The 228,133-nt window shown below is 69.3% G+C and carries 219 protein-coding genes, 4 tRNA genes and 1 riboswitch (2 of these 224 only partly in view); of the genes, 102 read left to right on the top strand and 121 right to left on the bottom strand.

Features of this window, described 5'->3' with window-relative positions; all coding sequences use genetic code 11:
• Together QN141_01625 and QN141_01620 are read right to left on the bottom strand one after the other, a co-directional pair.
• A protein-coding gene (locus tag QN141_01625) for a Na+/H+ antiporter subunit B (GenBank protein ID MDR7557172.1) crosses the window boundary here: on the bottom strand, positions 1-60 show its beginning. 354 nt of this gene lie to the left of the window's left edge; only the first 60 of its 414 coding nucleotides appear in the window; its start codon is at positions 58-60; its stop codon lies beyond the left edge, outside the window.
• Entirely contained in the window at positions 57-2,363 is a 2,307-nt protein-coding gene (locus QN141_01620; protein ID MDR7557171.1) for a putative monovalent cation/H+ antiporter subunit A, read from the bottom strand. Before QN141_01620 ends, QN141_01625 begins: the two co-directional genes overlap by 4 nt.
• Before the next feature lie 148 nt (positions 2,364-2,511).
• On the opposite strand from QN141_01620, the gene QN141_01615 reads away from it, so the two are divergent.
• Positions 2,512-2,745, top strand: a complete 234-nt coding sequence (locus QN141_01615) for a hypothetical protein (GenBank protein MDR7557170.1) — start codon at positions 2,512-2,514, stop codon at positions 2,743-2,745.
• Positions 2,746-2,905: 160 nt separating this feature from the next.
• Here QN141_01615 and QN141_01610 read toward each other — a convergent pair whose 3' ends face one another.
• The 3 genes from QN141_01610 to QN141_01600 form a co-directional block, all read right to left on the bottom strand.
• Positions 2,906-4,252, bottom strand: a complete 1,347-nt coding sequence (locus QN141_01610; protein ID MDR7557169.1) for a sodium-dependent transporter — start codon at positions 4,250-4,252, stop codon at positions 2,906-2,908.
• 3 nt (positions 4,253-4,255) lie between these two features.
• Positions 4,256-5,341 carry a site-2 protease family protein gene (locus QN141_01605; protein ID MDR7557168.1) on the bottom strand — a complete coding sequence of 362 codons (1,086 nt, stop codon included), beginning with the start codon at positions 5,339-5,341 and terminating at the stop codon, positions 4,256-4,258.
• 162 nt (positions 5,342-5,503) lie between these two features.
• Positions 5,504-6,523, bottom strand: coding sequence for a DUF1646 family protein (locus tag QN141_01600; protein MDR7557167.1), 1,020 nt, complete (start codon positions 6,521-6,523; stop codon positions 5,504-5,506).
• A gap of 102 nt (positions 6,524-6,625) precedes the next feature.
• Between QN141_01600 and QN141_01595 the strand changes: the two genes are divergently transcribed.
• Entirely contained in the window at positions 6,626-6,784 is a 159-nt protein-coding gene (locus tag QN141_01595) for a hypothetical protein (protein ID MDR7557166.1), read from the top strand.
• Here QN141_01595 and QN141_01590 read toward each other — a convergent pair whose 3' ends face one another.
• The 11 genes from QN141_01590 to aroF are packed head-to-tail and all read right to left on the bottom strand — an operon-like array spanning position 6,785 to position 16,658.
• Positions 6,785-7,249 carry an 8-oxo-dGTP diphosphatase gene (locus QN141_01590; protein ID MDR7557165.1) on the bottom strand — a complete coding sequence of 155 codons (465 nt, stop codon included), beginning with the start codon at positions 7,247-7,249 and terminating at the stop codon, positions 6,785-6,787. It lies immediately after the preceding gene.
• A complete protein-coding gene (gene trpA / locus QN141_01585) occupies positions 7,246-8,055 on the bottom strand; it encodes a tryptophan synthase subunit alpha (protein ID MDR7557164.1) in 810 nt (269 codons plus the stop codon). Before trpA ends, QN141_01590 begins: the two co-directional genes overlap by 4 nt.
• Entirely contained in the window at positions 8,052-9,221 is a 1,170-nt protein-coding gene (gene trpB, locus QN141_01580; GenBank protein ID MDR7557163.1) for a tryptophan synthase subunit beta, read from the bottom strand. Before trpB ends, trpA begins: the two co-directional genes overlap by 4 nt.
• Complete coding sequence (locus tag QN141_01575) at positions 9,218-9,835, bottom strand: phosphoribosylanthranilate isomerase (protein ID MDR7557162.1); 618 nt, start codon at positions 9,833-9,835, stop codon at positions 9,218-9,220. Before QN141_01575 ends, trpB begins: the two co-directional genes overlap by 4 nt.
• An 8-nt stretch (positions 9,836-9,843) precedes the next feature.
• A complete protein-coding gene (gene trpS / locus QN141_01570; protein MDR7557161.1) occupies positions 9,844-10,887 on the bottom strand; it encodes a tryptophan--tRNA ligase in 1,044 nt (347 codons plus the stop codon).
• Positions 10,884-11,660, bottom strand: a complete 777-nt coding sequence (gene trpC / locus QN141_01565; protein MDR7557160.1) for an indole-3-glycerol phosphate synthase TrpC — start codon at positions 11,658-11,660, stop codon at positions 10,884-10,886. The genes trpS and trpC overlap by 4 nt, the downstream gene beginning before the upstream one ends.
• Before the next feature lie 8 nt (positions 11,661-11,668).
• Positions 11,669-12,691 (bottom strand): anthranilate phosphoribosyltransferase, encoded by a 1,023-nt coding sequence (gene trpD, locus QN141_01560; GenBank protein MDR7557159.1) that lies wholly within the window; start codon positions 12,689-12,691, stop codon positions 11,669-11,671.
• Between the two features lie 13 nt (positions 12,692-12,704).
• A complete protein-coding gene (locus tag QN141_01555; protein MDR7557158.1) occupies positions 12,705-13,304 on the bottom strand; it encodes an aminodeoxychorismate/anthranilate synthase component II in 600 nt (199 codons plus the stop codon).
• On the bottom strand, positions 13,301-14,773 hold the full coding sequence (gene trpE / locus QN141_01550; GenBank protein MDR7557157.1) for an anthranilate synthase component I: 1,473 nt from the start codon (positions 14,771-14,773) through the stop codon (positions 13,301-13,303). The genes QN141_01555 and trpE overlap by 4 nt, the downstream gene beginning before the upstream one ends.
• A gap of 8 nt (positions 14,774-14,781) precedes the next feature.
• Complete coding sequence (locus tag QN141_01545; protein ID MDR7557156.1) at positions 14,782-15,615, bottom strand: prephenate dehydrogenase/arogenate dehydrogenase family protein; 834 nt, start codon at positions 15,613-15,615, stop codon at positions 14,782-14,784.
• Complete coding sequence (aroF, locus tag QN141_01540) at positions 15,612-16,658, bottom strand: 3-deoxy-7-phosphoheptulonate synthase (protein MDR7557155.1); 1,047 nt, start codon at positions 16,656-16,658, stop codon at positions 15,612-15,614. Before aroF ends, QN141_01545 begins: the two co-directional genes overlap by 4 nt.
• A 421-nt stretch (positions 16,659-17,079) precedes the next feature.
• Between aroF and QN141_01535 the strand changes: the two genes are divergently transcribed.
• The 9 genes from QN141_01535 to QN141_01495 all read left to right on the top strand — a co-directional run bounded on the left by QN141_01535 (position 17,080) and on the right by QN141_01495 (position 25,838).
• Complete coding sequence (locus QN141_01535; protein MDR7557154.1) at positions 17,080-17,937, top strand: dihydrodipicolinate synthase family protein; 858 nt, start codon at positions 17,080-17,082, stop codon at positions 17,935-17,937.
• 105 nt (positions 17,938-18,042) lie between these two features.
• A complete protein-coding gene (locus QN141_01530; GenBank protein ID MDR7557153.1) occupies positions 18,043-18,846 on the top strand; it encodes an IclR family transcriptional regulator in 804 nt (267 codons plus the stop codon).
• A complete protein-coding gene (locus QN141_01525) occupies positions 18,836-19,810 on the top strand; it encodes a sugar kinase (GenBank protein MDR7557152.1) in 975 nt (324 codons plus the stop codon). Before QN141_01530 ends, QN141_01525 begins: the two co-directional genes overlap by 11 nt.
• Before the next feature lie 72 nt (positions 19,811-19,882).
• Positions 19,883-21,196, top strand: coding sequence for an ABC transporter substrate-binding protein (locus tag QN141_01520; protein MDR7557151.1), 1,314 nt, complete (start codon positions 19,883-19,885; stop codon positions 21,194-21,196).
• 91 nt (positions 21,197-21,287) lie between these two features.
• The gene (locus QN141_01515; protein MDR7557150.1) at positions 21,288-22,124 is read left to right on the top strand and encodes a sugar ABC transporter permease; all 837 of its coding nucleotides are present in this window, start codon (positions 21,288-21,290) and stop codon (positions 22,122-22,124) included.
• Between the two features lie 5 nt (positions 22,125-22,129).
• On the top strand, positions 22,130-22,978 hold the full coding sequence (locus tag QN141_01510; protein MDR7557149.1) for a carbohydrate ABC transporter permease: 849 nt from the start codon (positions 22,130-22,132) through the stop codon (positions 22,976-22,978).
• A gap of 16 nt (positions 22,979-22,994) precedes the next feature.
• Positions 22,995-24,044, top strand: a complete 1,050-nt coding sequence (locus tag QN141_01505) for a zinc-binding dehydrogenase (GenBank protein MDR7557148.1) — start codon at positions 22,995-22,997, stop codon at positions 24,042-24,044.
• Complete coding sequence (locus QN141_01500; GenBank protein ID MDR7557147.1) at positions 24,037-24,783, top strand: SDR family NAD(P)-dependent oxidoreductase; 747 nt, start codon at positions 24,037-24,039, stop codon at positions 24,781-24,783. The genes QN141_01505 and QN141_01500 overlap by 8 nt, the downstream gene beginning before the upstream one ends.
• Positions 24,771-25,838, top strand: coding sequence for an Ldh family oxidoreductase (locus QN141_01495; protein ID MDR7557146.1), 1,068 nt, complete (start codon positions 24,771-24,773; stop codon positions 25,836-25,838). The genes QN141_01500 and QN141_01495 overlap by 13 nt, the downstream gene beginning before the upstream one ends.
• Before the next feature lie 35 nt (positions 25,839-25,873).
• Here the strand turns inward: QN141_01495 and QN141_01490 are convergent, their stop codons facing one another.
• The 20 genes from QN141_01490 to QN141_01395 all read right to left on the bottom strand — a co-directional run bounded on the left by QN141_01490 (position 25,874) and on the right by QN141_01395 (position 47,874).
• Positions 25,874-27,310: a DUF4129 domain-containing protein gene (locus tag QN141_01490; protein MDR7557145.1), complete on the bottom strand. Its 1,437-nt coding sequence runs from the start codon at positions 27,308-27,310 to the stop codon at positions 25,874-25,876.
• Positions 27,307-28,548 (bottom strand): DUF58 domain-containing protein, encoded by a 1,242-nt coding sequence (locus QN141_01485; GenBank protein ID MDR7557144.1) that lies wholly within the window; start codon positions 28,546-28,548, stop codon positions 27,307-27,309. The genes QN141_01490 and QN141_01485 overlap by 4 nt, the downstream gene beginning before the upstream one ends.
• On the bottom strand, positions 28,549-29,493 hold the full coding sequence (locus QN141_01480; protein ID MDR7557143.1) for a MoxR family ATPase: 945 nt from the start codon (positions 29,491-29,493) through the stop codon (positions 28,549-28,551).
• Positions 29,486-30,787, bottom strand: coding sequence for a 3-phosphoshikimate 1-carboxyvinyltransferase (aroA, locus tag QN141_01475; GenBank protein ID MDR7557142.1), 1,302 nt, complete (start codon positions 30,785-30,787; stop codon positions 29,486-29,488). Before aroA ends, QN141_01480 begins: the two co-directional genes overlap by 8 nt.
• Positions 30,788-30,794: 7 nt before the next feature.
• Positions 30,795-31,172, bottom strand: coding sequence for a chorismate mutase (gene aroH, locus QN141_01470; GenBank protein ID MDR7557141.1), 378 nt, complete (start codon positions 31,170-31,172; stop codon positions 30,795-30,797).
• A gap of 86 nt (positions 31,173-31,258) precedes the next feature.
• On the bottom strand, positions 31,259-32,839 hold the full coding sequence (gene aroB, locus QN141_01465; protein ID MDR7557140.1) for a 3-dehydroquinate synthase: 1,581 nt from the start codon (positions 32,837-32,839) through the stop codon (positions 31,259-31,261).
• 15 nt (positions 32,840-32,854) lie between these two features.
• Positions 32,855-33,979, bottom strand: a complete 1,125-nt coding sequence (aroC, locus tag QN141_01460; protein MDR7557139.1) for a chorismate synthase — start codon at positions 33,977-33,979, stop codon at positions 32,855-32,857.
• Positions 33,979-34,866, bottom strand: a complete 888-nt coding sequence (locus QN141_01455) for a shikimate dehydrogenase (GenBank protein ID MDR7557138.1) — start codon at positions 34,864-34,866, stop codon at positions 33,979-33,981. Before QN141_01455 ends, aroC begins: the two co-directional genes overlap by 1 nt.
• A 72-nt stretch (positions 34,867-34,938) precedes the next feature.
• Positions 34,939-36,564, bottom strand: coding sequence for a bifunctional shikimate kinase/3-dehydroquinate synthase (locus tag QN141_01450; protein ID MDR7557137.1), 1,626 nt, complete (start codon positions 36,562-36,564; stop codon positions 34,939-34,941).
• A 57-nt stretch (positions 36,565-36,621) separates the two neighbouring features.
• Positions 36,622-37,443 carry a citryl-CoA lyase gene (locus QN141_01445; protein ID MDR7557136.1) on the bottom strand — a complete coding sequence of 274 codons (822 nt, stop codon included), beginning with the start codon at positions 37,441-37,443 and terminating at the stop codon, positions 36,622-36,624.
• Entirely contained in the window at positions 37,440-38,642 is a 1,203-nt protein-coding gene (locus QN141_01440; protein ID MDR7557135.1) for a CaiB/BaiF CoA-transferase family protein, read from the bottom strand. Before QN141_01440 ends, QN141_01445 begins: the two co-directional genes overlap by 4 nt.
• A complete protein-coding gene (locus QN141_01435) occupies positions 38,626-39,330 on the bottom strand; it encodes an IclR family transcriptional regulator (protein ID MDR7557134.1) in 705 nt (234 codons plus the stop codon). The genes QN141_01440 and QN141_01435 overlap by 17 nt, the downstream gene beginning before the upstream one ends.
• 47 nt (positions 39,331-39,377) lie before the next feature.
• Positions 39,378-41,105 carry a thiamine pyrophosphate-binding protein gene (locus QN141_01430; protein ID MDR7557133.1) on the bottom strand — a complete coding sequence of 576 codons (1,728 nt, stop codon included), beginning with the start codon at positions 41,103-41,105 and terminating at the stop codon, positions 39,378-39,380.
• Positions 41,106-41,116: 11 nt separating this feature from the next.
• Positions 41,117-42,136: an alcohol dehydrogenase catalytic domain-containing protein gene (locus QN141_01425; protein MDR7557132.1), complete on the bottom strand. Its 1,020-nt coding sequence runs from the start codon at positions 42,134-42,136 to the stop codon at positions 41,117-41,119.
• Positions 42,137-42,141: 5 nt separating this feature from the next.
• A complete protein-coding gene (gene aroD / locus QN141_01420; GenBank protein ID MDR7557131.1) occupies positions 42,142-42,870 on the bottom strand; it encodes a type I 3-dehydroquinate dehydratase in 729 nt (242 codons plus the stop codon).
• 81 nt (positions 42,871-42,951) lie between these two features.
• Complete coding sequence (locus tag QN141_01415) at positions 42,952-43,347, bottom strand: cupin domain-containing protein (GenBank protein MDR7557130.1); 396 nt, start codon at positions 43,345-43,347, stop codon at positions 42,952-42,954.
• Positions 43,348-43,359: 12 nt separating this feature from the next.
• Positions 43,360-44,847, bottom strand: a complete 1,488-nt coding sequence (locus tag QN141_01410) for an aldehyde dehydrogenase family protein (protein ID MDR7557129.1) — start codon at positions 44,845-44,847, stop codon at positions 43,360-43,362.
• Positions 44,847-46,355, bottom strand: coding sequence for a tripartite tricarboxylate transporter permease (locus QN141_01405; GenBank protein ID MDR7557128.1), 1,509 nt, complete (start codon positions 46,353-46,355; stop codon positions 44,847-44,849). The genes QN141_01410 and QN141_01405 overlap by 1 nt, the downstream gene beginning before the upstream one ends.
• Before the next feature lie 33 nt (positions 46,356-46,388).
• Positions 46,389-46,796, bottom strand: coding sequence for a tripartite tricarboxylate transporter TctB family protein (locus tag QN141_01400; GenBank protein MDR7557127.1), 408 nt, complete (start codon positions 46,794-46,796; stop codon positions 46,389-46,391).
• A gap of 40 nt (positions 46,797-46,836) precedes the next feature.
• Positions 46,837-47,874, bottom strand: a complete 1,038-nt coding sequence (locus QN141_01395) for a tripartite tricarboxylate transporter substrate binding protein (protein MDR7557126.1) — start codon at positions 47,872-47,874, stop codon at positions 46,837-46,839.
• A 242-nt stretch (positions 47,875-48,116) separates the two neighbouring features.
• Here QN141_01395 and QN141_01390 point away from each other — a divergent pair, with 242 nt between their 5' ends.
• Entirely contained in the window at positions 48,117-49,439 is a 1,323-nt protein-coding gene (locus tag QN141_01390) for an MFS transporter (GenBank protein MDR7557125.1), read from the top strand.
• On the opposite strand, the gene QN141_01385 is transcribed toward QN141_01390, so the two are convergent.
• From QN141_01385 to QN141_01315, 15 genes are all read right to left on the bottom strand, one after another.
• Positions 49,357-50,022 carry a histidine phosphatase family protein gene (locus tag QN141_01385; protein MDR7557124.1) on the bottom strand — a complete coding sequence of 222 codons (666 nt, stop codon included), beginning with the start codon at positions 50,020-50,022 and terminating at the stop codon, positions 49,357-49,359. The two genes, QN141_01390 and QN141_01385, sit on opposite strands and share 83 nt — an antisense overlap.
• 1 nt (position 50,023) lies before the next feature.
• Complete coding sequence (locus tag QN141_01380) at positions 50,024-50,455, bottom strand: putative metallopeptidase (protein MDR7557123.1); 432 nt, start codon at positions 50,453-50,455, stop codon at positions 50,024-50,026.
• Positions 50,456-50,479: 24 nt separating this feature from the next.
• Positions 50,480-50,710, bottom strand: a complete 231-nt coding sequence (locus QN141_01375) for a hypothetical protein (protein ID MDR7557122.1) — start codon at positions 50,708-50,710, stop codon at positions 50,480-50,482.
• 17 nt (positions 50,711-50,727) lie between these two features.
• Positions 50,728-51,435 (bottom strand): alanyl-tRNA editing protein, encoded by a 708-nt coding sequence (locus QN141_01370; GenBank protein ID MDR7557121.1) that lies wholly within the window; start codon positions 51,433-51,435, stop codon positions 50,728-50,730.
• A gap of 65 nt (positions 51,436-51,500) precedes the next feature.
• Complete coding sequence (locus QN141_01365) at positions 51,501-52,367, bottom strand: GNAT family N-acetyltransferase (GenBank protein MDR7557120.1); 867 nt, start codon at positions 52,365-52,367, stop codon at positions 51,501-51,503.
• Positions 52,368-52,382: 15 nt separating this feature from the next.
• A complete protein-coding gene (locus QN141_01360) occupies positions 52,383-53,048 on the bottom strand; it encodes a site-2 protease family protein (protein ID MDR7557119.1) in 666 nt (221 codons plus the stop codon).
• Positions 53,049-53,053: 5 nt separating this feature from the next.
• The gene (gyrA, locus tag QN141_01355) at positions 53,054-55,501 is read right to left on the bottom strand and encodes a DNA gyrase subunit A (protein ID MDR7557118.1); all 2,448 of its coding nucleotides are present in this window, start codon (positions 55,499-55,501) and stop codon (positions 53,054-53,056) included.
• Positions 55,502-55,525: 24 nt separating this feature from the next.
• Positions 55,526-57,439: a DNA topoisomerase (ATP-hydrolyzing) subunit B gene (gene gyrB, locus QN141_01350; GenBank protein ID MDR7557117.1), complete on the bottom strand. Its 1,914-nt coding sequence runs from the start codon at positions 57,437-57,439 to the stop codon at positions 55,526-55,528.
• A 204-nt stretch (positions 57,440-57,643) separates the two neighbouring features.
• Complete coding sequence (locus QN141_01345; protein ID MDR7557116.1) at positions 57,644-57,922, bottom strand: hypothetical protein; 279 nt, start codon at positions 57,920-57,922, stop codon at positions 57,644-57,646.
• A complete protein-coding gene (locus QN141_01340; protein MDR7557115.1) occupies positions 57,900-58,382 on the bottom strand; it encodes a DUF721 domain-containing protein in 483 nt (160 codons plus the stop codon). The genes QN141_01345 and QN141_01340 overlap by 23 nt, the downstream gene beginning before the upstream one ends.
• Positions 58,366-59,478: a DNA replication/repair protein RecF gene (locus QN141_01335; GenBank protein MDR7557114.1), complete on the bottom strand. Its 1,113-nt coding sequence runs from the start codon at positions 59,476-59,478 to the stop codon at positions 58,366-58,368. The genes QN141_01340 and QN141_01335 overlap by 17 nt, the downstream gene beginning before the upstream one ends.
• A gap of 2 nt (positions 59,479-59,480) precedes the next feature.
• On the bottom strand, positions 59,481-59,738 hold the full coding sequence (locus QN141_01330) for an RNA-binding S4 domain-containing protein (GenBank protein ID MDR7557113.1): 258 nt from the start codon (positions 59,736-59,738) through the stop codon (positions 59,481-59,483).
• A complete protein-coding gene (gene dnaN / locus QN141_01325) occupies positions 59,707-60,816 on the bottom strand; it encodes a DNA polymerase III subunit beta (GenBank protein MDR7557112.1) in 1,110 nt (369 codons plus the stop codon). Before dnaN ends, QN141_01330 begins: the two co-directional genes overlap by 32 nt.
• Positions 60,817-60,991: 175 nt before the next feature.
• Positions 60,992-62,338, bottom strand: a complete 1,347-nt coding sequence (gene dnaA / locus QN141_01320) for a chromosomal replication initiator protein DnaA (protein ID MDR7557111.1) — start codon at positions 62,336-62,338, stop codon at positions 60,992-60,994.
• A 9-nt stretch (positions 62,339-62,347) separates the two neighbouring features.
• Positions 62,348-63,145: an ATP-binding protein gene (locus QN141_01315; protein ID MDR7557110.1), complete on the bottom strand. Its 798-nt coding sequence runs from the start codon at positions 63,143-63,145 to the stop codon at positions 62,348-62,350.
• Between the two features lie 490 nt (positions 63,146-63,635).
• Between QN141_01315 and rpmH the strand changes: the two genes are divergently transcribed.
• Genes rpmH through QN141_01275 form a run of 8 tightly spaced genes read left to right on the top strand, consistent with a single transcriptional unit; the run spans position 63,636 to position 68,169 of the window.
• Positions 63,636-63,770, top strand: a complete 135-nt coding sequence (gene rpmH / locus QN141_01310) for a 50S ribosomal protein L34 (GenBank protein ID MDR7557109.1) — start codon at positions 63,636-63,638, stop codon at positions 63,768-63,770.
• Positions 63,721-64,107 (top strand): ribonuclease P protein component, encoded by a 387-nt coding sequence (gene rnpA, locus QN141_01305; GenBank protein ID MDR7557108.1) that lies wholly within the window; start codon positions 63,721-63,723, stop codon positions 64,105-64,107. The genes rpmH and rnpA overlap by 50 nt, the downstream gene beginning before the upstream one ends.
• Positions 64,104-64,316 (top strand): membrane protein insertion efficiency factor YidD, encoded by a 213-nt coding sequence (yidD, locus tag QN141_01300; protein MDR7557107.1) that lies wholly within the window; start codon positions 64,104-64,106, stop codon positions 64,314-64,316. The genes rnpA and yidD overlap by 4 nt, the downstream gene beginning before the upstream one ends.
• 31 nt (positions 64,317-64,347) lie before the next feature.
• Positions 64,348-65,082, top strand: a complete 735-nt coding sequence (locus QN141_01295; protein ID MDR7557106.1) for a YidC/Oxa1 family membrane protein insertase — start codon at positions 64,348-64,350, stop codon at positions 65,080-65,082.
• Complete coding sequence (jag, locus tag QN141_01290) at positions 65,079-65,783, top strand: RNA-binding cell elongation regulator Jag/EloR (protein ID MDR7557105.1); 705 nt, start codon at positions 65,079-65,081, stop codon at positions 65,781-65,783. Before QN141_01295 ends, jag begins: the two co-directional genes overlap by 4 nt.
• Complete coding sequence (gene rsmG / locus QN141_01285) at positions 65,780-66,499, top strand: 16S rRNA (guanine(527)-N(7))-methyltransferase RsmG (protein MDR7557104.1); 720 nt, start codon at positions 65,780-65,782, stop codon at positions 66,497-66,499. The genes jag and rsmG overlap by 4 nt, the downstream gene beginning before the upstream one ends.
• Before the next feature lie 49 nt (positions 66,500-66,548).
• The gene (locus tag QN141_01280; protein ID MDR7557103.1) at positions 66,549-67,331 is read left to right on the top strand and encodes a ParA family protein; all 783 of its coding nucleotides are present in this window, start codon (positions 66,549-66,551) and stop codon (positions 67,329-67,331) included.
• Positions 67,303-68,169 (top strand): ParB/RepB/Spo0J family partition protein, encoded by an 867-nt coding sequence (locus QN141_01275; GenBank protein ID MDR7557102.1) that lies wholly within the window; start codon positions 67,303-67,305, stop codon positions 68,167-68,169. The genes QN141_01280 and QN141_01275 overlap by 29 nt, the downstream gene beginning before the upstream one ends.
• A 140-nt stretch (positions 68,170-68,309) precedes the next feature.
• Here QN141_01275 and QN141_01270 read toward each other — a convergent pair whose 3' ends face one another.
• Positions 68,310-69,344 carry an NAD-dependent epimerase/dehydratase family protein gene (locus QN141_01270; GenBank protein MDR7557101.1) on the bottom strand — a complete coding sequence of 345 codons (1,035 nt, stop codon included), beginning with the start codon at positions 69,342-69,344 and terminating at the stop codon, positions 68,310-68,312.
• 92 nt (positions 69,345-69,436) lie between these two features.
• On the opposite strand from QN141_01270, the gene QN141_01265 reads away from it, so the two are divergent.
• The 15 genes from QN141_01265 (at position 69,437) to trxA (ending at position 81,647) form a co-directional block, all read left to right on the top strand.
• On the top strand, positions 69,437-69,991 hold the full coding sequence (locus QN141_01265; GenBank protein ID MDR7557100.1) for an HDIG domain-containing protein: 555 nt from the start codon (positions 69,437-69,439) through the stop codon (positions 69,989-69,991).
• Positions 69,992-70,018: 27 nt separating this feature from the next.
• Positions 70,019-71,476: a pyridoxal-dependent decarboxylase gene (locus QN141_01260; GenBank protein MDR7557099.1), complete on the top strand. Its 1,458-nt coding sequence runs from the start codon at positions 70,019-70,021 to the stop codon at positions 71,474-71,476.
• Positions 71,477-71,614: 138 nt separating this feature from the next.
• Complete coding sequence (locus tag QN141_01255; GenBank protein ID MDR7557098.1) at positions 71,615-72,265, top strand: phosphoribosyltransferase; 651 nt, start codon at positions 71,615-71,617, stop codon at positions 72,263-72,265.
• The gene (gene gcvT / locus QN141_01250; protein MDR7557097.1) at positions 72,255-73,355 is read left to right on the top strand and encodes a glycine cleavage system aminomethyltransferase GcvT; all 1,101 of its coding nucleotides are present in this window, start codon (positions 72,255-72,257) and stop codon (positions 73,353-73,355) included. The genes QN141_01255 and gcvT overlap by 11 nt, the downstream gene beginning before the upstream one ends.
• Positions 73,356-73,739: a glycine cleavage system protein GcvH gene (gene gcvH, locus QN141_01245; GenBank protein ID MDR7557096.1), complete on the top strand. Its 384-nt coding sequence runs from the start codon at positions 73,356-73,358 to the stop codon at positions 73,737-73,739.
• Positions 73,739-75,127, top strand: a complete 1,389-nt coding sequence (gcvPA, locus tag QN141_01240) for an aminomethyl-transferring glycine dehydrogenase subunit GcvPA (GenBank protein MDR7557095.1) — start codon at positions 73,739-73,741, stop codon at positions 75,125-75,127. Before gcvH ends, gcvPA begins: the two co-directional genes overlap by 1 nt.
• Positions 75,124-76,584, top strand: coding sequence for an aminomethyl-transferring glycine dehydrogenase subunit GcvPB (gcvPB, locus tag QN141_01235; protein ID MDR7557094.1), 1,461 nt, complete (start codon positions 75,124-75,126; stop codon positions 76,582-76,584). Before gcvPA ends, gcvPB begins: the two co-directional genes overlap by 4 nt.
• Positions 76,585-76,627: 43 nt before the next feature.
• Positions 76,628-77,551 (top strand): threonine/serine dehydratase, encoded by a 924-nt coding sequence (locus QN141_01230; GenBank protein ID MDR7557093.1) that lies wholly within the window; start codon positions 76,628-76,630, stop codon positions 77,549-77,551.
• 156 nt (positions 77,552-77,707) lie between these two features.
• Positions 77,708-78,337: a transcriptional repressor LexA gene (gene lexA, locus QN141_01225; protein MDR7557092.1), complete on the top strand. Its 630-nt coding sequence runs from the start codon at positions 77,708-77,710 to the stop codon at positions 78,335-78,337.
• Entirely contained in the window at positions 78,334-78,540 is a 207-nt protein-coding gene (locus tag QN141_01220; protein MDR7557091.1) for a hypothetical protein, read from the top strand. The genes lexA and QN141_01220 overlap by 4 nt, the downstream gene beginning before the upstream one ends.
• Positions 78,537-78,995 carry a reverse transcriptase-like protein gene (locus tag QN141_01215; GenBank protein MDR7557090.1) on the top strand — a complete coding sequence of 153 codons (459 nt, stop codon included), beginning with the start codon at positions 78,537-78,539 and terminating at the stop codon, positions 78,993-78,995. The genes QN141_01220 and QN141_01215 overlap by 4 nt, the downstream gene beginning before the upstream one ends.
• A 42-nt stretch (positions 78,996-79,037) precedes the next feature.
• A complete protein-coding gene (locus tag QN141_01210; protein ID MDR7557089.1) occupies positions 79,038-79,568 on the top strand; it encodes a tetratricopeptide repeat protein in 531 nt (176 codons plus the stop codon).
• Between the two features lie 34 nt (positions 79,569-79,602).
• The gene (locus QN141_01205; protein MDR7557088.1) at positions 79,603-80,217 is read left to right on the top strand and encodes a DUF47 family protein; all 615 of its coding nucleotides are present in this window, start codon (positions 79,603-79,605) and stop codon (positions 80,215-80,217) included.
• Positions 80,218-80,220: 3 nt separating this feature from the next.
• On the top strand, positions 80,221-81,216 hold the full coding sequence (locus QN141_01200) for an inorganic phosphate transporter (protein ID MDR7557087.1): 996 nt from the start codon (positions 80,221-80,223) through the stop codon (positions 81,214-81,216).
• Positions 81,217-81,287: 71 nt separating this feature from the next.
• Positions 81,288-81,647, top strand: a complete 360-nt coding sequence (gene trxA, locus QN141_01195) for a thioredoxin (protein MDR7557086.1) — start codon at positions 81,288-81,290, stop codon at positions 81,645-81,647.
• Here the strand turns inward: trxA and trxB are convergent, their stop codons facing one another.
• Positions 81,648-82,577, bottom strand: a complete 930-nt coding sequence (trxB, locus tag QN141_01190; GenBank protein ID MDR7557085.1) for a thioredoxin-disulfide reductase — start codon at positions 82,575-82,577, stop codon at positions 81,648-81,650.
• Between the two features lie 163 nt (positions 82,578-82,740).
• Between trxB and QN141_01185 the strand changes: the two genes are divergently transcribed.
• The 19 genes from QN141_01185 (at position 82,741) to QN141_01095 (ending at position 104,493) form a co-directional block, all read left to right on the top strand.
• Positions 82,741-83,058 (top strand): MerR family transcriptional regulator, encoded by a 318-nt coding sequence (locus QN141_01185; GenBank protein MDR7557084.1) that lies wholly within the window; start codon positions 82,741-82,743, stop codon positions 83,056-83,058.
• Complete coding sequence (locus QN141_01180) at positions 83,055-83,504, top strand: Hsp20/alpha crystallin family protein (GenBank protein ID MDR7557083.1); 450 nt, start codon at positions 83,055-83,057, stop codon at positions 83,502-83,504. The genes QN141_01185 and QN141_01180 overlap by 4 nt, the downstream gene beginning before the upstream one ends.
• 63 nt (positions 83,505-83,567) lie before the next feature.
• The gene (dnaK, locus tag QN141_01175; GenBank protein ID MDR7557082.1) at positions 83,568-85,484 is read left to right on the top strand and encodes a molecular chaperone DnaK; all 1,917 of its coding nucleotides are present in this window, start codon (positions 83,568-83,570) and stop codon (positions 85,482-85,484) included.
• A 3-nt stretch (positions 85,485-85,487) separates the two neighbouring features.
• Positions 85,488-86,024, top strand: a complete 537-nt coding sequence (locus QN141_01170; protein MDR7557081.1) for a nucleotide exchange factor GrpE — start codon at positions 85,488-85,490, stop codon at positions 86,022-86,024.
• Positions 86,025-86,045: 21 nt separating this feature from the next.
• Entirely contained in the window at positions 86,046-86,987 is a 942-nt protein-coding gene (locus QN141_01165; GenBank protein ID MDR7557080.1) for a DnaJ C-terminal domain-containing protein, read from the top strand.
• 6 nt (positions 86,988-86,993) lie between these two features.
• Positions 86,994-89,609, top strand: coding sequence for an ATP-dependent chaperone ClpB (clpB, locus tag QN141_01160; protein MDR7557079.1), 2,616 nt, complete (start codon positions 86,994-86,996; stop codon positions 89,607-89,609).
• Positions 89,606-91,111, top strand: a complete 1,506-nt coding sequence (locus QN141_01155) for a fused MFS/spermidine synthase (protein MDR7557078.1) — start codon at positions 89,606-89,608, stop codon at positions 91,109-91,111. Before clpB ends, QN141_01155 begins: the two co-directional genes overlap by 4 nt.
• A 6-nt stretch (positions 91,112-91,117) precedes the next feature.
• Positions 91,118-91,327, top strand: coding sequence for a DUF951 domain-containing protein (locus QN141_01150; protein ID MDR7557077.1), 210 nt, complete (start codon positions 91,118-91,120; stop codon positions 91,325-91,327).
• Positions 91,328-91,364: 37 nt separating this feature from the next.
• Positions 91,365-94,553, top strand: a complete 3,189-nt coding sequence (locus tag QN141_01145) for a GAF domain-containing protein (GenBank protein ID MDR7557076.1) — start codon at positions 91,365-91,367, stop codon at positions 94,551-94,553.
• 143 nt (positions 94,554-94,696) lie between these two features.
• Positions 94,697-95,203, top strand: coding sequence for a hypothetical protein (locus QN141_01140; GenBank protein MDR7557075.1), 507 nt, complete (start codon positions 94,697-94,699; stop codon positions 95,201-95,203).
• A 63-nt stretch (positions 95,204-95,266) separates the two neighbouring features.
• On the top strand, positions 95,267-96,361 hold the full coding sequence (ychF, locus tag QN141_01135) for a redox-regulated ATPase YchF (GenBank protein ID MDR7557074.1): 1,095 nt from the start codon (positions 95,267-95,269) through the stop codon (positions 96,359-96,361).
• Between the two features lie 132 nt (positions 96,362-96,493).
• Positions 96,494-96,853 (top strand): 30S ribosomal protein S6, encoded by a 360-nt coding sequence (gene rpsF / locus QN141_01130; GenBank protein ID MDR7557073.1) that lies wholly within the window; start codon positions 96,494-96,496, stop codon positions 96,851-96,853.
• Between the two features lies 1 nt (position 96,854).
• Positions 96,855-97,253 (top strand): single-stranded DNA-binding protein, encoded by a 399-nt coding sequence (ssb, locus tag QN141_01125; protein MDR7557072.1) that lies wholly within the window; start codon positions 96,855-96,857, stop codon positions 97,251-97,253.
• A gap of 34 nt (positions 97,254-97,287) precedes the next feature.
• Entirely contained in the window at positions 97,288-97,548 is a 261-nt protein-coding gene (rpsR, locus tag QN141_01120) for a 30S ribosomal protein S18 (GenBank protein ID MDR7557071.1), read from the top strand.
• A 25-nt stretch (positions 97,549-97,573) separates the two neighbouring features.
• Entirely contained in the window at positions 97,574-98,638 is a 1,065-nt protein-coding gene (locus QN141_01115) for a YybS family protein (GenBank protein MDR7557070.1), read from the top strand.
• Positions 98,635-99,081, top strand: a complete 447-nt coding sequence (gene rplI / locus QN141_01110; protein ID MDR7557069.1) for a 50S ribosomal protein L9 — start codon at positions 98,635-98,637, stop codon at positions 99,079-99,081. The genes QN141_01115 and rplI overlap by 4 nt, the downstream gene beginning before the upstream one ends.
• Positions 99,078-101,015: a Lon family ATP-dependent protease gene (lonC, locus tag QN141_01105; protein MDR7557068.1), complete on the top strand. Its 1,938-nt coding sequence runs from the start codon at positions 99,078-99,080 to the stop codon at positions 101,013-101,015. Before rplI ends, lonC begins: the two co-directional genes overlap by 4 nt.
• Before the next feature lie 244 nt (positions 101,016-101,259).
• Positions 101,260-103,596: a replicative DNA helicase gene (dnaB, locus tag QN141_01100; GenBank protein ID MDR7557067.1), complete on the top strand. Its 2,337-nt coding sequence runs from the start codon at positions 101,260-101,262 to the stop codon at positions 103,594-103,596.
• Positions 103,597-103,635: 39 nt separating this feature from the next.
• Complete coding sequence (locus QN141_01095; protein ID MDR7557066.1) at positions 103,636-104,493, top strand: DMT family transporter; 858 nt, start codon at positions 103,636-103,638, stop codon at positions 104,491-104,493.
• 12 nt (positions 104,494-104,505) lie between these two features.
• Here QN141_01095 and QN141_01090 read toward each other — a convergent pair whose 3' ends face one another.
• Complete coding sequence (locus QN141_01090; GenBank protein ID MDR7557065.1) at positions 104,506-106,227, bottom strand: M3 family oligoendopeptidase; 1,722 nt, start codon at positions 106,225-106,227, stop codon at positions 104,506-104,508.
• Between the two features lie 106 nt (positions 106,228-106,333).
• On the opposite strand from QN141_01090, the gene QN141_01085 reads away from it, so the two are divergent.
• On the top strand, positions 106,334-107,617 hold the full coding sequence (locus QN141_01085) for an alpha amylase family protein (protein ID MDR7557064.1): 1,284 nt from the start codon (positions 106,334-106,336) through the stop codon (positions 107,615-107,617).
• Here QN141_01085 and QN141_01080 read toward each other — a convergent pair.
• Positions 107,607-107,972, bottom strand: coding sequence for a cupredoxin domain-containing protein (locus tag QN141_01080; protein MDR7557063.1), 366 nt, complete (start codon positions 107,970-107,972; stop codon positions 107,607-107,609). The two genes, QN141_01085 and QN141_01080, sit on opposite strands and share 11 nt — an antisense overlap.
• 169 nt (positions 107,973-108,141) lie before the next feature.
• Entirely contained in the window at positions 108,142-109,212 is a 1,071-nt protein-coding gene (locus QN141_01075; protein MDR7557062.1) for a glycosyltransferase family protein, read from the bottom strand.
• A 23-nt stretch (positions 109,213-109,235) separates the two neighbouring features.
• On the opposite strand from QN141_01075, the gene QN141_01070 reads away from it, so the two are divergent.
• Positions 109,236-110,495, top strand: coding sequence for a hypothetical protein (locus QN141_01070; GenBank protein MDR7557061.1), 1,260 nt, complete (start codon positions 109,236-109,238; stop codon positions 110,493-110,495).
• 29 nt (positions 110,496-110,524) lie between these two features.
• Here QN141_01070 and QN141_01065 read toward each other — a convergent pair whose 3' ends face one another.
• Both QN141_01065 and QN141_01060 read right to left on the bottom strand, forming a co-directional pair.
• Complete coding sequence (locus tag QN141_01065; GenBank protein ID MDR7557060.1) at positions 110,525-111,319, bottom strand: enoyl-ACP reductase; 795 nt, start codon at positions 111,317-111,319, stop codon at positions 110,525-110,527.
• Between the two features lie 4 nt (positions 111,320-111,323).
• Positions 111,324-112,238 (bottom strand): MBL fold metallo-hydrolase, encoded by a 915-nt coding sequence (locus tag QN141_01060; GenBank protein MDR7557059.1) that lies wholly within the window; start codon positions 112,236-112,238, stop codon positions 111,324-111,326.
• 73 nt (positions 112,239-112,311) lie between these two features.
• On the opposite strand from QN141_01060, the gene QN141_01055 reads away from it, so the two are divergent.
• A complete protein-coding gene (locus QN141_01055) occupies positions 112,312-114,093 on the top strand; it encodes a M28 family peptidase (GenBank protein ID MDR7557058.1) in 1,782 nt (593 codons plus the stop codon).
• On the opposite strand, the gene QN141_01050 is transcribed toward QN141_01055, so the two are convergent.
• Together QN141_01050 and QN141_01045 are read right to left on the bottom strand one after the other, a co-directional pair.
• Positions 114,038-114,304, bottom strand: coding sequence for a hypothetical protein (locus QN141_01050; protein MDR7557057.1), 267 nt, complete (start codon positions 114,302-114,304; stop codon positions 114,038-114,040). The two genes, QN141_01055 and QN141_01050, sit on opposite strands and share 56 nt — an antisense overlap.
• 166 nt (positions 114,305-114,470) lie before the next feature.
• A complete protein-coding gene (locus QN141_01045; GenBank protein MDR7557056.1) occupies positions 114,471-115,790 on the bottom strand; it encodes an aspartate aminotransferase family protein in 1,320 nt (439 codons plus the stop codon).
• A gap of 73 nt (positions 115,791-115,863) precedes the next feature.
• Here QN141_01045 and QN141_01040 point away from each other — a divergent pair, with 73 nt between their 5' ends.
• Positions 115,864-116,946 carry a CBS domain-containing protein gene (locus QN141_01040; GenBank protein MDR7557055.1) on the top strand — a complete coding sequence of 361 codons (1,083 nt, stop codon included), beginning with the start codon at positions 115,864-115,866 and terminating at the stop codon, positions 116,944-116,946.
• A gap of 16 nt (positions 116,947-116,962) precedes the next feature.
• On the opposite strand, the gene chrA is transcribed toward QN141_01040, so the two are convergent.
• Genes chrA through QN141_01025 form a run of 3 tightly spaced genes read right to left on the bottom strand, consistent with a single transcriptional unit; the run spans position 116,963 to position 119,212 of the window.
• Positions 116,963-118,081, bottom strand: coding sequence for a chromate efflux transporter (gene chrA / locus QN141_01035; protein MDR7557054.1), 1,119 nt, complete (start codon positions 118,079-118,081; stop codon positions 116,963-116,965).
• A complete protein-coding gene (locus tag QN141_01030) occupies positions 118,078-118,317 on the bottom strand; it encodes a hypothetical protein (protein MDR7557053.1) in 240 nt (79 codons plus the stop codon). The genes chrA and QN141_01030 overlap by 4 nt, the downstream gene beginning before the upstream one ends.
• Positions 118,307-119,212: an LLM class F420-dependent oxidoreductase gene (locus QN141_01025; protein MDR7557052.1), complete on the bottom strand. Its 906-nt coding sequence runs from the start codon at positions 119,210-119,212 to the stop codon at positions 118,307-118,309. The genes QN141_01030 and QN141_01025 overlap by 11 nt, the downstream gene beginning before the upstream one ends.
• 102 nt (positions 119,213-119,314) lie before the next feature.
• On the opposite strand from QN141_01025, the gene QN141_01020 reads away from it, so the two are divergent.
• Positions 119,315-120,334: a DUF362 domain-containing protein gene (locus QN141_01020; GenBank protein ID MDR7557051.1), complete on the top strand. Its 1,020-nt coding sequence runs from the start codon at positions 119,315-119,317 to the stop codon at positions 120,332-120,334.
• Positions 120,335-120,348: 14 nt separating this feature from the next.
• Here QN141_01020 and QN141_01015 read toward each other — a convergent pair whose 3' ends face one another.
• The 4 genes from QN141_01015 to QN141_01000 all read right to left on the bottom strand — a co-directional run bounded on the left by QN141_01015 (position 120,349) and on the right by QN141_01000 (position 126,120).
• Positions 120,349-121,257, bottom strand: coding sequence for an ABC transporter permease (locus tag QN141_01015; protein ID MDR7557050.1), 909 nt, complete (start codon positions 121,255-121,257; stop codon positions 120,349-120,351).
• A complete protein-coding gene (locus QN141_01010) occupies positions 121,226-122,236 on the bottom strand; it encodes an ABC transporter permease (protein MDR7557049.1) in 1,011 nt (336 codons plus the stop codon). Before QN141_01010 ends, QN141_01015 begins: the two co-directional genes overlap by 32 nt.
• Before the next feature lie 54 nt (positions 122,237-122,290).
• Complete coding sequence (locus tag QN141_01005; GenBank protein MDR7557048.1) at positions 122,291-123,895, bottom strand: ABC transporter substrate-binding protein; 1,605 nt, start codon at positions 123,893-123,895, stop codon at positions 122,291-122,293.
• Between the two features lie 125 nt (positions 123,896-124,020).
• Positions 124,021-126,120: an acetate--CoA ligase family protein gene (locus QN141_01000; protein ID MDR7557047.1), complete on the bottom strand. Its 2,100-nt coding sequence runs from the start codon at positions 126,118-126,120 to the stop codon at positions 124,021-124,023.
• 131 nt (positions 126,121-126,251) lie between these two features.
• Here QN141_01000 and QN141_00995 point away from each other — a divergent pair, with 131 nt between their 5' ends.
• A complete protein-coding gene (locus tag QN141_00995) occupies positions 126,252-126,917 on the top strand; it encodes a phenylalanine--tRNA ligase beta subunit-related protein (protein ID MDR7557046.1) in 666 nt (221 codons plus the stop codon).
• 61 nt (positions 126,918-126,978) lie between these two features.
• Here QN141_00995 and QN141_00990 read toward each other — a convergent pair whose 3' ends face one another.
• On the bottom strand, positions 126,979-127,395 hold the full coding sequence (locus QN141_00990) for a periplasmic heavy metal sensor (GenBank protein ID MDR7557045.1): 417 nt from the start codon (positions 127,393-127,395) through the stop codon (positions 126,979-126,981).
• Between the two features lie 143 nt (positions 127,396-127,538).
• On the opposite strand from QN141_00990, the gene QN141_00985 reads away from it, so the two are divergent.
• Positions 127,539-128,072, top strand: a complete 534-nt coding sequence (locus QN141_00985; GenBank protein MDR7557044.1) for a hypothetical protein — start codon at positions 127,539-127,541, stop codon at positions 128,070-128,072.
• Positions 128,073-128,080: 8 nt separating this feature from the next.
• On the opposite strand, the gene QN141_00980 is transcribed toward QN141_00985, so the two are convergent.
• Both QN141_00980 and QN141_00975 read right to left on the bottom strand, forming a co-directional pair.
• Positions 128,081-130,222, bottom strand: a complete 2,142-nt coding sequence (locus tag QN141_00980; GenBank protein MDR7557043.1) for an endonuclease/exonuclease/phosphatase family protein — start codon at positions 130,220-130,222, stop codon at positions 128,081-128,083.
• An 11-nt stretch (positions 130,223-130,233) separates the two neighbouring features.
• Positions 130,234-131,100 (bottom strand): DMT family transporter, encoded by an 867-nt coding sequence (locus QN141_00975; protein MDR7557042.1) that lies wholly within the window; start codon positions 131,098-131,100, stop codon positions 130,234-130,236.
• Between the two features lie 114 nt (positions 131,101-131,214).
• On the opposite strand from QN141_00975, the gene QN141_00970 reads away from it, so the two are divergent.
• A complete protein-coding gene (locus tag QN141_00970) occupies positions 131,215-132,087 on the top strand; it encodes a hypothetical protein (protein ID MDR7557041.1) in 873 nt (290 codons plus the stop codon).
• On the opposite strand, the gene QN141_00965 is transcribed toward QN141_00970, so the two are convergent.
• Positions 132,084-134,015, bottom strand: a complete 1,932-nt coding sequence (locus tag QN141_00965; GenBank protein MDR7557040.1) for a S9 family peptidase — start codon at positions 134,013-134,015, stop codon at positions 132,084-132,086. The genes QN141_00970 and QN141_00965 overlap by 4 nt on opposite strands.
• Positions 134,016-134,190: 175 nt before the next feature.
• On the opposite strand from QN141_00965, the gene QN141_00960 reads away from it, so the two are divergent.
• On the top strand, positions 134,191-134,676 hold the full coding sequence (locus tag QN141_00960; GenBank protein ID MDR7557039.1) for an adenosine-specific kinase: 486 nt from the start codon (positions 134,191-134,193) through the stop codon (positions 134,674-134,676).
• Positions 134,677-134,910: 234 nt separating this feature from the next.
• Here QN141_00960 and QN141_00955 read toward each other — a convergent pair whose 3' ends face one another.
• Together QN141_00955 and QN141_00950 are read right to left on the bottom strand one after the other, a co-directional pair.
• Positions 134,911-137,685: a tetratricopeptide repeat protein gene (locus QN141_00955; GenBank protein MDR7557038.1), complete on the bottom strand. Its 2,775-nt coding sequence runs from the start codon at positions 137,683-137,685 to the stop codon at positions 134,911-134,913.
• A 101-nt stretch (positions 137,686-137,786) separates the two neighbouring features.
• A complete protein-coding gene (locus tag QN141_00950) occupies positions 137,787-138,578 on the bottom strand; it encodes a dienelactone hydrolase family protein (GenBank protein MDR7557037.1) in 792 nt (263 codons plus the stop codon).
• Between the two features lie 124 nt (positions 138,579-138,702).
• On the opposite strand from QN141_00950, the gene QN141_00945 reads away from it, so the two are divergent.
• Positions 138,703-139,719 carry a rod shape-determining protein gene (locus QN141_00945; GenBank protein ID MDR7557036.1) on the top strand — a complete coding sequence of 339 codons (1,017 nt, stop codon included), beginning with the start codon at positions 138,703-138,705 and terminating at the stop codon, positions 139,717-139,719.
• A 52-nt stretch (positions 139,720-139,771) separates the two neighbouring features.
• Here QN141_00945 and QN141_00940 read toward each other — a convergent pair whose 3' ends face one another.
• The 15 genes from QN141_00940 to QN141_00870 all read right to left on the bottom strand — a co-directional run bounded on the left by QN141_00940 (position 139,772) and on the right by QN141_00870 (position 151,948).
• Entirely contained in the window at positions 139,772-140,488 is a 717-nt protein-coding gene (locus tag QN141_00940) for an ABC transporter ATP-binding protein (GenBank protein MDR7557035.1), read from the bottom strand.
• A gap of 44 nt (positions 140,489-140,532) precedes the next feature.
• Entirely contained in the window at positions 140,533-142,323 is a 1,791-nt protein-coding gene (locus QN141_00935; GenBank protein ID MDR7557034.1) for a branched-chain amino acid ABC transporter ATP-binding protein/permease, read from the bottom strand.
• Between the two features lie 4 nt (positions 142,324-142,327).
• Positions 142,328-143,185: a branched-chain amino acid ABC transporter permease gene (locus QN141_00930; GenBank protein ID MDR7557033.1), complete on the bottom strand. Its 858-nt coding sequence runs from the start codon at positions 143,183-143,185 to the stop codon at positions 142,328-142,330.
• A 108-nt stretch (positions 143,186-143,293) separates the two neighbouring features.
• A complete protein-coding gene (locus tag QN141_00925) occupies positions 143,294-144,547 on the bottom strand; it encodes an ABC transporter substrate-binding protein (GenBank protein ID MDR7557032.1) in 1,254 nt (417 codons plus the stop codon).
• A gap of 201 nt (positions 144,548-144,748) precedes the next feature.
• Entirely contained in the window at positions 144,749-145,345 is a 597-nt protein-coding gene (locus QN141_00920; GenBank protein MDR7557031.1) for a RidA family protein, read from the bottom strand.
• A 22-nt stretch (positions 145,346-145,367) separates the two neighbouring features.
• On the bottom strand, positions 145,368-146,207 hold the full coding sequence (locus tag QN141_00915) for an IclR family transcriptional regulator (GenBank protein ID MDR7557030.1): 840 nt from the start codon (positions 146,205-146,207) through the stop codon (positions 145,368-145,370).
• A gap of 158 nt (positions 146,208-146,365) precedes the next feature.
• Positions 146,366-146,441: transfer RNA gene (locus QN141_00910), tRNA-Lys, on the bottom strand.
• 13 nt (positions 146,442-146,454) lie between these two features.
• The gene (locus QN141_00905) at positions 146,455-146,916 is read right to left on the bottom strand and encodes an SRPBCC domain-containing protein (protein ID MDR7557029.1); all 462 of its coding nucleotides are present in this window, start codon (positions 146,914-146,916) and stop codon (positions 146,455-146,457) included.
• A complete protein-coding gene (locus tag QN141_00900) occupies positions 146,913-147,200 on the bottom strand; it encodes a hypothetical protein (protein MDR7557028.1) in 288 nt (95 codons plus the stop codon). The genes QN141_00905 and QN141_00900 overlap by 4 nt, the downstream gene beginning before the upstream one ends.
• A 54-nt stretch (positions 147,201-147,254) precedes the next feature.
• Positions 147,255-148,730 carry an aldehyde dehydrogenase family protein gene (locus tag QN141_00895; GenBank protein MDR7557027.1) on the bottom strand — a complete coding sequence of 492 codons (1,476 nt, stop codon included), beginning with the start codon at positions 148,728-148,730 and terminating at the stop codon, positions 147,255-147,257.
• Between the two features lie 100 nt (positions 148,731-148,830).
• On the bottom strand, positions 148,831-149,247 hold the full coding sequence (locus tag QN141_00890) for a hypothetical protein (GenBank protein MDR7557026.1): 417 nt from the start codon (positions 149,245-149,247) through the stop codon (positions 148,831-148,833).
• Positions 149,248-149,275: 28 nt separating this feature from the next.
• Positions 149,276-149,647 (bottom strand): DUF3592 domain-containing protein, encoded by a 372-nt coding sequence (locus tag QN141_00885; GenBank protein ID MDR7557025.1) that lies wholly within the window; start codon positions 149,645-149,647, stop codon positions 149,276-149,278.
• A gap of 22 nt (positions 149,648-149,669) precedes the next feature.
• Positions 149,670-150,233 carry a hypothetical protein gene (locus tag QN141_00880; GenBank protein MDR7557024.1) on the bottom strand — a complete coding sequence of 188 codons (564 nt, stop codon included), beginning with the start codon at positions 150,231-150,233 and terminating at the stop codon, positions 149,670-149,672.
• Positions 150,230-151,348: a hypothetical protein gene (locus QN141_00875; GenBank protein ID MDR7557023.1), complete on the bottom strand. Its 1,119-nt coding sequence runs from the start codon at positions 151,346-151,348 to the stop codon at positions 150,230-150,232. The genes QN141_00880 and QN141_00875 overlap by 4 nt, the downstream gene beginning before the upstream one ends.
• 62 nt (positions 151,349-151,410) lie before the next feature.
• Positions 151,411-151,486, bottom strand: a riboswitch (cyclic di-GMP riboswitch).
• 57 nt (positions 151,487-151,543) lie between these two features.
• Positions 151,544-151,948 (bottom strand): PPOX class F420-dependent oxidoreductase, encoded by a 405-nt coding sequence (locus QN141_00870; GenBank protein ID MDR7557022.1) that lies wholly within the window; start codon positions 151,946-151,948, stop codon positions 151,544-151,546.
• 85 nt (positions 151,949-152,033) lie between these two features.
• Here QN141_00870 and QN141_00865 point away from each other — a divergent pair, with 85 nt between their 5' ends.
• Positions 152,034-153,485, top strand: coding sequence for an aldehyde dehydrogenase family protein (locus QN141_00865; protein MDR7557021.1), 1,452 nt, complete (start codon positions 152,034-152,036; stop codon positions 153,483-153,485).
• Positions 153,486-153,629: 144 nt separating this feature from the next.
• Here the strand turns inward: QN141_00865 and QN141_00860 are convergent, their stop codons facing one another.
• Positions 153,630-153,983 (bottom strand): hypothetical protein, encoded by a 354-nt coding sequence (locus tag QN141_00860; protein ID MDR7557020.1) that lies wholly within the window; start codon positions 153,981-153,983, stop codon positions 153,630-153,632.
• Positions 153,984-154,051: 68 nt separating this feature from the next.
• Between QN141_00860 and QN141_00855 the strand changes: the two genes are divergently transcribed.
• The 15 genes from QN141_00855 to QN141_00785 all read left to right on the top strand — a co-directional run bounded on the left by QN141_00855 (position 154,052) and on the right by QN141_00785 (position 172,176).
• The gene (locus tag QN141_00855; GenBank protein MDR7557019.1) at positions 154,052-154,477 is read left to right on the top strand and encodes a hypothetical protein; all 426 of its coding nucleotides are present in this window, start codon (positions 154,052-154,054) and stop codon (positions 154,475-154,477) included.
• Positions 154,478-154,577: 100 nt separating this feature from the next.
• Positions 154,578-155,414, top strand: coding sequence for a cyclase family protein (locus tag QN141_00850; protein MDR7557018.1), 837 nt, complete (start codon positions 154,578-154,580; stop codon positions 155,412-155,414).
• Positions 155,415-155,423: 9 nt separating this feature from the next.
• Positions 155,424-156,458, top strand: a complete 1,035-nt coding sequence (gene thrC / locus QN141_00845; GenBank protein ID MDR7557017.1) for a threonine synthase — start codon at positions 155,424-155,426, stop codon at positions 156,456-156,458.
• Positions 156,459-156,471: 13 nt separating this feature from the next.
• The gene (locus QN141_00840) at positions 156,472-158,952 is read left to right on the top strand and encodes an ATP-binding protein (protein ID MDR7557016.1); all 2,481 of its coding nucleotides are present in this window, start codon (positions 156,472-156,474) and stop codon (positions 158,950-158,952) included.
• A gap of 83 nt (positions 158,953-159,035) precedes the next feature.
• Positions 159,036-160,340 carry a TolC family protein gene (locus QN141_00835; GenBank protein MDR7557015.1) on the top strand — a complete coding sequence of 435 codons (1,305 nt, stop codon included), beginning with the start codon at positions 159,036-159,038 and terminating at the stop codon, positions 160,338-160,340.
• A 17-nt stretch (positions 160,341-160,357) separates the two neighbouring features.
• Entirely contained in the window at positions 160,358-161,812 is a 1,455-nt protein-coding gene (locus QN141_00830) for an efflux RND transporter periplasmic adaptor subunit (protein ID MDR7557014.1), read from the top strand.
• Between the two features lie 5 nt (positions 161,813-161,817).
• The gene (locus tag QN141_00825; protein ID MDR7557013.1) at positions 161,818-162,534 is read left to right on the top strand and encodes an ABC transporter ATP-binding protein; all 717 of its coding nucleotides are present in this window, start codon (positions 161,818-161,820) and stop codon (positions 162,532-162,534) included.
• Positions 162,531-163,751 (top strand): ABC transporter permease, encoded by a 1,221-nt coding sequence (locus QN141_00820; protein MDR7557012.1) that lies wholly within the window; start codon positions 162,531-162,533, stop codon positions 163,749-163,751. Before QN141_00825 ends, QN141_00820 begins: the two co-directional genes overlap by 4 nt.
• Positions 163,752-163,759: 8 nt before the next feature.
• Positions 163,760-164,263 (top strand): hypothetical protein, encoded by a 504-nt coding sequence (locus QN141_00815; GenBank protein ID MDR7557011.1) that lies wholly within the window; start codon positions 163,760-163,762, stop codon positions 164,261-164,263.
• A 15-nt stretch (positions 164,264-164,278) separates the two neighbouring features.
• Positions 164,279-165,061 (top strand): SDR family oxidoreductase, encoded by a 783-nt coding sequence (locus QN141_00810; GenBank protein MDR7557010.1) that lies wholly within the window; start codon positions 164,279-164,281, stop codon positions 165,059-165,061.
• Entirely contained in the window at positions 165,061-165,753 is a 693-nt protein-coding gene (locus tag QN141_00805; protein MDR7557009.1) for an alpha/beta fold hydrolase, read from the top strand. The genes QN141_00810 and QN141_00805 overlap by 1 nt, the downstream gene beginning before the upstream one ends.
• A 108-nt stretch (positions 165,754-165,861) precedes the next feature.
• The gene (locus QN141_00800; GenBank protein ID MDR7557008.1) at positions 165,862-167,295 is read left to right on the top strand and encodes an efflux RND transporter periplasmic adaptor subunit; all 1,434 of its coding nucleotides are present in this window, start codon (positions 165,862-165,864) and stop codon (positions 167,293-167,295) included.
• Positions 167,292-170,441: an efflux RND transporter permease subunit gene (locus tag QN141_00795; protein ID MDR7557007.1), complete on the top strand. Its 3,150-nt coding sequence runs from the start codon at positions 167,292-167,294 to the stop codon at positions 170,439-170,441. Before QN141_00800 ends, QN141_00795 begins: the two co-directional genes overlap by 4 nt.
• On the top strand, positions 170,438-171,628 hold the full coding sequence (gene pobA / locus QN141_00790; GenBank protein MDR7557006.1) for a 4-hydroxybenzoate 3-monooxygenase: 1,191 nt from the start codon (positions 170,438-170,440) through the stop codon (positions 171,626-171,628). The genes QN141_00795 and pobA overlap by 4 nt, the downstream gene beginning before the upstream one ends.
• A gap of 62 nt (positions 171,629-171,690) precedes the next feature.
• Complete coding sequence (locus tag QN141_00785; GenBank protein MDR7557005.1) at positions 171,691-172,176, top strand: pyridoxamine 5'-phosphate oxidase family protein; 486 nt, start codon at positions 171,691-171,693, stop codon at positions 172,174-172,176.
• A gap of 10 nt (positions 172,177-172,186) precedes the next feature.
• On the opposite strand, the gene QN141_00780 is transcribed toward QN141_00785, so the two are convergent.
• Positions 172,187-172,264, bottom strand: a tRNA-Glu gene (locus QN141_00780).
• 49 nt (positions 172,265-172,313) lie between these two features.
• On the opposite strand from QN141_00780, the gene QN141_00775 reads away from it, so the two are divergent.
• Genes QN141_00775 through QN141_00765 form a run of 3 tightly spaced genes read left to right on the top strand, consistent with a single transcriptional unit; the run spans position 172,314 to position 173,775 of the window.
• Positions 172,314-172,856 (top strand): hypothetical protein, encoded by a 543-nt coding sequence (locus QN141_00775; protein ID MDR7557004.1) that lies wholly within the window; start codon positions 172,314-172,316, stop codon positions 172,854-172,856.
• Positions 172,857-172,870: 14 nt separating this feature from the next.
• A complete protein-coding gene (locus QN141_00770) occupies positions 172,871-173,221 on the top strand; it encodes a hypothetical protein (GenBank protein MDR7557003.1) in 351 nt (116 codons plus the stop codon).
• Positions 173,200-173,775 (top strand): DUF488 domain-containing protein, encoded by a 576-nt coding sequence (locus QN141_00765; protein MDR7557002.1) that lies wholly within the window; start codon positions 173,200-173,202, stop codon positions 173,773-173,775. Before QN141_00770 ends, QN141_00765 begins: the two co-directional genes overlap by 22 nt.
• Here QN141_00765 and QN141_00760 read toward each other — a convergent pair.
• Complete coding sequence (locus tag QN141_00760) at positions 173,721-175,181, bottom strand: glycosyltransferase family 39 protein (GenBank protein ID MDR7557001.1); 1,461 nt, start codon at positions 175,179-175,181, stop codon at positions 173,721-173,723. The two genes, QN141_00765 and QN141_00760, sit on opposite strands and share 55 nt — an antisense overlap.
• Positions 175,174-175,884 (bottom strand): uracil-DNA glycosylase, encoded by a 711-nt coding sequence (locus QN141_00755; protein MDR7557000.1) that lies wholly within the window; start codon positions 175,882-175,884, stop codon positions 175,174-175,176. Before QN141_00755 ends, QN141_00760 begins: the two co-directional genes overlap by 8 nt.
• 67 nt (positions 175,885-175,951) lie before the next feature.
• Between QN141_00755 and QN141_00750 the strand changes: the two genes are divergently transcribed.
• The 7 genes from QN141_00750 (at position 175,952) to QN141_00720 (ending at position 184,374) form a co-directional block, all read left to right on the top strand.
• A tRNA-Val gene (locus QN141_00750) sits at positions 175,952-176,027 on the top strand.
• Between the two features lie 370 nt (positions 176,028-176,397).
• Positions 176,398-177,504, top strand: coding sequence for a DUF2130 domain-containing protein (locus QN141_00745; protein MDR7556999.1), 1,107 nt, complete (start codon positions 176,398-176,400; stop codon positions 177,502-177,504).
• A 141-nt stretch (positions 177,505-177,645) separates the two neighbouring features.
• On the top strand, positions 177,646-178,095 hold the full coding sequence (locus QN141_00740; GenBank protein MDR7556998.1) for a thermonuclease family protein: 450 nt from the start codon (positions 177,646-177,648) through the stop codon (positions 178,093-178,095).
• A gap of 1,468 nt (positions 178,096-179,563) precedes the next feature.
• Positions 179,564-181,012, top strand: a complete 1,449-nt coding sequence (locus QN141_00735) for a CoA-acylating methylmalonate-semialdehyde dehydrogenase (GenBank protein ID MDR7556997.1) — start codon at positions 179,564-179,566, stop codon at positions 181,010-181,012.
• The gene (locus tag QN141_00730) at positions 181,003-181,938 is read left to right on the top strand and encodes a sugar ABC transporter permease (protein MDR7556996.1); all 936 of its coding nucleotides are present in this window, start codon (positions 181,003-181,005) and stop codon (positions 181,936-181,938) included. Before QN141_00735 ends, QN141_00730 begins: the two co-directional genes overlap by 10 nt.
• A complete protein-coding gene (locus tag QN141_00725; GenBank protein MDR7556995.1) occupies positions 181,939-182,781 on the top strand; it encodes a carbohydrate ABC transporter permease in 843 nt (280 codons plus the stop codon). It begins immediately after the preceding gene.
• Between the two features lie 42 nt (positions 182,782-182,823).
• Entirely contained in the window at positions 182,824-184,374 is a 1,551-nt protein-coding gene (locus tag QN141_00720) for a twin-arginine translocation signal domain-containing protein (protein ID MDR7556994.1), read from the top strand.
• Between the two features lie 380 nt (positions 184,375-184,754).
• Here the strand turns inward: QN141_00720 and QN141_00715 are convergent, their stop codons facing one another.
• Entirely contained in the window at positions 184,755-185,711 is a 957-nt protein-coding gene (locus QN141_00715) for a threonine/serine dehydratase (GenBank protein ID MDR7556993.1), read from the bottom strand.
• A gap of 134 nt (positions 185,712-185,845) precedes the next feature.
• Between QN141_00715 and QN141_00710 the strand changes: the two genes are divergently transcribed.
• Complete coding sequence (locus QN141_00710; protein ID MDR7556992.1) at positions 185,846-186,844, top strand: hypothetical protein; 999 nt, start codon at positions 185,846-185,848, stop codon at positions 186,842-186,844.
• Here the strand turns inward: QN141_00710 and QN141_00705 are convergent.
• On the bottom strand, positions 186,828-187,376 hold the full coding sequence (locus QN141_00705; GenBank protein ID MDR7556991.1) for a LemA family protein: 549 nt from the start codon (positions 187,374-187,376) through the stop codon (positions 186,828-186,830). The genes QN141_00710 and QN141_00705 overlap by 17 nt on opposite strands.
• 190 nt (positions 187,377-187,566) lie before the next feature.
• Between QN141_00705 and QN141_00700 the strand changes: the two genes are divergently transcribed.
• Entirely contained in the window at positions 187,567-188,670 is a 1,104-nt protein-coding gene (locus tag QN141_00700; GenBank protein MDR7556990.1) for an aminopeptidase, read from the top strand.
• On the opposite strand, the gene QN141_00695 is transcribed toward QN141_00700, so the two are convergent.
• A complete protein-coding gene (locus QN141_00695; GenBank protein MDR7556989.1) occupies positions 188,667-188,939 on the bottom strand; it encodes a hypothetical protein in 273 nt (90 codons plus the stop codon). The genes QN141_00700 and QN141_00695 overlap by 4 nt on opposite strands.
• Positions 188,936-190,417, bottom strand: coding sequence for a pyruvate kinase (pyk, locus tag QN141_00690; protein MDR7556988.1), 1,482 nt, complete (start codon positions 190,415-190,417; stop codon positions 188,936-188,938). The genes QN141_00695 and pyk overlap by 4 nt, the downstream gene beginning before the upstream one ends.
• Positions 190,418-190,475: 58 nt before the next feature.
• Here pyk and QN141_00685 point away from each other — a divergent pair.
• Positions 190,476-190,550: transfer RNA gene (locus tag QN141_00685), tRNA-Thr, on the top strand.
• Between the two features lie 98 nt (positions 190,551-190,648).
• Here the strand turns inward: QN141_00685 and QN141_00680 are convergent.
• The 15 genes from QN141_00680 to QN141_00610 form a co-directional block, all read right to left on the bottom strand.
• A complete protein-coding gene (locus QN141_00680; protein ID MDR7556987.1) occupies positions 190,649-191,656 on the bottom strand; it encodes an RNA polymerase sigma factor in 1,008 nt (335 codons plus the stop codon).
• A gap of 138 nt (positions 191,657-191,794) precedes the next feature.
• The gene (locus tag QN141_00675; protein MDR7556986.1) at positions 191,795-192,685 is read right to left on the bottom strand and encodes a hypothetical protein; all 891 of its coding nucleotides are present in this window, start codon (positions 192,683-192,685) and stop codon (positions 191,795-191,797) included.
• A gap of 15 nt (positions 192,686-192,700) precedes the next feature.
• Positions 192,701-193,315: a hypothetical protein gene (locus tag QN141_00670; GenBank protein MDR7556985.1), complete on the bottom strand. Its 615-nt coding sequence runs from the start codon at positions 193,313-193,315 to the stop codon at positions 192,701-192,703.
• 13 nt (positions 193,316-193,328) lie between these two features.
• Positions 193,329-193,703, bottom strand: a complete 375-nt coding sequence (locus QN141_00665) for a cupin domain-containing protein (protein MDR7556984.1) — start codon at positions 193,701-193,703, stop codon at positions 193,329-193,331.
• Positions 193,704-193,966: 263 nt separating this feature from the next.
• On the bottom strand, positions 193,967-194,968 hold the full coding sequence (locus tag QN141_00660; GenBank protein MDR7556983.1) for a hypothetical protein: 1,002 nt from the start codon (positions 194,966-194,968) through the stop codon (positions 193,967-193,969).
• Positions 194,969-194,999: 31 nt separating this feature from the next.
• Positions 195,000-197,000, bottom strand: a complete 2,001-nt coding sequence (locus tag QN141_00655) for a S9 family peptidase (protein ID MDR7556982.1) — start codon at positions 196,998-197,000, stop codon at positions 195,000-195,002.
• 158 nt (positions 197,001-197,158) lie between these two features.
• On the bottom strand, positions 197,159-197,365 hold the full coding sequence (locus tag QN141_00650; protein MDR7556981.1) for a cold-shock protein: 207 nt from the start codon (positions 197,363-197,365) through the stop codon (positions 197,159-197,161).
• A 105-nt stretch (positions 197,366-197,470) separates the two neighbouring features.
• Complete coding sequence (locus QN141_00645) at positions 197,471-199,210, bottom strand: ATP-dependent DNA ligase (protein MDR7556980.1); 1,740 nt, start codon at positions 199,208-199,210, stop codon at positions 197,471-197,473.
• 48 nt (positions 199,211-199,258) lie between these two features.
• Positions 199,259-199,615, bottom strand: coding sequence for a DUF1428 domain-containing protein (locus QN141_00640; GenBank protein MDR7556979.1), 357 nt, complete (start codon positions 199,613-199,615; stop codon positions 199,259-199,261).
• Positions 199,616-199,801: 186 nt separating this feature from the next.
• On the bottom strand, positions 199,802-200,497 hold the full coding sequence (locus tag QN141_00635) for an SIMPL domain-containing protein (protein ID MDR7556978.1): 696 nt from the start codon (positions 200,495-200,497) through the stop codon (positions 199,802-199,804).
• Positions 200,498-200,561: 64 nt separating this feature from the next.
• A complete protein-coding gene (locus tag QN141_00630) occupies positions 200,562-202,412 on the bottom strand; it encodes a DUF2207 domain-containing protein (GenBank protein MDR7556977.1) in 1,851 nt (616 codons plus the stop codon).
• Positions 202,413-202,459: 47 nt separating this feature from the next.
• Positions 202,460-205,711 (bottom strand): molybdopterin dinucleotide binding domain-containing protein, encoded by a 3,252-nt coding sequence (locus QN141_00625; protein ID MDR7556976.1) that lies wholly within the window; start codon positions 205,709-205,711, stop codon positions 202,460-202,462.
• Positions 205,712-206,842: an NrfD/PsrC family molybdoenzyme membrane anchor subunit gene (gene nrfD, locus QN141_00620; protein MDR7556975.1), complete on the bottom strand. Its 1,131-nt coding sequence runs from the start codon at positions 206,840-206,842 to the stop codon at positions 205,712-205,714.
• Positions 206,843-206,852: 10 nt separating this feature from the next.
• Complete coding sequence (locus QN141_00615) at positions 206,853-207,797, bottom strand: 4Fe-4S dicluster domain-containing protein (GenBank protein ID MDR7556974.1); 945 nt, start codon at positions 207,795-207,797, stop codon at positions 206,853-206,855.
• A 115-nt stretch (positions 207,798-207,912) separates the two neighbouring features.
• Positions 207,913-208,236: a carboxymuconolactone decarboxylase family protein gene (locus QN141_00610; GenBank protein ID MDR7556973.1), complete on the bottom strand. Its 324-nt coding sequence runs from the start codon at positions 208,234-208,236 to the stop codon at positions 207,913-207,915.
• Between the two features lie 225 nt (positions 208,237-208,461).
• On the opposite strand from QN141_00610, the gene QN141_00605 reads away from it, so the two are divergent.
• From QN141_00605 to hybB, 7 genes are all read left to right on the top strand, one after another.
• Positions 208,462-208,821 (top strand): metalloregulator ArsR/SmtB family transcription factor, encoded by a 360-nt coding sequence (locus QN141_00605; protein MDR7556972.1) that lies wholly within the window; start codon positions 208,462-208,464, stop codon positions 208,819-208,821.
• Positions 208,811-209,860 (top strand): permease, encoded by a 1,050-nt coding sequence (locus QN141_00600; protein MDR7556971.1) that lies wholly within the window; start codon positions 208,811-208,813, stop codon positions 209,858-209,860. The genes QN141_00605 and QN141_00600 overlap by 11 nt, the downstream gene beginning before the upstream one ends.
• A gap of 13 nt (positions 209,861-209,873) precedes the next feature.
• Entirely contained in the window at positions 209,874-210,134 is a 261-nt protein-coding gene (locus tag QN141_00595; protein ID MDR7556970.1) for a thioredoxin family protein, read from the top strand.
• 21 nt (positions 210,135-210,155) lie between these two features.
• The gene (locus tag QN141_00590; GenBank protein MDR7556969.1) at positions 210,156-210,908 is read left to right on the top strand and encodes a DUF364 domain-containing protein; all 753 of its coding nucleotides are present in this window, start codon (positions 210,156-210,158) and stop codon (positions 210,906-210,908) included.
• A gap of 236 nt (positions 210,909-211,144) precedes the next feature.
• Positions 211,145-211,441, top strand: coding sequence for a hypothetical protein (locus QN141_00585; protein MDR7556968.1), 297 nt, complete (start codon positions 211,145-211,147; stop codon positions 211,439-211,441).
• A 13-nt stretch (positions 211,442-211,454) separates the two neighbouring features.
• Positions 211,455-212,348 (top strand): 4Fe-4S dicluster domain-containing protein, encoded by an 894-nt coding sequence (locus tag QN141_00580; protein ID MDR7556967.1) that lies wholly within the window; start codon positions 211,455-211,457, stop codon positions 212,346-212,348.
• On the top strand, positions 212,345-213,511 hold the full coding sequence (gene hybB, locus QN141_00575) for a Ni/Fe-hydrogenase cytochrome b subunit (GenBank protein MDR7556966.1): 1,167 nt from the start codon (positions 212,345-212,347) through the stop codon (positions 213,509-213,511). Before QN141_00580 ends, hybB begins: the two co-directional genes overlap by 4 nt.
• Positions 213,512-213,546: 35 nt before the next feature.
• Here the strand turns inward: hybB and QN141_00570 are convergent, their stop codons facing one another.
• Positions 213,547-214,476, bottom strand: coding sequence for a radical SAM protein (locus QN141_00570; GenBank protein MDR7556965.1), 930 nt, complete (start codon positions 214,474-214,476; stop codon positions 213,547-213,549).
• A 47-nt stretch (positions 214,477-214,523) separates the two neighbouring features.
• Positions 214,524-215,522 carry a kelch-like protein gene (locus QN141_00565; GenBank protein MDR7556964.1) on the bottom strand — a complete coding sequence of 333 codons (999 nt, stop codon included), beginning with the start codon at positions 215,520-215,522 and terminating at the stop codon, positions 214,524-214,526.
• 123 nt (positions 215,523-215,645) lie between these two features.
• On the opposite strand from QN141_00565, the gene QN141_00560 reads away from it, so the two are divergent.
• A complete protein-coding gene (locus QN141_00560) occupies positions 215,646-219,953 on the top strand; it encodes a DEAD/DEAH box helicase (GenBank protein ID MDR7556963.1) in 4,308 nt (1,435 codons plus the stop codon).
• Between the two features lie 44 nt (positions 219,954-219,997).
• Here QN141_00560 and QN141_00555 read toward each other — a convergent pair whose 3' ends face one another.
• From QN141_00555 to QN141_00535, 5 genes are all read right to left on the bottom strand, one after another.
• A complete protein-coding gene (locus QN141_00555) occupies positions 219,998-220,996 on the bottom strand; it encodes a beta-ketoacyl-ACP synthase III (protein MDR7556962.1) in 999 nt (332 codons plus the stop codon).
• A 55-nt stretch (positions 220,997-221,051) separates the two neighbouring features.
• Positions 221,052-221,243: a hypothetical protein gene (locus QN141_00550; protein ID MDR7556961.1), complete on the bottom strand. Its 192-nt coding sequence runs from the start codon at positions 221,241-221,243 to the stop codon at positions 221,052-221,054.
• A 63-nt stretch (positions 221,244-221,306) separates the two neighbouring features.
• Positions 221,307-222,245, bottom strand: coding sequence for an MBL fold metallo-hydrolase (locus tag QN141_00545; GenBank protein ID MDR7556960.1), 939 nt, complete (start codon positions 222,243-222,245; stop codon positions 221,307-221,309).
• Between the two features lie 7 nt (positions 222,246-222,252).
• Entirely contained in the window at positions 222,253-223,383 is a 1,131-nt protein-coding gene (locus tag QN141_00540) for a thiolase family protein (protein MDR7556959.1), read from the bottom strand.
• Positions 223,380-224,156, bottom strand: coding sequence for an SDR family oxidoreductase (locus QN141_00535; GenBank protein MDR7556958.1), 777 nt, complete (start codon positions 224,154-224,156; stop codon positions 223,380-223,382). The genes QN141_00540 and QN141_00535 overlap by 4 nt, the downstream gene beginning before the upstream one ends.
• Before the next feature lie 62 nt (positions 224,157-224,218).
• Between QN141_00535 and QN141_00530 the strand changes: the two genes are divergently transcribed.
• Positions 224,219-226,063: an AMP-binding protein gene (locus tag QN141_00530; GenBank protein MDR7556957.1), complete on the top strand. Its 1,845-nt coding sequence runs from the start codon at positions 224,219-224,221 to the stop codon at positions 226,061-226,063.
• A 26-nt stretch (positions 226,064-226,089) separates the two neighbouring features.
• On the opposite strand, the gene QN141_00525 is transcribed toward QN141_00530, so the two are convergent.
• The 3 genes in view from QN141_00525 to QN141_00515 are tightly spaced (at most 54 nt apart) and all read right to left on the bottom strand, a layout consistent with a single transcriptional unit that may run on beyond the window.
• Positions 226,090-226,866 (bottom strand): ABC transporter ATP-binding protein, encoded by a 777-nt coding sequence (locus QN141_00525; protein MDR7556956.1) that lies wholly within the window; start codon positions 226,864-226,866, stop codon positions 226,090-226,092.
• Positions 226,863-227,675 carry an ABC transporter ATP-binding protein gene (locus tag QN141_00520; GenBank protein ID MDR7556955.1) on the bottom strand — a complete coding sequence of 271 codons (813 nt, stop codon included), beginning with the start codon at positions 227,673-227,675 and terminating at the stop codon, positions 226,863-226,865. The genes QN141_00525 and QN141_00520 overlap by 4 nt, the downstream gene beginning before the upstream one ends.
• A 54-nt stretch (positions 227,676-227,729) precedes the next feature.
• Positions 227,730-228,133 carry the 3' end of an ABC transporter substrate-binding protein gene (locus tag QN141_00515; protein ID MDR7556954.1) on the bottom strand. 778 nt of this gene lie beyond the right edge of the window, so the window shows 404 of its 1,182 coding nt (coding positions 779-1,182); the start codon falls outside the window, past its right edge; its stop codon occupies positions 227,730-227,732.

Genomic DNA, 228,133 nt, shown 5'->3' with positions numbered 1-228,133 from the left:
GAACAGCAGCAGCAGCGGCAGAAGGAACCGCGCGGCCGTGGAGAAGATCAGCGAGGTCACCGCCCCCGCCCCGGCGGACGCAGTTTGAGCAGCACGTACACCCCGATCCCGGCCACCGCCAGCACGACGGTCTCCCCCAGAGTGTCCAGGGCGCGAAAGTCCACCAGGATGACGTTGACGACGTTCCGGCCATGACCCAGCAGCAGGCTGTTCTCGGCGAAGTAGGCGGAAACGGCGCGTGTCGCTCCGCTCCCCGCGGCGGCCACCACGAGCAGAGTCATCAAGCCGCCGGCGGCCACCGCCACCGCCGCATCCCGGAGCCGCGCCGCAGGGTGCGAAAGCACCGCGAAACGGGGAAGGTGGTAGAAGGCCAGGACGAACAGGATCACCGTCAGGGTCTCCACCAGGAACTGCGTGATGGCCAGATCCGGCGCCCCAAAGATGAAGTAGATCAACGCCACGCCGTACCCGGTGACCCCGAGCGACGCCACGGCGCCGAGGCGGGACGGCGATCGCGCGGCCCAGGCCGCGGCCGCGATGATCAGCGCGGCGAGCACCAGCTCGTGGAACCGCGCGTCGCCCCACTCCCATCGCAAGGGACCGCCCGCCACACCGGAGCGCAGCAGCGTGTACCATCCCGTGACCGCAGCGGCAAGGACGATCAGCAGCAGGTAGTAACGGAGGTAGCCGCTTTGCAGGACGCGGGTCTGGGCCACTGCCGCCCGGTTGAGGCCGTCCAGACCGGCCTCGTACGCCCGCGCTGGTCCCCAAGGCAGCAGCCGTGTCGCGCCGTCCAGGGCCGGCCGCAGCGCGCCCTGCGCGGTGTAGATCGCAAGCCCGCCGAGAAGACCCGCGATGCTGAGGGCCAGACCGGGGTTGACGCCGTGCCAGAGCGCCAGTGAAACATCCGCCGAACCCGGCGCCACCGCTGCGGCGGCCGGTTCGACCAGCGGCTGCGCCACGGTACCGGGCGCGACACCCATGGCCAGACCAAGCGCGCCGAGCACCAGCGGACCCAGCCACAGGGTCACGGGACCGTCGTGCCTGGTGCTTGCGGGGGCGATCCGGGGGCCGACAAACGGCGCGATGCCGGAGATCACGGCGATGGCCACGTAGAGGATGCTCCAGGCCATGGTCACCGTCGTCCACGCCGCCCTCCCGCCCGGGACGTGCAGGGTCGTTTCATAGACCAGTTCCTTCCCGATGAAACCCAGAAACGGAGGGAGTCCCGCCATGGCCAGTGCAGAAAGCCCGGCGGCGAGCGCTGTCATGCGCATGACCCGACCGAGCCCCGCCAGCCCGGTGATCTCGCGGACGCCGGTCTCGTGATCCACGACCCCGGCGACGAGGAACAGGGCACCCTTGTACAGCGCGTGGGCCAGCAGGAACACCATCGCCGCCGCCGCCGCGGCCTCCGTCCCGAAGCCGAGCAGCATCGTGAGCAGACCCAGCGCGCTCACGGTGGAGTAGGCCAGGATCCGCTTCAGGTCAACCTGCATCATGGCCAGCACCGCGCCCGTGATCATCGTCGCCGCGCCAATCGTCGTCACCGAGGACGACCACCCCTCCATACCGGCGAACAGCGGGTTGAGCCGGGCCAGCAGGTAGACGCCCGCCTTGACCATCGTCGCCGAGTGGAGGTAGGCGCTGACCGGCGTGGGTGCCTCCATCGCGTTGGGCAGCCAGAAGTGAAACGGGACCTGGGCGGATTTGGTGAAGGCGCCGACCAGAATGAGCAGCATCGCCGGCCGAGCCAGGGGTTGGCCGCGAACCGTCTCCCCGCGCGCCAGGATGGTGGAAAGCTCGAAGCTGCCCGCAACCGACCCGAGCATGAGGACGCCGGCCAGCAGGGCCAGGCCGCCCAGGCCGGTGACGAGCAGGGCCTGCAGCGCGGCGGCGCGCGCCGCTGGCCGCTCGTGGTCGAAGCCGATGAGCAGGTACGAACTCAGGCTGGTTAGTTCCCAAAAGACGAACAGCGCGATGACATCGTCCGCCAGCACCAGGCCGAGCATCGACGCCATGAACATCAGCATGAAGGCGTAGAACCGGTGCCGGTGCGGATGCCCGGCCAGGTACCCCCCCGAATAGATCACGATGAGACTGCCGATGCCGGTGATGAGCAGGGCGAAGAGCAAGCTCAGCCCGTCAAGGTATAAGGAAAGGCCGACGTCAAGCGCGGGTACCCAGGAGAAACGGGCGAACTGCGGCCTGCCCTCGGTGATCATGGGAAGCTGCAGTCCGAGGTAGATCGCAAGCGCGACCGGCAGGAATGAGAGCAACCACCCGGCAGTGCGCCCCCACCACCGCGCCAGCCACGGGGCGGCAGCGGCGAGAATGAACCCGGAGAGGACGACCGTAGCCAGACCCATCTCATTCAGGTTCGTCAGGGGAATGGCAAGGACATGCTATGTGTCATTATGCACGCTGCGGAGGGGCTCCTCTCATTAACCTGCCGCGCTCGGCGAGGAGCGATGACGACGCAGGAGCTTGTGCCCCTCCACGACCAGCAAGATGGTGCAAGCCGCGGCGATCATCTTCGGCCACATCGCAGGGGGGATCGGCTCCAGGCGCAGCACGAACTGCGTCGGTGCCAGGTACCACGGAGAGGCCTTCGGGGATCGCGGAGACCGCGAGCGCGACGGCTACGAGGAACATCTCGGACGCCGACTCCCCTCGAAGGACGCCGACCCCGAAGGCGGCCAGCGCCGACGCCGCGACCGCGATGCCGATCCCCCGGTGTCGTGACCGAGGACCCGGTGACCGCATCTGAGAACACGCCCAGGAAATCGCGCTGATGCTCAAGCAGATGGTGCGCCAGATTCCATTGTCGAATGCGGCCGGGCCGTCGGCATCAACCTCCACGAGCGCCGCGCCGACGAGGCGGAGGCCGTAGCGGAGAGCCCGCTCAGCGAACGCCGAGCAGCCCCGCCAGCAGGATGAGGCCGACCGCCACCGGGATGATCAGGCGCACGCTCGCCGCCCACAATCCGGAGGGGCGAAAGGAGACGGCGCCCCGGCGGAGTTCGACAAGGGCCGGCCGCGTGCCCCAGATCCAGCCGACGAAGATCGCCGTACACAGGCCGCCCAGGGGCAACAGGAGATCCGAGGCCAGTCCGTCGACGACCGTCAGGAAGTCCCGGCCGCGTACCGCGATCGGCACCGCCGCCGGCGAGAGCGCCGAGGGAATGCCGGCGAGGAAGATTGCAATCGTGGCGGAGGCAACGGCCACCTGACGGGTCCACTTCTGGCCCTGAACGAGGAAGGCCACGACCACCTCGAGCAGTGAGATCGCCGAGGTCAAGGCCGCCACAGCCACCATCGCAAAGAACACCACGTTAAGCAGTCGCCCGAGTGGCATCTCGTTCAGCACTCCCGGCAGCGTGACGAAGAGCAGTCCCGGACCGCCCTCCACCGGCCGATCAAAAGCGAACAGGGCCGGGATGACGATCAAGGCGGAGAGGAGGGCGATGCCGGCATCGGCGGTCGCGACGTAGAGCGCGCTGCGGGGAATGTCCTCGTCCGCCTCCAGGTAGCTGCCGTAGGTGATCATCACCCCCATCCCCAGACCGAAGCTGAAGAAGACCTGGCCCATGGCCCGCAGCAGCGTCTGCCAGGTGATCTCTGCCCAGCGCGGCTGAATTAGCCAGGCAGCACCGGTCAAGGCATTTTCCCAGCTCAGCACCCGCAACGCCAGGATGCCGAGCATGAGAATCAGCCCGGGCATCAAAATCTTCGCCCAGCGCTCGATTCCACGCTGGACTCCGCTGATCACCACCACGGCCGTGATCACGAGGAACGCGCCGTGCCAGGCCACCGGATGCCAAGGGTGCCCGGCCAGGCGCGCATAGGCGTGGCCGAGGCCAGCCGGATCGAGCCCGGCGAGATCCCCGGACGCGGCCAGGCCCACGTAGGCCAGCACCCACCCCGCGATCACCGAGTAATACGATAGAATGAGGAAGGCGGCGGCAACACTCAGAGCCCCGACCGCACCCCACAGGGATCGCGGGCGCAGGGTGAGGAAGGCGTCCACGGGGTTGCGGTGGGTGTGTCGCCCCAGCACCAGCTCCGCGATCAGCCCCGGAATCCCCACCACGAGGATCAAGACGAGAAAGAGCAGGACGAAGGCGCCGCCGCCATTGTCCGCAGCCATCGAGGGGAAGCGCCAGATGTTACCTAGCCCGACGGCCGAGCCGGCCGTGGCCAGCACGAAGCCGACGCGCGATCCCCAGCGCTCGGTGGCACCGCGACCCACGGGCTATCCAGGCGCCATTTCCAGGGCCGCCTGCACCGCGACGAACTCGCCGATGTTCTCCATGGTCACCAGGCCGACCAGCCGCCCGCCGTGGATCACCGGAGCGGTGCGGATCTGGCCCTGCTGCAGGCGGGCGAAGGCCAGATCCAGCATCTCGTGGGAGTCCACCGAGTAGAACTCGCGACGCATCACCTCGGCGACCGCGGCCTCATGCCGCTGCCCGGCCAGAGCGGCCAGCAGGTCGGCGCGCAGGAGCAGGCCGACCACCCGGTCCGCCTCGACCACGGGAAAGTCCTGCTGCGTGCCGGCCAGCAGCACCTCGGCCGCCCGCCGCAACGAGTCCTCCGGAGCCAGCGTGCGGAAATCCGTGATCATCGCCCGCCGCACGGGAATGCCGCTCAGGGCGCTGCGTACCTGGACCAGACTCGCCTCCTGGGCGGCGCCGATCCAGACGAACAGCGCGATGAAGAGCAGGAACGGGTTGGTAAAGAACCCGACGAAGCCGAAGAGGAACGCCATCCCCTGCCCCAGCGCCGCGGCGATCTGCGTGGCGCGCGTGTACTCCATCCGCGTCGCCAGCAGCGCGCGCACAATCCGGCCCCCGTCCATGGGAAAGGCGGGCAGCAGATTGAAGACCACCAGGATGAGGTTGAGGATCATCAGCCGTTCCAGGAACGGTCCCTGGGTCATGGTGATCCCGGAGACGGGTTCGACTCCGCCGGCGATCGTCAGCCAGAGGAAGAGGAGGAGGGCGATGACGACGTTGACGGCAGGCCCCGCCGCTGCCACCCATAGTTCCTGCAGCGGCTCCTCGGGCATCCGTTCCAGCCGGGCCACGCCGCCGATCGGCAGCAGGGTAATGTCCCGGGTGCGGATCCCGTAGCGCCGCGCCGTCAGGGCGTGCCCCAGTTCGTGGAGCACGACGCAGGCGAACAGGGCCAAGATGAAGATCACAGCCGCGGCGGCGGCCAGGAAGTCGCGACCCTGGGCCCAGTGGGTGACGGCAACCCAGGCGATCAAGATGAAGAATGTGGCGTGGACGTAGACGGCGATCCCCGCCACGGTCCCCAGTCGCCAGGCCCACTTCATGGTCGCCACCTCCTCGACTGCGGCCGCCTATGGCCGTTGCTGAAGTTATAGAAGGTCCACAGGCGTTCCTCCGCTCCCGTCGCCCGGCGGCGGTGTTCCCGGAGGGCGTGGCCGTCCACCCAAGGACGGACCGAGGATCCGGAAGACGGGTCACCTTCCGCGTCAGAGGAGAAACAGCGCGGCAAAGTACATCAGCAGAAGGGCCAGCCCCAATGGCACTCCCCAGCACGCCCAGGTCCGGCTGCGGATCTTCAGTCTGTTCGCGGCGATGATGTTGGGGATGTTGCCGGGGATGAGCATGCCGCCGCTGATCAGCAGCCCCATCAACACGGCCCGCACCTGTAGTGGCGACATCCGCGGACTGATCTCCGCCGCGGTGAGGGTGGCGTTGTCCAGGATGGCCGAGACCATGTTGATCCAGTACAGCAGGCGGGCGTCGAGGTGAATGACGAACCGGTCGATCAGCGGTCTGAATCCTTCCCCCAGCAGTGTCAGGGCCATGACGAACAGGAAGACCCGCAGCGCCCGGCCGACGACCGTCCGGTAGGTCTCCTCCACAACCGCCTCCTGGAGACTGGAACCCCGGTAGCGCAGGGGTAACAGCGCGGCGGCGGCGCCCAGTGCGACAATGCCCGGAATCACCCACGGCCCGAGCAGCTGCATCAGGAACCAGAACTCCTCACCGAGTTTGGCCGTGGCGATTGTGGAGAGCGGTTCGCCGATCGGAGTGAGCGCCGCGCCCAGGCCGATGGCCATGCAGGCCAGGACCACCAGTCGCGTCTCGTCTTCCTCCCGAAACCGCATCGCCCCGATCAGCTCCACCAGGACCAGGGAGGCGATGATCACCGTGATCACGCTGCTGATCAGGGCCAGCGCCGTGACCAGAACGGCGACGACCAGCCGCATGGGCAGCACCGTGCGCAGCCGGACCAGCAGGTCGGCGACGGACCCGCGCAGCCGGTGGAAGGCCAGCCCGGAGACGAAGACGGCGATGGTGATCGGAATGGGATCGGTGAGGGCGGCGCGGATGAGGTGTCCGTCCAGGACCCGCGCCGCGACCGCGGCAACCAGACCCATGACGAACAGGAACGCCTCGAGGTTCCGCTCCACCCAACGGGAGACCAGCGGAAGGATCAGGACGGCCAGAAGGATGAGGAGATCGGCGACGATGACGACGTCCACAACGGGCTCATTATATCGAATCCGGCCTCCGCTGGATTGCCTGCGGCCGTCCTCCGGGCGTACGCTCGACCGGGAGGATCGCGCCGACGAAAGGAGACCGCGATGAGATCCGACGGCGGAACCAGGATCCGTGTGGAGACCACGGGGCCCCTCTGGTTCATCGGGTGGCTGTTCACCATCGCCTTCGCCCAGCTGGTCTGGTGGAAGGCCATCCTGGCGCTCATCTTCTGGCCCTACTACCTGGGCCTGGTGTTGAGGTAGCTACGGACCGAGGATCTCAAGGCGCTGCGGCTCGACGGCGTCGTCGGTCGCGTAGTGGATGCGGACGACGGTGATGCCGTCCTCGTTGAGGATGCGGGGGAGGATTACGGGCAGGTCGGCCGGCGTGTGCAGGGAGGCGATCTGCTCGGCGTCCACCCAGCGCAGGTCGCCTTCGGGGGAGGGGGCCAGCGGGCCGTCGGGCGCCGGCGCGGTGAAGACGTAGATGATCCACACGTCCCCCGTGGCCTGCACCGTGACCACGAGCAGGCCGCGCAGGTCCGGGGACGGGATCGTCAGCCCGGTCTCTTCTCTGACCTCGCGCACACAGGCGGCAAAGGGAGTTTCGCCCGGTTCGATCTTGCCGCCGATCCCGTTCCACATCCCGGCGTTCGGGGATCGGCGGCGGTGCAGCAGCAACACCTGGCGGCCGCGGTGCAGGAAGCACAGCGTCCGCTGGGAGATCACGGCGCGGCCTTTCCCCCCGGAGGGCCGTCCAGAGCCCGGCGCAGCGAGGCGGCCAGCTCACGGGCTCGGGCCGGACCGTCGGACCGCTCCAGCAGGGCCACAATCGCACTACCCACAATCACCCCATCCGCCACCGCCCCCACTTCGCGCGCCTGCTCCGGCGTACTGACCCCGAAGCCGACGCAGATCGGAAGGCGCGTCCTGGCGCGGATCCGGGCCACAAGGTCGGGGAGGTCTCCGGACAGCCGGTCCCGCATCCCGGTGATCCCGGTCAGCGAGACGCAGTAGACGAATCCTGTGCACCGCTCCGCGACCAGCCGGATCCGCTCGTCGGTACTGGTCGGCGCCAGGAGGAAGATCGTATCCAACCCACACTGCCGGGCCGGAGCGAGCAGCTCATCCGCCTCATCGGAGGGCAGATCCGGCACCACCACGCCGTCCACGCCCCGGCGGACGGCCTCGACGCAGAAGGACGCCGGTCCGAACTGCAGGATCGGATTGTAGTACGACAAAAGGACGACGGGAATGTCCATCCGCCGGCGCAACTCGCCCACCAGCGTGAGCACGTCGGTCAGCCGGGTCCCCGCGGCCAGGGCCCGCTGGTAGGCACGCTGGTTCGTCGGTCCGTCGGCGACGGGATCGGAGAACGGGACGCCCAGCTCGATCAGATCCGCTCCCGCGTCAACGAGCATCTCGACCACACGCGCCGTGGTGTGCAGGTCGGGATCGCCCGCCACGATGAAGGGGATGAAAGCCGGGCGACGCCGCAGGCGCAGCCTCTCGAAGGTTGCGCCGATGCGGCTCATCCCTGCTCCAGGCGCGCGACATGCTGGACGTCTTTGTCGCCCCGCCCGGACAGACCGAGCACAACGGTCTGCTCCCGCCCCATCCTGGGCGCCAGCAGGCGCAGGTAGGCGACGGCGTGGGCGGGTTCCAGGGCCGGGATGATGCCTTCCGTCCGGGCCAGCAGGCGGAACCCCTCCAGCGCCTCGTCGTCCGTCACCGCGACGTACTCGGCGCGTCCGGCATCTTTGAAGTAACTGTGCTCCGGTCCCACGCCCGGATAGTCCAGTCCCGCCGAGACGGAGTGCGTCCCGCGGACCTGCCCGCCCTCGTCCTGCAGCAGATAGGAATACGCCCCGTGGAGCACCCCGGGACGGCCGGCCACCAGCGTCGCCGCGTGGTGCATCGTCGGGATCCCCAGACCGCCGGCTTCCACGCCGATCATCCGCACCGTCGGGTCCTCCCGGAAGGGGTGAAACAGCCCCATGGCATTGCTGCCTCCCCCCACGCAGGCCACCAGGCAATCGGGCAGGCGGCCGGTTTCCTGGAGCATCTGGGCCCGGGTCTCGCGGCCGATCACGGACTGGAAATCGCGCACCATCGTCGGATACGGGTGCGGGCCGACCACCGAGCCGATGACGTAGAAGGTGGTGGCCACGTTGGTCACCCAATCCCGCAGCGCCTCGTTGATGGCGTCCTTCAGGGTCCTGGTGCCGCTCTCCACGGGGTGGACCTCCGCGCCGAGCAGCTGCATCCGGTAGACGTTGAGTTCCTGTCGCGCCATGTCCTCGGCGCCCATGTAGATCTCGCAGGCCAGCCCGAAGATCGCCGCGGCCGTGGCCGTGGCCACGCCGTGCTGGCCGGCGCCGGTCTCGGCGATGACGCGCCGCTTCCCCATGGCGCGGGCCAGGAGGACCTGCCCCATCGTGTTGTTGATCTTGTGGGCCCCGGTGTGCAACAGATCTTCCCGTTTGAGGAAGATGCGCGGACCGCCCAGGAAACGGGTCAGGCGTTCGGCGTAGTACAGGGGCGTGGGCCGGCCGCAGTAGCGGGTCAGGTAGCGGTCGAGCTCGGCCTGGAAAGCGGCGTCGGCGGCGGCGCGGCGGTAGGCGTCTTCCAACTCGACGAGCGCGGGAATCACGGTCTCCGGCACGAACCGTCCGCCGTACTTCCCGAAGCGGCCCTTCATCGGGCGTCGTCCCAGAGGCGAACGCGGCGGATGAACTCTCTGATCTTGGCCGGATCTTTGCGTCCGTCGGTCTCCACCCCGCTGCTCACGTCCACGCCGTAGGGCCGGACGATCTCCAGGGCCTCCCCGACGTTCTCGGCCGTGAGTCCGCCGGCCAGGATGAGCGGGGCGGGGGCGCGCAGGCCCGCGGCGAGGGCCCAGGGGAAGGGCTTCCCCGTCCCGCCGGCGAGGTTGGGCTCGAAGCTGTCCAGCAGGAAGCCGGCGACGCGATACTCGCCCAGGGCCGCCCCCGATGTCCGGTCGCGCATCCGAACGGCCTTGATCACGGGCAGGCCCAGCGCGGCGCAGTACCGGGGCGACTCGCTGCCGTGGAGCTGGACCAGATCGAGGGGGACGGAGGCGGCCACCTCCCGGATGCGGGCGGGATCCTCGTCGACGAACACCCCCACCCTCGTCACGAAGGGGGGCAGCGCCGCGACAATGGCGCGCGCCTGGTCCACGGTGACCTGCCGCCGGCCGGGCGCGAAGACCAGGCCGATGGCATCCGCCCCCGCCTCGGCCGCCGCCACGGCCGCGGAGGCGGAACGGATCCCGCAGATCTTGACCCTGACCACCGGACCTCCTAGCCGAAGTAGTTCATGCGCATGGCGTCCCGGACCATGGCCATCGTTTCCTGGGCGATGGCCCGCGCCCGCCGGCTGCCCTCGATGATGATCTCGTCCACCTGGCGAAGCGCATACTGCGCCCGCCGGGCGCGAATCGGTTCCAGGAAGCCGTTCAGCGCCGCGGCCAGCCTCCGTTTCACCTCCACATCCCCGACCGTCCCCTGGCGGTAGCGGGCCTTGAGCTCCTCGACCTCGGCCCGGTCGGGGTTGAAGGCGTCGTGGTAGATGAAGACGGGGTTCCCCTCGACGTGGCCGGGATCGGTGGGGTGGATGCGCGTCGGATCGGTGTACATGCTCATCACCTTCCGCGTCACCGTTTCGGGATCGTCGGCGAGAAAGATGGCGTTCCCGAGGGACTTGCTCATCTTGGCTTTCCCGTCGATGCCCGGCAGGGTGCCGACCTCGCCGATCAACGTCTGCGGCTCGGGGAACACCGGGCGGAACAGCTCGTTGAACCGTCGGGCGATCTCCCGGGTCACCTCCAGATGCGAGGCCTGGTCCTTGCCCACGGGCACAATCTCGCCGCGGACGATGAGGATGTCCGCCGCCTGCAGCACCGGGTAGGCCAGCAGCCCCAGGGACGGCTGCGCAATGTGCAGGTCGCGCATCACCTCCTTCAACGTCGGCACGCGCTGCAACCGCGGCACCGTGACCAGCATGGAGAAAATGAGCTGCAGCTCGGCGGTCTGAGGAACCAGCGACTGCAGGACGATGGTCGATCGGCCGGGATCGATGCCCACGCTGAGGTAGTCCAGGACAATCTCCCGGATGTTGTCGCGGATCTCCTCCAGGTGCTCCAGCCGCGTGGTCAACAGGTGCAGGTCGGCCAGCAGGAAGAAACAGTCGTAGTCGTCCTGCAGCTTCACCCGGTTGGCCAGCGTTCCCACATAGTGGCCCAGGTGGAGCCTCCCCGTGGGCCGGTCGCCGGTGAGCAGGCGGCCCTTCTTTTCAGGACCGGCGGGGCGCTCCGCGACCGGCGCGGTGTCCGTCTTCGTCGTCATTGCTCCCCCCTCAGGGTCCGCAGCGCAGCACCGGGATCGGGGCTGCGCATCAGGTTGGTCCCCACCAGAATGGCGTCCACGCCCAGGCGCATCACCGCCTCCACCTCCGCCCGGCTGGCGAACCCGCTCTCGCTGACCACGACCACTCCCGGCGGGATAAGCGGCCGCAGCCGGGCCGTGGTCTCCAGATCTACCTCCAGTGTACGCAGATCCCGGTTGTTGATGCCGATCGCCTCGGCGCCGGCCTCGAGGGCGACGGCCACCTCCCGGGCGGTGTGAACCTCCACCAGGGCGTCGAGCCCGCGCCGGCGGGCGTGCTCCAGGTAGGCCCGCAGCCGTCGCCCGGGCGTGGCTGCGGCGATCAACAACACGGCGGCGGCCCCGGCGGCGCGGGCCTCGTCGATCTGGTAGGGATCGACGATAAACTCCTTGCACAGCACCGGCAGCCGCGTGGACCGCGCCACCCGCCCCAGGGCCTCCCACGACCCGCGGAAATACTTCGCGTCGGTGAGCACCGACAGCGCCGCGGCGCCGCCGGCCTCGTACGCGGCGGCCACGGCCACCGGATCGTACGCCGCGCGGATCGTCCCCGCCGAAGGCGACGCCCCCTTGATCTCGGCGATCACGGCCAGACCCCGCCCTCTCAGGGCGCCCAGGAAGTCCGGCGGCGCAGGGGCCGTCGCGGCGGCGGCGGCCACCTCGCGCGGCGAGCGTACCGCCGCTCGCCGCAGGACCTCTTGCTGTTTATAGGCAAGGATCTCGTCCAGGATCATGCTGCTGTTCAAGAGACGGCCGCTCTGCTGTGCGCCCGCAGGGCCTCCAGTTTTTCGTACGCCGCACCCGAGGTCACCGCCCGGCGGGCCAGGGCCACCCCTTCGGCCCAGCTGTCGGCGAGGCCCGCGGTCATCAGGGCGGCGCCGGCGTTGGCCAGCACGATGTCCGTCCGCGGGCCGTCCTCTCCCCGCAGGACGGCCGTCGCGATCGCCGCGTTCTCCTCCGGCGATCCACCGCCGATGTCGGCCGGCTTCGCCGGCGGCACCCCGAGATCGTCGGGGGTGACGGTGTAGGTGCGCACCTGACCGTCCCGCAGCTCCGAAACCCGGGTCGGCCCGAGGGTGGAGACCTCGTCGATCCCGTCCAGCCCGTGGACGACGAGGGCGCGGCGGGCCCCCATCTCACCCAGCACCCGGGCCATGATTTCTGTCAGGGACGGATCGTACGTGCCTACGACCAGGTAAGCCGCGTCCGCCGGATTGGTCAGCGGCCCGAGGATATTGAACACGGTGCGGATGGCGATCTCCCGGCGCGGGGCCACGGCGTGCTTCATCGCCGCGTGGTAGATCGGCGCAAACAGGAAGCCGATGCCGATGTCCTCGATGGCGCGCCGCGCCACCTCCGGAGGCACCTGGACCGGCACCCCCAGGGCTTCGAGGACGTCCGCGGCGCCGCAGAGGCGCGAAACGGCACGGTTGCCGTGTTTGGCCACATACCCGCCCGCGGCGGCAACGACGAAGGCGCTGGTCGTGGAGATGTTGAAGGTGCTCAGGCGGTCGCCGCCGGTGCCGACGATGTCGATCAGCGCCGATGCGCTGGGCGTGATCCGCCGGGCGCGCTCCCGCATGGCCCGGGCGAATCCGGCGATCTCCTCCACCGTCTCGCCCTTCATGCGCAGCGCCGTGATCAGGGCGGCGATCTGCGCAGGCGTGGCCTGTCCGTCCATCACCCGGCCCATGGCCCCGTGGGCCTCGGCCTCGGTGAGGTGCTCCCGCCCTACCACCTTGCGGATCGCATCCTTGATCTCCACGACGCCCGCCTCCTCAACTCCTCCTCGACGGCGCGACCGGCGGCACCCCGGCCAGCTCCAGGAAGTTCCGCAGCAGCTGCCGGCCCGGCGTGGTGAGGACCGATTCGGGATGAAACTGCACCCCCTCCACCAGAACCTCGCGGTGGCGCACGCCCATGATGGTCCCGTCGGCCAGTTCCGCCGACACCTCCAGGACCCCGGGCAGCGACGCGCGCTCGATGACCAGGGAGTGATAGCGGGTGCCCCAGAGCGGGTTGGGGAGACCGCGGAAAATGGTCTGGCCGTCGTGGCGCACCTCCGAGACCTTGCCGTGCACCGGGACGGGGGCCCGGACGACCTGCCCGCCGAAGGCCGCGCCGATGGCCTGATGCCCGAGGCAGACGCCCAGGATGGGCACCGTACCGGCCAGCGCCCGGATCAGCGGCACGGAGACGCCGGCCTCGGCCGGCGTGCAGGGCCCCGGAGAGATCACCACCGCCTGTGGCCTCAGCCGGGCGACCTCGCCCGGCCGGACCTGATCGTTGCGGAACACGCGGATCTCCCCGGCCATCTCCCCGAGGTACTGCACGAGGTTGTAGGTGAAGGAGTCGTAGTTGTCGATCACAATGATCACGGGCGCACCCTCCCCACACGCTCGATGGCCCGGACCAGCGCCTTGGCTTTGCTCACCGTCTCGACGTACTCGCGTTCGGGCACCGAGTCGGCGACGATCCCGGCGCCGGCCTGGAGGTAGGCCCGCTCGCCCGTGGCGACGATGGTGCGGATGGTGATCGCGGTGTCCATGTTCCCCGAAAAGCCGAGATACCCGACGGCCCCCGCGTACGGCCCGCGCGCCACCGGCTCGAGCTCGTCGATGATTTCCATGGCCCGCACCTTGGGCGCCCCGGTCACCGTGCCGGCCGGGAAACAGGCCCGCAGCACATCCACCGCGTCCAGGCCCGCCCGCAGGCGGCCCTGGACGTCCGAGACGATGTGCATCACGTGGCTGAACCGCTCCACGCTCATCAGGTCGGTAACGCGGACCGTCCCGTACGCACAGACCCGCCCCAGATCGTTGCGCCCCAGGTCCACCAGCATCACGTGCTCGGCGCGCTCCTTCTCGTCGGCCAGCAACTGCGCCTCCATCGTCAGGTCCTCGGCCTCCGTCGCCCCGCGCGGCCGCGTCCCGGCCAGCGGCCGCGTCTCGACCACGCCGTTCTCCAGGCGGACCAGCAGTTCGGGGGAAGAACCGATGACCTTCACCCCCGCGAAGTCCAGGAAAAACATGTACGGCGATGGGTTCACCGTGCGCAGGGCGCGGTAGATCTCCAGGCCGTCCACGCCCTCCAGGCCCATCGAGAACCGCCGCGACAGCACCACCTGGAAGACATCGCCGGCCCGGATGTACTCCTTGGCCCGCTCCACGGCGCTGAGGAATCCGGCCACCGGCATGTCCGTGTCCATCACCGGCTGCACCCGTCCCGCGCCCTGCGGAGGGATCAGCGGCGCCCGCAGCCGCTCGTAGAGGCGCTGGACCTTCTCCACCGCCGCGCGGTAGGCGGCGCCGCCGTCGTCGTCCACCAGGGCGTTGGCCACAATCTTCATCGTGTGCCGCACGTGGTCGAAGATCACCACCGTGTCGGTCACAGCCAGGTAGCAGGTGGGCAGGGCCAGGTCATCCGGCGGCCGGTGGGGCAGCCGCTCCCACGACCGCACCAGGTCGTAGCCGAAGTAGCCCACCGCCCCGCCGGAAAAGCGCGGCAGCCCCGGATCGGCAACCAGACGGTGGCGGCTCAGGATCTCCCGGACCACCTCCAGCACATCGGCCGTCTTCCGGTCCACGCGCCCGCCCTGGCGGAGTTCGACCTGCTCCCCCTGCGAGATGACGAGCAGCGTCGGCCCCGCGCCGATGAAGGAGTATCGGCCGATGCGCTCGCCGCCCTCCACGCTCTCCAGCAGGAAGGCGTGGCCCTGATCGCGCACCTTGAGGAACACCGAGATCGGCGTCTCCAGGTCCGCGGGCAGCTCGCAGGAGACCGGGATCAGGTTCCCCGACCGGGTTCGGCTCAAGAATTCCGTCTTGCTCGGAGCGATGTCCAGCACCAGGCCACCTAGCCTTCCAGTCCCGCCCGCCGGCGGGCACGCCGCAGCACCGCGGCCAGCGCCTCCCGATCGCCCAGCGCCCGCTCCAGCTCGTCCAGTTCCGTGCGCACCCGGCCCAGCGCCCGCCGGATCGCCGCCGCGTTGCCGGCGCAGATCTGCGTCCACATCTCCACCGGGCTGGCGGCCAGCCGGCTGATCCCACCAAATCCCGGGCCCTGCAGGGGCAGCGCCGCCTCCGAGGCGGCGTTGAGCACGGCCACGGCCAGGAGATAGGGCAGGTGGCTGACCTGAGCGACCAGATCGTCGTGCTCCCGGGCGTCCAGCACCACCGGCCGCATGCCCATCCCGCGGGCCAGGGTCGACACCATCTCCACCGCCTCACGGTCGCCCGCCGCCGTCGGGGTGATGATGAACGGCCGGCCCAGGAGCAACTGGGCGTCGGCGGCCTGCGGGCCGCTGCGCTCGGAGCCCGCCATCGGGTGCCCGCCGACATACCGCACCCGGCGCGGCAGCCTTCGCTCGAGGTCGCTCACGATCGGGGCCTTGATGGACGCCACGTCCGTAATGACCGCCCCCGCGCGCAGCACCTCCGCCGCCCGGACGGCGACCTCGACCACCGCGTCGGGGGGAACGGCCACGACGACGAGGTCCGCTTCGTGCAGGAGGTCGTCGGTGGTCGCCCCTTTGTCCAGGGCGCCCCGCGCCCGCGCGGCCTCCACGGCGCTGGCGTCCACGTCCACGCCCACCACGCGTTCCGCCACCCGGCGCTGCCGGATGGCCAGGCCGAGGGAGGTCCCGATCAGCCCCAGACCGACGATCCCGACGGTGCGGGGACCGATCATGGCGCCCGCACGGCCGCCGGCGTCTGCACCCGACGACCCAGCGCGGCGGCCAGCGGGGTGAGTTCTCTCATCAGCTGGGCAAAGACCTCCGGCGTGAGTTGCTGGGGTCCGTCGCTCAGGGCCTTCTCCGGCTCGGGATGGACCTCGATGATCAGCCCGGCCGCGCCGGCGGCCACGGCCGCCTTGGCCAGCGGCGGAACATAGCGGGCCTTCCCGCTGGCCTGACTGGGATCGACGATCACCGGCAGGTGCGTCAGCTGCCTGAGCACCGGCACGGCGGAGAGGTCGAGGGTGTACCGGGTGTAGTTGTCGAAGCTGCGGATACCGCGCTCGCACAGCACGATGTGGTAGTTCCCCTCGCTCATGATGTACTCGGCGGCCAGGAGCAGTTCTTGGATCGTGGCGCTGGGGCCGCGCTTCAGAAGCACGGGGTGCCGGGCGCGCCCCACCTCGCGCAGCAGGGTGTAGTTCTGCATGTTGCGGGCGCCGATCTGCACCATGTCCGCATACTTGATGACCAGCAGGAGCTGGGCGGCGTCCATCGCCTCGGTGACCACCGGCAGGCCGGTCTCGGCCCGGGCCTCGGCCAGGTACCGCAACCCTTCTTCCTCCAGCCCCTGGAAGGAGTAGGGTGAGGTGCGCGGCTTGAACGCCCCGCCGCGCAGCATCACGGCCCCGGAAGCCTTCACCGCCCGCGCTGTGCGCAGGATCTGCTCCCGGCTCTCCACCGAGCAGGGCCCGGCGATGACCACCACGGAACCGTCCCCGAAGCGCACCCCCTCCACGTCGATAACCGAGTCCTCAGGTTTGAAGTCGCGGCTGACCAGCTTGAAGGGCTGCAGGATCAGGACGACCTTCTCCACACCGGGCGAGGCCTCGAGCGACTGGCGCAGCTGCTCCTTGGTGTGGCTGTCGCCGACGACGCCGATGATCGTGCGCTCGACCCCGGCCGAGATGTGGCTGCCCAACCCGGCGTCCTGGATCTTCCGCACGATGTCGTTGATCTGCTCGCGCGAGGCGTGAGGCTCCATGACGACGATCATCTCGTATCCTCCGCTGTCGCCGGCCGCAAACACAAAACCCCTCACCCCACGATTTGGGGCGAGAGGTTCAGCTCCCGCGGTGCCACCCGGCTTCGAGTCCGACCCGGACCCGCGCTCTCAGGGGACGGAGCCTGGGCTCGATCCCCTTCTCCTGTGATGACGGTGGAGAACTCCGGCGGAGCCTACGACCCGATCAGGGTTCGGTCCGCGCCTTGCGGGCCCATTCCCCGCTCCGTGACTGCCGCCTTCCCACCCCCGGCGGCTCTCTCTGCAGTCCGTGCGAGCGGGTACTCCTCCCGTTCATCGGCCGTATGCGGCTTGTGTAAGCGCTATTATAGCACAGGCGTCAAGGCCGGCCTCCTGCCCACGGCCCTGCGCCTCGGCCAGGGACACCGCCCCGGGCGGCGAACCCATACCGTGCATGGCCTCGATGCTCGGCGGCGTCTACGTTGCCTCCGTGACCCCCTTCACGGCCTCCGGGGCGATCGACCTCGCCGCGCTGGCCGGACACGGCGAATGGCTGGCTTCCCATGGGGTCGAGGGGATCGTCTTTTTCGGGACGAACGGCGAGGGTCCCTCGATCGCCCTAACTGAGAAACGGCGCGCCCTGGAACACCTCTTCGCCCGCGGGCTGCGCTGCCAGATCGTCCCCGCGGTCATGGAGGGAAACCTGCCGGAAACGCTGGAACTGGTCGGCGCCATCGCGGAGATGCCGGCCGCCGCGGTGCTCGTCCTGCCGCCGTACTACTTCAAGCCGCCCTCCGCGGACGGGCTGCGCCGCTTCTTCGAGCCGGTCCTCGCTGCGGCGAGGCAGCCGGTGATTCTGTACCACGTCCCCAAGTACGCCGTGCCCGTCCCTCCCGGGCTCGTCGCTTCCCTCGACGTCTGGGGGGTCAAAGACTCGGGCGGCGAGCAGGGGTACGCGGAAGCGGTCCGCGCCGCGGGGAAGCAGGTGCTGATCGGCACTGAAGACGACCTGTGGACCCGTCTCACGGCGGGCGCGGCGGGGATGATCTCGGCGCTGGCCAATGCCGTCCCGGAGCGCATCGTGGAGATTTACGCCCTGGCGCAGCGCGGGGACGCCGAGGCCGGGATCTCCCTGTCCGCGCGCCTCCAGCAGATCCGGGCCATGACGAAGGAGTATGCCGCGCCGGCCGTCCTCAAACGCCTGGCCGAGGCCCGCCACGGACGGCCCATGGGCTCGGTGCGCCCGCCGCTGCTGCCCGCCCCGGAGGACTACGACCCCCGGCCCATCCTGCAGCTCGCCGGCCTGGCCTGAGACGCCCCACGGTCGGTAGGACTACCGCCGCCTCGGGGGCCTCGCCGGATTCGGCCGGATCTGTTATTATCAAGATAAGGACAAATTGTCCGAAATACGGACACCATGAGACCGCGCACCGCCCGGACGCCGACCCCGGTCCACTCCGTTCAGCGCGTCATTGCGCTGCTCACCGCGCTGGGCCGGGCCGGGCGGCCTCTGAGCGTGACCCAGCTCAGTGCTGAGGTCGGCCTCCCCCGACCCACGATCTACCGCCTGATGCAGACCCTCACCCTGCAGGGCATGACGGCGCTCACCGACGGGGGATATGTCATCGGACCCAGGATTCTGTGGCTGGCCGGGCAGCGGCTCGAGCAGCTGGAGCTCCGCGCGGCCGGCCGAAGCGTCCTGCTCGACCTGCGCGACCGCACCGGCGAGACGGCGCACCTGGCCGTACTGGAGCAGGGGCAGGTGGTCTACATCGACAAGGTGGAGTCGCCCGGTCCGATGCGCATGGCCTCGGCGATCGGCAAGATCATGCCCGCGCACAGCACGGCGCTGGGGAAGGCGATGCTGGCGCACCTTCCCGTCGATGAGGTGAACCGCATCCTGGACGCGGTGGGGATGCCGCGCCGCACGCCCAACACCATCACCGACCGCGGGCGGCTCTTCGCCGAGCTGGCCACCGTTCGCGCCCGCGGCTTCTCGGTGGACAACATCGAGAACGAGGACGGCATCCGGTGCGTGGGCGCGCCCATCTTCGACCATCGCCGGCAGGTGGTGGGAGCGATCAGTCTTTCCGGGCCGGCCAGCCGGATCACCCTGGAGCGGGTGCGGCGGCTGGGCCCGGAGGTGCGCCGGGCGGCCGAGCAGGTGTCACGCGCGCTGGGCTGGACACAGCATGCCACGGAGACGCACGGTGGGCGGTAACAGCGTCCCGGCCGTGGTGGCGCTGGGCGAACCGATGGTCGAGTTCGCCGCCGAACAGCGGGGCGGGCTGGCCGAGGCGCGCACCTTCCGCCGCGGATTCGGCGGGGACACGGCCAACTTCATCGTGGCCGTGGCGCGGATGGGCGTACCCTGCGGATATGTGACGCGGGTGGGAGGAGACGAGTTCGGCCGGGCCTTCCTGGCCCTGTGGGATCGGGAAGGCGTGGACCGCAGCCGCGTCATCGTCGAGCCCGAAGGGATCACGGGCGTGTACTTCATTTCCCTGCTGGAGGCGGGACTCCACGAGTTCACCTACTACCGGTCCGGATCGCCGGCCTCGCGGCTGCGCCCGGAGGATCTCGACGAATCCTACCTGGCCGGAGCCCGGGTGTTCCACACCTCGGGGATCACCCAGGCGATCTCCGCCTCGGCGCGGGAGACGGTTGAAGCCGCGCTGACCATCGTCGGGCGCTCCGGCGGAACCATCAGTTACGACGCCAACGTGCGCCCGCGTCTGTGGCCCCTGGACACGGCGCGGCAGGTGGTGACGCAGACCTTTTCCCGCGCCCATCTCGTGTTCGTCAGCGACGAAGACGCCGCGCTGCTCTATCCGGGTCTGCCCGCCGAAGGCGTGGTGGACAGGATCCTGGCTCTCGGACCGCGCCTCGTCCTGCTGAAGCGCGGGGCCAGGGGGTGTCTGGTGGCTACGGCGGAAGGGGAGCGGTACCCGCTGTCGGCGTGGCCCGTGGACGTCGTCGATACCACCGGGGCGGGCGACGCCTTCGCCGGCGTCTTCGTCGCGGCCTGGCTCTCCGGCGCTGGCGTGCCGGAAGCCGCCCGGCTGGCGAATGCGGCCGGGGCGCTGGCGACCACGGGCCTCGGCGCCGTCGCCTCTATCCCCACGCGGGGACAGATCATCGAGTTCCTCGGCACGCATCAGGCCACAGTGAGCGAGCGAGCGTAGATCGCGAAGCGGGCGATCGGGGAGATGGCGTATAGGACGAGGCGGACAACAACGCGGCGGGAGGTGGCAGGGATGAGCAGACAGGGGACGGTGGCACGCAGCGTGCTGGGCCTGGCCCTGACGGCCGCCCTGGTCTTCGGGGGACTGGTCCCGGCGCGGTCCCAGGAAGTGGTCACGCTGCGCTTCTCCAACTGGCATCTCGTCGAGACCGTGTGGGGACGATCCCTCCGTGAGGCCATCAACATCTTCGAGAGCCGGAATCCCGGGATCAAGATCGTTCCCGAACCCATCTCGTACGCCGAAAAGGAGGCGCGCTACCAGACCGAGTGCGCCGCCCGGCGCATGCCGGATGTGGTGAAGCTCCACAACTTCTCGCTGACCATGTTCTTCGAGATGGGGTGCGCGGCCGACCTGACGCCCTTCATCCAGAAGGAGGGACCGAACTTTCTCAAGGCCTGGTACGACACGCCGATCAAGGTCATGACCTACAAGGGCAAGATCATGGCCATGCCCGGAGACTTCATGTCCATGGTCCTGATCTACAACCGGGAGATGTTCCGAGCGGCCGGGCTGGACCCCGATCGTCCGCCCAGGAACTGGACCGAATTTCTGGACTATGCTCGGCGGCTGACCCGCGACACCGACGGGGACGGCCGCGTCGACCAGTGGGGCTTCAGCATCCCCGCCTCCAGGAACCCGGGGCTGCCGCTGCGCATCACCCCCGTCGTCTGGAGCTTCGGCGCCGATTTCATCACCCCGGACGGCCGGGCGTCGGCGATGAACACGCCGGAGTTCCGCGCGGCCTTCACCTACATCGTCGAACTGGCCACCGTGCACAAGGTCGTCCCGCCCGGCGTGACCACCTTCGGGCCCGGCGATGTCCGCACCCAGATGGCCTCCGGGAAAGTGGCGATGAAGATCGGCTCGGGCTGGTCCTATCCCATCATCAATGACCTCAACCCGAAGATGAACGCCTACGCCACGCTGGAGGCGGCGCCGGTGCCGGTGGGAAAGGTCCGGATCACCGCGGCCTGGCAGTCCGGCTGGATCATGAGCCCCTTCACCAGGCACCCGGAGGCGGCCTGGAAGTTCATCAAGTTCCTCAGCAGCAAGGAGATGGACAAAAAGTTCTTCGAGGACAACCGCGTGATCTCGTCCCGCAAGGACGTGAACGCGCTGCCCATGGTCCGCACCGACAAATTCTCGCGGGTCATCGTCGGCGAACTGGCCCACGCCCGGCTCGAGCCGATGATCAAGGAGTGGCCCGAGATCTTCGACGCCTTCACCACGGCGCTCCACGAGGCCATCGCCGGCGCCAAGACACCGGACCGGGCGCTGGCCGATGCCCATGCCCGGGTCAACGCCATCCTGGCGCGCAGTCGCTGACGCCGTTTCCGGGGACTCCGCCCGCCGGGGTCCCCGGGCGGTCCCGCGGACGGGGCCGGGGATCCGCCCGCCCCTCCTGCGGGACCGTCACATGGGCTATCTCTTCGTCGCCCCCGCGCTGCTGCTGCTCCTGGCCGTCCTGGCGTACCCCGCCCTGCGCAGCCTGCGCCTCAGCCTCTCGGCGGGCCGCGGGTCTTCGGGCTATACGCTGGTCCAATACGCCGACCTCCTGCGTTCCGACGTCTTCCGGCAGGTCCTGGCCAACACGGCGATCTTCGTCGTGGCCAGCGTCGCCCTGCACCTGCTCCTGGGATTGGCCGTGGCGCTGGCGTTGAACCGGCCGCTCTTCGGGCGGACGGCCTTTCGGGTGATGGCGCTGCTGCCCTGGGTGGTCCCGGACGTCGTGGCCGGCATCGTCTGGAAGTGGATCCTCAACCCCTTGTACGGACTCATGAACGACCTGCTCTTCCGGGCGGGCCTCATTGCCGCGCCGGTGGAGTGGCTGACCTCGCCGCGCCTGGTGCTGCCCGCGGTCGTGCTGGCCAACGTCTGGCGCGGCTTCCCCTTCGTCATGATCATCCTCCTGGCCGGCCTGCAGAGCATCCCCATCGAACTGTACGAGGCCGCGGCCATCGACGGGGCCGGCACCCTGCAGCGCTTCCGCCACGTCACGCTGCCCGGGCTGCGCAAGGTCCTGATCGTGGCCCTGGCCCTGGACACCATCTGGGAGGTCCGCCGGTTCGGCCTGATTCAGGCTATGACCGCGGGAGGACCGGGGATCATGAGCGAGGTCCTCTCCACGCAGGTCTTCAAGCAGTACTTCCAGTTCTTCCGGTTCGAGTACGCCTCGGCGATGGCCATCGCCATGACGGGCCTGCTGCTGCTCGTCTCGCTGCCCTATGTGCGGATGATCGTCCGGCAGGAGTGACGGCGATGGAAGCCTCGTTGATCTACAGCCGCTCGCGCCTGGTGGCCGCCCTGGTCTACCTCGGGCTGGGGCTGGTGGGCGTCTTCGTTCTCTTCCCCTTTCTCTGGATGGTCCTGACCTCGTTGAAGCCGGAGATCGAGGCGCTGCGCGTGCCGGTGACCTGGCTGCCCGAGACGCCGACGGTGGAAGCCTACGTGGTGATGTGGCTGCGCAAGCACTACGCCATCTACTTCCTCAACAGCACCGTCGTCTCGCTGTCCACGGCGGTGATCTCCACCTTCGTCGGCGCCCTGGCCGCCTACGGGTTCTCCCGCTTCCCCCTGGCGGCGAAGGGCACGCTCATGGGGTTCGTCCTCACCACCCAGATGCTCCCGGGGGTGCTCCTGGTGGGCCCCTACTTCCAGATCCTCTCCCGCCTGGGACTCTATGACACCCGCACGGGACTGATCATCGCCTTCCTCACCATCTGCCTGCCCTTTGCCATCTGGATGCTCAAGGGGTTCATCGACGGCATCCCCACCGAACTGGACGAGGCGGCGATCGTGGACGGGGCGGGCCGCTTCACCGTCTTCTTCCGGGTCGTCTTCCCGTTGATCCGGCCCGGGATGGTGGCGACGATGCTCTTCGCCTTCCTGCTGGCCTGGGGCGACCTGCTCTGGGTCCAGACGCTGACCAGCAGCGAGGCGATGGTCACCGTGACCCTGGCCATCGCCCGGACCGTCCAGGAGTTCTTCGTGAAGTGGCCGGAGTTGATGGCCGGCGCCCTGATGGGAGGCATCCCCGGCGTCGTCTTCTACCTGCTCCTGCAGCGCTGGCTGGTCCAGGGCCTCACGGCCGGGGCGATCAAACAGTGAGCGAGGAGGGCCGGTCATGCTGGGCGTGATGAAGGTGGGCCGCGGGCCCGGGCTGGTGGAGATCCGCGAGGTGCCCGAGCCGGTCCCCGAGCCGGGGGAGGTGCTCATCGAGGTGGCGGCCGCGGCGATCTGCGGCAGCGACCTGCACATCTACCGCGACGAGCACCCCTACTGGCCCCCGGTGGTGCTCGGCCACGAGTTCGCGGGAACCGTCGCGGCGGTCGGGTCGGGCGTGACCGGGTATGCTGTCGGCGACCGGGTGGTCTCGGAAACCAGCACCGGCAGCTGCGGCGTGTGCTACCTGTGCCGCACGGGCAACCGCCACATCTGCCCCCACAAGCGCCCGCCGGGCATCGGGCGGGACGGCGCATTCGCGAAGTATGTGCGGATGCCCGCCGACCTCCTGCACCGGATCCCGGAGGGCGTCGGCTTCGAGGAAGCCGCCCTGGCCGAGCCCATTGCCATCGCCGTGCACGCCGTCCTCGAGCGCGCCGCCGTGCGGCCCGGAGAGCGGGTGCTGATCACGGGACCCGGACCGATCGGCCTACTCTGCCTGGAGGTGGCACGCGCCGCAGGGGCGGGGATGGTGATCGTAACCGGCGCCGGCCGCGACGGCGCGCTGCGGCTGCCCACGGCCCGCCGGCTCGGGGCGGATCTCGCCGTCAACGTGGCCGAGGAGGACCTCACCGCGCGGGTTATGGAGGCCACGGGCGGGGAGGGCGTCGATGTCGCCATCGAGACCTCCGGCGCGCCGCCGGCCCTGGCCTCGCTTCCGGCGCTGGTCCGCCGGCTGGGCCGCATCTGCCAGGTCGGGATCACCGGGCGTCCCGAGGTGGCCTTCCCGGCCGACACCGCGCTCTTCCGAGGGATCGACCTCTCCTTCTCCTTCAGCAGCCGCCACTCCAGTTGGGTCACGGGGCTGCGGCTGCTGGGCGCGGGCCGGCTCTCCGTGGGCCCGTTGCTGAGCCTGCAGCTGCCGCTGCGCCGGTGGCGGGAGGCGTTCGAGGCGCAGGAAGAGGGCCGCGCCATCAAGGCGCTGCTCGTTCCGGGGAAGACCGATGGCTGAGCGGCCGCGCACCGCGCTGGTCACCGGGGCCGGCCGCGGGATCGGGCTGGCCATCGCCCGCCGGCTGGCGCGGGGCGGCGCCCGGGTGGCCGTCAACGACGTCAGTGACGACCTCGTCCGCCGGGCCGTGGAGCAGATCGTCGCCGAGGAAGGCACGGCGATGGGCGTCCCCTGCGACGTCACCGACTGGGAGGCCGTCAGCGCCATGTGCGCGGCGGTCAAGGAGCGGTTCGGCGCGCTGGAGATCCTGGTGAACAACGCCGGCATCATCCGCCGGGGGACGCTGGAGACGATGACGCTGGAGGACTGGCACCAGGTCCTTGCCGTCAACCTGACGGGCACCTTCTACTGTTGCCGCGCCGCGGTGCCCTACCTGAAGGCCGCGGGCTGGGGCCGCATCGTGAATGTGGCGTCGATCACCGGCAAGACCGGGGACCTGGCATCGGCGCCGGGGTACGCTTCGTCCAAAGCGGGGATACTGGCGCTGACAAAGACGCTGGCCCGGGAACTCGCCCCCTGGGGGATCACCGTCAACGCGGTCGCCCCGCACGCCATTGAGACGGAGATGAGCGCGCAGTGGACTCCCGAGAAACGGGCCGCGGTCTTGGCCGGGATCCCGCTGGGCCGCCTGGGGACCCCCGAGGAGGTGGCCGAGGCCGTGGCCTTCCTGGTCTCGGAGGGCGCGGGATTCATCACCGGCGAGACCCTGGACATCAACGGCGGCGCATGGATGGACTGACCCGCTACGCGGCATCCGACCTGCACGCCTTCGTCGTCCGGGCCCTGACGACGGCGGGCGCGACCCCCGACGACGCCCGGCTGGTCGCCGACGGCCTGGTCGCGGCCGACCTGCGGGGGGTGCACTCCCACGGCGTCGTGCGCACGGCGATCTACGTGCGCCGCCTGCAGCACGGATCCATCAACCCTTCCGCCGTGCTGTCGGTCGTGCGGGACGCGGGCCCCGTGGTGGTGGTCGACGCGCAGGGCGGGTTCGGGATCGCCATGGCCACCCGGGCCATGGATCTGGCCATCGCCCGGGCAAGGGAGCACGGCGTCGCGTTCGTCGGCGTACGCAACAGCAACCACTGCGGGATGCTGGCTCACCTGGCGATGCGGGCCAGCGCCCAGGGGCTGATCGGCCTGGCGCTGAGCAATGCGGACGCCCAGGTCGCCCCCTGGGGGGCCCGCGCGAAGTACCTGGGGACCAACCCGATGGCCATCGCGGTGCCCGCGGGCGCGGAGCCGCCCATCGTCCTGGACATGGCCACCAGCATCGTCCCCCACCAGCGGATCAAGACGGCGGCGGCCCGGGGCGAGCCCATCCCCCAAGGGTGGGGGATCGACCGCGAAGGGCGCCCCGCGACCGATCCCCGCCAGGTGCTGAACGGCGGCGCAATCCTCCCCTTCGGCGGGCCCAAGGGGTCCGGGCTCTCCCTGATGATCGACATCCTGGCCGGTCTGCTCCCCGGTGCCGCTTCCGGGCCGGAGATCATCCCGCTCTACGAGCACCTCGATCGGGTCCAGGGCGTCGGCCACCTGCTGGCCGCGATCTCGCCGGCCTCCTTCGGCCCTCAGGAAGATTTCGTGCGCCGGGTGGCCCGCCTGGCGCAGGAGGTCCGGGCCCTTCCGCCCATGGAAGGCGCCGAGCGGGTCTACCTGCCGGGAGAGATCGAGCATCGTCGGGCGCTCGAGTACGCGGAACGCGGGATCCCCCTCCCCGCCGAAACAGAGGTCGCACTGAGCAGTCTCGCCGCCGACCTGGGAATCCCGGCCCCCGCCGGGATGCGGGGGTAAGGCCGGATCGCACCCCCGAGCACCGCCGGTGGGGCCTACTCCTCCCCTCCGCCCGAGATTGATGACGCGTTCCGCACGCGCTCCAGCGCATCCCGCGCCTCTTCCACCTCCTGGTCGGAGGGCAAAGAGGGGGAATACCGCGCGCGCACATACGCCTCCGTGAGAAAGGCGATCTCCGTCGCGGTGGACGGGAGCGCGGCGCGCAATCGCGGCCGGTATTCGTAGGGGGTTTCCGCCGGGTTCCGCGGCGTGCCCAGCCCGCGACCGATCCGCAGCAGTTCCCGATAGATCGTGCGGAGCGCCCCCACCGCCGGATGGTCGGCTTCTCCCGCCACGGCGTGCCGTCGCTCCCACAGCGAGCGCCACGCCCTGCCCATCCCCGCCAGCACGGCGCGGGCATCCCACACCGACTCCCGCTCGTCCTCGTCGGCCCGGCGCGGCCGACGCCGCGCCCGGACGATGGCCACGGCCACCAGCGCGATGAGCGCGACGATAACCAGGAAGACCACTCCCCAGCGGGCGCCGCTCACGACCCGGGGCGGCAGTTCCCGCAACAGCGCGGAGAGGGGTTGCTGCAGCGTCCCCTGGGGATCGAACCGCACAGGACGCCACGGCAGGCGGGAGAGCACGAAGATGATCACCTTGGCCACGACGAGCGCCACGGCGAAGAGGGTGAGGAAGAGGACCTCGACCACCGGCGCCAGCGGGCGCAGCCAGGAGAGCACCACCGGGCGGAACCGGACGTTGAGCAGCCCTGAGAGCAAGGCGGCCCCGGAAAGGATCATCCCCACAACGCCGACCAGCAGCAGCAGCCAGTGGCGGTTCGCGGCCAGAGCCTGGGCGGCCTCGGCCTGGTTTTCCCGCCAGATCTCCAGCAGCCGTGTCACGGCGAGCAGCACCAGCCCGCAGGAGAAGAACCCCAACAGGTAGCCGGGGGCGGAGGCGGCCGGGACGAACCCGCGGGCGTCCCCGTAGATGACGAAGAGGATGACAAACGTCACCGTCCAGCCCACGCCGCGGCGGAAGGCGCGCTCCACCTCGAAATGCGTGAACTCCCGCTCGCCCAGCACGATCCCCCGCCACCACAGCAGCGTGGCCAGGAGCGCCCCCATCACCGGAGGGAGGATCACGGGGAGGGCGTCGTGGGCCGCCTGGAGCAGTGTCGCCACCCAGCGCAGATCGTACACGGGCGCCGCGGGGTAGTGGGCCATCTTCACCGCGCCCAGCCCGAACACCAGTCCCGTCCCCACGACGACGGCCCGCACGGTGGCCAGGGCCCAGGGGCGTCCCGAGACCAGGCGCACCGCCACGAACCCCCCGGCCAGCAGGAGGAGCGCGGCCCCCGGGGGAAGCAGCGGCGCGGAGGCCGGACCGTAGAATCCGCCGGTGGCCAGCAAGACCCACGGATACAGCCAGCAGAACTCGATCACCACGAGGCCGAGGGCCAGCAGCTCCCGCAGGAGGACCGTCACGGCGCGACACCTGCAGGGCGCAGCGCGAGGCCTTCCAGCGCCCGCCAGCCCCGGTCCGATCGCACCCGGTAGGTGGGAACTGGCTCGGCGATGGGCTCGGCCTCTTCGCCCACGAGCACAAGCACGGGAGTGTGTCCGGCCTCCAGCAGCCGCGCCACGCCGGACCTGAGCGCCGCATCGGTCACCGCAGTGACCACGACCGCCGTGGTGCCCCAGGGCAGTCCCGGCGCCTCCAGCTGCATCAGATCGCCGACCGGCATCACGGGCGTGGGGAACACCTTGGCCAGCGCCTCCAGCATCGTCGCCAGGTGCGCGCTCCCCGAGGCGGGAGGGATCCGGATCCAGCGCAGCCCGTGGGGCAGGTAGCCGTTGGCGTAGAGACCCACCAGATGCCCCTGCCCGATGGCCCAGCTGGTGATGGAGGCCGCGGTGAGGATGTTCAACTCGAGCAGGGCGCGCACGAACCCGCGGTACTCGGCGAACCGGCCCAGCGTGTCGAGGTTCAGGAAGACGGCGAAGCGATGGCTCGTCGTCGGCTCGTAGAGCTTGCTCTGCAGCCCGCCCGATTTCGCCGTCGCCTTCCAGTGGATGCGGCGGAGGGGGTCGGTGGGCTGGTACCCCCGGGCGCCGACGATGCGGGTGGGATCCTCCAGGAGGGGGCGCCGCGTGGCCAGATCGCCGATGGGATGGAGGGCGGGCAACCCCAACGCCTCGAGGGGGACGACCTTGGGATAGACCAGCAGGTAGTCGGTATGCTCCAGATCCATCCCGCGGACCGTGAAGCCGAAGACGTCGCCCGAGCGCACCCGGGCCGGCCCCAGAGGAAAGTATCCGCGCGCGGCGCAGCGGACCGTGAAGTGCCGCCGCACCCGCTCGTACCATCGCACGCTGAAGAGGTTGACCAGGTGCTGTCGGCGCTGCCGCACGCTGGGGATGACGCGTCCCCTGAGGAGCTCGAGCTCGACCGGCAGCTCGTCGATCACCTCCAGCCAGGCCAGGGGCAAGATCTTGCGGTTCGTCACCTCCATCGTGAAGGTCACGGTCTCGCCGTAGAAGGCGCGGCGCGGGGTGAAGCTGCGGCGATACTCGACGCGGGCCAGGCAGAACCGGTCCCACAGGTACGAGGCGCCGGCGCTGCAGAGGACCACCGCCCCCAGCAGAAAGGCGAAGCCGTGGCGCGCCGCCAGCCCGATGGCGATGAGCATCCAGCCGACCAGCAGCCAGCCCTGGGTGTACATCTACTCCGCTTCGACCGGGGCCGGGACGGACCGCAGGATCTCCTGGGCGATCTCCCGGGCGCCGCGCTCACGCAGCCGGGCCTGCGCCGTCGTGATCAGGCGGTGGGGGAGGACCACCGGCACGAGTTCTTTCACGTCGTCCGGCAGGACGTGCGTCCGCCCGCGGATCGCGGCCAGGGCCTGGGCGGCGCGGTACAACCCGAGGCTGCCGCGGGGGCTGGCCCCCAGTTCGATCTCCGGATGCGCCCGCGTGGCGCGGACGATGGCCACGATGTACTCCTCCACCGCCGGGCTGACGTGGACCGCGCGCACCTGCTGCTGGAGAGCGACCAGCTCGTCGGCGCTGGTCACGGGCTGCAGGTCGTGGAGCGGGTTGTGGGTGCGGAAGCGCCGCAGGATCTCCACCTCATCCGCCGCGGAGGGGTACCCGACCGGTAGCTGCATGAGAAACCTGTCCAGCTGCGCCTCGGGCAGGGGGAAGGTGCCCTGCAGCTCGATGGGGTTCTGCGTGGCGATGACCATGAAGGGACGGTTCAGCGGCACCGTGCCGGTCTCCAGGGTGACCTGCCGCTCCTCCATGCACTCCAGCAGCGCGGCCTGGGTGCGCGGGGTGGCGCGGTTGATCTCGTCGGCCAGCAGGATGTTGGTGAACACCGGCCCGGGGCGGAACTCGAACTGCTGGGTCTTCTGGTTGAAGAAGTGCACGCCGGTGATGTCCCCCGGCAGCAGGTCGGGCGTGCACTGCAGCCGGCGGAAGGTGCAGCCCAGGGTGCGGGCCAGCGACTTCGCCAGCATGGTCTTGCCGATGCCCGGCACGTCCTCGATCAGGAGGTGGCCTTCGCAGAGCAGCGCGGCCAGCGCCAGTTCGATGACCTGTTCCTTGCCGACGATGACGCGGCCGATGCCGGCGCACATCGCCCGGGCTACGGCCGCGACGCTACCCATCCTCCGCCGCACCCAGCGCGGCAGTCTTCCCGCCCAGCTGGTCGAGGGTGTCGAAAAACCCCGGGAAGGAGACGGCCACCGCCTCTGCCCCGCGCACCGTCACCGGCGCATCGGCGAACAGCCCGGCCACGACGAAGGCCATGGCGAGGCGGTGATCTCCCGCGGCGTCCACCACGCCGCCCCGCAGCCCGCCGCCGCGGATCTCGATCCCGTCGGGGCGCTCCTTCACCGCCACGCCCAGCGCCCGCAGCCCGGCGGCGATCACGGCGATGCGGTCGGACTCCTTGGCCCGCAGCTCCGCCGCGTCGCGGATCACGGTCTTGCCTTCCGCGGCCGCCGCCACCACGCAGAGCACCGGCAGCTCGTCGATGACCCGCGGGATGATCGGTCCGCGGATCGTCACCCCGCGCAGCCGCCCGCCGCGCACGGTGACGGCGGCGGTCGGCTCGCCCCCCACGTCGCGGGGCGACGTCTGCTCGACCGCCGCGCCCATCTGCTCCAGAATCTCCAGCACGCCGGTCCGCGTCGGGTTCACGCCGACATCTTCGACCGTGACCTTCGAGCCGGCCCGGGCCGCGGCGGCCAGAAAGAAGGCGGCCGAGGAGATGTCCCCGGGGACCGTCACCTCGCATCCGACAGGCAGGCCGGGAGGGAGGACGATGCGCCGGCCGTCCCGGCGGATCGGGACGCCGAACCGGGCCAGCATGCGCTCGGTGTGGTCCCGCGTGGGCACCGGCTCGACGACCACCGTCTCGCTCTCGGCGAGCAGCCCGGCCAGCAGGACGGCCGATTTGACCTGGGCGCTGGGCACCGGCAGTTCGTAGGTGATGCCGCGCAGCCGGGCCCCCGTGATGCGCAGGGGAGGGTAACGCCCGTCCCGCAGGCCGACGTACGCGCCCATCTTCCGGAGCGGTTCGGCGATGCGGTCCATCGGGCGCCGGCGCAGCGACGCGTCGCCGTCGAGCACCACGGCGATGGGCTGGGCCGCAGCGACACCGGCCAGCAGCCGCATCGTGGTGCCGGAGTTGCCGGCGTCCAGCGCGCGGTCCGGCTCCCGGAGCCGTCCCGCGGCGCCATGGACCACCAGGTGCGCTCCGTCCTCCTCGATGGTCACCCCCAGCTCCCGCAGACACTCCAGCGTCCGCAGGCAGTCCTCGGCCCGCAGAAAGTTCCGGATGGTCGTGGTCCCGGAGGCCAGCGCGCCCAGGATCGCGGCGCGGTGGGAGATCGACTTGTCGCCGGGGACGCGCACGGTCCCCGCCAGACGCGCGGCCGGGGCGACGACGACGTCCATCGCCGGGCTAGACCCGCCGCTCCTTGAGGTCGGGCCGCAGCCGCGCCGCGCCGCGCAGGTACACGTGCACGACCTCTTCCTGGGAGCGCGGGGTGTTCCAGAGCATCAGCACGCGAATGCAGCGGGGCACGGCGCGGGGGTCCGACACGGCCATCTCCGTGGCCGAGAGCAGCGGCACCAGGTTCCACCGCAGCCGGCGCGCCGCCTCGGCGGGGAAGGCCGCGGTGAGATCCTGCGTCGCCGTGAAGATGATGGCCGCGATCTCGTCGGACTCCACGCCGTTGGCGTCGGCCATCTGCCGCAGCAGTTCCTCCGTCGCCTCGAGGATCGCCTCCTCCTCGTCGGCGGCGCAGGTCGTCGCCCCTCGGATCCCGCGAATGTGCATGGGACTAGCGCACCTCGACCGCGTCGCGACCGATGGGCGTCGGCTCGAAATCAGTCCCCGGAGAAAGTACGGGACCGCACTTGACGTCAGCGTGAGCCACCGATGACCTCCCGCAGCAAGGCCTCCGGGACTTCCTGTTCGCGCCGCACCGAACCGATGCCTACCAGCATCGGCCAGCGGAGCACCCCGTCCTTCGACTTCTTGTCCAGGGCCAGTGCCCGCCACACCGCGGCCCGACTCACCGGGCCCAGCCTGACGGGAAGTCCGATGCGGGCCAGCAGCGCGTTCTGCCGTTCGACCGTCGCCGCGGACGTCAGCCCGAGGCGCTGGGCCAGGCGGGCCTCCAGGGCCATCCCGATGGCCACGGCCTCACCGTGGGTCAGCCCCCGGAATCCCGCCGCCGCCTCGACGGCGTGCCCGAGGGTGTGGCCGTAATTCAGGATCTGGCGTTCGGCGCGCTCCGCTTCGTCCGCTTCCACCACCCGGGCCTTGAAAGCGGCGCAGCGGGAAATGACCTCAATCAACGCATCCGGCTCCCGGCGGAGTACGGCGGCAAGGTTGTCCTCCAGGAACTCGAAGAGATCGGCGTCCCCGACGACGGCGGTCTTCACCACCTCGGCCAGCCCGCTTCGGAGTTCTCGCTCTGGAAGAGTCTGCAGTGTTCGGACGTCGGCGACAACGGCCGATGGCTGGTAGAAGGCGCCGACGAGGTTCTTCACCCCCGCGTGGTTGACGCCAGTCTTCCCCCCGATACTGCTGTCCACCATGGCCAGCAGCGTCGTGGGGACATGCACCAGCCGGATGCCCCGCATGTACGTTGCCGCGACAAATCCGCCCAGATCTCCGACCACCCCGCCGCCGACGGCCAGCAGCGTGCTGTGGCGGTCCACCCTGGCCCGGGCCAACCGCGTGCAGAGCGCCCCGACCATAACCAGGCTCTTCGAGCCCTCACCGGCCGGCACGTCGAACACCGAGACCTCGAACCCCTGGCTCCGGAGCACCCCCAGGAGGGCCCCCGCGGCGGATCGCCTGACGCTACGGTGCGTGACCACGGCCACCCGCCGTCCCGCCCCCAGCGCGGCGAGGTCGACGGGCAGCAACGGCAGGATGCCCTCGCCGATGTGGACCGGATAGTCGCGGCCGGACAGATGCACCGGGACCGTCCGGCGATCGCGCCGACCCAGGAAGGCCAGCACAGCATCGGCCACACGGTCCGGTGTGGCCACCGAAACGTCGATCATCAGATCCGCATCGCGATACAGCGGCCGGCGCTGATCGAGCAGGCGCACCACCTCACCGCGCGCATCCCCGCCCAGCGACGGCCGCCGCTCGCCGAGGCGGGTCAGCAGCACGTCCACGGGCGCCGTCAGTGAAACGATCCATCCGTTGGCGCGCAGACGCCGCATGTTCTCGGGACGGAGCACGACTCCGGCCCCGGTCGCGATCACGAGGTCGCGCCGCCCGGCGACCTCGGCAATGATCCGCGCTTCCACGTCCCGAAAGTATCCCTCGCCGTGTCTGGCCAGGATCTGCGGGACCGTCGCCCGCTCCCGCCTCGCCGCGCGCCGGTCGATGTCCACGAAGGTCCAGCCGAGCCGGCGGGCGAGGATCTGCCCGACCGCACTCTTCCCCGTGCCCATGAAGCCGATCAGGACAACGTTACGCATCGAGGAGAGAGCCGATCACAGGTCGCGGAGGCGGGAACGGTACGCCCGGTAGGTCGCCCCGATATCGGCCATCGTGTCTCCCCCGAACTTCTCGAGGAAGGCGTCCGCCAGCACGAAGGCGACCATCGCTTCCGCCACGACACCGGCGGCCGGCACGGCGCAAACATCGCTGCGCACAACGGCCCCGCGGGAAGGCGCCTTCGTCTCCAGATCCACCGAGAGGAGCGGGGCCATCAACGTGGAGAGCGGCTTCATGGCCCCCCGCACCACCACCGGCTCGCCGTTGGTGACGCCTCCCTCCATGCCCCCGGCCCGGTTCGTCTCACGGAAGAAACCCCGATCTGGCTGGTAACGGATTTCGTCGTGGGCGCGCGAACCCGGAGTGCGCGCCATTTCGAACCCCGACCCCACTTCCACGCCCTTTACCGCGGGAATCGACATCACGGCCTGGGCGAGTCGTCCGTCCAGTTTTCTGTCCCAGTGCACATAACTGCCGAGGCCGGGCGGCACGCCGAGGGCCACAACCTCGAATACTCCACCCAGGGTATCCCCGGCCTTCCGGGCCGCCTCGATGGCCTCGCGCATCCTGGCTTCCGCCGCGGCATCCGCGCAGCGGAGATCCGAACCCTCGGCCACACCCGGGATGTCTTCCCAGCGCAGGGGGCGCTGGGTGATCGCAACGGACCCGATCTCGACGACGTGGCTGAAGATGGAAATACCAAAGGCGCCCAAAAACGCCCGGCAGACCGCCCCGACGGCCACACGGGCCGCGGTCTCCCGCGCACTCGCCCGCTCCAGCACCCGCCGCAGGTCGCGGAAGCCGTATTTCATCGCGCCGGCCAGGTCGGCGTGTCCGGGACGCGGCCGCGTCAGCGGAGGCTCGTCCAGGCGCACGTCTCGATTTTCCACCCGCAGGGCGACGGGGGCGCCGATCGTCTCCCCGCCCATCAGCCCGGACACGATTTCCACCCGGTCGGCTTCCAGCTTCATCCGGGGACTGCGCCCGTAGCCCACCTGACGCCGGGACATCTGGGCGTTGATCTCCTCAACGCTCACCACCAGGCCGGCCGGCAACCCCTCGAGGATCGCCGTGAGCGCCCGGCCGTGGGACTCTCCCGCAGTGAGAAAGCGCAGCGCCATCAGCGCCGGGCCACGCCGTCAACAGCGTGCCGCATGGCGGCAATGGGCGCGGGCAGGCCGGTCCACAGCTCGAAACTCCGTGCCCCCTGGTAGACCAGCATGCTCAGACCGTCCACGATCCGTGCCCCCGCCTTCGCCGCCGCGACCAACAGCGCCGTCCGCGGCGGTGTGTAGACCATGTCCAGGACGGTCACCCCGGGACGCAGCGCGCCCTCCAATGCGCACAGCCAGGCGGGCGTCTCACCGCGGCCGTCGGCCGCCACGCCGAGCATCGCACTGGTCGCCTGAATGATCACGTCGGCGTCCTCCGCGGCCCGGGCGACGGTGCGTGGGTCGAGGGGCCCCGCCCGGACCGAACATGCCGGATGGGCGTCGGCGACCCGTCCGGCCACATCGTCCGCGCGCGAAGCTGTCCGATTCAGGATCACCACCGACGCCGCCCGGGCGCCGGCCAGGGCAAACGCGGCGCTGCGACCGGCGCCGCCCGCGCCAAGGACGAGACAACGGGCACCGGCGGGGCTCCGACCGCCGTCGCGCACCAGGGCATCCAGCAGGCCCGGAGCGTCGGTGTTGTAGCCGACGAGACGGTCGGCCTCCACGCGCACGGTGTTCACGGCACCGATGGCGCGGGCCGTCGGGTCGAGATCATCGACAAGGGTCGTGACAGCCTGCTTGTGGGGGATGGTGACGTTGACGCCGGCCAGACCGAGCGCCCGGATCCCCCGCAGGGCGTCCTCCAGATGCTCGGGCGGAACCCGGAAAGCGACGAAACGCCAGTCTATCCCCAGCGCCTCAAAGGCAGCCGTGTGCATACGGGGAGAAAGGGAGTGGGCCACCGGATCGCCAATGATGCCCACTACCTTTTGGCCGGCTCGCGGGGCGATCATACCCGGAATCATAGCACAATCCCCCGGGACCTCCTGGGGCGGGAGGCGGCGTCCGGGCAGGCCCGAGGCCCTTCAGACCTGTGCGCTGCCGTCCCGGTCGGCCCGTTCGGCCGCGGCCCCGTGTTCGCTCAGAACGCGGGCCACGAGGTCGATGGGGACGTCGCTGCGCACCTCTCCGCTGCCGAGATCCGTCGGCAGCACAAACCGCAACCGGGCGCCCTGCTTCTTCTTGTCGCGCCACAGGGCCTCCACGAGGTGTGCCGTGGCCACCCCCGAGAAGTCGCAGGGCAGGCCCAGCCGACGCAAGAGCGCGGTCTGCCGGTCTTCCAGGGATCCGGCGGTGATGCCCATGGCCGATCCCACCCGGGCGGCCAGAGTCATCCCAATGGCGACCGCTTCACCGTGGGTGTAGCGGCGGAACCCGGTTGAGGCCTCGATGGCATGGGCGAAGGTGTGGCCGTAGTTGAGGAGCAGGCGGCGTCCGGTTCCTTCTTCATCTTCATCGACAATGGCGGCCTTGATGCGCAGGCACCACGCCACGAGCTCGGCAAGACCTTCACCGCGGAGCAGATCGCCCGCCCGTTCCTCCAGAAAACGAAACAGCCCGGCATCGGCGACGACCCCGTACTTCACGGCCTCGGCCAGTCCTGCGCGCATCGCCCGGGCCCCCCCGGCCCGCGCCAGTTGCACGTCAACAACGGCCAGCCGGGGATGGTGGAGGAGCCCGATGAGATTCTTGGCGCGGGGGTGGTTGAGCGACACCTTACCGCCGATGCAGCTGTCGAGCTGGGCCACCAACGTGGTGGGCAGGTAAACACTGGGGATGCCGCGCATGTACGTGGCGGCGAGGAATCCCCCGATGTCCAGCGTTTCCTCACCGCCCATGGCTACCAGACACCCGGTCCGGTCGAGCTGCTCCTGGACCAGTCTGTCGCAAAGCCAGCCGACGGATTCCCACGTCTTCGCACTCTCTCCGGCGGGAATCTCGATCAGGACGGGTGAGAATCCGGCTCCTTGCAGAGCATCGCAGAGCTGAATCCCGGACGACCTGGCGGCGGCGGGAGAGACCAACACCGCGGCGCGGCCCTGGAGACCGGCGTCCCGCGCGTAGTGCCCGACAAGCCCTCGCACACCCTCGCCCACGATCGCCCGATAGGACGGGGCATGGCGCGGATGGACGGTGACGATTGCGGTGGGCTCCCGTTCGGCCAGAAACTCGAGGATCCTCCGCACCACCTCGTCCACGTCTTCTTCCGCGACATCCACGACGAGATCCGCGGTCCGATAGCCGGCCTCGCGCCGCTTCCACAGTCGCTCCAGGTTCTCAACAACTCCGCCCTTGAGCAGCGGCCACTGGTCGGCCCGACCGACTCGACGCGCCAGTACCTCGGGAGGAGCGACCAGGGCGATGATCCACCCCCAATCCCGGAGGGCCGTCATGTTCTCCGGCCGCTCCACCACGCCGCCGCCGGTCGCCACGACACCTGGCTGCCCGGTCACCTCGCTGATCACCGCCTGCTCGAGGCTGCGGAAATACGCCTCCCCGCGCGCCTCGAAGATCTCCGCGATGGACGCGTCCTCGCGGCTCTCGATCATCTCGTCCGTATCGAAGAAAGGAAGGCCCAAGGTGAGCGCCAGGCGACGCCCTACGGCGCTCTTGCCCGTCGCCGGCATCCCGATCAGCGCAATATTCCTCATGAACGTTAGCCTAGGCCCTCCGCGGGAGCAGCGCAAGCATCACAGGCGGGGGCAGGCCTACGTCCGGGGAGGGAGGGGGCGAGGCGGAACCCCTTCGTAGGTATAGCCGGCGCGCGGCGGGGTGGGCCCCTTGATGCGCTCCCCTTGAAGCATCTGCTCCCAGGCGTGCGCCAGGATGCCCACGGCGCGAGAGAGGATGAACAGGCCCCGGCCCAGGGCCGGCGGAAAGTCCAGTTCGCAGAAGACCACCGCCGTGGCGCCGTCGATATTCATGGGGATTCTCCGCCCGACCCGCCTCTCCAGCAACGCCTCCACGGCCTGCGCAATGCGCGCAAATCGGCCGGAGACTGTCCCGGCATCGGCCGCCTGGCCGACGAGCTGGAGGAGCCGCACGGCCCGGGGGTCAACGGGGTGGAACCGGTGGCCGAACCCCGGAACGTAGGCGTCAGGGCCGAACCCGTCCAGAACCGCCTCCACGGCCCGCTCCAGGGGCATCCCCTCATCCCACCTGCCGGCCACGGCACGATAGAGCTCCATGCACTGCTGGCCGGCTCCCCCGTGCACATCGCCCAGGGCGTTCACCCCTGCGGCCACAGCGCTGTTCAGCGCCACCCCGCAGGTCGCCGTCATCCGCGCGATGGCGATGGACGGCGCCTGGGGTCCGTGATCCACGGCGGCGACCAGGGCGGCCTCGAGGAGCCGGGCCTGGGCCATCGTGGGCACCTCGCCCCGCAGCATCAGCCAGACCATCGACGAAAAGTCAAGGTTGCCGATGAGGTCCTCGATGGCATAGCCGCGGATGCGGATGCTCCCCGGCGCGATATCGACAATGGCCGTCCGCCACCAGGCCTGAACAGGGTCAGGCCTCTGCTCGTTCATATCGCCCCTTTCCGCCGGAGCGCGGCGATCTCTTCCGCCGTGAGTCCCAGGCTCTGCAGCACCTCGTCCGTGTGCTCCCCCAGGCGCGGAGGGGGAGTGGAGGCTTCCGGTCGACGGCCCGAGAGCATCACACCGGTCGTGGTCACCGCAACATCCCGGCCGATGCCCGCAACGTTGTCGAAGCACTGCACCAGGCGGCGGGCCGTGACCTGCGGATGGGCCAGGGCCTCGGGGACGGAGAGGACGCGCCCGGCCGGCACGCCGACTCTGTTCAACCGCTCCTCCCACTCGGCCGCCGAACGCCGGGCCAGGGCGGCCTCCACCTCGGCCGTCAGCTCCCTGCGGTGACGCAGGCGGGCTTCGCGGTCCACGAACCGGGGATCGGTGACGAGGTCCGGCCGTCCGATTTCCCGACACAGGACCTCGAACTGCTCCTGCTTGTTGGCGGCGATGTTCAACAGCCCTTCCCCGGTCCGAAATGTCCCCGAGGGACTGGCGGTGAAGTTCTCGTTGCCCGACCGCCGGGGGACTTCGCCCGCGATCAGGTAGTTGGACACCACCCATCCCATGCTGACCAACGTGGCCTCGAGCATCGACACGTCCAGCAGGCAGCCCCGGCCTTCCCGCTGGCGCAGGCGCAACGCGCTGACGATGGCGAAGGCCGCAGCCAGCCCGCCCACGGTGTCGCAGACCGGAAAGCCCACGCGCAGCGGCCCGCTCCGCTCGTCGCCGGTGACATCCATCACTCCGGCCAGCCCCTGGATGATCTGATCGTAAGCGGGATTGGCACTGAGGGGGCCGTCCTGGCCGAATCCGGAGATCGCGCAGTAGATGAGGTCCGGATTGAGCGTGGAGAGGCGGTCGTATCCCAGGCCGAGCCTGGCCATCACCCCGGGCCGGAAGTTCTCCACCAGCACGTCGGCGGTGACGACCAGCCGTTCGAACACCTTCCGACCGTCGGGATCCTTCAGGTTGATGGTCACCGAGCGCTTCCCGGCGTTCTGAGCCAAGAACGACGCGCCCATCAGGGCGCGGTTCAGGGCCGGATCAGCGCCCAGTTGCCGGGCCAGATCCCCGCTGCCCGGGACTTCGACCTTGATGACGTCGGCGCCCAGCAGGGCCAGCTGGAAGGTGCAGAAGGGCCCCGCCAGCACATTGGTGAGGTCGAGGACGCGGACGCCCTCAAGCGGTGCGTCCACGACGGACAATCCTTTCGTCGAAGGGTCGGCGATCACCGCCGAGATCGGCCGTCAGCTCCGCCGCAGCGGCCAGGACCAGGGCCGCAATCCGTTCTGCGGCCCTGCCCCGGAACCGGTAGATGGGGCCGGAGACCGACAGCGCACCGACCAGTTCCTGACCGAGCCGGAAGACCGGAGCGGCCACTGCGGCGGTCTCACGATCGCGCTCGCCGAAGGTGGCCGCGACATACCGACGGCGGATCCGCGCATACACCTCCCCGGGCTCTCCGCTGAAGGCCAGCAGCACCCGTCCGGCGGCGCCCCGGTCCAGCGGCAGGTGGTCTCCCTCGCGCACGTGATCGCGGATGGCCCGGGGGGAGTCCACGCGATGGAGGCAGACACGCACGCCCTGCTCGCGTACGTAGAAAGATGCGCTCTCGCCGGTCTGCCGGACCAGTCTCTGCAACATCGGCACCACGAGGTCCCCCACCCGGAACGACCGCTGGTACAGGCTGGCCAGACGCAGCGGGGTGGGGCCCAACCGGTACCCTGCGCCGTCGACACGGTACAGGTAGCCGTGGCGGGCCAGCGACTCGCACAGCCGCAGGATGGTGCTCTTGTACATGCCGGTACGCTCGGCGATCTCAGCCAGGGTCAGGGTGACGTCGCCCTCGCGAAACACCGTCAGGACCGTCAGCGCCCGGTCCACCGCCGCGACGCCCGCCTTTCGTCCTGTTCCGGTCCAGCCTCTGCCCGCTACCATTGGTAGATGTCGTTGATGTCCCAGTGGCCCCCGGTCGGCACCGGATCATTGGTCATCGGCACGTCCAGGACCGTGGGCCGGTGGCCCTGCAGGGCCCGTCCCAGAGCGGGGGCCAGATCCCCGGCGCGCTCGATGTGCACGCCGTCTGCCCCGTAGGCTCGGGCCACGGCGGCGAAATCGGGCGAGTACGCCTCCCCCTGCCGGCGGAACTCGCAGCCCAGGGTGTGGCCGAAGTGCTGGCTCATGAGCCCGGCAATCGTCCCATGCGCGGAGTTGTTCATGACCACCCACGTGACGTTGATGCCCTGCTCCACCGCCGTCGCCAGCACGGAGGGATTGGCGCTGAACGCCCCATCCCCGACCATCGCCACGCAGGCGCGCTCGGGTTTCGCCAGCTTGGCGCCCAGGACGGCGGCCGGGCCGAACCCCATCGTGGCCAGCCCTCCCGGAGTCAGGTGCGTCCGTGGGAAATAGATGGGAAACTGCTGCCCCACGCCGTTCTTGTTCCAGCCGACGTCCGTCACCAGGATCCCGTCCCTGGGCAGGGCGGCCCGCACCTCGGCCAGGATGCGCTGGGGGGCGAGCGGGTATGCCTCCGACCGCATCGGCCCGACAAGGCTCTCCCGCCACTTGGCACGCTCGGCCTGGATCGCCGCCAGGTCGGCGTGTCCGCGACCTCCGCGCGGCGCCGCCTCCACCAGCGCTTCCAGGATTGCCCGCAGGGCCGCCCGGGCGTCGGCAACGGCTCCGATCGTCACCGGGAAGGACCGGCCGAGCTCGGCCGGATCGACATCGATGTGGATCAGCTCCGTGGGCGGGATGGCGAAGGTGAATCTCGCATCCCACGAACTGGCGTCGGCCTCGGCGAACCGGGTTCCCACGGCCAGGAGCACATCGGCCTGCCGCGTCACGCGGTTCGTCAGGTCCGTCCCCCAGAATCCGGTCATCCCGAGCACCAGCGGGTGGTCGTCCGGGATCGCGCCCTTTCCCATCAGGGAGTAGGCCACGGGGGCGTTGAGGTGCTCGGCAACCCGCGCGAGCTCTTCTGCGCCGTCCGAGCTGATGACGCCGCCGCCCACATAGATCACGGGCCGTCGGGCCGCCAGCAGGCGTTCGGCGATCCGGCGGGCCGTCCCCGGGTCCAGCCCCGGACGCGCCGCCGGGCGCGGAGCCTGGGGGTCGGGATCTTCCGCCGGACGGGACAGGACGTCCATGGCCACGTCCACAAGCACCGGGCCGGGACGGCCGCTGGTGGCGAGCAGGTAGGCGCGTTCCAGGATCCTGGCCAGCCCCCTGGGCTGCGTTACGCGCCAGACGCGCTTCACGAAGGGTCGGTAGATGGCGGACTGATCGCCATCGTTGTGGACCTGAACTTCCTGGTGCGGGTGGCGGCCGAAGAAGTATGCCGGGACATCGCCGGCGATGACGAGCAGCGGGACGGAGTCCAACGCCGCGTTGGCCACTCCGGTGACGGCGTTGGTCAGGCCCGGTCCGACATGGGTCAGCAGCACCCCGCACTCGCCGGAGGCACGGGCATAGCCGTCGGCCATGTGCGCGGCGATCTGCTCATGCCGGTTCATCACGAACCGGATCGGGCTGTCCCGGAAGGCGTCCAGCAGCGCGATCACGGTGTGCCCGCAGAGGCCGAAGACGTATCTGGTTCCGATCGCCTCCAGGAACCGCACGATCTGGTGGGCGACATTGTGAGGTTTGGCTCCCATCCTGTATCACCTCAACCGGCGACCCGCACCACGGCTTTCCCCGCCAGCATCCCTCCGGCGGCCTGCAGGGCATCCTCCACGGCGTCGAGGGGAAATTCGGACTCGACCAGATCGCCGAGCCGCAGCGTCCCGCTACCGGTCACCAGGCCGATCGCCCGGCGGAAATCATCGGGGTGGTCGTAGATGATCGAGCCGGTGATGGTGATCCCCTCGCGCACGAGGCGCAGGGGTTGCAGGGACACGGGGTCGGTGGCCAGTCCCAGCAGGACCACGGTGCCCCCCCGCGGTACCGCCTCCAGACACCAGCCCGCCCCGGAGGCCGTGCCGGAGGACTCAAAGATCACCGGCCAGGCAGCCCCGGCCTGGACACGGCGGGCGAGCCCCGGCGCGTCCTCGCGGGACACCACCACCGTCTCGGCGGCTCCGGCGCGTCGTGCGGCCTCCACCCGTCGCTCATCCAGATCGATGGCGCAGACGCGGACGCCCATGCCGGCCAGCAGGCGCGTCAGGACCAGGCCGATGGTGCCGCACCCCAGGACCAGGGCGGCGTCGCCCGGCACCAGCCCGGACACCGCGACGGCGTGGACGGCCACGGCGAGGGGTTCGATGAGCACCGCGTCCCGCCAGGAGAGCGTCTCGGGGATGGCCCAGGCGTGGGTGGCGGGCAGGGTCGCGTACTCGGCCAGCACGCCGGGCACGTTCACGCCCAGGGAGCGCTTGTCGGGGCAGATCGCGCCGCGGCCGCGCCGGCACCAGGGGCATCTCCCGCAGGGCACGTTGGGCTCGAGGACGACGCGCTGGCCCACGCGCTCGGCGGCCACGCCGGGGCCCACGGCGGCGATCCGTCCCAGCCCCTCGTGCCCCATGATGATGGGATAGGGCGCCGTGCGGTGCCCCTGGAACAGGTGTACGTCGCTGCCGCACACCCCGACGCGCTCGATGGACACCAGCACCTCGCCGGCCTGCGGCACGGGCGGAGGAAGACGATCCACCCGAACCGTGCGGGGGGCGTGGAGGCGTGCGGCCCGCATCAGCGTCACGGCCTCTCCTCTCCGGAGTCACCGGCCAGACCCAGCGCCTGCAAGCCCCGGCGCGTCAGCTCCAGGTCCATCTGCCCGGGGGCTGAGGCTTCCAGGCCCACCGCGAACGTCAGGTCGGATCCGAAGTGTCCGGCGAAGCGGCTCACCGCGCCCAGCGCGCCCATGGACATCAGGATGCAGGGGATCTCCAGGAACGTGCGGCGCGCCTCCAGGCCGGCGGTGAGCAGGGCGAGCACATCCTCCGGCGTGCGGGGGGTGACCGCGACCTTCGCCACGGCCGCGCCGGCGCTCTGCATCGTCCGGAGCGTCCCCAGCAGCGTCGGCACGGGAGGGGTGGCGCTGAAGTCGTGCCAGGACCGGATCACCGCCACGCCGGCTTGCCCGGCCGCCGCCGCGACGCGCTCGGCCAGCGGCGGGGCGGTGGCCAGTTCCAGATCCACGAGGGCGGGGATGCCGGTCGCCGCCGCCGCGGTGAGGATGGCCACCCGGTGATCCTCGTCCTGGACCCTGTGCCCGCCCTCGGCGGCCAGGCGGTTGGTGACGATCAGCGGGACAGGGGCGGCCGCGGCCATATCGCGGAGCAGCACCGGGACGTCGGCGGGAACCAGGTCAGCCACGAAGTCGGCGCGCCACTCGATGCAGTCGGGCCGGAGCGCAGCCAGCGCACGGGCCTGGTCGACCAGCGCGGAGCGATCGCGCGCCGTCAAGGGCACGCAGGTGAGCACCGTCGGCCCGCCCAGCAGGTGTTGGCCGACCTTGACCGGTCGTCTGGCAGCGAGACGGAACGGCGTGATGCTCCGGCCCCCTCACCTGGTCGGATTTTCTCCCGGCGGCGTGTAGCACCACAGCAGCACGAGCGGCTCGGCGCCGGTGTTGACGTGTTGGTGCGGCAGGCCCTTGGGCACGAACATCATGTCGTGGGGACCGAAGGACTGCCGCGAGCCGTCGGCGCCGACCACTTCCCCGTGCCCCGCCAGGACGACGTTGATCTCCTCGGACTCGGGATGGCTGTGCAGCGAGCTGGCCTCTCCCTGAGGGAAGACGGTGATCCCCGCCACCATGTGCTCCGAGCCGCACAGTTCCCTGTCCACCGTGCGGAAGACCTTGCGGCGGAATCCCGGATTGTCCAGGCCGATCCAGTAGGCCTTCCCCTCCGCGTACGTCCGGACCACTCTGATCCCGGGCTGCGCCCTGACGCCCACGTCTCACCCCTCCTAGGATAGACCCACAAAGACGCTCTTCACTTCGCTGTACTCCAACAGCCCCTCCAGCCCCAGCTCGCGGCCCAGGCCGCTCTGCTTGAAGCCGCCGAAGGGCGCCTCAATGTAGGTTACGGGCACGCTGTTCACGCTGACCACCCCGGCACGCAGGGCGCGCGCCAGACGGTGCGCCCGTCCCACGTCGCGTGTCCACACGGTCGCCGCCAGGCCGTACCGTGTCTCGTTCGCGATCCGGACCGCTTCCGCTTCCTCCGTAAACCGCATGATGCACACCACCGGCCCGAAGATCTCCTCGCGGGCAATGGTCATCTCGTTGCGCACCTCGGCGAACGCCGCGGGGAGGAGGTAGTATCCCTCCGCCAGGGCGGGGTCGTCCGGCACCCGACCGCCGCAGAGCAGAACGGCGCCTTCCTCGAGGCCCTTCCGCACATATCCCAGGATGGACGTGCGCTGCGCCTCCGAGATCACCGGACCCATCTCTGTCGCTGGATCCAGCGGATCCCCGAGCCTGATCGCCCGCGCGGCGGCGACGAACCGCCCGACGAACTCCTCATAGACCGCGTCGTGCACCAGCAGCCGGGAGCGGGCCGTGCACCGCTGGCCGGCGTGGGAGTACACGGCCGTGATCGAGCCCGGGACGGCCCACTCCAGGTCGGCATCGGGGAAGATCAGGTTGGGCGACTTGCCGCCGAGCTCCAGGGTCACCCGCTTGACCGTGGCCGCGGCGGCGGCCATCACGGCCGTGCCGGTCTCGTTGTCGCCGGTCAGAGCGATCTTGTCCACCCCGGGATGCCTGACCAACGCCATCCCCAGCGTCCCCCCGGGACCCGTGACGACGTTGACCACGCCGGGAGGCAACCCGGCCTCCAGGCAGATCTCGCCGAGGAGGAGGGCCGTCACAGGCGTGGCGCTGGCCGGCTTCAGGATCACCGTGTTTCCCACGGCAAGAGCGGGGGCCGTCTTGTAGGCGGCCATGATGAACGGACTGTTCCACGGCGTGATCCCCAGGCAGACCCCGATCGGCTCGCGCACCGTGTAGGCGAAGAGGCCTTCATCCACAGGTACGGTCTGTCCCCAGACCTTCTCGGCCAGCCCCGCATAATAGTGGAAGCACGCCGCGGCCTTGAGGATCTGGGCCCGGGCATCGCGGATCGGCTTGCCCGAGTTCATCGTCTCCAGCCGCGCCAGTTCGTCCGCCCGCGCCTCGATGCGATCGGCCACGGCGCGGAGCAGCCGGGCCCGGGCGGCCCCGTTCATCCGAGGCCAGGGACCGGCTTCCAGAGCCTGACGGGCCGCGGCCACGACGCGATCCGCATCAGCCGGACCGGCACTGGCCACGCGGGCGAACACCCTGCCCGTAGCCGGATTGTAGGTGTCCATGGTTGCTCCCGACGCGGCCGGAGTCCACCGTCCCCCCACCAACAGATCGTAGGCCGGGACGCTGTCGGCAGCCGGGGACGCAGCACGCGACACCGCGGTCATCACGCGACCTCCCTTCGCATCCGTCGGAGCCGAATCCAATTCCTGACCCCGGCGAAAGAGACGCTCGGGACGAAGGCCGAGAGCAGGATGAGGGTCAACACCAAGCTGATGGGATGACTGACCATCTCCCACAAGAACAGGGGAACGTTGCCCTGGACCGCGAGCATGGCCCGGCGGAAGTTGATGTCGGCCAGCGGCCCGAGGATGACCCCCAGGACCATAGGACCCACCGGATAGCCGCCCAGCTTCATGAAGTAGCCCAGCACACCGAACCCGATCATCCAGAAGACGTCATAGATGTTGTTCTGGATGGCGTAGGTGCCCACAACGGAGATCAGCACGATCAGGGGCATCAGGATCCGCTTGTCGATGTTGACCACTTTGACGAACGGGCGCACCGCCAGCAGGCCGAAGACGAAGAGAAAGATGTTGGCCAGTCCGTAGGATCCGGCGATGAACCAGAAAAGGTCCCGCTGCTCCACCATGAGCAACGGCCCGGGCCGCAGCCCATGGATGAACAGGACGCTGATGAGCACCGCGGTCACGGCATCGCCGGGGATCCCCAGGGTGAGCATCGGGATCATGTCCCCGCCGATGCAGGCGTTGTTCGCCGTCTCCGGGGCGACGACACCCTCCACCGCGCCCTGGCCGAAGGGGCGCGACGGTTTCTTTACCCACCGTTTGGCGTCGGCGTAAGCCAGAAGGGCCGCGATGTCCCCGCCGGCGCCGGGCAGCGCTCCGACGATGACGCCGATCACCGAGGCGCGGATGGTGACGGGGAGGTATTTGAAGAAGTGGCGGAACCCCGGGAAGACGCCCCCGACCTCCGCGATCCTGGCCTGCGGCGCCGTACTCCGGCCGATCCGGCCGAGTTGATAGATCACTTCCGACACGCCGAACAGCCCGATGACCGCGGCGATGAAGTGGACGCCGTTGATGAGCAGCGGCTGGCCGAACGTGAAGCGGCCCTCACCGGTAATCGGGTCCATCCCGATCAACCCGACCAGGACGCCCAGCGCCGCCCCCACCATGGACCTGGCCAGCGACCCCCCGGCCAGGCGGCCGGTCAGCGACAGCCCCATCGCCACCAACAAGAAGTAGTCCCGCGGCGCAAACTTCAACGCCAGTTCCGAGATCGGCGGGGCGGCGAGGATCAGGGTAATGAGCCCGATGAAGCCGCCGATGACGGACTGGACGGTAGCCACACCGATGGCCAGGCCCGCCTCGCCCCTCAAGGCCATCGGGTGACCGTCGAAGGAAGTGGCCAGGGCGGAGGGCGTACCCGGAATGTTGATCAAGATGGAGGATCGAGATCCTCCATACACCCCGCCCGCATACACCCCGAGCATCAACGCCAGGGCGGTCTTCGTGTCCCAGGAGTAGGTCATCGAGGCCAGCAGGGCGACGGCCATCGTCACGCTGAGGCCCGGTGTCGCACCGACCAGAATGCCCGCGACCACGCCCACCGCGGACAGGGCAATATTCCCCGGGGAGAGGAACTCCTTCAAGACCTGCAGCGCCAGATCGATCGGCCCGCCCTCCTACGGCAGGATGACGATGAACAGGTAGCGGAACACCGCGAACGTGATCCCCGTAGCCACCACGGCCACGAGGATGGACTTCCACCACGGCATGGCGCGCAGCCACAGGAACGATACCAGCAGGAAGGCGATGGACGCCCCGATATAGCCGACCGGCTTGAGCAGCGCCCCGTAGGCCACCACCATCAGGGCGTAGAGGATGGCCCAGACCGATACCGACCCGGGATCATCCTCCGGCGGTCCCTGGCGCCAGATGGCCACGGCGCAGATGATGAAGACCGCGGCGACCAGGGCAGGAAAGAGCCCGGGCGAGCCGGGATCCGACCAGAAGTTGGTCATCCGGCTCGCCCGTTCGAAGACAAACACACCCAGGGCCGCGACGCCTGCGGCTTGCAGGCGGGCCGACAACCGGGCCCGCAGGGCTGCCCCTGTCGGGTCCCCCGCCACGCTACCTGGACGGGCGCGGGATCCCGAACGCCTGGGGCGACTTCTTCGCCGCGCCGGCGTCATAAAGCAGCCACGCGGTGACGGACTGCCACTGCTTCACGAACCGCATGGCCTCGTCCCCGGAGAGGTTCAAGGGAACCGCGCCCAACAACTCGGCGAACTCCTTGAACTCTTCGCTCCCGACCGCCGCCTTGAAGGCCTCGGTGAGCTTGGCCACGGCCGGAGCGGGGGTCCCCTTCTTGACCCATACCCCGAAGAACGGTCCCCACGGGAGGTAGGAGCGGTACTGGGGGATCATCTGTCCCAGGGCGGGGACCCCGGGCGCGCCGAAGTTCGGCACGTTGTCTACGACCGCGATCGCCCGCATGCGGCCGGCCCGCATATGCTCCGCCGCCGCCGACAGAACCGAGACGTGGAAGTCGATATGCCCCCCGAGGAGGGCGGCCAGCGCCGGCCCATCGCCGTCGAAGGGGATCGTGTTGAACTTCACGCCGCTGACCGCGGTCATCATGGCCCCGACGACAAAGGGCACGCCGCCGATACCCGTACCGCCGGCCTTGATCTGGCCGGGGCGCTGCCTGGCATCGCGGATCAAGTCGTCGAGGTAGCGGTACTTCGAGTCGCTGCGCACAACGATCACCGGGATGCTGCGGGCGAACAGGTTGATGGGAATGAACTCGTCGAAGTTGCGCGGCGAAATGTCCAGGATGCCGTATAGCGTCGGGTTCTCGGCGGCGAACAGCAGGGTGTAGCCGTCCGCCGGCTGGTCGTAGACGTACTGCATGCCTGTCGCGCCGCTGGCCCCGGTCATGTTGTTCAGGACGATCCGCTGGCCGAGCAGGCGATCGGCCAGGGGAGCCACCTTCCGCGACACCCGGTCCGTAGTTCCTCCGGCGCCCCATTGAATGATGCCGATGATGTTGCGCTCGGGATAGGCCTGCGCCGTAGACGGTACGGCGGCCAGCCCCAGCGCCAGTGCCACGCCGAGCAGGACCACAACCGACACCCGCAGCGCTTCAGAAGGCCTGGCTCTCTCCATGCCCCTCCCTCCCCCACCAATGATGCGCGGCTACCTCCCCCACCTCCCCAACCCGGGGCTCCGCTCTGGCGTACTGCACAGCAGAACTTCGTTCTGAAATTCCTTTTTCCTTCCGCGCCGGGGTCACGGGGTGGCAGCTTCGGCGGTCACGGGGTGGCAGCTTCGGCCCGCAGGGGGCAGAAGAGGAGTACTCCCGCGCACCTCTAATGGTGCCAGCGACCGGAGCGGACGGTGGGGCGCACATGCGCGCGCACTTTCTCTACGGCCTGGGCAGTTTCGGCGGCAGTCTGCTGCAGCAGACGGTGCTGCTGTGGGTCTTCTACTTCTACGCGCCGCCGGCGGGGGAGGGCCTGCCCACGCGCGTCGCCGCCCCGCTGCTCGGGATGGCCATGGGTGCCGGCCGCGTGGTGGACGCGCTCGCCGATCCGCCGGTCGCCTACCTCAGCGACCGCCTCCGCGGGCGGGGAGGGCGGCGCCGTCCCTTCATCCTGATCGGCGCCCCGCTGCTGGCCCTGGCCTTCGCCCTGCTGTGGGTCCCCCCGCACGCCGGGCCGACGACGGCCAACATCCTCTACCTGGGCACCGTCCTCGGCGTCTTCTACTTGCTCTACACCGTGGTCATGAACCCCTACACCGCGCTGCTCCCCGAGATCACGGCCGGAGGCCGCGGGCGCATCGACACCGCGGCCTGGCAGGCCGGATGCAGCCTGGCCGGGACGGCCGCCGCCTTCCTGGGGTCGTCCTGGCTCGTCGGACACAGCGGTTTCCCCACCATGGGAGCGGTCCTGGCCCCCATCGGCATGGCGGCGATGTGGATCGCCGCCTTCAGTGTGCAGGAACGGGCCGTCCCGGAGCCGGCCGTGGCCTTCGGGCCCGCGGCCCGGGCCGTGGTCATGAATCGCGCCTTCCAGATCTACCTTCTGGGTCTGGCCCTCCTGTGGTTCGGGTTGAGCATGGTGAACCTCTCTCTGGCCTACGTCGTCACGGTGCTCATGGGTCTCAGCCGGCAGGCCGTCGGCGCGGTGCTCGGGGCGACCATCGGCGTCTCGCTGCTCTCCTTCCCCCTCATCGCCGCCATGGCCAGGCGCGCCGGCAAACGCGCCACGCTGCTGCGGGCGATGCTGATGGCGGGGATCGTGGTCCCGTTGATGGGCCTGATCGGACGGCTGCCCCTGTCGCTGGACCCCGCGCTGCAGGGCTACCTGCTGGTCATTCTGGCCGGTCCGCCGCTGGCCGCCCTCTTCGTCCTGCCCAACGCCATCCTGGCGGACATCGCCGAAGCCCACGGCGCGCGGCTCGGGCACCGCAGCGAGGGGTTGTTCTTCGCCCTGCAGGGGCTGATCTTCAACGGGACGACCAGTCTGGCCGCGGTGGCGCTGGGGGTGCTGCTGGCGCGGTTCGGTTTCGCCGTCGGCGCGGACCTGGGGTTGCGCTTCGTGCCGCTGGCGGCGGCGCTCTCCGTGGCCGCCGGCGCCCTGGTGTTCACCCGCTTCCCGCGGGACGAGCGCGGCGCCCCGACGCCTCCGCGGCCGGCCGCCTCTCCAGGTGGGCGGTCTCGTTCATGATGCGCATCCACCCCCGCTCGCCGTCGAACTCCAGCACGTTGATGCAGCCGTTGCGCTGACGGATACGCCAGTAGGCACTCACCGGGGCGCCGAGCAGCGCCAGAAGGAGCAGTTTGTTCACCCCGCCGTGGGCCACGACGGCCGCCGCCTCGCCCCGGTGCCGACGCCTGATCTCGTCCAGCGCCGCCGCGGCCCGGTGCTGGACGGCCTGAAGCGTCTCCGCCCCGGGAATCTGGGCCAGATGCGGGGCTGTGCGCCACTGACGGAGCGCCTCCCCGTAGCGCTCCGCGACCTCCGCCACGGTCAATCCTTCCCACACGCCGAGGCTGATCTCGTGCAGCCCTTCCCGGGGGACCACGGCCAGACCCTGCGCTTCGGCCACGATACGGGCTGTCTCCAGCGCGCGCCCCAGGGGACTGCTGTACACGGCGGCGAGGGTCACATCCCGCAGGGCGTCGCCGGCGCGAGCGGACTGCTCCCGCCCGGCGGCCGTGAGTGGAGCATCGAGCCGCCCCTGATAGCGCTGCTCGGCATTCCACGTCGTTTCGCCGTGGCGGAGGAGGTAGATCCGGGTGCGTCCCACTCTAGCGGCGGGGTCGGCGTTTCATCGCGGCCAGGTACTGGCGGTAGTAGCGCTCCACCGTCCGCTGATTAATGGCCAGGAAGCGCGACCGCTCCGGCCGGATGCCCCCGCTGAAGGTACGCGGGATGTGGAGCAGTTCGTGGATGATGACGCGATCCTGCTCCCGGCGGGGCAGGCGGTCGAAGGCGGGCACCATGAACTCGACCACGTAGCAGGGCGCCAGACGCAGCGCGTCCTGGAAGACCGGCGGCAACCCCCAGATGCGGGCCAGGGCGTTGGCCCGCGCGCCCTCCACACGCACGCAGCGAATGCGGGCGGGGTCTACGTAGCCCAGGCCCAGCGCGCGGGCGATTCGGCGCAGGCGCGCCTGCACATCGGGCGCGGGACGCCACCGCAGGGCAATCCTCCGGGAGGTCGGGGCAACGGGTCGCATCCGACGATCTATCCTGCGAACGTCCTATCCGCCGGTCTGCCCGCGGATCCTGACGGAAAGACGCGACAGCGGCTTCCAGCGCGGGCGGTCTTCGGGATCGAGGCGCCGGTGGCAGTCGCCGCACAGAAACGCGCCGTTCTCGACAGCGCTCTCGTCGGGATCGAGGGTCAGATCCCGGGTCGTACCCTCGTACCAGGGCAGCGACGAGTCCATGCTGCCGTGACGACCGCAGGAAACGCAGACGAGCTCGGCCATCGCTCCACCCCTTCCCATTATCCCACGAGCGCGATCTCCAGCCTCCGGTTCGCCTTCCCTTTGTTCTCCGTCCTGGTGACGACCAGCCTGCCGATCTCCCGGGTGTTCGCCACGTGCGTGCCGCCGTCGGCCTGGGCGTCGAATCCCTCGATCTCCACGACCCGCACCTCGCGGACATCCTGCGGAACGAGGTTGCGGGCCAGGCGCATCAGATCAGACCGGTCAAACTCCTCGCGCGGCAGGAAGCGAATCACAATCCGCCGGTGCTCCTCGATGATGCGGTTGGTCTCGGCCTCGATCGCCGCCACGCGTTCCCGGCTCAGGTCCTCCAGCGAGAAGTCCATGCGCGCGCGGTCCGGGTAGATCGCGCCCCCCGTCACCAGAGCGTTGAACCGCCGGTAGACCACGCCCACCAGCACGTGCAACGCGGAGTGGTGCCGCATGATTCGGTAGCGCCGCTCCCAGTCCAGCTCCCCCCGCACCGCGGTGCCCACCGGCGGGAGCGCGCCCTCCACGACGTGCCACACCTCGTCGCCGTCCTTACGCATTTCGGTAACACGACACTCCCCGCCGCTCCACCGCAGCCGGCCCTGGTCGGCGGGCTGCCCGCCGCCACCAGGATAGAACGCGGTTCGGTCCAGGACCACGGCCCGATCCTGCACCCGCGTCACCGTGGCCTCAAACATCTGGAGATAGCAGTCGTGCAGGTACAGGAGTTGGGTCATCGCCCATCACGGCGCACGTCGCCGGTTGCGCGTCACCCCCATTGTAGCGGGATTCGTCTCCGTTGCTACGCGGCGAGGTTCTTCTGCACGACAACGAGGCCGTCAGGACACCAGGCGTGCGGCCGCCACTCGCGCACGCCCAGGGGCGCGAGGAATTCGGCCTGGGGCGCAAAGACCACCAGCCGCCGCACCCCCCGTTCCTGCGCCTGCTCACGGATCTCACCAAACACCGCCTGCATCCCGTCCGGCGAGCCGTCGATCAGGGCGATGACCAGGCACTCCTCCGGCCGCGCGAAGAGGGCGCAGGCCTGCGGGACCTCGGAACGGTCGGGGCGCAGCGCCGCGGCCACGCGGCGGTCCTTGATCAACCCGCGGAGCAGCTCGGGGACGAGGCGGCGGAATCGCCAGCCCAGCGGGAGGAGCCGCTCCCAGGCGGCCAGCACCGCGGTGCTCTCGATGAAGCGCAGGAGGGCGGGCATCTGCTCCGGGCGCGGCAGCGCCACGGGCGCGTCATAGGGGAGGTGGGCCGGCCCCGGCGTCACATCGGTCTCGGCGACGAGACAGCGCGTCACCTGCCGGTAGCCGCTGCGCTCGGCGACGGCGAGCGCGCCATAGTCGTGGGCCGGCACCGCCGTGCGCATCACCGCCGCGCCGTAGTGCCGGGCTACCGCCTCCGCCTCCCGCACCAGCTGCGCGCCGATGCCGCGCCCCTGGGCCTCGGGATGGACGCGCAGCGCTTCCATCCAGGCCTCGGTGCGGCTGACGATGCTGACGTGGATGCCGCCGACGACGCGCCCGTCGTCAAGCGCCACCAGGTCGTGCCCCGGTTCCTCGGCCCAGGCCAGCCACTCCGCCGGCGCCGCCTCGCGTCCGCCGACGACGCGGGGGAGCTGCTCGGTGCTCTGACCGGCGGGGCGAATCGCCGTGGTCATCGACGCGGCTCCCGGCTAGGAGAGGGCGGGGCGGGGATGTCGGGCCGCCGGACCTCCGCCGGTCAGCCGCCGAAGGTCGGCCAGCACCGCCGCCTGCACCAGCAGGGCGAAGACCACCGCCGTCAGACGCATGAAGGCGCTGCGGGCCAGCGGCGGGGCCCCCCGGGCTTCCATCAGGCTCATGACGATGTAACCGCCGTCGAGGGGATACACCGGCAGCAGGTTCATCACGCCGAGCCCGACGTTGATGGCCCCGGCCAGCCGTCCCACCGCTCCGGCCCCCTGGTCCGCGGCGTGGAACAGGGCAGCAAAGGTCCCGAGGAACCCGGTGAGGCCGACCGGACGATCCTCGTTCCCCAACGGGACCAGGGGCTGGCGGCGCAGAGCGTAGACCAGCGGCAGGCCCAGCGCGACGTTGGCCAGCGGGCCGGCCAGGAGCATGCCCACGCGCTGGCGGGGCGGAATCGCCTCCGCATCCACCGCGGCGTACCCCCCCAGCGGGAACGCCCGCAGGACGACGGACAGGTGCCGGATCCTCGTGCGCAGCACGGCGGGACCGAAGCCCACGCCGACCTCCCGCACCGTCCCCCCGCCCCGCAGGGCGGCCACGGCGTGGGCCGCCTCATGGACGGCCACGGTGGCACCGACCACCCCCAGAGCCGTCAGCAGCCGGCGCCACATCACGGCTACTCCTTGGCCGGGATCCGGGCCAGCGCGGCGACCCGATCGCCTTCCTCCAGGCGGATCACCCGCACGCCCTGCGCGGTGCGACCGAAGACCGAAATCTGCGCCGCGGGGATGCGGTTGAAGACGCCGCTGGAGGTCCCGATCAGCACCTCGTCGTCGTCCTCCACGGCGCGCACGCTGACCACCTGCCCGGTCTTCTTTGAAACGTTGAGATTGATCACGCCCATGCCGCCGCGGCTCTTCACCGGGTACTGGCCGATGGGCGTGCGTTTGCCGAAGCCCAGCTCGGTGACGGTGAGCAGGGTGCTGCCTTCCTTCGCGTCGGCCACCCCGACCACGGCGTCGCCGCCGCGCAGGCGGATGCCGGTGACCCCGCGCGCGGCGCGGCCCATCTCCCGCACCTGGCCGGCCCGGAAGCGCAGCGCCTTGCCCTGCTGCGTGGCCAGGATGATCTCGGTGTCCCTGGCGATGAGCCGCACGCCGACCAGACTGTCGTCGCGGTCCAGGGTGATGGCGAAAATCCCGGCCCGCTTGGCGTTGATGAACTCCATGAGCCCGGTGCGCTTAACGACGCCGCGGCGCGTGGCCATGAAGATGCTGCCCTCGTCCTCAAAGGAGCGCAGGGCGATCATGGCGTTGATCCGCTCGCCCTGGGCCAGGGCCAGGAGGTTGACCAGCGCCGTGCCCCGCGCGGTGCGGCCCGCCTCGGGCACCTCGTGCGCCTTCATTCGGTACACCTTGCCGCGGTCGCTGAACAGCAGCAGGAAAGCGTGATTGGTCGTGGCCAGGACCTGCTCCACATAATCCTCTTCGCGCGTGGCCATACCCTGCACGCCGCGCGTGCCCCGCCGCTGCAGGCGGTAGGTCTCCAGCGGCTGGCGCTTGATGTAGTTCTGGTGGCTCAGGCTGATCACCACATCGGCGTCGGGGATGAGGTCCTCGGCCTCGAACTCCTCCGCCTCCTTGCTGGTGATCCGCGTGCGGCGCGCGTCGCCGTACTTCTCCTTCATCTCCAGCAGCTCTTGTCGGATAGCGGCCATGATCAGCCTGGGCCGGGCCGCGGTGGCGTCGCGCAGCATCTCCTTGAAGCGGGCAATGTCTTTGACCAGCTGTCGGTACTCTTCCTCAATCTTTTCGCGCTCCAGCTGCGACAGCCGCCGCAGCTGCAGTTCGAGAATGGCCTCCGCCTGCTTCTCGCTCAGCTTGAAGGTCCGGACCAGGCCGGCCCGCGCCGCCGGGACATCCTTGGACCGACGGATCAGGGCGATGACCTCGTCCAGGAACTTCAGGGCGACTTTGTAGCCTTCCAGGATGTGCGCCCGTTCCTCGGCCCGGGCCAGCTCAAACCGCGTCCGTCGAAGGACCACGTTGCGCCGGTGGTTCAGATAGTGGCTCAGGATGTCCCGCAGCCCCAGTGTGCGCGGGACGCCCTCCACCAGCGCCACCATGTTCGCCCCGAAGGTCGTCTGCAGCTGGGTGTGCTTGAAGAGCTGGTTGCGCACGATCTGGGGATTGGCGTCGCGGCGCAGCTCGACCACGATGCGCAGGCCGCGGCGATCGGACTCGTCGCGCAGATCGCTCACCCCGGCCAGCTTCTTGTTCCGCACCAGGTCGGCGATCCGCTCGATGAGCGAGGATTTGTTCACCATGAAGGGGATCTCAGTGACCACGATGGCGGTGCGCCCGCCGCGCAACTCCTCGATCTCGGTCCGGGCCCGCACGGTGATGCTGCCCCGGCCCGTGGCGTAGGCGGTCTTGATCCCATCCCGGCCGAGAATCACCCCCCCGGTGGGAAAGTCCGGCCCCTTGATGATCTTCAGCAGCGCCTCGGTGTCGGTCTGCGGATCGTCGATCAGCGCCACCAGGCCGTCCACCAGCTCGCCCAGGTTGTGGGGCGGGATGTTGCTGGCCATGCCCACGGCGATGCCCGCGGCGCCGTTCATGAGCAGGTGCGGGACCTTGGAGGGCAGTACCACCGGCTCGCGTTCATACTCGTCGTAGTTGGGGACAAAGTCCACGGTATCTTTATCGATGTCGGCGAGCAGCTCCAGGGCCAGCGGGGTGAGGCGGCACTCGCTGTACCGCATCGCCGCCGGAGGGTCGCCGTCGATGCTGCCGAAGTTGCCCTGGCCGTCCACAAGCGGGTAGCGGAAGGCCCAGGGTTGCGCCATCCGCACCAGCGCTTCATAGATCGGCACGTCGCCGTGGGGATGGTATTTCTTCATCACGTCGCCGACCACGGCCGCGGACTTGCGGTAGGGACGATCCGGCCGCAGTCCCGCTTCCAGCATGCCGAAGAGGATGCGCCGCTGCACCGGTTTGAGGCCGTCGCGCACGTCGGGGAGGGCCCGGCTGACGATGACGGACATCGCATAGTCCAGGTAGCTGGTGCGCATCTCCTTCTCGATGGGCTGCGAGACGACGCGGGATTCGTCGGAAAGGGCCATCAGGGTCTCCTCGGGGCCGGCCGCTCAGATGTCCAGGTTGCGGACTTCGCGGGCGTACTTCACGATGAACTCGCGCCGGGGCTCCACCTGCTCGCCCATCAGGGCGGTGAAGATCTCGTCGGCGGCCTGGGCGTCCTCCACCTCGACGCGCAGCAGCGTCCGCGTGGCGGGGTTCATGGTGGTCTCCCAGAGCTGCTCGGGATTCATCTCGCCCAGCCCCTTGTACCGCTGCACCTCGGGCTTCCCGCCCCGGCGCTCGATCTCCTTGGTCACCACCTGGCGCTCTTCGTCGGAATAGACGTAGCGGCGCTCCTTTCCGTTCCGCACCAGGTACAGCGGCGGCTGGGCGATATACACCTTGCCGTGCTCGATGAGGGGCCGCATGTACCGGTAGAAAAAGGTGAGCAACAGCGTGCGGATGTGGTTGCCGTCCACGTCCGCGTCGCACATGATGATCACCCGATCGTAGCGCCGGGCGTCGAAGTCGAACTTGTCGCCGAAGCCCGTGCCCAGGGCCGTGATGATGGCCCGGATCTCCTCATGGGAGACCATCTTGTCCTCGCGCGCCTTCTCCACGTTGAGGATCTTGCCCTGGATGGGCAGAATGGCCTGGAACTGGCGGTCCCGGCCCTGCTTGGCCGAGCCGCCGGCCGACTCGCCCTCGACGATGAAGATCTCGCAGCGCTCGGGATCGCTCTCCACACAGTCCGCCAGTTTGCCCGGCAGGGGGGAGACCTCCAGGGCGCTCTTGCGCCGCACCAGTTCCCGGGCCTGCCGCGCCGCCTCCCGGGCCCGGGCCGCGGTCACCGCCTTGGCCACGATGCGCCTGGCGTCGCCCGGATGGGTGTGCAGCCATTCCGTCAACCAGTCGCCGAAGAGCGACTCGATGAGCCCCTTGACCTCGGTGTTGCCCAGTTTCGTCTTGGTCTGCCCCTCGAACTGCGGCTCGGGGAGCTTCAGGCTGACCACCGCGGTGAGCCCCTCGCGTACGTCGTCCCCGGTCAGGGTCACCTCGCCGTTCTTGATCAGGCCGCTGCGCCGGGCGTAGTCGTTGATGGCGCGGGTCAGGGCGGCGCGGAAGCCGGCCAAGTGCGTCCCGCCCTCCGTCGTCGGGATGGTGTTGACGTAGGTCAGCGTGTGCTCCAGGTAGCTGTCGTTATACTGGAGGGCGATCTCGACCTCCGTGCCCTCCCGCTCCCGGGTCATGTGCATGACCTCGGTGAGCTTGGTCTTCGCCCGGTTGATTGCCTGGACCAGTTCGACGATCCCCCCGGCGTGTCGGAAGGTGCGCTCCGCCCCGGTCCGCTCATCTTTGAGCCGGATGGTCAGCCCCTTGTTCAGATAGGCGATGTCGTCCAGACGCTGGACGATGGTCTCCGCGTCAAACTCGGTGGCCGTCATCACCTCGCGATCGGGCTTGAAGGTCACCCGTGTGCCGGTCTTCCGGGCCGGTCCCACAGGCTGCAGTGGTGTGGTCTTCTTCCCCCGGGCGAAGCGCTGCCGCCAGGCCTTGCCGTCGCGCCAGACCTCGACCTCCAGCCACTCGGAGAGGGCGTTGACCACCGACACGCCCACACCGTGGAGGCCGCCGCTGATCTTGTACCCGCCGCCTCCAAACTTGCCGCCGGCATGCAGTGTGGTCAGGACCACTTCCACGGCGGGCCTGCCGACCCGCGGGATCGGGTCGACGGGGATCCCCGCCCCGTCATCGATCACCGAGGCGCTGCCGTCTTTGTGCAGGATGATCTGGATCTCCGTACACCGGCCGGCCAGCGCCTCATCGACGGAGTTGTCCACCACCTCGTAGAGGAGGTGGTGCAATCCGTCCGGGCCGGTGCTGCCGATGTACATCGCGGGGCGCCGGCGGACGCCCTCCAGACCCTCCAGAACCTGGATCTGCTCAGCGCCGTAGGGGGTCGTCGTCTGGTTCGTCGCCATGTCGGAATCCTCGGCCATAAGGTAGTTGATGACCCCTTCTTAACACGCCGAGAGGAGCGCTGTTCCGGCGCCCCTCCCCATCCGTGCGGTCTCGATTATCTCGATTATTCCGTACGAAAGGAACTCGGTGTGCTGACGAAGCCGCACAATTCAGTTTATCACGGGCGAAAAACGACTGTCAACGCGAAAATCCCGCATCCAGCCTTACTTCTCTGCGCCCCAGGCGCTCATGCTCCGCCGCAGGTGGGTCATCCGCCTGGCCAGGGTCGAGGCGGAGAGCCCCGACGTGAACACCGTGCGATCCCTCGCCACAACCAGCGCCTTACACCCGGGACTCAGCCCGTCGCCTCGGAGCCGCCGATCCGCCACCGCCCTGTCGAGGAACTCCCGGTTGACCTCCGACCCCTCAAGGACGCGGATGTCGAGGATGGCCACGACGTCCAATACGGCGACGACGCTTTCACCGCCCAGATGGAGGTACATGCCGCTTCCTCCAGCTGAGCTGGCTCACCATCGCCTTCCGAACGGCCTCACGCACCTCGGAATCGGCGATCTCCGCCGCGGTCCGCTCCACGGCGACGATCTCGTCGGGGGAGAGCTCCTCCGCCGCTTCCGCCGCCGGCCGGGGCCGTGCCGGGACTTCCTCCACCGCCCGAGGCGCCACCTGGCGAAACCGGATCTCCCGAACCACCTCCCCCTCCAGACGCCTGTTCAGTTCCGCGGCAATCCCCGCCCGCCGGGCCGAGAGGTCCTGGGTCCACATCGGCCCCTCGGCTTCCGCCACAAGCACCCCCGCCCGCAGCCCCGCCGGCCGGCTGTGCGCCGCCGCCTCCGGGCCGACCACCTCGGACCACATCTCCTCGATGAGCGCGGCATAGGCTGCCCGCTCTACTCCCAGCGTCCTGGCCGCCCGCCGCAGGATACTCCTAAGGGAGGTGAGCATGCTCGCCTTCCACCGCCCCGTCCCGAATCCGGTAGACCAGCGCGCCGGGCGGGAGGTCGACCTGCGGCGCGGTGGTGACCGTCATCAGCGTCTGCACTCCGCGCACACTCTCCAGCAGGTAGGCCTGCCGGGACGCATCGAGCGTGAGGAACACGTCGTCCAGCAGGAGCACGGGTTCCTCGCCGGTCTCCTCCAGCAGCACCGATCGTTCGGCAAGGCGCAGGGCCAACATGGCGGTCAACTGCTGACCGCGTGATCCGTAGGCGCGCAGGTCGCGGCCGTCCAGGAGCAGGGCCAGGTCGTCCCGATGGGGGCCGACCAGGGTGGCCCCTCCGGCCGCTTCCTCGGCGCGACGACGCAGCAACGCCTCGCGCGCCCACTCGACCAACGCCGCCTCCGCCTCACCGCGCAGCGACGGACGGTACTCCAGAACCAGCCGCTCCCGTCCCTGGCACAGCGTCGCATAGACCGGGGCCGCGACGCGGGCCAGCCTGTCGACCAACTGGCGCCTGCGGACCGTGAGCCGCGCTCCCAGCGCGGCCAGTTGCTCGTCCCACACCTCCAGCCCCCGGCCCCGCAGGCGCAACAGCCGGTTGCGCTGGGCGAGGACCCGCCCGTAGCGCAGGGCGACGTAATAATAGGCGGGACTGATCTGGGCGAGGAGTTGATCCAGCACCTGCCGGCGGCGGTGCGGCGGGCCGGTGACCACCTCGGCGTCGTCCGGGGCGGCCAGCACGCATCGCAGGTGACCGAAGAGTTCCCCGCGGCGTACGGACACCCCGTTGATACGTAGCTCACGCGTGACGCGCGGCGCCCCGGCGCCGTCTTCGCGGCGCAGCACGATGTCGATCTCCTCGAGCCGACCGCCGCGTTCGACCCCCGCCCGCACCCGGGCCCACTCCCCGCCGAAGGCGATCATTTCCAGGTCCTGACGCGCCCGGAACGACCGCCCGGTGGCCGCCACCTGGACGGCTTCGAGCAGCGCGGACTTGCCCTGCGCATTGCCCCCCACAAAGAGTGTGAGGCCCGGTCCCGGCGCGACGTCCGTATGCCGGTGGTTGCGGAACTGCACGAGACGGAGGTGCGTGAGGCGCATCGTCACGCCCCGCGTTCCACCCTGAGGATCGTCCCGCCGGCGTTCACGACGTCCCCCGGACGGACCTGGCGGCCCCGGCGACGTTCCACGACGCCGTTGACGGCGACGCCCCCGCCCTGAATCATCCGTTTCGCCGCCCCGCCCGTAGGGGCCAGCTGCGCCAGCTTCAGCAGCGCGCCCAGGCCGATCGTCGGGGAACGGATGACGACCGGCCGGACCTTTCCGCGCTCACCCGTAGACGCGGACAGGCGCCAGAACATAGACGTAATCGGTGTGCCCGGTAGGCCGGAGGGTACCCGGACTGAGTTGTCCGGTGAGGTCGAAATAGAGCTCGTCGGCGTCAATCGTGTTGAGACAATCCATCAGGTACCGCGCGTTAAAGGCCGCCTCCACGGTGTCGCCCTCGCTGGCCACCTCCACCTCTTCGCGGGCCTTGCCCACCTCAGGCGTATTGGAGGTGATGACCAGACGGTTCCCCCTGGCCGCAATCCGCACCACGTTGGCCGAGTCCCGGGCGGTAATCGCTACCCGCCGGACGGCGCGGAGCAGCCGTTCCGTGGGCACCCGGATGCGCTGCTTGAACTCCTGGGGAATCACCTGCTGGTAGTTCGGAAACTGGCCGCCAATCAACCGGGAGTAGATCCGCAACCCCGGTACGGCAAACAGCAGCTGGTTGTCCACCATGCTCACCCGAACCTCTCCTGCGGCACCGGCCAGGGCGCGCATCAGCTCCTGCATGGCCTTGGCCGGCACGATGGCGCCCAGCTTCTGCTTGGCCGGAGAATCCAGAGCGGCCTTGCGCAGGGCCAGACGCCCACCGTCCGTAGCCACGCAGCGCACCTCGGCTCCCTCCATGGTGACGTACACACCTGTGAGAAAAGGCCGCGTCTCGTCGGCCGAGACGGCGAAAATCGTCTGACTCACCATCTTGCGCAACAGATCGGCGTCGATCGCCCCGACTTCCGCCCCCTCACCCTTCGGCAGCGCCGGGAAATCGTCCGGGGGCAGCCCCAGAATTTCAAAGGCGCTGGCCTCACAAGTGATCTCTACCTGGTGAGACCCTTCCTCCCGCTTCAGCTCCACGGTCGCTTCCGGGAGATTTCCCACGATCTCAGCCAGAATCTTCGCCGGGAGCGTCACCTGCCCGCCGCGTTTCACCTCGGCGTCGATATCCACCTGTACGGCCAGCTCCAGATCGGTGGCCGTAAGCCGCACACCGTTCTTCAGCGTCTCCAGGAGGATATAGCCCAGAATAGGCATGGTGGTGCGGCTGGAAATAGCGCGACTGGCCAGATGCACCCCTTTAGCCAACGCGGTCTGTGTACACACAACCCACATGACTATCCTCCAAGATTTATTACAATGAACTTCATCCCACTACTAATAGACCTGTGGATACTGTGGTCGAGACAGTTTCACGGTAACGATAGCAGGGTGTATTGGGTGTGTATAGCCTGAGGATAGACGTGCACCGGCGCCCACGGACCCACGCCGGGCCTGGGGGCGGACGGGGTTACTCGCCGGCACGCAGGGTGTCCACAAGTTTTTCCAGCCGCGCCGCGAGCTGAGGATCTCGGGCCAGCGCGGCTTTGACCCGTTCGCAGGCGTGCATCACCGTGGTGTGGTCCCTTCCGCCGAACTCGTGGCCGATGCGCGGTAGCGAGGCGTCGGTGAGTTCGCGCGCCAGGTACATGGCGACCTGACGGGGGAAGGCCACCCCTTTGGTTCGCCGTTTGGCCCGCATCTCTTCGACGCGAATGCCGAAGTGCTCGGCCACGGCCTTCTGCAGAACGGGGATGGTGATCTCCCGCGTGGTGGTCGCGGGGAGCAACGTTCTCAGGATCTCGGTGGCCAGGTCGATCGTGATCGGCTGGCGCGTGAGGTTGGCGTAGGCTACGACACGGACCAGGGCTCCCTCCAGCTCGCGGATGTTGGAACGGATGCGCTGGGCGATGAATTCGGCCACCTGGTCGGGGACGTCAATACCGTCCAGCTCGGCTTTCTTGCGGAGGATGGCGATGCGGGTCTCCAGATCGGGCGGCTGGATGTCGGCGATCAGGCCCCACTCGAAGCGCGAACGAAGCCGGTCTTCGAGCGTGGGGATCTCTTTGGGCGGGCGATCGCTGGTGATAATGATCTGCCGGCTGGCCTCGTGGAGGGTGTTGAAGGTGTGAAAGAACTCCTCCTGGGTGCGCTCTTTGCCGGCCAGGAACTGGATGTCGTCGATGAGCAACACGTCCACGTTGCGATACCGCGTACGGAACTCCAGGGTCCGGTCATCCCGAATGGCGTTGATCAACTCGTTGGTGAACTTCTCGCTGCTGATGTAGGCAACCCGCGGCAGCCCCAGGCGGTGGATGACGTAGTGCCCGATGGCCTGCAGCAGATGCGTCTTGCCCAGGCCCACGCCGCCGTAGATGAAGAGCGGGTTGTAGGCACGGGCGGGCGATTCGGCCACCGCCATCGCCGCGGCGTGGGCGAAGCGGTTTCCTGTGCCGATGACAAAGGTATCGAAGGTGTATTTGGGGCTGAGCTGGGGTGTCTCCGACAGTCGCGGCGGCGCTACCGGCGCGGGGGGAGAGGACGGTGCGGCGGGGTGGTCCTCGGCGATGACGAGCTGAATGGAGACGGCGCGGGCCAGGACTTCGCGCAGCGCTCCGTGGATCAGGGCGCTGAACCGCGTTTCGACCCACTCTTTGGCCAGGCGGCTGGGGACGGAGAAGACGAAGGTGTCGTCGTGCAGGGATACGGGGGCCATGGCCTTGACGAAGGACTCGAAACTCGGCTTGGTCAGCCGACCCTCGATGCGGCGGAGCGCCTCCTGCCAGACTCCCGATGCGGATGTCGTATCGACGACCATGGCCTCCTCCTAGGACTTGAACACGGTTCCGAGGACGGCGATCCCGTCCTCGGTCAGGGTGCGTTTGCCTGAACGGCGGCTGTGGATGAGGCGGAGCGCGCTGAGCGCCTGCAGTTCGCGATAGGCCGTACTCTGGCTGACGCCGAGTTCCTTGGCCACGGCGGATGGACCGGCCGAGCCCATTTCCGCAATCAGCAGCAGAACCTTTTTCTGACGCGGCGTCAGTTCAGGGGGACGGGTGGAGGCGGGGTCCGGCGGAGACGTGACCGCCGCGGCGGTCTGGGGGGGCGACGCCGGTCCGACGGAGAGCGTGACCACGGTCCCGCGGGAGAGGTTGGAGTCGATGCGGAGGGCTCCCCCGAGGAACGCCAGCTGCTCTTTGGCCACCGGAAGGCCGGATCCGACGCCCTTGATGTAGCGCCGCATCTCCGCGGTGGCCGTCGTGTATCCGGGGAGGAGGGCCTTCTCGGGATCGGCGACTCCGGGCCCTTGGTCCGAGATGCGGATGGTGTTCCCGTCGTCGAGAATACTGATCACGGCGCCTTCGAAGTAGGCGTGGATAAGGTTCTCTACAATTTCCCTGATCACCACGTAGGGAATCCGTCCACCCCGCTCGCGGGAGTGGTGGTACGTGCGCGCGGCGAGTTCCCCCACGAACTGATGAAACTCCTCTCCGCGCAGCGTGATCACCCGCGGCGTGGCCAGCGGGGAGTCGTAAATCGCCAGACGCACTTCCGCCTCGCCGCGCCCCCCGTCGCTCTCGGCTTCCCGATCGGGCGGATGCAAGAACCGTGCAAGGTCCGGCATGGCTCAGCGACTCCACCACACGCCGGGGGCGATCGGGCGACGAAGGTGCTGACAACGGATGCCTGAGTTATCCGGGTCGCGGGGATCTCCTACCCAGCGGGCGTTGCCGGAAAGAATTTCACGGTGCGCCATAGATCACCAAGAGATGACCGTGATGGTGGATAGCTCGAGGGGAAGTGTGGGCGATTTCTTGAGTGCAGGGGGCCGTTCCTGCCGAACGTGAGTGCGTCAAAGCGGGCGTCAGATCAGCGCGCCGCGAGTTTTCCACAGATGTGAAAAACCCTGTGGACAACCCTGACGGCAGGAGGAAACGACGGCGGAGGATTGCCTCGGACCGGCCGCCGGTGCGGGCACACCGGGCTGGCGGCACACCCAGTTCGGCCCCGAAATCTGTGGGCAACCCCCCCGATTATCCTCAGGTTCTCCACAGCCGCGACGCAGAAGGGATTCGTCCTGTCGACGCCGCCTGGAGCATGGTATAGTGGTGGTCGTGAAGGGGACGTACCAGCCGAAGGTTCGTCGCCGGCAACGGCGGCACGGATTCCGTGCCCGAATGCGCACTCCCGGCGGGCGGAATGTCCTCAAGCGTCGGAGAGCCAAGGGTCGGCACCGCCTCGCCATCTGAGGGCGCGACGTTCCGGCGGTTGACCGCCCCGGAACACTTCCGTCTGGCCTACCGAGAAGGCGCGCGAGTCACCGATGGGTTGCTGATTGTGTACGCCCGTCCGAACAAGCTGGCTGTCCGGCGGCTCGGGATCGTCGTGCCGGCGCGTGTGGGCAGTGCCGTCCGGCGGAATCGTCTGAAGCGGCGCCTGCGCGAAGCCAGTCGGATGGCCGCGGCCCTGCTGCCGTCGGGGACCGATGTCGTGGTTGTGGGGCGACCCCCGGCGGGAGAGGCGCCCTTCGCCGCGCTGCAGGATTCCGTCCGCGCGCTGTTCAATCGGGCTGCGGGAGCCCGATGAGGCAACTGCTGCTGGTGCTCATTCACCTCTACAGGAGAGTCATCTCTCCCCTGCTCCCGCCGTCGTGTCGCTTCTACCCGTCGTGCTCGCAGTACGCGGCGGAGGCCATCGCCCGCCACGGCGCCCTGAAGGGCGGCTACCTGGCCCTGCGGCGGTTGCTGCGGTGCCACCCCCTGCATCCGGGGGGCTACGACCCGGTGCCGCGATGAGGAGTTCTGCCGACAAGATCGGAGGCCCCCGTTGAGAGAGGCGTTTGGCGCCATGTTCGCCGCGATCGTCGATTTCCTTGTCACCGTGCTCGGCCTGTTCTTCGACTGGACGGGCAGTTACGGCCTGGCGATCATCCTGCTCACCCTGGCCGTGAAGATCGTCCTGCACCCGCTGACGCGGCGCCAGCTGCGGTCGATGAAGGAGATGCAGTCTCTGGCCCCGCAGATGGCTGCGCTGCGCGAGAAGTACCGGAGCGATCCGCAGCGCATGAACATGGAGATCATGAACCTGTACCGCCAGCACAAGGTGAACCCCTTCGGCGGATGTCTGCCGCTGATCGTCCAGATGCCGATCCTCTACGCGCTCTTCGCCGTTTTCCGTCGCCAGGGGCTCTTTGACGGCGCCAGATTTCTCGGCGTGGCGCTCGACGCGGTACCCAACTTCGGCGCCATCGCCAGGGACCCGCTGCTCATCGTCTGGCCCGCCCTGGTCGGAGTCTCGACGTATCTGCAGCAGCGGATGTCCGTGACCGACCCGCAGCAGGCTCGCCTGTTCATCCTCATGCCGATCATGGTGGCCTACTTCGCGATGTACGTCCCGGTGGCGATGTCCGTCTACTGGGTCACCTCGACGCTGGCCTACATCCTGGAGTTCTACATCGTGGTCGGGCGCCTGACGCCGCCCGCCCCAGCGGCGCCGGCGGGCGCCGCCAAACCGCCCGTGGCGGTGCTGCCGCAGCGCCCGAAGGGGACCAAGAGGAAGTGAGGCAGGTCGAAGCGTCGGGCCGGACCGTGGAGGAGGCGGTGGAGCGCGCCCTGACCCGCCTCGGCGCGACGGCCGAGGACGTGACTGTGGAGGTCCTGGACCCCGGGACCCGGGGGATGCTGGGACTGGGCGCCCGCGAGGCGCGTGTCCGCGCCACGCTCAAAGAGAGCCCGGCTGCGGCGGTCCAGCGGGTAGCCGAACGCTTCATCAGGGCGCTGGGATTCTCCGCCACGGTGCGCGTCCGCGAGGGGGCGGACGCGATCCACGTGGAGTTTCACGGCAGGGATCTCGGTCCGCTGATCGGCCGGCGGGGGGCGACGCTCGAGGCTGTGGAGCTCCTTCTGGGCCTCATCGTGGCGAAGGCGGTGGACAGCCGTCTCCGCATCTCCGTAGACATTGAGGGATACTGGCAGCGGCGCCGGGCATGGGTGGAACGCATGGCACGGCAGGCCGCCGACCGGGCCGAGCGCCAGCGCCGCCCGGTCGTCCTTCCCCCGATGTCCGCTCGGGAGCGACGGATTGTTCACACCGTCCTGGCCTCGCGTGGAGGGGTCACAACGGCCAGCAGTGGCGAGGGAGCGGACCGACGGGTCACCGTGTCCCCCCTGGGAGGCCTTCCCGAAGACAGAGGCGATTCAGGACGACAGAGAGGTGGAGGTGAGGACCTCCCGGAAAACGGCAACGGCTTCCCGGAAGCGTGACGGCCGACCGGGTGTACGCCGCGCTCCGATCCGAACTCGGCGCCCTGGGCATGACGCCGTCCCGGCGCCAGCTGGAGTTGTTCGTCGCCTACCTCGGGCTGATCGCGCGGTGGCGCGCACGCGCCAGGCTCACCGCCATTGCCGATCCGATCTCCGCGGCCCGTCTGCACATCGCGGACTCGCTGCTCTGCCTGGCCGCGGGAATTCCTGAAGGGGCCGAACTCGTCGACGTCGGAAGCGGTGCGGGGCTGCCCGGAATCCCCCTGGTCATCGCCAGGGAGGATCTGCGGATCACCCTGCTCGAGGCGGAAGCGCGCAGGGCGGCATTTCTGGAAACGGCTGTCGATGAACTGGGGCTTCAGGCGCGTGTGGTCTGCGCACGGGCCGAGGATGCCGGACGCGGACAGCTGAGAGAACGGTTCGACGTGGCCGTCGCCAGGGCCGTGGCCAGGCTGCCCCTGCTCTACGAGTTGACGCTTCCCCTCGTCCGGGTCGGAGGGCGGGTCATCCTGCTCAAGGGCGTCTCCGTCCGCGCCGAACTCGCCCGCTGGGGCGCAGCCGTGCGCGTCCTCGGCGGAGGCGAACCGAGAATGATCGACGCTGTTCTCAAGGGAGGGGAAGGGAGAATCCTCGTCGTCGTCGAGAAGGAAACCAGGACCCCCGACACCTTCCCCAGGCGAGGTGGAGCCCTCCGGCGTCCGATCCTCAACCGGTAGTCCCATTCGGAGGACCCTACCACTATATCCCGAACCACAACAGCGAACAGTGGGACGCATCATCGCGATTGCCAATCAGAAAGGCGGCGTGGGAAAGTCCACGACGGCGGTCAATCTGTCTGCCGCCATGGCCCTTGGGGGCCTGCGCATCCTGCTGGTGGACATGGATCCCCAGTCTCACGCCACGAGCGGCGTCGGAGTGGCGAAAGGGGCCGTGGGGGTTTCGGTGTACGATGTGCTCATCAACGGACTGTCCCTGGCATCAGCCCTGATTCCGACGGCCATCAAGGGCCTGGACCTCGCTCCCGGGAGCATCCATCTGGCCGGAGCCGAGGTCGAGCTGGCCTCCATTCACTCCCGGGAGTACCGCCTCAGGGACAGCCTCCGTCAGGCCCGTGACTGGTACGAAGCCGTCTTCATCGATTGCCCTCCTTCCCTCGGTCTGCTCACGATCAACGCGCTGGTGGCCTCGGACGAGATCCTCATCCCGCTGCAGTGCGAATACTATGCGCTGGAGGGGCTGGCCCAGCTGATGGAGTCCGTGAACCTGATCCGGCGGAACCTGAACCCCCGGCTGCGCGTCGGAGGAGTCCTGCTGACGATGTACGATGCGCGCACCAATCTTTCCGAGCAGGTGGCCGCCGAGGTGCGCCGATACTTCCCCGGCGAGGTGTTCCAGACGGTGATCCCCCGCAGCGTCCGGCTGGCCGAGGCTCCGTCCTTCGGGCAGCCCGTCGTGACCTACGATCCAGCATCGAAGGGAGCCCAGGCCTACATGGCCCTGGCGGAAGAGGTGAGGAGTCGTGCCGGACAACCCGCAGTTGCCGAGTGAATCGCGCCGCCGCGGATTGGGAAAGGGTCTGGGGGCCCTGATCCCCGGAGCAGAGGCGGCCGGCGGGGAGCGTCCGGCGGAGATCCCACTGAGACAGTTGAACGCCAATCCCCTCCAGCCCAGGCAGGCGGTCGATCCCCAGGAGATGGCCGGTCTCGTGGATTCCATCCGTCGTCACGGGGTGCTGCAGCCCATCGTGGTGCGGCCGTCGTCCGGGGGATTCGAGGTCGTCGCCGGGGAGCGGCGGTGGAGGGCCGCCGAGGCAGCAGGACTGAGTACGATTCCGGCCGTCGTGAGGAGTCTGACCGACCAGGAGGCGCTTGAGCTGGCGTTGGTCGAGAACCTCCAGCGGGAAGACCTCAACCCCATGGAGCGGGCCAGAGCCTATCGGCGCCTGATCAGCGACTTCGGATTGAAGCAGGAAGACGTCGCCGAGCGGGTGGGTAAGAGTCAGCCGTCCGTGGCAAACTCCCTGCGGCTGCTCAACCTCCCTCCGCAGATCCAGGCGAGCCTCGAGTCCGGTCGGATCACAGAGGGCCATGCCAGGGCGCTGCTCTCCGCAGGCACCGAGGCCGCCATGCTGAGGCTCTGGGAACGGGTGGAGCGCCGAGGCCTTTCGGTGAGGGAGACCGAGCAGCTGGCCAGAGCCGCTATTTCCCGTGAAATACGCCCTCGCTCCCGGGCAAGGGATCCCCAGCTGATGACGGTCGAGCAGGATCTCTCCCGTAGGTACGCGACCAAGGTCTCGGTGGACGGGACGAGGACCCGGGGACGCCTGGCCTTCGAGTACTACTCCGAAGAGGACCTGCAAAGACTTCTGGACCTGTTGCTTGGGTAGAAAGTGGCGGCCCGATCAGTGCCACTTGCTAGGATGGATATGCAATATACAGAGACCAGTATTCAGTTACCGGCTATCTATAGGCGATAGTCTATTCTTTCCTGGATGATTGCCTGTACTTCTTGCTTTGAGAGGGCTATCTACGGGCGCTTGCCGGCCGCGGGTTTCAGATAGCCGTTCTCGGTCAGCCAGGTCCGGGTGATCTCCATCGCCTCATCCATGGAGTAGCGCGGCGACCAGCCGAGCAGGCGCCGGGCCTTCTCCGTGCTGAATGTGGCCTGGCTGACCGCGTATCCCAGCGCGGTTCGGCGGACCCTCGGCGGCCGACGGGTAAAGAGGGACCGCGTCTCGTCGGCGACGGCGATCAACCAGCTGGTGAGGGGCGAGACGGCACGCGCCCGCTTTCCGACCATCCGGGCGTACCGGTCGAGGTAGTCGCGCCAGCGCATATTGGTGTCGATCAGCGTGAAGGCCTCGCCGGCCACCGGGCGGACGGCGCAGAGGATCAACGCGTCCACCAGGTTCTCGATGAAGATCGGCCGGGCGTACCCGCCGCCGTCGGCGACCATGGCGGGGCGCCCCCGGTCGATCCACTGCACCAGGCGGATCGTCCACCCCCGCGAGCGCGGCCCGTAGACCATCCCCGGGCGGGCGATCACCGAGGCAAGTCCCTGCGCGGCCACCTCACCCAGCGCCTCTTCGGCCCCGATCTTGCTGTCCCCGTACAGCTCCACGCCTCGCCACAGCGGGCTCTCTTCCGTGACGGTTCCCGCGCGCACGGGGCCGTACACAGCGATTGAACTGAGGTGGACGAAGCGCGCCACGCCGGCGCGCAGCGCTTCCGCCGCCAGGGCCCGCGTTCCGGCCACATTGGTGGCGTAGGCCGCCTCCCGGGTGTAGGGAGATCCGAGCCAGGCCGCGCAGTGAAAGACCACTTCGACGCCGTCGCAGCATCCGGTGAGCGTCCCGGGAGCGGTGAGATCGATCGTCCTGATCTCCGCTCCCGCCGAGCGCAGCTGGAGGGCGCGCTCGGGGCGGCGCACCGCCGCGCGGACCCTCGCGCCCGCCCGCAGCAGGCGCTCGGCGAGATGACTGCCGATGAACCCGGTGGCCCCGGTGACGAGGACGGGGCGGCCGGAGAGGACGGGCGCCGGATCGCCACCTGCGGGAATCACGGCGCGTGCTGTTCGACACGCCGGCGGAGAACTCTTGCCGTCGGGGACGTGGACCGCAGGCCCGCGGAGGCCGTGTCGCGAATTCGCACGGCATGACCCGCGACGAGGCCTGGCAACTGGTCTGCGAGTGGATTCACAATCCGAACCTGCGCAAGCACCTCCTGGCCTCCGAGGCCGCGATGCGCGCCTACGCCCGGAAGTTCGGGGAGGACGAGGAGCTGTGGGGAGTGATCGGCCTGCTGCACGACCTGGACTACGAGCGGTGTCCATCGCAGGAGGCCGGCCACCCCTTCGTCGGGGTGGAGGAGCTGCGCCGGCGCGGGGTGCCCGAGATGTGGACGCGGGCCATCCTCTCGCATGCCGAGTACACCGGCGTGCCGCGACAGACGCGGCTGGAGAAGGCGCTCTACGCGGTGGACGAGCTCGTGGGCTTCATCACGGCGGTGGCTTACGTGCGCCCCAACCGGTCGCTGGCTGAGGTCGATGTCCAGGCCGTCCGGAAGAAGCTGAAGGACAAGGCCTTCGCCCGCGGGGTCAGCCGGGAGGATGTGCTCAGAGGGGCGGAGGAACTGGGGATTCCGCTGGAGGAGCACATCGCGTTTGTGATCGAGGCGCTGCGGGCGATTGCGCCGGAGCTGGGGTTGTGAGCACGGTGGAGGCTGAGGGGGGCGGCAATGGCCGGTGAGGGACTGTTCGGCGACATGCCGGCGGAGGAGTTCGAGGAGTACGGGCGCCGGGTCGTGGCCTGGGCCGCGGACTATCTCGCCCACCCCGAGCGATATCCCGTCCTGGCGCGGACCCGCCCCGGAGCGATCAAAGCCGCGCTGCCCGCGGAGCCGCCCCGTCGCGGTGAGCCGATGGACCGCATCCTGGCGGATTTCGAACAGGTGCTGCTGCCCGGCATCACGCACTGGAATCACCCGGCCTTCTTCGCGTACTTTGCCATCACCGGATCGGCGCCGGGGATCCTGGGAGAACTGCTGGCGGCCGCGCTCAACGTGAACGCCATGCTCTGGAAGACCTCGCCCGCCGCCACCGAACTCGAGGAGGTCGCCCTGAACTGGCTTCGCCAGATGGTCGGGCTCCCCGAGGGGTTCATGGGGATCATCATGGACACCGCCTCCGTGGCCAGCCTCTGCGCCATCGCTGCGGCGCGCGAAGCGGTGGCCGAGCACCGGTTCCGGGAGGAAGGGATGGCCGGCGGGCCGCGGTTGCGGCTGTACACCTCGGAGCAGGCCCACTCCTCCATCGAGAAGGCGGGGATCGTGCTGGGCCTGGGGCGATCGGGCGTGCGCAAGATCCCCACCGACAGCGCGTTCCGCATGGACGTGGCGGCGCTCCGTCGGGCCGTGGCCGAGGACCGGGACGCCGGGTGGCGGCCGTTCTGCGTGGCGGCGACGGTGGGCACGACCTCGACGACGAGCGTGGATCCCGTGCCGGCCATCGCCGAGGTCTGCCGTCAGGAAGGCCTGTGGCTCCATGTGGACGGCGCCTACGCCGGCATGGCGGCGATCGCGCCGGAGTTCCGGTGGGCGCTCGACGGCTGCGACCACGCCGATTCGGTGGTGATCAACCCGCACAAGTGGCTGTTCACCCCTATTGACTGCAGCGCGTTCTACTGTCGGCGGCCGGAGGTGCTGCGTGCGGCGTTCAGCCTCGTGCCCGAGTACCTGCGCACCGCAGAGGCAGAGGCCGCCGGCGTGCGGGACTTTATGGACTACGGCATCCAGTTGGGCCGCCGCTTCCGGGCCCTGAAGCTGTGGATGGTGATCCGCTACTTCGGCTGGGAAGGGCTGGCGGCGCGGATCCGCGAGCACGTCCGGCTGGGGCAGCTCCTGGCGTCGTGGATCGACGGGGACCCGGAGTTCGAACGCCTGGCCCCCACGCCCTTCAGCACCGTCTGCTTCCGGGCCCGCCCCCGAGGCGTGCCCCCGGACCGGCTGGATGAGGTGAATGCGGCGCTGCTCGACGCCGTGAACGCGACCGGGGACGCTTTCCTGTCCCACACCCGCCTGCGCGGAGCCTTCACGCTGCGCTTCGCCATCGGTCACATCCGCACCGGAGAGAGCCACGTCCGCGCCGCCTGGAACCTCCTCCGCCGCGAACTCCGTCGGCTGACCGAGCCCCGCTAGCCGGTTCGGGCTATGGTCGGCGCCCGCGGCGGCCTCCACCATGGAGGAGGCGGGCCCGCGGAGCGGCCACAGGAAACCGATTTCCCGTCGTGGAAGGATGACGCCGCCGGGAGATCTCCGGAAGGTGTGTGCGCGGCGATGACGTTCCGCGACCGCCGGGAGGCTGGTCGTGCGCTGGCCGCAGCCCTGGACGGCTACCGTTCCCGCCGGCCTTTCGTCCTGGCCATCCCGCGCGGCGGGATCGTTGTCGGCTATGAGGTGGCCAAAGCGTTAGAGGCGCCGCTGGACGTCGTCGTCCCGCGCAAGCTCCGCGCCCCCCACAATCCGGAACTGGCGATCGGTGCCGTGGCGCAGGACGGCAGCGTGTACTACGACTCGCCGCTGGTCGGGACGCTGCAGGTGCCGGAGGACTACCTGAAGGACGAGGTCGCCTTCCAGATGGAGGAGATCCGGCGGCGGCTGGCCGCCTATCGCGGAGACCGTCCGCCGCCGGCCCTGGACGGACGTGTGGCGATCGTGGTGGACGACGGCATCGCCACCGGCTCGACGATGATCGCCGCGCTCCGGGCGGTGCGGCGGATGCGGCCGGAGGCGACCGTGGCCGCCGTGCCCGTGGCCCCGCCGGAGGGCTGTGAGAGCCTGCGGGCCGAGGCGGACGAGGTCGTCTGTCTCTACACGCCGGTCATGTTCTACGCCGTCGGGCAGTTCTACGAGGACTTCGCCCAGACATCCGACGAGGAGGCGATCGCCCTGCTGCGGGCCAGGGAGCGCGAACTCTATGGCCGCTGAGGGGCTGAAGCGGACCAGCCTGTATCCCGCGCACCTGCGGCGCGGGGCGCGCCTGGTCGAGTTCGGCGGGTGGGAGATGCCGGTTCAGTACGCCGGCATCGTCGAGGAGCACCGGGCGGTGCGCACAGCCGCCGGCCTGTTCGATGTGTCCCACATGGGCGAGGTCGAGGTGGAGGGGCCGGGAGCGCTGGACACGGTGCAGCGGCTCATCACCAACGACGCCGCCCGCCTGGAGGTCGGGGCGGGGCTGTACAGTCCCATGTGCCTGCCGACCGGAGGCATCGTGGACGACCTCACCGTCTTCCGGATGGGGGAGCGGCGCTTCCTCTTCGTGGTCAACGCCGCCACAACGGACAAGGATCTCGCCTGGATCCACGAGCACGCGGTCAACGCCGCGGTGCGGAACCGCTCGGCGGAGATCGCGCTCCTCGCCCTGCAGGGACCCCGGGCCTCCGCGATCCTGGCCCGTCTGACCCGGCCTGGGTCGGCCGATCTGCCCTTCTTCCACATCGTCGAAGGGGTGGACGTGGCGGGGGTGCGCTGCTTTATCTCACGGAGCGGCTATACGGGGGAGGACGGGTTCGAGATCGGCTGTCCCTGGGATGAGGCGCCGCGGCTGTGGGAGACCCTCCTGGACGCCGGGCGGGAGGAGGGGCTGGTTCCGGTCGGGCTGGGGGCGCGGGACACCCTGCGACTGGAGGCGGCGTTGATGCTCTACGGCAACGACATCGACGAAACCACCACGCCGCTGGAAGCGCCCCTGGGCTGGACGGTCAAACTGGACAAGGGCGAGTTCATTGGACGGGAAGCCCTGCTCCGCCAGAAGCAGGAGGGTGTGCGCCGCAGGCTCGTGGGGTTCGAGATGCGGGACCGGGCCATCCCCCGCCGTGGCTACACCCTGCTGGCCGGAGGTCGCGCCATCGGCCGGGCGACCAGCGGCACCTTCGGTCCCTGGGTGCAAAAGGGCATCGGCCTGGGCTATGTCCCGCCCGAGTTCGCCCGGCCCGGAGTTGAGATCGACGTGGAGGTTCGGGGGCAGCCGGTGCGGGCCGTCGTGGTCAGACTTCCCTTCTACAAAAGGAGCGCGTGAATGTATCCCAAGGACCTGCGGTACAGCAGTGAGCACGAGTGGGCCAGGGTCGAGGGCGACCGCGTGCGCGTCGGGATTACGAAGTTTGCCGCGGACAGACTCAGTGACGTCGTCTTCGTCGAACTCCCCGAGGTAGGCGCCGTGGTGACCTTCATGCAGCCCTTCGGGGTGATCGAGTCGGTCAAAGCGGTCTCGGACCTCTACGCCCCCGTCTCCGGGAACGTGGTTGAGGTTAACACCGCGCTGCGGGACAGCCCGGAGGTCGTGAACAGCGATCCCTACGGAGCAGGCTGGATCATCGTGGTGGAGCCCAGCGATCCGAAGGAGCTGGACAAGTTGATGACCGTGGAGCAGTATCTGAAAGTCATCGGGGAGGAGGCCTGATGAAAGCCGAACCGCAGCCTGTGGCGGCGACGCCCCGCGCGCAGCACAAGTACATTCCCGCCACGGAGGCCGAGCGGGCGGAGATGCTGCGGGTCGTGGGCGTGCCCTCGGTGGAGGCGCTCTTTGCCGATATCCCCGCGGCGGTGCGGCTCCGGGCGCCGCTGCGGCTTCCCCCGCCCCTCAGCGACCCTGAGGTCATGACCGCCCTCGGCGCCCTCGCCGCGAAGAACCTCCACGCCGACGCCGCGGCCTGTTTCCTGGGCGCGGGCGCCTACGACCACTACGTGCCCAGCGTGGTCTGGGCCCTGGCCGGCCGCGGCGAGTTCCTCACGGCCTATACGCCCTATCAGGCCGAGATGATGCAGGGCGAGCTGCAGGCCATCTACGAGTATCAGAGCATGCTGTGCGAGCTGACGGCGATGGACGTGGCCAACGCGTCCATGTATGACGGCGCCTCGGCCACCGCCGAAGCGGCGGTGATGGCCAGAGACCTGACCAGGCGGGACGAGGTCATCGTCTCGACCGCCGTCCATCCGGAGTACCGCCAGGTTCTGAAGACCTACACCCGGCCCCTGGGGATCCAGGTCGTCGAGGTCCCCCACCGTCACGGCCGCACCGACGGCGAGACCGTCGTCGCGCACCTGTCGGAACGCACGGCCGCGGTCATCGTCCAGCACCCCAACTTCTTCGGTCTGCTCGAAGACGGCCGGGCGCTGGTCGAGATCGCCCACCGCCGCGGGGCGCTTCTGATCTGTGCCGTGGCCGAGCCGCTTTCCCTGGGGTTGCTCACCCCGCCGGGGATCTGGGGCGCGGATATCGTGGCCGGTGAAGGGCAGCCCCTGGGCAACCACCTGAACTTCGGCGGTCCCTATCTGGGGATGATGGCCACGCGTCGCGAGTACGTGCGGCGCATTCCCGGCCGCCTGGTCGGGGCCACGGTCGATGTGGAGGGGCGGCGTGGGTTCGTGCTCACGCTGCAGACCCGGGAGCAGCACATCCGGCGGGAGAAGGCCACCAGCAACATCTGCACCAACGAGGCGCTGCTGGCCCTGGCCGCGGGAATCTACATGGCCGCGCTCGGGCCGCAGGGCCTGCGGAAGGTGGCGGAACTCAACCTCTACAAGGCGGCCTACGCCCGAGAGGCGATCGGCGCGCTGCCGGGCTTTCGGCTCGCCTTCGACGGGCCCATCTTCAACGAGTTCGTAGTCCGCACGCCCGTCCCGCCCGAGGAGGTCAACCAGCGGCTGCGCCGGGAAGGCATCCTGGGCGGGCTGCCCCTGGGCCGGTACTATCCCGAGCTGGCGGACGGCTGGCTGGTCTGCGTCACCGAACAGCGGACGCGGGCGCAGATCGACCGGCTGGTGGCGGTGCTGGAGGGGATCCGATGAAGGGGCGGGACTTCCCGGTGATCTTTGAGCTGAGCACCCCCGGCCGCATCGGCGCGTCCTACCCCGAACCCGATGTCCCGCGCCGGCCCCTGAACGCCCTGCTCCCCGCCGACCAGATCCGCCAGGTGCCGCCGGGGTTGCCGGAGGTCAGCGAGCTGGACGTCGTGCGCCACTACACGCGGCTGTCCCACCGGAACTTCAGCATCGACGAAGGGTTCTACCCGCTGGGTTCGTGCACCATGAAGTACAATCCGAAGATCCACGAGGATGCGGCGCGCCTCCCGGGGTTCAGCCGTCTCCATCCCTACACGATGCCGGAGGACGCGCAGGGGGCGCTGGAGCTCATCTGGGAACTGGAGCAGGCGCTGGCCGAGATCAGCGGCATGGACCGGGTGACCTTTCAGCCCGCGGCCGGCGCCCACGGAGAACTCACCGGAATCCTGATGATCCGTGCCTACTTCGAGGCCCGGGGCGAGCGCCGGACGAAGGTCATCGTGCCCGACTCGGCCCACGGGACCAACCCCGCCACCGCCGCCATGGCCGGCTACCAGGTAATCACCGTCAAATCGGACGCCCGCGGGAACCTGGACGTCCAGGCGCTGCGCGAGGCGATGGACTCCTCCGTGGCCGCGATCATGCTCACGAATCCCAACACCCTGGGGTTGTTCGAAGAGCACATCGTCGAGGTGGAGGAGATCGTCCACGGCCGCGGCGGGCAGATGTACCTGGACGGCGCCAACTTCAACGCGATCCTCGGCGTCACCCGGCCCGGCGACCAGGGGTTCGACGTGATGCACATGAACCTGCACAAAACCTTCTCCACCCCCCACGGCGGGGGCGGCCCGGGGGCGGGGGCGGTGGGGGTGAAGGCGCACCTGGTGCCCTTCCTCCCCGTCCCGGTGGTGGAGAAGGAGGGCGACCGCTTCCGGCTGGACTATGACCGTCCGCAGTCTATCGGGAAGATCCGCGCCTTCTACGGGAACTTCGGAAACCTGATCCGGGCCTATGCGTACATCCGCTCCATGGGCGCCGACGGCCTGCGCCAGGTGGCGGAGACCGCGGTGCTCAACGCCAACTACGTCCTGGCCCGGCTGCGCGACCGCTTCGACCTGCCCTACGATCGGTTGTGCAAGCACGAGTTCGTCCTCTCCGGTACCCGGCAGAAGAAGCAGTACGGCGTCACCACCCGCGACATGGCCAAGCGCCTGCTGGACTACGGCTTCCACGCCCCGACGATCTACTTCCCGCTCATCGTGGACGAGGCGATCATGATCGAGCCCACGGAGACGGAGAGCAAGCGCACCCTGGATGAGTTCATCGAGGCGATGCGGGCCATCGACCGCGAGGCCCAGGAGAACCCTCAGATCGTCCACGACGCGCCGCACACCACGCCGGTCCGGAGGCTGGATGAGGTACGCGCGGCGCGCCAGCCCGACCTGCGCTGGAGAGGCGGATGAAGATCCTCTTCCGGCTGACCTGCACCCCGTGGATGCGGGGCCGGTGACCCTCGACGACATCCGCGCGGCGCGCGAGCGGATCGCGCCCTACGTACGGCGGACGCCCATCCATCCCCTGCCGGGCGGTCCGCAGCTGAAGCTGGAGAACCTCCAGGTCACCGGATCGTTCAAGCCGCGGGGGGCGTTCAACTATGTCCTCGCCCACCGCGAGGCCTGCGCCGCCGGGGTCATCACAGCCTCCTCCGGCAACCACGGCCAGGCCGTGGCGTTCGTCGCCAGGACGCTCGGTCTGCACGCGGTGGTCGTGGTCCCGGAGAACGTGGCCGCGACAAAGGCCGAGGCGATCACCGGCTACGGCGCGGAGTTGATCCGCCGGGGTCGCTACTCCGACGAGCGGATCGCGCTTGCTCGGGAGCTGTCGGAGCGCCGGGGCCTCCACTATGTACCTCCGTACGACGATCCCTTCATCGTTGCCGGCCAGGGGACGGTCGGTCTGGAGATTGTGGAGCAGTGTCCGGAGGTCGAGGCGGTGGTGGTCCCGGTGAGCGGAGGCGGTCTCGTTGCCGGCGTCGCGGCCGCAGTCAAGTCGCTGAAGCCTCAGGCCAGGGTCATAGGTGCAGAACCGGCCGGCGCCGATCGCTTCGCCCGTTCCCGCAAGGTAGGGCACCCGGTGGCCCTGGAGAAGGCGGAGACGATCGCCGACGGGCTTCGCGTCCTGGCGCCGGGGCGCCTCACCTGGGAGGTCACCTCGCGGTACGTCGATGAGTTCCGTCCCGTCCTCGACGAGAGGATCCTGGAGGCGATGCGGCGGCTCCTCCTGGAGGGACATCTTCTGGCCGAGCCCTCGGGCGCGACGAGCGTCGCCTGTGCGCTGGACGGCGGTCTTACCGGCCCGACGGCTGTGGCGATCGTCAGCGGAGGGAACGTAGACCTCCCCGTCCTGCTGCGCTGCCTGGCCCCCTCCTGAGTTCCCGGAAAACCTCGAAAACGCGAGCTTCTGCGAGCAACTGAAGGCAAGCTCGTAATACGTACGTTTGTTCGCCATGGTCTGTCTCTGGCCGCCTTTCCCGGCCCTTGATATTCGTACATATGTTCGCTATATGATAGGTGCGGAGGTGACGGAATGGCCGCACCACTTACCGACCGACAGCGGCAGGTCCTCGAGCACATCGCGGCGTCCATCCGGCGCAGCGGCATCGTGCCCTCCGTCCGCGAGATCGGCAGCGCCCTGGGAATGCGCTCGCCCTCGACGGTCCACCAGCATCTGACCGCCCTCGAGCGCAAGGGCTATATCAGGCGTGCCGGCGACCGCATGCGCGTGCTGGAAGTCCTGGACCGCCGGATGGTTCCCGGCGGTGGAGACGTGGCCCACCTACCGCTGGTCGGCCGCATCTCGGCGGGGCTCCCCGTGCTGGCGGAGGAGAACGTGGAGGAGATGATCCCCGTTCCCCGCCGGATGGTGGGCTGGCAGGACGACAACTGCTTCCTGCTCACCGTGCGGGGAGACTCGATGATCAATGCCGGGATCTACGACGGCGACCTGGTGATCGTCCGCTCGCAGCCGACCGCCCGGGCCGGCGAGATCGTCGTGGCCCTGCTGGGGGAGGAGGCGACGGTCAAGCGGCTGCGCTACGACGGACCGCAACCCTACTTGATGCCCGAGAATCCGCGGTATGGGCCGATCGGCGGGGAATTCGAGATCATCGGGGTCGTGGTGGGTTTGTTGCGCCGCTACGCCGGGGGGCAGGCATGAGCTTCCGTGCCCTGTCTGCCTTCGCGGTGGCCCTCCCCGGAACGCGTCCGAGCCGCGGCCGCGCCCAGCCGCGGTGGGGATTCGCGGCGCGCGGTGCCTGGGAACGTTTTGCTGACGACCGGAGGCTGATCGGGGCAAAGCTCCTGTTGCTCGGCTTGCTGGTCCTGGTGGTCGTGGCCCTGGAGGTGCCGCTGCAGCTGTGAGGCCGCTGGAGGTGTTCGCGAGCGCGGCGTTCCGCGACGGCAAGGCCGGGATCGGGGTCGTGATCCGCTCCGCGGGGCAGCCTGTGCGCATGACGCGCCGCACTGTCCGTGCGGGATCCCGCGCCGAGGGGGCGTATCGGGCGTTGCTTCATGGGGTATGGAAGGCGCGCGGGACGGGGGCGCGGCGGATCCGCGTCTTCTGCGACGAGCCCGCCGTGGTCGATCAGATCGCCGGCCGCGCGGAGGTCCCGGGCGAGCTGGTCGGCCTGTACCTGCAGACGCGCGCGCTCCTCAACGCCTACCGGTGGAGCTCGGTCGAGCATCTCCCCCGCGAGCGCAACACGGAGGCGGCCCTGGCCGCCATGGAGGCGCTCGACCAGGAGGTCCTCGAGCCCTCCTTTGAACTGGACGACCTCGACTCCCTCCCCCTGTTCTCAACCTCCCGCACCCAATAGACGGTCAAGGACCCGCGGGTCGCCCGCCGAAGCAAACCTGTTGTGGGTGAGGCGGAGGCCCGGCCGTTCCTGGAGGCCGGAGAGCGGCATCTCGACGCCGGCGACTATGCCGCGGCGGAGGCGGCCTTCCGCGCCGCGGTGGCTGCGGCGCCCGAGTCGGCCGTGGCGCACAGCAAACTCGGCGTGGCGTTGGCCCAGCAGGGGCAACTTGATGCCGCCATCGCCGAGTTCTCCAGAGCCATCGCCCTGCAGCCCACCTACGCGCCCGCCTACAGCAACCTCGGCAACGTTTACCGCGAGAAGGGCATGCTGGATCAGGCGCTGGCCGCCTACGAGCGGGCCGTGGCCCTGGATCCGGACTACTGGGTCGCCCATCAGAACCTCGGGGCACTCTACAAGCAGATGGGCCGGATCGGGGAGGCGGTGGAGCACTTCAAGAAAGCCACCCGGTTATCGGTCCGGCGTCCTGGTCGGCCGGCCGCGGCCGCCCGTCGGGGGGGATGCCTGACGCGCGTTGTCGCGGCGGCGGCCGTCGTTGCCGCCGCGGCGGTCTTCTGGACAATGCGGGGTTGAACGGGCTGGGCCAACCAGCACCACGGGGGTGAGGATGGTGCGTCTTCTTCCGCGCGAAGAGGTCTTTTTCGACCTGTTCACCGCTACGGCCGAGAACATCCTGGCCGCGGCACGCGGCCTCCGGGCGCTGCTCGAGGATTTCACAGACGTGGACCGGCGCGCAGGCGAGATCAAGGCTCTGGAAGACAGGGGCGACGAACTGACCCACGGGATCATCGATCGACTGAACAGGACCTTTGTCACCCCGTTGGACCGCGACGACATCTTCGCCCTGGCCAAGCAGCTCGACGATGTGATTGACTGGATCGAGGCCTCTTCCTCGCGACTGGCGCTCTACCGCGTGGGGGAGATCCCCGCCGCGGCGAAAGAGCTGGGGCAGATTATCGTCGGCGCCTGCGAGGCGATCGCCGCCGCGGTGGCGCACCTCCGGCGCCTGGATCGCGTCGCCGCCCACCTGCAGGAGATCCACCGGCTGGAGAATCTCGCCGACCTTGTGCAGCGCGATGCCATTGCCCGGCTCTTCGCCGAGACGCGGGATCCCATCGACGTCATCAAGTGGAAAGAGATTCTGGAAACGCTGGAAGAGGCGACCGACCAGTGCGAGCACGTGGCCCACGTGCTCGAAAGCATCCAGACGAAACACCTGTAGGGGATGCCGGTGCTCATCCCTGCCGGTCTCCTCCCCGTCCTGCTCCTGGTGCTGGCTGCGGAGTTCGTCAACGGGTGGACCGACGCGCCCAACGCCATCGCCACGGTGGTGAGCACCCGGGTGCTCACGCCGTCGGCGGCCCTGGGCATGGCCACCGTGCTCAACGTCGTGGGAACGATGGCCGGCACCGCGGTGGCCGCGACGATCGGCAAGGGCATCGTCAACCCCGAGACCATCGATACGGTGACCATCGCCGCAGCCATGGTGGCGATCGTCACCTGGAGTACACTGGCCTGGCTGCGCGGCCTGCCCACCAGCGAGAGCCACGCCCTGGTCGCGGCCCTGGCCGGCGCCGGGCTGGCCACCGCGGGACCGCAGGTGCTGCAGTGGGAGGGCTGGCGGAAGGTGCTGATCGGCCTGGGTTTCTCCACCCTGCTGGGCTTCGGCGGCGGGTGCGGACTCATGGTCGGCATCGCCTGGCTGTTCCGCCGTACTCCGCTGGGGCAGGTTCGGCGGGTCTTCGGCCGGGCCCAGGTGCTTTCCGCCGCCTTCATGGCCTTCAGCCACGGGACGAACGACGGCCAGAAGTTCATCGGGGTCTTCACCCTGGCCCTGCTGCTGGGCGGGGTGATCCCCGAGTTCCGCATCCCCTTCTGGGTGATCCTCCTCTGCGCGCTGACGATGGGCCTGGGGACCGCGGTCGGCGGCTGGCGCATCGTGCACACGATGGGTCTGCGCCTGACCCGGCTCGAGTCCTTTCAGGGGTTCGCCGCGGAGACCGCGGCGGCCTCGGCGATCGAGCTGGCCACACGGCTGGGAATCCCCCTCAGCACGACGCACACCATCAACACCGCCATCATGGGCGTGGGCGCCACACGCCGGCTGTCCGCCGTGCGCTGGGGGGTGGGCCTGGAGATCGTCACGGCCTGGGTGCTCACCTTTCCGGCCTGCGCGCTGATCGCGGCGCTGGTGACCTGGGTTTTGCGCCTGATCCTCTAGCGTATAATGCAGGGGAATAGTCTCCGTCGGGACGACGTTCTGCGCTCCTGGCAGGTCGGTGCAGGAGACGGATGGAGAGGGAGGCGCAGGTGATGGGCAAGGCCGTCCATGTGAGCGAGCGAGACTTCGAGGCGCAGGTCATCCAGAGTGACGTCCCGGTCCTGGTGGACTTCTGGGCCGAGTGGTGCGGCCCGTGCCGGATGATTGCCCCCGTTGTGGAGGACCTGGCCAGCGAGTACGCCGGGCGGTTGAAGGTCGTGAAGGTCGATGTGGACGAGAACAACGCCCTGGCCTACCGCTACGGGGTGATGAGCATTCCCACCCTGGGGATCTTCAAGGGCGGCCAGATGGTGGAACGGCTGGTGGGGTACATGCCGAAACCGGAGTTGAAGAAGCGGATCGACCAGGTGATCGGCCGGCCGATCAGCTGATCAGCCGGTCGCCTCGCCCGCCGCGGCCAGCCAGCGTTCGGCGTCGATGGCCGCTTCGCAGCCGTATCCTGCGGCCGTCACGGCCTGCCGGTAGGTGTGGTCGTGGACGTCTCCCGCGACGAAGACGCCTTCCACGCTGGTCATGGAGCGCCGCACGCGGATGATGTAGCCCTGCTCGTCCATCTCCAGCTGGCCGCGGAAGAGCTCGGTGTTGGGCTTGTGGCCGATGGCCACGAAGACGCCGTCGGTGGGGCGGGTCGTGACCTCGCCGGTTCGGACGTCCTGGAGTCTGACGGCGCTGACCTTGCCGTTGCCCAGGATCTCCGTCACCACGGTGTTCCAGAGGAAACTGATCTTCTCCTGGGCCATGGCCCGCTGCTGCATGATCTTGCTGGCGCGCAGGCGGTCCCGGCGGTGCACCACGGTGACGGCGCGGGCCAGTTTGGCCAAGTAGAGCGCTTCCTCCATGGCGGTGTCCCCGCCGCCGACTACGATCACGTCGCGGTTGCGGAAGAAGAACCCGTCGCAGGTGGCGCAGGTGCTCACGCCGCGCCCCATGAACCGCTGCTCCCCGGGCAGTCCCAGCAGCTTGGCCTTCGCCCCGGTGGCGATGATCACCGCCCTGGCCTCTTCCACCTCGCCCGACTGCAGGGTGATCCGGAAGGGGCGGCGGGAGAAGTCCACAGCCACCGCGTCCTCGGCGACGAAGGTCGCGCCGACGCGCTCGGCCTGGGCGCGCATCGCCGCGATCAGGTCCGGTCCCAGGATGGGCTCGGCAAACCCGGGGTAGTTCTCCACCTCCGTGGTGAGCATGAGTTGGCCGCCGGCCTCGGCGCCGGCCACCACCAGCGGCTCCAGGCCGGCCCGCGTCGTATAGATCGCCGCGGTGAGCCCCGCCGGCCCGGAGCCCAGGATGATCACGTTGCGCATCGTCCTGTCCAAACCTCCGCCGCTATTACGCCCCCTCTTCGTCATTCTATTCCGGGGGGAAGCCCCGGCCATCGGCTCCGGCCCCTATGACAATACCATTGTCAAGCTTCTTGACAATACCTTTGTCAATGGCTATCGTGGGGAGGCGGGGGGGAGGAAGGACGTGAGGTCGCGCCAGGACGACAGGCCGGTCTATGTGATCAGCGTCGCCGCGGACCTCACCGGGTTGCACCCGCGGACGTTGCGGATCTACGAGGAGAAGGGCCTGGTCCATCCGGCCCGGCGGAACAACACCCGCCTCTACTCGGACCGCGACCTGGAGCGGGTGCGCCTGATCCGCCACCTCACCCAGGAGCTGGGCCTGAACCTGGCCGGGGTGCGCGTGCTGCTGGACGTGTACGAGCGGCTGGAGTACCGCGGCTCGGGGGATTCGATGAGCTGGATCTTTGAACGCACGGTGCGAAGGAGGCGAGTGCGATGAGCCTGATTCGGTGGGATCCCTTCGACGATCTCGCGTCCCTGCGGGAGTCGATGGACAAGCTGTTCGAGGAGTTCTTCACCCGGCGCCCGGAGCGCCGCGGCGGGGTGCCCGTGGTCTGGCAGCCGGCGATCGAAGCCTATGAGACCGACCACGACTTCGTCGTGCGGGCCGAGCTGCCCGGCGTCGACCCGAACCAGGTGGACGTCTCGGTCACGGAGGACACTCTGACGATCAAGGGCGAGGCGAAGAGCGAGCAGGAGGAGAAGAAGCGCAACTACTACCGGCGCGAGCTGCGCTACGGCTCCTTCGTGCGCCAGCTGTCGCTGCCTACGGGAGTGCAGGGCGAGGCGGCGAAGGCCACCTACAAGAACGGCATCCTGGAGATCCGGGTGCCGAAGAGCGAGCGGGCCAAGCCCAAGACGGTCAAGGTGGAGGTCGGCGGCTAGGCCCGCCGACCTCCCCCGCGCCGCCTCAGGGGAGTGGCTGAAACGTGAGAGGAGCCATCTGATATGCCCAAGGTTGTCGGCATCGATCTGGGTACCACCAACTCCGTGATCGCCGTGGTGATCGGCGGAGAGCCGCAGGTCATCCCCAATGCGGAGGGGAGCCGGCTGACGCCCTCCGTTGTCGCCTTTACCAAGACCGGCGAACGCCTGGTCGGACAGATGGCCAAACGGCAGGCCATCCTCAATCCGGAGAACACCGTCTATTCGATCAAACGGTTCATGGGTCGCCGCATGGCGGAAGTGGAAACCGAGCGGAAGATGGTGCCCTACCGGGTGGAGGAAGGCGCCCACGGCATGGCGACCGTGCGCCTGCCCGCGGCCGGGAAATCGTTCACACCCGAAGAGATCTCGGCGATGATCCTGCAGAAGTTGAAGACCGACGCGGAGGCCTACCTGGGCGACAAGATCCTGGAGGCGGTGATCACCGTCCCCGCGTACTTCAACGACGCGCAGCGCACGGCGACGAAGCACGCCGGCGAGATCGCGGGGCTGAAGGTGCTGCGGATCATCAACGAGCCCACCGCCTCGGCGCTGGCCTACGGACTGGACAAGAAGGGGGCGGAGACGGTCCTGGTCTTCGACCTCGGCGGCGGCACCTTCGACGTCACGGTGCTGGAGATCGGGGAGGGCGTCTTCGAGGTCAAGGCCACGAACGGCGACACGCACCTGGGCGGCGACGACTGGGACGAGCGGATCGTGAACTGGCTGGCCGACCAGTTCAAGCGGGAGAACGGCATCGACCTGCGGCAGGACCGCCAGGCGCTGCAGCGTCTGCGCGAGGCCGCGGAGCGGGCCAAAGTGGAGCTGAGCACGGTCACCCAGACGACGATCAACCTGCCCTTCATCACCGCGGACAGCAGCGGCCCCAAGCACCTGGACTACGTCCTGACCCGGGCGAAGTTCGAGGAGATGACCGCCGATCTCGTCGAGCGCTGCATCGGCCCCTTCAAGCAGGCATTGGCCGACGCCAAGCTGACGGAGAAGGACCTGGATCAGGTCATCCTGGTCGGCGGCGCCACGCGCATGCCGATGATCCAGGAACTGGTGCGCCGGCTGACCGGCAAGGAGCCGAACAAGGAGGTCCATCCCGACGAGGTCGTTGCCGTGGGCGCGGCGATCCAGGCCGGCGTCCTGGCCGGCACGGTGCGCGAGGTCGTGCTGCTGGACGTCACCCCGCTCTCCCTGGGCGTGGAGACCCTGGGAGGGGTGATGACCACGCTGATCCCGCGCAACACGACGATCCCGACGCGCAAGAGCGAGATGTTCACCACGGCGGCGGACGGGCAGACCCAGGTGGAGATTCACGTCCTGCAGGGCGAGCGGCCCATGGCCCGCGACAACCGCACCCTGGGCCGGTTCATCCTGGACGGTATCCCCCCGGCGCCGCGCGGCGTGCCCAAGATCGAGGTCACCTTTGACATCGACGCCAACGGCATCCTGGACGTCAAGGCCCGGGATACGGCGACGAATCGGGAGCAGTCGATCAAGATCACCGGCACCTCCACCCTGTCCAAGGACGAGGTGGAGCGCATGGTCAAGGAGGCCGAGCGGTTTGCCGAGGAGGATCGGCGGCGGCGCGAAGAGGCGGAACTACGGAACCGCGGCGACTCGGCGGTCTATCAGACCGAGCGGCTGCTCAAGGACTTCGGCGACAAGGTCAGCGCCGACGAGCGCGCGGCCGTCGAGGCGAAGCTCAAGGCCCTGAAGGACGCGCTCGGGCAGGGGGACACGGCGAAGATCACCGCCGCCCTGGAGGAGCTCCAGCAGGCCACCAACCGACTGGCCCAGGAGGTCTACGCCAGGACGCCGGCCGGCGCTCCCGCCGGCGGCGCGCCGCCCTCCGACGGCCCGGCCGCGGGCACCCAGGCCAAGACCGGGGATGACGTGATCGACGCCGACTACAAGCGAAAGGACCAGTAGGCGATGGACGAGCACAGCGGGCGGCCGGCCGAGGAGCCGCGTCCGGCGGGACCTGAGGAACCGGCCGCCCCCACAGTCAGTGTGGAGGAGCTCCAGGCGGAACTGGCGCGGGCCAGGGAAGAGGCGGAGCGCAACTGGCAGCAGTTTCTCCATGCGGCGGCGGACCTGGAGAACTACAAGAAGCAGGCCGCCCGCCAGCGCGAGGATGCCGTCCAGGGCGTACGCGCCCAGTTGCTGGGCGTGATCCTGACCGTGGTGGACAACCTCGAGCGCGCCCTGGAACACGGGACGACGGCGGATCCGCAGGCGATCCTGGAAGGGATCCGCATGACCCACCGGCAGGTCCTGGAGGTCCTGAAGACCATGGGCGTGGAGCCCATGGAGGCGCGGGGCAAGACCTTCGACCCGCGCCTCCACGAGGCGGTGGACATCGCCCTGGACCAGGAGGCGCCGCCGGACACCGTGGTGGAGGAGCTGCAGCGCGGCTACCTGTGGCACGGGGAGGTCCTCCGCCCCGCGCGCGTGCGGGTGGCCAGGTAGATCGGGGAGCCGGGCGGGGCGATGGAGTTCAAGGACTACTACAAGATCCTCGGCGTGGACCGCGGCAGCGATCAGAAGGCGATCAGCGCCGCGTACCGGAAGCTGGCCCGCCAGTACCACCCCGACATCAACAAGACCAAGGGCGCCGAGGAGCGCTTCAAAGAGATCAACGAGGCCTACCAGGTGCTGGGCGACCCGCAGAAGCGCGCGCGCTACGACCAGATGTACGAGGTCTACCAGCGCGGCGGGATGGACTGGCAGACGATGTTCGGCGGCGCGGCACCCTGGGGGCGGCCGCCCGGCGGATGGACGGTGACCTACGATATCCCCGAAGATCTGAGGGATCTGCTGGGCGGCCTGGGCGGATTCAGCGATTTCTTCCAGCAGTTCTTCGGCGGCGGCCCGGTGGGTGCGGCCCGGCGCGGCCGGCGTGTTTCCGCCACCCAACCGGCCGGGGCGCCCGAGCCCGCGGCGACGATCGAGGTGACCCTGGAAGAAGCCTTTCGCGGCGCACAGAAGTCGGTCACCGTGCGGATGGACGGAACGACACGCCGCCTGGACGTCTCCATCCCGCGGGGTGTGCGCAGCGGCCAGCGCATCCGGTTGCCCGGCGCCCTGGACGGGGAGGATCTCTACCTGACGGTCCAGGTCCGTCCGGATCCCCGGTTCGAGCGGCAGGGCGACGCCCTGATCACCGAGGTCCCGGTCGCCCTGACCGAGGCCCTCCTGGGCGCAACGATCGAGGTGCCCACGCTGGAGGGCCCCGTGGAGATGACGGTCCCTCCCGAGACGCAGCCGGGGCAGATCTTTCGTCTCCGCGGTCTGGGCATGCCGCGCCGGGAGGGCGGTCGCGGGGACCAGCTGGTGCGTGTCAAGGTCGTCCTGCCCAAGAACCTTACCAGGCGCGAGCGGGAGCTGGTGGAGGAGCTGGGCCGGCTGCGAAAGGAGCGGGTGAGGACGTAAACGACCATGGCCATAAGATTCGATCGGTTTACCGAGAGGTCGCAGGAGGCGATCCTTCAGGCCCAGGAGCTGGTGGAACGTGCCGGGCATCCCCAGATGGACACCGAGCACCTGCTGCTGGCGCTGATCGAGCAGCAGGACGGGATCGTCCCGCGCCTGCTGGCGCGCCTGAACGTCAACCTCGCGGCCCTGCGGGGACGGCTGCAGGCGGAGCTGCAGCGGCTCCCCCGCGTGCAGGGCCCCGCCGCAGAGGGGCTGCGCATCAGCCCGCGCCTCCGCCAGGCCGTGGAGGTCGCCCAGTCCGAGGCCCAGCGTCTGCGGGACCAGTTCGTGAGCACCGAGCATCTGCTGCTGGGGATTCTTGAGGCCGGCGGGACCGCGGCGCAGATCCTGCGGGAGGTCGGCGCCTCCCGCGACGCGGTGTACGCCGCGATGCTGGAGGTGCGCGGCGGGCAGACGGTGACCGATCAGAATCCGGAGAGCAAATATGAGGCCCTCCAGCGCTACGGCCGGGACCTGACCGCGCTGGCCGCGGCGGGCAAGCTCGATCCGGTGATCGGGCGGGACGACGAGATCCGGCGGGTGATCCAGGTCCTCAGCCGGCGCACCAAGAACAACCCGGTCCTGATCGGCGATCCGGGCGTGGGCAAGACGGCGATCGTCGAAGGGCTGGCCCAGCGCATCGTGCGCGGCGACGTGCCCGAAGGGCTGAAGCGCAAGCGCGTGGTGCAGCTGGACATGGGCGCGCTGGTGGCGGGGACGAAGTATCGCGGCGAGTTCGAGGAGCGCCTGAAGGCCGTGCTGAAGGAGATCGCGGACAGCGCCGGCGAGATCATCCTCTTCATCGATGAGCTGCATACCGTGGTCGGTGCGGGCGCGGCGGAGGGGGCGATCGACGCCGCGAACATGCTCAAGCCGATGCTGGCCCGCGGGGAGCTGCACACCGTGGGGGCCACCACCCTGGATGAGTACCGCAAGCACGTCGAGAAGGATCCGGCCCTGGAGCGCCGCTTCCAGCCGGTCTACGTGGACGAGCCCGACGTCGAGGAGACCATCTCCATTCTGCGCGGGCTCAAGGAGCGCTACGAGGTGCACCACGGCGTGCGGATCACCGACTCCGCCGTGATCGCCGCGGCCACGCTGTCCGACCGGTACATCAGCGAGCGCTACCTGCCGGACAAGGCCATCGACCTGATCGACGAGGCGGCCAGCCGGCTGCGCATGGAGATCGACAGCAAGCCCACCGAGCTCGACGAGGTGGACCGGCGGATCATGCAGCTGGAGATTGAACGGGAGGCACTGAAGCGGGAGGTTGATCCCGCCAGCAAAGAGCGGTTGCACCACATAGAACAAGAATTGCAGTCGCTCACAAAGGACAGTGAGCGACTGCAGCAGCAGTGGGAGAAAGAGAAGCGCGCCATCGGCGCCATCCGGGAGACCAAGCAGCGGATCGAGGAGACCCGCCGTCAGATCGAAGACGCCGAACGACGGGCCGATCTGGAAACCGCGGCGCGGCTGCGCTATGGGACGCTGCGGGAGCTGGAACAGCAGCTGCGGCATCAGGAACAGACCCTGGGCGAGGCGCACCGGGACGGCCAGCTCCTCAAGGAGGAAGTGACCGCCGAGGACATCGCCGAGGTGGTCGCCAAGTGGACCGGCATCCCCGTGCACCGGCTGCTGGAGGGGGAGATGCAGAAGCTGCTGCACCTGGAGGAGCGGTTGCACGAGCGGGTGATCGGCCAGGAGGAAGCGGTGCGCGCCGTCTCCGACGCCATCCGCCGGGCCCGGGCCGGCCTGAAGGATCCCAGGCGCCCCATCGGCTCCTTCCTCTTCCTGGGCCCGACCGGCGTAGGGAAGACCGAGCTGGCCCGCACGCTGGCCGCCGTGCTTTTCGACGACGAAGACGCCATGGTGCGGCTGGACATGTCGGAGTACCAGGAGAAGCACACCGTGTCCCGGCTGATCGGCGCCCCCCCGGGCTACGTCGGCTACGAGGAGGGCGGCCAGCTCACCGAGGCCGTGCGCCGGCGGCCCTACCGCGTCGTGCTCTTCGACGAGATCGAGAAGGCCCACACCGATGTGTTCAACATCCTCCTGCAGATCATGGACGACGGTCGGCTCACCGACGGCCACGGCCGCACCGTGGACTTCAAGAACACGGTGATCATCATGACCAGCAACCTGGGGAGCCGCTTCCTGCAGCACCTCGATCCGGAACAGGAAGCGCACTACGAGATGGCCCGCATTCAGGTGCTGGACGAGGTGCGGCGCAACCTGCGTCCGGAGTTCTACAACCGCATCGACGAGGTGGTGGTTTTCCGGCCGCTTTCCCGGACCCAGATCCGGCAGATCGTGGATCTGCAGCTGCGGCTGCTCCGGGAGCGCCTGGTGGCGCAGAAGATCGACGTGGACGTCACCGAAGCGGCGCGGGACTTCCTGGCCCGCGAAGGCTACACTCCCGACTTCGGCGCGCGGCCGCTGCGGCGGCTGATCCAGCGCGAGGTGGAGAACTCCCTGGCCCGCATGATTCTGGCCGGGGAACTGCGTGAGGGACAGGTGGCCGTGGTGGACTACCGCGACGGGGCGCTCCGCTTCGGCGTGCGCGAGGCCGTCCCTGCGTGATCCTCAGGCTGGTCGTCTTCCTGAGCGGGGCTGTGCTCCTCGCCCTGGAGATCGTGGCCAGCCGCGTGGTCGCCCCATTTCTCGGGAATTCCGTCTACGTCTGGGGTGCGCTGATCGGAGTCTTCCTCGGTGCCCTGGCCGTCGGGTATTTCCTCGGCGGGCTGGTCGCGGATCGCACGGCGAGCGCCGCGGTGTTTGCGGGGCTGGTGTTCCTGGCGGGCGCGCTGCTCGTGCCAATCCCCCTCACGGCGCCTGGCGTGCTGGGGACGATCGCCTTGAGCGCGGTGGGTCCCCGGACGGCGCCGCTTCTTGCGGCGGTCACCCTCTTCTTCCTGCCGGCCGTGGTGATCGGGGCCCTCTCTCCCTTCGCCGTCCGCCTGCACGCCCGCACGGTGGCCACCATTGGCAACGTGGCCGGGGGATTGTACGCCCTCAACACCGTGGGGAGCATCCTCGGGACCCTGCTGGCCGCCTTCGTGCTGCTCTCCTGGATGAGCGTCCCCGTCATCATCTACCTCCTTGGCGGGACGATGATGCTTCTGGCCGTGCCGACCTGGCTGGCGGCAGGGCGCGGGGCTGCGGCCGCCGTCGCCGGGGCCGTCGCCCTGCTGCTGCTCGCGGGCGTCCCGATGGCCGGACGGCAGCAGTCTCCTCCCGGCCGCCGGTTCCAGCGCGACACTGTGTACCACCGGATCACCGTGGACGACGAGGCCGGGGTGCGCTATCTGCGCCTGGACGCCTACTGGCAGAGCGGAATGGATCTGACCGATCCCCGCCGGACGGTCTTTGCCTACTCCGACTATCTCCACCTGCCCCTGCTGTTCCGGCCCGAAGCCTCGCGGGTGCTGTTTGTGGGCCTGGGCGGCGGGACCGCGCCCCGTCGCTACCACGAGGACTATCCGCGGATGAGGATCGACGTGGTGGAGATCGACCCCGCGGTGATCGCGGCGGCCCGCCGCTACTTCGGCGTCCCCCAGGACCTCCGGATGCGGCTGGTGGCCCAGGACGGGCGCCTGTTCGTGGCCCGCTCCTCCGAACGGTACGACATCATCGTGCTGGACGCGTACCTCATCGACACCATTCCCTTCCATCTGGCCACGCGGGAGTTCTTCCAGACGGTGCGCGCCCACCTGACGCCGGGCGGGGTGCTGGCCAGCAACGTCATCGGGGCGCTGGAGGGGCCGCGCAGCGGCTTCTTCCGGGCGGTCTACAGGACCTCCCGGGAGGTGTTCCCCGCGGTGTACGTCTTCCCCACGGACTGGGGGCGCTACGGCGGCAGAGACAGTCTGCGCAACATCATCATCGTCGGCAGCACCTCTCCCCCGCGGTCGCCGGAGGCCGTCCGCGCCGCGGCGCGGACCGCACAGGCCCGGGCGGGGGTGACCATCCCCCGCTTCCTGGAAGCGGCCGCGGACCTCTATACTGAGCCCATCCCGGTGGAGGACGTCCCGACCCTGACCGACGACTACGCCCCCGTGGAGATCCTCCTCCGGCCGCGGTAGCCTGCCGTGCCTGTGCTGAAGCTCTACCTCGGCGACGTCGTCCAGACGAAGAAGACCCATCCCTGCGGCAGCGACCGGTGGAAGGTGGAACGGCTCGGCGCCGACGTCGGCATCCGCTGCCAGGGGTGCGGACGGTATGTGCTAATGGACCGCGTCAAGTTCGAGCGGCGCATCAAGCGGTTCATCAGCCGGCCGCCGGAGGCCACAGCCGGGTAGGAGTACCCGTTCCGTCGGACGGGAAGAAGTACCAGTGATGCTCTACGCCTGGAGCGTCGCGGTGGCGGGGTGGGCGGTGCTCCTTGCCTTCCTGGCCGGCACCCTTCCGCCGCCGCCGGCGCTCGTCGCCATCTTCACGATCATGGCCGTGGCCGCGGAGTGGCTGATGGTGCCGCTTCCCCGCGGCGGCTTCCAGTCGGCCGGGCCGGTCGTGGCCTCCGCCGCGCTGCTGATCGTGGGCCCGGTTTACGCGGCGCTGATCATGGCCGCCGGGGTCGTGGTGGGCAACGGCCTGCTCCACCGGCGTCCCTACCTCAATACGGTGTTCAACAGCGGACAGTACATCCTGTCCGTGCTGCTGGCCGGCCTCGTCTTCCATGCCATCGCGCCCACAGGCGCCGTCCTCCGGGCTCCCCTCTTTTCCGGCCGCATCGATGTCGTCTTCTGGGCGGCCTTCCTGGCCGCGATCTTCTGCTACGTCCTCGCCACCAGCCTCTTCGTCAGCGGCATGGTGGCGATGCGCGGCGCGACCTCCTTTCTGGCCGTCTTCCGCGCCAACATCGCCTGGGAGTTGCTGAACAGCCTGGCCTTCGCCACCCTGGGTCTGATGCTGGCCCTGATCTATCTTCACGCCCTGCCGGCCGGGGCGGCGATCCTGACCGCGCCACTGCTGGTGGTGGGCTACATCCTGATGCTGTCCACGACCCGGGAGCAGTCCCACCGCCAGCTGCAGATCGTGGAACGCATCGGCCGCGCAGCGATGACCCTGAATCTCGCCGAGTTGTACGAGACCCTGTACCGGGAGATCAGCCGGGCCATGTCTGCGGACGCCTTCTACGTGGCGATCTACGACACGGAGACGGCACGGCTCTACTTTGACTTCCTGGTGGATTCCGGACAGCGCTTCCCACGCCAGCCCTACGATCACGGGCGGGCCATGGGCGAGATCCTCAAGGGCCGCCGGCCCGTCCTGATCAACCGTACGCCCGAGGAGATGAACCAGCCCGACACCTTTGAACGCGTAGGGCGGGAGGAGAAACGCAGCGCCTCGCTGATGTTCGTGCCGGTGATCAAGGGCGAGCAGACCATCGGCCTGATCTCCGTCCAGAGCTACACCTTTTACGCCTACTCCGAGCGCGATCTGCGCCTGCTGGAAGCCATCGCCGGACAGGTGGCCACGGCCATCGAGAACACCCGTCTGTTTGAGGCCAGCCGCCGCAACATCGAGCGGCTGACCACTCTGCAGCGGCTGTCCGCGGCCTTCGCCGGCACCCTGGACATAGAGACGCTGGTCCGCGCCGTCATGGAGGAGGCGGGCCAGGTCCTGGAGGTCGACCGCTGCGCGGTCTTCGTCCGGGCCCCCCAGGGCGGGGTGGCGGCCGTCTACGCGGAAGGATTCCCGCCGGAGTTCGCCGCCCTGATGCGGCGGGCCGCGCCGCCGGCGGGGACGCCGCTGCCGGTCGACTTCGGCCAGGTCCAGGTCATCGACGACCTGCGCAGCCACCCGGGGATGCAGATGCTGCAGGAGCGGCTGTTCTCGGGAGAATGCCGGGCGCTGGCCGAGATGCTGGCTCCGGTGCGCACCCTGGCCTTTCTACCGTTGCTGTACCGCGGGGAGCAGATCGGCGCCATCGTCTTCTTCCACGACCGCGTCCGGCCCTATACCGAGGACGACCTGCTCCTGGCCCGGGCCATCGCCAGCCAGGCCGCCAGCGCGGTGAACAACGCCTCGCTGTTCGCCCAGATCCAGCGGCGCGCGGCGGAGGTGGATCTGCTCAACCGGTTGATGAGCACCCTCTCCGGGACCCTGCATCTGGAAGAGCTGGTGCGGCGCATCGTGGCCGAGGTGGCCGCCACCTTCGGGTACACCCACGTCAGCATCTACCGTCGCGAGGGGGAGTACCTGAGGCTGGCGGCCCAGGTGGGCTACGCCCAGGTGCACGAGCGCCTCCACATCACCAAGGGCGTGATCGGCCGGGTGGCGCGCACGGGGAAGCCGATTCTCGTTGCCGATGTCACCCGCGAACGCGAGTACATCCCCGCCGATGAGACGGTGCGATCCCAGGCGGCGGTGCCGATCGTCAGCGACGACGCCGTGATCGGCGTCCTGAACATCGAGGCGCGCGCCGACCGGCCGCTCACGGACAGCGATCTGGCCCTGCTGGAGACGCTGGCCCGCCAGCTGTCCATCGCCCTGCGCAACGCGACGCTCTACGAGGAGGCGCAGCAGGCCCGGGACGAGCTCAGCGTGCTCTACGAGGCGGCGAAGACGATCAGCAGTTCCCTGGAGGTCGAAACGGTGCTGGACAACCTGATCCAGGTCCCCTGCCGCGCCTTCGGCTACGAGTATGGAGCGATCCTTCTCACCGACGACCGCACCGGCGACCTCGTCGTGGAGGCCACCTACGGCTACCCCGCGGGGTTCCACGGCTATCGGATTCCGTCCGGGAAGGGGATCACGGGGTGGGTCCAGCGCACGGGGAAGGCCGAGATCGTCGCCGACGTGCGCCAGGACCCGCGCTACGTCGGGATCAACGACCGGGTCGCCTCCGAGATCGCCGTCCCGCTGATCGGCGAAGGACGGGTCATCGGCGTGTTCAATATCGAGAGCACCCGCCGGGGCGCCTTCGGTCCCCGCGACCTGGGCATCCTCACCGCCCTGGCCGGGTATGCGACCGTAGCCATCCAGAACGCCCGCCTCTTCGAGCAGACCAAGCACATGGCGATCACGGACGGGCTCACCGAACTGTACAACCACCGCTACCTGCACGAGGCGATGGAACGCACCCTGGAGCGCTGCCGCCGCGACGGGCAGCCGCTGGCCCTGATCATGCTGGAGATCGACAACTTCAAACGCTACAATGACACCTACGGCCACCAGCAGGGGGATGAGGTGCTGCGCACCGTGGCCGATCTCCTGCGCAAGGGGAGCCGCACCGCCGATCTGGTGGCGCGCTACGGCGGCGACGAGTTCATGATCGTCCTGCCCAACACCTCCAAGGACACCGCCTTCGAGGTCGCCGAGCGTCTGCGCCGGGCCGTGGAAGCCTATCCCTTTCTGCTCGGGGAAAACGTGGTGACCACGGTGACGCTGAGCGTGGGCGTGGCCGCCATGCCGGAAGACGGCGAGGGGGTGGACGCGCTGGTCGACGCCGTGGACCGCGCCCAGTACACGGCCAAGCGCTCCGGCGGCAACAAGGTCCAGGTCGCCCACCTCATCCGCTGAGTCATCCCGCGAAAGGATACAATCGGTCGCAGCAGACGGTCCGCTGCGGGGCCGTCGCAGAACCGGAACGTTAACCCGCGCGGCACCATCATGCCGCGGGTCTTGCAATGAGGCGATTGCTCTCTTTTCTCAGGTTGGTCGTGGTGCTCACCGCGTTGATGTTCGGCACGTGGTGGCTTAGCCGGCTGACCTTGCCAGAAGGGGTCTTCCGTCCTTACTTCTCTCGCCTGTTCTCAGCACGCGTCGGTGAGTTCACATTCGGACGCGTGTTCTTGGCGAACCTGGTGCCCTTCTTCGGTATCCAGTTCATGAACCTGTTCCAAGCGGGCAAGTACGCCGGCGGCCTGTATGTTCTCCCTGTCTTCTGGATCCTCTATGGCCTGTTGTTGGGCACCAACTCCTTTGTCTTCGCAGGTCGGCCCGTAACATTTTCCGCCGCGGTGCTTTGGACGCGGACCGGCTTCATGGAACTGCTCGCCTATACGGCGGCTTATGAAGCAACGAGAGGTTGGGCACTCTGGGAACAGCGGGGTCTTTGGAGCGTGCGTCGGCTCAGGGAGAAGCGTTGGAGCCCGCAGACAGGCGATTGGGTGTATTGGATTGCCGCACTACTGCTGTTGCTTGGTGCCGTGGCTCGAGAAGTTCAGTGAAGTGCACGGCAGATCGCCCTCCCCGGGAGGTTCATGGCGCCCCGCCCCGCGAAGGCACCTGGTGTGGGGCTCTCCATCGGGATCGTGGGTCTGCCCAATGCCGGCAAGTCCACGGTCTTCAACGCACTGACGCGTGCCGCCGTGGCGGTCGCCCCCTACCCCTTCACCACCGTCGAGCCGCACCGCGGTGTCGTGCCCGTGCCCGACGCGCGCCTTGAGGCCGTGGCCCGGGTCACCCGTCCGGAGCGGACGGTCCCCGCCACCGTGGAGTTCGTCGATATCGCCGGCCTGGTCCGCGGGGCGTCCCGCGGCGAGGGGCTCGGCAACCAGTTCCTGGCCCACATCCGGGAGGTGGACGCCGTGGCGCACATCGTGCGCTGTTTCCCCGCCCCGGACGTTCCCCACGTGGAAGGCGTCCCCGATCCGCAGCGCGACATCGAGATCGTGGAGACGGAGCTGGCGCTGGCCGATCTGTCCGTGGTGGAGCGGGAGATGGAGCGGCAGCGCGGACGGGCCCGCGCACACGACGCCCGCGCCGCAGAACGCCTCGACGCCCTGACGGTCGTCGCCGACGCGCTCAAGCGCGGCGGCATGGTCCGCCGCCTCCCCGCCGCTTCCGAACAGGTTGCGCTCCTGCGGCCTCTGCGCCTCCTGACGGCGAAACCGGTCGTCTACGTCGCCAACATCGCCGAGGAGGATCTCCCCGGCGGCGGCCCGGGCGGGGACCAGGTCCGCCGCCACGCCCGCGCCGTGGGGGCGGAGGCGGTGATCCTGGCCGCCAAACTCGAGGCCGAGGCGGCGGGGCTGCCCGAGGCCGAAGCCAGGGAGGTGCTCCGCGCCTACGGGCTGGAGGAACCGGGCCTGTGGAGTCTGGTCCGGGCGGCGCAGAGGGTGCTGGACCTGGTGACGTTCTTCAGCACAGACTCCAGGGAGGTCCGCGCCTGGTCGGTGCCGCGGGGGACGAAGGCCCCGCAGGCCGCCGGGCAGATCCACAGCGACATGGAGCGGGGATTCATTCGGGCCGAGGTGATCAACTGGGAAACCCTGGTCCGGGTCGGATCGCTCAAGGCCGCCCACGATCACGGCCAGATCGCGCTGGAGGGCCGGGACTATGTCGTCCGCGACGGCGACGTGATTCACTTCCGGTTTGCCGTGTAGCCGATCGCCGTCGTCAAGAGACTGCCCGGGGGAGGCTATGCCCCATCCCCCGGCGGGTGCTATAATGCTGTGGACCCGTGGGGTGTCCCGCGGGATTTCTTTACGGCTGGGTCGACCCACCGGGGGTACGGTGTGAAGAGCTACGATCTGGTGTATATCGTCCGCCCCGATCTTGAGGCGGAGGCGCTCCGGGCGATCACGGAGCGCATGAACCAGCGTATTGTGGATCAGGGCGGGACCGTGGAGGCTGTCGACGTCTGGGGCAAGAAGCGCCTGGCCTACGCGGTGAAGAAGTACCGCGAGGGCGTCTTCGTCCACACCCGCTTCGCCCTCGACCCCAGGAAGGTGGAGGAGATCCGGCGGGCGGCGGCGCTGACCGAGGACGTCCTGCGCGCCACGATCACCAGTGCCGTAGGCAAACTACCGCAGGCGAAGGCGGAGTCGCCGGTCCCCGCGGCGCCCGCGCAGCCGGCCGGGACGGCGGAGGGCTGAGGTGCTGAATCGCATCATCCTGATCGGGCGGCTGACGCGGGACCCCGAGCTGCGCTACGTCCCCAGCGGGCAGCCCGTGGCCAGTTTCACTCTGGCCGTGGACCGGCCGTTCGTCAACCAGCAGGGGGAGCGGGCCACCGACTTCATCGACGTCGTGGCCTGGCGGCGCCTGGCCGAGCAGGTCACGCAGCACCTGAACAAGGGTCGCCTCGTCGCCGTGGAGGGCCGGCTCCAAATCCGAAACTACGAGACCCAGGACGGCCAGAAGCGCAAGGTCGCCGAAGTGGTCGCGGACGCGGTGCGCTTTCTGGACCGCAAACCGGGCGCGGCGGCCGCAGCCGAAGTCCCCGGAGGCGAGGTCGAGCCGGAGGGCGAGGGCGCGGACGACGTGCCGTTCTAGATCTTAGAGACTATCCCCGGACGGAGTAGCGGGCATGGCGGAAGCACGCGAACGACGGCAGGGCAAGAAAGAGTGGCGCGGGCGGCGGCCGAAGCGGCGGAACTGCCAGTTCTGCGTGGAGAAGGCCGACGCCATCGACTACAAGGATGTCAACCGGTTGCGCCGGTTCATCACCGAGCGCGGCAAGATCCTTCCGCGCCGGGTCTCGGGGACGTGCGCGCGGCACCAACGCGTCCTGGCCACAGCCCTCAAGCGCGCGCGCGAACTGGCGCTGCTCCCGTACACCGCCGAGTAACGTCCAGGCGCGCGGAGGCGCGTCCATGACCCCTGGCCCCATCCCGGTGCGCGGCCTGACCGAAGGCGCTATCCTGGCCGCCCTCGTCGCTCTGTTCACCGTCGCGGCGACGTTCCTGCCCGTGGCGGGCATCGCCTCTTTCTATGTCACTCCCATTCCGCTGACCCTGCTGGTGGTGCGCCACGGCGCCCGGATCGCCGTCCTGGCCGCGCTGGTCGCCGCCCTCATCGCCGCCGCGCTGGGGGGGCCGCTGACCGGGCTGGTGATCATCCTGACCTTTGCCCCCCTGGGGATCGCCCTGGGTGTCCGGCTGCGGGCGCCCCGTCCGGCAGCGCGGACGCTGATCGTCTGCGGGGCGGTGGCCACCGCCTCGATCCTGGTCAACCTCGGGCTCACCCTGGTCATCTCCGGGGTCAACCCGGTGACCACGACGATCGAGGCGATGCGCCAGGGGCAGGAGAACGCCCTTCGCTTCTACAACCGGCTGGGCATCAGCGGCGACCAGCTGGAGCAGATGAGCGGGGTGATGCGGCAGGTCGTCGAGCTCATGCCGCGGATCATCCCGCTGCTCATCGTGATCGGCGGGGTGACCACCGCCTACGTGAACTTCGAGGTCACGCGCTTCGTCCTGCGGCGTTTCGGAATCGTCGTGCCCGCGCTGCCGCCGGTGTCTTCCTGGCGGGCACCGGCCCTCTTCTTGTGGACTCTGCCGGCGGGGATGGGCCTGCTCTGGGCCTCCAGTGCCTGGGCGGTCCCCTTCGCCGTCCCCGGCGAAACGCTGCGGATGCTGCCGTACGACGATCTGACGGCGGTGGCCCGGACGGCCGCCCCCCGCTTCCCCGCCCTGCAGGCTCTGGGCCTGAACCTCTCCATCCTGGCCCAGATGGTGTACTCCCTGCTCGGGCTGGTGGCGGCCTGGGTCCTGCTGGAGCGCTACCGGGCTCCGCGCTGGCTGCGGTGGACGGCTCTGGCCTTCGCCTTCACGTCCCCGCCGCTGGGGATGGTGGTCTTCTTCCTGGGGCTGGCCGACGCGGCGTTCGATCTCCGGGGCCGGTGGCGGGCGGCGCGCACCGCGGAGGCGTCCCCGTGAAGGTGATCCTTCTGAAGGACATCCCCGCTCTCGGGCAGGCGGGCGCGGTGAAGGACGTCAAGGAGGGGTACGCCCGCAACTATCTGATCCCGCGGGGGCTGGCCGCCGAAGCCACCCCCGGGAACCTGCGCGCCCTGGCCGGCCGGCAGCAGGCGCAACTCCAGCGCCAGCAGCGGGAGCGCGAGGAGGCGGAGCGCCTGGCGGCGGCGCTGGAGGCGGCCGTGGTCGAGGTCGCCGCCCGCGGCGGGGAGGGGGGCCGGCTGTTCGGGTCGGTCACGGCCCAGGACGTCGCCGAGGCGCTGGTGCAGCGGGGGTTCGCCGTGACGAAGAAACAGGTGGACCTGGCGGAGCCGATCAAGATGGCGGGGTTCTACAAGATCCCGGTGCGCGTGGGCCCGGGCATCGTGGCCCACGTTGATGTCAACGTCGTGGCCAGGCGATGAGGGTCCGGCAGGCGAAGGCCATCCGGCCGATCAATCCCACCGGGCGCGTCAGCGAACGGGAGGTGCTGCGGCGCAAGGCGGCCGCCCTGGCCGGCGTCCTGAGCAGCCTGTACGGGCAGGAGCGCCTCAGCAAGCGCGCGGAACGCGTCGGCGCCCGCGCCATGTTGAACAGCCCGCAACTGGGACGCCGGGTCCTGGCGCTGCAGCGCCTGGTCTTCGACGATCCGAACCTCAACGCCGTGCCGCGCGAGGCGGAGATCCCGGCCATCCTGGAGGATCTGCAGGAACGCATCGCCGACCTCATGGCGCGCAAGTCCATCGAGGACGAGATCGAGCGCCGGGTGCAGGACCGGATGAAAGAGCGGCAGGACGAGTACCTCCGCGCCATCCGGATGCAGGTGATGCAGGACGCGCTGGGGCCGGAGACGGAGAGCACACGGGCCAAGCTCGAGGAGTTGCAGCGGCTGGAGGAGGTCCGTCTGGCCCGCACGGCGCTGGAAGCCCTGCGGCCGAGGAAACTCTCCCAGGTCGTGGGCCAGGAGCGCGCCATCCGGGCGCTGCTGGCCAAACTGGCCGTGCCCATTCCGCAGCACGTCATCCTCTACGGGCCGCCCGGCGTCGGCAAGACGACGGTGGCGCGCCTGGTGCTCGAGGAGGCCAAGCGCCTGCCCCAGAGCCCCTTCGGGCCGCAGGCGCCCTTCATCGAGGTGGACGCCTCCACCCTGCGCTGGGACGCCCGCGAAGCCACCAATCCGCTGCTGGGTTCGGTGCACGATCCCATCTACCAGGGCAGCCGCCGGGAGTTCGCCGAGCTGGGCATCCCCGAACCGAAACTCGGGCTGGTGACCCGGGCCCACGGCGGGGTCCTGTTCATCGACGAGATCGGCGAACTGGACGCCGTGCTGCAGGCGAAACTGCTGAAGGTGCTGGAGGACAAGCGCGTCTTCTTCGAGTCCAGTTACTACGATCCCACCAACCCGCAACTGCCGGCGTACATCAAGCGCCTGTTCACCGAAGGGGCGCCGGCCGATTTCCTGCTCATCGGCGCCACGACCAAGGAGCCGGAGGAGATCAGCCCCACCCTGCGCTCCCGCTGCGCCGAGGTGTTCTTCGATCCCCTCTCCCAGGAGGACGTGCAGAAGATTGTGCGCCAGGCAGCGCGGCGCCTCGGGGTGGAACTGGAGGCGGGCGTGCCGGAGACCATCAGCGAGTACACGGTGGAGGGCCGCAAGGCCGTCAACCTCCTGGCCGACGCCTACGGCGTGGCGCTGTATCGCCGTCGTGGCCGGGGGCATCCCCGGATCACGCGCCGCGATCTGCTGGAGGTGGTGCGCAGCGGGCGGCTGACGGCGACCGTGCCCACCAAGGCCTCCGACGTGCCTGAGGTCGGCAAGGTCTTCGCCCTGGGTGTGACGCAGTACGTGGGATCGCTGATCGAGATCGAGGCCGTCGCCTTCCCGGTCGGCAAGCGGCAGCGCGGAACGATTCGGTTCAACGAGACGGCGGGCACGATGGCCAAGGACTCGGTGTTCAACGCGGCCTCGGTCATCCGCAGGATTGCCGGCATCGACGTCGGCAATTACGACATCCACGTCAACGTCGTCGGCGGGGGGCTGATCGACGGTCCCAGCGCCGGGCTGGCCGTGGTCCTGGCCATGCTCAGCGCCATCCAGAGGGTGCCCGTGCGCCAGGACGTGGCCGTGACGGGGGAGATCTCGATCCAGGGGAAGGTCAAACAGGTCGGCGGCATTCCGGAGAAGATCTACGGCGCGCGGCAGGCCGGGATGCGCAAGGTCGTCCTCCCCGAGGAAAACCGTAACGACGTCCCGGCCGGTGTGCGCGGGATCGAGGTGGTCTTCGTGGCCACCGTGGAGGATGCTCTCCCTCACCTCTTCCCGTCCAGGTACCGCGCCCACAGCCGAACGCCGGCCTGAACGCGGAGCGTCTCCCCAGCTTATCCACACCCCGCTTCCGGGCCGTCCACGCAAAAACAGCCGTCTCTCCCCAGGGGATCCGCAGATGTCCCCACCGTCCTCCGAAGTTGTGCACAGCCCTCCACAAGGTGACCCACAGGGGCTGTCCTGAACTCCATCTCCCGATCGGCTGCGGGGGCAGGCTTGACAGGCGAACGTATGTTCGCTATGCTCGCAGAGGGTCACCGGCGAGGAGGACGGGTCCGTGTCGCTCAGCGTTTCCCTGGAGAGAGTGCCGCCGCAAAACCTGGACGCGGAGCAGGGCGTGCTGGGGTCGATGCTGTTGGATCGGGACGCGATCGCCCGGGTCGTGGAGCTCCTCCGCGCCGAGGACTTCTACCGCGACGCGCACCGCCGGATCTTTGAAGCGATCACCGATCTGTTCGAACGCGGGGAGCCGGTCGATCTGATCACCGTCACCGACCGGTTGCGGGACAAGGGCCAGCTGGATGACGTGGGCGGCGCCTCCTATGTCACCTCGCTGCTGAATACGGTACCCACCGCGGCCAACGTGGAATACTACGCGCGCATCGTCCTTCAGAAGTCCATGCTCCGGCAGCTGATCAGCGCCGGCACCCAGATCGCCCACATGGGCTACGAGGCGGCGCAGGATGTGGAGATCCTGGTCGACCAGGCGGAGAAGCTGGTCTTCAGCATCGCCAACCGCCGCATGCTCCAGGAGTTCATGCCCATCCGCGAGATCCTCAAGGAGAGCTTCGAGCGGATCGACCGGCGCTACCAGGACAAGGGCACCGTCACGGGCGTTCCCACCGGGTTCACCGACCTGGACCAGCTGACCAGCGGTCTGCAGCCCGCGGACCTCGTCATCGTCGCGGCGCGGCCAGCCATGGGGAAGTGCCTGAAGTACGACACCGAGATCGTGGACGCGCAGACCGGGGAGGTGTTCTCAATCCAGGAGGTGGTCGGGCGCGCCCGGACGGTGCTGTGGAGCCTGGACGGGGAGGGCAGGCTGCGGCGCGTGGAACCGGCGCGATTCGTCGACGACGGAATCAAACCCGTCTACCGCGTGCGCACCGCTTCCGGCCGCGAGGTCGAGACCACGCTGTCCCATCCCTTCCTCACCCCGCAGGGCTGGCGGCGCCTGGCCGAGCTCGGCGTCGGCGCACTGATCGCCGTTCCCGCGCGCCTGCCGGTCTTCGGGACCCTCGACCTCCCGGCGTACGAAGTGAAGCTCCTGGCCTACCTCACCGCGGGGACGATGCCGGCCGTGCCGGCGCTGGCCGCCGACTACGCCGACGCCGTCGCCGTCGGCGAGGCGATCCGCACGGCGACACGTCCCGGGCCGCGGGAGCGCGCCGCGCCGGCGGGGGAGGTGATCGCTCCGGTGCAGGGCGGCGCCGTCCCCGACGTCGTGGGCGGACTGCTGGCGCGGTACCCCGTCCTGGCTCGAGCGGGCGACGGGCGGGCCGTGCCCCCCATCGTCTTCACGCTGACCCGGGAGAAACTGGCGCTCTTTCTCTCCCGCCTGCTGGCCTGCCTGAGCGTGGTCGAGACCGAGCCGGAGGTGCGGGTGCGCGCGACCTTCCCCGGCGCGCGCACGGCGCAGCAGGTGCGCCATCTGTTGCTGCGTTTCGGGATCGCGGCCACCACCGAGGGGACGGTGTTGACGCTGACCGGCGACCATGCGCGCCTGCTGTTCCGGGAGATCGGGATGCTCGGCTGGGAACGGCTGCGGACCTGGGCCAGATACGATCAGGGGCGTCTGCTGCCCGCCTCAGACATCCTGTGGGATGCCGTCACCGACATAGACTATACCGGCGACTTCCAGGTGTACGATCTCACGGTCCCCGGGACGCACAACTTCATTGCCGGCGACGTCTGCGTCCACAACACCACCTTCGCCCTGAACATCGCCGCGCACGCCGCCATCCACCACCGGATCCCCTGCGCCATCTTCAGCCTGGAAACCTCCAAGGAGCAGCTGGTCCAGCGCTTCCTCTGCGCCGAGGCGGAGGTGGACGGCAGCAAGCTGCGCACCGGATTCCTGGCCGACTCGGACTGGCCGAAACTGGCCCGGGCCATGGGCCGCCTCTCCGAGGCGCCGGTGTTCATCGACGATTCGGCCAACATCTCCGTCATCGAGATGCGGGCCAAGGCGCGCAAACTCAAGGCGGAGCACGGCCTGGGGCTGATCGTGGTGGACTACCTGCAGATGATCCAGTCCTACAAGCGCACGGAGAACCGCACGCAGGAGATCTCGGAGATCGCCCGCTCGCTGAAGTCGCTGGCCAAGGAGCTCGATATCCCGCTCCTGGCCATCTCCCAGCTCAGCCGTGCGGTGGAGCTGACGGGCAGCCGTCGGCCGATGCTCTCCCATCTCCGGGAGAGCGGGGAACTGGAGCAGGTGGCCGACCTGGTGCTGTTCATCTACCGCGACGACTACTACAATGCGGAGACCGAGAAGAAGAACATCGCCGAGATCATCATCGCCAAGCACCGCAACGGCCCCATCGGGCAGGTGGAGCTGTTCTTCCACAAGGAGCACAGCCGGTTCGGCAATCTCGAGAAGCGCCGGGCCTGAGGTGGCGGTGGCATCCCGGCCGTCGCAGCCTCCGTCCTGATGGGCAGCGTTTTCGCCCTCACTTCGGCCGTTCTCTTCGCCGCCGCCGCGCTGTTGGTGCGCCGAGGACTGGCGGGGTCCAACGCCGGCACGGCGACCCTCGTTTCGGTCGCCACCAACCTGGTGGCGATGTGGGCCCTGGCCCTCGCCGTGGGAGCGATCGGTCGGATCCCTCGGGCGGCGGTCCTGACCTTTCTCCTCGCCGGCACGCTCGCCCCGGCGCTGGCCCGCCTCACCTACTATGAGAGCATCAGGCGGATCGGCGTGGCGCGGGCCTCGACCATCAGCAACACCACGCCGCTGTTTGCGGCGCTCCTGGCCGTGCCCGTCCTGGGCGAGTCGGTCTCGTGGTCGCTGGCCGTCGGGACGCTGTGTGTCGTCGTGGGCCTGGCCCTGACGGCGCGGCCGGACCCCGTCGCCCCGGCCGGACGGCCGTGGGCCGGGACGCTGCTCGCTCTGAATACCGCGGTGCTGGCCAGCGTCTCGTTCACTTTGCGCAAGCTCGGCCTGCGGATGTTCCCCGACCCCGCGGTGGCCTCCGCCCTCACCGTGACGGGGTCGCTCCTCACCCTGGTCCCCTACCTCTGGCTGCGGTCCCGCACGGAGCCGCTGCGTGCGGATGGACGGTCCCTGAGCTATCTGGTCGCCGGCGGGATCTTTACGACAGGCGGGTTCCTGGCCTACTTCTTCGCCCTGAGCCGGAGCGAGGTGGTGCGGGTCACCCCGCTGGCCAACACCAGCCCCCTGTTCGCGCTGGCGCTGCTGGCGCTGTTCCGCGAGGGGGAGACGATCCGGGCCGCCACCGTGGCCGGCGCCGTCCTGACCGTGGCCGGGGTGCTGCTGGTGGTCGTCGGCTGACCGCCGCCCCCATCAGTCGCCGATCCGGTCCAGTTCCATTGCCACCGCCTCTGCCAGCGGCGCGAGGGTCTCGGCGTCGAACTTGAACGTCGCCCCCGCCGCCGCGAACAGTTCCGGCAGCGGCCGGCTGCCGCCCAGGCTGAGGGCCTGCCAGTACCGCTCCACCGCGGCCCGGTGATCGGTGCGGCTCTGCAGCCAGACCTGCAGCGCCCCGATCTCGGCGATCCCGTACTCGATGTAGTAGAAGGGGCTCGTGAACAGGTGCAGCTGGCGGTGCCAGTAGAAGGCCAGTTCCTCCTCGTAGCCGCTCCAGTCCAGGGAGGGCTGAAACCGGCGGTAGAGCTCCAGCCACCGGTCGCGGCGCTCCTCGCGGCCGTGGCCCTGGTGGGTGTAGATCCAGTGCTGGAAGGCGTCGATGGTGGCGATCCAGGGGAAGATCAGCACGGCGTCCTCGAGCGTGTTCCGGTAGGCCCGTCGGTACTCGGCCTCATCGCGGTAGAAGACGTCCAGATGCGGGGCGGCCAGCAGTTCCATCCCCATCGAGGCCACCTCGGCAAACTCCAGCGGCGCGTGCCGGTAGTGAATCAGCGGCTCCTCCCGGGCGGCCAGCTGGTGGAAGGCGTGCCCGGCTTCGTGCAGCAGGGTGCGCAGGTCGTCGTCGCGGCCCACCGCGTTCATGAAGATGAACGGCCAGCGGCGCTCATGCAGAGTGCTCTGGTAGCCTCCGGGCGCCTTGCCCTTGCGGCTCTCCAGATCGAGCAGGTGCGCTTCGGCCAGGAACTCGAACTGCCGACCCAGGGCCGGGTCGATGCGGCGGAAGATCTCGGCGCACCCGCGGACGAGGTCCTCCGCGGTGGCAAAGGGGCGCAGCGGCGGGCGGCCCAGGGGATCCACCTGGGTGTCCCAGGGGCGCACGGTGGGGATCCCGAGCTTGCGCCGGCGATCCTCGTAGATGCGCTGGACCAGCGGGAGCATCGCTTCTTCCACGCCCCGGTGGAAGGCGAAGCAGTCTTCCGGGGTGTAGTCGAACCGTCGCCGGCGCTTGAACGCATAATCCCTGTAGTTGGCAAAGCCGGCATTCCGGGCCATCCGCTGGCGCAGGTCCAGCAGCCTGTCGTAGATGTCTTCGATCGTGTCCCGGTCCTGGAGCCTCCGCCGCGCGACCAGCTCCCACACTTCCTGGCGCACGGCGCGATCGGTCTCCTCGAGGTACTTCCCCGCCTGCTGCAGCGTGAGTTCCTGGCCCCGGTAGGTGACGGTCATGGCCCCCATCACCTTCTGGTAGTCCTTGGCCAGCAGCGCCTCCTCGGTCTCCAGCGGCACGTTCTCCTGGCGAAACAGCGCGACGTCGTTCTCGACGTGACGGTCCAGCACCCCGTAGCGGGAGGCGGGCAGCTGCGACCGGGCCGGGCTCTGCAGGTAGGCCACGTTCAGCGCGTGCCAAAGGGGTTTGACCTTGGGGTCGATCTCCTGGAGGAATTCGTTGTAGGCCGCCTCGCGCACGGGATCGTCCGTCTGCGTGGTCATGGCGATGTAGCGACGGGTGCGTTCCTCCAGAACGGCACCGCTCAACTCGGAACAATCCAGCAACCACTGTTCGAGGTCGGACACCGTGTCGAGCTTCCGCGCCAGGAGTTGCCGGAACAGCGGCTCCAGATGGGTCCAGTTCCCCATGTCCGCGTCCTTGGGCACGAAACGCCGCGGGAATTCCCGGCGCGGCTCGACCTGCATCATCGTGCGCACAGCGCTCCTCCGGCTGTCCGGCGTGGGGGGATGGTGCGGGGGACTTAGTTGGGGAGCGGGAAGGGAAAATCCTCCCCGGCGGCGGAATACCCGCGCTGTGCGTCGTGCGTTCACTCTGCTCCTCCTCGTCGCGCTGCCCGTGTCCTTCGGCGTCCCCGCCGCCGCCGCCCCGCGCCCCGCGCCCCGCCTCGCCCTCTGGATGGAAGTGTCGGCCAACCTGCCGATCTTTGCCTCGCGGGAGCGCCTGGTCCAGGTCCTCGACCGGGCGAAGGCCGCCGGCATCACCGACCTCATTCCGGAGGCCAAGAACGCCTGGGGCTACGTCCTCTACGAGAGCGCCTTCGCTCCGCACATCCGGGACTCGCCGGTCCCGCGGCCCGTTCCTCCCACCTATGACGCGCCGGCGGCCTGGTTCCCCCGGAATAGCGATCCTTTCCGGATTGTCCTCGAAGAGGCCCATGCCCGCGGGCTCCGCGTCCACGCCGCGGTGAACGTCTTCGGCGAGGGGTTGAACACCGCCGGGGTCGGGCGGCTCTTTGAGCGGCCGGAGTGGCGGGCGCAGCACCTGGCCCCCGACGGACGTCTCATCCCGGCCACGGAGGTCGGCGTGATCGGCTTCGCCAACCCCCTCCACCCTGAGGTCCAGCTATACGAACTGGCCATTGTTCAGGAGATCGTGAGCCGCTACGACGTGGACGGCGTTGTCCTGGACCGCCTCCGCTTTCCCGACGGCAGCGCGGACTTCTCTGCCCTGAGCCGCATCCAGTTCGAGGAGTGGCTGGGACAGCCCGTGGGGCACTGGCCCGAGGACGTGCTGGTGCCGAACGGATCCACCCTGACGCCCGGGCCGCTGTTCGCCGAGTGGGTGGCCTGGCGGGCGCAGGCCATCCGGCAGTTCGTCCGGGCCGCGGCGACGGTGGTGCGCGCCATCAGGCCCGAAGCCACGCTGTCCGCCTACGTGGGAGGATGGTACCCCACCTACTGGCAGGAAGGGACGAACTGGGCGGTTCCGGAGGCCACGCCGGATCTCCCGTGGGTCACGCCGTCGTGGAAGGAGGCGAGCATCGCCGAATTCCTGGACTTCCTGATGCCCGGGCTGTACTACCCGGCGATCACGTCCGCCGATGCCCTGCGCTCCGGCGCCTCGCCGTGGATGAGCGTCGAGGGGGCCGCCCTGATGGCGAAGGAGCTCCTGGCCGGCGGTCCGCCGCCGGTGGGCGCACTGCTGCTGACCCTGTATGAGGACCGGCCGGAGCAGTTCGGCGCCGCCCTGGAGACGGTGCTGCGCCTGCACGGCGCGGCGATGCTGTTCGACCTTGTCTACCTGGAGCGCTACGGCTGGTGGGACATCCTGAGGACCCCGGCCCTGGCTACTCCCTGACGCGCAGCACCGCGGCCATCCCCGCCTCTCTGTGGCCGGGGAGGTCGCAGTAGATCGCGTACGTTCCGGCACGCACGCCGACCCGCACCTCTTCGCTCTCGCCGGGTGCGATCACCGCCACTTTGATCACGGTCTTCTTCGCCGCGTCGTCGACCAGGAAGTTGTGCTCGATCGCCCCTGCGTTGTGGATTGTGAATATGACATCACCCGGACGAGCCATGACCTCTTTCGGCTCGAAGGCGAACTCCCGGGCCACGATCTTCACGTTCTGCACGGTCGCCCCGCCAAAGGTGAGGGCGGCCGCAGCGAGGACTCCCGCGGCCGCCGCCAGCGCCGAAGGAAGCGGTGCTCGCATCGCTATCTCACCGTGATGGGTGTCGCGCAAGTCCTCGTGGTACCCCATGGCGACACGCCCCCGCGGTGGTCTGTCCACCGGATTTGCTCTTGGTATGAATCTAATATATTTGGGTCCAAAATTTTTTGTTCGTTGCGATTCTGTTCGCCCCTCTCCGTTCGAGCGGGTTTCATCCGGCAGAGACGAGTTCAACGACGCGCCTGACGCCCTCCGCCGTCTTCACCCGTGCCCTGAGACCGCTGCGTCGTGCGGCTTCGGCGACGGCCTCCGGCAGGCGTAGACGGGTCTGGGAAGCGGCGTAGATGGTTCCCCGCGCATGGTGGTAGGTGGCGAGATACATCTGCTCGGTCTGCCCCGGTGTCGGGATGAACACCGCCTGTCGCTCCACCTCGGCCACCGCGCTGAGGGTGGAGAAGCCGGGCCGGGCCACGACCACCCGGGCCCGGTTCATCATCTCTTCCTGCGGTCTTCGGTCGAGGAAATCGTAAACTTCGGCGGCGCCCAGCCGTTCGACGCCTGATCCCTCGGGACGTCCCAGGGTCACGACCACCCTGCCCGGAAGGCCGGCCAGCTGCGCACGGACCAGACGCTCGAGGATCGACCGCTGGGGCTCAGGTCCCGAGATTGTGATGAAGACATCGACGTCCCGCGGCATCGGGCGGGCGCGGACCGGCGAGAGGAGGCCGACATAGGCGAGCAGCTCGGGAGGGAAGATCCGCAGCCGGTGGGCCAGGTCGCCGGCCAGCGCGTCTTCCGGCGTGTCCGGGACGATCACCCGACGGAGCCCCCGGAACCAGGCGTAGTTGAAGGCTTCCAGCACCCACTCCAGCGGCCTCAGCCGCCCCGGCGCCAGGAAGCGGACGTTGTTGGTGATGTGGAAGGACGGGACCCTGCGGTCCTGCACCCCGTAGCGGTTGTCGGAGACGATCCGATCGAAGCGTCGGCGTCGGAGCAGCTCCCCTGTGGCCCGACGTTCCCAGACCATAACCCGCAGCATCGCGGGGATGGCCAGCGCGGTCCGCAGGTAGAGCCCCAGGGCGCTGCGGCCTACGGTATGGGGGAAGTGGGGCCACTCCAGGAACTCGCAGCGGTGGCCCAGCTCGCGGCGGAGCATCAGCAGGGCCCGGCCGTGGCTGATCACAGTCAGCTCATGGCCGTCCCTGTGCAGGGCCTCGAGCACCGGCAGGCTGCGTGCGGCGTGGCCCAGTCCCCACGATCCGACCGCATACAGGATGCGCATCGCTCCGGGCGAAGTGGCTTCTGATGGCCGGCCGGGCGCGGGGATGGCTGGACGAGGTCCTCTACTTCGGCCTCGCCGCGCTCTTCTACGCGGCGCCCCGCCTGCTCTACGAGATCCGCATCGCCGAGGCGGACGCCACGACCTTTGCCCCTTCGACCCTCATCGTCGCCAACCACAAGCGGGATCTGGACAGCGTCGTGCTCACGGCGACACTGTACTGGCTGCAGCGCCCGCCCCGCCGTCCCCTGGAGTTCGCGGGGCGTGAGGACATGTTCCTGCGGGGCTTCCTCGCCCGGTACGACGTCGTCCCCGTCTGGTTGCGCCGGGCGCTCTACAAAATCGACCTGGCGCGGGTGATGCAGGGGCTGCGGATTCACCCGGTGCGCCGCTTCCCGGAGCGCACCATGGAAGAGGCGTTGCGGGAGGCGCTGGAGGTGCTGGGGGACCGGCCGGCGGCGGAGATCCTGGCCGACACCGTGTGGGACGACCTCGCCAGGGTCGGGATGTCTCTGCGGCCGGCCTCTCTGCGGCTCTCCCACCTCCTGACCTGGCGCTGGCGGGCGCACTGGCAGGGCCCGGCGTCGCTGGCCGCCTTCCGCGAACCGTGGCGGACGGTGCTCAGGGATCGCCAGCGCCAGGTGGTGCTCGCGCAGATGGACCGGCTGGCCGATGTGTTGCGGCGGGGCGGGGTGCTCTACCTGGCCCCGGAGGGGGTGATCTCGCCCGACGGCCGGCTGCAGCCCTTCCGGTCGGGGCTGCGGCTCGTGCTCGCACGGGTGCCGGAAGCGAGGGTCCTGCCCTGCTGCATCGTCTACGATTTCATGAAGCCGGGCCGCCTGCGCATCTTCATCACCGTGGGGCGCGCCATGGCCCCCGGAGCGGACCCCGGGGCACAGGAGGAGATCCGGCGCCGGCTGGCCCGGTTGCACACCATGACCGCGACGCAGATCTGCAGCCACGTGGTCTGGGAACGGCTGGTCCGCGGGCAGTCCGCCCTGGCCGAGGCGGCACTGGTCGATGAAACAGCCGGGTTGGCCGCGGCCCTGACCGCCCTCGGGTTGCCGGTCGACCGCCAGGTGCTGCAACATCCGCAGGCCCGGGTGCGGCAGTGGATCGCCTTTGCCGTCCGCCGGGGCCTGGGGGTTGTCCGCAACGGCGTCTTCTACGTGGCCGGGAACCAGGTGCTCTCCCAACCGGCGAGCCACTGGGGCAACCCGGTGCGGTACGCGGCCAACGAACTGCGTTCCGTGCGCGCCCTGCTGATCGAGGAAGCGGAAGATTAAGATGGCGGAGTGACGCGCCGCACGCGGCGTCAGGAGGGAGTCTGGGGCGGGATGGCGCTCATGATGTGGAATCCGCTGTCCACAAAGATGGTGTTGCCGGTTACGGCGCGTGCCAGGTCGCTGGCCAGGAAGACGGCGACGTCGCCGACATCCTCGATGGTGATGTTCCGGCGCAGGGGGGCGATCTCTTCGGTGATGTCGCGGAGCCGTGAGATCCCCTTCACCGCGCTCCCGGCCAGGGTCTTCAGCGGGCCGGCAGAGATGGCGTTCACCCTGATCCCGGAGGGCCCGAGTTCGCTGGCCAGGTAGCGGACCTCCGCCTCCAGGGCGGCTTTGGCCACGGCCATGACGTTGTAGCCCGGGACCACGCGTTCCACGGCGTTGTAGGTGAGCGTGACAATGCTGCCCCCGCCGGTCATCAGCGGGGCGGCGCGCCGCGCCACGGCCAGCAGGGAGTAGGCGCTGATGTTCAGCGTCAACCCGTATCCGTCGCGGGAGACCTGGTGTAGCGGGCGGGCCAGGTCGTCGCGGTCGGCGTAGGCGATGCAGTGGGCCAGCGCATCCAGCCCGCCCCACCGATCCCGGAGGCCGGCGAAGACGGCGTCGAGCTGCTCGTCGGAGGTGACGTCGCCGGGGAAGGTCGGAAAGGCCGCGCGCCCGCCGATGGTCTCCAGCAGCTCGTCGAGGTTCTCCTTCAACCGCTCGTTCTGATAGGTAAAGGCCAGCTGCGCCCCCTCCCGGTGGAAGGCCTCCGCGATGCCCCAGGCGATGCTTCGCTTGTTGGCCACTCCCATGATCAGCGCCCGCTTTCCTGTGAGCAGCATCGTCTCACCCCGTCTTTTCGATGTACCGGATCAGCCCCAGCACGCTCTGGCGGACCGGCATGATCACCTCATAGCGGGCCGCCGCCCCAACGCCGTCGCGCGCCTCGATCTGCCGGCGGGCCTGCTCCCGCATTCGGGCTGTGATCGCCGCCGCATCCAGCCCGGCGGCCAGCGCCTCGCGCACCCGGTCGACGCCTTCCTGCAGCCGCTCCTCCAGCTGCGCCAGCAGGTCGTCTACCCAGTCGTGCGCCCCGAAGTGGGTAAGGAGCAGCCGACGCGGCCCGAGCTGGCGGATCCGCCGCAGGGAAGCCTGCCAGGCGGGAATGTCCAACTCGGGCGGGGGCGTCGGCGCCCGCACATACCGCGATCCCGGCAGTGCCACGCCGGCGATGTCCCCGCTGAAGAGGTCCCCGGTCTCCTCGTCCCAGTAGGCGTGATGGTGGCGGGCGTGGCCCGGCGTGTCCACGGCCCGCAGGCGACGCCGGCCGATGGCCAGCAGCTCGCCGTCGCGGAGGATGTGCAGACGGTCCGCCGGCACCGGGACCGTTTCGCCGAACAGCGGCACGAGATCGTTCCCGTACAGCCGTCCGGCGCTGGCCAGCAGCCGGGTGGGATCGAGCAGGTGTGGTGCGCCGACGGGGTGCACGTAAACGCGCGCCCGCGGCAGGCGCCGGGCCAGGGCGCCGGCGCCGCCGGCATGGTCGAGATGGATGTGCGTGACGGCGAGCGCCTGCAGGTCGGCGGGATCCACCCCCGCCTGCCGGACGCCGTGGAGTACCGTATCGGCGCACGAGGCCGGACCGGTTTCCACCAGTCCCGGTGGGTCCCCCAGGAGGAGATAGACGCCGATGGCCTCCGGGGTGCTGTTGTAGCCTGTGTCGATGAGAACGAGATCGTCGGCCAGCCGCCGGACACCCACGCGAACACAATACACCACGCGCTGCGAAGGTGGCTAGCAGAGGTCTGCCGTATTTCCTGGCATCGTGCGCCGGATGGTCCTCCTGCTCCTCAGCGCGGCGGCCCTGGGCTTCCCCGTCGTCCTGCCGCGGCTGGCCCGGCCCTACGCGGGACCGCCTGCCTGGCCCGGCGCGGTGACCTTCTCCGGCGAGCGGGCCTGGGCCGACCTGGGGACGCTGGCCACGCGGTTCCCCCGTCGCTGGTCGGGCGGGCCGGATCGGCAGGCTGCCGCCCACTGGCTCGCAGATCGCCTCACCCGGATCGGTCTCGAAGGTCAGCGCGAGACCTTTCGCGCCTGGATGGGGGGACCGAGTCCGACCGTCCTGGAGAACATCTGGGCGCTGAGCCCGGGAACGGATCGCCGCAACGAGATCGTCGTGCTGGTCGGCAACTACGACATGGCGCCGACCAGTTTCCAGGCGGCGAGCGACACCGCGGGTCACGTCGCCACGATCCTCGAACTGGCCCGCGTTCTGACCGCCGTCCCCCATCGGCGCACGCTGCTCTTTCTCTTCCCGGACGGCGAGGAATGGGGGATGCTCGGCGCCCGTCACTTCGTCCGCACCTATCCGCAGCGCAGGCAGATCGTCGCCGCCCTCTCCATCGAGGATCTCGACCCGGGACCGCTGGCCGCGCTCGGCATCGACGGCATCGGACAGTTCCGGGGGTTCGCCCCGGCCTGGCTGCGCGCGCTGGCGGCGGATGCCGCCTTGCGGGAAGGCTACCGCACCGACGAAGTCCCACCGGTGCTGGAGTGGATCCAGCGGTCCCTGCTCATCTCGAGCACCGACCAGGGGCCCTTCCTGGGCGCCGGCATCCCGGCCATCGACCTCGCCGGCCGCACCGACGACGCGGTCCTGAAGGCGCGCGTGTACCACCTGCCCGAGGACACCATCGAGCATATGCAACCGGCTTCACTTCTCGCCTACGGCCGGATCCAGGAGCGGATAGTCAGAGCGATCGACACCCTCTCGGTCGTGCCAAGCGAAGAATCGGTCTACCTGCGGCTCGGCCCGGGGCTGGTGGTACCCTCCTGGCCGCTGTGCGCGGTGCAGGTCGTGGTCTTCGCGCCTCTGGCCGCGGCCCTGGCGCTGCGGTGGCGTCCAGGGCAGGCGCCCCCCGGGGTGATGGGGCAGGAGGTGCTGCGCGCCGGCGCCGTGCTCGGGGTGCTGCTGGTCTGGGTCGTGACGATCAAACTGCTGCCGTGGCTGGGCCTGCTGCCGCGCTACGCGCTCTACGCCCCGCCGCCACGCCATCCGCTCCTGACCGGCGTCCTGTGGCCGGCGGTGGTGGTGTCCCTGGCCGTTCTTGCCGCCGCGGCGCTGGGGGGCCGTCTCTTGTTGCCCCGCCGGCCGGCCGCCGGGCCGGAGGAGGTGGAGCATCGGGTCGGGGCCCTGCTGGGCGTCCTCGCCCTGCTTGTCGTGGTCACGTTGGCCGCCAACCCCTTCGCCGCGGTCACCTTCCTCCTGCCCCCGGCCTTGCTGTGGATCTGGATCCGGATGCGCCCCTCCACCCTCGGACGGGCGGCCAACGCCGTCCTGGTGGCGGGTGGATTCACTCCGGTCGTCCTGCTCCTCGCGCAGTATGCGGCGACCCTTCAGGTGGGCTGGTATATTCTCTGGTACGTCTTCCTCGGGATCGCCTACGGGCAGTTCACGCCGGTGCAGGTCGTCCCGGCCTTCGCCACCCTCGCCGTGGGGATCCGGTTGCTGGCCGTCGGGGTCTGGGCGGCTCACCCCATCCACCTCATAGTCGCGGCGATCAGCTCCGCGACCGGTTTCCGGACCGACGCACGATCACCTCGCCGGCCAGGATGATGCCCACCATTGTGCGGTGGCGCGCCGGATCCTGGGCCATGACGGCCTTCAGGGCGGCGATCGTGAGCAGCGCGACGCCGAAGCCGAAGAGGCTGCGCGGATCGCGCACGGGGGTCCGGAACAACGCCGCGGCGCCCGGGTGGTAGGCGGCAAACAGCAGGCCCAGGAGGCCGGTGTAGACGGCCATCGCCCGGAGGATGGCCGAGGCCATCCGGTTGCGTCTCATCCGCCGTTGCCTGGGGCACCACGGGGTGATAAGATAACAATAACTGATCCGGACCGACGTGTGCACGCGCGGCTGTGGGCTACACGCTCACAGCCGTGTGTGTGCTTTGGGAGAGCCGGTCGGTCCGACCGGCCCGCTGCCGGTCGCGCCGTTACGCGACGGCGGCGATCGCCTCCCGGAGGATTCCGACCATCTGGTCGATTTGCGCCTCCGACGTCACCAGCGGGGGCGCCAGGAGGAGCGTATCGCCGATCGGGTGCTCGCCGGACTGGCCGTGGCGGATCCGGGTGATCAATCCGCGGGCGCGGGCCTCGGCCAGGATGCGGGCGCCGATGCCGAGGGCCGGCGCCTTCGTCCCTCGGTCTTCCACCAGCTCCACCCCCGCCATCAGTCCCAGCCCGCGGACGTCGCCCACCCGGGGGAGATCGCGGAGATCTTCCAGCCGTGCGAACAGCCGCCGCCCCAGCACCTCCGCCCGGCGCACCAGGTCTTCCCGCTCGAAGATCTCCAGGTTGGCCAGGCCCACGGCGCAGCAGGTGGGATGCGCGGAGTAGGTGGCGGCGTGCATGAAGCGCTCCTCGGGCGGCGCCTCCCGGATGGCGCGGTGAATCTCGGCGGAGACCATCACGCCTCCCAGCGGCAGGTAGGCGCTGGTCACACCCTTGGCGAAGGTGACGAGGTCCGGTTGCACGCCCCAGTGTTCGAGGGCGAACCACCGGCCTGTGCGTCCGAAGCCGGTGATGACCTCATCGGCGATGAAGAGAACATCGTGGCGGTCGCAGATTTCACGGATGGCCGGGAAGTAGTCCGGCGTCGGCGGGATGACGCCGCCGGCGCCGATCACCGGCTCGGCGATGAACGCCGCGACCGTGTCGGGCCCCTCCTCGCGAATGGCCTCTTCCAGCGCCTCCGCCATCGAGCCCGGATACCGGTAGGGATAGGACGGCGGAATGTGGATGAAACCGGGGGCGAGGGGCTGGAACATACGGTGGAAGGCCGGGATGCCCGTCGCGCTCATCGCGCCCAGGGTCAGGCCGTGGTAGGCGTGGTGGCGCGAAATCACCTTGGTCTTTGACGGTCGTCTCTGCCGGCGCCAGTAGTACCGGGCGATCTTGAACGCCGTCTCGTTGGCCTCTGCTCCGCCGGTTGTGAAGTACACGCCGGTCAGGCGGGGATACGCCCGGCGCAGGATCTCCCCGGCCAGGCGGATCGCCGGCTCGTTGGTGAAGCCGGCATAGGCCGAGGCGTAGGCCAGCCGCCGCATCTGTCGCTCCACCGCCTCGGCCAGTTCAGATCGGCCGTGGCCGACGTGGACGTTCCACAGGCCGCTCAACCCATCCAGGTATTCCCTGCCGTCGGCGGCGCGCAGTACGGCCCCGTGGCCGTCCGTGAGGACCACGGCCTCACGCACCTCCGTCTCGGCGTGGACCGGATGGATGAGGTGGTTCCGGTTGTGCTGGAGCAGTGACATCCCGATCACCTGGCGAACAGGAAGTGTCCGTTCTCTTCGTGAAAAGTACGGCTATTCCCCCGGGAGGCATCCCATGGTGACGGTTGCGGACGTGATGACCCCCAGGCCGGTGATTTCCGCCCCTGAGGATACCGTGGCGCAGGCCCTCCTCGCGATGCGCGACCGCGGGATCAGCAGTGTCCTGGTCTCCCCGCCCGGCGGGACCCTGGTGCACGGCATCCTGACCATGCGCGACATCATCAGCAAGATCGTCACCTACGGCCTGGATCCCGACGCGGTGCGGGTCGGGGAAGTGACTACCTGGCGGCTGATCACGGCGGCCCCGACCTGGTCGCTGCAGGAAGTCGCGGCGCAGATGGCCCGCTCTCGCATCCGCCGGCTGCCGGTGGTGGACGGCGGGCGTCTGGTGGGGCTGGTCAGCGACACCGACGTCTTCACGGCCCTCGTGCCGCCCCTGGAGTGGCAGCAGGCGCGCCTGGTCCGCAAGACCCGCGCGGTGAGGCGGGCGGCGCAGACCGGGCCGGTGCGGACGGTGCGGGATCTGATGTCCTCTCCCGTGCTCACCGTGGCTCCCGACGCCACGGTCCGCGAGGCCACGGCCAAGATGGTCCGGGCCGGCGTGGCCAGCCTGCTCGTGCCCGAGGACGGAGATCCCGCCGCGGGCATTGTGACCAAGCGCGACGTGGTGACGAAGGTCGTGGCCCGCGGTCTGGACGTCGGCGACGTTTCTGTGGGAGAGGTCGCCTCCTCCCCCGTGATGACCATCGAGCCCGAGGCCACGATCCCGGCCTGCTCCTCCCGCATGGCCGTGGAGGGCGTGCGCCGGTTCCCCGTGCAGGAAGGGCGGACGATCATCGGGATCGTCAGCGACAGCGACATCCTGGCGGCGCTCGCGGGACATCGCTGGTGGGGACACCGGGGACGCCGCTGGCCGGCGTCCCAGATCGCCGCCGACGTGATGCAGCCCGCCTCCGAGACCGAGCCCTTCGATCCGGAGCAGGCCGTTGTGCCCGAGCTCTCCGTCTGGGAGTGTGCCGCGCGCCTGGCCCGCGGCCGCCTCCGCCGGCTACCGGTCGTCCAGGAAGGACGGCTGATCGGAACGGTCAGCGAAGCCGACATCCTGCGCGCCCTCGAAGAGCGGGGCGGCGGAGACTAGGGCGGACCCGAGCGGATCAGCGGAGCAGCAGTCCGAGTATTCCTCCGCCGAGGACCAGCCAGCTGGAGTCGATGCGCCCGCGGGCCAGCAGTAGCCACGCCGCGAGCGCCGCGGCCACCGTCCACACATCCACCAGCGCCGTCCGCCCCAGCTGGAACGTCACGCCGGCCATCAACGCCAGCGAGGCGGCGTTGACGCCGTCCAGCGCCGCGCCGGCCGCCTCCGACCGCCGCAGGCGCGCGATGAAGGGGTGGCTGATCGCCACGAAGACAAACGCCGGCAGGAAGATGCCGGCCGTGGCGAGCAACGCTCCGCCCGCCCCGCCGAGAAGGTACCCGATGAAGGTGGCGGTGGTGAAGACCGGGCCGGGCGTGAACTGGCCGACGGCCACGGCGTCCAGGAGCTGCCGTTCAGTGAGCCAGCCCAGACGCACGACGAAGTCCGAGCGCAGGAAGGCCAGCAAGACGTATCCGCTCCCGTAGAGCACCGCCCCGATCTTCAGGAAGATCGCGAACATCCGCACCAGGCTCGCCGGTGCTGACGGCGCAATCGCCGCGGAGGCGGCATAGGCCGGCGCCATCGCCAGCAGCAGCGCCGCTTCGGAGCGCACCCGCCGGGCGGCGGCCACCGCGAGCATACCGCCGCCGGCGAGCAGCACGATCTCGTTGATCCCCAGGAAGTACAGCGCCAGCACGGTCACGGCGAGGGCGGCGAGGAAGCGGCTCTTGACCGCCGTACGGCCCAGACCGAGCAGCGCCTGCGCGACGATGGCGATGATCACCGGCTTGACGCCGTACAGCAGCCGGGTCGCTTCGGGCCTGGCACCATACCTGACGTAGACCCAGGCCAGGGCCAGGACGATCAGCATCGCCGGGACGATGAAACAGACGCCGGCGACGATCAGGCCCGCGGGCCCGGCGCGCCTGTAGCCCACGTGGATCGCCATCTCGGTGGAGTTCGGGCCGGGGATCAGGTTGCTGGCGCCGATCAGGTCCAGGAACTCCTGGTCGGAGAGCCACTGCCGGCGGCGGACGACTTCCTCGCGCATCATCGCCATGTGCGCGGCCGGCCCACCGAAGGCCGTGGCGCCCAGGCGCAGGAAGAGCGCGGCGACCTCGCCGAGGCGAGAGTTCATCCGGAAGAGCGCCCGAGGATCCGCCGCCCCAGATGTCTGACGCCGCGGGCCGTTGCGCCGGCCGCCCGCCAGCCGACGCGCAGGGCGGTGCGTCCCAGGATGCGCCCGGTCGCGTTCAGGGCGCGGAGATCTTCGTCGATCATCGCCCAGGTCAACCGGGAGTACGCCGGCAGGCGGCGCACCACCGGGTTCAGCAGGGGCAGCACGCTCTTGATGGCGCCGCCTCTATCCGCCATCGGCCCGGGCGCGAGGCAGAGCCTCGCGGAAGGCCCGCATCGCCTCGATGTGACCGTCGGGGGAAGCGAGGCCGGCGTTCATGGTGCTCAGGCAGAGGTGCGTCCCTCCGAGCCGACGCCACTCCTCGAGGGTGCTCGCCCACTTCTCCGGGCCGGCCGAGTACGCCACGCGGCGTTCCAGCCCCACCGCGTCCGGCGGGCGCCCGGCTTCCCGCTGGAACGCGCGCAGCCGCGCGACCATTGCCGCGTACCCACCCGGTACCTGGGGGTGACGCGCATGGGGAGAGCGCAGCGTCCCGCCCAGGATCCACCCGTCGCCCATCCGGGCGATCCGGCGTATCACCGCGTCGCTCTCTCCGCCCATCCAGATCGGAATCGGCCGTTGCACCGGCAGCGGATTCAACCCGGCGTCCACGATGCGGTGGTAGCGTCCCGTGAAGTTCACGAGCGGCTTCGTCCACAGTTCGCGCAGGACGGTGATCTGCTCCTCGACCTTCCGGCCCCGCTCCTCAAAGCGTTCGCCCAGGGCCTCGTACTCGACGTAGTTCCAGCCCACGCCGATGCCCAGACGCAGGCGGCCGCCGCTCAGGACGTCGACCTCGGCGGCCTGCTTGGCGACGAGCGCGGTCTGGCGCTGGGGGAGGATGAGGATGCCCGTGGTCAGTTCCAGGCGCGTCGTGACTGCGGCCAGGAATCCCAGGAGCACAAAGATCTCGTGGAACATATCGTCGGCGGTGTAGCCCAGCCACTCCCCGCCCCGCGGCCTGGCGCCCAGGACGTGGTCATAGATGAGGATGTGGTGGTAGCCTAGGTTCTCCGCGGCCTGGGCGAAGGCGCGGATCGCCCCGGGGTCGGTGCCGATCTCGGTCTGAGGGAAGACGACGCCGTACCGCATGCTCTACCGGTCGTGCCCGATGTGGGTGCTCATACTCTTCATGGTCGTAACTTCGGCCACAGGAACGTCCCGCCTCCTGCCGAAGCCTGCGGTGGAGGAGCCATGAAGCTTACACGGCGGCGATTGCTCTCCGCGGCCGCGGCCGCCGGCGGGGCCGCAGCCCTGCGCCGTCTTGCCCTTCCGCTGCCCGCCGTGCAGGCGGCTGCGCACGCGGCACCGGGGACGGCCCGGGTGGCGCTGGTCAAGACCTCCGGTCATCGGGATGGCGTGCTGCGCGCCCTGCGCCTGCTGCCGCCGTTGAGCCTCCGGGACCGGTCCGTCGTGATCAAGCCGAATCTGAACAGCAGCGATCCGTTCCCCGGCTCCACCCACAACGAGACGCTGCAGACCCTGCTCGAGCTGTGCCGGGCCGCGGGAGCGCGCGACATCGTGGTGGCCGACCGGAGCGGCATGGGGAACACCGCCACCGTGATCCGGCAGAAGGGAATCGACACGCTGGCCGGATCGCTTGGCGCGCGCGTGGTGGCGCTGGACGCGCTCCCTCCTACGCAATGGCTTCCCAAGACGATCCCGGGCGGGCACTGGCGCAGGGGAGTCCTGTACCCGGCGCTGCTGGAGCGGGCGGACGTCCTCATCCAGACCTGCTGCCTGAAAACGCACCGCTTCGGCGGGCACTTCACCCTCTCCCTGAAGAACTCCGTCGGGATGGTGGCCAAGGTCGGGCCCGACGGCTACGATTACATGCAGGAGTTGCACGGCTCTCCGCTGCAGCGGACGCTGATCGCCGAGATCAATGTGCTCTACCGCCCCGCGGTGGTCGTGCTGGACGGCATCGAGGCCTTCGTGGAAGGCGGGCCGGAGGTCGGGCGGCTGGCGCGGCCGGAAGTCGTCCTGGCGGGGAGCGACCGCGTGGCGATCGACGCCGTGGGGGTGGCGCTGTTGCGAATACACGGCGCGACCGGACCGGTCGCCAGAGGACCGATCTTCGCCCAGGACCAGATTCGACGGGCCGTGGAGCTCGGCCTCGGTGCGCCCTCGCCGGAGGCCATCGAGCTCGTGACCGACAGCGCCGAGGGCGAGGCCGTCATCCGGGCGGTGCGCACCGAGTTGGGCCGCGCCTGACGCGGCCCGGCGTCCTAGCGCCGGAGCCGCGGATCCAGAATGTCCCGAATGCCGTCCCCCAGCAGGTTGAAGCCGAGCACCGCCGCGGCGATCGCCGACCCGGGCAGGGTGGACATCCACCACTGATCGACCAGGTAGTTGCGTCCGTCGCTGACCATGGCCCCCCACTCCGGGGTCGGCGGCTGCGCCCCCAATCCCAGAAATCCCAGGCCGGCGGCGGTGAGGATGATCGTTCCCATCCGCAGCGTCAGCTGAACGATGAGGACCGACACCGTCATGGGCAGGACGTGCCGGAAGATGATCCGCAGGTCGCTGGCTCCCATCGCCCGGGCCGCCTCGACGAAATCCTGGGCCTTCGTGCGCAGCGTCTCCCCGCGCGCCAGCCGGGCGTACGGGGTCCAGGTGACCAGGGAGATGGCCAGGATCATGTTCGGCAGGCTCGGGCCCAGCGCGGCGGCGAAGGCCATGGCCAGGACGAGGCTGGGGAAGGCCAGGAACATGTCGGTAATCCGCATGAGGATTTCGTCCGTCCGCCCGCCAAAATAGCCGGCGATCCACCCCACCAGCGCTCCCACCCCGCCGCTGATCGCCGAGACGATCAGGATGATCTCCAGCGCGATCCGGGAGCCGAAGACGACGCGGCTGAAGATATCCCGGCCGAACTGATCGGTCCCGAACCAGTGCGCGCGGCTGGGAGGCTGCAGTCGGACGGAAAAGTCCTGAGCCAGCGGGTCGTAGGGGGCAATCCACGGCGCGAAGAGCGCCACGGCCATGATCAGGCCCACCAGCACGGTGCCCACGACGGACAGGAGGCTGCGGCGCCACAGGCGGTAGGCGCGGCGCACCTCCTCGTATCGGGGCGAGGCGGGCCGCACGGCCGCCCGGACGGGCTCAGAGGCGGATGCGGGGGTCGAGGAAGGCATAGGTCAGGTCCACGATGAGGTTCACGACGGAGAACACCACGGCGATGTAGAGCGTCCCGCCCATCACGGCGGGATAGTCCAGCGTGACGTACCCGGTCGTGATATACCGCCCCAGCCCCGGCCAGGCGAAGATCGTCTCGGTGAGCACCGAGCCTTCCAGGAGGCCGCCGAAGACCAGGCCGATCACAGTGACGGTGGGAATCAGGGCATTGCGCAGCGCGTGCCGCAGGATGACGACGCGTTCCACCAGGCCCTTCGCCCGTGCCGTGCGGATGTAGTCCTGATACAGGACATCCAGCATGCTGGACCGGGTGACGCGGGCGATCGTCGCTGTGGCCACATATCCCAGGACGAAGGCCGGCATGACCAGATGGGCCAGGGCGTTGCGCAGGGCCGCCCAGTGGCCGGCGAGCAGGCTGTCCAGGATGAGCAGGCGGGTGCGGCCGGGCGGCGGGAGGATTTCCAGGTCCAGCCGCCCCGGTCCGGGCAGCCATCCCAGGCGGTAGTACAGGAGGAGCATCAGGACCAGCCCGGTCCAGAACACCGGCATGGAGACGCCGACGATGGAGAAGACCCGGGCCGTGTGGTCGTGGACCTGATTCCTGCGGGCCGCCGAGATGACGCCCAACGGGATGCCCAGGACGATGGCCAGCAGAATGGCGGTGACGGTCAGCTCCACGGTGGCGGGGAAGTACTGCTGGATGTCGTCCCAGACAGGGCGGCCCGTGCGCAGGGACGTGCCCAGGTCCCCCCGCACCGCGCCCCACATGTAGGCGACGAACTGCAGGTGCAGAGGCTTGTCGAAGCCCAGCTGGCGGCGCAGCGCGTCCACCTTCTCCTGGGGCGCGTTCCCGCCCAGGATGGCCATGACCGGATCGGCCGGAATGACGTGGGAGACGACAAAGGTGATGACCAGGACGCCGAAGATGACGAGCACCATCAGCGCCAGCCGCCGGGCGACGTAGGTGGCCAGGTTCATCGGGGAGTCTGGCGGGGCTCCTCCCGCGGGAGGAGCCCCGCCGCATCTGCGGAGTTACTGCCGAACCTTACTGATCTTAGTGTAATCGAAGTGGAAGGTTCCGAGGGCCGCCGCCTGCTCGAATCCCTTCACATAGGTCCGGATAACCCAGTTGTTCGTGATCTGGTAGAGAATGGCAAACGGCCCCTTGTGCGCCACAAGCTCCGTGAGCTCCTTGTACAACGCGACCCGTCGGCGGGGATCGCGTTCCAGCATCGCCTTCCTCGTCAGGTCCGTGGCCTTGGGATCCATCCAGGCGTTGCGCCAGGCGAGCTGCCGGATCGTCCCGTCGGCGAAGGGCTTGGCCAGCGCGTCCGGATCGGGGTAGTCCACCCCCCAGCCGTACAGGATCATCTGCAGTCCCTGCTCGCGGTACTTGCCCAGGACTGTCGCCGCGGCCGAGGTGGTGATTTTCACCTTGATGCCGACCTTGGCCAGCTCGTTCTGGATCACCTGTGCGACATCAGGTCGGGTCGGATGAGGGGCGTTGGTGGCCAACTCCACCTCAAACCCGTTGGGATACCCGCCCTCGGCCAGGAGTTGCTTGGCCTTGTTGAGGTCCTGCTTGAAGGGCATCGCCGGGTTGTGGCCCAGGTACCCGACGGGGACGAAGGTCTGCAGCGGGATGGCCTCGCCGCGCATGATCCCCTCGAGGATGGCCTTGTAGTCGATGGCGTAGCGGATCGCCTCGCGCACCTGCTCCTTGGCCAGGGGCGGGTACTTCACATTCATCCCGATGTATTCCATTCCGTGACCGGGGACGCGGACGATGGCCAGGCCCGGGGTCTTTGCCGTGCGGATCTCCTGGCGCATCTGAGGCGACAGGTTCCATGCGACATCGATGTCCGCCTTCTCCAGTGCGATGCGCTGGGCGGACGGCTCGGGGATGTCGCGGATGACGATCCGCTTCACGGGCGGAATGCCCCGCCAGTAGCCGGCGTACGCCACCATGTCCACGACTTCGTTGCGCTCCCAGCGCATGAGCTGATAGGGTCCGGATCCGGCGCTGTGGTCCTTCAGCCAGTCCGAGCCCAGCTCGCCTTCGCGGATGTGCTGCTCCACCACGCCCGGATCGACGACGGCCGTGGCCACAAAGGAGAGGATCGCCAGGACCAGGTCGGGCGCGAAGGACTGCCCCACCACGATCTGCACGGTATACGGGTCGAGCATCCGGACCGCCGTCTCCGCATTGTCCTTGGTCAATCCCAGCTCGTTGAACATGTAGATGCTGGGTCGGTTCAGACGCAGGGCACGGCGCAGGGAGTAGACCACGGCGTTCGCGTCCACGGCCCGGCCGCTGGGGAACTTCATGCCCTGACGGATCTTGAAGGTCCAGGTCTTGCCGTCGGGGGCCAGAGTCCAGGACTCCGCCACCTCGGGCACAACCTTGATCTTGCCGTCCACCATGTCCAGGTCGACCAGCTTGTCGTACAGCTGGTCCACGATCACGACCCCCTCGACCTCGAAGACCACTGCCGGGTCGAGGGTGATGAGGATGCCGGTGTTCTGTCCGACCACCAGCGTGCTGGGGTCCGCGGGGCTGCCCGAGGACGGTCCCGGCAAGGCCACCAGGGCCAGGACCAAGAACGCCGCCAGCGTTGGCCCAATGGCTCGGCGCATCAGCATCGCCCCCTCTCGCTCGTTCTCCTTCCAAACACCCGGCCTCGAGACCTTCCGTGTCCAATGGGCAGCCGCCGTTCCTCGAGGCGACCGCCCGGGGCCATCGTCCGGCCCGAGGGAAACCCTCAGCGGAGGACAATGCGTGTATCGACCGCCGCCACCCCGTGGGGGTAGACCAGCAGGGGGTTGATCTCGACCTCCTGCAGCTCCGAAAAGTCGGCGGCCAGCTGGCCCAGCCGCAGGATCGTCTCGATCACCGCGGCGCGGTCCCCCGCCGGCCAGCCCCGGAAGCCCTGTAGCCGGCGTCCGGCGGCGGTGCGGTCCAGCAGGGCCTCCGCCTCGCCCCGCGACAGCGGGGCCAGGGCGAAGGCCACGTCGCGGAGGGATTCGACTTCCAGCCCGCCCGATCCGAACATGACCAGCGGTCCGAACTGCGGATCCTGCACCGCGCCAACGATGACCTCCTGACCCCGGGGAAGCATGGGCTGGACGCACACGCCGTGCACCCGGGCCTGCGGCCGGGTCTGGCGCGTCCGGCCCAGGATGTCGTCGAAGGTCCTGGCCACCGCCCGCCGGTCCGCCACGTCGAGAGCCACACCGCCGATGTCGGATTTGTGGAGGATGTCGGGCGAGGCCACCTTCAGGGCCACCGGGAACCCCAGGTGTTCCGCGATGCGCACCGCCTCCTCCGGCGTTCGGGCCAACTCCATCGGCGCGACACCGATGCCGTACGCCGCCAGGAGGCGTGCGGCCGGTGCCTGGGCGAAGGCCGGTCCAAACTCTGCCCGCTGGGCGTCGATCAGGGAGCGCACCAGCTCCGGCCGGAGCCCCTCCGGGCGCGCCGGTTCTTCCTGGGGGCGGGCCAGCATCTCCCTGCGGCGGACGAGCGCGGCCAGCGCGGACGCCGCCTGCTCGGGGAACCGATAGTCGGGTATTCTCGCCGCGCGCAGACGGGTTGCCGCCTCCCGCACGGCGAGTTCTCCCATCAGCGCGACGACCACCGGTTTGGTCGCCTCCCGGATAACCGCGATGAGCGCATCGGCCACCGCCTCGGCCGGGACGCGCGGCGGAGGCGGCAGGATGACGAGCACACCGTGGACGTCCGGATCGTCGAGCAGCAGCCGCAGCGAGGCGGCGTACTGCTCGGGCGTGGCCGAGGCCAGAATGTCCACCGGATTGGCGGTGCTGGCGAACGGCGGCAACAGGCGCCGCAGGCCGTCCTGGGTGGCGGAGTTCAGGGCGGCGAGCGTCAGCCCGTGGGCCTCCAGGGCATCCGCCGCGATCACCCCGGGCCCGCCCGCGTTGGTCAGCACGGCCATGGACCGGCCCGCGGGCAGCGGGCACCAGGCAAGCGCCCGGGCCCAGTTGAACATCTCCTCCGAGGTGTCGGCCCTGATCACGCCGGCGCGCTCGAACGCCGCGTTGTACGCGGCTTCCTGTCCGGCCAGGGCCCCGGTGTGGGACGCTACGGCGCGCTGCCCCGCCGCGGACCGGCCCACTTTGAGCGCGATCACCGGCTTGGCCGACGCCACCGCGCGCGCCGCCTGGACGAACCGCCGGCCCGTTGTGATGCCCTCCAGGTACAGGGTGATGACGCGGGTGTGGGGATCGGCCCCCACCGGTCCGAGGACATCCGTTTCGGTGACATCCAGCTGGTTGCCCAGGCTGATCAGACGGGAGAGGCCGAAGCCCTGCCCCCGCGCCCAGTCCGTGACCGCGGCGCAGATGGCCCCGGAGTGCGAAATGAAGGCCACGTCACCCTTGCCCGGTCCCGGCGGGGAGAGAAAAGTGGCATCCAGCGGCAGGTGGGTGTCGATCACGCCCACACAGTTGGGCCCGAGCAGCCGCATCCCGTACTCCCGCGCCGCGCGGAGGCACTCCGCCTCGAGCGCCTCCCCCGGGGGTCCGATCTCCCGGAATCCCCCGGAGAGGATGATGGCGGCGCGGATGCCGCGCCGGCCGCACGCGCGCAGGGTCTCGGCGACGGTGGGGGCCGGGATGATCAGGACGGCCAGGTCCACGGGGTCGGGCACCAGGGCCACATCCTCGTACACCGGTCGGCCGAGCAGCGTGCCCCCGCGGGGGTTGACGAAATGGAGGGCACCCCGATACCCGCTGTTGACGAGGTTCTGCGCCACCCCGAAGCCGAGCTTGCCCGGTTCACGGGAGGCGCCGATGAGGGCGATCCCCCGGGGCGCAAAGAACGGCCGCAGCGCAGGCTCCATCGCCCCAAGTATGCGAGAGAGGGACGGCCGGCGGAATCGGGCGGCGGCCGGATGAAGCCGTTACCGCCGGACCGACACCGCCTCGGTTCCGTGGAGATGAGTGGCGCCACGGGCGGGCGAACCAGACAGTGATGGAGATCACGATCGCGCCGGACCTCGCGGACCGCCTGTTCCTCGGCGTGCTCTTTGCGCAGGACATCTATGTGCGCGCCGAGGCGCCCGAGGTGTGGGCAGAGGTCGAACGGCTGGCGGAGTCCTACCGCCGGCGGTTCGCCGGGAAGTCCCCCGGGGAGATTGCCGAGCTGCAGCCCGCCCGCGAGCTCTACCGGCGGACGGGTGAGGATCCGACGAAACTCCGGCCGTCCTCTGAGGCGCTGCTGCGGCGCGTGCTGCGCGGCGAGGCGCTGTATCGGATCAACTCGCTGGTGGACACCTGCAACCTCTGCTCGCTGGCCTTCCTCCTGCCGATCGGGCTGTACGATCTGGACCGGATCGTGGGGAACGTGGAGGTCCGACTGGGCCGGCCGGGAGAAGCCTACGACTCCCTCGGCAAGGGGCGGTACGAGGTGGAGGGTCGCCTGGCACTGTTTGACGACCGCGGGCCCTTCGGCAGCCCGACCAACGACTCGCGCCGCACGGCCATCACCGAAGCGACGCGCCGCTGTCTGATGGTGATCTTTGCCCCCTCGCGCTATCCGCGGGAACGGCTGCAGGACCATCTGGCGGCGGCCGCCGGCCACCTGAGAACTCTGGCCGGCGCCGCCGCGGTCGAGACACAGATCGTTCCCCGGGGGTGAAGCACACCGGGCCGGGGTGCTCCCGGCCCGGCTGCCGCCGGCGGCCTCCCGGGGGCGAAGGCTAGCGCCGGCGCATCATGAGCGCCCAGGCACAGCGAAAGGCCAGATCCCGATCCGCCGGCGGGATGACGGATCGGAGATCCCACAGCATGTCCAGCCGCGACCGCAGGAGGGCGTTGCGGGCGTCGATCACCTTCTGGCTCTGCGCGTCCACCGCCGCCCTGGTGGAGGTCTCGGCGATGAGGAGCGCACGCAGCGCGCGCTCCTCCCGTCTCAGGTTCTCCCGGGCGGCGCGGAGCCGGTCCCGATAGCGGGCCACGATCGGGTCCACGGTCTGCCGCGGGAGGACCGCCGCGCACCGGCGAGCCCAGCCCCGAGGTCCCGGAGAGGACTGCGGCGAGGAGGGTTGCTGCGCCGCCGCCGTCGGCGTGATGAGGATGGCGACGACCAGAGTCCACAGCGCAATCCGACGAATCACCTGGCCACCTCCCGAAACAACCTTCACCTGATCAGACGCCCAGGCCGCCGCAGACGTTTATCGATTCCCGCACCAGCGGAAGGAGACTGTCCCCTGGGCCCGCAGGGCAGGATTGGCAGGAGAGGGAGTATCCCGGGGAGCAGATGTCGGAGATCCTCCTGATGGTTCTGGCCGCAGGCGCGCTGGCCGTGGGCCTGCTGGCGGGGTATCTGGTCGCGGCGCGCCGGGTGCACGCCGAGGTGGCGGAAGCACTGGAACGGGCCCGCCGGCGGGCCGCACAGGCGCTGCAGGCGGCACGCGACGAGGTCGCCGCGGAACTCGACCGCAAGGATCACGCCCTCGCTACGCTGGAGGCGCGGCTGGAGGAAGAGCGGCAGAGGGCGGAGACGGCCCGGTCACGCCTGCAGGCCGATCTGGCCCACGCCCAGGCCCAGCGCGCCCGCCTTGAGACCCACCTCCAGGAGCTTTCCCGGCAGGTCGAAACGCTGGGCGCCGAACTCCGTCAGGCCGGCGAGGAGAGCCTCCAGGACCTGGAAGCCCTGCACGAGATCAGCACCACACTGGAGCAGGCGCTCCAGCGCATGGAGGCCCGCCTGCTGGCCGCCTCCCGTCGGGTCAAGGAGGCGAAGGCCGCCGCTGCGGGATCTGCGCCCGATGCCACCCCTCCCGCACGATGAGCGGAGAGTCAGCGCCGGAGACGGAAGTCCGCGCCCTGGGGGTCGTGGTCGCTTGCGCCCCTGGCACCGTCGCCGCCGTGCCATGCAGGCCAGTCGCTGTTGAGGTGGGCGGCCCAGACGCGCACGAGGCGGTGGAGGAGGGACGTCGTGACGAAGAGCTGGTCGAGGGTCTGGGCCTGTCCCTCGAAGACGTAGCTGTACGCGCCGGCCGGATTCCGCCGGACAAGGACATCCCAGAGATTCTGCAGCCCCGCGTCATAGAGGGCGCGCAGCTGATCGCTGAAGGAGGACAACTCGCCCGGTGCCGAGGGATCGTCGGGCCGCGGATAGGCGTTCAGGTCGCCGCCCACCACCACGTAGACGCGGGGGCTCATCGCCCGGAGGGCGGCCACGAGGGCTGCGTTGTAGGCGGCCTGCTCGCGGCGCTGCGCCACCCTCCCCGTGGGCCCGCCGCTGAAATGGTTGTTCAGGATGTACAGCTCCACCGGCGCGGCGCCCGGCAGGGCCCTGCGGACCCTGAAGAGGGCCACCTGCACAGGGCGTGTGAATACCTTCGTCCCGTCGGCTCCGCGGAGAGCCCCGGCCGGGAGGGCCGCATTCACGGCCTTGGGATTCTGGACGTCGGCATTGTGACCGAGACCCATCTCCGGATAGGGGATCCGGGGTAGGCTCCCCAGGATGGGGTGATCTTCGGCCGCGGGCGGAAGTTCGATCCGGTCCGAGCGGAACAGGTAGGCGTTGATGATGCCGCGATCGTCGGCGCCGTCGCGGTCCGCCGCGGCGCGGTAATCCGGACCCCCCAGACGGGCGATTTCCAGCGCCAGATCCTGCAACACGTCCGGCTGCCCGTCCCCGCCGTCGCACGCCAGGGAGAGTCCCCGCCGACGACAGAAGTCCTGATCCTCTGCTTCCTGGACCAGCACGATGTCCGGAGCGTGGAGGTCCGTCAGGAGTTGGGCGGCCAGCTCCCTGACTTTCCGCCGGTAGGCGGCGTCAGAGGCGGGGACGTAGTCGAAGGGCGGCTCCACCCCCGGGCAGCCGGGATTCCCCGCGAAGTCGCAGCCGTCCGCGGGATCGTCGCGGAAATCGTAGAGATTGTCAACGTTGAAGGTGACGATCCGCACCTCCCCCGGGTCGCGGCCCGGTGCCGGTCCGTTGGTCGAGGGATCCGGTCCGGGGCGGAGCGCGATCTGCCGATCGACCATGAGCTGGTACTTGCCGAAGGAGAAGTAGACACCCCCCGTGGCCGGTCCGGCCAGCCGGTCGAAGGTACGCGCCGGGGCAATGAGGGCCGCAGGGCTGGCGGTCGCCCCCTTGATCCCGAGACTGCCCAGCACGATGCGGAACCCGTTGCCGTTGTCGAACAGCAGCTCAGGGATGTCGTCGAGCGGGTGGGGATCGCGGAAGACCCGGCGGTGGAACACGGCCTGCCGCCGCGCCAGGGGATGGTCGGGCCGCATCAGCCACAGTTCGCCGTCCCTCGTGCGCGGGAACACGATGCGGCCGCCAACGACCAGGCTGCCGGCGGGAACCAGGACGCGCATGCCTTCCAGACGCTCCCAGTACCGGCCGGCGGCGGCGACCTCATCCGGCGGGGCGGCCTCGACCGGCGCGACCTCGGCGTCGATATCCACACCCGTCCGTACCGTCGCCACCCAGCGCGGCTCCGTGATCTCCGTCAGGTTGAAGAACTCGGTGACCCGTCCTTCGAGAACGATCTCGTCCCCCACCCGCGGTGTGTAGGAGGACCCGCCGGCGCGGGGCGGTACCGTGGGGGAGCGACCGGTGAACACGAAGATCCCGTCCGACGTGAGCGGATCCCCGTCCGCCGTGGTGTCCGGGTTCTGCAGGAAGAATCCGTACCGGCTCTCCCCGGCCGTGGTGCGGGCCAGCGTCTTCTCGTAGAGCACGCCCTGGATGCGGACCGTGGCGCCGGCGCCGTTGCCGCGTGGAGGAGCGAACGGGGAGCGGAATCTCCTGCCGTCAACCGTGTCGCCGACGGCGCCCTGCACGGCACCGATGGGGCAGACCTGGGGCACCTCACAGGACGGCGCCGCCGTGGCGTCGACCGGTGCCGGCGCCTGGATGGGCACGGCCCCATAGACGAGGGTCATCGCCACCAGCCAGGCGGCGACCTGCGAGCGCGTCACGTCCTTTCGCCTCAGCCCAGCGCCAGGACGGCGAGCCCGGCGACCATCGCCGCGGCGCCGGCCAGACGGTGGCGGGTGTGCCCCTCCGCCAGCCACTGCGTCCCCATCGCCGTGCCGATCAGAATGCTGACCTCCCGCGCCGGCGCGACGTAGCTGACGGGGGTGAAGACCATCGCGGTGAGGACCAGGATGTAGGAGAGCGGCGACAGCACCGCGATGCCGATGAGCGGCCGGCGGTGCCGCGCCCAGTGGTCGCGCACCTCCGTCCAGCGCAGGGCCGCGACCGGAGCCAGCAGCAGGGAGCGTGTGACACTCGTCCCCCAATCCATCAGGATCGGCGGCACCAGCAGCGCGCTCACCGCGTACTTGTCCCACAGGCTGTACATCCCGATGAAGACGCCGGTGATCACTCCGTACCGCACGGCCAGGGCGATCCGGGCCGAGCGCGCCCTGAGGAAGTGCAGCCCGCCGGCCAGCAGGAAGATGCCGGAGGCGATGAGGATTGTGCCGGTCGCCGCGCCGCCGGTGAGCGGCTCGTTCAAGAGCACGATGGCGCCCGCCGTGGTCAGGAGCGGGCCGGTCCCGCGCGCGACGGGATACACCACCGAGAGGTCCCCCGCCCGGTATCCACGCTGGAGGAAGAGGAAATAGCCGATGTGCAGGACGGCGCTGCCGGCCATAAAGCCGTAGCCCGCCGGGCCGATCTGCGGCCGGCGGAGGAGCACGAGGCCGAGGGCCAGAGGCAGGTAGCAGATCGCGGACAGGGTGCCGTACATCCACAGCGCCGCGGCGTCCGCGTCGATCCGCTTGACCAGGTAGTTCCAGAAGGCATGGATCCCCGCGGCGAGGAGGACCAGGAGCAGGGCCAGCGGGCTCACCGGGCTTCTCCTCTTCGCGGGTCAGAGCCGGAAATCCCGGGCGGCCGGAGTGGGCCGGCCCGGCGGCGAAAGAGGAGAGCCGGTCCCTCAAGAGAGACACGCCGGAGGTCGATCATGCCGCTCGTCTACGCCTGTCTCGCGCCGCACGGCGAACCGATCATCCCGCCCCTGGCCAGGGCCGCGGAGCGTCCGAAGTACCGCCAGACCACTCGGGCGATGCAGCAACTGGCGCGGGAGATCCGGGCGGTCCGGCCGCAGACGATCGTCGTGGCCACGCCCCACCACCTGCGCCTGCAGGCGCACATTGGCATCGTGACGGCGGAGCATGTGTCGGGCGTCCTGCCGATGTTCGCGCCGGATCCCGCCCTTCCGCGCCAGGTCATCCGGGCCCGGACCGATCGGGCCTTCGCCGAGGCCCTGCTCGCCGCCGCACGGCGTCGGGGCATTCCGGCCGTGGGCGCGAACTACGCCGCGGCCGGTGGCCGCTATTCCACCATGCCGCTGGACTGGGGCACGCTCGTGCCCCTGTGGTTCTTCCTGCGCGGCCATCGCCGCCGTCCGGCGGTGGTCGTGGTCGCCCCGAGCCGCGAGATCCCGCTGGCCCAGAACGTAGGCTTCGGCGCGGTCATCGCCGATCTCGCCGAGCGCTCCCGCCGGCGTGTCGTCTTCGTGGCCAGCGCCGATCACGCCCATGCGCACCGGAGGTCCGGCCCGTACGGCTTCAGTCCAGCCGCATCCCGGTATGATGCGCTGATGGTCAGGGCCGTCAAAGACGACCTGCGGTCGGCGCTGCGGATCCCGGCGGCGGTGGTGCGGGAGGCGAAGCCGGACAGCCTGTGGCAGGTCGCGATGCTGGTCGGTGTGGCCGAACGCTGCCGGCTGCGGCCCGCCCTCCTCTCCTATCAGGTGCCGACCTACTACGGTATGATCTGCGCCGCGTTTCGACGCCCGCCGCGCCGGGGCCGGACGGACGCGCCGGGTCGCTAGGGGAGGTTGTCGATCCGCACCGGGGGGATCGGATCCGCCGGGGTGAAGCCGAAGATGCGGGAGTAGAAGTACAGTTCGGCTTCCAGCGCGCGCCTGATCGTCTCCGCCCTGCGGAACCCGTGCTGCTCCCCCTCGAAGGCCAGGTAGGCCACGGGGATGCCCCTGGCGCGCAGCGCCTCCACCATCATCTCCGACTGGTTCGGCGGCACCACTCTGTCTTCCAGCCCCTGGAAGAAGATCACCGGCGCGGTGATCCGGTCGGTGAAGTGCACGGGCGACCGACTCCGATACAGGTCGAGGCGTTCCGGCCACGGACCGATCAGGCGCTGGTCGTACTGGGCCTCGAACTTGTGCGTGTCGCGGTGCATCGCCTCCAGGTCGCTGACCCCGTAGTAGGAAGCGCCGGCGTGGAAGACCTGACGGAAGGCCAGCGCGCACAGCGTGGTGTACCCGCCGGCGCTGCCGCCGCGCACGGCCAGACGCCGCGGATCGACCAGGCCGCGCTCCACCAGGTAGCGCGCCGCGTGCACGCAGTCGTCGACGTCCACCACGCCCCACCGGCCGCGGAGGCGGTTGCGGTAGGCGCGCCCGTACCCGGTGCTCCCGCCGTAGTTCACATCCGCAACGGCGAAGCCGCGGCTGGTCCAGTACTGGATCTCAAACCGGAGCACTCCCGGCGAGAAACTCGTCGGCCCGCCGTGGCTGATCACCAGCAGCGGCGGTCGCTCCCGCGGCGGACCGGTGAAGTCGCGGTTCGCCGGCGGATAGAACCAGGCGTGCGCGGTGAGCCCGCCTGCGGTGGGGAACTCGACCGCCTCCGGGATCGACAGGTACCCTGGATCGACGGTCGTCGGCCGCGAGGCGCGGACGACCTCGGTCTCCCGCGTGCGCAGGTCGAGGCGCACCAGCGACGAGGGGCGAGTGGGCGAGGCTCCGATGAAGTACACGGCGTCCGGAGCGGGGGTGATCTGCGACAGGTCGGTGCAGGGCTGATCCAGGACGTTCAGTCGGCGGGTCCGGCGATCCAGGAGGGCGAGGCGTGTGGTGCCCCCGACACTGAAGGCACAGACGATGGTCTGCGGATCGATGAACCCGTACGTGGACAGGCGGAAGACCCACTGGGGCCGGCCGAACTCCGCCTCCATGGGAGCCAGGGCCTCCGCCGCGTTGCGCCCCTCGTCCCACCGGTACAGATTCCACCACCCCGTGCGATCGGAGATGAAATGGAGCGCACCGTCGGGGGACCACTCGGGCTGGAAGATCGACTCCTCCGGCCCGCCGGCCACGCGCCTCGCCTCGCCGAGGGCGCCTTCGGAGGCGACCGGGGCGACCCACAACTCCGTCCCGTCCCAGGGCATGTTGGGATGGTTCCAGGACAGCCAGGCCAGCCGCCTGCCGTCGGGGCTCAGGCGCGGCGAGGAGTAGAAGTCCGCGCCTTCGACCAGCACCTGCGCCCGTCCGTCGTCCAGGGAGACGGCGACGAGGGTGTTGAGGGCGTCCTGGTCGCCGGGCGAGTGATCCTCGCGAACACAGATGATGCGCCGGCGCCCGCGATCGGCGATCCCGTCGGCGTACCGGTAGGGGCCCGATGGCGAAAGCGGCTCGGGCGATCTCCCCGGGTCGAGGCGGTAGAGCCGCTGGTCGGCGAAATTCGAGAAGTAGACGCTGCCGTCAATGACCAGGAAGTCGCCGCCGCCGTATTCGTGTACCCTGGTCCGCGCATTGTACGGCGGCACGGTCAGATCGGCCACCCGGCCGTCGGCGCTCCGCCGGACGATGACCTTCCGACCCCCTTCGGCCGGACGGAGCTCGGTCCAGTAGAGGTCTGCCCCGTCGATCATGATCTCGTGGAAGACGACGCCGCCGCTCGCCACGAGATCGGCGGTGATCGGCGACCGCCAGGAACCGTACGGCGCGACACGGGGCATATCTGTGGAATTTCCCACGTCGTGGGGAGCTCCTGCGGCTTCGTGATGAGTGCCGGCCGGCCCGGGTCCTACCGGGTGAACTCGTCCTGCCTCGGGGCCGAGGGGCCCGGCAGGCCTTGCCTGCTTCACGGCCAATGCACTGTACTGACGACGACAGTGTGTGGGGAGACCGGCGATGGAGCTCAAAGTAGTAAGCATCGAGAAGCCCGATGATGTGAACGTGGTGCTCGGGCAGAGCCATTTCATCAAGACGGTGGAGGACGTCCACGAGGCATTGGTCACGGCCGTGCCCAGGATTAGATTCGGATTCGCCTTCTGCGAGTCGTCGGGCAAGCGTCTGATCCGCTGGACCGGCACCGATCCGGCGATGATGGAGCTGGCGAAGCGCAACGCCCTGACCGTCGGCGCGGGGCACTCCTTCGTCCTGTTCCTGGGGCCGGGGTTCTATCCGATCAACGTCCTCCCCGTCCTGCGGGCCGTGCCGGAGATCGTCGGCTTCTACTGCGCCACCGCCAACCCGGTGCAGGTCGTCCTGGCGGAAACCGAGCGGGGCCGGGGCATTTTGGGCGTGATCGACGGCGGGACGCCGCTCGGCGTCGAAGGCGACGAAGACATCGCCTGGCGCAGGGAGTTCCTGCGGAAGATCGGCTACAAGTTGTAGGCGCTCGCCTGTTCCGCGAGATCCAGATCCAGACCGCCAGGGCCAGGTTGACGATGATCGGCGCCAGTGTCGCTCGTGCGGTGTACCATCGCGGCGTCCATCACCGGGCGGGCCAAGACCGCCGCCGCCCAGGCAGGAAACAGAAGAAGGACGCCCCGATGAAGGCGTAGGCGGCGAAGACCTGTAAGGCGGTGCGCACGGTGCCTCTCTCCCTTGGTGTAATCGCCGGCCGCCTCACCGCACCGATTCGTTGTGGTCGTCGGGTGCGACCAGAGCGAATTCGATGGCTTGATCCGTCGTCATGGCGCGGCCGCGTTGCCAGGCCGCGGTGAATGCCGCCTCGCCCAGCCCTTCGCGCGCTGTCGCGACGTGTCGACTATACGTCTCGCGGATGAACGGTGCGGGCGGAAGCGCCAGCGCTTCCCGCAGGGCTTCCGCCGCGCCGAGGAGGACCACCGCCCGTTCGAGCTGACCCAGTTTGACCGCCACCACGGCCAGCCCCGTCAGGCTGGTGGAGATCCCGCGCCGGTCCTGCAACTCCCTGCGCAGCGGCAGGCTCTCCGCGAACAGGGCGGCGGCGCGCGCGTACTCCTGGCGGTCCCAGGCCACGATGCCCAGGTTGGCCAGCGAGAAGGCGATGCCCCACCGATCGCCCAGGTCCCGGAACAGGGCGAGCGTCTCTTCCAGCACGGTCTGGGCGCGTTGGTAGTCGCCCATTTCTCGGAGCACCAGGCCGAGATTGTTCAGCGTCACCGTGCTCGCCCACTTGTCGCCGAGCTGCCGGAACTGTTCCACGCTCTCCTGGAGCAGCGTCGCGGCGCGGCCAAAGTCTCTCTGGCCGCGGGCCACCAGTCCGAGGGTCAGCCGCGCCCCGGCGACGCCCCACCTGTCGCCGACTTCCCGGTTCAGGGCCAGGCTTTCTTCGCCCAGTTGGGCGGCCTGATCGTACTTCTCCAGCCGGCAGGCATTCAGGCCCAGGATATTCAGACACGAGGCAAGGCCGCGTTTGTCGCCGAGACGGCGGCTGAGCTCCAGGGCCTCTTCCCCCACCGCCGCGGCCCTGGGGAAGTCGCCCTGGATCAAGGCCAGGATCCCGGCCCCATTGAGTGCTTTCACCCGCGATGTGGTGAGGGTCTGAGTCCCCTTGGCCAGCGCGGATTCGAGCCATTCGCGGCCTTCACTGAGGTATCCACGGACTTCCCAGAAATGCCACACCGCGCCGGCCAGGCGCAGGCCGTATTCCGGGTCCGGCTCGGCCGTCTGGCACCACTTCAGCGCGGCGCGGATGTTGTCGTGCTCGGCCTCCAGCCGCTCCAGCCACGCCTGGAGCGCCGGTCCCTGCAGCTCCCGCTCGGCCTGCTCGGCGAACTGCAGGTACCAGTCGCGATGCCGCCGTTGGACCGTCTCCGCCTCGCCGCTGGCGTCGAGTTTCTCACGGGCATAGAGACGCACCGTCTCCAGCAGCCGGTACCACGTCTCATTCCCGATCGGGCCTCCGACGCTCACCAGGGAACGGTCGACGAGCCGGGTGAGGACGTCGAGGACCGCCGAGGCCTCGCAGCCGTCGCCCGCGCATACCGCCTCCGCGGCGGGCAGTGTCCACCCGCCCATGAAGACCGACAGCCGGCGCAACAGCATCCGTTCCTCGTCGGCCAGGAGGTCGTGACTCCAGTCCAGCGCGGCCCGAAGCGTCTGGTGTCGAGGCGGCGCGGTCCGGCTGCCGGATGCCAGCAGCCGGAACCGATCGTCCAGCCTGGCCGCAATCTCCTCCACCGAAAGGACCTTGACCCGGGCCGCGGCCAGTTCGATGGCCAGGGGAATCCCGTCCAGCCGGGCGCAGATCTGGGCCACGGCTCTGGCGTTGGCGGCGGTCAGCGCGAACCCCGGCCGGCTGACCGCGGCGCGGTCGACGAACAGCCCGATCGATTCGAACTCGGTCAGACGGTCCGGCGGAGGCAGGCGATTCACGTCGGGCATCGAGAGCGATGGCACGTGGTAGGTGACCTCACCGGCGACGCCCAGCGGCTCCTGGCTGGTGGCCAGGATGCGCAGGCGCGGGCAGGAGCGCAGCAGCGTCTGCGCCAGCTCCGCCGTCGCGGCCAGCACGTGTTCGCAGTTGTCGAGCACGAGCAGCGGCGCTTTGGGTGTGAGGTGGTCCAGCAGGGTGTGGAGCAGCGGCCGCTGCTCTTCCCGAACGCCGAGGGTCCTCGCCACGGTCTGTAGGACCAGCGCCGGGTCCGAAAGCGGTGTCAGTTCGATGAGCCACACCCCGTCCGGGAACGACTCGACCAGGTCGGCGGCGACCTGCAGCGCCAGGCGGGTCTTCCCCGCCCCGCCCACGCCGGTCAACGTCAGCAGGGGGGTGTCCGCCACGCGTGCCTTGATCTCGGCCAGTTCTCTGGTGCGGCCGATGAAGCTGGTGAGCTGGCGGGGGAGGTTGTTCGGCATGACGTCGAGCGTGCGCAGCGAAGGGAACTCGCTGCGCAACCCCGCCACCACCAGCTGGAAGATGTGCTCCGGACGGGCCAGGTCCCTCAGCCGGTGCGACCCGAGGTCCCGGAGGGAGAGCCCTTCGGGAAGCGAGGACTCGACCAGCGCGCGCGTGGCTTCGGAGAGGAGGATCTGTCCGCCGTGGCCGGCACTCAGCAAACGGGCGGCGCGGTTCAGGGGCGGTCCGAAGTAATCGTCCTCCCGCGCCTCGGCCGTTCCCGTATGCAGGGCCATCCTGACGGCGAGGCCTCCGGGGATCTCCCACGGCTCCGCCTGCAACGCGCGCTGGATCTCTGCGGAGGCGGTGACCGCCGAGGCCGCATCGGCGAACGCGGCGTGGAACGCATCTCCCAGCGTCTTGAAGACGTGGCCGCCCTGGGCTTCGATGATCTCGCGGAGCACGGCGTCGTGGCGGGCCAGGGCCACCCGCATCGCCTCGGGGTGCTCCTCCCACAGCCGGGTGCTCCCCTCGATGTCCGTGAAGAGGAAGGTGACGGTCCCTGTCGGCGGCGCGCGCATCTGAAGTTCCCGGTGGTCCCCTTTGTCGCGATAGGTTCGGGGATTCAGGTCGTGTTCCTGGCCTCAGGGGATTGCGCGGCCGCAGGATGGCCTGCGCCGGCTCAGCGGCGGAGGTGCGCGGCGAGGAAGCGCGCCGACCGCCGGATGAGATCTGCCCGCCGGTCGGACTGCCACAGATCCTGGCCGGTACCCTCGTAGTAGTGGGCCTGCACGTTTTTCCCCAGCGCCCGGGCTCTTTGGACGTACTCGTGCGCCGCGGTCGGCGGCGTCACGGCGTCGAGCGCGCCGTGGAAGAGTATGGCGGGGGCGTGGAGGCGTTCGATGCTCCAGATCGGCGCGGGCAGGGCCGAGCCGGAAGGTTTGTGGGGTAACTGCAGGGGGCGCAGGGGGTTGGCGGAGATGGAGACCACGGCCCCTACCCTGACCTCCGAAGAGGCCAGGACCAGCGCCAAATTTCCTCCCATTGCGTGTCCGAGCAGTCCGATCCGATCGCCGCGGACGCCGCTCAGCCGCCGGCCGGCAGCGATCAACGCCGCGGCGTTGCCCAGAAGATCGGCATCGAAGATCCCCCGGGCCCGGGGACAGGGATCGACCATGTCGTCTCCGGCGCGCAGCGTCCAGCCGGCGCTGAAGTAGCACCCGATGACCGTGACGAATCCCGCACGGGCCAGCGCGGGCCCCCAGTCCACGACGGATGCGCTCAGCCCGTTGATGCCGTGGAAGACGAAGACCGCGGGAAACGACCCCTTCGCCGGCGGTCGGAACACCGCCGCCCGCAGGGTCCCACCGTCGGCGCCGGGCACCGTAATCCACAGGTCAGGTTGAGCGACGGCGGCCGCCCCGAGCAGCAGCATTGCGGCGAGACCCGAGGCAGCAACCGATGCAGGGCGCATCGGTTCCATAGTACTCCTTCAGGGCAAACGAATCGGAGAGCACCGCCTCCTCCGGGCGCCCCGGGGGATCGTCCGCGCACCAGGGGCGAGGTGCGGTCCTCCCGAACTGTGGAGGCGGACCCCCATGCGCCCGCCGCTCAGCCGCGATCTCGGCATCGACCTTGGAACGGCGAACACCGTCGTCTACGCGCGGAACGAAGGGGTGATCCTGCGCGAACCTTCCTGGATCGCGCGGCGAACCGACAGCGGCGAGATCCTCGCCGTCGGCGACGAAGCCAAGCGGATGATCGGCCGCACGCCGGCCAACATTGTCGCCTCGCGGCCCCTGCGGCAGGGCGTGATCGCCGACTTCGAGACGACCACGGCGATGCTGGCCTACTTCATCCGCAAGGGGACCACGCGCCGGACGTTGCGCCGTCCGGTGGCGGTGGTGGGCGTACCGTGGGGCGCCACCAGGGTGGAGCGGAAGTCTTTCATTGAGGCGGTGGAGCAGGCCGGGGCCCGTCAGGTCACACTGGTCGACCAGCCCCTGGCCGCGGCCATCGGCGCCGGCCTGCCCGTCTTCGAGCCCGTGGGGAGCATGGTCGTGGACATCGGCGGAGGGACCACGGAGATCGCCGTCGTCGCCCTGGGCGGCATCGTCGCGGCGAAGTCCATCCCGATCGCCGGCGACGCCATGGACGCCGCGATCATCCAGTACTGCCGTCAGGCCTACAACCTGCACATCGGAGAGCGGACGGCGGAGGAGATCAAGATCGCGCTCGGGTCGGCCGCCCCGACAGCCGACCAGCGGAAGGGCGAGGTTCGCGGCCGGGACGTGGTGAGCGGCATGCCGCGCAGCGTGCAGATCTCGGACGCCGAACTCCGGGAGGCGCTGGCCGGTCCGGTGGCGGCCATCGTGGAGGCCGTCAGACAGACATTGGAACTCGTCCCGCCCGAACTGGCCGCCGACCTCGGTGTCCGCGGCATCACCCTGGTCGGCGGCGGCGCGCTGCTGCGGGGCATCGACCGGGTCCTCGCCGAGGAGACCGGCATGACCGTCGTGGTCGGGTCCGACCCCCTCTCCGCCGTCGCCCTTGGCACCGGCAAGGTCCTGGAAGAACTCGACCTCTACCGGCGCGTCGCCCCGCGGACCCACTGACCTTCTCGCCCGCGGGCCGTGGGCGTCCTTCCTGGGCAGCCCGGGATATTGGTCAGAGACCGAGGTACCGGCGCTTGACGTCCTCCGCGACCATGAGCGCCGAAGGGGCGCCCTCAAAGACCACCTGCCCCTTGCTGAGGACGTAGGCAGCATCAGCATACCGCACGGCCAGATGCAGATGTTGCTCGACCAGGAGCATAGAGAGGCCTTCGGCCTTCAGGCGTCGCACGGCTTCGCCCAATTCGGCCACGATGACTGGAGCCAAGCCTTCTGAGGGCTCATCCATCAGGAGGAGCTCTGGATTGGTCAGCAGTGCCCGGGCGATGGCCAGCATCTGTTGCTCCCCGCCGCTCAGCTTGTCACCCCGGTGGCCTGATCGTTCCCTCAATCGGGGGAAGAGGTCAAACACGCGGTCGAGCGTCCAGCAGGAATCGTGACGTCCCGGTCGCCGGGCCACCAGGAGATTTTCAACCACCGTCAGGGAAGGGAAGATGCGGCGCCCCTGCGGGACGAGGCCTACGCCCAGGGCGGCGATCCTATAGGGCTTGAGCCCGGTGATCTCTCTGCCTTTGAAGATCAGACGGCCGCGACGAGGAGGGGTGAATCCGATGATGGACCGGATGAGGGTAGTCTTCCCCATGCCGTTGCGACCCAGCAGGACCACGGCTTGCCCGGCCCCCACGCGCAGGGAAACCCCGCGCAGAATGTGGCTGTCGCCATAGTAGGTGTGGATCTCCTCTACGTCCAGCACCGGGGACTCGTCACTCATGGTGCGCACCCCGTCCCCTTGCCGCTCTGCGGGCATCCATCATACTACTCTGTTCCAAGATAGATCTTCTGGACGAGAGGATTCCGGGCGACCTCTTCGGGCGCACCCACTGTCAGGAGTTTGCCGTAATGGAGGACCATGATGCGGTGGGCCAGGGCGAAGGCCACATCCATGTCGTGCTCGATGATCAGGATGGCGATCGACGCATCGAGGTGCTTGACCATTTCAACGATGCGCACCACCTCCGCCGCGGCGACTCCCGAGGTCGGCTCGTCCAGGAGGAGCACTTTGGGCCTGGACGCGACGGCAAGGAGGATCTCCAGGAGGCGTTGCTCGCCGTGGGAGAGCAGCCCCACAGGACGCAGCCGTTGTGCCCAAAGATCGAACTGCTCCAGGAGAAAACGGACGTGCGCATTGACGGCGTCCAGATCATCGACTGGCCTGGCCACAACATACTTGGTTCGTTGCAACGCCATGAGCGCCAGGCGGACATTATCTTGAGCCGTCAGTGAGGGGAAGAGCGTGGAAATTTGAAAGGTGCGGGCGAGGCCCAGCGCCGCTCTTCGGTACGGGGGGAGCCGTGTGATCTCAGTGCCAAAGAGCAATATCCTTCCCTGAGATGCTGGAATCGTGCCGCTGATCAGATTGAACAGCGTCGTCTTGCCGGCGCCGTTGGGGCCTACGAGAGCTACTCGCTCGCCGGCATCGATAGAGAACGTGACATCGTCGACGGCGCGAAGCCCGCCGAACATTTTGGAGACCCCCTCGAGACGGAGCGCAGCGGTCGGCTTGTTGGCCCCCAGGGCGGGTCGTTCCGGCGGATAAGAGGGTGAGGGTGACGCGCGGTGACCTGGCGGGAGGGGGTGGCTGGGAGCAGGCAGGAGCAGTTGGTCGCGCCGCCGTGTGCGTTTCTCGATGATCCAGCCCACGATGCCGTTCGGAGCGTACATGACGGTCACCATGAAGATCAGGCCGAGGACAAGGGGCCAACGTTCCAGGTACACGCTCAGGAGGTTGCGCAAGCCGACGAGTACGCCAGCGCCCAGCAGCGGTCCGATTAGCGTGCCGGTCCCGCCCATGACGACCATCAGCACGACTTCGGCCGAAGTTCGAATGGAGAGATCGGCAGGGCTGACGAACCCGGTGTAGAGCGCGCTGAGGATGCCGGCGACACCGGCGATGCCGCCGCACAGGACGAAGGCCGCGTACTTGTGGAGCCAGGTGCGGTAGCCGAGGACCGACATGCGGATCTCGCGATCGCGAATACCCTGCAGTGTAAGGCCGAAGGGGGAGGCGATTAACCGACGCACCAGGATGTAGGTCGCTGCCAGTACGAGGGTAGTCAGGTAGAAGAAAGCCACCCCCGATTCCAGGATTGGAAGAGGACGCGGGATCCCGGGGATGCCGTTGTATCCCCCTGTGAAGGAGCCCCAGCGGTTGACGATGCCCCACAGGATCTGGCTCAGCGCCAGGGTGACCATCATGAAGAAGACGTCGACAGTACGAATGGCGATCACCCCGAAGAGCCCGGCCAGGACCGTCCCGGCGAGCAGGGCCAGAGGTACGGCTATCCCCCAGGCGATGCCGTATCGGACGACGAGAATTGCCAGGGTGTACGCGGCCGCGCCGAAATACGCGGCGTGTCCCAGCGAGGGCAGCCCGACGTATCCCATCAGCACATCTAGGCTCAGGGCGAAAAGCGCAGCGATCACCGCCAGGATGAGGATGTGCAGGTAGTACTGAGGAAGCAGAGGTGCGATCGCCAGAAACCCGGCGAGCACCGCGGCCCCGGCCAGGCGTCGGGGCGGTCGGGTGCTGCGTCCATCAGTCCCCACGGACCTACCTGCGCCCCAGGAGCCCCGTGGGCCTCACGGCGAGTACGATCGCCATGGGTGCGAAGAGCGTGAAATAGGAGAGCTCGGGGAAGGCGGCCTTTCCGAGAGAGTCCACGACCCCGACGAAGAGGCTTCCGGCCAGGGCTCCCTCAAGACTGCCCAGTCCGCCAAGGATGACCACGACCAGGGTCAGCGGCAGGACCTCGAAGTCGATGCCGCGCGCCGCACCGATGAAGGGGGCTCCCAGGGCGCCCCCAAGCCCGGCCAGGAACGCGGCCAGGCCGAACATGATCATGAAGAGGGCCTCGGTGTTCAATCCCACCCCCTGGGCCATCTCTTCGTCATCGACGCTGGCTCGTACCGCCATCCCGAGCCGCGTCCTGGATAGCAGAACATGGAGCGCCGCCGCGACGACCAAACCCGCGGCCATCACGAAGAGGCGGTATTTCGGGAAGACGATCGGACCGATGGCCACAGACCCACCGATGGACGGCGGAGGCGCCATGACCTGTGGATTCCCGCCCCACAAGACCAGAAGGACGTCGCCCAGGGCGAAGGCCAGGCCCATCGTAAAGAGCACCTGAGCCAGCTGGTTGCTGTAAATGCGCTTCAAAGCCAGCTGTTGACTAAGGAGTCCAAGCATCATCACAACGGTGGCGCCACCCACCAGGGCCAACGCGAAGATGCCGGTGACCCGCATCAGGGAGAGAGCGACGTAGGCTCCCAACAGGTAGAACGAGCCGTGGGCGACATTGATGACACGCATCATGCCGAAGGCGAGCGTGAATCCGCTGGAAAGGAGGAACAGCAGGGAGCCAAATGCCAACCCGTTGAGGACCGAGACCGCCCAGAAGAGCATCATCCCACCTAGCCCCTGCGTCGGCGCTCTCGCCAGGCGCCTGTCATAGAGCGGTTTCTCCCGGTGCCGTTCGAAGGGAGGGCCGGCGCGGTGGGCGCCGGCCCCGGAGCACTACTTCTCACAGTATTGGCATGGCGGGAAGGTGCGCGTGTATGCTGGGCCCTTCAGGTACGTCACCGGGTCAAAGGTCCAGAACTGGCTTACGTTGGGAATGGTGTCGATGACCTCGTTTTGCATGCCCTTCGATCCCTTGACGACCTTGCGGATAAGCACGGTCTCGATGGGATTGTTGTAGGCATCGAGCTTCAGGGGACCGCGTGGTGCGTCGCGCAGATCGACTCGCTTGACGGCGCCCACCAGCCGAAGGGGATCCTTCGGGGACCCGGCGATTTTTAGCGCGCGATCCAGCCAGAGCGCGGCGGTGTACATGGCCTCGGCGGGGTAATTGGGATCTTTCTTGTACCGGGTCCGAAAGGCATTCACGAATCTCTGATTCTCGGGGCGGCTGAAGGTGGCGGCGTAGGTGTGCGAGGTGAGCACGCCTTCCGTCTCGGTGCCCATGGCGCGAAGCACGTCCTCATCCGTTACCGCGTTTCCACCGATGAGCGGAATTTTTCCTTTCAACCCGAACTCCTGATATTGTTTGAAGAATCGCGGGATGTCGCTGCCTACGAGAAGCACGTAGACCGCGTCCGCATCTCGGCGGATCTGGGCAATGTAAGGTCCGTAGTCGTTGGTACCTACCGGGGCCCAGATCTTCTGCACGATCTTCCCCCCGGCCAACTCAAAGGTCCTCTGGAACCCTCCGACATTCTCCCACCCAAAGGCATAGTCCGCTCCGACAGTCACCATCCGGCGATAGCCGAGCTTCTTATAAGCGTAATCCCCGAAGGGATGGTTCGGCTGGCTGCTCGTCCAGATCATTCGGACGATGTATGGGCTGCGCTTTCGCTGCGTCAGGTCGTCGGCAGCTACCACGGGGAGGAAGAGAGGCACTTTGTTCTTGTGGACGTAGTCGCGCACGGCATAGCCTTCGAAGGCTAGGTAGTATCCAACGACAAGGTCCACCTTATCCTGCTCCACCAGCTTGCGCATTTTCGTCAGGGCCATCTGGGGCTGGGCCTCAGTATCCTCTATCCGGAGGTCGACGGCCATCCCTCCCAGCCTCTGCCCCGACTGCTCAAGATAGAGTTTGAACCCCTCCACCATCTCCTGCGCGCTCTCCGCGACGAATCCGGTGAGCGGAATCGGCATGCCGACCCGCACGCGCTGCTGAGATTGCGCCGGCACTTCCGTTCCTGGAAGGGCGATGGATAGCAGCATTGCGGCCATCACGAGCGTGACAAACCCTACACTCCACTTCATCGTTCATTCCTCCCCTGCGCGCGCTCTGCGGCTTCCCGACGCAGGTTTCCCGCCGCGGGCCGCCGTTCCAGAACAGCGCACACGCCTATTCATCGTCGGGCTGCAGCAAGACTCCGCATTCTTACATCGGGCCTTCGATGCGCCTGTGTGTAAGTCTCAAAGGGCTGGTCCAGCCAGCTGTGGTGCTTGTCGGTGATAACCCTAGGTCTGTCGACGACGCAGTATCTGTACTTCCCGGCCCCCAGGACCTGCATCGTGGTCCCTCCCTGGTCGGCGCTGGGCCGACCGCTCTGGTCGCGGCTGTGTAGCGGACGGACCTGCTGTGGCCCACCTCCTTTCTCCTCGGCCGCGCGGGCGTTGCGCGGGCGGATCCTCGATGTAGGCGATCGCCTCGATCTCGAGCAGCCAGTCGGGGTGGACAAGGCTACGCACAGCTATCGCCGTACAGACGGGATAGGGAGGCGTAAAGAATTCGCCGCGGATATGTTGATAGTGGGCATAGTACTGCATATCGGTGACATACACGTTGGCCAGGACGACATCGGCCATCGTCCCGCCCGCGGCTTCCACCAGTTGTTTGATGTTGGACAAGGCCTGACGCCACTGCGCCTCCGGGTCGAGTCTGGCCGGAGTCATGCTGGTGCCGCCGCTGGCCCCCACGGTGGTCATCGTGTCGTAGTCCACTGCAGTCACCCCGGAGAGAAAAAGCCACGGACCCACCTTCAGGCCGGGGCTCCAGAGTCTTCCTCCCAGTCCTTTGCTGAATGCGGGGAGCGTGACAAGTTGCTTGCTAGCCATGGGCGCCTCCCTGCGTGTTCCGTCATTCAATCCGCCGCGTTTCCAGATCACCCGGCTGAACCGTCTCACGGTGAGGTGTTCCGCTCCGCGTACGCGCGCGGAATCCCAGCCGCGCTGAGATTTCCAGGGCCGCATTCTTGAGTCGGGGCAGGTGCGCGTGCATGGTCTGGCGCGTGAGGCGGACGGCCGGGCCCGAAACGGAATACGCCCCGGCCACCGCGCCGCGATGGTCACGGATAGGGAAGGCAATGCAGTGCAGGCCGTCTTCGTACTCCTCGAGATCGACGGCGTACCCTCGCTGCCGCACCGTGCGGAGCTCTCTTCGCAGCGTTGCCGCGCCGGTGATGGTGCGCCGGGTGAACGGCCGGGGTCCAGAAGCGATGAAGCTATTTATGTACTCCTCCGGTTGCCAGGCCAGGAGCACTTTGCCCAAGGCGGTGGCATGCAGCGGGATGGCCAGGCCGATGTAGGAATCGACGCGGAGCGCCAGAGGGCTGAGGATCTTGTCGATGTAGATGGCGGCCCGGTCGCCGAGAATTCCCAGGTACACCGTCTCGCGGAGGGCGAAGGCTACCTCCTCCAAGATCGGCATGGCTGCTTCGCGCAGATTAAGACCGGAGAGGTATGCCAGCCCCGCTTCGTAGGCCCGCACACCGAGACGGTACCGCCCTGTGCTTTGATCCTTCTGGACGAATTCTTCCGCGGCCAGAGTAGCCAGCACTCTGCTGGTGGTGCTCTTGCTGAGACGCAAGGCGCTCGCGGCCTGCGTGACTCCCCACAGAGCACGATCAGGCGCAAACAGCTTCAGGATCCTCAGGGCGTGGCGGATGGACTGCAGATACCGGGGATGTGGTCGCGACATCGAGGGACTCCTCCGCGATGGATGGCCTCGGAAAAGGCGTTCTTGTTTTGTTGCAAATGCGGCAACTTGGTTGCCGATTTTGCAAAAGCGGATTCGCGTCCGGGTGGAGAAATCCTGCGGGCGTCCGATTGGACTTCCGAGTGGAGAAGAAGTGAAGATGGTGGGCCGTGAGGGACTCGAACCCCCGACGCCCGGGTTAAAAGCCCGGCGCTCTGCCCGCTGAGCTAACGGCCCTCAAGGAATTCTATCAAATCCCGGCGGTGGCCGCCTCGCGGTACCAGCCCCGCAACTCGTTGTGGCCGCGGCCGTACCCCTCGCAGCGCTTCTGGCCTTCGCGCACCGTCTCCCAGCCCGAATGGGTCACCGTGACGCGCGTACCGCCCGGGGTCGGCTCGAAGCGGACCTCGACCTGCGTCACTTCCTGCGGCGTCCAGCCCGCTTCGCGCCAGGTGTAGACGAGCCGGTTCCTCGGCTCCCACACCGAGATCCGGCCGATCTCTAATCCCTCACCGGCCGTCTCGTCATAGACCTCCAGGAAACGCCCGCCGACCCCTGGTTCGAAACGCAGCCCGCGCGCGCGGATCTTGTCGTTCCAGTAGGGGGTCCCCTTCTTCCACCACTGGTTGATGCCGGTCGTCCAGAGCTCGAACGCCCTGGCGGGGGTGGTGGGAACCTCCACACTCGCGATCACCGCTGCCTGGGTGCTCATCCGATGCGTCTCCCCGAGGCTCTGTTTCTCCGCCGGACCGCGGGTCCGGACCCCTCCTGCGCCCGAACGTAATCGGCGAACGCTGCCAGCTGCGTCTCCCAGAACCGCCGCACCTGCTCCGCCCACCGGCCGACCTCGATGAGGGGCCGCGTGTTCAGCCGGCACAGGCGAACTCTGCCGTCGGCGGGCACGCGTGTCTCCTCGACCAGCAGCGCGACCAGCCGGCGGCGCCTGGAATCGCCCAGCACGTCCAAAATGGGAGCGTCGGGAATATGATTAACCATGCGGTTAACTACTAGCGCACCGCAGCACGTCTGTTAAGAGCATCAGGGAGCAGCTCAGGCCAAAGCCTTGCCCACGTACTTGCGGATGGCCTTCGTTTCCAGGTAGGCGTCGAGCCCTTCGGCCCCCAGCTCGCGGCCGATGCCGCTGTCCTTCACGCCGCCAAAGGGGGCTTCGGGCAGGCTGAGCGGCTTGTAGTTCACCCAGACCATGCCGGCCTGAATGCGGTCGATGAACCGCTCGATGCGCTGATCGTCCCGCGACCAGATCGCCGAGCCGAGGCCGTAGGGCGAGGCGTTGGCCAGGTCGATCGCCTCGTCCAGGTCCGCCACCTTCATCAACGGCAGGACCGGGCCGAAGCACTCCTCCTCCCAGATCTGCGCGGTCTGCGGGACGTCGAGCAGAACCGTGGGCTGCAGGAAGTACCCCCGCTCGTACTCGCGGCCGGAGGGCCGTCCGCCGCCGGCGGCGACGACGGCGCCGCGGCGCACGGCGTCCTGCAGCAGACGCTCGACGTCGTCCCGGACCTGAGCGTTGTTCAGGGGGCCCATGTCCACGGCGGGCTCCAGACCGTTGCCCAGCCGCATCCTGCGCGTGATGCGGGACACCAGGTCGGCAAACGGCTCGAAGACGCGCTCCATGACGTAGACCCGCTTGACCGACGTGCAGGACTGCCCGGCGTTGCGGAACCGTCCCGACCTGACGATGGTCTCCGCGGCCACTTCCAGGTCGGCGTCGTCGCAGACCACCGTCGGGTCGCTGCCGCCCAGTTCCAATGTCAGGCGCTTCAACCCCGCCGCCGCGGCGGCGTAGATCGCCTTGCCGGTTTCGGTCGATCCGGTGAGGGCCACCTTCTTGACCGCGGGATGAGTGATCAGGGCGCTGCCGGTGGTGGCCGAAGGTCCGGCGATCAGGCTGGCGATCCCGGCGGGGACCCCGGCCTCGTGCAGCATCTCCGTGAGCACGATCTCGGTGAGCGGGGCGGTGCTCGCCGGCTTGACGATGACGGCGTTGCCCGCCATGAGCGCGGGAGCCACCTTCCAGGCGTACAGGGACACGGGGAAGTTGAAGGGGAGCACCGCGGCGCAGATGCCGATGGGATATCTCCGGGTCTCGATCTTGAGGATGCTGTCCCCGTCACGGGCGAAGACGACCGTGCCCGTGATCTTCCCGCCGAACCCCGCGTAGTAGTCGAAGGTGTTGATCAGGCTGTCCACCTCGCCGAGCGACTCCCGCAGGACCTTGCCCTGCTCCCTCGTCAGCAGCCTGGCCAGGTCCTGCTTGCGCTCATCGACCAGTGCCGCAAAGCGCTGCAGGACCCGCCCGCGCCGGCGCGACTCCTCCAGACGCGGCCACCAGCTCGCGCGCAGCGCCCGTTGGGCGGATTCAACGATACGCTCCACATCCTCCGGACCGCCCCGCGCCACAACCCCGACGATCTCGTCGGTATTTGCCGGGTTGCGGACCTCGAAGGTCTCTCCCGATAGGGCCTCCGTCTGCCGGCCGTCCACGACAAGCCCGAATCGCTCCACCGCTGCCTCCCGCTCGAATCGCGGCTGTTGTCCTCAGTCTACCCGGGGGCCCCCGGTGGGGGAAGATCGGATGGCCGTGGCGCGGATACGGCCGCCGCGGTCAGCGGCGCGACGGCGGCGGATAGTCGGTCAGGGCCCCGCGGTAGCCCATCACGACGATGAACTCCTGGAGCCTGCCGGCGGCGTCGGGCTTGCGGAAGGTGAAGGTGATCCGGCGGTCGGCGTCGATCTTCCCCGGCCCCCAGGCCCGGTAGCTCCCCGAGAGCCGGAGTTCGTCGTCGCGCACCTGGTAGGTTCCCCGCTCCCGCCCCCACTCATAGGTGCCGGCCTCCAGCAGGTACAGCCAGGGCATCAGGCGGTTGATACTCGTCCGGCCCAGGCCCGCCGGCTCGCCGACCGTCCGCACCGTGTACCCCACGTTGCTGTAGGCGCCGACCACGGAGAGGGCGGCTGCCGCGCCCGGCGGGAGGAGACCGAGCGCGGCCAGCGCCAGGACTGCGATGCCGTGGCGAACCATCTGTCCGATCACCCCTCGCGCGGGCCGTTCAGATCCGCCGGAACGCGGCCCCGCAGGGCTGGTCGGCGACCGTCAGGGCGTGATCTTTTGGGTCGGCGGGAGCCAGGCAGACCTTCACCGCCATCCCCGGCCGGTACCAGGTGTTCTGCTCGCTCTCCGCCTCGAAGGTCTCTCCCCCATAGCTGTAGCGGTACTTGAGGTGGAACCCGGACTGCGGCTTGCCCTCGGCCGAGTCCCACCAGCTGACCCGACGGGCCTCGATGATCTCGGTTGCGGCCTCAGCGGCGCGGCGCTTGTTGGTCTGGATACCGATCATCATGACGTATCCCGTACCCGCGAGCAGCAGGGCAACGAATCCCAGGACGAGGTACTGCTTGATCGTCGTCGGACGCTCGGTCATCGCCATCGTCTCCTTCCTCGATCTACTTGCCGAGGCTCAGACTGGCCAGCATGCGGCGGAACACCGTCTCCCAGGAGGCAAACTGCGCGCTCGTGGCCTGGTAACTGACCATGCCGGCGGAGGTGCGGTCCTGGGACGGCGCGGGCACCGTGGAGAGAAACAGCCAGCCGGTCATCTTGACCTTTCTGGCGTTGGTCCAGGTGTAGCGGGCCTCGATACTGCGCTGCCCGCCTTCGCCCGACGCTTCCTTGAGCGAGGTCTGGGTCCAATCCGGGGCCCGGCGGCGCAGATCGGCCGTGAAATCACGCCACAGGTCGGCGGCGGTGTGCACTCCGCTCAACTCCACGTTGGGCAGGATGAGGAAGACGGTGCCTTCCGTCGGGTCGTCCAGGTAGAAGACTGTGGATCCGTTGGCCAACCGCGCCGCCGTCCACCCCTTCGGATAGTCGATGGAGAAAGCTTTCTCTGGATCCTGGTACCGCTGCATCGGCACCGGGGCCGCCGAGACCCCCGCCGCGGCGGTCAGCAATGCGGCGGCCAGCACCAGCGCGATGCCGGCTGGCGTCCTTCGGCTCGTCGTGTTCATCGTGTGCCTCCTTTGGCCTGAGCTCCCGCCAGGGCGGCATACCACGCCTCGGCTAGGGACCGTACCGCCTGCACGCAGGCGGGCGAGGTGTCTCCGAACGGCGCAAAACAGCTTACATCGCCGACGAAGCGGCCCGCCGCGAACTGCAACTCGTAGAAGCTGCCTCCGTAGGCCGTGAAGGCCGCCTCGGATCCCACGGCCCCCGGCACGAGCGTGCCTTCCCGTGATGCCTCCCGGACGAAGGTCTGCACCCAGGCGCTCGCGGAGGACGACGACGCGAAGGCGAACAGCGTCGTCTCCACCACCTGGTTGCGCTCCGCCGCCAATCCGTAGCGACGGAACCCCAGTTCGTTCACCCCGCCCTGCCGGAGGCGCACCCGCGTGGCCGGGGGATTGCCGGAGGTGTCCGCGACCGCCCAGGCCTCGATGGGGACGACGGCCGTGCCCAGCACGGGGCCGACCCGGGCCGCCGCCGCAGTAGGCGGCATCAGATCGGCGATTCTCTTCGGGACGGCGGAGGCGCGGAGCTGTCCGGACGTCAGGGCAAGGGCACGCTCCAGGACCACGCCGGCCTGGCGGGCCAGGGCCTGCGGGGTCTCGTAGGCGGCGGGTGAAAGCGCCGTCACGCGCAGGACGAACTGGCGCGCCTGCACGCGGACCGTGGCTTCATAGGGCAGCTTGGGAAATTGACTGCTCTGCCGCCGGAAGTACCGAACGCGTTCCCCGAGCGCCGGCCCAGCGGTCGGGACACCGCCGGCGTCGTTCTGCTCGGCCAGCCGCCCTCTGAAGTCGGCCGCCGCCGCGGCCGGACTGTCGTAGAGCAGGAGGGTAAACTCCGCCCGCCCTGGTTGCCGGTCGCCCACCCGCTCGAAGGGCTGCACGACATAGAACCGCAGGCCCGGCGCCCGGTCGCCCACCCCCACGTTGAACTGGGGAAAAGCGGGCCACCACCGGATGGGATCGGTAAAGGAGGGCTGAAGGGCCGAAGGATGGAGGACGGCGTAGAGGTCGTCGGCCGTGGGTGCCGTCCCTCCCCAGGTCGGCGCGCCGACCGGTAGCACCGCGGCGCCGAACGCCAGCAGACCCACGAATACCAGGGCACATCCCCGCGTCATCACTGTTCGCCTCCCCGGCGCGCCCGGAGCGAACAGGGACGTGGGCAGGAAAACACCCCACCTTCGGCAGCCCGGCTGACTCCCGAGAGTCCCGTGGCTTTGCGTCCCCGCCTCGCGACGGGTTTGCCGTTATCGGAATGAGGTGATCAGAGCATGCGAAGGGTTGGACCCAGCAACTTCGATGCCACGGGGGCCTCAGCGGAAGCCCGTGGTGTGGACCGTCCGCGGCCTGATCAGCAGCGTGACCCGGTCGGCCGGGCCGCTGCTCGGTGGATACTGGTAGGGGCGGCCGCGGTAGCGCAGCGAGAGGCGGTCGATGTCCGCGGCGCCGCGCGCCGGGTCGATCTTCACCACCCGGCCGCGAATCTGAACGTACCGGTAGGGGTCGTCGCGGTCGTAGACGGCCAGCGCCACATGGGGGTTGACCTCGACGTTGCGGAGCTTGACGCGCCCCCGGGCCGTGTTGATCATGATGTGGCCGTCGTCTTCCACCAGGAACCACACCGGCGTGGCCTGCGGCCGGCCGTCGGGACTCACCGTGGCCAGGACGGCGAGGTTGGGCTTCTGCAGGAATTCGCGGACCGCATCGGGGAGAGCCACTTGCCGGACACCTCACCTCGACGGTGGAGTGTGACACCTCCGATTCTGCCACGTGAACCCGTGAAGGGGGAAGGAGCGGACCGGGATGGCTGAGCGCTTCAAGGTGCTTGTGGCCGGGGAATGGGTGGACTCAAGCGGGGGGACGGTGACCGACCTCAATCCAGCGGATACGTCGGAGGTGGTCGCGGAATTCCCCGCGATGACCGCCGAGGACGTCACGCGGGCGGTGGAGGCCGCCGCGGAGGCGTTCTCGGCGTGGAAGGCCCTGACCTGGACGGCGCGCGGGGCGGTTCTGCGCCGGGCGTCGGAGCTGATCCGGGAGCGGCTGGAGGTGATCGCCCGCGATTTGACCCGCGAGATGGGCAAGACGCTCCGCGAGGCCCGCGGGGAAGTGGCCCGGGCTTCCTCCTTCTTCGACTACTACGGCGCCTACGGCCGCCTGCCCATCGGCGATCACCTGCCCGATGAGCGGGCCGGCGTCTTCACCTACACGGTGCGCGAGCCCCTCGGCGTGGTGGTGGCCATCGCGCCCTGGAACGATCCGGCCCTCACCCCGGCGCGCAAGCTGGCTCCGGCGCTGATTGCCGGCAACACCGTGGTCCTCAAACCGGCCACGCTCACCCCGCTGTCGGCCTGGCACCTCCTCCGCGCTCTCCACGACGCCGGCCTGCCTCGGGGGGTTGTCAACATGGTGACGGGACCGGCCCGGGCCACGGGCGATCCGCTGGTTCGCCATCCGGCGGTGCGGGCCATCACCTTCACGGGATCGACCGCGGTGGGATTGGACCTGCAGGCGAAGGTGGCGGGGCGGAACATCCGCGTGCAGACGGAGATGGGCGGCAAGAACGCCATGGTCGTGCTCAAGGACGCCGATGTGAGGCTGGCCGCCGAGCTCGCGGTGGCGGCGGGATTCGGCCAGTCGGGTCAGCGGTGTACGGCGACCAGTCGGGTCATCGTCGAGCGGCCGCTCGCGGAGGCCTTTGTCCATGAGTTCGTCGCGCGCGCCGGACAGGTGAAGGTTGGGCCGGGGCTCGCCGACGATACGACGATGGGCCCTGTGGTTGACCACAGCCAGCTGGAGACCGTGCTCGATGCGGTGGAGCGCGGCCGGCGGGAAGGCGCGGAAGTGCTGTTCGGCGGCGAGCGGCTGGGGGGACCGCTCTATGCGCGGGGATACTTCGTGGCGCCGACGATTCTGGGGAACGTCTCGCCGACCATGGCGGTGGCCCAGGAAGAGATCTTCGGCCCGGTCGTGGCGGTGATGGAGGCCGAGGACCTGGCCCAGGCCGTGGAAATCGTCAACACCACCCGGTACGGGCTGTCCGCGTCGGTGGTCACCCGCAGTCTTTCCGCGGCGCACGCCTTCGCCCGGGGTGTCGAGACGGGCTGCGTGGCGGTGAACCTTCCCACCGTGGGGTGGGACGTGCATACGCCCTTCGGTGGATTCAAGGACTCCGGCTCGGCGTTCAAGGAGCACGGCATCGAAGGCCTGCAGTTTTACACGCGGGTGAAAAGCGTCGCGATGCGGGTGGAGTAAAACACAGGCCAGCGGATCGTTACCCGGTTAGGCCGGGTTAACCCAGGAGGCTAACATCCTCCCACCCAGGTAATCGCCTCCGCTGGCACTTCCGACGCTACACCCGAGGCCTGCGGCCGTCAATTCGGAACTGTCGTTCGCCGGCTAGCCCTTCTTCCCCGGCGAGGTTGTCGGGAAGGGAATGAGCCCCGTCTGTCGCTTCCGGCCGATCTCCCGCGACTGCGGGACCCGGGGATGGTGCATGATGTTGAAGTCCAGCCTCTTGCCGCAGGCGCAGGTCCGCTCCAGTTCCACGGCGGCGTCGACCCAGATCTTCCCGGCCTGTTCCGCCGCGGCGCGGGCCGCTGCGACGGCGCCCGACGCCTGCTCCGCCCTATCCTCGGCTTCGCCCATCTCACGGGGGGCGGAACCGCTCAGGACGTAGAGCAGGGCCTTGGGGTAGTACACGCTGTAACGCCTTCCGCAGCCGCCGCAGGGGAAGGTAAAGACCAGGGCCATGGCATCATTATACGGACCTGCTAAAATAGAGGAAACCTCGCGGCACCGTCGCGACTGAAGGGGGCACGATGGCGATGCGCGCACTGCGGACAATCCTGCTGGGAGGTGGAGTCGTGGCCTTCGGCCTCCTGATGTTCGTCGCCGGCTGGATCGCCGCCGGGCGCCCGGCGCTCGCCGCGCCGTCCGCCGTGCCCGCACAGTTTCCCCTGCAGGAAATGATCCCGCTGCCGGGCCCCGATCGGATGCAGGGACCGGGGCAGGGACAGGGCCAGGAGTGCGAGCCGTTGATCCTCTTCTACCACCAGGGCCAGCTCTATCAGCTCATGCCCGGACCGCAGGACCAGCAGGGGCGCCCTGGCAGCCCGCCCGAGTACTTCCCGATCCGGCCCTACCAGGGGCCGCAGATCCCCGGGCTGCCTTTCCAGTTGCCGCCCGGTTCGTCTCCCCGGATCCCCCAGGGCCCGGGGTTCCAGCCGGTGCAGCCGCGGTTCTGATCGATCCCCCGAGGCAGAGTAACCGGACGCGGTAGGAACCGGCGCCGCGACACCGAACCCTTGCCCTCAATTTCCTCCACGGGGCAGGGGGTGAGATCCGATGTGTGTTCCGCAGACCTTTGAGGCGCTGCAGAGCAGCCGGCGCGATTTCCTCCGGCTGGCCGCGGGGACCGTCCTGGGCGCGGCGCTGGGCGGGGTGGCGAAGCTGCGTGCGCCCGTCACGGCCGAGGCGCGCAGCGTAACGGTGAACAATGTGCAGGACCTCACGCATGTCCTGCATCCACGCTTTCCGAGCTTCAATCCGGCGTTCTTCCCGAAGTTCGAACGGAAGACGTTCGTCACGATCAAGAAGGACGGGTTCTACGGGAATGTCCTCACCTACTGGGAGCACTCCGGGACGCACATGGACGCGCCCCACCACTTTGTGACGGGCCGGTGGATGGTGCACCAGATTCCCGCCGGGCGTCTGATCGCTCCCGCGGTGGTCATCCACATCCACGAGCGGGCGGCGACCTCCGCCGACGCGCAGGTGACGCCCGACGACATCCGCGCCTACGAGCGGCGCTTCGGGCGCATCCCCCGCGGGGCGCTGGTCTTCATGCACAGCGGATGGGAGGCGCGGGTCAACGACGAGGCCGCCTACCGCAATCCGGACGCCAAGGGGACGATGCACTTCCCGGGATTCCATCCCGAAGCGGCCGAGCTGCTGGTACAGGAGCGCGACATTGTGGGCATCGGCGTGGACACGCTGAGCCTGGACTACGGGGCCAGCACCGACTTCAAGACCCACGTCACCATTCTCGGCGCGAACAAGTACGGGCTGGAGAATGTGGCGAACCTGGCCCGCATCCCGCCCCGGGGGGCCACGGTGTTCGTCGGCGGTCCGCGGATCCAGGACGGGTCGGGCGGTCCGACCCGCGTCATCGCCGTCTGGTAGACTGGTCATGTGTGGCGCGGTGTCATCGCGGAGTACCGGCCCTACCTTCCCGTCACGGAGGGCACGCCCGTGGTCACCCTGCTCGAGGGCGGGACCCCGCTGTTGCGCGCAGGGTTTGCTGGGGCGGAGGCGGACGCGGTCCGGCTGAAGGTCGAGGCGGGGAACCCGACGGGTTCGTTTAAAGACCGCGGCATGACGGTCGCGGTCAGCAAGGCCCTCGAGGCCGGAGCGCAGGGGGTGATCTGCGCCTCGACCGGCAACACCGCGGCGTCGGCGGCGGCCTACGCCGCCCGGGCGGGGCTGCCCTGCACGCTCCTCATCCCCGCCGAAGGCGTGGCGCTGGGCAAACTGGTGCAGGCGGCGGCCCACGGCGCGACGATCGTCCCCGTGGCCGGGACCTTTGATCAGGCCCTGGACTTGGCGCGCCAGGCCGCGGAACGGTTCAACCTCACGCTGGTCAACTCCGTGAACCCCTATCGCCTGGAGGGGCAGAAGACCGCGGCCTTCGAGATCTGCGACGTCCTGGGGCGGGCGCCGGAGGCGCTGGTCATTCCCGTCGGCAACGCGGGGAACATTACGGCCTATTGGAAGGGGTTCACCGAATATCACGCGGCGCGCCGCATCGCGACGCGTCCGCGCCTCATCGGCGTGCAGGCCGAGGGAGCCGCCCCGCTGGTTCTCGGCCGGCCGGTGGAGCACCCCCGGACGGTGGCTTCGGCGATTCGCATCGGCCGGCCGGCGAGCTGGGACGGGGCGGTGCGTGCTGTGGAGGAGTCCGGCGGGGAGTTCCTCACCGTCACCGACGAGGAGATCCTGGCGGCGCAGGATCTCCTGGGTCGGGAAGGGGTGTTCGTGGAGCCCGCCTCCGCCGCCGCGGCGGCCGGCTGGCTCAAACTGCGCCGGCTGGGGCGCGCCCCCGCCGATGCGGTCTGCGTCCTCACCGGCCACGGCCTCAAGGACCCCGCGGTCATCCAGCAGCGCCTCACGCTCCCGCCGCCCGTCCCCGCCACGCCGGAAGCGATAGGAAACCTTCTGCACCGGTGAGAAGCGAGTAACGATGACTCCGAGCCACGACAGCCGAGCGCGTCACCGCCTCCGACCGGAGCAGCTGCGCTGGACCTGCGATCCCGAGAGCCTGCCCTTCCAGACCACCGCAGAACTCCGCGGCGACGAGGTGATCATCGGTCAGGATCGCGCCGTCCGCGCCCTCGATCTGGGCCTGAGCATCCAGCAACCGGGGTACAACATCTACATCGCCGGACCGGTGGGCACGGGCCGCACCACCTACGCCACGAAGAGGATCCAGGCCGTCGCGGCCAGGCGTCCGGTCCCTCCCGACTGGTGCTACCTCTACGACTTCCAGCAGCCCGACCAGCCCATCGCCGTGAGTCTGCCTCCCGGACAGGGCGCGCAGTTCCGCCGCGACATGGCCCGGCTGGTCGAGGACCTCAAAGAGACCATCCGCAAGCTGCTCAGCAGCGAGCGCTTTGAGAGCCGGCGAACGCAGCTGCTCCAGTCCTTCGAGGCGCGGATCAACGAGATCTGGCAGGAGCTGGAGAGTCAGGCCCGCGCGCTGGGCTTCCTCCTGCAGCGGTCGCCGGGCGGGATTGCCACCGTCCCGGTGGGTCCCTCCGGCGAGCCGATTTCCCAGGAGCTGTTCAGCGCGCTGACGGAGAAGCAGCGGGAAGAGATCCAGCGCCGCGGCCGCGAGCTGCAGGAGGGCGTGAGCGAGGCCCTGCGCAAGGTGCGGGCCCTGGAGCGCGAGGCGCGGGAAGCGGTGAGCCAGCTGGAGCAGCAGGCGGTGCGCTCCGCCGCCAGCGATCCGGTGGGCCGCCTCAAGGAGCGCTACGGAAGCAATCCGAAGATCGCGGCCTGGCTGGACCGGCTGCTGGCGGACGTGGTGGAGCACCTCGACGACTTCAAGGAGACCGAGGAGCCTCCCCCCTTCCCCATCGGTCTGCTGGCCCGTCGCGGCGACCGGCTGCGCCGGTATGAGGTGAACCTGGTGGTGGACAACAGCCACCTCCAGGGCGCGCCGGTAGAGGTGGAGACCAACCCCACCTACTACAACCTCCTGGGGAAGGTGGAGTACCGCGGCGAACTCGGCACGTTGGTCACGGACTTCACGATGATCAAGGCCGGCGCGCTGCAGCGGGCCAACGGCGGTTTTCTGATTCTCCAGGTGAAGGATCTGCTTCTGAACGCCTTCTCCTGGGAAGCCCTCAAGCGCGCCTTGAAGAGCGGGGAGGCGCGTATCGAGAACCTCGGCGAGCAACTGGGGCTTATCGCCACGGCCACCCTGCGGCCCGAGCCCATTCCGCTCTCGGTGAAGGTGATCCTGATTGGGACGCCGCTGATCTTTCAACTGCTCTACGTGTTCGATGAAGACTTCCGCAAGCTGTTCAAGGTCAAGGCCGACTTCGACGTGGAGATGAACCGCACGCCGGAGACGGCCGAGGGGTACGCCGCCGCCGTGGCCGCGATCTGCGCCAAGCACCGCCTCCGTCCCTTCGACCGCGGCGCCGTGGCCAAGATCCTGGAGTACAGCGCGCGCCTGGCCGAGCGCCAGGACCGCTTTTCCACTCGGTTCAACGAGGTGGCGGAGATCGTCTTCGAGGCCGATGCCTGGGCGGCGCAGGCCGAACGCGACGTGGTCACCGCCGCGGACGTCACCCGGGCGATCGAGGAGAAAGTCTACCGCTCCAACCGCGTCGAGGAGAAACTGCGCGAGATGATCGCCCAGGGCCAGCTCTTGGTGGACGTGGCGGGCACCAAAGTGGGCCAGGTGAACGGCCTCTCCGTCCTGCAGGTCGGCGACTATACGTTCGGGCACCCCAGCCGGATCACGGCGCGTACGTTCGTCGGCAGCCGCGGCGTGGTGAACATTGAGCGCGAGACGGAGATGTCCGGCCGCATCCACAGCAAGGGGGTGGCGATTCTGGCCGCCTACCTGGGCGGGAAGTACGCCCAGGAGCGCCCGCTGAGCCTCAACGCGTCGCTGACCTTTGAGCAGACCTACACCGAGGTGGAGGGGGACAGCGCCAGCTCCACCGAGCTCTACGCCCTGCTCTCCGATCTGGCCGGCGTGCCCATCGACCAGGGGATTGCCGTGACCGGCTCCGTCAACCAGAAAGGGGAGATTCAGCCCATCGGCGGCGTCAACGAGAAGATCGAGGGATTCTACCAGGTCTGCAAGGTGATGGGCCTGACGGGGTCCCAGGGCGTGATCATCCCCGTCCAGAACCTGCCCAACCTGATGCTGCGCGAGGAAGTGGTCGACGCGGTGGCTCAGGGGAAGTTCCACATCTGGGCGGTGCGGACCGTCGACGAGGGGCTGGAGATTCTCACCGGCCTGCCTGCGGGCGAAGCCCGCGAGGACGGAAGCTATCCGGAGGGGACGATCAACGCCCGCGTCAGCAAGCGGTTGGCCGAGCTCGCGGAGCGCCTGCGCCGGTTCGCTCCCGGCGCCCGCCCCGCCGAGGGGAAGAACGAGGGATCGGCGGACACGGCCAGGGACGAGGGAAAGAGAGCGCAGTAAACTCCGCAGGCTCCGCGGCCGTTATAAACAAGCGGGATGCAGGGACGCCGCCCTGTCTCCCGCCCTTTCTTCCTGGAGGACCGATGCGCACTGTTGCTGCCGTCGCTATCGTCTGTCTGTCTTCTGCACTCGTCGTCCCGCCCGCGGCGGAGGCGCAATCCCAGCCGGTCCCGGAGGCCGTGACCTTCGAGGCGGCGCTGGTTTCGGCGCTGACCCGCCATCCGACGGTCATCGCGGCGGAGCGCGCGGTGGAGGCCGCCGAAGCCCGACTGGTCCAGGCGCGCGCCGGAACGGCGCTGCAGGTCGGCCTGAGCGGCCGCGCCTCCTATGGGACGATCAGCAGTACCACCGGGGCGCCGACCGGAGGCGAACCCTCCCCCTCGCACAACATCTCCGTGGGCGCTTCGCTGCCCCTGTACGACGGCGGCCTGCGGGCGCTGCAGATCCTGCAGGCGCAGGCCCTCCTGGACGCCGCCCGGGCCCAGCTCGCCGCCGCGCGGCAGGATGTGGTGCTGGCCGCGGCCCAGGCCTACTTCCAGGTGCTCCGCGCCCGGCGGACCGTGGAGGTCCGCGAGGCGGTGCTGCGCACGGCCCAGGCACAGGTGGAGCAGGCCGAGGCGTTCTTCCGGGCGGGCACCGCCGCCCAGGCCGATGTGGTCCGCGCCCGTGCCGCCGCGGCCACCGCCTTTGCCGAAGTTGTCGCCGCCCGCGGACAGGTGGAGACGGCCCTGGCGGCCCTCCGCTCGGCGATGGCCGTCCCGTTGCACCAGGCGGTGTCCGTCAGTGACCCGGCGATGCCGGCCGTTCCCACGGTCGCCGCAGCCGATGCCGCCGCCGAAGCGGTACGCCAGAGGCCGGAGGTGCGCCGCGCCGAGGCGGAAGTGCGCGGTGCGGAGGCGGCCCTGCGTCTGGCGCGGCTGGCCGCGGGGCTGCAGGTGAGCCTCGGGGCAACCACCACGGTACAGGTCTCGCCGGATCCCGGGCAGGCGGGGTGGGGAATTTCCGCCACCGTCTCCTACCCCCTCTTTGATGCCGGACGGACCGCGGCGGCGGTGCGGGAGGCCGCGGCAAATCTCCAGGCGGCCACCGCGCGCCGCGACGCCACGGTCCTTCAGGTGCAGACGCAGGCCTACCAGGCCGTGGTCGGGCTCGCCGCCGCCTCGGCCCGCGCCGAGGCGACGCGGGTCAGCGCCGAGGCGGCGCAGGAAGCCCTGCGGGTGACCGAGGGGAGATACCGGGCGGGCGTAGGTACGCTGGTGGACGTGTTGACCGCTCAGAGCGATGCCGCAGAGGCGCGCGTGGCTGCGGTGCAGGCCGTCTACGACCTGCAGCAGGCCGTGGTCACTCTGCAGTACGCCCTCGGACGTGCGCTGGTGGCGGGCCGCTGATGCGGCCGGAGGGGATGATGAAGCAACGGTCGGTCGTGGCCGTCGTTGTGGTCCTGGCCGTGGCCGGGGCGGTCTTTGCGGCGGTGCGGGACCGGGAGCGCGCAGAGACTCCGCGCTACCGGACCGCAGAGGTCACGCGGGGCGATCTCGTCGTGAGCGTCTCGGCCTCCGGCTCGGTGCTGGCCGCCTCGCTCGTGGAGGTGAAATCCCGCGCCACGGGCGAGGTGCGATCGGTCTTCGTCCGCGAGGGCGATCAGGTGCGGCGCGGTCAGGTCCTGGTCGAGATCGACGATCCCGATGCCCGCGCCGCGGTGGCCACCGCCCGGGCGGCGCTGGCGGCGGCCCAGGCCAGGGTGGAGCAGACGGAGGCCGCGGTGGCCTCGCAGCGGGCCAACACGGCGGCGGCGATCCGTCAGGCCCAGGCCGGGGTCGAGGCGGCGCGGGCGCGCCTGCAACAGCAGATGCGCGGACGCCCGGAGGAGATCCGGCAGGCGGAGGAGGCCCTGGCCCAGGCCCGGGCGGCGGAGTCGCTGGCCCGGCAGAACCTGGCGCGGCAGCAGCAGCTCTTCGCTGAGGGCTACCTCCCCCGGTCCGCCCTGGATCAGGCGCAGAACCAGTACGACGTCGCCGTCTCCCAGCGCCGGGCGGCGGAGGCCCGGGCGGCGCAGGTACGCGCCGGCGGCTCCGCCGAGGACATCGCGGTGGCGCGCGCCCAGCTCCGCCAGGCCGAGGCACAGCTGGCCGAGGCCCGCAACGGCGAGCTGGTCGTCCGCCAGCGCGAGGCGGATGCGGTGGCGGCCCGGGCGCAGCTGCGGCAGGCGGCGGCCGATCTGGTGCAGGCGCAGGAGCGCCTGGCGGAAGGGCGGATCACGGCGCCCATCGATGGGGTCGTGGTTAAACTCTCGGTCCAGGTCGGGCAGTCGGTCATCGGCACGGCCACGGGAGGCACGCCGGTGCTCACGCTGGCGCAGCTGTCGCCGGTGCTGGCCCAGGTGATGGTGGACGAGTCGGATATCGCCCGGCTCACCCCCGCCGCGGCGGTGGAACTCACCGCCGACGCCCTCCCTGACGTCACGTTCCGGGGAAAGATCGACCGCATCACCCCCCAGCCTGTGGTGAATCAGAACGTCACGCAGTATGCCGTCATCGTCGAGGTGACCGACCCCCGACGGCAGCTGGGCCTGGGCATGACGGTGGACGCCGAGTTTATCCTGGCCCGCCGCGCCGGCGTGCTCCTTGTCCCGCAGGAGGCCGTACGCGGAAAGGAGAGCAAGGCGGTGTTCGTCGTGGAGGGAACGAAGCTGGTCCCCAGGGTGGTGGGAACCGGGTTGAGCGACGGCCGGTTCGTTGAGATCACCAGCGGCCTGCGGGAGGGCGAGCTGGTCTACCTGGGAACGGCACGAGCTCAGCCGACGACTCCGTCTGCGCCCGGGGGCAGTCCCTTCCAGCCCCGCTTCGTCCCGCGACGGTAGGCGCGATGGCGCTGCTGGAACTGCGCAACGTGACCAAGGTGTACCGCATGGACGGCGTCGAGGTCCACGCCCTGCGCGGCGTCGATCTGCGGGTCGACGCCGGAGAGTTCGTGGCCATCATGGGGCCGTCCGGGTCCGGCAAGTCCACCTGCATGAACATCCTGGGCTGCCTGGACCGTCCCACGGCGGGGACGTACATCCTGGACGGGACCGACGTGAGCGAGCTCGACGAGGTGGCCCTGGCCAGGATCCGCAACCGGCGGGTGGGCTTCGTCTTCCAGAGTTTCAACCTGCTCCCCCGCGCCTCCGCCGTGGAGAACGTCGAGCTTCCGCTGATCTACGCCGGCGTCCCCGACCGCCGTCGGCGTGCGCTGGCCGCCCTGGCCAGCGTCGGGATGGAGCACCGCGCCCATCATCTTCCGACCCAGCTCTCCGGAGGGGAGCAGCAGCGCGTGGCCATCGCCCGGGCGCTGGTCACGGCGCCGGCGCTGGTGCTGGCCGACGAGCCCACGGGAAATCTGGATACGGCGACCAGCGACGAGATCCTGGGCCTGCTGCAGCGGCTGAACGAGACCGGCATCACGATCGTCGTGGTCACCCACGAAGCCCAGGTGGCGGCCTGCGCCCGCCGCATCATCCATTTTCGCGACGGCCGCATCGAGGGTCAGGAGCCGGTGGAGCGCCGCCGCCTCCTCCGGCCGGAGGAGGCGCCCACCCGGTGAGTCTCCGCAGCAGCGTCCAGATCGCCCTGCGCGCGCTGGGGGCGAACCCCCTGCGGTCCCTCCTGACCATGCTCGGCGTGATCATCGGCGTGGCCGCAGTCGTCACGATGGTGAGTATCGGCCAGGGTGCCCGGCAGTCGGTCGCCCAGCAGGTCCAGGCCCTGGGGAGCAATCTGCTTACGGTCTTCCCCGGCTCGGTCGGGCAGTTCGGCGTGCGACAGGGCCTGGGCTCGAGCCAGACGTTGACCTGGGAGGATGCCCAGGCCATCGCGGCCGAGGTTCCCACCGTGGAGGCGGTGGCCGCGGAGTTTTCCCGCACCGCCCAGGCCGTGCGCGGCAATGCCAACACCGTCACCAGCGTGGCCGGCGTGACCCCGGCGTTTCAGGAAGTGCGCAACTTCTTCGTGGCGGAAGGGTCGTTCTTCACCGACGTCGATATGGCTTCGCGCGCCCGCGTGGCGGTCCTGGGGCGCACGGTGGTGGAGAACCTCTTCGGCGACCGCTCCGCCTCGCCGCTGGGGGCCAGGATCAAGATCAACCGCGTCACCTTTACGGTGATCGGGGTGATGGAGGAGAAAGGCGCGACGGGGTTCATCGACCGCGACGATGTCATCTTCGTCCCCCTGAGCACGGCGCAGCGCCGTCTCTTCGGCGTGGACTTCGTCCGCAGCATCTACGTCAAGGTGCGCACCGCCGAGGAGATGTCCCTGGCCCAGGAGCAGGTGGAAACGCTGCTGCGCCGGCGGCACCGCATCGCTGCGGGCGCGGACAGCGACTTCACCATTCGGAACCAGGCCGACATCATCCAGACCTTCCAGGGGGTGACGCAGACCATGACGCTGCTGCTGGGGAGCATCGCCGCGGTCAGTCTGCTGGTGGGCGGGATCGGGATCATGAACATCATGCTCGTTTCGGTGACGGAGCGGACGCGCGAGATCGGGATCCGCAAGGCGGTCGGCGCCACCCCGGGCGACATCATGATCCAGTTCGTGGTGGAGTCGTTGGTCCTGAGCCTGACCGGCGGCGCGGTGGGACTGCTCCTGGGGATCGGCGGCAGCAGGGCGGTTTCCCGGCTGGCCGGATGGGCGACCCTGGTCTCGCCGGGCTCGCTCGTCATGGCGGTGACCTTCGCCGCCGCCGTGGGGATCTTCTTCGGCATCTATCCGGCCCGGCGGGCGGCGGCGCTGGATCCCATCGTCGCCCTGCGGTACGAATAGGGCCTCCGATGAGACGCCGTACCCTGCAGGTCCTGCTGGCCGGCGCGGTCGTCGCCGTGCTGGTCGTCGGGGGAGTCGTCTACGGACGGCTCCGGTCGCGCCCCGCCGCGGCCCGCGGCGATCCGGCCGTCCTGGCCGCCCTGGCGATCATGGCCCTCGAGCGCAGCGGTGATCGGGCCTTAAGCAGCGCGCAGGTGGCCGTCGTCCTTCCGCTGCTGCGCGTGCTGCGCGACACCGATCCCGAGGATGTGGAGGCGTCGCGGGCCCTGGTCCGGCAGATCCTCGATGCGCTCACCCCCGAGCAACGCCGGGAGATCCGGCGCCTGCAGCAGCAACGGCGTCGTCGGCAGGAAGGCGGGGCGGGCCAGGATCCGGGAGTGTTGCGCGGGCGCCGGGAATCGGGCCCCGTGGGGAGTGTCGCCCCGGGCGGTCCCGCCGGCGGTCTCTCCCGGGCCGAGATCCGACGCCGTGTGCTCGACCGTGTCATCGCCAGGCTGGAACAACGTCGCTGACGGACGGAGGGGAGTATGGACCTGGGGCTGGAGGGACAGGTGGCCGTGGTCGCCGCGGCAAGCCGCGGGCTGGGCAAGGCGATCGCCCGGGGGTTCGCCCGGGAAGGGGCGCGGGTGGCCATCTGCGGGCGCACCGAATCGGCGCTGCGCGCCGCGGCGGAGGAGATCGGCCGGGATGTGCTGGCCGTGCCCGCGGATGTGAGCCGGGCGGACGATGTGGAGCGGTTCGTCCGCGCCGTCGCCGACCGTTTCGGGCGCATCGACATCCTGGTGAACAACGCCGGCGGCCCGCCCTCGAAGCCCTTCATCGAGATCAGCGACGAGGAGTGGTGGGCGGGTGTGGGGCTCAACCTGATGAGCGCGGTGCGGCTGTGCCGGCAGGTGGTCCCCTACATGCGGGCTCAGGGCGGAGGCCGGATCATCAATGTGACATCCTTCACGGTGAAGCAGCCCCTGCCGAATCTGGTGCTGAGCAACGCGGTGCGCCTGGCCGTGGTCGGGCTGGCCAAGACGCTGGCCGCGGAGCTGGCGCCCGACCGCATCCTGGTGAACACCGTCTGCCCCGGGCCCATCGCCACGGAGCGGCTGCAGTCGCTGACCAGGACCTACGCGGAGCGGGAGGGGACCACCTACGAGGAGGCGGAGCGGCGGTTGTGGACCGGGCAGATCCCGCTGGGTCGCCTGGGGACCCCGGAGGAGTTCGCCAACGTGGTGGTCTTCCTCGCCTCGCCTCGGGCCAGCTTTGTCACCGGCACCACCCTCCAGGTGGACGGCGGCCTGGTGAAAGCGGTGATGTGATGCGCCTCCGCAACCTCGGGCTGCTGGCCGTCCTGGCCCCCCTGCTCTGGGCGGCGACCGCACCGGCTGCTCCTGCACCGCAGGCCGTCACCTTCCGCAGCAGGGACGGGATCACGCTGCGGGGCCGACTGTGGTCCGGCGGGTCCACCGCGGTGGTCTTCTCCCATATGTTCGGAACCACGCAGTCGATCTGGTTCGATCTGGCCGACTACCTCGCCGGGCAAGGGTACACCGTGCTCACCTTCGACTTCCGCGGCGTCGGGAGTTCGTCCGGTCGCCTGGTGATTCGTAACGTCTACCGGGACACGATGGCCGCAGCCGCCTTCGTCCGCTCGGACCGGCCGCGACGGGTGGTCCTGATCGGCGCCAGCATGGGCGGCACCGCCTCGATCGTGGCCGCCGCGCACGAACCGGTGGACGGACTGGTGGTCATCGCGAGCGGAACGAGGTTCCAGGGCCTGGACGCCCGGCCGCATCTCGGGCAGCTCCGGATGCCGAAGCTCTTCATCGCCGGGAGCCGGGACCTGCCCTTCAACACCAGCGCCCGGGTGATGTTCGAGCGCACGCCGCCTCCCAAACAGCTCATGCTGGTCCCCACCGCGTTGCACGGGACCTATATGCTCCGCTCCGCGCGCCACCGGGAGCAGATCTACCGAACGATCTCCACCTTCCTGCGCGCGGCCGTCCGGTAGCGGCGTGCCGATGGTATGCTGTGAACGCGTCTCCCCCGCGGGAGGGATCCTCCCGCCCGGCGTGGGAAGGAGATTCTCCCGGTGGCCCGACAGAGGACGGTGTAGCGGATGAGGTCGGCTTCCAGGATCCTGTTCCTGGCAGGCGCCCTGGCGCTTGTGGCGCTGCTGGCCTGGCGGACGAGCGCCGCACTGCGTAGCCGGCAGGCGGCGTCGGGCCCGGCGGGGCGGAACGCGGTGGCCGCGCTGGTGCAGACGGCCCGCGCAGAGCGGGCCACACTCGTCCAGCGCGCCATCCACATCGGCGAAGTCACCGCCACGAGCAGCGTGGACGTGACGGCGCGCGTCGCGGGGGTGGTGGCGGAGGTTGTGGTGGAAGAAGGGCAGACCGTCCGGCGGGGAGAGCTTCTGGCCCGGCTCGATCCCAAGGATCTGCGCTTCCAGGCCGCCGACGCCCGGGCGGCCTACGAGACGCAGCGCGTGCAGGTGGAGGCGGCGCGTGCCGCCTTGCGCACGCAACAGGCCCGGCTGGCGCAGGTCCTGGCCGGCCCGCCGGCGGAGCAACTGCGACAGGCCGAAGAACAGGTGCGCCAGGCGCGCGCCGCGTTGGAGTTCAGCCGCGAGCAGCTGCGCCGCACGGAGGAGCTGTTCGCCCAGGGCTATGTTTCGCGCGTCCAGCTGGACTCGGCGCGGCTGGATCTCACGGTCCAGGAGGCGCGGCTGCGCGGGGCGGAGGAGCAGCTGGCGCTGCTGCGGCGCGAGCCCCGGCCCGAGTCGGTTCGGATCGCCCGTGCCCAGGTGGCCGAGGCGGACGTCGCCTACCGGCAGGCCCGCGCGCGCCTGGAGGAGGCGCGGGTCGCCCTGCAGCGTGCGGAGAGCCTGCTCGCCGACAGCAGGATCACCGCTCCGGTGGACGGTGTGATCGGCCGACGGATGGTGGAACGCGGTCAGGCCGTTACGCCCGCCACCCCGTTGTTCCGGCTGATCGACGTCGACCCCGCGGTGATCACCATGCCCGTCATCGAGCGGGACCTCACCCGGGTTGCCGTCGGCATACCCGTGACGGTGCGCACCGAGGCGCTGCCCGGCGCCGTCTTCTCGGGCCGCGTCGCCAGCATCAGCCCGATCCTTTCGCCGACCACGCGGACCGCGGAGGTCCGCGTGGAGGTGCCCAACGCCGACGGCCGCCTGCGGCCGGGGATGTTCGTCAACGTCGAGATCCAGCTGGCCCGCCGCGAGAACGTGGTCGCCGTGCCGCTCGACGCGCTGCTGGAGCGGCCGGCCGGATCGGTGGTCTTCGTCGTCCAGGACGGGACGGCCCGGGAGCGGGTCGTCCGGCCGGGAATCTCGGACGGCGCCCGGGTGGAGATTATCAGCGGACTGAGCGCCGGCGAGACCGTCGCCGTTGCCGGACACCGCACGCTTCGCGACGGCGCCCCCGTCACCGTTCAGGGGTCCGGCCGAAACGGCGTGGGCCCCGCCGTGCCGGGCGCGGGCGGCCGGCCCGGCCCGTCCAATGACAGAGGGCGGAGGCGTCAGCCATGAACCTGATCCGGACCGCGGTCTTTCGGCCGATCGGGACGTTGATGGCGTTCATGATCGTCGTCCTGCTGGGGATTACCAGCCTGATGGGTCTGCCCCTCGACCTGCTGCCCGAACTACAGTTCCCGCGTCTGACCATCGTCACCGACTATCCCGGTGCCGGCCCGGAGGAGGTCGAGAACCTGGTCACCCGCGTGATCGAGGAAACGGTGGGCACCGCGGTGGGCGCGGAGGACGTCATCTCCACTTCGTCGGAGGGGAGTTCGCGCGTCACCGTGACCTTCCCCTTCGGGACGAATCTGGACCTGGCCGCCGCCGATGTGCGGGTGGCCATCGAACGCGCGCGGCGTCGCCTGCCCCCGGCCGCCTCGACCCCGGTCGTCTTCAAGTTCGATCCCTCCCAGTCCCCAATCGTGTGGCTCGGCCTGGTGAGCCGGTCGCCTGAGATCGGTCCCCTCCAGCTGCGGCAGATCGCCGAGGACCAGGTGCAGTTCCGCCTGGAGCGGGTGCCGGACGTGGCTGCGGTGACGATCTCCGGGGGGCTGCGCCGTCAGATCCTGGTGGAGATGGACCCCGTGCGGGCGCAGGCGCTCGCCGTATCCGAACGGGACATCCGCTCGGCGCTGGCCGGCGCCAACCTGGTGGAAGCCGGCGGCCAGGTCGTCGAGGGGACCCGTCATCTGGGCCTGCGGGTGCTCAGCCAGTACCGGGACGTGGGAGAGATCGCCCGCACCATCGTCACGGTGCGCGACGGCGTGCCCATCTACGTGGCCGATGTCGCCCGGGTCTCGGTGGGCCAGGAGGAGCCCACCAGCCTGGTGCGGGTGAACGGACAGCCCGGAGTCATGATCCAGGTGCAACGCCAGTCCGGCGCCAACACCGTCGCCGTCAGCGACGGCATCCTGCGCGCCGTGCGCGAGACCGCCCCGACGCTGCGCGGGGCGGAGCTGCTCGTCCTGAACGACTCGGCCCGCTTCATCCGCTCCACCCTGCGCTCCGTCCAGCAGGCCATTCTCATCGGCGGCGGACTGGCCGTGGCCGTGCTGTTGCTGTTCCTGCGCGACGTGCGCAGCGTGCTGGTCATCGCCGCCGCGCTGCCGACCTCGGTGGTGGCCACCTTCGTCCTGATGTTCTTCGCCGGGTACTCCCTGAACCTGATGACGCTGGGGGCTCTGGCCATGGGCATCGGCATGCTCGTGGACGCCTCTATCGTCGTGCTGGAGAACATCTTCCGGCATCGCGAGATGGGCAAGAGCGGGCCCGAGGCGGCGACGGTCGGAGCGCAGGAGGTGGCCGCGGCGATCCTGGCCTCCACGCTGACCACGGTCGTCGTCTTCCTCCCCGTCATCTTTCTGCGGGGCAGCGTGATCACCACCCAGCTGTTCTTCCAGTTCTCGGTGGTCGTGGTCTTCGCGCTGCTGTGCTCGCTGGTGGTCGCCGTCACGCTCATCCCGTCGCTGGCCGCCCACCTGCCCCGGCTGGTCCGGCGGGAAGATGCGGCCCGGATGCGACCCGGCGGTTTGCTGGCCACCTACCGGCAGATCCTGACCTGGAGCCTCCGGCACCGCCGCCCGGTGTTCATGGCCAGCGCGGTCGTCTTTCTCCTCGGGCTGGCCACCTTCTCCCTGATCGGCCGGGAGACGCTGCCTGCGGCCGATGAAGGTGAGTTCTTCGTGTCGGTGACCATGCCCATCGGGACGCGGCTGGAGGTCACCGACCGGGTCCTGGCGCGGTTCGAGGAGGTGATCCGCTCGGCCGTGCCCGAGGCGGAGTACGTGTCGGTGACGGCGGGGACGACCACCTTCGGCGGCGGGTCGCACCGGGGCTTCATCCGCGTGCGCCTCGTCGACCGCGGCAGCCGGTCCCGCTCCACGGAGCAGATCGTCGCCGCCCTGAGACCCCGCCTGCAGGAGCCGGGAGCCCGGGTCTTCGTCCGGGGCAGCGCCGGGGCGCTGGGCATCCTCCGCTTCGGGGGCGGTGACGCCGACCCCATCGAGGTGGAGATCCGCGGCTTCGACCTCCGCCAGGGGCTGAGTCTGGCGCAGCAGGTCCGGGACCTGCTGGAGCGCATCCCCGGCGTGATCGACGCGACGGTGGCGCGGGAAGAGGCGCTGCCCGAGGTCGTGGTGCGGATCGACGTGGAACGGGCCGCCGCCTTCGGCGTCAGCCCATCCCAGGTGGCCAGCGCCCTGCGCACCGCGGTGGAGGGCGAGGTGGCGACGACGCTGCGCGCGGCCGGGCGGGAAACGGACATCGTGGTCAGCCAGGAGGCGGGCCGGGCCCTGACGCCGACCCAGGTCCTCTCCATCCCGATCATCTCGCCCTCGGGGCGGCGGGTGCTGCTCGGCCAGGTGGCGGAGCTGGTCCGCGGGGAGTCGCCCACCCAGATCTTCCGCCGCAGCCGCCAGCGCGTGATCACGGTGACCGCGGGGATCAGCGGGCGCGACTTCGGCAGCGTCATGGCCGACGTCCGGTCGGCCCTGGCGGGGCTGCCTCTGCCGGAGGGGTTTTCCCTGGCCCTCGGGCAGACCTACGAAGAGCAGCAGCGGTCCTACCGCCAGCTCTCCATGGGCTTCCTCGTGGCCGTCCTCCTGGTCTTCGCCGTCATGGCCGTGCAGTTCGAGGCGTTGCTGGCACCGCTGTTGATCATGGGGTCGGTGCCCTTTGCCCTGAGCGGCGGGCTGCTGATGCTGTTTCTGACGGGGACGACGCTCAACATCCAGTCCCTGATCGGCCTGATCGTGCTGGCCGGCGTCATCGTGAACAACGCCATCCTGCTGATCGACTTCATCATGGTCCGGCGGCGCCGTGACGGGATGCCCCTGGAGGCGGCCACCGTGGACGGCTCTGTGGCCCGCCTCCGCCCGGTGCTGATGACGACGGTGACGACTGTGATGGGACTGCTGCCGACGGCGATCGGGATCGGCGAAGGGGCCGAACTCCAGGTTCCCCTCGCCCGCGCGGTCATCGGAGGACTGCTTATCGGGACGATGGTCACCCTGGTTTTCATCCCAACGCTGTACGTCAGCGTCGAAGGATATCGGGCAAGGCGGAAGGCGCCGCAAACCGAGACGGCACCAGTCTCCGCTCCCGCCGCCGTCGCCGGGGGCCAGAACGGCGGGAACGGCGCAGATCAGATCCGGGCATGACCCGTCTGACGCCGGCGCGGACCCAGGTCGCCATCGCGGGCGCCGGTCCGGCCGGGCTCGTCCTTTCGCACCTGTTGGCCCGCTCCGGTATCGATTCCCTCGTGCTGGAAAACCGCACGCGCGAGTACGTGGAGCGGCGGATCCGCGCCGGGGTGCTCGAGCAGGGCACCGTCGACCTCCTCCGCGCTTCGGGGGTCGGAGAGCGTCTCGATCGCGAAGGGTTGACCCACCACGGCATCTGGCTGCGGTTCGAAGGCGAGAGCCACCGTATCCCCTTCAGCGAACTCACCGGCGGGCGCACCATCACCGTCTACGGCCAGCAGGAAGTGGTGAAGGACCTCATCCGGGCCAGGCTGGATGCGGGCGGGCAGATCCTCTTCGAAGCCGAAGCCGTGGGCCTGGACGACCTGCAGACGACCACGCCGGTCGTGCGCTACCGGTACCGGGGGGCGGTCCGTGAGCTGCGGGCCGACTTCATCGCCGGCTGCGACGGGTTCCACGGCGTCTCCCGGGGCGCGATTCCTCCCGGTGTCCTCACCGTGTACGAGCGGCACTATCCCTTTGCCTGGCTGGGCATCCTGGCCGCCTGCCCGCCCTCCAACGAGGAGCTGATCTACGCCTACCACGAGCGGGGCTTCGCCCTGCATAGCATGCGGTCGCCCCAGCTCACCCGGCTCTATGTCCAGTGCGACCCCGAGGACACGCTGGAGCAGTGGCCGGACGAGCGCGTCTGGGAGGAACTGCGGGCCCGCCTGGCGGCGCCGGGGTTCACGCTGAACGAGGGGCCCGTCCTGGAAAAGGGGATCGCCGAGATGCGCAGTTTCGTCGTCGAGCCCATGCAGTACGGGCGTCTCTACCTGGCTGGCGACGCCGCCCACATCGTTCCCCCCACCGGTGCCAAGGGGATGAACCTGGCGGTCAACGACGCGCGCGTCCTGGCCGAGGCGCTGACCGCCTGGTATCAAACGGGGCGGACCGACCTCCTGGAGGGCTACTCCGCCACCTGCCTGCGCCGCGTCTGGCGCGCCCAGCACTTCTCCTGGTGGATGACCTCCATGCTGCACCGGTTCCCCGGCGACGACGCCTACCAGCACCGTCTGCAGCTCTCTCAGTTGCGCTACGTGACGAGTTCGCGGGCCGCCGCCACCAGCCTGGCCGAAAACTACGTGGGCCTGCAGGAGGTGTGACCCCAGGCCTCCAGAAGTAAGGGGCCGGTCTTCTCACCGAAGAGCATGAAGACGCGAAGAGCATGAACACGCTCACCGTTGAGCAGGTCCTCCGGACGGCGGCCGGCATCCTCCGTGCGGCGGAGTACGCGTTCCTCGTCACGCTGGGGGCGACGCGCGAGATCCACGCCCGGTTGATGCAGCACTTCAAGCCCGAAGATGACCTCACCCTCTGGTTCGGAGCCAGCCGCGGGTCGCGCAAGGTGCGGGAGGTAATGTTTGCGCCCCGTGTCGTGGTGGCGTGCCACGATCCCGGCCGGTCCGGGTATGCGGCCCTGACCGGAGTGATCGAGGTCGTCGAGGACGCCGAGCTCAGGCGCCGTTACTGGCGCGACGACTGGGCGGCCTTCTGGCCGGCGGGGCCTCTGGGCAGCGACTACGTGCTCCTGAAGTTCACCTGTGAGCGGGTCGAGGTGATGCACCTGGAGGAGGGTGTGGCGCCCGAACCGAGGGGGCTGCGGCCCGCGGTCGCGGTGCGCCGCGGCGAGGCCTGGCATCTGGAGGAGTGAGCCGGCCGGCTGGTGCCCCCAGCGGGATTCGAACCCGCGTTACCGGCTTGAAAGACCGGTGTCCTGGGCCTGGCTAGACGATGGGGGCCGCAGACGCCAACACTGTAGCATCCGGTCCTTGGCACGGTCAACGAACGATGACCGCATCCAACGCTGACGACATTGCCCGCTGGCGGGCCGCGCACGCCGAGACGCTGCGCTTGGCCCGCGCGCTGGAGAGGACGGCGGCGATCTTCCGCCGGTGCGCCGGTGAACTCCGCTACCATCCCCAGACCGGACTATCCACGCCGCTTCCGGCGGACCTGATCCAGGCCGCGCAGGCGATGCGGGAGACCCTGGCCGCCGTCTCCGCGGCCATGGCGCGCTGGCACGAAGAGGTGACCTGGATCCGGTCCCTGGATCCAGCCCGGACCGTGGACGAGATCCAGCAGGGACACGCCGCCGGGTGGGAGGCGGCGCGGCTGCTGAAGGCGACGCTGGAGGTCTTCGACCAGGCGGTGCTCCACCCGGAGGTGGCGCCGCTCGATGCGCCGTACGGAACGGGGGCGCCGAAGCGCGTCCATCCCGGCGCCCAGTGCACGTGGGTGGCCGAGCGTGGCGACGCCCTGGCCCGGGAGGTGGCGGACGTCACGCTGCGCAAGGAGAACCTCCTCCAGGCCCTCGCGCCGCGGCCCGCCTGAGTGCCAGCCTCCCGATGCCGGCGCGGACGTATGCGCAGTGGGGCGGCGCCGCCCTCGTCGCCCTCGGGATCGGCGGCCTGTTCGCCGGGCGGATGTTGCTCGTGCTGAACGCGGAGTTTCCGATCGACGCCCTCCGCCTGCTGGTCGGAGGTACGCTGGTGTGGGCGGGCCGGGCTGGCCGCGGCCAGGCCCGGGGGTGGGCGGCGGTCGCCGGAGTCATCTTTGCCGCGACCGGGCTGACCGGACTCTTCACCCGGGACTTCTACGGACTGTTGGATTACGGCGTGAACCCCTTCGACAACGTGCTGCACCTGCTGCTCGGCATGTTGGGTCTGTGGGCGGGATGGAGGCCCCCCTCCGCGTAGCCACCGTCGGACATTCCACGCGGACGCTGGATGCGTTCCTCGAGCTCCTGCGCGCCCAGGGCGTGACCTGTCTGGTGGACGTGCGGGTTGCCCCCGGCTCTCGCCGCCATCCCCACTTCGCCCGGGAGGCGCTGGCCCGCGCGCTGGAAGCGTCGGGCATCCGCTACCTCCACATCAAGGATCTGGGGGGCTGGCGCCGGCCCCGGCCCGACTCGCCGCACATCGGGTGGCGAAGCGAAGGGTTCCGCGGCTACGCGGACCACATGGAGACGCCGGCCTTCGGCAGAGCCCTGGACGAGGTCATCGCCCTGGCCGCCTCGGAGACGGTGGCGTTGATGTGCGCCGAAGCGGCGCCGTGGCGGTGTCACCGCCAGCTCATCGCGGACGCCCTGGTCGCCCGCGGGGTCGAGGTCATGCACCTCCTCGGTCCGGATCAAGTCCGGCGGCACGCCCTCACCTCCTTCGCCCGTCTGGAGGGCACCCGGGTGATCTACGACCGTCACCTGGGCACTGCGGCCGGCCGGGGCACGCCGCGGAACCCCAGGCCGCGGTAGACGGCGAAACGGCGCACCACCCGCCCGTGGAGCACGACCTCGATGTCCGGGAGCCGCTCCACCGTGCGGAACATGCGCGCCAACGGCACGCCGGGCGGGGCACGGAGGTCGTTGAGGTAGACGGCGTTCCGGTCGATCAGGTGTTGGGCCGGCACCCAGAGGTCGTAGGCGTCGCCTCCTTCGTTGGGGGTGGCCACGGTGTAGCGCCGCCGCAGGTGGTACTCGATCTGCCCCGCCGTCTGATAGGCGGCCGTCATGACGAAGCGCCCCGGCCGCTCCGGCGTGGCCTCCATCAGCGGCTGCAGACGGGCGGCGAGCTGGTCCCATCCCCACAGCTGGCCGGCGCCGGCGTAGTCCGGCCGGAAGGGGAGCGCCGCGAGTGCGGCGACGGCGGCCAGATTCACGGCGGCGGCCGCGCCCGCCGTGATCCGCCACGGGCGGCGCGTCCGGACCTCCGCCCACAGCGCCCCGGCGGCGATCAGGGCGACCAGGAAGCCCGGCGCGTGCCAGTGCGGTTTGGGGATGCCGTCGAAACTGGCCGCCCACGTCACGCCCATGAGGGGCAGGGCGCTCCAGAGGAGGAAAAGGTGGCGCGGATCCCGCCGCCGTGGGACGGCCGAGGCGGCCAGGGCTGCCACCAGCAGGGGCGCGGTGACGGGGCCGTAGTAGGCGAGCTGCGCGGCCAGGAAGGCGGCGGCGCTGAGCGCCGGCAGGTCGGTGCGGATCCAGGCCAGCGGAGCCCGGGCCCGCTGGAAGGTGGCCCAGTGGTGGGTCGCATTCCACGAGAGGAACGGCAGGAGCACCAGCAGCGCGATTGCGGCGGCCAGGTAGGGCTCTGGACGCCGGAACCACCGCCGCTCCGAAGGCGCACCCAGCAGGAAGCCGGCGACGGAGATCAGCAGGAAGACCGCCGTCATCTTGCTGAGCATCGCCAACCCCGCGCCCAGGCCGGTCAGGACCCAGTCCAGGGGGCGGCCCGCAGATCGGGCCCGCCACAACGCCCACAAGGTGAGGATCCAGAAGAAGATGAACGGCGCGTCGGGGAAGGCGAAGAGGCTGCCCAGAGTAAACGAGGGGATGAGCTGAAAGCCGATCGCGGCGACCAGGCCGGCGGAGGCGCCGAACATCATCCGCCCGAGAGCGAACACCAGCGCCGTCGTGCCCGCGGCGAGGAGCACCGCCCCGAACCGGACCCCGAGCGGGGTGTCGCCCAACAGCGCGGTCGTCACGCCGATCATCCCGGCTACGGCCGGAGGATGGTCGGGATAGCCCCAGGCCGGGCGCTGCGCCCACGCCCAGTAGTAGGCTTCGTCGTCCACCAGCGGCAGGGCGGAGGCCAACCACAGACGACCTGCCGTAGTCCCCGCCACCACGACGAGGAGGGTGATCCAGGCCCTCCTATCCACGCCAGTCGTCCTGCAGGGCGGATCGGGCGCGGGCGAAGATCGCGTTCAGCATCCGGGCGGTGAGCTTTCCGGTCTGCGTGTTCTGCCGGCTCGGGTGGTAGGAGGCGATGACGCGCAGCGTCTGCCCCGCGGGATGGCGCAGGACGATGGACAGCCCGTGGGCGAAGCGCGGGCGCGGACGGGGGACGGCGTAACCGCGCTCGGCGGCGTGGGCCAGGAAGCGCGTGTACGCGATCTGGCCGAGGGTGACGACGACCCGCACCCGTGTCAGCAGGTCGAGTTCCTGCCGCAGGTAGCGCGCGCAGCGGGCGAACTCCGAGGGCAGCGGTTTGTTGTCCGGCGGCGCGCAGCGCACGGCGGCCGTGAGGTAGGCGTTGCGCAGGCGCAATCCGTCCTCCCGGTGGGTCGAGGTGGGCTGGGAGGCGAACCCGGCGCGGTGGAGGGCCCGGATCAGCCAGTGCCCCGAGCCGTCTCCCGTGAACATCCGGCCGGTCCGGTTGGCCCCGTGCGCCGCCGGAGCCAGCCCCACGACGAGGACCTCGGCCCGGGGATCCCCGAAGCCCGGCACGGGCCGGCCCCAGTACGTCCAGTGCGCGAACTCCCGCTTCTTCCTGCGGGCCACCGCCTCGCGGTAGCGCACCAGACGGGGACACAGCCGGCAGGCGCTGATCGTCTCGGCCAGGGCTGCGAACTCCTGATCCATGCCGATCGGGTATTCTGGGAGGTTGATTGACGCTCCTCGGGACGCGGGCCTATAATGACTCTGCCCGGGGCGGTTAGCTCAGTGGTTAGAGCGCATGCTTCACACGCATGAGGTCGCAGGTTCAAGTCCTGCACCGCCCACCACGAACCCCCGCGTCTATCAAGGCTTTTCGCGCATTCCCCTTTGCGGGGTCCCTGCTTGGACCCATGGACTGCTTGTCTCGGAGTTGAGAGCGTAGTTCCTGAGTGAAGCCCTATGTCATCGTAAGCGATTCGGCTCAACAGGGGCCAGCACCCCGGCATCTGCGCGAGCACCTCTCGTGCGGGTTCTCCCGCATTAGGTAGCTGCACGCTGTCTCCAATCGGCGCCAATTGGGTAGTAAACAAGTTGACTGATGCAGGAAGTGAGCTAGTGTTAGATGTGCTTAAATTGTGCAGCATCAGGCCAGCGCGAAACCAGAATCGACGCGCAGCGCGGACGACCGGAGGAATCCGTAGCAAGGGGAGGATCTCGATGAGCAAGCCCACCGCACCTAGGAGGTGTCCTTTCTGTGGTCAGCCCTTGGTCAACGAACAGGCGATTGCGCACCTGTACCGTGCGCAGGCAAGCTTTGAGCGACGCCTGAGGGCAGAGGCTGAGAAGGAGGCCCGGTCGCTGATCCGGGCGGAGTATGACGCGAAGATCGCTGCCGTGAAGGCTCAGGCTGCGCGAGAGGTCAAGCGGGAGATGCGCGCGCAGCTTGCTGCTGAGCGGAAGAAGATGCGTGTGGAGATGCGCAGGGAGTATGAAGCGCAGCTCAAGGCAGCTAGGAAAGATGACAGACGTGTAAAGCAACTGGAGGTGATCGCCAGGCGCTACCGGGAGCAGGCTGAACGGCAACGAGCAGAAGCGGACCGGCAACGCGCCGAGGCGGAGCGACTTCGCCGCCAACTCGATGGCCTTCAGCCCGGCGACCGTGGTGAGTTCAACGAGGAAGACTTGAAGCGCCAGTTGGAAGCGGCGTTTCGGGACGACGAGGTCAAGCGCGTCGGACGGGGCCGCGCTGGCGCAGATCTCATTCAAACGGTGCGATACCGGACCGGGGAACAGCTGGTAGCTGCTGGACAGATCGTGTACGAGTGCAAAGATGCTCAGGATTGGAAGAACGAGTTCGTTGCGCAGGCCAGGCAAGCCCAAGAGACGCACAGGACGCCTCACGTCATCCTCGTTACCAGAGTCTTTCCTCGCAAACACAGGCACTTCTGCCTGCAGGACGGCATCCCGGTGATCCATCCCGACGGAGTATTGCACCTTGCCGAAGTGGTGCGGCGGATGGTCATCGAGGTGCACAGGGCGGGACTGTCGGTAGTGGACCGCAGCCAGAAGACGGCGGAGCTATACCAGTACCTCTCCGGCGTGGAGTTCCGGGATACACTTGCAGACCTCATCGGGATCAGCTCGAAACTGCAGACGGAGCTTCAGAAAGAGCGTCGAGGGCATGAGCAGACTTGGGCGCGCCGAGAGGCCGCCTACAAGGCTCTGCTGAAGAAGAGCGGCGCAATCGACGCATCGATCCGCGCGATAATCGAGCGCCCTGTCCGCGATGTAGGAGCCGAAAAGGTCGTGCAGCTACGATCCTGAGCGCCCCAATATGACTGCTGCACGGACAAACCGCGGAGGATGAGACCCGAGAAAACAATCCTCCTAGTCGCGCTGACTTTGGTCTTCGCGCTATCGGGTTCACGCTTGGGGGCAGCACGGGTTGCCTGCCAAAACCCACCGGTGCCCGAAGAACTCTTCGCGGCCACGATTGGGTGGGTTGTGGACGGCGATACCGTGCAGGTGAGGCTGGACGGCCGCCGGGAGCGCGTTCGGTTGATCGGGATCGATACACCGGAGGTCCACGAGAGCGCCAAACTGAACCGCGATGCTTACGAGTCGGGGGTACCGAAGGAAGTCATCCAAGAATTTGGCTGGCTTGCCTCACAGTTCACGAAGAAGCATCTCCAGGGCAAAGAGGTAGGGTTGGAATTGGACGTGCAAGTCCGCGACCGCTACGGTCGCGTCCTCGCTTACGTCTGGCTCCTCGATGGTAGGCTGTTCAACATGCTGATATTGCGGGCGGGCTACGCTCAGGTGCTGACCATCCCGCCCAATGTGAAGTACGCTGAACTCTTCCTCGCCTGTCAGCGGGAGGCCCGCGAGAAGAGGCGCGGCCTTTGGGGAAGGTGAGGCCGAGCCTCCGATTGCCCCGGGGTGTCGAACGAGAAGCAGCGGTTGGCAACGTTTCAAAGGGTCCTCCGCGAGGACATTTGAAGCTCTGACGGACCTCTGAGGAGGCTGCAACGAACCCTTACGAGCGCAAGCGATTGCCGCCATATCTGTGTGCCGTCTGCGGGGACGAGGAGGAATATTGGCTCGCGCCGCCAAGCAACATGCGTCGGAGCATGAGCGCCGGATCGACAAGGAAGCCCCGCCTCACCCCCGGGTGGGCGGGGCTTCTGCTTTGACCGCGAAGGACGGGGTGAGGCAGGCATGGCAAAGCAGCTTCGAACCCCGAGGGGCGAAACACAGATTGCCGCCCTGGCGGCGGAGTTCTACGTTGCCGCCTCCCTGCTCCGCCTGGGGCACCGAGTCTCGCTGACCCTCGGTCATACGAAGGAGATAGACCTGAGCGCCCATCATGCGGACGGCCGAACCGTGACGATTGACGTAAAGGCCCTCAAGAATACGACCAACTGGCCACTCTCTCCCAAGCGGAGGGACCCTGCTCACTTTTACGTTCTCGTTTGCTACAAGCATCGATTCAAAGAGCCCCATGCATCGCCAGAGGTCTTCGTAGTTCCTTCGAGCGAAATCGACGAGATTCTAGAGCGATGGTCGGGGTTGCCTAGCGTGACGTGCGTGAACTACAAGCGAGTCAAAGACTTGCGCTACCGCGATGCTTGGCATTTGTTGTTCGCGGAGCCGAGAGCCAGTAGCCGTCGGCCGAGGTGATTTGTGTCGCCGTTCGAGGTTCGGGAGGAGGTCCTCAACGCCGTTCTCGCCGACCTGCTTTCGCAGCACGGCCTGCTATCTGTCCCTGAGAGTATCCTGATCGAGAGTCGGATCGGTGATGGCGGGATCCGTGATTCGCTCTTCCGTGACGCCCTTGCGCGGGTCCAGCAAGGGATTTCTCCTTATGCCTTGGTGATCGCTTCGAAAGATTGCCGGCAAAATCGATGTGACCATTCTCTCGATGAAACCTATCGTCTCTGTGTGGTGCCAAGTGGACGATCTGAACGATGAGGATGCGCCCCCCGCCACAGCAATGTAACCATCCGTCCAGCGCACCAGACCTGCCGAGGCGTGAACACGCAGCAGCACTAGTTGCTTCCAGGTACCCCGTTCCCAAATCCGTACATTCCCGTGGAACTGAGCCGTAGCGAGGAACCGGCCGTCAGGGCTCCACTCTACGGCGATCCACGCGTTTTCGTGCGGGCCAAGCTGCGCGACCGGCTTGCCATCGGCTGTCCACACCACGGCGATGCCATCGCCGGAGCCGACGGTGCGGGTACGTCCGGCGCTTCCGCGGGGCGGCCGCAGACAGGATACGGGACCACGGGGAGCCGAATAGTCCACCCACCCGAGGCCGGCGCAGCGCCGTCCTGTTTCGCCCCACCCCGCGCCGGTCCGCGCTTCCTGAAAGGACGGCCGGGGAATGCACGAAGTCCTCAACCACATCGCCGGCGAGTGGACGAGGGCGACCGGGGGCCGGGGCCTGGAGGTGTTCAATCCGGCCAGCGGCGAGGTGATCGCCCGCGTACCGCTGTCCAGTGCGGCCGACGTGGATCACGCCGCGCAGGCCGCGGCGCGGGCCTTCCGGGAGTGGCGGCGCACCCCGGCGCCGGAGCGCGTCCAGCCCCTGTTCCGTCTGAAACGCCTGCTCGAGGAGCATCTCGACGACCTGGCCCGTACCGTCACCGAGGAGTGCGGCAAGACGTACGACGAGTCGGTGGGCGAGCTGCGGCGGGGAATCGAGAACGTCGAGGTGGCCTGCGGCATCCCCAGCCTGCTGCAGGGCTACAACAGTGAGGACGTGGCCCGCGGCATCGACGAACATCTCTTCCGCCAGCCCGTGGGGGTGGTCGCCGCCATCACGCCGTTCAACTTTCCCGGGATGATCCCGCTGTGGTTCCTGCCCTACGCCGTGGCCTGCGGCAACGCCGTCATCGTCAAGCCGTCCGAGAAGGTCCCTCTGACGATGCAGAAGATCATGGCCCTGGTCGAGCGGGCCGGCCTTCCGCCCGGCGTGGTCAACGTGGTTAACGGGGCGGCGGAGACCGTGGACGCGCTCTGCGATCACCCCCTCGTCCGCGCCGTGAGCTTCGTCGGCTCCACGCCGGTGGCGCGACACGTCTACGCGCGGGCGGCGGCGGCCGGCAAGCGGGCCCAGTGCCAGGGCGGGGCCAAGAACCCGGTGGTCGTCCTCCCCGACGCGGACATGGCCACGGTGCCCCAGCTGGTCGCCGACTCGGCCTTCGGCTGCGCCGGTCAGCGCTGCCTGGCGTCGTCGCTGGCCATCGTCGTCGGCGAGGCGCGGGAGCCGTTCACCGAGGCGGTCGCCGCACTGGCCGCCTCCCGCCGGGTAGGCGACGGGCTGGAGCCGGGGGTGGAGATGGGGCCGCTGATCCGCGCCGAGAGCCAGCGGCGCGTCGAAGGGCTGATCGGCCAGGCCGAGGCGGAGGGCGCCCGAATCATCGTGGATGGACGGGGGGCGCGCATCCCCGGCCGCGAGCAGGGGTTCTTCGTCCGGCCCACGGTGCTGGACGAGGTGCCCCCCGGGGGGACCATCGCCCGCACCGAGATCTTCGGACCGGTGCTGGGGTTGATCCCCGTGCGCACGATCGACGAGGCGATCGCCCTGGTCAACGCGCAGGATTACGGCAATATGGCCTGCCTGTTCACGCGCAGCGGAGCGGCCGCCCGGCGGTTCCGGTACGAGGTGCAGGTGGGCAACATCGGCATCAACGTCGGGGTCGCCGCGCCGATGGCCTTCTTCCCCTTCGCCGGCTGGAACCAGAGCTTCTTCGGCGACCTGCACGGCCAGGGGCGCGACGCGGTGGAGTTCTACACCGAGAAGAAGGTGGTGGTGGAGCGGTGGCCCTGAGCGTGACGCGCTCGCTCTCCACCGCCCTGTCGAACGGGCGGGCCCTGTTCGAGCGCGAGCGCGTGCTCGGGCCTCTGCTGCTGACCCCCGCCGTGCTCTACATCGCGCTCCTCGTCGGCTTCCCCTTCCTCTTCGCCCTCTACCTCAGCCTGACCGACGCGACGACGGGCAACCCCTACGGGCGCTATATCGGCCTGGACAACTTCGTCGAGGTCTTCCAGGACCCGGTGGCGATGCGCGCCCTGCGCAACACCTTCACCTTCACCGTCCTGGCCCAGGTCGCGGTCCTGGTGCTGGCCAACATCCTGGCCCACGCCCTGCAGCGCCCCTTCCGGGGCCGCGGGCTGGTGATGTTCCTCGTGCTGCTGCCCTGGGTCGCCCCCGTCTCCCTGACGACGATCGGCTGGCTGTGGATCTTCCACGCCCGGTTCAGCATCCTCGACTGGATGCTGCGCGGCCTCGGCTGGCTGGGACCCGGCGAGAACATGTTCTGGCTGGGCCGGCCGAACCTGGCGATGTTCTCCGTGGTCACCGTGCACGTCTGGCGCATGCTGCCCTTCGCCACGGTGATCCTCCTGGCCGGCCTGGCCGCGCTGCCCCGCGACGTGCTCGATCAGGCCGAGGTGGACGGCGCCGGCTTCTGGCGGCGGCTGTTCCACATCGTCCTGCCCCTGATGGCGCCCGTGACCGCGGTGGCCGTGCTGTTCGGCACGATCTTCACCTTCACAGATATGGCCGTGGTGTATGTCCTGACCCGGGGCGGCCCCTTCGACACCACGCAGGTCCTCTCCAGCCTGGCCTTCTTCAAGGGGATCTTCGGCGGCAACCTCAGCGTGGGCGCCTCGATCTCCCTGCTCCTCTTCCCCGTGCTCCTGGTCGCCGCCGTGATGGTGCTGCGCCTGGCGCGCCGCGTGGAGGTGGCCTAGGTGCGGGCGCGGCGGCGGGCCCTGGCGCTGGGCCGGGCCGGCATTCTCGGCGCCTTCGTCATCGTCGCGGCCACGCCGTTCGCCTGGATGCTGATCACGGCCTTCAAGCGCAACTCCGACCTCTACAACCCCCTGCACAACCCCTTCTGGTTCCACGAGCCGCCGACGCTGGAGCACTGGCAGTACGTCTTCACGAAGACGCTGTACGCCCGCTGGGTGCTCAACACGGCGCTGGTGGGCGTGGCGGTGGTGGCAATCACGCTCCTGCTCGCCCTGCCGGCGGCCTACAGCCTGGCGCGCTTCCTGGGCCGCTGGGGCGAGCGGGCGAGCATCGCCATCTTCCTCGTCTACCTCGTCCCGCCGACGCTGCTGTTCATCCCCATGGCCAGGGTGGTGACGACGCTCGGCCTGCAGAACACCCTCTGGTCCCTGATCGTCGTCTATCCCACGATCACCGTGCCGCTGAGCGTCTGGCTGCTCACCGGCTTCCTGCGCGGCGTGCCGCGGGAACTGGAGGAAGCGGCCCTCGTGGACGGCTGCACCCGGCTGCGGGCGCTGTGGCAGGTGGTCATCCCGCTCACGCTGCCGGGCATCGTCACGGTGGTGATCTTCGGCTTCACCCTCTCCGCCCAGGAGTTCGTCTACGCCCTGACCTTCGTGACGAGCACCGCCCAGAAGACCGTCAGCGTCGGTGTGCCCGCGGACATGGTGCGGGGCGACATCTTCGACTGGGGGCCGCTGATGGCCTCGGCCTTTCTGGCCAGCGTGCCCGTGGCGGCGATGTACTACGCGGTGATCGAGCGGTTCGTGGGCAGCTTTACCGTCAGTGGGGCGATCAAGTGATCCCGCGGCCGGTGCGGCCGCGACCGAAGGGAGGCGGGGAGGATGGCTGATGGGGAGTGGGTCTGGATGCAGGTGGCCGACGGCCGCTGGCGGCTCACCCGGCGGGAACTGCTGAAGACCGCCGGCGCCCTGGCCGCCGCGGCAGGGCTGGGACCGCTGCTGCTGCCCCGCGGGGCGTCCGCGCAGCCGGTCACGCTCCGCATCCTGCAGTGGCGGCATTTCGTGCCGCCCTACGACGAGTGGCTGGACCGCGTCTTCGCCCCGAAGTGGGGGGAGAAGAACGGCGTACGCGTCGTCATCGACCACATCGGCCTGGCCGACATCCCGGCCGTCGCCGCGGCGGAGTCGTCCCGGGTGGCCGCCGGCGCCGATCCCGGCCACGACCTCATCCAGCACCTGAGCCCCCCGGCGACGCTGGAGCGCCAGGTGGACACCGACGCGCATCGCGAGGTCGTCGAGGAGCTCAAGCGGAAGGCGGGCAACTACATCCCCCTGGCCGAGAAGAGCACGTTCAATCCGGTGACGCGGCGCTACTTCGGCGTCTCGGACAACTTCGTCCCCGACCCCGTGCACTACCGGGCCGACCTCTGGCGGCAGGTCTCCGCGCGCATCGTGGGCACGGAGCGCGTCCCGCTGCGCGGCCCGGTGACCTGGGATCACATCCGCTGGGGCGGCCGGGAGTTGAAGAAGCTCGGGCACCCGGTCGGGCTGGGGCTCTCTCAGGAGATCGACACCAACATGTGGCTGCACGCCCTGATGTACTCCTGGGGCACCTCGGAGGTGGACGAGGAGAGCAACGTCGTCATCGACCGGCCGCCGTTCCGGCAGCGCACTCTCGACGCCCTGCGGTTCGTGAAGGCGTTGTACGAGGAGGCGATGTTCCCCGGGGTTTTCGCCTGGACCGCGGCCTCCAACAACGAAGAGTTCCTGGCCGGGCGCATCTCGATGGCCGCCAACGCCATCTCGATCACCCGCACCGCGCAGGCCCAGGCCATCGCCGCCCTGCGCCGGGGCGAGGCCCCCAACAGCTCCCCCGCCGTGCAGTTCGCGCGCAACACCTGGGTCACGGAGCGCGCCCCGCAGGGCCCGGCCGGAGCGCGGGGGTTGGAGCACGTCATGGGCGTCTACACCCTGTGGCGGAACCGACCGGCGCCGGTGCGCAACGCCGCCCAGAAGTTCCTGGTGGACCTCATCTTGAGCTACGACCCGGACGTCGCCGCCCGCGAGGGGTGGGCGCCGGGGAAGTTCCACGCCAGCCAGGCCTACGACTTCCCCACGTTCACGGGGGCCATCTCCAAGGAGAAGCGGCTGGCCTATCTGCGGGACGACCCGATCTCCAAAGCGGCCGGCGACCGCAAGGACAAACTGGCCACGATCGAAACGGCTTTTGACTGGGCCTACCATGTCGGCTGGCCGGGCCCGTCGAGCGCGGCGATGGACGAAGCCTTCAACACCTGGGTCATCCCGGTGATGTTCGCCCGGGTGGCCCAGGGTATCGACACGCCCGAGGCGGCGCTGTCCAGCGCGGCGGCACAGTTGCGGCGGATCTACCGCAAGTGGCGGGAGCAGGGCCTGGTCGGCGGGCGGTTCTAGCGCCCGGGCGGGGCACAGGACGGGCGCCCGCGTTCACACGGGCGCCCGTCCCGATGAGCGGGCGAAGGCCCTGACCCGGAAAACCGGGACAACAGCATGGCCGGGACGGGACGCCAGCCGGTTGGCCTAGAGGAGGCCGGCGCGTAGCCTGAGCCATGGAACGGCGCGCGCGATGGGCCAGGGCGTGGGCCGTCCTGGTCGGGGACCCCCCGCGCACTCCCTCGAGGATCTCTCCCGGATCTTGGCCAATCTCGACGCACTGGTCACCGCTGTGAGCTCGGCCGGGGACTCGCGCGGAGGGTTCGCAGGAGAAGGGGGCGGCGGTGGCGGGGGCGGCGGCAGCAGTGCGGGTTGAACGGCGCGCGGCGCGCCGGCGGCGGCTACGGGCTGAGCAGGGCGCGCAGCTGGTCCGGGCTGACGTTGCCGCCGCTGCAGATCAGGGCGACGCGCCGGCCGGCGAGCTGCTCCCGGAGGCTGAGCGCCGCGGCCAGGGGCGCCGCCCCGGCGGCCTCAACGAGGTTGCGGGTCTTCTCGATCATCGCGCGCTGTGCGGCGCGGATCTCGTCGTCGCTGACGAGGACGAAGTCGCGCAGGTGCTCCCAGAGGATGCGCTGGGGGAGCTCGAACGCCGTGCGGGTGGCCAGCCCCTCGGCGTAGGTGCCCATGCGGTCCTCGACCAGCCGACGGGCCCGCCAGGAGCGATAGGCGGCGGGCGCTTCGGCGGACTGCACGCCGATCACCCGCACATCGGGGCGCATCGCGCTGACGACGACGCAGGCCCCGGCCGCGCCGCTGCCCCCACCGACAGGCACGATGATCGCTTCGACGTCGGGCCGCTCCTCCAGGATCTCCAGCGTGACGGTGGCCACGCCGGCGATGAGCAGCGGCTCGTTGCCGGAGTGGATGTAGCGGTAGCCCTCCGCGGCGGCCAGGCGCTCGCAGTGCTCCCGCGCGTCGTCGTAGTCGCGACCGTGCATAACGACGTCCGCGCCCAGGTCCCGTATCGCCTCCACCTTGACCGGGTTCGCGCCCTCGGGGACGCAGATGATGGCGCGGACCCCGAACAGCCGTGCGGCGAAGGCGACGGACTGGCCGTGATTGCCGGTGGACGCGGCGATGACGCCCCGCCGCCGCTCGTCCGCGGGCAGCTGGGAGAGCAGGTTCACGCCGCCCCGCACTTTGAACGCGCCGACGGGCTGGTGGTTTTCGTGCTTCACCCAGATCTCCGCGCCGACCAGGCGATCGAGCGACGGATAGGCGTACAGCGGCGTCGGTCGGAGGTAGGGACGGATCCGCAACCGGGCGCTGAAGACGTCGGCCAGCGTGGGGACCTGCATAGTGGATGAGGATTACAGGCGGAGGCGGCGCGCTCCTTCCCCCGCCGGCAGGACGGAGGCGAGAGGAGAGGAGGCGGAGGCCGTCTGGAGGAGACATCCGGAGCCGGTCGAAGGGACACTCGACTCCGGCGGGGTTGATTCGGGCCGGATGGCGTCTCCCCGCGACCGACCTGGCCGTCGCCCACGGGCCGCTGATGGTCTCGGGATTCCTGGGCGCGTTGATCGGGATGGAACGCGCCGTCGCCCTGGGTCGGCGCTGGGCCTTCGCCGCTCCTCTGCTGGCCGGAGCCGGCTCCGTGCTGACAATCCTGGGCCTGCCCCAGGTGGTGGCCCGCGCGGTGTTCGCGCTGGCCAGCGCCCTGCTGGCCGCCGTTTTCGCCGCCCTTTACCGCCGCCAGCCTGCCCTGCCTCCCGCGGTGATGGGCGCGGGCGTCCTGAGCTGGCTGGGCGGGAACCTCGTCTGGATGGCCACGTGCTCCCTGCCGCTGACCGTGCCGTGGTGGACGGCCTTTCTCGTGTTGATGATTGCTGGCGAGCGCCTGGAGTTGAGCCGGGTTGCCCGGCCGCCCCGGTGGGCGACGACGACCTTCGTCCTTCTTGGAATCCTGCTCCTGACAGGCCCGCCGCTCGCTCTGGTGAGTGCGGCCACCGGAATCCGCACGTCGGCCGCGGCGATGGTCGGGATGGCGGCCTGGCTGCTGCGCTACGACCCGGCCCGTCCACTGCTGCGGCTGGCCGGTCTGCACCGGTTCACCGCGGCGAATCTCCTCGCCGGCTACCTCTGGCTACTGGCCGCAGGGATCCTGTGGTTCGCCGCGCCCGGCCCGCGCGGAGGCTACCTCTACGACGCGCGCCTGCACGCCGTCTTTGTCGGCTTCGTCTTCTCCATGGTCTTCGCCCACGCCCCGATCATCCTGCCCGCCGTCCTCGGCCGCACCGTCCCCTATCGGCCGGCGTTCTACGGGCACGCGGCGCTGCTGCACGCCGGCCTGGTGTTGCGCGTCGCGGCCGACCTGATCCCCTCACCGCCGGGAAGGCGGTGGGGCGCGTTGCTCAATACATTGGCTCTGGTGCTGTTTCTCGTCAATACGGCGCGCGCGGGCCCGCTGACGGGCCTCAGAACTGCACTTTGACCGGTTCGCGCGAGACCGCCTCCGCCTCGAAGTACTCCTTCGGCCCGAAGCCGGCCAGCCGGGCCACGATGTTGGTCGGGAAGGACTCCCGCGCGTTGTCGTACTGCATCACCGTGTCGTTGTAGAATTGCCGGGAGAACATGATCTTGTTCTCGGTGTCGGAGAGGTCGGACTGCAACTTCTGGAAGTTCTCGCTGGCCCGCAGCTGGGGGTAGTTTTCCGCCACGGCGAACAGGGAGCGCAGGGCCTGGGTGAGCATGTTCTCGGCCTGGGCCTGCTGCGCCACCCCGCCCGCGGCCAGGGCCCGGGCCCGCGCTTCGGTGACCCGTTCGAAGACCGCGCGTTCGTGCGCCGCGTACCCTTTGACCGTTTCGACCAGGTTGGGGATCAGATCATAGCGGCGGCGCAGCTGCACGTCGATCTGCGACCAGGCGTTCTCGATGCGGTTGCGCAGGACGACCAGCCGGTTGTACATCGCGATGAAGAACAGCACGAGCAGGGCGATGATCCCCAGCACGATCAGCATCTCCATGAAGACCCTCCCTATCCGGTGTCCGGCGTCCTGTCAGGTGCCCGGTGTCCCGGCGCGAACCGCCGGAGGTTCCCGCCTCCCCTTGTGGGGATAGGACACATCCGGGGGACCTCCTGCCTCGCCGGGCCGCTGGACAGGAGGGCGGGGGACGTGTCACCATCAAGCGAGCACCATATCTTGGGAGGAGAGGATGGTTGACCCCCGCATCGACAAGCTGGCCAGGGTTCTGGTCCACTACTCGCTCAAGATCCGCCCCGGCGATCTCTTTCGGATCAGCGGTCCCGCCCTGGCCGCTCCGCTGATTGTCGCCGTCTACCGCGAGGGGCTGGCGGCCGGCGCCCACCCCTTCGTCCGGGTCGGTCTGGACGGGCTGGAGGAGATCTACTTCAAGCACGCTTCGGAGGAACAGCTGCGGTTCGTGTCCGAACTCCAGCGGCAGGAGACCGAGCGCATCACCGCATCGCTGGGCATCTGGGGCGAGTGGAACACGCGCGAGCTGACCCGGATCGATCCCAAGCGCGTCGCCCTGCGTCGCGAGGCCACGCGCGAGCTGCAGCAGCGGTTCCTGGAGCGGGCCGCGGCCGGGGAACTGCGCTGGTGCGGGACGCAGTACCCGACCCATGCCGAGGCCCAGGACGCCGAGATGTCCCTGGCCGAGTACGAGGACTTCGTCTTCGGCGCGGGACTGCTGGACCGCGAGGACCCGGTCGCGGCCTGGGAGCAGGTGCGCAGGGAGCAGGACCGGATCGTGGCCTTTCTCAACCGCCGCAACCGTCTCGTCGTGCGCGGGCCGGACATCGATCTGGAGATCTCCGTGGAGGGGCGGAGGTGGATCAACGCCGCGGGCGAGTCCAACTTCCCGGACGGCGAGGTCTTCACGGGGCCGGTTGAGGACTCGGCGAACGGCCGCGTCCGCTTCAGCTTCCCCGCCATCTACGACGGCCGCGAGGTGGAGGGCGTGGAACTGGTGTTTGAGCGCGGCAAGGTGGTCCAGGCCCGCGCCGCCAAGGGGGAGGAGTTTCTGAAGGCGATGCTGGATACCGACGCCGGCGCGCGCTACCTGGGCGAGTTCGCCTTCGGCACGAACTACCACATCACGCAGTTCACGCGCAACATCCTGTTCGACGAGAAGATCGGCGGGACGCTGCACATGGCCCTGGGCGCCGGCTACCCTGAGACGGGATCGAAGAACGTCTCAGGGCTGCACTGGGACATGATCTGCGACCTGCGCACCGGCGCCGAGGTGATCGCGGACGGCGAGGTAATCTACCGCAACGGCCGGTTCCTGATCTAGGGCCGGCGCACCTCGTCGATCAACTCCTCGAACATCCGCTGGGTCTGCTCGGAGACCTCGTCGGCCATCTCCGCGTAGGCTTGGTGCTCCATCGTCTTCATCTCGATGTTCTGGAGCATGTTGGCCTCGATCTCGCGGAGGAAACTGACTACGTCCTCGGTGGGGAAATCGCCGAACTCGCCGGATTTGAGGCGCCGGACGAACTCTTCCAGGCTGACCATCTCCACGAGGCACAGCTGCTCGTAGATCTCCCACAGCCGCTCGTTCATCGGCGGGCCTCCGCAGGCCGTCTTCGCTGGGCCGTGTTCGCGCTCCGAATGCGGTGTACCTTCACGAAGTTGGTGCGCCCTCGCGCCACCACCGGGGCCGAGCCCACCAGGACGATGGTCTCTCCGGCCGCGGCCAGCCGGCGGCGGAGGAGCTCGCCTTCGACGTGGGTGAGCATGGCGTCGGTGTTGTCCAGAAACGTCGTGGCGTAGGCCCGGATGCCCCACCACAGCGTCAGGCGGCGGGCGGTGCCTTCCTCCTCGGTGAAGGCGACCAGCGGAGCGCGGGCCCGCTGCTTGCTGACTAGTTCCGCGGTGCGGCCGGTGCGCGTGATGACGACGATGGCCCGGACGTTCAGCTCGTCGGCCAGCCCCGCCGCGGCGCGGGCCACGGAGGCGGCCGTCCCCCGCCGGGCGCCGGCGCGGGCCGTGAAGATGGCGGGGTTCGTGGATTCCACGACGCGGGCGATGCGGTCCATCATGGCCACGGCTTCCACGGGATACTTCCCGACGGCGGTCTCCTCCGACAGCATTACCGCATCGGTCCCGTCCAGGATGGCATTGGCCACGTCCGAGGTTTCCGCGCGCGTCGGCCGCGGGTGGTCCACCATCGAGTCCAGCATCTGCGTGGCCGTGATCACCGGGATGCCCACATCGTTGGCCCTGGCAATGATGGTCTTCTGCAGCACCGGCACCTGCTCGGCCGGCAGTTCCACCCCCAGGTCGCCCCGGGCCACCATCACCGCGTCCGCCGTGCGGAGGATCCCCTCCAGGGCGACGATCGCGCCCGCCTTCTCCAGTTTGGCCACGATGGGCACCTGGCGGCCCAGACGGGCCATGGCCCGCCGGCACGGGACGAGGTCTTCCGGGCGCTGGACGAAGCTCATCGCCACATAATCGACGCCCAGTCGGATCCCGAAGGCCAGGTCGTCGTAATCCTTCTCCGTCATCACCGGCACGCGCAGGGGCACCCCGGGCACGTTCAGCCCCTTGTGCGCGTAGAGGATTCCCCCGCGGACCACGCGCGTGCGGACACCCTCTCTGCCGGTCGCTTCCACCAGGAGTTCCAGCGCGCCGTCGTCCAGGAGGATGCGGTCGCCCTTGCGCACATCCCGGACCAGCCCGGGGTGGGTGGTCGCAATACGCCGCCCCCCGTCGCCCGCGGAGTCCGCCGAGAGGATGAGCGGCTCTCCTTCGCGCAGCGCGACGGAGCCGCCCGGCAGCGGTCCCACCCGCACCTTCGGCCCGGCCAGGTCCTGCAGCACCGCCACCGGCCGCCCCACGGCCCGCTCCGCCTCCCGGACCAGGGCGTACGCTTCGGCGTGCGTCTCCTGCGTGCCGTGAGAGAAGTTCAGGCGGAACACATCGGCGCCGGCCTCGATGAGCCGGCGAACGAGCTCAGGGGTACAGGTGGCGGGGCCCAGCGTGGCGACGATCGTCGTGCGGCGGTCCCACTGCCGCGGCGTCCGGAGCAGTTTCACACTGAGGGGGGTTCGTCTTGAGCCGCCCGCAACTCCTTGCTATGATGCTTCTGTCCGAGCCGGCGTAGCTCAGTGGTAGAGCAGCGCACTCGTAATGCGCAGGTCACGAGTTCGAATCTCGTCGCCGGCTCCATACCTTCGGTCTCTTAGGTCGCGACCGCGTCTCTCAATCCCCTGGCTTCGTTCTGCTCTTGAATCGCTCGTCGCCGGGTTCGCCGCTCGACGCAGTGTCTATGCCGGAGACGACCGGGGCGAGCGGTCCCTCGTCCCGGCCGGGCGGGGTTCCATGTGGATGCGCATGCGCGTGATGCGGTGCGCGCCGTGGAAGAGCACGGCGACGGCGCCGGGAGGGCAGCGCGTCGGCGTCTCCGGCGCGTTTTCGATGCGACCTTCGATAATCGACACCGTGTGGGAGGCGACGACACGATCCGGGTAGACGACGGTGCCGGCAAGAACGTCGCCCCGCACTTCATCTTTCCAGGAGGCGATGCCGGAACGCGAGGATGGCGGCGCATCCGGGTAGACGAACGTAAAGCGCAGATCCGCATCGAAGAAGTCGAACGGCCGCGCGTCACCTTGCCAGAGACCGCGCCAGATCTCCCCCAGGGTCTTCACGGTAAACGTCGTTGTGCCGGCGGAGGCCTCCGGATGGGCCGGGCGCACGGCCTGCAGTTGACGCAGCAGCTGATCCTTCGCCGCGGCCAGGCGGCTCCGTACCGTCCCCACCGGCACCCCGAGGATCAGGGCGATCTCCTCATAGGAACGGTAGGAGGAGAAATAGCGCAGCATCACCGCTACTCTCAGATCTTCGCCCAGGCCGGACAGGGCCCGCCAGACCAGGTCTTTGAAGGCGACGGACTCCAGGTAATGCTCCGCCATCTGTTCCGGGTGGTGGAGGTATAAGTATCTCTCCAGCCCCAGGGAGGCTGCGCCCACTCTGCCGCCCTTTCGGAGCATACCGCGGCACACGTTCGTCACGACGGCATAGATCCAGCTCCCAAAGGAAGCAGGGTTTCGGATCTCGGCGATGCGGGAAAGAGCGATGACACAGGCGTCCTGCACCGCGTCCTCCGCCGCGTCGCGTGAGACCAGGAGCTGCAGAGCCCGCGCGTACATATAGGGGCGCCAGCGTTCCAGAAGGATGCCCAGGCTTTCGGTATCCCCTGCCTGGGCCTGACGGACGAGGTCGGTATTAACCCGCCTGCCTCGATGAGCCTGATACTCGTTGCCGCGCTGCAAAGTCGGCTCCTGGCCGCCCTCGGCGAAGATAGGACGAACTGTTCAAAGATCAGCGAGAGCCGGTCGTTTCAAGCTAGGCTGGAAGGTTCTGTTCCACGACGTTAATCACCTGCGCCAGCTGGTCCCAGGGGGCTGCACTCAATGATCTCGGTGTCCGTCTGCTTCAGACGCGCTCGCCTCTGCCCAGTAGTAATGCTCCACCTGGCAAACCTGCTGAAATCCAAGCCGACGATAGACCGGGAAGCCCATCGCAGAGGATTGCAGGACGCCAATGTGGTAACCTATCTGCCGCGCCTCGAGCAGAGGCATGAGAGACATCGCCCCGCCGAGGCCCTGCCCGCGCGCTTCGGGGAGCGTGGCAACAAACTGCACCCCGGCCACCCCGGCGCTCAGAAATAAGTTGGAAGTAGCAACCGGCCTACCATCCAGATAGCCCAAGTAGTTGCGCATGGGCAGGTCCAGCCCGAGGCCGGTCATCATCTTCAGAAGGGGCTTCTCCCAATCCGGCGGCAATCCATATCCGAAGATGAACGTGCGCGTCCACGTCTGTAAGGTCTTTTCGTCGGCCACCGGAGCAATATGAAGCCCAGGGCGGGTCCCGTCTTCTTTCAGCGCGTGCAACTCCACGGCCATGCCAGGCGGCCCGTCTGAAGATTGAAAGCCCTGCGCTCGGAGAAGCTTTTCCCAGCCCGTGCGCGGCAGCGTCGGCGTCAGCCACCAGGTAAACCGTGTCACCGCCCGGGCCTTGAACCAGGCAATCGCTGTCTGCACGGTTTCTTCGTCGCCGTTCGTCGGCGGGCGTGAAGCCAGCACGCCGTTGAACCAGGGGAAGGGCACCTGCGTGTGCCAGCGTGTCAGTTCCGGATCGCCAAGAGATTCCGTTGGCGTCGCGCGGGCTATATAGCGGAAGAAATTGTGCAGGTTGGTTTTGACGGCCTGGGCGAGCGCAGGCGGTGAGAAGTCGGCAAGGACAAAACCAGACATTTCGGTCTCTCTCGAAGCTGGGCGATGACCTCGGGTGAAGATCATCGCCCAGCCGTGTGTTCAGGTAATCGCAGGACGCGTCATCGGCATTTGCCGCGACCAGATGGCAAAGCCCGTAACAGCGAAGGCGAGCCCCAGGGCCAGACCGCTGATGAGCAGCACAGGATAGGGCAGAGGTGGAACCAGCGATACCGGCGCAGCACCAATCCACAGAATCCCGCTCCACTTGGGCAGGTCGCTCGAACGCAGGATGGCAATACCCAGCAGGATCGCGCCCAAGGTAAAAGCGAGACCGATGACCAGAAGAAAGACCCCCAGCGATCCCCCCAGCAACGGACCAGTAGGATCCAGTAACTTCCCGGCGTTGGGATCGGCGGCCATGACGGGTACGACAAAGGTTTCGAGCGCAAATGCGAAGATAAAGGAGGCAATGCTGCTGAAGGTCAGCAGGTAGGCGATGAAGCCAAGCAAGCCCTTCAGGCGCTCGTGAACACCCCCCAGCCCGAGCAGAGCCGGCACCGCGCCGACGAAGAGTAGACCGTGCGCTAAACTCCAGCGTCCGGTGATGACCACATTGGGGTCAGCCGCGTCATTGGGATGGATCAGCAGCCCGATCCCCGTCAGGATGCCGCCGAGGAATAACGCCAGCCCCCGCCAGCGAGAGGTCATGGTCATGGTTTTTCTTTGTTCAGACTTGGTTCATCATCTGCATGTTACGCTTGACGACTTCCATCGTCTTGGCCAGTTCCTTCATCGGGCTGAGTTCAACGTACTCGACGCCCGCTTCCAACACGGGAGTGTGGCCTGGGGGCGCGTAATAGGCATCGCCCGCTTCGTAGATTTCCTCGTGATCCTTGAAACGATAGCGCAGACGGCCTTTGAGCACATAACCCCAGTGCGGACACTGACAACGATCGTCAGGCAGGCCCTTGAAAAATGGAGCGGGGTCAACAGGCTGGTTGAACTTGCCGAACTCGACGATGTTGCCGCCCCATTCCACCTGCCAGATCTTGCCCTCGGGAACGTCGAGAATCACCGGCAGGTCTTTCATTGAACCGCGCATCGCAGCCTCCTTTGGGATTTGTGAAGGAAGAGGCGTCTCCGGCGCGATACACCTTCCCGCCCGCATTCCGCCTCACTGCGTCTCGCGAACCGGCGCAGTCTGTGTCTCAAGTACTGGCGCCGTCTCGTCGCGAGAAGCCCTCATGCCGTCCTCCCTCCTGTTCTTGAGGCGACTGGTTCCCTCTAGAAGATAGATGCGGAGGCCGGGGCAAAAGTTCGCCGCGGGCAAGGGGGTGCGCGTCTCAGCCGCTGGTGTACGATCGTTCAGTCGGGAAGGCAGGCCAGCGCATTCACTCCGCGGTCAAATGCGCCCTGGGGCCAGGGGATCTCCACGACCTGCCAGGTCTTCCCGGCGTCGGCGGTGCAAAAGGTCCCGTGGTTGTTGGCCGCGTAGATGATGCCCGGCTCGTCCGGGCTGGCGGCGAACCGGCTGGCCACCGTGCCTCGGGCGTCCGGCAGTCCGGCCATGGCCGGCTGGAATCCCCCCTTTGCGCTCTTGCGGTAGACGTAGGCTTCGGCGCGGCGGGGGCTGTACGCGACGTAGGGTCCTGATGCGGCAGAGACGATGACGGCATCCGGGTCGGCCGAGTGGACGGCGACCCCGACGAGGTATCGGTGTTGCAGGCCGTCCACCTGACGAGACCAACTCTCGCCCGCATCCGTGCTTTCGAAGTAGCCGTCTCCCGCCGCGGAGTACAGCCGGCCGGGCGCCAGGGTGTGCGTGGCGGCCGTGTGCGTGTCGATCGGCCCTTCGCGCACCCGGTCCAGCCAGGTCCGGCCGCCGTCGAGCGTCCGGACCAGCGCGCCGGCTTCGATGGCCACGAAAACTCTGCCGGGGACGGCCGGATCGGTCTCGATCCAGCGGACGTGGTGGGTTTCGGGACGGGGCGGGAACGCCCACGATCGGGACGAGGGAAGCGCCCGCAGTCCCGGCAGCTCGTTCCACGTCTCTCCGCCGTCCTCAGAGCGAAAGGCCGCGCTGGGTTCCGTGCCCGCATACACCACGCCCCCTTCAGCCGGGCTGACCGCGACGGCCGTGACCTCGCCGTAGGCAATCCCCCGGCCAGCCGGATGCCAGGTGCGGCCGGCGTCGTCGGTGCGCCACAGGCCGTGACCCCAGGTCCCGGCATAGGCACGCCCGGGATGGTGCGGATCAACGGCGAGGGCATCGGGGGATTTGCCCTTCAGGGATTCCTCCACAGACCAGCGTGATGCCCGTCGCGCAACGAACAGCGCCCGCTCCGTGGCCACGAGCAGCGCGGTCATGCCCGCCACCTCATTCCGTAGGCGGCATCGCCTACCGCCCCGCCGGCACAGCCGATCTGGTCTCCTGCAGGTGCTGAGCATACCATTCCAGCAGGCGCTTCAGCCGCTCGAGTCGCGCTCTGGGCCGGCCGCTGCTGCTCATGGTGTGGCTCTCCCCCGGGAAGCGAAGGAAGACGGCGTCCTTTCCCAGCTTCTTCAGGGCGATGAAGAACTGCTCGGACTGCTCGACCGGACAGCGATGGTCGTCCTCATTGGCCGTGAGCAGGACGGGGGTCTGGACGTTCCGGACGAAGGTCAGCGGCGAGCGGGCCAGCAGGGTCTGCGGATCGTCCCACGGCGTCGCCCCCCATTCGGCTTCGCCCCAGGTCGCGCCGATGTCGCTCGTGCCGTAGAAGTTGTGCAGGTTGCTGACGCATACCTCGCTGACGGCGCAGCGAAACCGCGGGGTGTGCGTGATCAGCCAGTTCGTCATGAACCCGCCGTAGGAACCTCCGGTGACCGCGACGCGTCCGGGATCGACGAAGCCCCGCGCCAGCACGGCCTCCAGGCCCAGCAGGATGTCCTCAGCGTCTTTGCCGCCCCAGTCCCCGACCACCGCGCGGGTGAACGCCTCCCCGTAGCCCTGGCTCCCGCGCGGGTTGGTCATGATCACGACGTATCCGCGGGCGGCGAGGAGCTGCGCGTAATGGCTGCAGGCGTCGCCGAAGGCCGCGTGCGGTCCTCCGTGGATGCGCAGGACGGCCGGGTAGCGCCGGGAGGGGTCAAAGCCGGGCGGGGTCAGGATCCAGCCTTCCATCGGCCAGCCGTCGGCCCCGAGGTAGGAGAAGCGTTCCGGCGATCCGAGCGCGACCTCCCCGGCCAGGCCGTCGTTCACGCCGGTCAGGGGGCGCAGGTGCCCGTCGGTCAGCGCCCACAGCTCGTCGAACGAGGCGGAGCCGATGCGCTGGACGACCGTCGTCCCGCCGCCGACGTGGAAGTCCGCGACCACTTCGGCCCCGGCGGTCATCTGCCGCACCGTCCCTTCTCCGGGCCGCACCGCGTAGAGGTGCGTCTGGCCCGCGTCGCTGGCCAGGAAGAGGATCGCCCCGTCGCCGTCCCAGGCCAGTCGGGGGACGAGAGGGGTGAGCCGCAGGTCGCTGCCCACGGCGTTGCCCACCGAGCGGTCGAAACGTTCCGTGAGATTGGTGACCGGCCCGCCGGCAGAGGGGACGACGTAGACCGCCATGTTCGTCGCCGGCCCCGCGTGGAGGTCGTGGCCGATGAAGGCGATCCACCGCCCGTCCGGGGAGGGGGTGGGCGAGAGGCAGGGGCCGCCGTGCTGCGTGATCTGCCGCATCTCACGCGTGCGCACGTCCACCACCCACAGGTCGCGGGCCAGGCTGAGATCCGATGCCGGGGTGCGGTTGGCCACGAACACGACCTCGTGGTCGTTCAGCCACACCGGGAACTCGTGGTCGAACTCGCCGTCGGTGAGCCGGACGGGGGTTCCCCCATCCCGGGAGACCGTCCAGATGTGCGCCGGGCGCTCCACCCAGCCGAGGCCGTCGAACTTGTATTTCGCCCGGCGGATCTCCCGGACGACCACCTCCTCGTCCTCCCGCCGTTCGAGGTGCTCCGGGCTGCCCCGCGAAGCGAAGGCGAGCAGGCGTCCGTCCGGCGACCAGGCGGGCTGCGCGACACCGTCTCGGAAGAAGGTCCGCTGCACCGCCTCCCCGCCGCCGGCAGGCATCACCCACAGCTGCGGCGCGCCCCTCTTCCGGCCCAGGCGCCTGCCGCCGCGCGTGGAGAGGAAGGCGATCCGGCGTCCGTCGGGAGACCAGATGGGCTTCGTGTCACGGGCTTCCTCGCTGGTGAACGGGACCGGCGGGCCGCCGCCTGCCGGCACCATCCACAGCGCCGATCGGATCTCGTTCGACTCGACATCGAGCCGACCGAGAGCGAAGACGACCTGTGTGCCATCGGGGGATACGGCGGGATCGTGCGGGAAGCGGACGGCCAGGAGATCCTCGATCTCGATCGGACGGGGACTCATCATCGCCTCCTGAGACGGGCTGCAGGGGACCACTACGGCGCGCCTCCCCGGGTTCCTACTGACGGGGGGCTCGAGACCTGCGGTGTGGCGCCGATGTCAGAAGGCCCGGGCGGTGATTGCCCGGGCCTTCGCCTGCGATGCTGGCGGTCGGAAGGACGTTATCCGATAGGTCGCACTCGGGTCGCCTGGGGACCCTTCTGCCCCTGCCCCTCGGTGTATTCGACCTTCTGCCCCTCGTTCAACGACTTGTAGCCCTCGCCCTCGATCGCGCTGTAATGCACGAAGAGGTCCTTCGAGCCGTCCTCCGGGGTAATGAAGCCGTACCCCTTCTCACTGTTGAACCACTTGACGGTACCTGTCGCCACGATCTTCCCACCTTCGTCCTGCAGACTATCACAGAGGAACCAGCTTCTGCGACGCCTGCTCATTGTCTCATGGATTCCGCAGGGGCACAACCACATCTTCGCCCCCTATCCGGCCTTCTTCAGCCGGCGCCGGTACATCTCCACGAGCTCGGTCACGGTTGTGGCGTCGGCGGGGCCCTTGTCGTCCCGGACGCGTGTGAACCGGGGGAAGCGGATGGCCAGCCCGCTGCCCTGGCGGAGGACGTCCCACCCGGCGGTGTGCACGGGGCTCAGGGTGATCTCCGCGCCGATGACCTCGTAGACGACCGCCGGTTCGATCCAGACGTCGGGCGTCAGGCGGGCCGTGACACGCGCCGGCCGCTCCGCGCGCTCGTGGGGGCGGAGCATCGCGGGGAGGCTGGCGAGGAACTCGTCGGAGAAGCCCGTGCCCAGCTTGCAGACCGTCTTGAAGTCGTCTTCCTTGTCGTCGTAGGCGGCCATCAGCAGCGCCCCGTAGGTGCCGCCGCGCCGGCCCCGGCCGTGGAAGGCGCCGACGACCACGAGGTCCACGGCATCGGTCATCTCGCTGCGGTACTCGCGCTTGAATTTGATCCACTGCCATCCGCGGGCTCCGGCCTGGTAGATGCCCCCCGTGGCTTTGCAGACGAGCCCTTCGCAGCCGTCCTGCACGGCCTGCTCGAAGATCCGCTCCAGTTCCTCCACCGAGGAAACCTCAGCGGAGGTCGCCAGCTTGAACTGCTCGGCCGGTCGGAGGATGCGGGCGAGGACCGCCCGGCGCGCCTGGTAGGGTTCGGTGGTCAGGTCCCGCCCGTCCACATAGGCGGTGTCGAAGGCGAAGAACGTGGCGGGGATCTCCTTCACCGCCTCCTCGATGCCGTACTTGCGCCGGCGCGGCATGAGGTCCTGGAAGGGGCGCAGTTCGCCCGTATCGGCGTCCACGGCCACGACCTCGCCCTCGACGATGGCCTCGCCTGCCTGCAGGCAGCGCCGGGCCAGGTCCACCACGTCGGGGTACTGGGCGGTGATCTTCTCCATGCGCCGGGAGAAGATCTCCACCTCCGACTCCTTCTTGTGGATCTGCAGTCGCTCGCCGTCGTACTTGTACTCGGCGATGCAACGGCCTCCCAATTTGGCCAGGACCTCCGCGGGATCGCCCAGGCGCTCGGCCAGCATCGGCCGAATCGGCTTGCCCACGACGACGTGAACCTTGCGGATCGCCTCCAGGCCGCCCGCGGCGACGGCGGCGGCAATCTGACCCAGGTCGGAGGTCAGGTTGTAGGCGCGCTCCAGTTCCTTGCGGGCCTGTTTCCCCCCGGCGAAGACCTCGGCCAGGGCGTCGAGGATGGTCATGTCCCCGACACCCAGACGGAGCTTGCCCGTGGCCATGCGCACGATGTACTTCGCCTCGGCCGGTGCCGCTTTGGCCAGCAATCCGGCCACCGCTCCGATCCGCACGGACTGCGCCCCTTCGCCGGCGGCCCGCGCCGCGCGGTCCAGCCCGTCGTACACTTCATCGACGGTCAACGTGGCCCGGCGGCCTGCGCTCTTGGCCAGCAGCGTCTCGGCGACCGATCCGAGGTCACCGGAGGCGGCCAGCTGGCGCGTCACGACCTCCGGCGAGACGCCCGCCGCCTGGGCCACGGCCCGCACCGCCATCTTCTCGGCCACGCCGATCTCCACACCCTCGAAGTCGGGGTAGAGTTTGCCCTGCGTCAGGTAGGTGAGGCGGGCCAGGACGGAGTGCGGCGCCTGGCGGAAGAGGTCGGCCAGCAGCCGGGTGATGGCCAGGCGCGAGGTCGTGGTTTCGATCTCGGCGTAGGCGTCGGCGAGCAGGCGGTACTTCATGGCCCCATTATGTCACACTGCGGTGATCACTCCTTCCGTGTGAAGTCCCTAGGCTTCGACCAGGACCTTGAACCCGCCGTAGGCCATGCGCTTCATGTCGAACGGCATCGCCTGATTGGGCGTGTCCAGGGACGGATCCTTCATCACCCTGGCGTTGACGCGGTCGCGGTGCGCACGCGACTTGAACACGACGAATGAGAACACCACCGTCTCCCCGGGCTTGGCCCGCACAGTCCTGGGGAACGTGAGAGCGACATGCTTCGGGTGAAGATCATCACCGACGCACTCGAAGTACTGGAGGGCGCCGTACTTGCGCCAGATCTTTCCTGCCAGGCGTGCCATCCGCCGGTAGGCGCCTAGATTCTTCCTGGGCACCGGCAATACATAGCCGTCCACGTATGCCATGCTTCCCCTCCTCTACAACTTACACTGCCTCATTCTCCCGTCCATCCGCGCCGGAAGGTGACGGCGCCACGGCCAGCGTGCCGTAGGGCTCCACTCTACCAGAAGCCCGGCTTGGCCTCCTGTGACCAATGTCACACAGAGGCGACCGGTGCGTGGGGAGGCCGCTCAGGCAGAGCCTCCTGCCGATCAGTAGACAAACACCATCGTCACCCGGGCGGTGACGGTGATCAGTCCCGGTTCGATCGGCATCGGCACCGGCTGGGGGGCCGGGGCGGCGCGGCTGAAGGCCCGGACCTCAACGTCCACGGACTCCTCGGAGATCTGGGCGATCCCCTTGATCTGCAGGCCCGCGGCGCGGGCGATGGCCTCGGCTTTGTCCCGGGCTTCCCGCACGGCCAGGGTCAAAGCTTCCCGCCTCGCCTCCGACGGATCGCGCAGCCCGAAGGTCACCCCGAGGATCTGGTTGGCGCCGGCTTTGACGGACTCGTCCAGGACCTGCCCAACCAGGCGGAGGTCGGTGAGGGTGAGGGTCAGCAGATAGGTGGCGCGGTAGCCGACCACCTGCGGTGTTCCGTCCCGCGGGGCGCTGTAGATCGGGACCAGCTGGACCCCCGAGGTGCGGATCTCCTGGCGGCGGATCCCCAGGGTCAGCAGGCGGGCCAGGATCCGGTCCGCGATGCGGGAGACCTCCGCGCCGGCGTCTGCGGCCTCCGGGCGCTGGTGCTGCGCGCCCACGGTCACCACCGCCTGCGTCGGCGGGACTTCTACCTGTCCCCAGCCGCGGACGATGATCTGGTTTCGCGTGCCCTCCGGTGCCTGGGCCGCCGCCGGGAAAGGTGCCAGGATCATGACGAAGACAGCCGCGACAGCAGCGATGCGCATCCTCCCACCTCCCAGAGTGTGACGTGCGACGGGACCGATAGGTTCGCAGGAGGGGAAGGCGTCGCTATCCGGCGCGGCTCGAGCCGCCGCCGCCGCCCCCACCCCCGCCGCCGCTGAAGCCCCCGCCGCTTCGGGTAGAGGAGGAGAGGGCGCGGGAGAGGTTCTGGAAGTTCTGGAAGGACCGGGTGAGCGACTCCAGCGATCCCACCGATCCCGCCAGCCCCCGGCCCATCGACGGGGAGCGGAACCAGCGGGGAGAGGTGACCGGCTGGTGGAGTTCCGCGGCGACCAGTTTCAAGTTGTTGAGCAGGCGGTCGGCCACGCCCAGCGCCGTGGCGTAGACCAGGTAGTGCTCCCACAGGTGCAGCAGCTGCGGGCCGGCCTCCTTCATCGCCGAGAAGTCGGTCATGAAGCGGCGGAAGGCCTCCCACCTGCGCACTTCGAGCGCAGCCTCGGGCGTGCGCCGGGAGAGGCTGCGTACGGCGAGGTAGAGGAGAACCGCCCCGACCGGACCGGCGAAAAAGAGCGAGACCCCCATACCCACGAAGAAAGCGAGGAGCAATCCCACCACCGTGAGGCCGATGTAGATCACCTTCGCCCGCTCACTGGTCGCATCATCCAGCTTGAAGAAGGTCCGCTCGAACCAGCCGCGCAGCTGCGGTCCCCAGGACTCGACGAAGCGCAGGAAGTTGCTCTTGGAGCCCACGATGCGCTTGCCCCACGCTTCGATCTGGTCGCTGGTGGCCACCGTGCCGTCCCCGGCGTGCTTGAACACGGCCTGCAGCACGGCGATCTCGAAGGGCAGAAGCGGCCGCTCGTCGGCAGGCGGGGTGAAGGGGCGTCCGCCGTCCAGCAGATCCACGCCTTTGGACGTGAGGCGGTAGATGAGGTCGGTGTCCTTGAACAGACCTGTGCCGAGGAGGCCCTGGTCCTGGACCTCCTCGATCTCGAGGTACCCGAGGCGCGCCGCTTCGAGCAGCGTGGCCGCGAAGCCCTTGGGCAGGTCGTTCCGGTTGACCTTCCCCTGGGTCATGATCGCCGGCACCACCGCGGGCGGCAGCGGCCGCGGCGGCTCGCGTTCGTACAGGCCGTCGTAGGCCACCGGCGGCTCTTTGCCGTAGCGCCGGTAGGTCCAGATGTAGCCGACGATGAGCAGCAGGGTGATGAACACGGCGAGGCCGACGCCGGCGAGGAACAGCCGCCGCTGCCGCAGCTCGCGTCCGGCCTGCCGCCGTTCGTCCTGCAACAGGCTCTTGTAGGTCTGGCCGCCCTGGACGCGGGCCTGCGGGAAGGTGGCCGGATCCAGCAGCGCCCGGACCTCCACGAAGCTCGTCTCCGGGATGCCGTGCTGCGTGACGACGGCGCGGCTGCCGTCCGGGGCGAGGTCGAGCGATCCCGGCGCGGCGCGGCTGTGCACGAAGACTTTGAACAGCGCCACGCTGGGTGCCGGCGGGAGGAGGGTGATCCGGACGCGGCCGATCGGGGCGTGGTCGCCCTCCACGGCCTGCCAGTAGAACTGGGCGACGTCCTCGTAGCGCTGGACGGCGCCGCCGATGCGATAGCGGATCAGGAAGCGCTTCGTGGTATCCTGCGCGTCGTAGATCCAGGTGAGCTCCACCTTGTCCCCATCACGCTTGACCACGTGGCGGAGCGCCTGACGGGTGTCCGCATCCCAGACGCCGTGGTACTCCAGCGTGTAGCGCCCGTACTGCCCGCTGATATCGCGCGTGATCGACGCCCAGGAGAAGGTCCCGTCAAACCGGAAGGTGCGGACCTCTTCCACCTCGGCGTCGCCGTTGGGCCGGAGGCGGAAGGTCTGCTCGATCAGCGGGTGGTCGTAGGATTTCGCCCACGCCGCGGAGGCGGCGAGGACGAGCAGAAGGGCGAGGGGCGCGACGCGCCTCAGGGCGGTCATCCCTCGTTTCCTTCTGCCCCGGGAGCCGTCCTCCTACACGGAGACCATCAGGCCTTGGTAACCTTGACCTGTGTATCGTAGAACACGGCGCTGCCACCGGTCAGGTCCACCAGCGTCGTATTCTTCAGGACGGGATCCACCCGCAGCGCGGCGTTGGCGTGCAGGCCGGTGCCGCGCCGCCGGTCCCCCTTGACCACCTTCCCGTCGATAATGACGTCGCCGGCCCCGTAGGCCCAGTGGCCGTGCCCGAGGGAGAATGCCACGACCCCCGGGCGGATCCCCTGGACGACCTTCAGCCGTCCTTCAATCGGCCGTGTGGCGCCGTTCTTGAAGTCCCAGACGCCGTCGGGGTTGGAGGCCGACCGGATCCGGACCCGGTCCCCGTCCCGTAGTCCGCGCGCGGCCGCATCCCGTTCGTTCATGAGCAGGCTGTTCTCCGGCAGCAGCGCCTGCAGCCAGTAGTTGCTGACCGTGCGGGACTTCGTGTGCATGACCTCGCGGTAGGTGATGAGGCGCAGATCGTATCCGGCCTGTTCATCGCGCAGAGCGCGGCCCGTCGCATCCACCGGCGAGGGGCGGAACACGGCCAGGCCGGGCAGCGGGGCTCCCGTCATGGAGTCCTTCGTCTTGGCCGTTTTCTCCTGATAGAAGTTGATCAGCGTCCCGTATTTGTTCTTGAGCCGTTCGCCGTCGTACCCTTGCTCGAAGTCGTCGAAGCGGCCGCCGCGATTGAGCAGGAAGACCACCCTCCGCCACAGCGTCTTGCCGACGATTCCCTCCCAGCGCGCCGGGTCGAACACCGACTTCGGCAGGTGTCGGCGCGCCTCCAGGAAGATGCGCAGTTCCTCGTCGCTGGCCTCGGGCAGCTCCTGTCCGGGTTTGTCCCCGACGGCCAGGTTCGCCGCCATGCGCAGGTACAGGTGGTCGGGATGCGTGAACGGCTGGCCGGGCCCAAAGCCGTCCGGCCCGAACCCCGGCAGCCCCAACTTCTCCGCCAGTCCCAGGATCATCGCTTCCAGCGACAGCGGCATCTCCTGCCCGTAGACGCGCACCGTCTCCGTCATCGGCGCCACGACCGGCTGGCGCACGGGCTGGACCTTCCAGATCATGTTGGGGTGCGATCCGGCGAACTCCCAGCGCTCCAGGTTGCTGAGATCGGGGAAGATGTAGTCGGCGTACATCGAGGTCTCGCCGATCACGATGTCGTTGGCCACGATCAGGGGGATCTTGGCCGGATCGGCCAGGATTTCGATGTTCGTGTGCCCGGCGGGCAGCGCGTAGACGGGCGAGCCCATGTAGATGAACAGCGCTTTGATCGGGTAGGGGTAGGCGTCGCCGGCCGAGGGGATGATCTCCTGGTAGATGTCGGAGGCAAGCGGGTACCAGGGCCGCTTCGCCGGATATCCGGCAAAGAGCGTGGTGTCCTCGTACTTCTCCCCGTGCCGGATCAGGCTGATCCCGAAGGGGCTCAGCTTGCCTTTGAAATCGGTGACGGGGAAGGGCTGCGCCCACTCGATCTCCTTGCCGTCGGGGCCCTTCACCGTGTCTTTCTTGGTGCCCGCGGGATCGTAGGTGGTCGCCTTGGCCAGTCCGCCCTTCCAGTCGTAGTTCCCGATCAGGAGGTTGAGCGTGTACCAGGCAAAGACCTGATAGAAGCCGTTCGTGTGCTGCGAAACGCCGCGGTGGATGTCGGCCACCGCGCGTTTGCCGTGGCTGGTGAACTCGCGGGCCAGGTCCACGATGTCCGCCGCGCGGATGCCGGCCAGGGCCGCCCACTGCTCCAGGGTGCGCGAGGAGGCTTCCTCCCAGAGGAGCTGGAAGGCGCTGCGGACCGGGATCTTGTTGATCTCGGTCTTCACCATCAGGTCCCCTTCGACCGCGACGGTCTCCGCGTACGGGTCGAAGGCTACCGGTTTCCCGTCCCGCAGGACGACGAAGGGGTCAAAGTCATAGACGGTCTCTTCCCCGGTCTTCTTGTCCTTGTAGACCCGCCGCTCCACCGGCAGGCCGATCTCTGAGGCCCGCAGGAACGCCCCGGGCCGGCCCTGCTCCAACTTGACCAGCCAGGTGGCGTTGCACCAGGTGGGTTCGCCGTCCGCGGCGGCGGCGGCCTTGTTGGCATTGGTCAGGTACCGCGCATCGTAGCGCCTGGACTCGATGATCCACCGGATCATCCCCAGGGCCAGGGCGCCCTCGCCCCCGGGCGCGATGGGCACCCAGCGCCAGGCCTTGGCCGCCGTCTTCGAGGCCCGCGGGTCCACCACGGCGATCTTCAGGTCGCCGTCGGCGATGCGCTGGGCGATCCGGCTGGCGCGATTGGTAACCCCGTAGTTGCCCTCCAGCGGGGAGGCGCCCACAAACAGCATGAACTCGGCCGACTGCTGGTCGCCCTGCCAGTAGAACTTGCTGCCCTTCGTCCACTTCATCTTCTTGTCGGTCTCGTCGAAGACGAACTGCTCGCTCATCGCCTTGCCGGTGAAGTACAGGGAGCCCTGGCAGACCGTGGTGTGGCCGTGGGCGTTGACCGAGCCCATGGCCTGTTCCGTAAATCGCCGGATGAGCTCGCTGCGCCCGCCCTTCAGGCGTCCCCACATGAAGACGAACTGGTTGTTCTTCGGCCCGAGGTCGGGGTGCTCGGGATCGATCAGGAGAGACAGGGCGGCGGCGTGCTTCGCGCGGAACGCCGCGAGCGGCATCTCCTTCTTGGCGACCTTCCTGGCGTCGGCGGCCAGGGCCTTCAGGACGTCCGGATCGCCGGCCGCCCGAATGGCCCGGAGTCCGTCCACGTGCCGGTGCTCTTCGCCCGGCACGTCCTTGAACAGGAGGCCGCCCTCGACGATCTCCGTGATCGCCTGCTCGAAGGGGATGGTCACCCACTTGTTCTCGCCCCGCTTCCCCGCGCGCTTGAGCACCTTGAGGAGGCGGTAGGGATCGTAGGTGGTCTGGATCGCCGCCTGGCCTTTGGGGCACAGGTAGCCGTCGACCGCGGCCGCCTGGGTCACCGGCGTGGCGAAGGGGAGGTGGGGGTTCAGGGTCCAGGGGGAGTACGGGTTCCCGTCGATCTTGGCGACCAGCCCGTCCTCGATCCGGACCTTGATGCCGCACTGCGTATTGCACTGCTGGCAGACGGAATACAGGAAGTGCTCGGGCCCGGTGACGGCGGGCGCCTGCCCCGGCGACCGGGGGGCGAGGGCGCGGGCCAGTTGGGGACCGAGCAGCGTCGATCCGCCGAGGAGTGCAGAAGACTTGAGAAAGGCGCGGCGCGAAAGTCTCCGCGGAGCTGCCCGCCGGGCCGCCATCTACGCCACCTCCCTTCGGGGCTGGAGGACGACGTCGCGTCCCAGGATGAAGGCCAGGACCGCCGCGCCGATGATGCCGACGGCGACCGCCCACTCCATGAGGCTGGGGAAGTAGTCGAACGTCAGATGGGGGCCGGAGAAGGCCGTGCTCAAGGCTTCGATCTCGGGCACGGCCAGGGCGGGGAACACGATGTTCGCCCGCGCGACCGCCAGTCCCGCCAGCACCAGCACGCCCATCCAGCCGGCCCAGGCTTCCTCCCGGGCCAGGCCGGGCCAGCTCAGGATGACGACCGGAACGAGCGTGCCCACGAGGATCTGGCCGATCCAGAAGGCCCACCAGTAGCGACCGAACAGGACCGCGTTCACCGCCTCCACGTTGTGGGGAATGTTGCCGTACAGGCTCTGGGAAAAGTCGGCCCACAGGAAGTACAGCTTGACCACAGCCAGCGCGACCGTGGCGATGGCGAGGATCCGGAGCTGCTCGCCGCGCCGGGGATCGTCGGCGGGTCCGAAGAAGGCGATCGCCGCCATCACGGCCGCCACCCCGGTGGCCAGGGAGAAGACGGGGAACTGCACCGGGAACAGTCCGACGTGCCAGAACAGACGGCTGGCCTGCACGCCGAGCAGCGCTCCGACCGCACCGCTCACGAACAGGGACAGCGGCAATCCGACCAGCATCAGCGCGCGGATCGCCCAGCTCTGCGGAACCCACAGCGCCAGGGACAGCGTGGCCGCGATCAGCAGCCCGAAGAGGGTGTAGCCCCAGACCATCTGGGCCATGACCGATCCCAGATTGGCCTGCAGGTAGACTTTCCAGATGCGGCTCATGTGGCCGATATCCAGCCACACCTGCAACAGCCCGGCGGCCAGGCTGACCAGGGCCACCCACAGGGCCAGCCGGCCGATCCCTCGAAACACCCCGATTTTGAACAACAGATCCAGGCTAGCGACCATGAACGCGCCCGCGGCGAGCCCGGCGAAAAACAGGTACATCGCCACCCACAGCCCCCACACGACATAGGAGCCGTAGGCGGCGGTCTGGTGCCCGTACCTGAGGCGGTCGACGATCCCCCAGGTTCCGATGATGAGGGACACGGCGCAGAGCCCGTAGAGCACCTGTCGCAGTCTCATCGTCTCCTCCTCAGAGCAGGTAATACACGCGGGGCCTGGTGCCCAGCTCCTCCTTCAGGCGCATGGTGTTCGGCCTGCTGATGACCTGAGCCACGAGGCTGTCGGGGTCGCTCGCGTCGCCGAAGTATGTCGCCCGGCCCACGCATGTCGTCACGCAGGCGGGCAGGACCCCGGCCTCGATGCGGTGGATGCAGAAATGGCACTTCCGCACGTTCCCGATGGGCGAGGCCTGGCCGCGCCGCTCCCGCCGCTGCTTGTACTCGTGGGCCGTGGCCCGCTCGTATCCCTCGGCGCCCGACCGACCGAGCACGGCCGGCGCGGCGTCGACGGTGCCTTCGGTGTAGGTGTGGCCGAAGTCGAAGGTCCGGGCTCCGTAGGGACAGGCTGTGATGCAGTACCGGCAGCCGATGCACTGGTCGTAGTTCATGGCCACGATCCCGTCCGCCCGGCGATAGGTGGCGCCGACCGGGCACACCGGCACGCACGGCGGGTTCTCGCACTGCATGCACGGCCGGGGCAGGAACCGCCGGGTGACGTTGGGATAGGTGCCGATCTCCTCCTCCAGAACCGGGCGGTAGACAATGCCCGGCGGAAGCTTGTTCTCCGCGACACAGGCGATGGTACAGGCGTGACACCCGATGCACCGGCGCAGGTCGATGGCCATCACCCACCGCCGCAGGTGGACCGGTTTGCGCAGGGCCCGGCGGAGGTCGGCCTGCATCCGCAGCAGCAGGTCGGGTTCGCCGACGTCGGGCAGCGGCGGGGCGGTCGCGGCCGCCGGCGGCGGGGCGGTTCCCCCGGAGACCGCCGCGGTCGTCTCCAGAATATCCAGCGCAACCATGGTCGCCGCGCCGGCCCCCAGGGTCTTGAGGAACGCACGGCGCGACGTGGCAGGGCGTGGATCGGGGGGATCGCCGGCGGGTGCAGTGTGATCCGCGGGCAGCTTCCTGGCCATGGGCTCCTCCTCGCGCAGCCTGGCAGGCTGTTGCCGCCAGCGTACAGGGGGGCCGTTGAGGAAGGGTATCGGGCCGGGACCGGATTGTCCTCCAGGCTCCAGCCGATAGCCGCGTCTAGCCCCCGGCTCGCCCGGGAGCCAGGACGTCCTCCACCCAGGTCCTGGCCGCCATCATCGACGGGAACCCGATGGTGGTCAGGGCCAGCAGCACCGCGTGCCGGATCTCTTCCGGCGTGGCCCCCGCTTCCCGGGCCAGCCGCGTGTGGGCGTGGACCGCACCCTCCAGGCGGGCACCCACGGCGATGCCCAGCTTGACCAGTGCTCTCGTCTTTGCGTCCAGGGGGCCCCAGCCGTGCAGGGCGGCACCGAGACGGTCGTAGGCCTGCCAGACCTCGGGATAGGCGGATTGAAAGGCCCGATAGGGCGCAGGGAGTTCCATCGCTCTCCTCCTTCCGGAATGGCCCGTCTGTCCAGCAGTACGCCGTGTACCGGCAACCTGCCTTCGTTGATCCCGCCGGACCGCGCCTCTGCGGGGCGCGCGCCTGATGGCCGATTCGGGGACGCCCGATCAGGTCGCGGCCCGATGCGGAGGACCCCATGGGCACCTACGATTTATGCAGATTCCTGCATGAATGCCAGGAGGAGGGTCTCTTTACCGGATGCCGTGATCGCCAGGCAGGCGCGCCTGCTCCGGACGCTCTCCCATCCCGGACGTCTGGCCATTGTTGCCGCTCTTGGCAGGGGTGAGGCCTGCGTCTGCCACCTGGCCGCGGCGCTTGGCCGCTCCCAGCCCTACGTCTCACAGCAACTGGCGATCCTGCGGGCGGCCGGCCTGCTCACCGCGCGGCGGCAGGGGACGTTTACCTACTACGCCCTGCGCGACTTCTCCGTCCTCGGCGTGGTCGATCTCGCCGGTCGCCTCGCCGGCGGCCCTTCGTTCACTCGAGCCCGACGGGCGCCGGTCCGGGGATGCGACTGCCCCGCCTGCAGGGTCGCCACAGGGGAGGAACGCCATGCTCAGTAGCGTCTTGCTCGCCGGCCTCCGGGCCGTCGGGGGCTACATCGCGTTACACGTCCTCACCTGTTTGATCCCGGCGTTCCTCCTCGCCGGGGCCCTGGTCACCTTTGTCTCAAAGGAGGCGATCATGGAGCGTCTCGGCGCCGGCACCTCCAGGGTCACGAGCTTCCCTGCGGCCGCCGGGGCGAGTTTCTTCCTTGCCGCGTGCTCCTGCACGGTCATCCCGGTCAGCAGCGGGCTGTACTACGGCGGGGCCGGCATCGGCGCCGCGTTTATCGTGCTGTGGGTGGCCCCTGCTTCCAACCTGCTGTCACTGGTCTATACCGGGAGCATCCTGGGCGGGCAGATGGTCTGGGCGCGCCTGATCACGGCACTCCTCATGGCCATGGCCGTCGGCTGGGTGATGACGGTGGCGTTCCGCAACGAGGAAGCCCGGCGCGCGAGCGCCACCTCCAACGGACCGAAGAGCCGGATCATCACCCCGGCCGACTCCGGCCTCCTGGCCCTGCTGGTCGTCTCCCTGCTGGCGCCCAACTACCTTGTGCGGTCGGGTCCCTACAGCCAGAAGGTCCTGGTCTGGGCCATCGCCACGGTGCTCGTCGCCGGCTATGGGGCCTGGAAAAAGACCCGGGCTGAGCTCCGCCGGTGGATGGAGGAGAGCTGGTGGTTCGTCCGCATGATCTTCCCCCTGCTGCTGGCCGGCGTCTTCGTGGTCGGCGTTATCGGCGCGCTGCTCCCGCGGACGTGGATCGAGAGTTATCTGGGCGGATCGGGTCTGCGGGCAGCGTTCTTCGCCACGTTGCTCGGGAGCGTGAGCTACTTCGCGACGATGACCGAAGCGCCGTTCGTACACACCCTCCTGGGATTGGGGATGGGCAAGGGCCCGGCGCTGGCCCTGCTGCTTACCGGGCCGGGACTGAGCCTGCCCAACTGGCTGGCCATCGGCCGGGTGTTCGGGGTGAGGAAGGCCGTGGTCTATGTGAGCACGATCATCGTGCTGGGGACGATCGGCGGATGGTTCGCCGGGACCTTCATCCTGCGCTGAGGGAGGGGCCACAATGATTACCGTCGAGGTGTTTGGACCGGGCTGCCCGCGCTGCCGGGCCGCGATCAAGGTCGTCCACGAGGCGCTGCGGGTGCTGGGGATGGACGCGCACGTGACGGAGATCAGCGACCCGAAGGAGATGGCTAAGGCTCGGGTGATGTTCACGCCGGCCGTACGGATCAACGGCGAGATCAAGTCCACCGGCCGCGTGCCGAGGGTGGAGGAGATGATCACCTGGCTGGCCACCGCGGCGGCGTCCGCAAAGGGCGCATGACAGCGCGCTGGAGAGATCACCGTGTCCGTCATCGATGACCTGCTCGCCTCTGTGCGGGACGGAGTGGTTCGAGATATCGTCGTCGGGGCGTTCAAGACTGCGGTGGTGGTGGAAGTGGAAGGCCTCCGCCGCTGCGGCCTGGCGTCTACTCCCAGGGACGACGATCATCACTACGGCGGTGGAGCGGCGGTGCCGGAGGCGGGCCGGCTGCTCGAGCGAAGCGCCCGCGCGCTGGCCGACCTGGCCCGGTCCCGGAGCCCGATGGAGGCCGCCATTGGCCTGGCCGCGATCAACGCCCTGCTGCCGGCGCACGAGTCGCTGTGGACGGATCTCAACGCGGAAGAGGTGATCACCGCGCACGGGGCCGGGAAGCGGGCGGTCCTGGTCGGCCACTTCCCCTTCGTCCCGGAGCTCCGGAAGCGGGCCGGGACCTTGTGGGTCCTGGAAGAGCGGCCCAGGGAAGACGACCTGCCCGCTGGCGCTGCGGCCGAGGTCATCCCCCAGGCCGATGTGCTGGCCCTCAGCGGCACGACGCTAATCAACCACACGTTCGATGCCCTGATGGCGCTCCGCCGGCCGGATGCCCTCGTCGTGATGTTGGGTCCCAGCACGCCGTTGTCGCCCGTCCTGTTCCGACACGGCGTCCACGTGATCTCGGGTGCCGTGGTAGCGGAGATCGATGCTGTCTTCCGGGCCGTCGGTCAGGGAGCCAACTTCCGACAACTTCGGCGCCTGGGGGTGCGTCTGGTGACCATGCGGAGGGGTGACAGGTAAGGGAGGGATGCAACGTCCTGCCGAGACCGACCCCTGTGCACCCTTCGACGCGGAGGTTGGGCCCCTGGGGGCGGCCACCCACCGGGTATCCGGCCACCGCGGCATTGAGACCTTTCCTACGCCAGATTCGGTAGTTCTTCCCGCCGCATGCCGGTACGTTGTCCCCCGCCATAGGGGAAGCCACCCGACGCGGCGCCATCTCCTGTCCGGTACCGTGGTGCCAGGAGGTGGCGACAATGCCGCAGACCATGCCTTCTCCCCACAGGGGGGCGGCCCAGGCCGTCTGCCGGGCCGCGGCGGCCAGTTTCGCCGTCGGCCTCCTCTCCCTGCGTGTGTGCTGGCTGCCCGGAGTGAATGTCCTCCTGGCCGCCGCTGCCGTTGCGCTCGGCGTGTTCGCGTGCTGGCAGATTCTGCACAGTCACGGCGCGATGCAGGGGATGGACGAGGCCGTCTCCGGTCTTGTGCTTGGGATCGTGGTGATTGGACTCTCCACCTTCTTCATCACCGCGCTGATCGCCGCGTGGCGGCGCTGAGGAGGGAGGTCCGATGGGGTTGACGCGTCGCGAGTTCCTCCAGCTGGCCGCGGCCAGCGGTCTCGGGGTCACCGTCCTGGGCGCGGCCAGGCCGGCGAGGGCCGCGTCGAAGGCGGGGGTGGGCATCCTCATCGATGTCGCCCGCTGCGTCGGCTGCCGGTCGTGCGAGATGGCCTGCAAGAAATACCACGGCTTTCCCGAGGAGGAGTCCGCGGACCTCGGCCCCCAGGCCTGGACCTATATCCGCACGGTGCGCCTGAACAGGGCCACCCCTCACCTTCAGCTCGGCGAAGCCGGCGCGCTCCAGCGCACCGTCAAGATCCAGTGCCGACACTGTGTGGAACCGGCCTGCGCCTCCGCCTGCCCCGTGGCAGCGCTGCGCAAGACGCCGGAAGGGCCGGTGACCTACGACCCGGGGCGCTGCCTGGGGTGCCGGTACTGCATGGTGGCCTGCCCCTTCCAGGTGCCGCGGTTCGAGTGGCACGATCGGATGCCCGAGATCAGGAAGTGCAACCTATGCGCGGAGCGCCTGGTGGAAGGGACACCGCCGGCCTGCGTGGAGGCCTGCCCCATGGAGGCATTGCAGTTCGGACCGCGTGAGCAGCTGCTGGCCGAAGCGGCGCGGCGCATCAGCAACGATCGGAGCCGGTACGTGCCGGCCATCTACGGCGCGGAGGAGGTCGGGGGGACAGCGATTCTCTATCTCTCCGACATCCCCTTCGAGGAGCTCGGCTTCCCGGTCGTCGTCCGCGAACCGCTGCCCAGCTACACCTGGCGGGCGCTGGGGAAGATCCCGGGCGTCGTGGTCGGCCTGGGGGCCACCCTGACGGTGCTGGAAGCCGTCATCCGCCGGCGCATGGAGCTGAACGGCTCCGCCCGGCGCAAAGAGGAGCGTGAGCAGCGATGAGCACGCCGCGGATCCGCTTCCGTCCCTTCCGTCTGGCCCTGTGGGTCCTGGTGCTGGCCGGGGGAGGCGCGGCGATCGTCCGCTACCTCTATGGGCTCGGCGCCGTGAGCAACCTCAGCGACCGCTTCCCCTGGGGGCTGTGGATCGGCTTCGACGTGATGAGCGGTGTGGCGCTCGCCGCGGGCGGGTTCACCATCGCCGCCGCAGTGCATGTGTTCAAGCTGCACCGGTACCACGCGCTTCTGCGCCCCGCCGTCCTCACCGGCTTCCTGGGGTACCTGCTCGTGATTGCCGCGCTGCTGGTGGACCTGGGGCGACCCTGGAACATCTGGCATCCGGTCGTCATGTGGAACCCGCACTCGGTGATGTTCGAAGTCGCCTGGTGCGTCATGCTGTACACGCTGGTCCTGGCCCTGGAGTTCGGGCAGGTAATCCTGCAGCGATTCCGGCTGTGGACGTTCCTGCGGGTGACCCAGCTGGCGTTGCCGCCCCTGGTCATCGCCGGCGTGCTCCTCTCCACGCTCCACCAGTCGTCGCTGGGCTCGCTGTTCCTCATCGTCCCGGAGAAGCTGCACCCGCTGTGGTACACGTCGCTGTTGCCCATCCTCTTCTTCATCTCCGCCGTGGCCGTCGGCCTGGCGATGGTCACCGTCGAGGCCACCCTGGCCGCCCGGGCGTTTCGCCACCGGGTGGACATCTCGCTGTTCACCGACCTCGGTCGCGCCTCCGCCGTTGTCCTCTCCCTCTACCTGGGGGTGAAGGTCGTGGACCTGGTCACCCGCCAGGCGGTGGGGCTGGTCTTCGCCGGGGGGATCGAGAGCGTGATGTTCCTGGTGGAGGTTGTGGGCGGCGTCGTCCTCCCGCTGGTCTTGCTGGCCATTCCGGGCGTGGCCCGCTCCTTGGGCGGGCTCGCCGCGGCCTCCTGGCTCGTGGTGGGGGGCGTGGTCCTGAACCGCCTGAACGTCGCGATCACCGGGATGCTGGCGGGCAGCGGGGCGCACTATGTGCCCGCCTGGACGGAGGTCCTCATCACGGCGGCGATCGTCTCCGGAGGGATCCTGGCCTACATCTACATCGTGGAGCGTCTCCCGATTCTCGAACACGCGGAGGAGCCCGCTCCGACCAGCACGGCGGCGCTGCACATGCCGGAGGCGGCCCCGTGAGGAACCTTCCGGTCGCCGGGTGGCCTCCTTTCGCGCTAGGGGAAGACGGCGCCGGCCAGGCGGTGATCCAGCCGCGTGAGGCCGACATCGAGCGCAGCGCGCACCGCGGCGGCATACTCCTCGGGGAAGAGACGGCGGTTAATCGCGGCATAACGCGGATTCCGGCCGACCTGGCCGGCCGGATGGTACTGGGCCATCACGTTCACATACGTGTTCCGGCCAAGCGTCTCGGCGATCCACCGCATGATCTGTCGGGTCTCCTCCAGGGCCCCCGGCATCACGAGATGGCGGAGGAGCACGCCGCGCCGGGCCAGGCCCGACCGGTCGATGACCAGCGGACCCACCTGGCGGTGCATCTCGGCGATGGTGCGCCGGGCCACCTCCGGATAGTCCGGCGCCTTGAGGTAGAGCCGGGCGGACTCCGGGTCCCAGTACTTGAAGTCGGGCATGTAGATGTCCACGATGCCGTCCAGCAGCCGCAGGGAGTGCATGGAGTCGTAACTGCTGGTGTTGTAGACCAGCGGCAGCCGCAGGCCCATCTCCACGGCGTGGGGCAGCGCCTCCAGGATCTGGGGCACGACGTGCTCGGGCGTGACGAAGTTGATGTTGTGGCAGCCCCGCTCCTGCAGGGCGATCATGATCTGCGCCAATTCCCGCGCACTGACCTCCCGGCCGACCTTCTGCTGGCTGATGTCAAAGTTCTGGCAGAAGACGCAGCGCAGGTTGCACATGGAGAAGAAGATCGTCCCGCTGCCGTTCCAGCCCCGCAAACAATCCTCTTCGCCGAAGTGCGGGAAGGCGCTGCTCACCACCGCATACCGGCCGATCTTGCAGAACGACCAGTGATCGGCGAGGCGATCGACATGGCAGTTCCGCGGGCAGACCTCGCAGGCACGCAGCAGCTCCAGCGCCGCCTCGGCACGCCGCCGCAGCTCGGCGTGATCCAGGCGGAGATACGCGGGCACGCCGACTGCCGCCCCGACCATAGCAGTTTCACTATAGCCCGTCGGGCCTACTCGCAGCTCACCGCCGGCCGGTAGACCTGGTTGTACAGGCTGCCGCTGCTGCCGCCGACGGCCGTCCCGCCCCCCGTGACCCAGATCAGCCCGTCGACATAGGCCGATCCCGTCACGCCGTGGACGGGAATCGGCATGTTGGGGAGGCGGGTCCAGCGGTTCGTGCGCGGATCATAGTAGTCGTGGTCGGCGAACATGCCGGCCGCGCTCTCGCCGCCCCAGACGTGGAAGCAGCCCCGGGCCACGACGCCGTTGATCCCGCTGCGCGGGCGGAGCATGGGGGCCGCCATCGTCCAGGTCCGCGTCCGGGGATCGTAGACCTCGTGCGCCGCCGACTGCTCGCTGGTGAAGCCGCCCCCGAGCCGGCCCCCGACGATGTGCAGGCGGCCGCCGATCACCGCCCCCGCGATGTGGTTGCGCTGGCTGGGCAGCGGCGGCAGCACCTCCCAGCGGTCGGCGGCCGGATCGTAGACCGCGAAGTCGTGGCCCCGCGGGGGCCGCCCGCCGGCGACGTAAATCCGGCCCTCGTGCACGAGCGCCACGCCGGCGCTGCGCGCCGTCGGCATGGGGGCCCGCGGGACCCACCGGCCCACGGCCGGGTCCAGCGCATAGACCGTGTTGACGTAGCTCTCACCCGTGGCAGTGGTCTGGCCGCCGATCAGGTAGACGAGGCCGCCGACGCTGGCGGCCATACCGTGGTTGTTGGGCTGCGGAATCGGCGGCCCCAGCTCCCAGCGGTCGCGGGCGATGTCGTAGATCTGCACCGTGCGCACCGTCTCGCGGCTCGCCGGATATCCGCCGATGACATAGAGCTTGCCGGACAGCTCGGCCAGGGCGAATTCGGAGTTGGGTTCCAGCAGGTCGGCCCGACGCCCCCACTCTCCCGGAGCCGGCCCCCTGGCATCTCCGGGAGCCGCACCGGTGGCGGAGAGGCCGCCGGCAAGGACCAGCACTGCGATCGCGCCCCCGACCGTTACCGCCCGTACTCGCCGCATGACGTTGGGCTCCCTTCGTGGATCCCCGTGGGCCGAGAGTGTAGAAGGAAAATGTGTTTCGTCCCGGCACTGGACAGCACCTGCCGGATGGCGCCAGAATTGAGGAGGTCGGAGAAGAGAGTCGTGACGCCCCCGCCGTTTCATCCACTCGTCAGCCGATGGTTCGCCGACCGGTTGGGCCGGCCCACCTTGCCCCAGGAGCAGGGGTGGACGCATATCGCCGCCGGCCGCGACACGCTGATCGCCGCCCCGACCGGCTCCGGCAAGACCCTGGCCGCGTTCCTGTGGACCCTCAACACGCTGGTCACCGCCGCCGCCGAGGGCCGCCTGCCGGACGAGACGCTCACCGTCTATGTCTCGCCGCTGCGGGCGCTGGCCAACGACATCCAGAAGAACCTGCTTGAGCCGCTGGCCGAGATCAGGCGGGCGGCCGCGGATCGGGGTCTGGACCTGCGGGACATCCGGGTGGCGGTGCGCACAGGGGATACGCCGGCGGGGGAGCGCACCCGGATGCTGCGCCGCCCGCCGCACATCCTGATCACCACGCCGGAGTCGCTGTACATTCTTCTCACCGCGGAAGGCAGCCGGCGCTTTCTGCGGACGGCCAAGACCGTCATCGTCGATGAGATCCACGCCGTGGCGGGGGACAAGCGGGGGAGTCACCTGGCCCTCAGTCTGGAGCGGCTCGATCTCCTGGCCGGTCGTCGCCTGCAGCGCATCGGGCTGTCCGCCACCCAGAAGCCGATCGAGGAGATCGCGCAGTTGCTGGTCGGCGCGGCGCGCCGCACCGCCGCGGGCCGTCCCGACTGCGCCCTCGTGGACGTGGGCCACCGCCGCGAGTGGGAGCTGAGCATCGAGATTCCCCACCAGCCGCTGACGCACCTGGCCACGCACGAACTGTGGGGCGAGATCTACGACCGGATCGTCCGGCACGTCCGCGCCCACCGGACGACCCTCATCTTCGTCAACACCCGCCGCCTGGCCGAACGCGTGGCGCACCACCTGACGATACGCCTGGGCGAGGGCAAGGTGGCCACGCACCACAGCAGCCTGTCCCGCCGGACCAGGTTGGAGGCGGAGCGCCGCCTCAAAGCGGGCGAACTCCCGGTGATCGTAGCCACGGCCTCGCTCGAGCTCGGCATCGACATCGGGCATGTCGATCTGGTCATCCATCTCGGCGCGCCGCGCGCCCTGGCCACCCTGCTGCAGCGCGTCGGCCGCTCGGGGCACTGGCTCGGGGCCACGCCGAAGGGGATCATCGTCCCGCTGACGCGCGACGAACTGGTCCAGTCCGCGGCCGCCATCCGGGCAGCGCGCGCCGGCCAGTTGGACCGGGTCCTCATCCCGAGCAAACCCCTCGATGTGCTGGCGCAGCAGATTGTCGCCACGGTGGCCGCTCAGGAGATGACGGAGTCCGACCTGCTGGCCCTCATCCGCCGGGCCTATCCCTACCGTGACCTCAGCGACGGCGAGTATGAACAGGTGCTGGCGATGCTCTCCGACGGGATCGCCGACCGCCGCGGTCGGGCCGGAGCCTTCCTGCACCGCGACCGGGTGCACGGCCTGCTGCGGGCGCGGCGGGGGGCCCGGATGGCGGCGATCACGTCCGGCGGGGCGATTCCTGATGTCGCCGACTACGACGTGATCGAGGATCCCTCCGGCGCCTTCGTCGGCAAGGTCAACGAGGATTTTGCGGTCGAAAGCATGACCGGAGACATCTTCCTGTTGGGGAACACCTCCTGGCGCATCCGCCGGATCGAGTCGGGGCGGGTGCGGGTGGAGAACGCCCACGGCGCTCCGCCCAGCATCCCGTTCTGGACAGGGGAGGCACCGGCGCGAACGCGGGAACTCTCCGATGCGGTGTCCGACCTCAGGGCCCAGGTCGCCTCGCGCCTGGCCGACCCGGGCGCCGCCGCGCGGTGGCTGATGGAGGAGACCGGGATCGAGGCGGCGGGGGCCGAGCAGATCGTCGCCTATCTCCGGGAGACCGAGGCCGTGCTGGGGACGGTCCCGACCCAGCAGACCATCGTCGCCGAGCGCTTCTTCGACGAGGCCGGCGGGATGCAGCTGGTGCTGCATGCGCCCTTCGGCGGCCGGATCAACCGCGCCTGGGGCCTGGCCCTGCGCAAACGCTTCTGCCTGACCTTTGACTTCGAGCTGCAGGCCGCGGCCACCGACGACGGCATCGTGCTCTCGCTGGGCGAGCAGCACAGCTTTCCACTGGAGAGCGTCTTCGCCTTCGTTCGCTCCCGGACCGCCCGGGAGGACCTGATCCAGGCGGTGCTGGCCTCCCCGATGTTCACGAACCGCTGGCGGTGGAACACCAACCGCGCCCTGGCCGTGCTGCGCTTCCAGGGCGGCCGGAGGGTGCCGATGGCCATCCAGCGCATGCGGGCAGACGACCTGCTGGCCGCGGTGTTCCCCGACCAGGTGGCCTGTCAGGACAACCGCAGCGGGCCCGTCACGCCGCCCGACCATCCGCTGGTCAGGGAGACCATCCTGAACTGTCTGCACGAGGCGACGGATCTGGACGGGCTCGTGGAGATCGTGCAGCGCCTCGAGCGCGGGGAGATCCGCACCGTCGCCGTGGACACGCCGGTGCCCTCCCCGATGTCCCACGAGATCGTCAACGCCAACCCCTACGCCTTCCTGGACGACGCGCCGCTCGGAGAGCGCCGGGCCCGCGCCGTGACGCTGCGCCGCACCGATCCCGACCTGGCCCGCCGTGCGGGGGCCCTCGATCCGGCCGCCATCGACGAGGTCAGGGCGCAGGCCTGGCCCGACGTCCGGAACGCCGACGAGCTGCACGACGTCCTGCTGACGCTGGGCCTGCTCCCCGAAGGCGATGCGGAGCCGTGGGCGGCGTTGGCCGGCGAGGTTGTCGCCGGAGGGCGTGCCACGGTGGCGCAGTGGACGGATGAACGCGGCGACGAGCGCCGGGCCTACGTCGCGGCGGAGCGATACCGCCAGGCGCGCGCGGTCCTTCCCGGCGCCCGATTTGAGCCGGAGATCACGCATCCCCTGCTCTGGTCGGGCAATACCGAACCCGCCCGGGATGATGTCATCCGCGGGATCGTGCAGGGGTGGATGCAGGTGGTCGGACCGACGACGGCCGCCGCGCTGGCCGCCAGGCTGGGCCTCCCCGTCTTTGATGTCGCCGTCGCGCTGGCCGCCCTCGAAGGCGGCGGCGCGGTCCTTCGCGGCCGATTCACCCCGGATGCGGCACAGGCCGGGGGGGAGGGTGCAGACCATGAGTGGTGCGACCGGCGTCTGTTGTCCCGCATCCACCGGCTGACGCTCGGGCGATTGCGCCGCGAGATCGACCCCGTGGCGCCCGCCGAATTCATGCGCTTTCTGTTCCGCTGGCAGCACGTGCAGCCCGGCACCCAGCTGCACGGCCGGGACGGCGTGGCCGAGGTCATCGGCCAGCTGCAGGGGCTGGAGCTGCCGGCGCCCGCCTGGGAGGAATCCATCCTTCCTTCGCGCGTCCGACTGTACGATCCGGCCGACCTCGAATACCTCACCCTCTCCGGCGCGGTCACCTGGGGCCGCCTCACCGTCGGCGGTTCGGAGGAGGGTGAGGAGAAGCGGCCGGGACGCCACCGCCAGATGCCCGGACGCAGCTCACCCCTCGCCTTCACCCTGCGCGAGGACCTGCCGGTCTTCTTCGACCTCTCCCGAGACCTCGAGGACTCCCTGCGGGGGCTCTCCCCGGCCGCCGGCGATGTGGCGCGCTTCCTCGCCCAGCGGGGGGCGTCCTTCCTGACCGACATCGTCACGGGGACGCGGCGGATGCCCTCCGAGGTCGAAGAGGCGCTGTGGGAACTGGTGGCCCACGGCGTGGTCTCCGGCGACGGCGTCGCGGGGCTCCGCCGGCTCCTGCAGGGCGGCGCCCGACGCCGGCGGCAGCACCGGCTGCGCCGGCCTGCCGGTGTGCGCGCGCACGGGCGCTCCCTCCCGGTGGGACGGTGGGCGCTGTGGCGGCCCGCCGCCGACGTGCGGCGCGAAGAGCGGGAGCAGAGGATCGCCCGGCAGCTGCTGCGCCGGTACGGCGTCGTCTTCCGCGACCTGCTGTTCCGCGAACGGCTCGCCCCGCCCTGGCGCGCGCTCGTTCAGATCTACCGGCAGTGGGAGGCGCAGGGGCAGATCCGCGGCGGCCGGTTCGTGGCCGGCCTGAGCGGCGAGCAGTTCGCCCTGCCGGAGGCGGTGGAAGCGCTGCGGGCCGTGCGCCGGGCCCCCGAGGATTCGGACGTCGTGGTCATCTCCTCCGCCGACCCGTGCAACCTAATCGGGGTGATCCTCCCGGGCACGCGGGTGCCCGTCTCCTCCGGACTGGCCATCGCCTTCAAGAACGGTATTCCGGCGGAGGTCGCCCCGCTGGGAGCCCTCCTCAGCCGCCTCCGCAGCGAGCGCGCGATCCGGGGCATCTAGACGACGGCCGTGACGGGATCGGTTCGTCGTCCTGTGCCCGCTCCCTAACGGCCCCAGACGAGAGCGCAGGCGGCATAGGTGAAGCCGCCGCCGAAGGCGGCCAGCACCACGCGGTCGCCCTCGCGGATCTGCCGGGACCGCACCGCTTCCCACAGGGCGATGGGCACGCTGGCCGCCGAGGTGTTCCCGTACTCCTGGATGTTCACGACGAACTTCTCAAGACTCACGCCCAGCTGGTCGCGGATCGACTCGATGATGCGCAGGTTGGCCTGGTGGGGGACGAACCGGTCCACGTCGGCCAGACGCCAGCCGGCCTGCCGGACCGTGGCGCGGATCAGCTCCGGGATGGTGCGGACGGCCAGCTTGAACACGGCCTGCCCGTCCATGGTGGCGCGGTGCAGTTTGCGCGCGATGGCCTCGCGGGTAATCGGCAGGCGCGAGCCCCCCGCGGGGACCTTGAGCACCTCGCCGGCCGAGCCGTCCGCGCCGACCCTGCCGCTGTGGATGCCGCGCCCGTGGGTCGCCGGTCCCAGCACGGCGGCCCCCGCCCCGTCGCCGATCAGGACGCAGGTGCGGCGGTCGTCCCAGTCGATGAGACGGCTCAGGGTCTCCGCACCGATGACCAGGACGTGGCGGACCACTGCGGCCTGGATCAGCTGCGCCGCGGAGATGAGCCCGTAGACGAAGCTCGAGCACGCCGCCAGGAGGTCAAAGGCCCCCGCCCGTCTGGCGCCCAGGCGGTCCTGCACCAGGCAGGCGGTGGCCGGAAAGAACATGTCCGGCGTCGCCGTCCCGACGATGATCAGGTCCAGGTCTTCGGCCGCGATGTCGGCTTCGGCCAGGGCCTGTTCCCCGGCCGCCACCGCCAGATCCGAAGTGGTCTGATCGGGGTCGGCGATGTGCCGGCGCTTGATGCCGGTGCGGGCGGTGATCCACTCGTCGGTGGTGTCCACCCTGCGGGCCAGGTCGTCGTTGGTGAGGACCCTGGAGGGAATGCAGACCCCGAGCCCCTGGATCGCCGCGCGCACGGGTGCCGACGCCATCCCCGTTACGTTCTCCGGCCCGGGGGCGGTTCCTGGCGGTCCGTCTCTGCCCCGGCTACAGGTTGCGGTCGGCCCAGGCCAGCACCCGCCAGCCGAGCAGGGCGGCAAGGGCCCCCGCCAGGAGCCACACAAACGCCGCCCTCCTCCGCCGCCGGCTGCCGTTCTCCGCCCCAAACAGCCCCCAGGCCGACGGGTAGAGGTCCCGGGCCGAGGCTCTTCCGGTTTCCACAGTCGTCCGGACGGGCATGCCGATCGGGATTCTCCAGCAAGAATCCGGCCACGGGCAGGAATCCGGCCGGACGAAGGGGGGTCAGCGGGCGCGGAACCCGAAGGCGACGCCCCGGCGGACGGCCTGGACGCGCTTCTCCTCCGCGAGCAGATCGAGGTGACCGATGACTTCGGAGAGGGCCAGGGTCAGGTTGATCTCGTCCAGGTGCTGATAGAGTTCCCCGGTCAGCTCGAACAGGGTCTTGGGCCGGCGCCCCAGGCGGCGGTAGATCTCTTCTTTGCGCTGCTCGTGGTGGCTGATGAGTTCCCGGATCCGGGCCCCGGGGTTGCCGATCGTTGCGCCGTGGCCGGGATGCGCCCGCTCGCAGTTGAGCAGCAGAATCCGCCGCAGCGACTGCAGGTAGCGGGGGAGCATGGCGATGCGCCGCCCGTCCTCCGTGAACTCCACAACGGGGTTGGGACTGATATCGGCCAGGAGGAGGTCTCCCGCGATCAGGACTCCGTCCAGGTGGAACAGGCACACATGCCCGATGGAATGACCCGGACAGTGCAGGACGCGCCAGCCGTCACCGGCGATCTCCACCGTGGCGCCGTCCTGGAGCGGACGGAACTCCGTCACCGGATCGAACAGCGTCCGCACCGCGCGCATCCGGTCCAGGAACGCCGTCAGGAAGGCGTCGGGGAGACCGGAGAGGAGGAAGTGCCGCCGCAGGTGATCGCCGACCCAGCGTGCGCCGGCCAGTTTCGGCCCTTCGGCGGGGTGGGCGTAGATCTCCGCGCCGGAGCGGTCCCGGATCCATACCGCGTTGCCGAAGTGATCGGTGTGGCCGTGGGTGAGAATGATGCGGCGGATCTCCTCCACCCTCCGGCCAGCGCGGGCCAGGCCGTCCTCGAGCGCCGCCCGGGCCGCCTCCGTCTTGGGGCCGGCGTCGATTAGCGTCAGCGGATCGCCCTCCAGGAGGTAGGCGTTGACCGGTCCGACGGGAAACGGCGTAGGCAGTTCGATCCGGTGCACCTGCATGCGCAAATCAGAGTCGCTCGATCACCGTGGCCGTGGCCATCCCCCAGCCGATGCACACGACCTGCAGGCCGTACCGGCCGCCGCGGCGCTCGAGTTCGTGGAGCAGGGTCGTGGCCAGACGCGCCCCCGAGGCGCCCACGGGGTGCCCCAGGGCGATGGCGCCGCCGTTGGGGTTGACGCGGGTCATCTCCGGCTCCAGGTCCGCCGCCCAGGCCAGGACCACCGGGGCGAAGGCCTCGCTGATCTCCACCACGTCCATGTCGTCGAGCCGCATCCCGGCGCGGGCCAGCGCCCTGCGGGTGGCGGGGACGACGCCGGTGAACATGATCACGGGATCGCTCCCCACGACGGCGCGGGAGACGAGGCGGGCCCGCGGGCGGCACCCGAGCTCCTGCGCGCGCCGCTCGCTCATCAGCAGCAGCGCCGCCGCGCCGTCGCTGATCTGCGAGGAGTTGCCTGCTGTGATCACCCCCTGGGGATCGAAGGCCGGTTGGAGCGCGGCCAGTTTTTCCAGCGAGGTGTCCCGGCGGATGCCCTCGTCGGCGGTGACCGTGACCCCGTCTTTCCCCGCGACGGGGAGGATTTCCCGGTGGAACCGCCCCTCGTCGGTGGCCTGCGCGGCGCGCCGGTGGGACTCGAGGCTGTAGCGGTCGCACTCCTCCCGTGTCAGGCCGTAGCGGCGGACCAGCATCTCGGCGGCCACGCCCTGGTGTACCAGCCGGTAGCGCTCCAGGAGGCGGGGGTTCCACTCGCCGTAGTCCGCCCCGAGCTTCACGCGGCTCATGCTTTCCACCCCGGCGGCGATGACCACCCCGGCGTCGCCGCTTTCGATGGCCTGCGCGGCGAAGTGGATGGCCTGATGGCTGCTGCCGCACTGCCGGTTGACGGAGACGGCGGCGACCTCCACGGGAAAGCCGGCCAGCAACGCCGCCGTCCGCGCCACGTTGGCGCCCTGCTCGCCCACCTGCGTCACGCAGCCGGCGATGACGTCCTCGACGGCCCCCGGGTCGATCCCCGCCCGGGCCACGACCTCCTGCAGCACCGCGGCCAGCAGGTCGTCGGCGCGGATCTCGGACAGCGCCCCGCCGCGCCGCCCGATCGGCGTGCGCACTGCCTGGACGATGACGGCCGCGTTCACAGCGCCAGCAGCCCTCCGTCAATGGCGAACACCTGGCCGGTGATGTAGCTGGCCGCCTCCGAGGCCAGGAACACGGCCGCGCCCTTCACTTCGCCGGGGCGGCCGATCCGCCCCATGGGGATCATCGCCGTGATGGCCTGCCCGGCCCGCTCGATGACCTTCTCCGACAGGCGGGTGGGGAACCATCCCGGTGCGATGGCGTTCACGGTGATGCCGTGGCGGGCCCACTTCACGGCCAGATCTCTGGTCAGGGCGATGATCGCCCCTTTGCTGGCGCTGTAGGCCACGGCGTCCATCACCTCGGCCGGCTGGCCGGCCAGCCCGGCCAGCGAGGCCACGTTGATGATCCGGCCGTAGCGCCGGGCGATCATGCCGCGCCCCACGGCCTGGCACATCAGGAAGGTCCCCGTGGCGTTCGCTTCCATCACCTCATGCCACTTCTCCAGCGGCATCTCCTCCGCGGGCGCGCCCCAGGCCCGGCCCGCGGCGTTGACCAGGATGTCGATGGTGCCGAATCGACGCGTCACCTCCTCCACTACGCGCTGGACATCCCGGCTGTCCGCCACATCTCCGCTGACGGCCAGGCAGTCGACATCCAGGGCCCGCAGCCGCGAGGCGGCGGCATCCAGCCACTCGCGCCGCCGGGCCGTGATGGCCACCCGCGCGCCGGCCTGCCCCAGCCCCTCGGCGATCTCCAGACCGAGGCCCCGGGAGCCGCCGGTGACCAGCGCGGCGCGGCCGTGCAGGGAGAACAGCTCGGCCGGGGACGACATGCGGGGATGCGCTTCTACAGGAGGCAGGGGTTACCTTCCCGGCGGCGTAGAGGTACCGCACCATGGCCCTGGTGCAGCGTCCGCCGGCCATCCCGAGGCCGGTCCCCGCCGAGACCCTGATGGGCGTCTTCTTTGCCCAGGCCGAGCGCCTGGCGGACCGGGTGGCCCTGCGTCGCAAGGAGTTCGGCATCTGGCAGCGCATCACATGGCGCGACTACGCCCGCAACGTGCGCTGGGTGGCCCACGCCCTGATCGCCCTGGGATTGCAGCCCGGCGAACGGGTCGGCATCCTGGGCGAGAACCGCCCGGAGTGGCTGTACAGCGACCTGGGGATCCAGAGCGCCGCCGGGGTCTCGGTGGGAATCTACGCCACGAACAGCCCGGAGCAGGTGCGCTATATTCTCGATCACTCCGAAGCCCGGTTTGTCATCGTGGAGGGCGAGGAGCAACTCGACAAGTTGCTGGAGGTGCGGGGGAGTCTTCCGCGCCTGCAGCGGATCATCGTGATGGATCCGGAAGGACTGCGCACGTTCTCCGACCCCCAGGTGATGATGTTCGGAGAGTTCCTCCGCCTCGGCGAGCAGCACCTGCGCCGCCACCCCACGGCCGTGGAGGAACGCCTGGCGCAGGTCTCCCCCGGCGACGTCGCCCTCCTCATCTACACCTCGGGTACCACAGGGCCGCCGAAGGGGGCGATGCTCACCCACCGCAACATCATGTGGGAGGTGGCCACGGCCTGCGAGGGGGCCATCCCGGCCCGGGAAGGCGACGAGCTGCTCTCCTACCTGCCCCTGGCACACATTGCGGAGCGGTCGTTCTCCATCACCATCCCGGTGTACCGCGGCTGTACGGTGAATTTCGCCGAGAGCCTGGAGACCGTGCCCCAGAACCTGCGCGAGGTGCGGCCCACGATCATCTTCGGGGTCCCGCGGATCTGGGAAAAGCTGCACTCCGGCATCGTCCTGGGGATGAAGGACGCCGACGGGGTGAAGCGGCTGGCCTTCGCCCTCGCCGTCCGGGTGGGCAAGGCCTACGCCTCCGCCAAACTGATGAAGCGCCGGCCGTCGCTGGCGCTGCGCGTGGCCTACGCCCTGGCCCGCCTGACCGTCCTGGCCCCGCTGCGCCACCGGATGGGGCTGGACCGGGCGCGCATCGCCCTGTCGGCCGCGGCGCCGATCTCGCCCGAGGTGCTGCGCTTCTTCTGGAGTCTGGGCCTGGAGATCCGGGAGATCTACGGCCAGACCGAGGGCTCGGGCCTGACCACGGCGCACCCCATCGGCGACGTGACGCTCGGCACGGTGGGCAAGCCCATCGGCGGGATCGAGGTCCGCCTGGCCGAGGACGGTGAGATCTGCGTGCGCAGCCCCGGCGTCTTCAAAGGCTACTTCAAGGACCCCGAGCAGACGGCGAAGACGATCATCGACGGCTGGCTGCACAGCGGCGATGTGGGGGAGTTCGACGCCGAGGGCAACCTGAAGATCACCGACCGCAAGAAGGACATCTTCATCAACGCCTACGGCAAGAACATCGCCCCGCAGTATATCGAGAACAAACTGAAGTTCAGCCCGTTCATCAACGACGCTGTGGTGATCGGCGACGGCCGCAAGTACCTGGTGGCGTTGATCGTCATCGACGAGGACAACGTGGGCAAGTGGGCCCAGGAGCGCCGCGTGCCGTTCACCACCTTCACCGATCTCACCCAGAGTCCCGAGGTGCGCAAGCTGATCGCGGCCGAGGTCGAACAGGTCAACAGGACGCTGTCCTCCCCCGAGCAGGTCCGGAAGTTCGCCCTGCTCCCCAAGCGCCTCTACCATGAGGACGGCGAAGTCACGCCGACGATGAAGGTCAAGCGCAAGGCGATCATGGAGAAGTTCGGCGACATCGTCGCCGGTCTGTACCGGGACTGACCGGGGGCGCCGGCGAGGGGGACCCCTCAGGCCCAGCGGCGGCGGATCTTGTAGCGTTTCCACCCTTTGATCGACGGCTCGCGGGAGACGCCCAGGTACAGTTCCTGCACGTTGGGGTTCTGGGCCAGGTCCTGCGCCGTCCCTTCCAGGACCAGCCGGCCGCTCTCCAGGACGTAGCCGTAGTGGGCGATGGAGAGCGCCATGTGCGCGTTCTGCTCCACGAGCAGGATCGTCGTCCCCAGCGCATTGATCGCGGCGATGGTCCGGAAGATCTCCCGCACCAGCAGCGGCGCCAGGCCCAGGGAGGGCTCGTCGAGCATCAGCAGGCGCGGCCGCATCAACAGGGCCCGGCCGATGGCCAGCATCTGCTGCTCGCCGCCGGACAGTGTGCCGGCCAGCTGGCCCCGGCGCTCCCGCAGGACGGGGAAGAGGCCGTGGACGTACTCCAGGTCTTCGCGCAGCGCGCCGTCGCGCCGGCGGTAGCCGCCCAGGCGGAGGTTCTCCTCCACGGTGAGTTCGGGGAAGATGCCGCGTCCTTCCAGGACATAGCCGATGCCCAGGGCGGCGATGTCTTCGGGATCCAGACCGTTGAGGCGTCGGCCGGCGAACTCGACCAGGCCCTTCTCCGGCTGGTCGGGGATGAGCCCCATGATGGTCCGCAGCAGGGTCGTCTTGCCCGCGCCGTTCCCGCCGAGCAGGGCCACGATGCGGCCCTCGGGGACCTCCAGGGAGATCCCGCGCAGGACGGTCAGCCGGCCGTAGTAGGCCGTCTCCACATTGGCCAGCCGCAGCAGGACGCTCACGCCGGGGCTTCTCCCAGATAGGCCCGGGCCACCTCGGGGTTGGCCTGGATCTCGGCCGCCGTGCCCTGGGCGATCTTCACACCGTGGTCGAGCACGGCGATCCAGTCGGAGATGCCCATGACCAGCTTGAGGTCGTGCTCGACCAGAATCACGGTGATGCCCATCTCCTCGCGGATGTCTTTGATCCGGAAGACCAGGTCCGCCTTTTCCTCCGCCGTCATGCCCGACGACGGCTCGTCCAGGAGCAGGAGCTTCGGATCGGTGGCCAGCGCCCGCCCCAGTTCCACCAGCCGCTGGCGGCCCAGGGGCAGGTCGCCGACCCGACGGTGGCGCGCCTCCTGAAGGTCCAGGAAGTCGAGGATCTCCTCGGCCCGCCGCCGGTGGGCCACCTCCTCCCGCCGCCACGGCGGCAGTCCCAGCGCCGCCGCCGCGAACCCGCTGCGGAAGTGCAGGTGGCGCCCGAGCAGCAGGTTCTCCAGGGCGGTCATGCGCAGGAACAGCTCGACGTTCTGGAAGGTGCGGGCGATGCCCAGGCGCGCCACGGCGTCCGGCTTGCGGCCGACCAGGCTGTGTCCGGCGAAGGTGATCCGGCCCCGGTCGGGGCGATACAGGCCGGTGATGCAGTTGAAGAGCGTGGTCTTCCCGGCGCCGTTGGGGCCGATGACCGAGATCAGGGCCCCGGCGGGCACGCCGAGCGTGACGTTGTCGAGAGCCACGATGCCGCCGAAGGCGATGGACACGCCGTCCACCAGGAGCAGGGGAGAGGCCGCCTCCGGCGGAGGTTGACGGGTCGGAACGGCGTCGATCACGTCGGAGCGCGGGCGGGGATGACCCCTCTCACCCCCGCCCGCATCCCGCAGAGATCAGAACCCGACCGGGTACTCCACCCAGTCGGTGAGCTTGCGGTACTGCCGGTTCTCGGATCGGATGATGTAGATCCGGTTGATGCCCTGACGACGGTCTGGGCCGAAGGTCACCCCGCGGATCACCTCGCCGTTCCAGTTGCGCAGCGACTCCATGGCCGCCACCACACTGTCCCGCGTCACATTCCGTCCCGCCCGGCGGAGTCCCTCGATGAAGGGCTCGATGAACGACACCCCGGCCAGGGCGTTGAAGGGGCTGGCCCGCAGCTGCGGGTTGATCTTCAGCAGGGTCTCCAGCATGGCGTCCACCTTGGGATCGGTGCCGGGGACGGGATAGTAGGCGGTCAGGATGATCCCGTTCCAGGCGTCGCCGGCCAGCTGGAACATGATCGGGTCGGCCAGGG

The sequence above is a fragment of the Armatimonadota bacterium genome (assembly GCA_031459765.1).
GTDB lineage: Bacteria > Sysuimicrobiota > Sysuimicrobiia > Sysuimicrobiales > Kaftiobacteriaceae > Kaftiobacterium > Kaftiobacterium secundum.
Note: the sequence above shows the minus strand (reverse complement) of the source record. Positions and strands in the feature narration are given on the sequence as shown.

Excerpts from the sequence above, each read along its gene's own strand:
- aroB (MDR7557140.1), bottom strand. The coding sequence starts at position 32,839 with ATGCGTAACGTTGTCCTGATCGGCTTCATGGGCACGGGGAAGAGTGCG.
- QN141_00715 (MDR7556993.1), bottom strand. The coding sequence starts at position 185,711 with ATGCAGGTCCCCACGCTGGCCGACGTCTTCAGCGCCCGGTTGCGGATC.
- gyrA (MDR7557118.1), bottom strand. The coding sequence starts at position 55,501 with ATGGCCCTTTCCGACGAATCCCGCGTCGTCTCGCAGCCCATCGAGAAG.
- QN141_01480 (MDR7557143.1), bottom strand. The coding sequence starts at position 29,493 with ATGGGTAGCGTCGCGGCCGTAGCCCGGGCGATGTGCGCCGGCATCGGC.
- QN141_00580 (MDR7556967.1), top strand. The coding sequence starts at position 211,455 with ATGGGGTTGACGCGTCGCGAGTTCCTCCAGCTGGCCGCGGCCAGCGGT.
- QN141_01090 (MDR7557065.1), bottom strand. The coding sequence starts at position 106,227 with ATGATGCAGGTCGAGCCGCGCCGGGAATTCCCGCGGCGTTTCGTGCCC.
- QN141_01330 (MDR7557113.1), bottom strand. The coding sequence starts at position 59,738 with ATGTTCTGGCGCCTGTCCGCGTCTACGGGTGAGCGCGGAAAGGTCCGG.
- QN141_00705 (MDR7556991.1), bottom strand. The coding sequence starts at position 187,376 with ATGGAGATGCTGATCGTGCTGGGGATCATCGCCCTGCTCGTGCTGTTC.
- QN141_01145 (MDR7557076.1), top strand. The coding sequence starts at position 91,365 with ATGCTCTACGCCTGGAGCGTCGCGGTGGCGGGGTGGGCGGTGCTCCTT.
- QN141_01255 (MDR7557098.1), top strand. The coding sequence starts at position 71,615 with ATGACGTTCCGCGACCGCCGGGAGGCTGGTCGTGCGCTGGCCGCAGCC.
- QN141_00830 (MDR7557014.1), top strand. The coding sequence starts at position 160,358 with ATGAAGCAACGGTCGGTCGTGGCCGTCGTTGTGGTCCTGGCCGTGGCC.
- QN141_00945 (MDR7557036.1), top strand. The coding sequence starts at position 138,703 with ATGCGCCCGCCGCTCAGCCGCGATCTCGGCATCGACCTTGGAACGGCG.
- lexA (MDR7557092.1), top strand. The coding sequence starts at position 77,708 with ATGGCCGCACCACTTACCGACCGACAGCGGCAGGTCCTCGAGCACATC.
- QN141_00985 (MDR7557044.1), top strand. The coding sequence starts at position 127,539 with ATGTCGGAGATCCTCCTGATGGTTCTGGCCGCAGGCGCGCTGGCCGTG.
- QN141_00885 (MDR7557025.1), bottom strand. The coding sequence starts at position 149,647 with ATGACCGAGCGTCCGACGACGATCAAGCAGTACCTCGTCCTGGGATTC.
- QN141_00745 (MDR7556999.1), top strand. The coding sequence starts at position 176,398 with ATGAGCAAGCCCACCGCACCTAGGAGGTGTCCTTTCTGTGGTCAGCCC.
- QN141_00835 (MDR7557015.1), top strand. The coding sequence starts at position 159,036 with ATGCGCACTGTTGCTGCCGTCGCTATCGTCTGTCTGTCTTCTGCACTC.
- lonC (MDR7557068.1), top strand. The coding sequence starts at position 99,078 with ATGAGGGTCCGGCAGGCGAAGGCCATCCGGCCGATCAATCCCACCGGG.
- QN141_00565 (MDR7556964.1), bottom strand. The coding sequence starts at position 215,522 with ATGCGGCGAGTACGGGCGGTAACGGTCGGGGGCGCGATCGCAGTGCTG.
- QN141_00865 (MDR7557021.1), top strand. The coding sequence starts at position 152,034 with ATGGCTGAGCGCTTCAAGGTGCTTGTGGCCGGGGAATGGGTGGACTCA.
- rpsR (MDR7557071.1), top strand. The coding sequence starts at position 97,288 with ATGGCGGAAGCACGCGAACGACGGCAGGGCAAGAAAGAGTGGCGCGGG.
- QN141_01065 (MDR7557060.1), bottom strand. The coding sequence starts at position 111,319 with ATGCTGCTCACAGGAAAGCGGGCGCTGATCATGGGAGTGGCCAACAAG.
- QN141_01040 (MDR7557055.1), top strand. The coding sequence starts at position 115,864 with ATGGTGACGGTTGCGGACGTGATGACCCCCAGGCCGGTGATTTCCGCC.
- QN141_01390 (MDR7557125.1), top strand. The coding sequence starts at position 48,117 with ATGCGCGCGCACTTTCTCTACGGCCTGGGCAGTTTCGGCGGCAGTCTG.
- QN141_00755 (MDR7557000.1), bottom strand. The coding sequence starts at position 175,884 with ATGGATCAGGAGTTCGCAGCCCTGGCCGAGACGATCAGCGCCTGCCGG.
- yidD (MDR7557107.1), top strand. The coding sequence starts at position 64,104 with ATGAGGCAACTGCTGCTGGTGCTCATTCACCTCTACAGGAGAGTCATC.
- gyrB (MDR7557117.1), bottom strand. The coding sequence starts at position 57,439 with ATGGCGACGAACCAGACGACGACCCCCTACGGCGCTGAGCAGATCCAG.
- gcvPB (MDR7557094.1), top strand. The coding sequence starts at position 75,124 with ATGAAGGGGCGGGACTTCCCGGTGATCTTTGAGCTGAGCACCCCCGGC.
- QN141_00930 (MDR7557033.1), bottom strand. The coding sequence starts at position 143,185 with ATGATGCTCTTCTGGGCGGTCTCGGTCCTCAACGGGTTGGCATTTGGC.
- QN141_00805 (MDR7557009.1), top strand. The coding sequence starts at position 165,061 with ATGCGCCTCCGCAACCTCGGGCTGCTGGCCGTCCTGGCCCCCCTGCTC.
- QN141_01115 (MDR7557070.1), top strand. The coding sequence starts at position 97,574 with ATGACCCCTGGCCCCATCCCGGTGCGCGGCCTGACCGAAGGCGCTATC.
- QN141_00890 (MDR7557026.1), bottom strand. The coding sequence starts at position 149,247 with ATGGTTCGCCACGGCATCGCAGTCCTGGCGCTGGCCGCGCTCGGTCTC.
- QN141_00625 (MDR7556976.1), bottom strand. The coding sequence starts at position 205,711 with ATGGCGGCCCGGCGGGCAGCTCCGCGGAGACTTTCGCGCCGCGCCTTT.
- QN141_01595 (MDR7557166.1), top strand. The coding sequence starts at position 6,626 with ATGAGATCCGACGGCGGAACCAGGATCCGTGTGGAGACCACGGGGCCC.
- QN141_00920 (MDR7557031.1), bottom strand. The coding sequence starts at position 145,345 with ATGGCTAGCAAGCAACTTGTCACGCTCCCCGCATTCAGCAAAGGACTG.
- QN141_01530 (MDR7557153.1), top strand. The coding sequence starts at position 18,043 with ATGAGACCGCGCACCGCCCGGACGCCGACCCCGGTCCACTCCGTTCAG.
- QN141_00860 (MDR7557020.1), bottom strand. The coding sequence starts at position 153,983 with ATGGCCCTGGTCTTTACCTTCCCCTGCGGCGGCTGCGGAAGGCGTTAC.
- QN141_01265 (MDR7557100.1), top strand. The coding sequence starts at position 69,437 with ATGACCCGCGACGAGGCCTGGCAACTGGTCTGCGAGTGGATTCACAAT.
- QN141_00995 (MDR7557046.1), top strand. The coding sequence starts at position 126,252 with ATGGAGATCACGATCGCGCCGGACCTCGCGGACCGCCTGTTCCTCGGC.
- QN141_00825 (MDR7557013.1), top strand. The coding sequence starts at position 161,818 with ATGGCGCTGCTGGAACTGCGCAACGTGACCAAGGTGTACCGCATGGAC.
- QN141_01500 (MDR7557147.1), top strand. The coding sequence starts at position 24,037 with ATGGCTGAGCGGCCGCGCACCGCGCTGGTCACCGGGGCCGGCCGCGGG.
- aroA (MDR7557142.1), bottom strand. The coding sequence starts at position 30,787 with ATGGACGTCGTCGTCGCCCCGGCCGCGCGTCTGGCGGGGACCGTGCGC.
- trpA (MDR7557164.1), bottom strand. The coding sequence starts at position 8,055 with ATGAGCCGCATCGGCGCAACCTTCGAGAGGCTGCGCCTGCGGCGTCGC.
- hybB (MDR7556966.1), top strand. The coding sequence starts at position 212,345 with ATGAGCACGCCGCGGATCCGCTTCCGTCCCTTCCGTCTGGCCCTGTGG.
- QN141_00840 (MDR7557016.1), top strand. The coding sequence starts at position 156,472 with ATGACTCCGAGCCACGACAGCCGAGCGCGTCACCGCCTCCGACCGGAG.
- QN141_01605 (MDR7557168.1), bottom strand. The coding sequence starts at position 5,341 with ATGAAGTGGGCCTGGCGACTGGGGACCGTGGCGGGGATCGCCGTCTAC.
- nrfD (MDR7556975.1), bottom strand. The coding sequence starts at position 206,842 with ATGAGACTGCGACAGGTGCTCTACGGGCTCTGCGCCGTGTCCCTCATC.
- QN141_00960 (MDR7557039.1), top strand. The coding sequence starts at position 134,191 with ATGGAGCTCAAAGTAGTAAGCATCGAGAAGCCCGATGATGTGAACGTG.
- QN141_00545 (MDR7556960.1), bottom strand. The coding sequence starts at position 222,245 with ATGCAGGTGCACCGGATCGAACTGCCTACGCCGTTTCCCGTCGGACCG.
- trxA (MDR7557086.1), top strand. The coding sequence starts at position 81,288 with ATGGAGAGGGAGGCGCAGGTGATGGGCAAGGCCGTCCATGTGAGCGAG.
- QN141_01360 (MDR7557119.1), bottom strand. The coding sequence starts at position 53,048 with ATGTGGCGCCGGCTGCTGACGGCTCTGGGGGTGGTCGGTGCCACCGTG.
- gcvH (MDR7557096.1), top strand. The coding sequence starts at position 73,356 with ATGTATCCCAAGGACCTGCGGTACAGCAGTGAGCACGAGTGGGCCAGG.
- QN141_01340 (MDR7557115.1), bottom strand. The coding sequence starts at position 58,382 with ATGCTCACCTCCCTTAGGAGTATCCTGCGGCGGGCGGCCAGGACGCTG.
- QN141_01020 (MDR7557051.1), top strand. The coding sequence starts at position 119,315 with ATGAAGCTTACACGGCGGCGATTGCTCTCCGCGGCCGCGGCCGCCGGC.
- QN141_01015 (MDR7557050.1), bottom strand. The coding sequence starts at position 121,257 with ATGCCTTCCTCGACCCCCGCATCCGCCTCTGAGCCCGTCCGGGCGGCC.
- QN141_01430 (MDR7557133.1), bottom strand. The coding sequence starts at position 41,105 with ATGGGAGCCAAACCTCACAATGTCGCCCACCAGATCGTGCGGTTCCTG.
- QN141_00800 (MDR7557008.1), top strand. The coding sequence starts at position 165,862 with ATGAGGTCGGCTTCCAGGATCCTGTTCCTGGCAGGCGCCCTGGCGCTT.
- QN141_00970 (MDR7557041.1), top strand. The coding sequence starts at position 131,215 with ATGCCGCTCGTCTACGCCTGTCTCGCGCCGCACGGCGAACCGATCATC.
- dnaK (MDR7557082.1), top strand. The coding sequence starts at position 83,568 with ATGCCCAAGGTTGTCGGCATCGATCTGGGTACCACCAACTCCGTGATC.
- QN141_01370 (MDR7557121.1), bottom strand. The coding sequence starts at position 51,435 with ATGACCCAACTCCTGTACCTGCACGACTGCTATCTCCAGATGTTTGAG.
- chrA (MDR7557054.1), bottom strand. The coding sequence starts at position 118,081 with ATGAACTCTCGCCTCGGCGAGGTCGCCGCGCTCTTCCTGCGCCTGGGC.
- QN141_00615 (MDR7556974.1), bottom strand. The coding sequence starts at position 207,797 with ATGGCCAGGAAGCTGCCCGCGGATCACACTGCACCCGCCGGCGATCCC.
- QN141_00735 (MDR7556997.1), top strand. The coding sequence starts at position 179,564 with ATGCACGAAGTCCTCAACCACATCGCCGGCGAGTGGACGAGGGCGACC.
- QN141_01335 (MDR7557114.1), bottom strand. The coding sequence starts at position 59,478 with ATGCGCCTCACGCACCTCCGTCTCGTGCAGTTCCGCAACCACCGGCAT.
- QN141_01615 (MDR7557170.1), top strand. The coding sequence starts at position 2,512 with ATGGTGCAAGCCGCGGCGATCATCTTCGGCCACATCGCAGGGGGGATC.
- dnaA (MDR7557111.1), bottom strand. The coding sequence starts at position 62,338 with ATGGTCGTCGATACGACATCCGCATCGGGAGTCTGGCAGGAGGCGCTC.
- QN141_00915 (MDR7557030.1), bottom strand. The coding sequence starts at position 146,207 with ATGTCGCGACCACATCCCCGGTATCTGCAGTCCATCCGCCACGCCCTG.
- QN141_01080 (MDR7557063.1), bottom strand. The coding sequence starts at position 107,972 with ATGCGAGCACCGCTTCCTTCGGCGCTGGCGGCGGCCGCGGGAGTCCTC.
- QN141_00855 (MDR7557019.1), top strand. The coding sequence starts at position 154,052 with ATGGCGATGCGCGCACTGCGGACAATCCTGCTGGGAGGTGGAGTCGTG.
- QN141_01075 (MDR7557062.1), bottom strand. The coding sequence starts at position 109,212 with ATGCGCATCCTGTATGCGGTCGGATCGTGGGGACTGGGCCACGCCGCA.
- trpS (MDR7557161.1), bottom strand. The coding sequence starts at position 10,887 with ATGACGACGAAGACGGACACCGCGCCGGTCGCGGAGCGCCCCGCCGGT.
- QN141_01260 (MDR7557099.1), top strand. The coding sequence starts at position 70,019 with ATGGCCGGTGAGGGACTGTTCGGCGACATGCCGGCGGAGGAGTTCGAG.
- QN141_00940 (MDR7557035.1), bottom strand. The coding sequence starts at position 140,488 with ATGAGTGACGAGTCCCCGGTGCTGGACGTAGAGGAGATCCACACCTAC.
- QN141_01055 (MDR7557058.1), top strand. The coding sequence starts at position 112,312 with ATGGTCCTCCTGCTCCTCAGCGCGGCGGCCCTGGGCTTCCCCGTCGTC.
- trpC (MDR7557160.1), bottom strand. The coding sequence starts at position 11,660 with ATGATCCTGGACGAGATCCTTGCCTATAAACAGCAAGAGGTCCTGCGG.
- QN141_00610 (MDR7556973.1), bottom strand. The coding sequence starts at position 208,236 with ATGGAACTCCCTGCGCCCTATCGGGCCTTTCAATCCGCCTATCCCGAG.
- QN141_01450 (MDR7557137.1), bottom strand. The coding sequence starts at position 36,564 with ATGAGGAATATTGCGCTGATCGGGATGCCGGCGACGGGCAAGAGCGCC.
- QN141_00585 (MDR7556968.1), top strand. The coding sequence starts at position 211,145 with ATGCCGCAGACCATGCCTTCTCCCCACAGGGGGGCGGCCCAGGCCGTC.
- QN141_01095 (MDR7557066.1), top strand. The coding sequence starts at position 103,636 with ATGGGCAGCGTTTTCGCCCTCACTTCGGCCGTTCTCTTCGCCGCCGCC.
- QN141_01200 (MDR7557087.1), top strand. The coding sequence starts at position 80,221 with ATGCCGGTGCTCATCCCTGCCGGTCTCCTCCCCGTCCTGCTCCTGGTG.
- QN141_00770 (MDR7557003.1), top strand. The coding sequence starts at position 172,871 with ATGCCGGCGCGGACGTATGCGCAGTGGGGCGGCGCCGCCCTCGTCGCC.
- QN141_01545 (MDR7557156.1), bottom strand. The coding sequence starts at position 15,615 with ATGATCGGTCCCCGCACCGTCGGGATCGTCGGTCTGGGGCTGATCGGG.
- QN141_00535 (MDR7556958.1), bottom strand. The coding sequence starts at position 224,156 with ATGTCGTCCCCGGCCGAGCTGTTCTCCCTGCACGGCCGCGCCGCGCTG.
- QN141_00815 (MDR7557011.1), top strand. The coding sequence starts at position 163,760 with ATGAGACGCCGTACCCTGCAGGTCCTGCTGGCCGGCGCGGTCGTCGCC.
- pobA (MDR7557006.1), top strand. The coding sequence starts at position 170,438 with ATGACCCGTCTGACGCCGGCGCGGACCCAGGTCGCCATCGCGGGCGCC.
- QN141_00900 (MDR7557028.1), bottom strand. The coding sequence starts at position 147,200 with ATGGTTAATCATATTCCCGACGCTCCCATTTTGGACGTGCTGGGCGAT.
- QN141_01025 (MDR7557052.1), bottom strand. The coding sequence starts at position 119,212 with ATGCGGTACGGCGTCGTCTTCCCTCAGACCGAGATCGGCACCGACCCC.
- aroC (MDR7557139.1), bottom strand. The coding sequence starts at position 33,979 with ATGGCGCTGCGCTTTCTCACTGCGGGAGAGTCCCACGGCCGGGCGCTC.
- aroH (MDR7557141.1), bottom strand. The coding sequence starts at position 31,172 with ATGCACATTCGCGGGATCCGAGGGGCGACGACCTGCGCCGCCGACGAG.
- QN141_01410 (MDR7557129.1), bottom strand. The coding sequence starts at position 44,847 with ATGACCGCGGTGTCGCGTGCTGCGTCCCCGGCTGCCGACAGCGTCCCG.
- QN141_00775 (MDR7557004.1), top strand. The coding sequence starts at position 172,314 with ATGACCGCATCCAACGCTGACGACATTGCCCGCTGGCGGGCCGCGCAC.
- QN141_01455 (MDR7557138.1), bottom strand. The coding sequence starts at position 34,866 with ATGATCGCCCCGCGAGCCGGCCAAAAGGTAGTGGGCATCATTGGCGAT.
- QN141_00670 (MDR7556985.1), bottom strand. The coding sequence starts at position 193,315 with ATGACCATGACCTCTCGCTGGCGGGGGCTGGCGTTATTCCTCGGCGGC.
- QN141_00655 (MDR7556982.1), bottom strand. The coding sequence starts at position 197,000 with ATGAGTCCCCGTCCGATCGAGATCGAGGATCTCCTGGCCGTCCGCTTC.
- QN141_00555 (MDR7556962.1), bottom strand. The coding sequence starts at position 220,996 with ATGGCGTCGGCACCCGTGCGCGCGGCGATCCAGGGGCTCGGGGTCTGC.
- QN141_01010 (MDR7557049.1), bottom strand. The coding sequence starts at position 122,236 with ATGAACCTGGCCACCTACGTCGCCCGGCGGCTGGCGCTGATGGTGCTC.
- QN141_01205 (MDR7557088.1), top strand. The coding sequence starts at position 79,603 with ATGGTGCGTCTTCTTCCGCGCGAAGAGGTCTTTTTCGACCTGTTCACC.
- QN141_01030 (MDR7557053.1), bottom strand. The coding sequence starts at position 118,317 with ATGGCGGATAGAGGCGGCGCCATCAAGAGCGTGCTGCCCCTGCTGAAC.
- QN141_01535 (MDR7557154.1), top strand. The coding sequence starts at position 17,080 with ATGGCCTCGATGCTCGGCGGCGTCTACGTTGCCTCCGTGACCCCCTTC.
- QN141_01345 (MDR7557116.1), bottom strand. The coding sequence starts at position 57,922 with ATGTACCTCCATCTGGGCGGTGAAAGCGTCGTCGCCGTATTGGACGTC.
- QN141_01070 (MDR7557061.1), top strand. The coding sequence starts at position 109,236 with ATGGCCGGCCGGGCGCGGGGATGGCTGGACGAGGTCCTCTACTTCGGC.
- QN141_01510 (MDR7557149.1), top strand. The coding sequence starts at position 22,130 with ATGGAAGCCTCGTTGATCTACAGCCGCTCGCGCCTGGTGGCCGCCCTG.
- QN141_01495 (MDR7557146.1), top strand. The coding sequence starts at position 24,771 with ATGGATGGACTGACCCGCTACGCGGCATCCGACCTGCACGCCTTCGTC.
- QN141_00675 (MDR7556986.1), bottom strand. The coding sequence starts at position 192,685 with ATGATCTTCACCCGAGGTCATCGCCCAGCTTCGAGAGAGACCGAAATG.
- QN141_01170 (MDR7557081.1), top strand. The coding sequence starts at position 85,488 with ATGGACGAGCACAGCGGGCGGCCGGCCGAGGAGCCGCGTCCGGCGGGA.
- QN141_00645 (MDR7556980.1), bottom strand. The coding sequence starts at position 199,210 with ATGAAGTACCGCCTGCTCGCCGACGCCTACGCCGAGATCGAAACCACG.
- QN141_00925 (MDR7557032.1), bottom strand. The coding sequence starts at position 144,547 with ATGAAGTGGAGTGTAGGGTTTGTCACGCTCGTGATGGCCGCAATGCTG.
- QN141_01180 (MDR7557083.1), top strand. The coding sequence starts at position 83,055 with ATGAGCCTGATTCGGTGGGATCCCTTCGACGATCTCGCGTCCCTGCGG.
- QN141_00595 (MDR7556970.1), top strand. The coding sequence starts at position 209,874 with ATGATTACCGTCGAGGTGTTTGGACCGGGCTGCCCGCGCTGCCGGGCC.
- QN141_00700 (MDR7556990.1), top strand. The coding sequence starts at position 187,567 with ATGGTTGACCCCCGCATCGACAAGCTGGCCAGGGTTCTGGTCCACTAC.
- QN141_00640 (MDR7556979.1), bottom strand. The coding sequence starts at position 199,615 with ATGGCATACGTGGACGGCTATGTATTGCCGGTGCCCAGGAAGAATCTA.
- QN141_00765 (MDR7557002.1), top strand. The coding sequence starts at position 173,200 with ATGGAGGCCCCCCTCCGCGTAGCCACCGTCGGACATTCCACGCGGACG.
- QN141_01485 (MDR7557144.1), bottom strand. The coding sequence starts at position 28,548 with ATGTACACCCAGGGCTGGCTGCTGGTCGGCTGGATGCTCATCGCCATC.
- QN141_00795 (MDR7557007.1), top strand. The coding sequence starts at position 167,292 with ATGAACCTGATCCGGACCGCGGTCTTTCGGCCGATCGGGACGTTGATG.
- QN141_01395 (MDR7557126.1), bottom strand. The coding sequence starts at position 47,874 with ATGGAGAGAGCCAGGCCTTCTGAAGCGCTGCGGGTGTCGGTTGTGGTC.
- QN141_00635 (MDR7556978.1), bottom strand. The coding sequence starts at position 200,497 with ATGCGCATCGCTGCTGTCGCGGCTGTCTTCGTCATGATCCTGGCACCT.
- QN141_00875 (MDR7557023.1), bottom strand. The coding sequence starts at position 151,348 with ATGACGCGGGGATGTGCCCTGGTATTCGTGGGTCTGCTGGCGTTCGGC.
- trxB (MDR7557085.1), bottom strand. The coding sequence starts at position 82,577 with ATGCGCAACGTGATCATCCTGGGCTCCGGGCCGGCGGGGCTCACCGCG.
- QN141_00630 (MDR7556977.1), bottom strand. The coding sequence starts at position 202,412 with ATGACCGCCCTGAGGCGCGTCGCGCCCCTCGCCCTTCTGCTCGTCCTC.
- QN141_00660 (MDR7556983.1), bottom strand. The coding sequence starts at position 194,968 with ATGACCGCGCTGCTCGTGGCCACGGAGCGGGCGCTGTTCGTTGCGCGA.
- rnpA (MDR7557108.1), top strand. The coding sequence starts at position 63,721 with ATGTCCTCAAGCGTCGGAGAGCCAAGGGTCGGCACCGCCTCGCCATCT.
- QN141_01425 (MDR7557132.1), bottom strand. The coding sequence starts at position 42,136 with ATGCGGGCCGCACGCCTCCACGCCCCCCGCACGGTTCGGGTGGATCGT.
- gcvPA (MDR7557095.1), top strand. The coding sequence starts at position 73,739 with ATGAAAGCCGAACCGCAGCCTGTGGCGGCGACGCCCCGCGCGCAGCAC.
- QN141_01375 (MDR7557122.1), bottom strand. The coding sequence starts at position 50,710 with ATGGCCGAGCTCGTCTGCGTTTCCTGCGGTCGTCACGGCAGCATGGAC.
- QN141_00880 (MDR7557024.1), bottom strand. The coding sequence starts at position 150,233 with ATGAACACGACGAGCCGAAGGACGCCAGCCGGCATCGCGCTGGTGCTG.
- QN141_01045 (MDR7557056.1), bottom strand. The coding sequence starts at position 115,790 with ATGTCACTGCTCCAGCACAACCGGAACCACCTCATCCATCCGGTCCAC.
- QN141_00850 (MDR7557018.1), top strand. The coding sequence starts at position 154,578 with ATGTGTGTTCCGCAGACCTTTGAGGCGCTGCAGAGCAGCCGGCGCGAT.
- QN141_01380 (MDR7557123.1), bottom strand. The coding sequence starts at position 50,455 with ATGCGACCCGTTGCCCCGACCTCCCGGAGGATTGCCCTGCGGTGGCGT.
- QN141_00665 (MDR7556984.1), bottom strand. The coding sequence starts at position 193,703 with ATGCGCGGTTCAATGAAAGACCTGCCGGTGATTCTCGACGTTCCCGAG.
- QN141_01050 (MDR7557057.1), bottom strand. The coding sequence starts at position 114,304 with ATGGCCTCGGCCATCCTCCGGGCGATGGCCGTCTACACCGGCCTCCTG.
- gcvT (MDR7557097.1), top strand. The coding sequence starts at position 72,255 with ATGGCCGCTGAGGGGCTGAAGCGGACCAGCCTGTATCCCGCGCACCTG.
- QN141_00530 (MDR7556957.1), top strand. The coding sequence starts at position 224,219 with ATGGCCCTGGTGCAGCGTCCGCCGGCCATCCCGAGGCCGGTCCCCGCC.
- QN141_00600 (MDR7556971.1), top strand. The coding sequence starts at position 208,811 with ATGCTCAGTAGCGTCTTGCTCGCCGGCCTCCGGGCCGTCGGGGGCTAC.
- QN141_01220 (MDR7557091.1), top strand. The coding sequence starts at position 78,334 with ATGAGCTTCCGTGCCCTGTCTGCCTTCGCGGTGGCCCTCCCCGGAACG.
- aroF (MDR7557155.1), bottom strand. The coding sequence starts at position 16,658 with ATGATCGTCGTCATGGAGCCTCACGCCTCGCGCGAGCAGATCAACGAC.
- QN141_00785 (MDR7557005.1), top strand. The coding sequence starts at position 171,691 with ATGAACACGCTCACCGTTGAGCAGGTCCTCCGGACGGCGGCCGGCATC.
- trpB (MDR7557163.1), bottom strand. The coding sequence starts at position 9,221 with ATGAAGGGCCGCTTCGGGAAGTACGGCGGACGGTTCGTGCCGGAGACC.
- QN141_00950 (MDR7557037.1), bottom strand. The coding sequence starts at position 138,578 with ATGCGCCCTGCATCGGTTGCTGCCTCGGGTCTCGCCGCAATGCTGCTG.
- QN141_00905 (MDR7557029.1), bottom strand. The coding sequence starts at position 146,916 with ATGAGCACCCAGGCAGCGGTGATCGCGAGTGTGGAGGTTCCCACCACC.
- QN141_00695 (MDR7556989.1), bottom strand. The coding sequence starts at position 188,939 with ATGAACGAGCGGCTGTGGGAGATCTACGAGCAGCTGTGCCTCGTGGAG.
- QN141_01315 (MDR7557110.1), bottom strand. The coding sequence starts at position 63,145 with ATGCCGGACCTTGCACGGTTCTTGCATCCGCCCGATCGGGAAGCCGAG.
- QN141_00720 (MDR7556994.1), top strand. The coding sequence starts at position 182,824 with ATGGCTGATGGGGAGTGGGTCTGGATGCAGGTGGCCGACGGCCGCTGG.
- QN141_01005 (MDR7557048.1), bottom strand. The coding sequence starts at position 123,895 with ATGCGCCGAGCCATTGGGCCAACGCTGGCGGCGTTCTTGGTCCTGGCC.
- QN141_01000 (MDR7557047.1), bottom strand. The coding sequence starts at position 126,120 with ATGGAGCCTGCGCTGCGGCCGTTCTTTGCGCCCCGGGGGATCGCCCTC.
- clpB (MDR7557079.1), top strand. The coding sequence starts at position 86,994 with ATGGCCATAAGATTCGATCGGTTTACCGAGAGGTCGCAGGAGGCGATC.
- QN141_01515 (MDR7557150.1), top strand. The coding sequence starts at position 21,288 with ATGGGCTATCTCTTCGTCGCCCCCGCGCTGCTGCTGCTCCTGGCCGTC.
- QN141_01445 (MDR7557136.1), bottom strand. The coding sequence starts at position 37,443 with ATGAACGAGCAGAGGCCTGACCCTGTTCAGGCCTGGTGGCGGACGGCC.
- QN141_00550 (MDR7556961.1), bottom strand. The coding sequence starts at position 221,243 with ATGCCCGTCCGGACGACTGTGGAAACCGGAAGAGCCTCGGCCCGGGAC.
- dnaN (MDR7557112.1), bottom strand. The coding sequence starts at position 60,816 with ATGTGGGTTGTGTGTACACAGACCGCGTTGGCTAAAGGGGTGCATCTG.
- QN141_00810 (MDR7557010.1), top strand. The coding sequence starts at position 164,279 with ATGGACCTGGGGCTGGAGGGACAGGTGGCCGTGGTCGCCGCGGCAAGC.
- QN141_01365 (MDR7557120.1), bottom strand. The coding sequence starts at position 52,367 with ATGACCACGGCGATTCGCCCCGCCGGTCAGAGCACCGAGCAGCTCCCC.
- QN141_00965 (MDR7557040.1), bottom strand. The coding sequence starts at position 134,015 with ATGCCCCGTGTCGCGCCGTACGGTTCCTGGCGGTCGCCGATCACCGCC.
- QN141_01520 (MDR7557151.1), top strand. The coding sequence starts at position 19,883 with ATGAGCAGACAGGGGACGGTGGCACGCAGCGTGCTGGGCCTGGCCCTG.
- QN141_00955 (MDR7557038.1), bottom strand. The coding sequence starts at position 137,685 with ATGCGCGCGCCGCCGACAGGGACCGTCACCTTCCTCTTCACGGACATC.
- QN141_01505 (MDR7557148.1), top strand. The coding sequence starts at position 22,995 with ATGCTGGGCGTGATGAAGGTGGGCCGCGGGCCCGGGCTGGTGGAGATC.
- QN141_01165 (MDR7557080.1), top strand. The coding sequence starts at position 86,046 with ATGGAGTTCAAGGACTACTACAAGATCCTCGGCGTGGACCGCGGCAGC.